Below are 230,686 nucleotides of genomic sequence, written 5' to 3'. Positions count from 1 at the left end.
TAAAATATTGGGTTTCTTAGCATTCGTTTGAGCCGCATCGTTAGCGCCGAAAAGCGGGATCGACACAAACAAGAAGGCCACACTGGAAAGGAATTGACTCCATTTCATATATTTCCTCATTTTTCTTAGTTTGATCATTTCTAATCCCGCATTCCAGTGATATTACAGCGGCTAGGCGAGTGCTATTTGGGATCTTAGTTATTTCATATTTTGCAAGCTGAATTCAGTCAAGTTTTAATTTTAAATAGAGCAGACAGTCACTCTCGCATTCTACAGCAATTAACTAGAAGCCGAAATAGGTGAGACTTAAGAAGGGAACCAATAGCGAGTCTTCGCTTAAAGACTCGCTAATTAAGAATCTAGAAGATAAAAACCGTTAGCTATTGAATCGCGCTTTCGAGCCAATTTTTACCAGATTCCCAAATCGAACGATACTGAGCAACCGTTTGCACGCTTTCAGGACCGCGTTGTCTGCGCCCTTCCAAAACGAGATCGTCGATGACTTGATTTAAATTAGAGGCATCAACTTTGCCTTGCCTAATCAATCGCTTTAAAGCCGCTGCCACAAGCACGGTTCCAGTTCTGCCAACACCTGCTCGGCAATGAATAATGACCTGTTGTTTTTTAGACAGAGCTTCTTCGACTAGATCAACAATCTGATTGAGTTCACTCAATCGATCATCCAAACCCCTATGATCATCCCATCCCGTATAGTGAATGCGACGAGCATCTATTTTCTTCCTTCCCTCATCACCGCTATAGCGATATTCCTTTAAATTGAAGGTTAACGTTTTTTCATCCGTACAATTAATTGTCGTACCATTTATTGACAGCGTCTCTCCTTTAGAAAGGGGAACGTAAGACACCAGCCCTTTTTGCATATCACCTTGATTAGTCAAATCAACTATCAAAGCATCCTTATCGCATAGCATCCAAAATAGGGGTATGTGCAAAGGATACTGCGTGGCAATGCAAGTTGCGTCAGCCAAAGTGACGTGATTAGCGTGCAAATACAAACCCTCGGGAGATCCGATCCCTACCCATGTCGCTAAAGGACAAAAAATATCGTCAAAACGGCAGCTTTGATTACACAAGAGCAGCTCAATCTGTGCTCCCTCTTTGACTTCCGCAAACATCGCTTGCGTCTTCTTTCTCAATCGGTCGAACTCTGTTTTAAAATCTATAGTCGAAAAAGCTTTGCTAACAGGCTGTATCTGTAAGAAGATAGTTTCTAAATCTTTAGAAAGATTCAACGTTGAAGATTCATCTCTAACAGTAGTCGGAAACAGATGAGTGATATCATCTTGTTTCTCTTTCTCCGCTTTAAAATCAGAACGTGCCTTGGCAAATTGATACCCCTCATGAAGCTGCTTCATCGTCGACTTTGCAACTCCATCGATCGGCGATGTATCGAGCACCAATTCTTGACTGTTTTTTAAAAAGGTATCATTAATACTATCTGCTGATAAACTTAAAACATCACAATTCATATAAACCTATAAATTATTAAAATACAAAATCGTGATCCGATATTAAATAACACACTATTTTCAAACAATATCTTTCATTATTTGATTAAATAAATATGATTCACTATGGTGTCATCAAGGATTAAAGAACGAACAAGAAATCGGATGATCGATCTTAAGTGAGCATTGGCTCCAAGGATGAATCTTAATTTGAACTTTGGATTTTAGTCTAAAAGGGTCAATGGTGCGATGTTTGCCAATCTATTTTTTATGCTGCTTGTATTAGCACTGCTGAATTATGTTCCCGATTTACAGCCTCAGATGTGGGGAACGACTCCTCAAGAAGGTTTTGAATGGGGGCTGCTCCTTTATTTGTTTCTAATCCTTATTTTATATCTGCAAGCTAGGTGGTGGTCGCAAAGCAATCAACGCCTTCGCAATGCTTATTCCTTACTCGTCCAAGTAGAGCTGCTTGTGTTTTTGAGCATCTATCATATTGGCTTGGGAGCTCAACGCGTATGGATGATTGGATCTTTTACCACTCCTTTTACACTTTTTGCGCTTATGCTCTATTTAGGAGGCCTTGGCTGGGCTCACTATTGGCAACATCTTCTCGTCTTTCGCCATTCAGCCAAACATGCGTGGAAACAAGCAGTCAATCAACTGTTATTCATCGTTCCCTTTTGCCTCCCCTTTCTCATCTTTAGCTTTGTGTTCGACATTCTGGGTCAATTTCCCGCTTGGTATCGATTTATGCATGCATCGAATACTCTTTTGCAAGGAGTTCTTCTGGTTGGAATCAGCCTCACTCTCTTGACAATTGCTATTGGGATCATGCCTCCCCTCATGATAAGATGTTGGCAATGTCAACCCATTCAAAATAAGGACTTAATGGAACATTTAGAAAAGGTTTGCGAAAGCCTCCGTTTTAAGCATGCTGGAATCTACATGTGGATGATCATGAAACATCACTTCACAGCTGGAATCATCGGCATCTTCCCATTTACACGCTATATTATGTTTACTCCTCCCTTATTAGCACGCTTTCAAAAAGAAGAAATCGAGGCCATTCTCGTTCATGAAATCGGACATAATCGCTACAGGCACTTGCTGATTTACCCTTTTATTTTGATGGGCATGCTTCTTGCTGGAGCAGCCGGCTTGCTCTTTTTAAATCGCTATCTCATTACTTTGAATTTGATGGATATTTCAGAAAAGAGTGGGGAGATCCTTGTAACGGCTCTTTTATTTGGATGCTACGCTCTTCTGCTAGCTCTCTATTTCCGCCTAATCTTCGGCTTTTTTTCCCGTTTGTTTGAAAGACAGGCCGACCTTCACATTTTTGAGCATACCCTTCCGCCAAGCTATCTCATTCAAGCCCTCGATCGCATTGGTATCGTCACAGGTAATTCTCACAATCATCCAAGTTGGCATCACTTTAGCATTCAACAACGCATTCAATTTTTAGAAGCCGCCATTGCCAATCCACAACTCGTCAGACAGCATCATCGCCGCGTCAAAAAATGGCTTTGGCTTTATTTTATTGCATTGATAGCAGGCAGCGGAGCCCTTTTTTATTTAAGTTCTTTCCAGGCAGCTTGAAGCAAAAACTTTGGGAATACTATAAAATACTACCTACAGTTTTTGCTTCAACCTACCTAGGAAATAATCTTACATGTAGGCATTATGAATTTGACAACACGCCCTAGTATGAAAAAGATGTCAGATAAGGATACTATTATGGTCACACCCATCCCTAATAGCTTGGCTGAAATGAAGAAGCTCATCGACCAACATCGAACTGAATGGCTTCAAGATTATTACACTTTTTTAAGTTTTCCAAGCATCAGCTCCGAACCTCAGTTTAAAGAATCCATGCAGGCCTGTGCTGACTGGATTATGAATTATTTAAAAGCCCTTCGTTTTTCTGTCGAACTTTGGCCGACGAATGAACATCCCGTTATTTTTGCATCTAACTTAGAAGCCGGACCCGATAAACCGACCCTGCTCATTTACAATCACTACGATGTTCAGCCAGTCGATCCTCTCAATGAATGGCTATCCGATCCCTTTAATCCAACTCTTAGGGAAGGGGAAGTATATGCAAGAGGCGCTCAGGACAATAAAGGACAGTGTTTTTACGTTCTGCAAGCCTTAAAATTCTATATCGACCAGCATGGCAAGCTTCCCCTTAATGTCAAGCTTTGTATCGAAGGGGAAGAAGAGATGGGCAGTGCCGGACTCTCTCGCCTACTCGCTGCAAAAAAAGTTCCTTTACAATCTGATTATGTGGCGATTGTCGATTTAGGCCTGCGCGATGCACAGATCCCAGCCGTTACGCTCGGGATCCGAGGCATCCTGACCATGGAAGTTGAAGTCCAAGGTTCTCATACAGATCTCCATTCAGGCTCACATGGCGGCATTGTCATCAATCCCATTCATGCCTTAGTAAGCATGCTTGCCTCCTTGCGAGACGCTAAAGGAAAAATCACAGTTCCTGGTTTTTACGACAACGTCGAAGAAATGTCTTTAGAAGAGCGTTCTTTAGTCTCTTTCCACCTTGATCTAGCAGACTATCAAAACGTGACCGGCGCCTATCCTGGAGGCGGAGAAAAAGACCGTACGGCTTTAGAACGAGCTTGGGTAAGGCCAACTCTTGAAATTAATGGCATTCATGGCGGCTATACAGGCAAAGGTTTTAAAACGGTGATTCCTGCCAAAGCTTTTGCAAAACTCTCCTGCAGGCTCGTTCCCAATCAAAATCCTGAAACAATCGCCAAACTGATCGAAAATCATTTAAAAGAAGTCGCCCCCCAAGGAATTCAAGTGCGCGTCAATATTCATCAAGGGCAAGGAAAGGCTGTGAGAGTAAGCTCGCAGGCACAAGTCGTTAAATCTTTTTCCACCGCTTTCCAAGAAGTCTTTGGAGTGCCTTGCGAATTTATATTTGAGGGAGCATCGATTCCCATTGTCCCCGAATTAGCAGCCGCATGCAGTGGTGAAGTCATCCTGCTTGGGCTTGGATTGACAACGGATCAAATCCACGCACCCAATGAACATTTTGGAGTGGACCGCCTTGAAAAAGGAATGCTCATCATAGCAAGAGCCATTGAATTACTGGCCGAGCACCCACCAAAAGCACCTCTGAGCAATAATTAATCCATTAAAGCAAAAAGGGCAGGAAACACCTGCCCTTTTTGCTGAATTGGTTTAACAATTAAACAACCTGTAAAAGCATTTGGCGTTGCATAATTTGAGACAAATTATCGTGGATTTCTTGTGCATCTTTTGTATCGCGCTTGCTGAAGTAATTGTATCCAAGCTTGTATAGTGCAAATACACCAGCCGCAGCTCCTGTTACAAGGCCTGCGCCCATTAGCAGGCTAGATGCCATTAAACCACCAGCAACAGCCATTGATCCGCTTAAAAAGAAGAGCGCTACCATCGCAATCTTATGCGTTCTATTCGTCTGCTGACGGCTTAAAATTGCACTCGTTTTATCAGCGACCTGATCGATCATGTCGACCAATATCCCGTCTTGTGCATTATAAACTTCTTTATTTGTCTCCCATCGATCTTTTAACGTTTGAAACTTGACGCTTCCTTCCTGCTCGTCTTCATTCTGAGCAATAGCCTTGCCCAAGAAATAAGCAGAAACACCTGCAACAATCAAGCCAGCAACAACCGCAAAAGCACGCATTCCTGTATCATCTTTCCCTTCATTATTCATATGGTAGTGATTGTCGCTGCGGCTAGAAAAGACATTGTATTCTCTGCGAGATAAATCGACGTAAAGGGGAGCGGCTACCACGTTATTGTCACGAGGTTGGGCTTGAGCTTGTTGAAAATGCAAGGGCTCATTGACAGGCAAGACAGAAGAAGCAGCTTCTTGTGCTTTAGCCAATAACTGGTTGGTTGCTGTATTCATGGCTTGCGTTAGAACAGGTCTTACAGTCTGTGGCATATAAGGGTTAAAGCCAGTCTGGTAAGTTTGTGAGTATGTTGGAATCGGGTAAGTTGTCTGAGGCATTTCTAAAGGCATTTCTTGAAAAGGTGCCGAAGGCGTGTATAGATTAGGATAAAGCGTTGGATACTGTGTAACATTATAGGGGTAGCTCATCTGGTCTCCTTGTTTTTTATTTGTTACTAATAATCTAAAACAATTCATTAAAATTTATTTAAAAGATTTATAAAGATTGCATCAATGCACTTAATTATAAAAGTTTAGCGACTCTGCTTTTGCTAATCCGGTCCTAAGGTAGTGGCTGGCCTGTTAGGATTGTCAAGCTCTTTACCCTTTTTCTTCGATAGAGGTTCGGCTTGACAAATCGAGAAAAAAACGAGTAAAAAAGTGGAATTCACGTCAAACAAGGAGAAGAACAATGACAGATCGAACTTCATTATTTTTCAAATTAGCTATTCTTTGCTCAGGTGTCGCTTTTGTAGCCTCTTCATTTATGGCAAGCGATCGCAATCAAACACAGGAGCTAAATGGCAATCGTACAGAAGATATCAAACGCCTTTCCAATAAAGAAACCGTGGCTGATTTTAGAGGCGTAGCCAAAAAAGCTATTCCCGCTGTCGTTTCGATCAAAGTTCAAAGTAAAAAAAGGCCACAATTATACGGTGGAGATAGTCAATCCGAAAACTACTTTGATTTTTTTGGAGGAGAAGATCTGTGGGGCTTTTTCGGACTACCCAAACGCGATTCCCGTTCTCAGCCCTTTTCTGGGCAAGCATCGGGAGTCATTGTAAGCCCAGATGGTTATATTCTAACCAATAGCCACGTCGTCCATGATATGACAAGCATCTCAGTTCAGCTGACTGATGGCAGAGAATTCTCGGCTAAGGTACTGGGAGAAGATACCAATAGTGACTTAGCTCTGATTAAAATCGATGCCAGCAATTTGCCCCATCTATCCTTGGGCAATTCAGATGACTTAGAAGTTGGGCAGTGGGTGGCTGCAATCGGCAATCCATTCGGCTTACAAGCCACTCTAACAGTCGGCGTCGTCAGTGCTAAAAGCCGGAATAACTTAGACATTGTGCGCTATGAAGACTTTATCCAAACCGATGCTTCGATCAACCGAGGCAATTCTGGCGGCCCTCTTCTCACATTAGACGGAGAAGTCATTGGCATCAATACTGCCATTGCAACAAATACCTCTTCAGGTTACATGGGAATCGGCTTCTCAATCCCAAGCAACATGGCCAAACACGTAATGGATGAAATTCTGGCCGACGGCAAAGTGTCTCGCGGCTTTTTAGGCGTCTCCTTGCAATCAATTGATTACAATTTAGCGCAGGCCTTTGGATTGAACAAGATTGAAGGTGCGCTTGTGGCCAACATTGTAAAAAATTCACCTGCCGAAAAGGCTGGCATCCAAGTCGAAGACATCATTTTGAAAATCGATGATCAACCTGTCGCAAATGCGGCCAATTTACGCAATGCCATTTACCGCATGAAGCCTGGAACACGCGTTACTCTAACTATTTTGCGCAAGGAGAAGAACATTCAGCTGCCGCTAGAAATTGGTGACTTTTCCGAAGAAAAAACAATCGTTAGAGACACTCAAAAGAGCCAGTTAGGTATTGAGGTGGGCAACTTAACCCCCGAAATTGCGCAAAATTTGGGCTACGGCGAAGAAAAAGGTGTTGTGATTACAAAAGTTAATCCGAATTCTGCTGCAAATTTTGCCGGTTTGAAAAAAGGCGCTCTAATCATGGCTGTCAACCGTCAAAAGGTTGAAAGCATTGAGCAGTACAATAATGCTTTGCAAATGACTCCTCAGAACCGCCCCATTCTCTTACAAATCAAACAGGGCAATACCTACTTGTTTGTCTCTTTGCGCTCAGAGTAGGCATCTAAAAAATTCAGACATGGACCGCCGTTATGAGCTGCTAAGCGAAGAGCGGCGGGCCACTAGAAATAAACCGGAAGAGCCAGCTTTATCCAATCCTATTTACGAATAGCGAGTCTGATCCAGATTCGTAAAACAACTACCCTCTCATGATCTCGATGTATATTTCGAAGAGATTCCAAATGGAAGCATTTCTTGGATGGCTTTAGGAGATCTAAACGACAAATTATATATTGCTTAATTGTAACCACACATGAAACTTATCTTTACCTCTATTAGCGCAGAGAGTGACTGAAAAAATGGGGATTATTTGAAGGCAAAAAAGAAACTCAAGGGAAAGATCAAATCCTTACGCTCTTGCATCACACCTCAGCTAGAACCCATTAATCACACAAGACTCACTACAAGGGGCCTGCCAAAGCCCTTTTTGAGATAAAAGATCTAGAATTTGCGGAATTGCTTCCCTCGCGGCCTTGCAGCCGGCTTCATAAACAAGTTCATGGTTACGATCATCAAATAAGCCAATATCCCCCATTTCCGGACGAATGATCACATCAGCCCCCTCTACACAGCTCTCGCTTTGCAACAGAAATTTAATTTCTGCCGAACGAGTCGCCACGCCAAACAAATTTGTTGGACAAGTCTTAGGAAGCAATTCACTCAGATCTACTGCCACAACAACTTGAGCATTCATTTTCTTAGCTATGCAAACAGGAACAGGATCGGCCACACCTCCATCTACAAGGAGGCGGTCATGCAATAAAACAGGGGTAAAAACAAAAGGAACGGCCGCAGAGGCATGAACTGCAGGGATAATGGGGCCAGAATTTAAGCAGATCAATTCCCCTTCCAATAAATCGGTTGCTACAACACACAGCGGAATGCTTAACTGTTCAAAACAACGTGTTTTTAAATTCCTTCTGAGAAATTTTCTAAGCGATCCTCCTTGCACAAAGCCATAACGACAGCACCATACATTAATATCTAAGATATCCCATTTCCTTAACGGCTTAAGTAGTTGCTTCACATAACATGCCCGAGGATAATCGGCATATAGCGCGCCCACAATGCTTCCAGCACTGCAACCGATAATGACATCTATTGGAATCTGTGCCCGCTCAAACTCCTCTAAAACACCAACATGAGCCATCCCACGAGCACCTCCGCCACCCAAAACAAGCGCTAAACGCACCTCAGAAGGAGGACTGCACTCAGGAACCGGACTGGGAGTATCAGGCAAATCAAACTTGGTTTCACAGCCCGTTAAGAATACGGCCAATAAACCCAACAAAAAAAATGCATGAAAAAAACGCCTCGAACAAGGACCATCCAAAAGAAAAAAATCAAAAACAGTCATGAGTATATCGCTATGCAATGCGATGACAAGTCTCTTAATGCTATCTTAGAACTCATCATTCGGGTTTCGTTGTTTCAGCAGCCACGCCCATTTCATCAACCAATCACACCTAAGGCTTAATCACTTACACTTTTCTTTATTCTATCATCTCCAGAGAAAGCGAGTATAGTCGTTCATCTCCCCAAGAGCAATAAAAATTCTTTGTATTTAAAAAGTAATTAATGTTTTTTTCCTCTCCTAAAACCCCCATTCACAACCAACTGATTATTAGCAATAAACAATTTATTTGAGTTTGCAATCTTCCCATTAAAATTTTAAGATGCTGCTTCTCAACTCTTAGGCATTGATTTAAACTTCTTTAAACGTTTAATGTGAGGTTTGCTATGATTAGATTAGGAAAGCAAATAGTTGGACTATTAACCTTAGCCACTTATTTATTAGGAGTTTCCATGGTAGAAGCAGCCGATACCCCATCTTCAAGGCATTGGGTGACAACGCTTGACCCTGTCGACCACATGAAAGCCTCATTTCCTCATAAAGCCATCGAAATGACATTCGACATCCCTTTTAAAAATACTCCCGCGCAAGGCCACTTACATCTTTTTTCAAGTTCCACAAAAACAGGCGTCTTTCTTTTAAGTGCTCTTGCCCTTCCGTCTGTCAACGAACACATTCTGGAAGAAGCAGCGTTCAAGCAGACGTTCGAGACGCATCTCGTTCCCCGCCTGTTTTATTCTCCACAACTCTTTCGCCGCAACCAGACGTTTTCTTCCAGTAATAATAAATTCAAAGGCAAGCCCGCCTTATCATTTCAATTTTCTTATCAGGACCGGCACGGCACAAGAATTTTAAAGGGAATTGCAACAGTTAAAGAACATACCCTATACACCCTTTTCTATCTGTCATCTAAAAATCAATTTAATGAAGCGGATTTACAGCAGTTCATTCAATCATTCGACTTGGAAGAGGTAGCAGCAAGTTCTGCCCAATCTTAAGATCGTGCCGCGAGCAGACTTTCCACTTTGCAGCATTGTTACCCCTGATTGTGCATTCCGCGGCCGCGGATTTTACACACACAATCGGGGGATTTAACGTTATAGCTGCTGACTTTTTAGCCACGCTTCAAATTCAGGCGTATGGCGAATCGCATCGAACTCTCGTTTGCGAACAATCGAAGCAAGATTAGTCAATCCCGACTGGACGGCGCAACGCAGCCAACCAACAGCTGGCCTTGCCTGTCCCATGATTGCATAAGATAGGGCATTGATAAGGGCGATATCGCTTGATTGATCTTGCTGATAAATTTCGTTACCAATTTCAGTTGCTATTTCCCACTCTTGCAATCGAAAAGCTAGCTGTTGAAGCATTTCTAAATAATCGGTTGAAAGATGCCTTTTAATGGACATGAGCCATTCATATGCTTGCTTGTAGTGTCCTTGTTCGGCAAGAATACGCGCCATATATTGTGTAGCCGTCAAGTAAATGACCCCTTTACTGACCTGTTCTCTTATCGTAATAAATTTTGCCAGCGCGTCGTTTTGCCGACCAACTCTTAACTCTTCTATAGCCTCTTTCAGCAACGTTTGCAAATGGCTGTCGTTATCATGTGGAGTCATCTTACTAATCTCTGTCCAGGAGCGATAGCTTTCGAAACCCATCATTAAAAATAGAGCTCCCACAAAAAATTGCTGAGAAATAAAAAAGTAAAGGCTAAGCAAACAGGCTAAGACAATGCTTAAAATAAAGGCGATTTTTAAACCGTTGAATCCAAATATGCCTTCCAGCAAAATACGCAAGAGATGCCCGCCGTCCAATGGAAGGACTGGCAAAAGATTTAGAAGAGTCCAGAATAAATTGACGTTGATGGCAACTTCCATAGCATATCGTAAAAGAGGCATTTTCTCTTTTACTACATGCGGGAAGAGCCAGTAGGTTAAAAAAAACAACCCCAAACCAGCTAGCGGGCCGTTCAAGACGACCAAAAATTCTTGCCATTTCGCAAGCGTCTTTCCGCGCCTTTTAGTAACTCCTCCGAGGCCCACTAAATTAATTTCAGACTCTTGCCCAAAGGCCAAGGCTGTTAAGGCATGCCCATACTCATGAATGAGTACCGAAATCAAAATGACAACTGACCAGATGCTTGTGCCGAGTAATGATTGGCTATTAAGCCATCCAATCATCGCAATCAAGACCCAGAAAAATGGAAAAATGTGGATGGGTATACGCCCTGGAATGGAAATCATGTCAAGTCACATAGTTGTAAAGCTTTTTGAATGGCAAGCCCCATCTCGGCCGGAGTATCAGCTACAACAACTCCAGCATCTTTTAGGGCAGAAATCTTGCTAGAAGCTGTCCCTTGGTTGCCAGAAACAATGGCCCCTGCATGCCCCATACGCCTACCAGATGGCGCTGTCTGCCCTGCTATAAATGCAGCAACAGGCTTTGTGCTGTGCTGTTTGATCCATTCTGCCGCTTCTTCTTCTGCACTTCCGCCGATTTCCCCGATCAATAAAATAGCTTTAGTTTCTGGGTCTTTTTCAAACAGATAGAGAATATCAATAAAGTTTGTTCCATTGAGAGGGTCTCCTCCAATTCCGACGCAAGTCGATTGGCCAAGCCCAAGCGACGTGGTCTGCCAAACAGCTTCATATGTAAGCGTACCTGAGCGTGAAACGATGCCAATGTCCCCTTTTCGATGAATATAGCCAGGCATTATGCCCATTTTGCACTCTCCAGGAGTGATTACTCCAGGACAGTTGGGACCAACGAGGCGGCTTGTCTTGCTTGCTCGCATGATCTGGCTTACTTTGAGCATATCGCGGATGGGAATCCCTTCTGTAATGCAGACAATGAGCTCTATGCCGGCCTCTTCCGCCTCTAAAATAGCATCTTTAGCAAATGGAGGAGGCACAAAAATAAGGGAAGCATTGCACTGGGTTGCCTGTTTAGCCTCCCAAACCGTATCAAAAATGGGAAGCCCCAAAATCTCGCCCCCTCCTTTTCCGGGAGTGACTCCTCCAAAATAGGTAGGAGCGTAAAGCATCCCTTGCTCAGTATGAAAGCGCCCAGCCTTGCCTGTAATGCCTTGAGTAATAATGCGTGTATGCTGATTGACTAAAATAGCCATGCGTCTTTGTCCTACTTAAGAAGCTATCTTACTTTGCTAAATTAACTGCCTGTTCAGCAGCTTCTGTTAAATCTTTGGCGATTAAAATATGCAAGCCCGAATCATGAAGGAGTTGCTTTCCTTTTTCCACGTTTGTTCCCTCCATGCGCACAATCAAAGGAACATGGATCTGCATCCCTTTGGCGGCTTCAATAATGCCAGAGGCCAGCGTTTCGCAGTTCATGATTCCTCCAAAGATATTGATTAAAATAGCTTTTACCTTTGGATCTGAGAGAATAATGCGAAAGCCTTCGGCTACTTTTTCTTGGGAGGCGCCGCCCCCGACATCTAAAAAATTGGCAGGATGGCCGCCATGATACTGTATAAGATCCATTGTTGCCATGGCTAATCCCGCTCCATTTACCATGCATCCAATTTCACCATCTAAAGCAACATAAGCCAGTTCATGCTCTTGGGCCCGCGCTTCATTAGCAGATACTTGGCTTGGATCAAACCAAGCTTTTATCTCCGGTTGACGGAAAAGGGCATTGTCGTCGACCGACAGCTTTGCATCCAAAGCAAGAAACTCTCCCTCTTTAGTCTCCACAAGCGGATTGATTTCCAATAACGAGGCATCTGTTTCTTGAAAGGCTTTGACGAGTGCTGTGACGATTGCAATCCCTTGCTTAGCTTGCCCCTCCTTCCATCCCATAAATTTTGCAATGCGCTGTAAATGGTAGGAGCGAAACTCGCCCTCAAATGGGATCGGAAGAACAAGTACTTGATCTGGCTGCGAATGAGCAACGTGTTCGATATCCATTCCCCCGACAGGCGAGGCGATCAATACGCTTCTTGCACGCTCTCTACTGACTGTCACCCCTAAATAGAATTCCTTGGCAATGGAAACCGCTGGAGAAATCAGCACCTGATGAGCTACCATCCCCTCTGGCCCTGTTTGCTCATTGATTATTTTTTTACCTAAAAGCTCTTTTACCGTTTGCAAAATAGCTTGTGGGCTATTTGCCAACTTTACTCCACCAGCTTTTCCCCTACCGCCTGCATGGACTTGCACTTTGATAATTACGGATTCAAGGTGATGGGACTGCACAAGAGCCTCGACCTCATCGATGGAAGATACAACATAGAAATCTGGTACGGGAATCCCATACCTTTGAAGAACCTGTTTGGCTTGATACTCATGTGTATTCATTATTAACCTGCCAGTTTGAATAAGATCTTCACCTTTTTTCTTTTTATGTGCTAAGCTTTTTTTAAAGTATTCTAAAAAAGTAGTATATATAAATGGCTGAAATATTGGCTTCCGCTTGCCGAAAACCTACTTTTCAATTGCGCTATGAAATCTAAATTTTTAATTTTCTTCACTCCATTGGAAGCCAGCGAAAAGGATAATCAATAGCATGGTATTGCAATTTTTAAAATCAGGTTACGCCAAAGTCAAATCGGCACTTTCGCGCGCTCGCTCGCTCCTTGGCGAAAAGCTTACAGCTCTTTTTCAAGGCAAAATCGACGAAAACACGCTCGAACAGCTTGAACAAGCGCTGTATGAGGCCGATTTCGGCGTCAAGACTGCTTCTGAGCTGACCCAAAAAGTTCGCGACATGCATCGTGAAAATCCTACGCTCAAAACAACCGACTACTTGGCTGCCTTGCGCACTCACCTGGTCTCTTTGCTCAATCAATATCCGACGCAATTAGCTGACGCTAATCCAGAACAGCTCCCCCAAGTCATTTTAATCGTAGGTGTAAACGGCAACGGCAAAACAACATCGGTTGCCAAATTAGCCAATCTCTTTCATCAAAATGGAAAAAAAGTCTTAGTGGGTGCAGCCGACACCTTCCGCGCTGCTGCAATCGAACAACTCGAAATGTGGGCCCACAAGCTCCACATCGACATTGTCAAGGGAAACCCCAAAAGCGATCCTGCAGCCGTTGCCTTCGACTCCATCCAGGCAGCCAAAGCGCGCCAATGCGACGTCGTCCTCATCGATACAGCGGGACGCCTCCACACTAAAACACCGCTCATGCAAGAATTGGAAAAAATTAAACGCTCCTGTCAAAAAGCTTCGATCGGCGGACCGCATGAAACATTACTTGTTTTAGACGCAACGACGGGGCAAAACGCCATCGAACAGGCGAAGCACTTCCATAAATTTACGCCCATTACAGGACTCATTTTAACTAAATTAGATGGAACGGCCAAAGGCGGTATTGTCGTTGCCATTCAACGCGAACTTGGCATTCCAGTGAAGTTTATTGGGACAGGAGAGGGTGCCGACGACCTGCAACCTTTCGATGCACAAGCCTTTGTATCCAATCTGTTTGAATAAGGGGATTTTATGGCCTATACTGTGGTAGGGTATTATACAGAGCAAACAAGCTATGCCGAAGAAATTCAGAACTTAGCAGCCAGTTTAAAATGCTTTAACCTGCCCATGGACCTGGTCGGCATTCCAACCCAAGGAAGCTGGCAGGCCAACACCCAATATAAGGCCTATTTTATTAAGCAGATGCTCATCCGCCACTATCCAAGGGATATTTTGTATTTAGACGCCGATGCGAGAGTCCAACAATACCCAGCCCTCTTCGACAAGGCCGATTTTGATTTAGCCGTTTTTTATTGGCATAATAAAGAGCTCATCAGCAGCACCCTTTACTTTGCCAACAATCCAAAAACGTTTGAGCTCGTCGAGCGCTGGATAGCTTGCTGCTTTGAAAATCTCGATATTTGGGACCAAAAGGTTCTGCAATACGTCATTCAAGAATCGAAAGATCTCAATCTCAGTATTAAAATGCTCCCTCCCTCTTATTGCCAAATATTCGATTTGATGCAAGATGAGGGAGAGCCAGTGATCGAGCAATTTCAGGCAAGCCGCCGTTTTAAAGATGAGATCGACGGTACGGCAGACTAAAGTACCGGTAGAACTGCTAGAAGGATAAATAGAACTCTCATATTTAGAGACTAAAAGGCGTTGATTGCGTCCAGTAAGCGGCTTCTCTTGCTTTTAATAGAGTTTCATAGCCTTGCCCACTATTAGATTTGGCTGCAGCTATGTAGATTGTTGAAGTAGTAAGAATCCAGTATGCGCCAGGCCCGACCTTTAATATCGTGTTGAATCTTTTCATCACTGAAACTAAGTTCAAAATTAATAGCCTTCTCACTTGTGAGCAAAGGCTCACATCTTTGTTTAAAGTCTAGACATTTCCACTCGTCAAGTGTGACTTTCTTTGGAATACAGCCAAATTTGACATAAAAAGGAACACCCGAAGTTGTCGAATTGACAGTTAATTTTTTACATCCTTTAGCAAGGGCCTCTTCGATTGCCAAAGACATGAGTAAAGTAGCATGCCCCCGGCGCTCATAAGAGGGATCGACAGCTAGTATCGACGGATGAACAGTCTGAGTTCTAGAATCAAGCCAATATTCGATATAGCCTTCAAAAATTTTTAAACTCTTATTCTTTATCACAATATATCTTGTCAGACTTTCTTTTGACTTAAAGGATTCTTTTGCAATGTCCCAAGCTTCGTCTAAATAATCGCTTGCAATGTCATCAATTCTATCAAATAAATTCTTAAGAGGATCCTGAGTCTTAAAGGGATGGTTTTTATAAGAAATAAGATCCTTAGCTTTAAGGCGCCTAATCTTTAATCTACCGTATGACAAGGCATCGCCATAGCGCTCTAAGATTCCATCCAAGGGATCAAATGATTCACCACTATTTTCGGCCAGCCCCATAGAATGATCATTCTCTAAATCGTTGTCTAATCCCATAGGATGATCGGTACTATTGACCATTATTCCATTTACAAAACCAGTCACTTGCACAACAAAACCTTATTAATACAAACAATATTAATATAAACAAATATTAATATAAACAAATTTTAACAAACCTAAATTATAAACAAAAAAGTTTTCAGTATAAAAAAAAAATAGGCATGAGCCTGCTCAACGCAAAATCATTCAATTACGTTTTCATTTTAATCACAAATTGCTACTCTGCGCTTAAATGCCAGCCACGCTAAAAGGTCTATTAGCCTTAAAACTCAACTTACTAATATTAAACGATCAACGCATTATAAGAGCTCAATTTTCAGATTCATTAATAGATCTTCTGTTAAGCAATGATAACTTGTCTAACAAGGAACACATGAAAATAGAAAAAGAAATTTTGGGTGACGTCTTATACTTAAAGCTCACCACTTCCACTCTCGACATCACTGTTTCCAATGAATTTAAGAATCAGGTCATTGAAAACATTGGATCGGGTAAAGAACGGCTTCTGCTCGACTTGTCTGAAATCGAAACGATTGACTCGAGCGGGCTGAGCGCACTGATTGGAATTTACAAGGCTTTAGAGGATAAAGATAATCTGCATATTTATGGCTTAAAACACAAAGTCATTAAGCTGTTTGAAATCACGGGGCTCGTCAAACTATTCCACTTCTACTCTTCCAAAGACGAAGCCTGTAAATTTTAAATTATGGCAATCTTTCGATCACATGACAAGAAAGGTGGCATTCGATCGCGCATTAAAATCCACGCCTCTTTTCCTTAGCCACTGCTTGTAGAGTTCTGGAAATGCTTCATCTTTCCAACCAACAGTCCAATTAAGAATCAGTGTCGACAAATCGCCTGCAAAGGAGAGCATCGTCGATGAAAAAACATAGAGAGGCCGTTTGTGAAATACAAGGCGACTCATACAATCGATTTTCAGCATCGCGCTTGTTTTAAAAAATGCCTGGATAATCGTTAAATTGATGGCAAGCTTTAGCCCCTCTTGATACCACCTAACCTCACCATGTCCAAACAGCCGATTAAACAGAGGCACGATTAAAGCATGAATCACTGAAGCCAGCGCGGCTATCACTCCCATGCGCAAGGGCTGGTTAAACTGGGCTTGTTCCCATGAATTAGCGGTCAATAAAGCCGCGGTAAACGTGTACAAAGCGCTGCGGCAAGCGGCAGCTCCTGTATTGCTTGGCAGACTCGCATAATAAGATTGAATCTGATTCGAAATCGCATCTATGACCATGTATGCACCATTTTTGATCTATGCAATGCATCTTTTGACTCCATTGCAGTAACATGCCACTCACACAACTAAATAGGTAGAATTATCGTCCGTGTCAAATTTAATTCCCCAAGTACCAAGCCAATTTCTTGCGTGAGTAACGGCTTCCTCATCCAATGCCCCAATACAGCTGATGGTCAAATCTATTCCAAGTCTTGCTACATGGGTCGACATGAACCAAAAAGCCGCTTTTTGAAAGACCAATTCTTGCACTTTGAAGGCCGCAGCCTGCCTGACCAATAAGCTCGTAGCCGTGACATCGATGATGAATCGAATGGTCTCTTGATGCCATTTAATTCTCTGATTTTCAAAGATATAATTAAAAAACGGATTGGTTAAGGCATGAATCAAAGTCGCTAGAGCAGCTGCCCCTGCCGTGATTAAAGGGCGAGTCAGCTGAATTGTTCTGGAATCAATGCTCCCTATAATGAAAGAAATCGAAAAAGAATACAACGCGCTGCGAAACATTGAGGGAAGTGTATTCGCAGGCAGCTGTGCATAATAAACATGAAAGCGATCTTGAATAGTATTAAAAATCATTTAAACCTCCAATAATCAGAGACACTCACTGCCTAAGTCTGTGAACATCTGCTCTTTATTTTTTATATAACCAAACCTTTTTAAAAACTTTATTTGAATATTTTACAATGAAAATCGCTTTTTAAAAGGCTGGCTATCCAAACCCGCTTTCCAACTTTAAAATCGATTGGCGAAGGGTAAGGGCTTAAGAATGCATAGAAAAATTTAGCTTTCACATTGCTCAAAAGCCAATTATTCAGGTACTTTGTATAGAAAATACTCAAACGGACTTTGCTAAAACCGATAGCCAACAATACACTCATGAAAAGTAAAACCATTCTCATCGTAGGCGGAGCGGGCTACATTGGCTCCCATGTCAATAAAATGCTCAACCAGGCGGGTTATCAAACCATCGTCATCGATAATTTAAGTCGCGGACGAGCAGAAACTGTTCTTTATGGCACCTTTGTACAAGGCGATATTGCCGACACGGTTTTTCTCAATCAATTTTTTGAACAGCACTCCATCGATGCAGTTATGCATTTTGCAGCCTACATCGATGTGGGCGAATCGGTTTATGATCCAGCCAAATACTATCAAAACAATGTCGCCAATACACTCAACCTCTTGATGGCAATGATCCGCCATCAGATCAAAACATTCATCTTTTCCTCTACGGCCGCTCTTTTCGGTGAGCCTTTGACTCCCATGATCAATGAGGAGCACCCCTGCCACCCCCTCAATCCTTACGGGGAAAGCAAATGGATGGTAGAAAAAATTCTACGCGACTTTGAAACGGCCTATGGCCTGCGCTATTCATGCCTGCGCTACTTCAATGCGGCTGGCGGCGACCCCGAAGGGAAAATCAAGAATTATCAGGCCAGAACATCCAACCTCATACCTCTTATTCTCAAGAGCCTGAAAAAAGACAATGGGTCGATTACAATTTATGGGACTGATTATCCGACCCCCGACGGAACGTGTATCAGGGACTACATCCACATAGAGGATTTAGGCCGCGCTCATATTACAGCCTTGGAAGAACTTCTTGCCGGACACTCCTCAAGCCATTACAATCTGGGAAACGGCAAAGGATTCAGCGTCCGAGAAGTTATTCAAACCGTCGAAAAAGTCTTGGGAAAGACTGTTCAGACAATCGAAGGAGAGCGACGCCCTGGGGATACTCCAATTTTATTGGCCGATGCAAGTAAGGCTGCCAAAGCATTGAACTGGCATCCTCAATACTCTCTCGAAAAGATGATTGAGCATGCTTGGAAAGCTTTAGATTAAATCTTCTCTAAAGAAAGAATTCGAATAATAAACGTTAAACTTTTGTTAAATATAAAATTTAAATCATAAAAATTATAATTGAAATTAAATAAAATTATTTTTATAATATTAGTGATTATAAATAATAAACAAAGGGTTAGCATGTTTTCAACAGTAGATAATAATAAAATCAACTATGTAGCTATTCAAAATTCTGATGAAAAAAAACAAGATCTTATTAAAGCAATACCAGATGAACTTGTTTTAGAAGTTTTTTCTCACTTAAATCTCGCTACACTTAGCACAATTTGTTGTGTTAGCAAGCAGTGGAAACAATTAGCAAGCCAGCCTATTGTATGGAAGATCGCCATGTATAATGAAATAGCTTTCGGCAATAGTAAATGGGCTAAATATTTTGGGAAAGATGTGATAAAAAACGAAGACACTAAAGAAGAATTTTCATCTTTACCTTTCGATGCTTTTATTGAGGACTGCAAAAAATTCAAAAACCTATTTCCTGGAAAAAGTGCAAAAGATAGTCTTATGCTTGTGAGGCTTCCTAAAACTCTTAATGGGCAACTCACCTTAAAAAACCTTGGAGAGCTGGCCAAAAAATATTTTCCAACTAGTGATGCGGGTTATGATAAAGGATACCTTTGGCCCCCTGTTCTTGCCGAAGGAGGAGATAAGACAATTGATCAATCGCAATGGGTGCTGATGACAAATGATCTCCTTCCTGATAGCAGAAGTAAAAACTATGCTGAACATCAAGCTATGATCGCTAATCTTGCTCAACAAAAACTAATCGGCTACGAAATTCCTGAGATAATAGAATCTACCGCTTGTATTTTGGCACAACACTTTAAAACGAACTCTGTTGGCGATTCAGAAAATCCCTTCTATAATGGGTGTACCTATACTGTTTGTAAAGATAACATTCAAGGCAGCCATACACTTGTGGGAGGCTTAAAAAATTCCGGTCTGAGAATCTACTACCACAATCAGCCCGGTTTTGCCACTGGCGTTGCGGCTCTGCGCAAGCCTTAAGGTCATTGATTCTTTCGGTCAAGGATCTTTTTGATCCTTGACTTCACGATCTCGAAAATAAAATACTCTGGCTATTCTAGAATAGACTCATAAACAAAAATCAATACTAATTAAAAAAACTCCAATAACTATCTAAATAAAACAGCAACGTAAACAACTAAAAATCAGCGATTATCGTTATATTATAATTTTAATTTGACAAAACAATTAATTATTACTATAATAAAAATATAGGAGGTTAAAAGTAATTAACAAGGTGAATTAAAAACCACGTATTAGAGAGGCGAAAGAGGGTAGATCTAAAGTTAAGCGATTGTAGAGTTGTAGCTCCAAGCTAGAGCTTTACAGGATATAAAATATAGATCTACCCCCATTCGCCCCTCACTGATACGTGAAGCGCGATTCGTGACCACTTTTTCTTAGTCTATTTGAAGTGAAACAGTTGAAGTGTGTTAATAACTTCAACATTAGCAAGTTGGCACTTCTATTGCATTTATTTTGTTGTGATGCTCTTAGTAGACAGCAAGTAAATGTATTGTTGGCTAGGAGCAAAAGTGGTCACTTATTTTATAAGGAGGTTATATGTACCGTGCATTAAAAAGTTTTTTAATGGGTACCTTCTTCTTAGCGCTTTTCCTCATCCCTGCGGGATTTAATGAAATTCATGCTCGTGGTGGCGGTGGTCATGGCGGCGGCGGTCATATAGGTGGCGGTGGTGGTCATGGCGGTCACATGGGTGGTGGCCATTTTGATGGCGGCCATGGCAATTGGGGTCGAGGAGGTTGGGATCATCGTGGGGGAGATTGGCATCACGGAGATTGGGATCATCATGGTCACTGGGATGGATATGGTGGAGGATATTATGGTGTTGGTTTTGGATACCCTTACTATACCTCTTACCCTAGCTATTATTACGGAGGCAGTTATTCTCCTTATTACGATAGCGATAGCACCTATTATTATCCTTATAGCCAATACTACTACGGAGACTAAGAAGCAGGTATTTATTACCAAAATAGCTAATTTACAGTTGGTCTGCTAAAAAAGGGATCAATTGGCTCTCCCTAAAAGGGAGAGTGTGAAGGTGGATTCTTAGGAATCTGCCGATTAACCCGAAAAATTTTGAGGTTCTACTCAAAATCTTTTTCGGGTTAATTTTTTATTTCAAGCAAAGGCTCTTTCGAGCAAATGCTTCGTTTCATTAAACAGCTCAAAAAAAACGAATAAGGCCAACAAAATGAGCACCACTTTGCCCCCTGGCAATTGAGGCTGATCCATCCACTTGAAGTGATAGCGGCCAACCCATGTCATGACGATAGGCAGCAATCCGAGCAATAGCGCGACGCCAAACCCACCCGCATAGTCGAGAGCTATTAAGAAAATATGGGGATAGCTGACTGAAATCATGAGAGGTATAGTAAAAATTAATAAAGCTAAGATAATTTTACCCTTTGCATCTTTGTGAATCTTTAGCCCATCGGCCAGAAAGTCTCTCAATCCAAGCGTCACGCCTAAAAAAGAAGTCACTAATGCAAAAAAGGCAAAAGACTGTCCAACGTAGTAGACGGCTGGGCTTTGGATAAAGTTTTTAAGAGGATAAACGGCATTGTTGCCATTCTTTAAGGCTTCTGCCAATCCGCCAGCTCCCTCTGTTGGTACGATACCAAGAATTAATCCTTCCCAAATGACATAAGCAATTAAGGGAATAAAGCTTCCAATCAAGATTGCCTTGCGAATCGAGGGGGCATCATGATGCATGTAACTTGCAAGAGTTGGAATGATCCCTTGGTAGGCAAACGAAGTAAAGGCGATGGGAAGAACCATTAAGGAGTAGGACCAGTTATAGTTGCGCAAAAGGTCTAAGTCGACATAGCGAAATCCAAGCAAAACAAAGCCGAGATAAGAAAGAGCGAGACCCGCCACTAACCAAACATTTAATCGACCCGCCCAAGCGGTAGGAATCAGTATTAAGGGAGCGAAAACGATCACAAAGAGAATCGGACCAAGCCAATCGGGGATGCGGTGTTGAAACAACTCTACCACAATATTTCCGCACCCAACCATATACGCTACGGTTAAGCAATAAAACAAGAAAAGATAAACTGCCCAAGCAAAGTAACGCCCTGTCTTGCCAAGAGTCGTCTCCGCCATCGTAATAATGTTAGACTCGCCCTTGATCCATTGCGAAATTTCCAAAAATAGCAGCCCTGTACTAGCCATAAAGAGCCAGCATAAGAGATAAATGACCAGTGAAGGCATAAAGCCAGCCAAACTTGTTAAAACGGGAAGGGCTAACATCCCTCCACCAATTGACGTTCCAGCGACTAAGAGAGAGCCACCTAATATACTACCTTTTTGATGTTCCATTGAGTCCGTTCGCTAATAATGTTAAATGTCTTACAGGCTTAAAAGAGCCTAATGAATCCCCTCTTACAACCTGAACTGCGGGTTAACGAGAAATTCAATCCGTTTACTTAAGTCTTTGCAATCAATTCTACTCGACGGTGACCGACTTTGCTAAATTGCGAGGCTGATCAATATCGGCCCCTCTTTCTTTAGCAATGTAATAGGCCAAAAGCTGCGTCACAACAGTTGTTAAAATCGATGCCAGCTCATCGATCGATGCTGGAACATAGATCACATCATCGGCGATTCTTTCGATCTGATCTTGCCCCTCTTCTGCAATGGCAATGATTTTCCCATGACGCGCCTTGATTTCCATCAGATTGCTGATCAACTTGTCATATGTCATCCGATTGGCGCACAATGCTACCGTCGGACACTCTTCATTGATTAAGGCAATGGGGCCATGCTTCATTTCACCGGCTGCATAACCATTTGCATTAATGTAAGAGATTTCCTTCAGCTTCAAAGCCCCTTCTAAACTAGTTGGGAACATATAACGACGGCCGAGATAAAAAAAGTTATCGTACTTGGCGTACTTTTTGGCTATCGCTTCAATCTGATGAGACTGGTCCAATACGGCCTGAACTTGATCCGGAAGCTTGAGTAGGGCATGGAGGAAGTCTTGCCCCTCTGATTTGCTCATATGACGCATCCTGGCAAGAAGAAGCGTAAACAAGGCTAATACAACTACCTGGCTCGTGAACGCCTTAGTCGAACACACGCCTATTTCGGCGCCGGCCTTCAAAAAGATCGTACTATCGGCTTCTCTCGTAAGCGTCGATCCATGCACATTGCATAAAGCCAGCACGCGCGCGCCTTTTGCTTTCACCTCGCGCACGGCTGCAATCGTATCCGCCGTCTCCCCAGACTGACTAATGGCAATGACAAAGGTTCCTGGAGGCACAAGCGGATTTTTATAGCGAAATTCTGACGAAATCTCAACTTGCACCGGAATGCGAGCCTTATCTTCGATCAAATACGCTGCTACACAGCCTGCATGCCATGATGTTCCGCAAGCTAAAATCAAAATGCGCTCAACAGTCAGCAGATCAGTCATGTTAAAATCGAGCTCTTCAAAAAGAGCCGTTCCATATTCAGGAAGAAAGCGCGATAAGAGGGCATTGCGAATAGCTTGCGGCTGCTCGTAAATTTCTTTGAGTGTGTAGTGATCAAAGGTTCCTTTAGAAATTTGCTCAACACCCCCCTCAATCAACTGACTCTCTTTGGTAATCTCCTGATTGGTATTGTAGACCTGTTGGCTATCGGCCTTAATCACGGCAATTTCCGAATTGGAGAGGTAAATGGCCTGACGCGTGTAAAAGGCAAAGGCATTGGGATCTGAAGAAACGAAGGCTTCATTGTTTCCAATCCCGATGACGAGAGGGCATTCATGGGCAATGGCAATGATTTGATCTGGAAAATCGCGATGCACAAGAGCCACTGCATAAGCACCCTTAAGCTCATCAACCGTTTTCTGGACAGCATTTAGAAGATTGCCCTCATAGTGATGAGCAATCAAATGGGCAATGACTTCAGTGTCTGTGTCAGAAACAAATTGAACCCCAACTTCCTGCAGTTTTTTCTTTAAGACTTCGTAGTTTTCAATAATGCCATTATGTACAAGTGCTAAGGATTGTTGAGCATCAAAATGGGGATGGGCATTGAGCTTCGTTACCGTACCATGAGTCGCCCAACGCGTCTGGGCAATGGCAAGCTCTGGTGCGAGATGGCTCTTTTGAACCTCTTGCTCCAATGCAGAGACTTTACCCACTTCCTTGCAAGCTACAATTTTTCCGCTCTCAACCCCCGCAAGCCCTGCAGAATCATACCCTCGATACTCAAGGCGTTTGAGACCATCTATTACCATTTTGATAGGGTCTTTCTTCCCAATATAACCAAATATCCCGCACATAACGCCTACCTTTTTAAACTATTTTCACTAAGGCTTTAAAACCCGCTTGCTATCTATGAAGGCAGCAAGCGGGTTTTAGACCCTTTTACTAATTTTTATACGCCAATCTCTTCTTTCACAATCGTCGCTAGACTATTGGCCAATTGAATTACCTGCTTATGCTTCGGCCCTTCCACCATGACACGACACGTATTTTCCGTTCCCGAATAGCGGATCAATACCCTGCCAGAGTCGCCCAACGTCTTTTCTACTTGTGCAACGGCTTCTGTTAAACGCTCTAGCGTTTCAAGAAGAGGCTTTGAAGAAACCTTGACATTGATACAGGTTTGAGGATAGCGGCGAACAAAAGAGGCAAGATCTGACAACTTTGAGTCTGTTTCAATCATGATGCGCAAAACCTGCAAGGCACAAACAAGGCCATCGCCTGTCGTATTATGATCCAAGAAAATCACGTGGCCGCTTTGCTCACCGCCAAGATTCGCATCGTATTTCAGCATGTCTTGAATCACATATCGATCGCCTACTTGTGAACGAATGACTTCCACCCCCAGTCCTTCCATGGCTTTGATAAAACCAAGATTACTCATCACAGTACCCACAACGCGATTATTCCTAAGAAGATTGCGCTTGTGCATGTCTCTTGCGCAAATGGCAAGCATCGTATCTCCATCGACAATTTGCGCATTTTCATCAATCATCACTACGCGATCGGCATCTCCATCGAGAGCAATTCCTACATCGGCCCGGTGATCGATAACTCCTTTTTGAGCCATTTCCGGGTGCATCGATCCACACATGCTGTTAATATTTAAACCGTTTGGAGACGTTCCATAGGTAAACACATTTGCATCCAATTCGCGAAAAACAAGTGGAGCAACCTTATAACCGGCTCCATTGGCACAATCCAAAACGACGGTCAAGTTCTTTAAAGAAATGCGGCGCGGAAAGGTAGCTTTGACAAATTCGATGTAGCGCCCATCGGCATCGATGATCTTCGTATTTTTTCCAATATCATCATCGTCCGGCAAGCTATCCTGGAAATCATTACGCGCAATTAACGCTTCCATTTCAGCTTCCCACTTATCTGGAAGCTTGAACCCTTGCGAATCAAAGAGTTTGATGCCATTGTCGTAGTAAGGATTATGCGAGGCTGATATAACAATTCCAGCATCAGCTCGATAAGCGCGCGTAATGAAAGCCACACCAGGTGTCGGCAAAGGGCCCACCATCAAAGTGTCAACACCCATTGAACAAAGGCCTGCAATGAGGGCATTTTCAAATACATAGCAGGATAAGCGCGTGTCCTTTCCAATGACCACTCGAGCCTTGCCCTTGCTCCTCAATAATTTGCCCGCTGCTCGACCTAATGCCAATGCTATTTCTGGAACCATAGGACTCTTGTTCGCACGTCCCCGTATGCCATCTGTCCCAAATATCTTGAATGGTCGTTCCATTCCCTACCCTTCTTAAGTTAATACCGTTATAAATTCGCTATCTTTTAGCTATCTGCAACTACGCAAGCCCTTAAGTAATCATTTTTTATTAAATTAAATAGAATCCATGGGGCCAAGAATCGGCTAAATAGCTTTTCAATTCAAGAAGAGATCCTGTTCTTTTCTAAGAAAAATAGAGTTGGGGAAAATCGCTCGAATGATGATTGCTATTCATCTGAATTTGAATTTTATCTACTGAACATTCAAAAATCAGACTATCATTAAAAATGATGGGCTAAAAAATACCCGTTTTTATTCCTATAAGCAAGAATTTTCCATGCCAAATGCTTCAAAGCTTCCATTCCAAGAGAAACGATAACATTTTAACGACTCATCATCACTCTGATTCTTGCAATAGGAGCTATCAACAAATTAATAAATTTTTAATAATGAAATTATTATTTATAATAATAATAATAATAAAAACAATCCTTTTTTATTTAATTATACTTCTATTAATTAAATTTTTCTAGAGGCTTCCGATCACCCGAGATCGGCATTGCTATCCAATTTTCAATCATTTTACCCATCGATTTGATGAATAAAAGATTGAGGAATAAGTCTGCATTAGTATATTCTCTGTAAATTGAAAGATCATTTTTTATAATTTAAAGCTAACATTTAACTTCTTCTGATTGTCCAAACTTGGCATGCGTTCCAGTCTTTTTCTACGGCATTATAATTTTCAGGAGCTAACCTTTCGTGCAACCTAAGATCTACTTTGCTAAAGACCATGGAATCGATCCGACTTTAATAGATCCAGACGCCCTTTACGTCTTAGAGCGCCTTCGTCAAGCTGGTTTTACCGCTTATTTAGTAGGGGGAAGCGTCCGCGACCTCTTATTGAGAAGAGTTCCCAAGGACTTTGACATTTCAACCTCTGCCCGTCCCGAACAAATTAAGACCATCTTTCAAAGGCAGTGCATTCTAATCGGACGCCGCTTCCGCCTAGCCCATATTCGCTTTGGCCATAAAATCATTGAAGTCTCGACCTTTCGCACCGGAGAAAATGACAGCGGCCTTATCCTGCAAGACAATGAATGGGGATCGCCAGAAGAAGATGTATTGCGTCGCGACTTCACGATAAACGGCCTCTTTTACGATTCTTCCAACCATTCCATCATCGACTATGTAGGGGGCTGGGAAGATGTGCAAGAACATCTCCTCCGTACCATTGGCGATCCTGACAAACGCTTTAAGCAAGACCCTGTCCGCCTCCTTAGGCTGCTCAAATTTCACGCCCGCTTTGCGTTTAAAATGGAAGAGAACACGGAACAATCCATTTATCGTTGCCGAGAAGAAATTGTCAAGAGTTCTCCTGCCCGCATTTTGGAAGAAATTTTGCGCATGCTCGAATCGGGTTCTTCCGCACCCTTTATTCGCCTCTTAGCCGAATATGGGATGTTGGCCATACTATTCCCGGTGCTGACTCAGTTTTTACGCATTCCACAAGGTAAAATGATTTTCCATTATTTAGCTTGTGCCGACCAGCTTTACCAGCACAAAGGCAAAAACGTGTTGGATCGCGCCGTCTTAACCGCCTGCCTGCTTTTCCCACTCTTAGAGAGAGAATTAGACAGACAATACTTGAGCAAAAAAATCGTCCCTCATATTGGCGAAATTACGCTCGTAGCTTCCTCGCTGGTCAAAGAAATCTTGATTCAATCCTTCTCCCACTTCCCGCGCCGCATCACATCCACCATGCTTTCAATCCTAGTGGCCCAATACCGCCTGACTCCTCTTTCAGGAAAGCGGCATTACCGCGAAAAACTCTTCCGCCAAAAAGATTTCGACTTAGCCTTGAAATTCTTTAAACTGCGTGCTTTAGTAAATGAAAAATTAGTGGAGACCTATACGTCGATTCGCAATCAATACCGCCAATTCTTGCGCCATGGGGAACAGCGTCGTCACCATCATCACTCGCACCACAAATCCCCTCATGCCTCCCACCGAGATAAATCGCATGACCACGCCTCGACCTAACTCCATTTTAAATCCGCCTCATAAAGGACCTCCCATCTATTATCGAGGCCCCGATTTATCAGAAGGCCCCAAACCAACCGTCCTCTTTTTCGCCCTATCCGCTCACTCTAGCCTGTATGAAGATCCCTTCAACCAGCCCGTCTTAGCCTGGATCGATCAAGGCATTCGCGTTTTTTCATGGGATCTCCCTCATCACGGCCCTGGTTTAAATCACCATGAAGCTATGCATCACTGGGCAGAAGATTTTTCGCACAACCCCCTTTTTGTAGCCGATTTCATAGACATCTGCACCCACCACGTTCAATATTTAATCGATCAGGGACATGTTGAACCCGATTCGCTAACCGTAGCAGGCCTCTCAAGAGGCGGATTTATCGCGACTCATTTAGCTGCGCAAGACAAGCGCATTGCTACAGTACTCGGGTTTGCTCCCATGACACAAGCTCCACACGTGGAAGAATTTCAATACATCGTTCCGGCCAACCAAGAAGCTGTCAGCCTGATCCATCTAGTAGACCGACTCACACACATCCGCTTGCGCTTCTATATCGGCAATCACGACAAACGGGTCAGCACCAATGCTTGTTATGCCTTCATTCATGCCCTAACAGAGAAGGTTTACACAAGCGGCGTGCGTTCTCCTGCCGTCGAATTAATCATCTATCCTTCAATAGGCTTTAAAGGACACGGAACTCCCCCTGCTATTTTCCAAGCGGGAGCCGAGTGGCTTAAAGCTCAATTAAACAACTTGTGAGACCTCATTTAATGTCTATGTATTATTCCGTTGTCATTCCTTTAAAAAACGAAGAAAGCAATATCATTGATCTAATCGCCGAATTAGAGCCAGTCATGAACGGACTCGCTAAACCCTGGGAACTCATTTGCATCGATGACGGTTCGACAGACCAAACACGCACTGTTTTAAAGGAACTAGCCAAGCAAAAACCCTACTTAAGGCCTATCTTCTTCAAAAAAAACTATGGACAGTCGAGTGCCTTTGAAGCCGGTTTCAAAGCAGCGCAAGGAGAATTTGTCATCACGCTCGATGGCGACAGGCAAAATGATCCAGCCGACATCCCCAAACTCCTCGCCGAAAGCACCGACTGCGACCTCGTCTGCGGGATCCGCCTAAACCGCAAAGATACCTGGAGCAAGCGACTCATCTCCAAAAGCGCCAATTTTGTCCGCAGCCGCCTATGCGGCGATGGCGTTCAAGACACAGGCTGTTCGCTTAAGATCTACCGCTCAACTTGCTTAAAGCAGATTAAAATGTACAACGGCATGCACCGCTTTTTACCGGCCTTATTCAGAATCGAAGGCTTCACCATTAAGCAAGTTCCGGTCAACCACCGCGAAAGAACTCAAGGCAAAAGCAACTACAATTTCTTGAATCGCTCCCTCAATACAGTCGCCGACTTGTGGGCCGTCCGTTGGATGAGGAAGCGCCATTTGAATTATCAAATCGAAAATGACTCTTCTTTGACTTAACAACTCGATAACGGTAAGGCTTTAACGCTTAAAACTAGCCTTGCCGGCAAACCCCTTAAATTTGCAATCCCCTCAAACCGGATTGTCTAACATGCACTAACTCTTTAAAGGTAACCCTGTGGACGAGTGGCGAACCATTCTTTACCCTCTTGGATTTCTATCTTCTATCGCTTTTGGAGCACGCTTCATTGTGCAATGGCTGCAAAGCGAAAAACTGCAAAAAAGCGTAGTTGCCCCCTCTTTCTGGTATTTATCCTTGCTTGGAAATGCGCTCCTTGCCATCCACAGCTTCGTGCAAATTCAATACCATATTTGCTTAGTACAAGTGTGCAACGGCGTGATTTCATGGCGCAACCTCAATTTGATGCAATCTCAAGAGCGACAAACCACTTTTACAACTGTAATGAAGCTTCTAGGCACAGCGTTCATCCTAACCTCCCTTGCCTTCCTCGCTCAGGACTACCTTTTAATGCGCGAAGGACACTGGTTTCGCACCCCAACAGCTCCCTGGCAAACGCAAGCCTTACCAGAAAGCTCTCTATTTTGGCACGGACTCGGAACCCTTTCCTATCTTCTTTTTTCAAGCCGCTTTTGGATTCAATGGTGGCTGGCCGAAAAGGCGCACTCCAGCCAACTACCGATTAGTTTTTGGTGGCTAAGCCTCATCGGAGCCATTCTTTCCATCGTCTATTTCTTGCACATCCAGGATATGGTCAATCTAATCGGCCCCTTAATTGGAATCGTTCCCTACATCCGGAATTTAATGCTGATTCGAAAATCTAAAATGGCTTAAAAATGAGAAAAGATTGTTTTATTTTTGCTGGCGAAAGCAGCGGCGACTTGCATGGAAGCAGGCTCCTCAAAGCCTTAAAAAACGGCCCTACCTTTAACTCCTTTAGAGGAATCGGCGGCCCTCTCATGCGCCAAGAAGGACTTGAGTGTCTTTTTAAAATGGAGAGCTTCCAAGTCATGGGCTTTTCAGATGTCATCAAGGCGCTTCCCTCATTGTGGAAGCATTTTTACGCCATTCGCAACCACATCCTCGATACAAAGCCAACCTGCACCATTCTTATCGACTATCCAGGCTTTAATTTACGCTTAGCCAAAGCCCTTCGCAAAGGCGGGTATCAAGGCAAAATAGTTCAATACATTTGCCCGACTGTTTGGGCCCACGGCAAAAAGCGAATCGAAGCAATGGTCAGCTCTCTCGATCTCCTCCTAACAATCTACCCTTTCGAATCCGACTTATTTGCAAAAACATCCCTAAAAGCGACCTACATCGGCAACCCTCTTGTAGAAACCGTTCAAAAACACGCGTACCAGCCGCATTGGAAACAGGTGTTAAACATCCCTGAAGAACAGCAATTGATTGCCATTTTTCCAGGAAGCAGGCTCGGGGAAATTCAACGCCATACACAGCATCAACTGCAAGTCGCTTATAAACTCAAGGAAAAGTATCCAAGCCTTGGATTTGCCATCTCTTGTGCACACGATGACCTCTACCCCATTTTGCAAGAGCAAATTAAAAAAACACCTTTAGAACAAGGCAAAGACATTCACCTAGTCCCGCGAGCCTACAGCTACGAACTCATGAAGGAGTGCAGTATGGCATTAGCCAAGTCGGGAACGGTTACACTGGAACTTGCCCTCCACAGAAAACCAAGCGTCGTCCTTTACACTCTGACTGCTTTAAATTATTACATTGCCAAGTATTGGATGCGCCTCAACCTCCCTCACTACTGCATCGTCAATATTCTAGGAAAAAAAGAAATCTTTCCGGAATTGATTGGAAGAGAGCTCGACTGCGATCGGCTCTATGAGAATCTAGACGCTCTTTTACAGAAAAACTCGCTATACACGTCCATCGAAAAAGAGTGTGCAAGCATTCAACAACAACTTGGCACCCATTCAGCCTCGTCACAAGCCAGCCAAGCCATACAGGAGCTGTTTCAATGCTAAAAACTCTCAAACAGCTATGGAAGAATGGAATTTACACGTTTTTGGCATTTTTCATTGCTACAGTTGGAAAAGGAGCCATCAATGCCCTTTTATGGACTTGCCGCTGGAATGTCAAAGGAGCAGAACACTTCTGCAAGATCGCCTCTCAAGAAAAGTGCATTCTGATGCTTTGGCACAACCGCCTGGCTCTCACCCCTTTTATCCTGTATCGCTTCGCCCCCCACTTCATCTATGCCGCCTTCATCAGCAACAGTAGAGACGGAGAGCTCATCGGCCGCATGGTCCGCTCCTACAAAGCCGGAAGAGTCATAAAAGTTCCTCACCACTCACGCCATCAAGCCCTGCGCGAGCTCATTCGCCAAGTGGAAGAAAGCCAGTCTATTGTCATCATTACTCCAGATGGGCCACGCGGCCCTCGCTACGAGATGAAACCAGGACTTGCCCTCGCAGCCGTAGAAACTCAAGCCAACGTTGTCCCTCTCAACTGGAAAGCCTCTAGCTATTGGGAATTTAAAACATGGGATAAGCTGCGCCTCCCCAAACCCTTTAGCACCATTGACGTTTTCTTCGATCCTCCCGTCCGTCTTGCCAAAGAAACCCTTCTTGATGAGGGGCAAACACTCTTGCAAAATTCTTTAGGAAAGGATTAAAACCTTTCCTTTAATAGCGCCTGTTTCTGCTTTCCAATCATGCCATATTAGATCTCTTTTAACCTCTTCGGCTGTTTGCATTTTTTTGACCTTTTGATCACCAAACTCAAACTCAATCTTTTTATTCAACCGATTATTAATTTAAAACAAATAAAACAAACTGTAAAATTCTATATCTTCAATAAATCCATGTAATAACAGGTTGTTTATGATTTCAAATTGTACCTCAAGCCAAGCCATTCCCTCAGTAATCTCGAGCAGGAATCATGAGAATTTTATATCTTTATCGATTCAAAACTTTCAGACCATTGTTCAAGACACCTTTGAAAGGCTTGCAGATTGCCAAAACAATCCCAACAATCAAGTATTAGAGAAAGGCGCTTGGTATGCCCACGACTATTATTCAGCATTAAAAAAAGCTAAGCAAGAAAAACGTTTAAAATAGCTGATCGATAGGCAGAGCTTCTTTAGCGGTTATGCCCAGCCAAAGTATTTTTCACGTGAAGAAGATAAAAACAGCCCGAGCGGCTATAAAATGATTGCCTATCAGATTAAGCCTAAAGTTAAGCCATCGGAAGCTTTAGACTACCTTGCAGATAGCCTTATTTTTCTTGATTGCGGCTCAAGCTATTCTCTAGCTAATTCGATCGCACTTAAGATATTATTGCCCCCTGAGAAGTTCGACCATTTATTTGCCTCAGACGGACCCTATCCATTCCACCTAAGCTTCACCCCATCAGGATCCGTACACTGCCTCTTGGACGAAGTTTCAATTACGAGCGAAGATCACATACAAACTGGAGATCTTTGCTTCTTCACATCGACAGCAAGATATTTAAGCAAACATCCTTACGGGCACAACCATAGCCTGAACACGCTCTGCATTGATGCAGTTGCTAAACGCTATTTAGCTTTTGGTTTAACCCCTGAAGGCTGCTCTCATGAAGAGATTGAAAAAAAGCCTATTTGATGCCTACAATAGTGATCCTATCGATAGGCAAATATTTGCTAAGCCAATTTGGGAAGATGTTGCTAAGCGCTCCAAATCTCCACTAAAAAAACTGGAGGCCACATGGGAATCACTCAAAGAGCATCAGATCTCATGGAAACAGTTTAAGACTAAAACGGCTTTGCAACAGATTCAAGAACTGCTGAGTGGTACATCGGAATTTGAAGGACAGCTTCGCCTTAAAGTGGCACGACTGAATTTAGAGCGCATTCAGCAGCTCATCGAAGCGCCTTTAAACGAGGTTCGGGGGGGTGTACAAAAGTTTTCATAGTAAAAAACCGAGTTGAACGCCGCTTTCTTTAACTGTGAGGCTCTTGCAAAACTAACCACTTACAAGAGCCTCTCAAGCCTTAAAACATCTATGATTGATGCGCGCTCGGGCTGGCTGATTTTGCTGCGACGCGCTATTAAGCGCGAAATGGTAGGAGGAGGAGGCGAGATTGGCACGCAATGATAGAGTTAATTCTTATCTAATTGACGGTGTAAGACGGCAAGCTCATGCTTGAGCTGGTTGATAAATTCGTTTTTCACTAAAGAAACCGCCCCTTGAATGCCGTTAAACATCGCTTGAATCGAAGATTTGCCGTGACATTTAACCACAACCGAATCGATCCCGCAAATAATGGCTCCGCTATACTCCTCATAATCAAATTCATAGCGCAAATAACGCAAGACAGCTTCTTTCTGCTCTGTTGAAATACCTTCTAGCGCGCCCTGAAGCTGCTCAAGGAGAAAACAAGCCACTCCTTCAGACGTTTTTAGAAGCACATTTCCCGTAAATCCATCGGTCACAAGGACGTCTGCCAATCCTTGGAAAACGCCACGCCCTTCCACATTGCCAACAAACTGCATATGAGAATAGGCCGATTCAGCCTGAAGTGCCTGCAATTTTTGATAGGCATGCCTGACTTCTGACGTGCCCTTTTTGGATTCCACGCCAATATTGAGCAGACCGACTCTTGGACGTTCAATCCCCTTACAGCACCTTTGGTAGGCAGCTCCCATATGAGCAAACTGCACTAAATGGTGCGCCTTGCAAGAAACATTTCCACCCACATCGATGACCGCCACATCTCCTTGCTCTGTCGGCAAAGTAGCCAGCAAGGCCGGACGCTTGACTCCAGGCAGAAGCGGTAAAGAAAGAGTCGCACCAACAATGAGTGCGCCTGTATTACCAGCCGAGACAAAGCCTTTTAAGTGGCGTCTTTTCAGGAGGCGCAATCCTACAACCAAAGAAGAATTCTTTTTTTCACGCATGGCAATAACCGGCTCGTCCTCCATTTCAATGACATCTGAAATGAGATAAAGCTCGATGCGGGAGTGAAGTTTACAAAGATGAGGGGCAAAGAGATGATTGCCTCTAATAAAATTAGCAACGTCTGCCGTTACAAAAACGACAAAAATTACATTAGATAGCTCTTGCGTTGCTTGCACGACGGCTTCAAAAAGCGTAATAGGAGAGCTTTCGCTCCCCATAAGATCGACCCCAATACGCAAGCTAATTACTCCAAAAGAGTGGATTAAGCTTCCTGAGCAGCTGGAGTACGATTTGCGTAAGTTCCGCAAGCTTGGCAGCTGTAATGCGGACGACGAGGCGTTCCACAGTTACTGCAAACTGATAAGCTTTTCGGCTTTTTAGCGTGGTGAGCACGTTTTGAATTTTTACGTGCATTTGACATACGATTACGTGGCACTGCCATGGTTAATGTCTCCTCATCAATAATCTATTTTTTTAACTTACTGTTTCCAATCCAGATCGGCAAAAGGCTGATATCCATCCTCTTCATCCGTTTGATCCTGGGAAGGTTCTTTTAAATATTTAGAGACCTCTTGACGCCTCGGACAATTCCCATCATTGCACTCTGCAAAAGCTGGAACTTCAAGTAAAATTGTCTCGCGCAAAAGATCCTTGAAGTTAAAAATCGCTCCTTTAATCTCCGATAGAGGCTCGCTATGATAAAAGTTGTCAATGTAAATCTCGACGGGAACTTTTTCATCGCAAATCGAACAAGCAATCAAGGCTTCAGCTTGAATCGTCCAATTTAAGACAAGCTCATCTTCGGCAGTATAAGCAACGCCCTTTAACTCAACTATTTTTTTAAAGTCTAAGTCTCTCTCGTTAACATCCAAAAATTCGGGTGAAAGACTCTCATGAATGTCTTTTTCATGACCATCTCGCAGTTGGTCCACATAGATCTTAAAAACATCATCCATGATTTTTGCTCTTTTTCCTCAGATAAAAGACTTTATAAAGTAGTTTATTCTAGATGAGTTGTGCTTTTTTTGCCAATAGATTCTCCTTCCGACTCGGGACTATTTGCAAATTCAGCGTTTAGAGAAGCATACCGCCCTCTTCATCTCCCCTTTATCCACGTCATGGAAATATAAAAAGAACGACAAAGACTCCAGAACGCCGTTTCCTGCCATAATTTAGCCCACAAAACCCCATAGTGAATATTTTATTTTTTTGCTAGACAATTTTATTTTTTACTGGAAAAGAACCCTCTAATGCCTTAAACTTCAAATTGCAGAAAAGGCCCCTTAGCCTAAGGATTTTGACTCAAGACCCGGGCAAAAAAATTTAAACTCTCTTCTGGCTTTGCCATAAAAGATCTAAAAAATCGGTTTTTGGGCACTAAAACCTAAAAACCCATCTTTTAGGGGTTTTATACGCCTCTTTGGTTATCAATGCCGGAGAGGACTTATGAAGTCTATTGAGCTCAGTCCGCTAACTTTGCTGGATGGAGCTAAACTAATAACCGTTATATACAAAGTACCTGATAAGTGGGTTTTAACTCCGCCCAAAGAGTAGTAGGGTGTGCAAACTAGTTTTTCAGGTACTTTGTATGAAGCTTATGACATCGAATAATGATTGGCTAATAACTAAGCTATAAAGATGTCGAAGCTCTAAAACTCATTAAAAAGGCAAAGACATAACCTCGTTTTCGAATAAAAATTAACATCATAAGAACAAACTTATTTGTGAATGCTTTTGAGTCTGCTAGATAAACATTTTCCTTCTATGACCTCGGTTTTACGAACTCATACGAGTTAAACCAGAGTCCTTTTTAGATAAATGGAAAAAAGAGGCATAAAGACCTAGATCAAATCTTTTTTAGCCACCTATTCAATGAGTCTTGTGGTGTTTTTGGAAAAAGTGATTGTCCAAGCCGACTGTGCTGGCTCACTTTCATTAGGATGCGGGTGTGTGTCTTTCGTCATAAGAATTAAGGTGACAAGATGCACGAAATTTTACTCAATATCGAATCGAAAGAGACGCGCTACGCCCTGCTTAAAAATGGCGACTTGCGAGATCTCATCGTCGAGCGCAAAAAAGAACGGCAGCTGACCGGTAATATTTACCGCGGCCGCGTAAGAAACATTCTTCATAACATTCAATCTGCCTTCATCGACATCAATGAAGGGGAAAATGGATTCATTCATATTTCCGACATCATTGAGAATACCAAAAAGTTTGAACAGCTTTTTGATATGGATTTTGATCTCGACTATGACATTAAAACCCTCAATGAGAAAGAGCAGCAAAATCTCGATATCGAACAACTAATGAAGCCCGATCAGCCGGTACTTGTTCAAGTCGTTAAGGAACCCATCGGTTCCAAAGGGGCACGCCTAACCTCTAATGTCTCGATTGCAGGCCGCTATTTGGTCTTACTACCAAATTCCTCCCATCGCGGCGTTTCCAGAAAAATTGAAGACCGGGTCGCTCGCGAACGCCTTAAAAAACTCATTCGCGCCTTTGAGATGCCCCAAGACATGGGATTGATTTGCCGTACGGCAAGTGCCAGTGCGACGCAAGAGATGCTAATAGCCGAAGCGCACGACCTCTTGCATAACTGGCAAAATATCATGGAAAATTTCAAGAAAGCATCGGAACCGACCCTTCTATATGCCGAATCCGACCTCATCAAACGCGCCGTTATCACAGCCATTGATAAACGCTACGACCGCATCCTGGTCGATGACTATGCCACCTATCAAACATGCAAACGCCTCTATAGCCGCTACTCGAGCGAGCACCCGCTGCGCATCGAATACTACCGCGATAAAGTGCCAATGTTTGAGCGCTTTAACGTCGAACGTGAAATAGAAAAGACTCTAAGACGGAAAATTTGGCTGCCAAGCGGCGGCTACCTCTTCTTCGATCGCACCGAAGCGATGTATACGATCGATGTTAACTCAGGAAGAAGCAGCAACAATAAAACCGATGTCGAAGAATCCTTAGTCCGGATCAACTTAGAAGCGGCTGAAGAAATTGCTCGCCAATTGCGTTTGCGCAACATTGGTGGTTTGATCATCTGCGACTTTATCGATATGCGCCTGCGCAAAAATCAAAGACGCGTTTTAGAGCGTCTAAAAGACTGCATGAAGGAAGATTCGGCCAAGTGCACCATTTTAGGCATGAGCGAATTTGGCTTGGTTGAAATGACTCGCCAACGCAACCGTGGATCGCTCCTCCAAACCATTTTTACAGGCTGCCCTTATTGCGCTGGTAGTGGGGTCATTAAATCGCATGAAAGCTTATCGATCGAAATTGAGCGGGCCTTTAAAAAGATCATCGCTTGCCACGAGCAATTTGCCCTCAAGCTGGTTGTTCATCCAGAGCTCGATCGCTACTTAAATGTCATCGACAAGCAGTATTTATTTAAGCTGGCCACCGATTTCAATGCCCACCTCTCATGCGAAGTCGATGACAGACTCCATCTCAACGAGTTTCACTTTTACTCGACGATCACTAATAAGCGCATTGAGGTCTAATCAGATGGTTAAGCCGGTCCTAAATTTAACTCAATACATCGAAGAAGGCGTCATGACGCCTTCTTTAGCTGTTGTGATTCAAGACTTTCACCAAAGCTATTTACAAGCTGCCAAGAATTCCTGCTCTTATGAAAAAGCGCATCAGTTGTTCAATCAATTATTCGAACTCGTGATCCAACAAATCGACAATCCTTATCGCTTTGAGATTTTTCATACCAGCATTCGCAAGCCATTCGATTACTATCAATTCGGACTAGATTTTATCCGTCCCCTCATCGACTTTTCCGTTTCAAAGATTTTTGGCTTCGAGTCGGTTGAACAGATTATCAAACAACTAGAAAAGGGTGAAAATGTCATCTTGCTCGCCAACCACCAGACAGAGCCCGATCCGCAAATCATTAGCCTGCTGCTGGAAAACATCAACGAATCCCTCGCCTCGCAAATGATCTTTGTCGCTGGGCATCGCGTCGTCAGCGATCCGTTGGCCATCCCCATGAGCATGGGACGCAATCTCTTGTGCATCTACTCCAAGAAACACATCGCTCATCCCCCAGAAAAAAAGGCCGAAAAGGTGAGTCACAATCAGCGCACCATGAAAAAGATGAGCGAATTGCTGAGTGCGGGAGGGCGCTGCATTTACGTGGCCCCAAGTGGTGGAAGAGATCGTCAAAACAGCGAAGGACAAATCGATATCTCCCAGTTCGATCCACAAAGCCTAGAGATGTTTTGGCTGATGGCCAAGCATGCGGACCATCCAACTCACTTCTACCCCCTTTCCCTTAAGACCTACGACTTAATGCCTCCTCCAAGACAGGTAGAAAAAGAATTGGGAGAAAAGCGGCTCGCCCATTTTACACCCGTTCATCTAGCCTTCGGCCCAGAAATAGACATGGATAATTTTCCTGGAAGCGAAAATCTGGATAAGAAGTCCAAGCGTAATAAGCGTGCGGAATATATCTGGGAAATCGTGCATCAAAACTACCAACTCTTTACAGCCCTCGATACGCCGCAAAAGGCTCCCATTTTCGAATTAAGGGAAAAGGCTCGCTCCAGCATCACAGGCCCCTGCTTTGCTTAGTGGAGAATAAGGCAGTTATTTTCACCTATCCTACAAAGACTATCTCGCAAATCAATCGCTCTAACGAGCCCTGTATGTATTTCCAGGCTACCCACCGTTCGCAAGACTTACGGTGGGCTCTAAAATCAGTCGGCCTAAAGGCCTTTCACACGCATTCACTTTACTTTATAGACGTTAACAAAAAGAGTACGCTTGGATAAAAAGAATCAGATTCGATTGGTTTGCTATTCAGCAACCCAAGGATGCTGTGAGAGACCGGTAGATGTGATTTTAAATCCCACAGTAAATTAAAAAACTGTAGGTAAAGGGATAAAAAAACAATAAGCCCAGAGGAGGATTGATTGGCAAACTAGTTATACGTTGATAATTGCCATCTAAAACTTTCGCCCTACAATAATAAAAGAATGCATAAAAAAACTCACACCATTAACGTCTAATCTAATCTTTATTTTTTCTTAACTCCGCTGCCTTAGTCTTCCTTTCTTTACGACCAGAAAAAAACATTAAAAACCTTTTTAGGATTAACCATGAAGCCACATTCATTCCTGCACAAGCTTATCACTTCTTTGACCCTTGGCCTGACAGCATGCCAACCTTTTATGCATGCCGCCAAAGCGCCCCAGCTGCTATCTCAAAATCTCTTTTCAAACGAACGCTCTTCACTACCATCACCCGTATCTAACAGGCTCTCAAATGGGCTCATCTATACACTTGTACCTACCCACCAAAAGAACTCTCATTTGACTGTCAAATTAGGCATCACGATGCCACCAGAAACAGATACAATGGCACTCGCCCTACTGATCCAACACACCCTCTTTCATGGTACAAAAGAACTCACCCGCTCCATGATTAGCGAACAACTCAATCAGTTGGGATTAGATGTCGATGCAGATAACTTGGTTAAAACGAATGAGTTGGAACACAGCATCCAAGTTAGCCTTCCAGCAGCTCAAGAATCTGATTTAACAACCATTTTAACTTTGATCCAGCAGATCGCTTTTGAACCGACTCTTAGTCCAGAAGCTATCGAACGTGCTCGCCTCCACCTATTGCAAAGCGAATTAGTTACAAATGATCAAAGCTTGGAAGAAAATCAAACCGAACGCTCACTTAGCCATCAGATTGCCTCCATCACGCAAGAACAGGTCAAAACCTTTTATGCCAAATGGTACAAACCATCGATCATGAACATCGCCGTCTCTGCAGATAATATTGCCCCGGCTGTTGAAGAACAAATTGAAGAGCTTTTTTCCTCTTATCAAGAGTCTCAAGTAGAAGAAGATGCAAGAGTCAGGCTTGCTCGTTTGCTCAACCAGCCTTTAAGCCTAAGCTTGGAAGACACATCGCAACTCAACAGTCAAAATGAAACGACCAATCCCCTACTTCAACACGTCGACTTTATTTCTCAAGATAACATTTATGTCGTCGATGGAAAAATTTGGATGAATCCACCTAATTGGATCAATAAAAGCGCGAATGGACGCCTATTTGGAGCGGCCTTAACTGCCTTAGGCATCGGAAGCTTATTATTGACACCGATTGCTCCTTTCGCACTGCCTGTACTCGTTGCAATGGGAAGCCTCTCAACTGTGACAGGTGTCTACTTTATGTCGTGTAACTATTTAAAAGACCCAGACTATGTCTCTAGCAAAAGAAAAGAAGACCTTGCCAAAGGGTTCGAACATGCCTATCGCAACCACCGCGCTGGCGTTACTTTGACTCCGCAAGAAAGACGCTACCTATTCTTGCAAGGCATGATTCATTACCCAGCTACCTTATCTAAGGCTCCAATTGTTCTATTAGCAGATCTTTACGACCTGACTAATCCGCTGCTATCTGAGCTATTCCTTGTCGAAGAACTCAGCTTCTTGATCCAGTCCAAACTCTACTTTACGCAAAACCGCAACCAATACAAAATTTTGATGGACCGCCTCGATCAAGAGCTCTTAAACATGACCGCTCCTTATGCTGCTGTACGCGATAATAACCTGGCTCATGCTCAAAACTTGTACTATCACAATCCCTTCGTGACTCAAAAAAGAAGCTTACAAATGCTTTTGGAAGATAACATCGAGCTCATCGAAAAGGCATATCAAAAACATGAAATCTCTATCGAAGACCGAGATCAATTCATTGCCGAGCATAAGCAAGCCTTTCAAGAGAGTTTAAAGGATGCCTACTTGGCAGCCGGCCTAGCACAAGCAGAAGCAACTCTCATGCAAATGGAACATGAAGCCCTGATCGCTTATGATTATCAAGTGGCTCAATGCAAATTAGTCATGCAATATGACCTACGCATGGCTCAGTACAAAAACGGCAAACAAGCCCTCATCTTAGAGTGCGATATCGCCTTGAGAAATGGCTTAGCCAATTTCCCTCTTTCCCTTCCTTCCTTGCCAGATTTTGTCGATCTGCGTTAATGCAAAGAGCTCCTTTTTGATATGAATCAAAAAGGAGCTCTTTAAATCCCTCGCAATACTTTTTAAACGACTTCTTCAATAATGGCCGTCTCTCTCCTTTCATGCATGCCATTAACCAAATTGGCAAGCAAATGATAAGAGTTTTCCAAAGCTTGAAACGATTCCGACTGGCGGAAATGGTGGATGATCTCTTGCGTGCTTTCATACATGAGATACGTTTGATAGGCAGCGCGAATTAACGCCGGTCCGCTCAAAATCAATAGCGGAAGTGCGGAAACGCCAATGAGAGAAATATTTAAGCGCAGCTTCGACTCTTCACTGTATTTCTTTAGGCCTTCGATTTTTCCACCAGCCCCACTATTCAATGCATCCAAAACAATAACCTTGGCTATTGAATAAACAAGAAGCGGCACGCCAGAAACAAGACTCAAGACAATCGCACAACGAGTACCCAACCAACCGACCTCCCGAGCCACCGGATAATCAACCTACTCTAGTACACGCCCCATAACTCCAAGCGACGCACAAGCCAAAATGGGAGCACTTAAGATAATCGTATCCAATTCTCTAATCAACATCTCAAAACCTCTTAAACAGAATGAATAATTCTTAAATTATTTAATACGGAAACTAAAAAAACAAATAGTAAATAAAAAACAATTTAAATTAAACGATTTACATTCTATTTTTTATATTAAAATTGGGTAATCCTGGGAGGGTGTTCCCAACATTCGATGATTCGCAATGACTCTAGATGAGGTGGATTAACCGATAGGCAAAACCCGGAGATCCGAGCTATTGCCTATCTGATGGCTAGTCAATTGAGGCTATGCCCTTGCATCAACTTTAATAATTCGTCCATATTTAACTCATCGGAAATAGCAAGATCCCTATTTACCTCTTCTTTCTGATGTTGATGGCGAATTAATCCGTCTCTAATGGATTTGATAAAGTCATAAGATAGAATAGGCTCTCTTTGACCTTCTATATGAATCTCTCTAATTGCACTTAGATAGAAATCTCTCGATTTATATAAATTCGCTTCACGCCTATCATAGCGAGAGATTAATTGATGAATGGGATCATCGAAGGAGGCTTCATCAATGACAAGACGCGATAACTGTAGATAGCTGTCAGGATTCGCCAAAAACTGTTGATAAAAGCAACGAAACATGGGATTGTTATCGAATTCAAATGAATAAGGGGCGGTTGCATGCCTATCTTCTAGCATTGAGTCATACATGCGCTCGAAAATAGAATGATAAGTACGCATAGAGGCAATTACCCACCCTAACAGCTCTTTCTTCTTTCTCATTTTTCTAAGCTTTTGCTCCAAACTGCCTAAGGATTTCACATGATAGTCAAATCCTTTGCACAACAATTGAATGCCTCTATCGGTCGCCTCAACTGACGTCTTCCGAATTTTCTTCACTTTGCAAACAGAAAACTTCTGTTCCGAGACAATCGATGAATGTAAATAATATTTTTCATTATTACAAAACGCTACCATGTTACCTCTTTTAAATAAAAAGCAGCAAAAATTAACTATCTTTCATGATTAAAGCAACTAAATTTTAAAGAAATGAAACGCAGAAAAACATTCACCATTTTTTTATAAAACACCGTTCACACTCGTTTGCTTGAAAGTCTTAGAGTGATTTTCTCTTTCTTTTCACCAGCCTTCTTGGCTAAGATAAATTGCAATGAGATCTTTTGAATAATCTGTAAAAAGCCAAGCGATTGTTTAAAGGGTATTCACAAAGTCCGATCGGTTGATTTGTGCACATCCTCTAAACCCCACAATCTTGCTTTAGAAGGTCTTTTTGCTTTTTTAGCTGAGCATTTTTAAATAGGTGGTAATCATATGGCGCACAACTGGATTAAATGGCTGATAGTAATGGGAATGTGTCTACACTCTCCTCTTAAGAGTGAAGAGCCGTATGAAAGCGTCAAAGATCGGGCGCAGCTCCCCATCTTAACTCCTTCCTTTGCAGGAAGAGAGACCTCGAAAATCCGGCTGTCCAATGGACTCGAAGCCTACTTAATTTCAGACCCACAAGCCACACAGTCGGGAGCCGTTCTAACTGTTCAAGCAGGTAGCTGGGAAGATCCCGAAGCTTATCCCGGACTTGCCCACTTTTTGGAGCATATGCTCTTTTTGGGAACAGAAAAATATCCAATCGAATCCGATTACGACCGTTTTATTCGGGCTCATGGAGGCCTATCGAATGCCTACACAACGAGCGACCATACCCTTTATCTCTTCTCTGTCAATAACCAAGCGTTTGAAGAAGCTCTCGACCGCTTCGCCTCCTTCTTCAAAACACCTCTATTCAACCCCTCTGGGGTTTCAAGAGAGCTACAAGCGATCGATCAGGAATTTTCCAAGAATCTCAATAGCGACGACATTCGCGAACACTACGTACAAAAAGAACTAAGTAACCCTGAACACCCTTACCACCGCTTCAGTGCAGGCAATTCGACAACTTTATCCGCCGTTTCACAACAAGTCTTAAAAGAGTGGTACAAGAACCACTACAGTGCCAACTTGATGCGCTTGATTGTGTATTCTAAAGACCCGCTCGATAAGCTCAAGGCCTTGGTCGTAGAAGACTTTAGCGGGATTCCAAACTCCAACCGATCCCCTTTGCAGACCAGTTTACCAGTCTTGCAAGAGAGCCGCGAAGGGGAAATTGTTTATATCGAACCTTTACGAGACATGCGCACCTTACGTTTGACATGGGAAATTCCCTTATCCATCGATCAAGAGCAGATCTATCAACCGGAGACAATTCTCTGCTACGTGCTGGGGCATGAGGGAGAAGGCAGCTTGCTTGCCTCTTTAAAGCAAGATAACCTTGCAGAAGAATTATCATGCGGAGGCTATCGCCTTGGAGCTCAAAATCTTCTTTTCACCCTTCAGATCAAGCTGACTGAAGAGGGCTTGCAAAAAATCAATACAGTCATCGGAAGATGCTTCCAAGCCATAAAAATGCTCAATGACAAGCCTTTTCCAACCTATCTCTTTGACGAGGTCAAAAAAATTGCCACCTTCCGCTATCAATACCAGTCGCAAGACAACCCTTTTGATTACCTCATGCAAATGGGCGGATGGCTCGCACATGAAAAACTCGCCACGTTTCCGGAATACACCCAAATTCCTCAAGCATTCGATCCCAAAGTCATTCAAGCTTTTTTGGGTAAATTAACTCCCAAACGAGTGGCCATTACGGTTATTGCTAACCCGCAAGAGCACCCCATTCCATTGAATAAAAAAGAAAAATGGATGGGAATTCCCTATAGCACGCAACAATTGCCAAAGGAACAATTAGAGCTCTGGAATCAGCTTCCTCTTAATCCCGCTCTTTACTTACCGGAGCCGAACCCCTTTATTCCAGAAAAGCTCAGCCTTGCCTCTCCTCTAGGAGAGGAGTTGGCCAGACAACGCACCATCCCGCTCCCCTCAACCTTGATCGATACAGAACAAGCAAAAATCTATTTTTACAAAGATACCTACTTCCAGCTGCCTGAAATCGTCTGGGACTTTGAAATTCAAAGCCCCCTCATCAATAAAAGAGAGGCATTCAATGCCGTTGCAACCGACCTCTATCTCAAATGCTTGGAAGAAGCCCTAAAACCCTTTAGCTATCCGGCAGAGCTTGCCAATCTGGCTTATGAAATTAAGCAGGAAGAGCGAGGCGTTATTCTGAGCATCAATGGCTACAGCGACAAGGCTGAAATTTTATTTGATCGCATTTTAGAGAGGCTCAAGACTTGCAAGCCGGCCGAAGCTCAATTCCAACTATTTAAAAACTCTCTTCTACGCAGCTATTTAAACTTCAATGAAGAAAGTGCTCTAGAGCAAGGGATCGAAGTCTTTCAAACGCTCCTTTACAAGTCTTACGCTACCCACAAGCAAAAAGCCGAAGCCATCCAACTTCTTAACTATGAACAGTTTTTAAACTACGTCGACCATCTCTACGATCAGACCTATGTAAGAGGCTTGCTTTACGGCAATATTGAAGAAAAGCAAGCTCACCGGCTATGGAACCATTTGCAGTCCACCTTATCAAGCCAGGTTTTCCCACAAGGCCAAAGGCCGACTGAACAAATAGTCATTTTACCAGAACAAGGCCCATACCTGCTTGATGTGGCAATTAAAACGCCTTCAAATGCTACGATCCTGGCCATCGAAGATCCCCTTTTCTCTTTCCAGGCGCGTGCCGCACAACAAATTCTTTCACAAGCCATGGGCAGCTCTTTTTATGCTACTTTAAGAACCAAGCAGCAGACCGGCTATCTTGTTTTTAGCATGGCTGAAGAATTTAACAGGCGTCTCTTTAGCCTATTTGCCGTGCAGTCCAATACACATGACCCGCGCGATCTGTTGGCACGTTTCGAACTCTTCATCGAAGATTATTTGCAAGAAATGGGCAAAACTGAACTTCTAAAAGATCGTTTTGATACTGTCCGCGAAGCTCTTTTAGAGAAAATCAAACAACCGCCGCAAAACCTGATTGAGATGGGAGAGCTCCTTAGAACGCTTGCCTTAAAATATGAGGGGGACTTTGAATGGATAACCAAACGGATTCAAGGATTCCAAGAGCTAACCTATGAAAAATTTTTAGAATTTACCGTGCAATTTTTAGGAAAAGAGAATAAAAGACGTGTAGCCATTTTGGCTAAAGGCACAACTGCATCGCCTAAAAATCTTTCCTATATTCCATTGCAAAGCGCAGCAGAATTGAAAGAATTAAGCAAATATTCACACGTGGACGAATAAATTATGGGAATAGCCGATTCTTATCACTGGCTTGTCTTCAATAGCATCATTTTGATCTTGCTAGGACTTGATCTATGGCATTTTTACTACAAACCCCACTCCATTAAATTTAAAGAGGCTATCCTAACGTCCATTGCTTGGATTGCGCTAGCTTTTCTATTTAACGGCTGGCTTTACTATCAATTTGGCTCACAAACGGCCCTTAATTTTTTAACCGGTTATCTGCTTGAAAAATCGCTCAGCGTCGATAACTTATTCATTTTCCTGCTCGTTTTTTCCCACTTCAAGGTACCAGACGATTGCAAACATCGCGTGCTGTTTTACGGAGTCCTCGGTGCACTTATCATGCGCGGTCTGCTCATCTGGGGAGGAATATCGCTCATCCATCACTTTGAATGGGCCTTTTATCTCTTCGGCATCTTTTTGATCTACACGGGCATCAAAATGGCTCTTTCTAAAGAAATTGATCTTAAAATCGAAGAAAACCGGATCTACCGCTTCATTCAATCAAGAATTGGAATTACTTCCGGCTACCATGGACAGGCCTTTTTGGTTAAAGAGGGGACAAAATGGGTGGCAACTCCCCTTTTGCTCGTTGTCATCCTAATCGAAATGGCCGACTTGGTGTTTGCACTCGATTCCATTCCCGCCATTTTGGGAATTACAACCGATCCGTTCATCGTATACACTTCCAATGTCTTAGCTATTTTAGGACTCCGCTCCCTATTTTTTGTCTTAGAAGGACTCATGCAACGCTTCTATCTGCTACATTATGCCTTAGCCTTTATTTTGGTTTTCATTGGCTTTAAAATGCTCTTAGAAAGCGTCATCACAATCCCAACTTTTGTAGCCCTCGGCATCCTGCTATCAATGCTCGCCCTAGCCGTCGTTGGCTCCTTCTTGTTTCCCTCAGTTGCAAAAGAAGGTGAACAAAACAAGCTCTAAAAGCCCAATGCCAAATCCGATCAAAGCCCCCGAACCTCTTAATTTTAAGAGATCGGATCGATAAGTTTGACGAAAAGAGCGTCCAAGTTCTGTAAAATCAAGTGCTTGGACCTTTTCTTCGATCATTTTCTGGAAATCAAATTCTTGCCCAACCTTTTTAGCCAAATTCTCTTTGATGGCAGGCAAAGATTTTAGAATTTCCTGTTTTATCTTGCTCTTAAACCGCTCGACCCATGCTCCCGATAGCAACATGCCGCCCATCGGAATTTGCCCCCGCAAGTGTTCGATTAAATCTTCTAAACGCACATCCAATACAGGAGCCACATCAGCCTCTAAATTGAATGCGCGCACCTTATCGACCAAACAATCCTTTTCAGGCTTGGCCAGCTCCACTGCCTTGTTTAAAAAAAGTTGACGAAGATCGCCTTGTTTGATAGGTAATAAGTAGCGAAAAATGAGGATTAAAAAGACCTCCGCCACAAGCCAACCGATTACAGTCGCCCCTATCAACACAATCAAAAAACAGCTATTCATACATGCTCCTCATGCCAAAATAAACTCGGTATACCATGCAGCTAAAATTTGTTGCAATTTATTAAAATAAAATATATAATTAATACCAGCATTTTATTTGGAGTTTATATGTCTTTAGAACAAAACCTAGAAGAAAAGTTCCAAACTACTCAACTAAAAATGCAAGAGTTGACAATTGGAATGGAAAAATTGGAACTCGAGTATCAAACTCTTTTAGAAGATTTAGGACTGACATCTGATCAGCTCCAGGATTATGCCACGAATCCCGATAATTTTTCACAGCCGATCTGGGAGCAGCTTCAGAACGAGAAGAAGCAGTTAGACGAAAAGTTAAATTTGAATCTCAATAATGTACGCGATCCCCTTAAAGTCAAGAAAGCCTTGGCCGACCGCGGCCACATTCAGCAACACTGGATCTTTGTCCGTTAAGCCTTTTCTATTACAAATAATCTTTATTTTCCAGGGTCTGACATTTTATGCAGAGCTTCCATAAAGAAGTTACGTTTTAGAAGCCACTTGAAGTGCGGATCTTTGAGATGATGAAGGCTACCTTTTAATGAATACTAAAAGATAGCCTTAATAGGAGCTTAGTATGACTTGGCAAAAATGGCATCGATTGTTGCTTCTTTACCCGTCAAGATGCAGCGACCTTTTGTTCCGCTTTGATTGAGTGGCAGGCAGCGAATCGTGACTTTTAAGTCGCTTAGCATTTCTTCGGTCGCCGGATCTCCGCACCACTTTGCTAGAACAAAGCCGCCGTGAATTTCAGGCTTGTCTTCGTTCTTTGAGGTGAAAAACGCGCGCATTTGCTCGAACGTTTCAAGGTGCTTGTAAATGTGTGCATCGCGATAGGCTTTAGCTTGTGCGTAATACGTTTGTTGGATTTCTTCGAGGATAGATGCTGCATCCTGAACGAACTGCTGCATCGGCATCGCTTGTTTATCTTTTGGGCTCTGATCGCGTCTTGCAACCATGACAGCCTGCGCCTCTAAATCACGAGGACCCACTTCTAAGCGCAATGGAATCCCTTTTTTGATCCATTCCCAATTCTTCTCTCCACCACGCTTATCGCGTTTGTCAATGTGTACACTAAGCGATTTACCATAAAATGTTTGCTTTCTCAATTCGGCAGCCAAGTTTTCAGCGTATTGTAGAATGGCTTCTTCCAGCTCTGGTTTTGGAATAACTGGAATGATCACTATCTGCTTGTGAGCAATACGAGGAGGCAGTCTCAGCCCATCATCATCGCCATGACACATGATCAAGCTTCCAATCAAGCGCGTCGTCATTCCCCATGAAGTCGTATAAGCGTACTCTAATTGCCCTTCCTTATTGCTGAATCGGATGTTAGATGCCTTAGCAAAGTTCTGCCCCAAATAGTGAGAAGTACACGATTGCAAGGCTTTGCGGTCTTGCATCATGGCCTCTAATGTAAAGGTGCTGACAGCGCCCGGAAAACGCTCGCCAGGTGACTTTTCACCCACGATGACCGGAATGGCAAGCACATCTTCTACAAAAGAGCGGTATACCTCTAACATGGTCAAGGTCTCCTGTAAGGCCTCTTCATGAGTCGCGTGAGCAGTATGCCCTTCCTGCCAAAGGAACTCGGTTGTACGCAAGAAAATGCGGGGACGCATTTCCCAGCGAACGACGTTAGCCCATTGGTTGATAAGAAGAGGTAAGTCACGGTACGATTCAACCCAGCGTGAAAAAGAATCACCAATGATCGTCTCAGAAGTCGGACGTACGACTAAGGGCTCTTCCAAAGGTCCTGCTGGAATTAGGCGGCCATCTTTTTCTTCAAGGCGGTGGTGCGTCACGACTGCGCATTCTTTAGCAAATCCCTCGACGTGGGCAGCCTCTTTCTCAAAAAAGCTTAACGGAATAAAAAGAGGGAAGTAAGCATTTTCGTGACCTGTCGCCTTGATGCGATCGTCCAATTGGCGTTGAATAGTTTCCCAGATTCCATATCCCCAAGGCTTAATGACCATGCAACCGCGGACCGGAGAATTTTCAGCTAAATCGGCCGCTTTGATGACCTGTTGATACCATTCTGGATAATCATCTTCTCTTGTTGGACTAATGGCACTTTTTTCTTTTGTCATGACAATCTCTTTTTATGAATCATTCATTTTTTAGCAGATCGGAGTAGAATTTCTACGACTGTATGACTCTATTTCTGCCTTACTGCCTGGTTTATGACACATAAGCATACAAGATCAGGAATTCCTAATCAGCAGAAAAAAATCTGAGGTTTTTAATCAATTCCAGCAACTTTTAGGCAGAATGCGTATCGGCGTGCAGCGCTCTTTCGATCGCCTTTTGCAAACATTCTTCCAGCCAGGCATTTCTTTGAAAAAGGCGCCTGTCAATTTCAATGACGGGGCGAACATGAGCCAACGAATTGCAAGTAAACACAGCAGAGCCAAAAGGAATGTCTTCGAGTCCTGCCTTAACTGGCACCACTTTTAGCTCGAAGTGATCGATCAACTGATTTAAAATAATTCCCTGCAGATAAGGAAGAGTAGAATCAGGGACGTAAAGATGGGCTTCATCCATCCAAAATAAATTGGAAAAGGCAGTTTCCAACAAATACCCCTCGCAATTGCATACGATAGCATCATCATAGCCTTTTGAATGCGCATAATGATTGATCCATAACCGATCTAAATAGGCCAGCGATTTAAAAAAAGCCAAAGGGCGGACGACAGGATCTGGATAGAGGCTCAGGCGGCACTCAACAAAAGGTTCTAGGCGATAAGGCTTAAGTGTCAATAAAATGAGTCCAGGCGCACGGGAGGAAAGCGTCAGGGCCGGATCTTCCCCTCCCGTCACCACAATTTTCAAACGCCAGGTCCCAGTTCCTGCCGCATTGCGCTCAACCAATTCCTCAATCCACTCGGGTTTGATGACTGGAGAGTGAATCCCCAATTGTTCACATTGGTGAGTGAGACGCTGAAGATGAGGGCGTAAAAATTCGGCTCGCCCTTGATGAATGCGCACAGTCGTAAACAGACCATCCCCATAAAGAAAACCTCGATCCGAAATGGGGAGAGTCGCTTGCTCTTCTAAAAGATAGTTGCCATCTAGACAAACCCACTTAAGCGTCATCTTGCTCCTTATCATCTAAGCTCGCTTCAAATTCGGAAAGCAAATTGCGACACACGTGAGAATTCCATACATCTTTCTTATAGCGTTCGGGAATCGTGTTTAATGTCTCTGAATCGCTTTCAAACTCAGAACTTTCATCGCTTGAAAAAACGTCCCCGTCCCAACTTTCCTCTTCGCCTTTCAGATGAGAAAAAATGGGGCGGCCGGCCCTTCCAGGACAGCTTACGTTTGAAACAGGAGTATGAAAGCCGGGCAAATCTACATCTGTGCTTTCTTCTCCCTCTGTCGCATTCCCTTGCAGTTGAACCCCATGGTGAATGCCTTTGAGCAGTAAACTCGTGGCAAAAGCACTTAGCCAGATGACTAATGCGTCTCGCATGCCTTCCGCAACGCGCTTTGATAGAAAGGGATGCCATGCATGAGACACATATAAGGCGACAACCACAGCAAAAGCTGTGCGTGCAAACATTTCAACCTTTTTCCATTTCGCCCTCTCCAAATCGGGCACTTGTAAGGAAAATTGCAGAGTCGAGACATTCCACAAGCTCTGTTGAAATTGTTCTAATACCCCATAATTTATCATTGAACAGCCTGCCGATTGATCGTTTTATCTTATTGTGAAAGGACTTTAAAAATCGAATCCCCTTTAAACAGGGTTTCTTGATACTCCTGTTCAGGATTCGAGTCAATAACAATCCCTCCACCTAGCTGTAAATGAATCGTATCACCGGCAAAAACAAGTGTGCGAATGGCAATATTCAAATCAAAATCATTCCGGCCTGTCATATAGCCCAAAGAACCGGTATAGATGCCTCTTGGCCTTTTTTCCAACGTTTGAATGCATTCCATCGCTTTGAGTTTAGGACAGCCAGTGATGGATCCTCCTGGAAAACAGGCGCGAATAAGCTCGATAGGTGTAAAGTTGCATACTTGAGAGCGGATGATGGAGAGAAGGTGGAAGACATTGGCATAAGCTTCGCAACGCCAAATATCAAGCGTTTTGACGCTTCCTGGAAGGCTGATCCGGCCCAAGTCATTGCGCATCAAATCGGTAATCATGAGAAGCTCTGCTTTTTCTTTAGGCGATGCAAGCAACTGCTTTTTAAACAGCTCATCTTCCTCTATATTTTTTCCTCTCTGAATCGTTCCTTTAATGGGACGCGTTTCCAAGCAATCAGCCTGCTTTTGCAAGAAGCGTTCTGGAGAGGTCGACACAAGAGTATAGTCTTCTGTCTTCAAGTAGGCCGAAAAAGGGGCGGGATTTAACTGACTGACTTGCAGAAAAACGTCAAATGGGCGCCTTTGTCCCTCAAAAATAAACGGTTGCGACAAGTTAACCTGGTAGACATCGCCTGCTCGAATCCACTCCTTGGCCTGTTCGATTGAGGCTAGAAAAGCCGATTGGCGATTGGGAATGGAAACTATCTTTAAAGGAGGCTTGTCTTGAGAATGGGTTCTGAGGGTTTGCTCGCTCAAAAAGCGCCATCCCTCCTCTGTAGCCAGCCGCATGACCCACTCTTTTTGCGCAATAGGCAACCCGTCAATCGCTGAGAGGGCGACTCTCACCGATGCTGCTTGCGTCGCATGCTCATATACGAGTACGACTGCACATTGCTGCCAATACGCATCGGGAGTCAATGAACAAGGAGTATAGGACAAGGTAGAGTCTGGATCTGCGAATATCCCCATTTCATAGCCAAAGAAACCAAAAGCATAGGCCTCCGCGTGCTGAGCAAAAGACTTGAAATAAAACTCTTGCAGCCCTTCCCAAGGGTTAGCACAAGTCACCCTCTGTTCAGTATCTCCTTTTCGAATAACAAGATCCTTGCCGCGCGCTGTGACAGACTCAAAAGGAAATAATGCCAAAAAAGAGCGCTGAGCGGAATCGAGCACCCCTCCAGAAAACAGCAGGCATGTTCCATGCCAATCAGCAAAGTAATTGGCTGCAGTCAATAACTGCTCTACAGAAAAAGTATTTAAACTGAAGGTTTGATAATGCATCGGAGCTATTGCGTGAATCATGTGAGAAGTTTAAGCAGATAGGGCATCGCCTATCTGCCAATAAAGTGATGTGCCCAAGAATTTAATAAGCATTTCCTGCAGCGCATTGGCAACTAAGCCTCTCCTGCAACCAGTGTATCTCTTGAGACTACTCCTCATCTTGTTGCAATTCATCAGGAATTTTCATGTTGTGGTAGACTGCATCGACGTCTTCCAGCTCATCTAACCACTCGATAAGTGCCAAATTTTCTTTAGCCGTTTCAACATCGCATTCCACATATGACTTAGGAATCATTTCCAATTCAGCCTCTTCGCAGGCAAACCCTAGGTGGTTGATCGCTTCTTTAACGTTATAAAGGTGAGCTGGATCCGTTGTAATAATGAAGGTTTCATCACCAACTTCAAAATCTTCGGCTCCAGCTTCTGTGGCAGCCAAAAATAACTCATCCTCGATTGCATTCTTTTTGCTGATTTGTAAAACGCCTTTGCGATCAAAGTTGAAAGTCACCGCCCCAGGAGTCGCCACAGTGCCGCCACGCTTGTTAGTTGCAATGCGCATGTCTGAGGAAATGCGATTCTTGTTATCGGTCATGACATCGACGACAATACCAACCCCTCCATGCCCATACAACTCGTAAGTCATTTCGTGGTAATCGGCTTGATCGGCGCTTGAGGCTTTTTTAATGTTGCGTTCGACGTTTTCATTGGGCATATTGGCATCCCGGGCCTTTTGCAAGGCTAAGCGTAAACGGGGATTGTTTTTCATATCCGCTCCGCCCAACTTAACAGCACTAATGATCTCTTTGGCGACGCGAGAAAAGATTTTTCCCTTCTTCGCATCCGCCTTACCTTTGCGATGTCGAATATTTGCCCATTTACTATGACCTGCCATGAGTGACCAACCTTACAATTAAAAGTTACAAGTTGAATTAAATAAATAATTTTGATTATCTCGGATCCATTGCTGAGCCATCCTGTAGTATTTAAACTCTTTTTCTTTCTCTTTAAAGGCTTTGCTATGGATGTGTTTCTGCCCTTTCTCATCTACATATGTGGGGCATACATAATGCAACATTTCATGGTAGACGACATAAGAGACAAAATAATCTGGAAAATGTTTGTTGTCCAAAATACGATTAATCTTGATGAGCTTCAAAGGATCGTGAAATAATCCAAAAGTAATTCGGTTTTTTCCGCGCTTTTGCGACTTGCCAAACCAAGTGATGTGGAGTCCCAAAGCCTTATTAAAATATTCATGATTCAAATCGGCATAAATCTCTTTTAAATCATGAACGCGCCCTTTAGTCTGCAATTTGCTCAAATCCAACTCATGCGAGTAATCCAATTTTTGCAAATTATCTTCGATATAGGCCTTAATGCTTGGAGCAATCTTCGCATGCTTTCCATTCAGATAGCATGCTAATTCCTGCATGACGTTTTGAGGTGCTTGAAGAAACATGCGGTGAAGAGAAACTTTGGCGCAATCAGGCTCCCACTTTACACTCAACATTGTCGAGCGGTTATCATTGATCTTTAACTGCAGCTTCATTCCTGCACTGTTTTCAAGCTGCTGTTGAAAAGTTAAGGTTTTTTCGGAATCGTAAAGCATAACCTATTATAAAAATCTCTCCATAAAAACACGTCCCACGTAACGATCTTGCTCTTTGATCCAAGAATTTTGACGGCCAAATTCTTTGAATCCAAAGCGCTTGTATAAATTCATAGCCGGATTTTCGGCATAAACTTGTAAATGCAGTAATTCGATCTTGAATTTTTCTTTTGCCAGATGAATGATACTATTCATCAGGTAAGTTCCAACTCCCTGATTGCGAAAACCTTGCCCTACAATAATCCCAAATTCGCATTGATGAGCCAACTTGCGGTAAGGCTGCAAATAAAGCGTGGCAATTCCACAAGGAACTCCATCTTTTAAAATTGTCAAACTGCATTTATAGCGATAAAAGGCAATCCAACGCATAACGGCATCGTCAATCTCTACCTCGTCATCCATCGGAAACCACCGCTGGATGCTAGGCTCCAATAACCACTCTTTAAGATATTTGGCATCACCAGGCTCTGTGTAGCGAACCTCGACTCCGGATGGCACTTGTTGTTGATTTCCCATTAGCCAAACTCCTTTAAGTATGCGTTAACGAATTCATCTATTTCTCCGTCCATCACAGCTTGAATATTGCCCGACTCCGCCTTTGTTCTCGTGTCTTTAACCAGGGTATAAGGCTGGAAAACATAGTTGCGAATCTGGCTTCCCCATGCATTATCCATCTTTTCTCCCTTAAGAGAATTAATGGCCTTCTCCCTTTCCAATACTTCCAATTCATAAAGCTTTGAACGGAGCATCTGAAAGCAGGCTTCTTTGTTCTGCACTTGACTGCGTTGGTTTTGGCAAGAGACCACAATCCCCGTTGGTATGTGCGTTAAACGCACAGCCGAGTCGGTCTTATTGACGTGCTGTCCACCAGCTCCTGACGAGCGATAGGTATCGATCCTAAGATCATCTGGTCGAATTTCAATCTGAATGTCTGTTGTAATTTCAGGCGATACATCGACAGAGGCAAAACTTGTATGCCTCTTAGCATTGCTGTCAAAAGGTGAAATGCGCACCAAGCGATGCACTCCTTTTTCGGCTTTGGCATAGCCATACGCATAGCTGCCTTGAAAACGCATCGTAATGCTTTTCAATCCGACAACTTCTCCATCGACAAAATCGATGATCTCAACTTTCCAGCCCCGTTTGGCAGCCCATCGTTGATACATGCGAGACAACATATGCGCCCAATCACAAGCTTCTGTACCGCCAGCTCCTGAATTGATGGTCAAATAGCAATCCTTGTTGTCCATCTCGCCAGATAACATTCTGCGAACTTCGAGATCGCTCAATACTTTCTCAACGGAATCCAAATCAGCTAACAGCTCTTGAATTAATGATTCTTCATTTAATTCATAGGCATCTGGAAGCAATGCTTTGCAATCTTCAAAGCGCTTACTCAACTCCTGATAAGGAATCGTCCAAGCCCGCAAGTCCCGGCATTCATTTATCACTTGCTGTGCCTGTTCTGGATTGTTCCAGAAAGTATTCTCTTCCATCAATGTTTCTAATTCTTTTACGCGCGCTTCCTTCGAAGCCAAGTCAAAGATACCTCCACATGTGAAGAAGACGATCTTCTATACTTTTTACGCGCAATTCTGTTTCGTTATTCATTTAAAACCCCACTCATTAGACTTGCTTCTAGTACACATTCGATCCCTCCCCCCCCCTTCCTCCTACCCAATTTTTTGATTGAATAGACAAATGGAAAAAGTGAGAAAACAGAACCATGCCACAATTATTTAAGAAGACATTTTATCGCTTTTTTATAAAAAAGTCAAAAACTCTACGTCATTTTCCAACAATTAGTTAGAACGCTGTCAAGGCGTGAATTTAAAAAATATTTTATAAAGTAAAAGTCACGGGAAAACCCTTTCTTATTATAAATCAAATAAATAATTTTACACTATGAAAGAAGGGGCTTTTACAAAGAAATTGCATAGACAGCAACTGGCCAAAAAAGGATAATCCTTTCTTTTGGCCAGCTTTTAGAGGCTCTATAAGCCCTGAATCAAAATAAAGGCTTGAGCAAGCGGCCTTAGATATTAGCAACTATGTTCACCCTTACTTCAACCCATGCGTAAAACGCCATTAGCATGATTCCCGACAAGCCCAAAAAGAATAGGGGCATGGTCACAATACTGCCATTATGCAAATAGCCCATTAAAAATGTGAGGCCTGCAATCAGCAGATAGTAAAGCAAGCCAAGCAAAGCACCTGCCGTACCCACGGCTTTCTGGTAATCGATTAGCGATTGGGATAGAGCATTGGGAATCAGGAGCCCAATTCCAAAAAAGAGCAGAGCAATGCAACCAACTAAAATGGCCAGATGGATAGCAGGCGAATGAGCAAACAGCTTCCAATATCCCCAAACCGAGAGGCCCAACGAGGCCGTCAAGATGATCAGGCACCCCACAAGCATAATGCTTTCCGGCCTGATCAAGCGATGATTCAAGCGGTGAGAGAGGTAGGAAGCTACAATATTCGAACCTGCAATCGCCAATCCCATAAGACCATACTGACCAGGCGTATAATGCATGTACTCGATGAAAATAAAAGGAGCCTCAGCATAAAAGCTAAAAATGATCCCATTGCTGCAACCGATCAGAGTCACGTATCCATATAAGCGCCTGTCGCCCACAAATTGCCTGGCAACTTGTTTAAAGGAGGCCAATGAGAGTGCAGCCGTGCTTTTCGTCTCAGGCAAAAGGCGGTAACAATAAACGAGCAACCCCAGCCCCATTGCCACTAATACAACAAAATTTCCTCTCCAGCCGGCAAACTGATCCACTAAGCCCCCAATCAAAGGGCCAATGGCTGGTGAAAATGCCAAAGCGCCCCCTACAACCGAAAAAATTTTGCCCCGCTTGGCGCCGCTATAGAGATCGCGCATCATTGTTTGCGTCACAACCGACCCAGCACTTGCTCCAAATGCCTGTATAAAACGGCAAGCCAATAAAGTCCCTATCTCTCCCGCCTGATAGCAACCAACACTTCCCACACAATACAAAAGCAGCCCCATCAATAAGGCTGGCCGCCTCCCCGCATAATCGGCAACCACCCCCCATCCTGCGACTCCTAAAGCAAATCCCATGAAATATATGCTCAAGGTAAACTCCGCCCACTGGCTCGATACACCTAAAGAGTGGGCTAAATCGGGCAAAGAAGGGGTGTAAATCGTCTCACTAATCTGGGGAAACCCTAATAATAATATAATTAAAACGAGCGAAAGTGATGCTTGCGCCTTATCGTTTGCCATTGTCTTCCTCCTGTTTAAAGTCGCCCTCTAGTATAAAAAATCGATTTTCATTTTACAATATAGGTGAAATTCAACTATTGTTAACTTTTTATCACCAATAGGTCATTGATGCCATCAATCGAGCGATTGCAAACTTTTGTGAAGGTGGTCGAAGCCAATAGCTTTGTGGCTGTGGCTGACCAGATGAAATTATCGAGGGCCGCCATTAGCAAGCAAATGTCGGCTCTTGAAGAAGAAGTGGGAATCAAATTGATCGAACGGACGACGCGGCGCTTACGCTTGACAGAGACTGGAGAGCACTACTACAAGCAGTCGAAGGAAATCTTAAACAAACTCGACGAAATGGAAAATCTGGCTCTGACCCTGCGTAAAGAGCCTATTGGAACCCTCACTCTTTTCTGCAGCCGCTATTTTGGCGAGCAGTATGTGGTGCCTCATCTCGGTGAATTCATTCAAGCCTATCCCAAAATCAAACTGAATGTTCAACTGGGCGAGCGCATTCCCGATGCTGCCAAAGAAGAGATTGACATTGTTATCGGGATGTCCATTTCGGGTCCTCCCGAAGTCATTCAAAGGACTATCAGCAAAACCCGCTACGTCCTTTGTGCCTCGCCTACCTACCTCCAGCAATTTGGCATCCCGCAAAAGCCTCTAGACCTGATAGAACATCGCTATTTGACACACAGCATGCGAACACCCGATCATCTGCTAACTTTTGGAGAGGAGATGCATATCCACCTCGATCCATTCTTACGCCTTAACGACGCAGCATCCCTATTCACGTGCGCGCTGCAGGGAATTGGCATCGTCAAACTCCACTACTATATGGTTGAACAAGCCTTGAAAGAAGGAACGCTAGTCGAAGTCTTAAAGCCTTATAACCAAGAGATCTATCCCATTTATCTCTATCATCTGCAGAATCGTTACTTGACACCTAAAATCCGCCACTTCATCGATTTTTTGCTAACAAAAGTCAACCCCCAGCTACTCGATATCTGACTGTTCTTTACCAAGCCTCATCTCGGCCAAATCACTCTCTTAACCTAAGTCCACCTAAGCTTACAGCTGCAAAATCTAATCGTTTGTAGAGCTTGCTAGAAGTTTGAAAACTGTTAAAATTAGATATATACAATATTATTAAAACTATAATATAATAATATTGAAATATTAGGAGATTTATTATGAATAATATAACAAATCCCTTAGACATAAAAGCAAATAATACAAATAATTACAATTTTGATACAGATAAGTTAGGACATTTAAATAGGCATCGTATTTCTGCCAATAATTCCAAGATGACCTGTGTTCAAAAAATTAAAGATTTTGTAACGAACATATTTGAAAAAATATCTTTATTTTTTAAGGATTTAAAAGAATCCATACAAGAATACTTTAAAAAAGATAAAAATCCCCTAAAAGCAGAAACTACCGACCCTTCGACCTCACCTACCGCAGACAATACCATAGCAAAAAGTAAAAAGACATCCCCTGAATTACTAAAGGCTAATGCTGCTGTTAGTCAAATCCCCACGCCTGTTATTGAAGAGGCATTGAAAGAAGAGCTTGATTTATCCTTAACACCCGAATATGAAAAATTGCTCGACGCTGTTAATAAAAAAGATAAAGAAGCATTTCAAGATCTTTTATCAAAAATTCCCAAGCAAAAATTAGCGGATTTAATTCCCGAAATTTTACGAAAAGTTGCTCCTCGTCTTTCCAATCAAGAGACGGCTTTTATTTTCCAAAATTTAATAGAGAAATTTCCAGAAGTAAAAGAGTATATGACCTTGCACAATGACAATCCCATCCTAGCACCTAAGGGTGTTGAAATCTTAGTGGATTATCTAAAAGAAAAAGGATCTTTAAAGGTTGATTGTTTTGTTTGCAATGATATTGCTGATTTTATACAAAAATGGGAAGGGATTCAGTCTGCCCAAGCAGGCTCCAAGTTTAGTTTTATTGTGCGATGCCGTAGCGAATTTCCCTCTCCTTTTACAAATCACATGACACCTATTTATGCTGAAAAAACAGAAAAAGGATGGAATGTTCTACATTCGGATGCAGCAGGCGACTTTTCCTCCATACCCATTACTGTATACTTCGCTCAGATAATAAAAACACCAGATATTGCGTTTTATAGTGGAGGCAGCGGACGCCAGCGTGATCCAACAAGTTGTCCTGTTTTTTGTTTAAGAGATATTGTTCAATGCTCCAATCATCCAGATATTTTTCAATATCTATCTAAATCAGTCCCTGCACAAGATCCTAATCTGGAAAAAGAGCCAGAAGATTCTAATATTATATCTGATATGATAACTGTTAAGTCCTTAAACATGCCAATCGAAATGATGACTGTGACACAAAACAAAGAACTTTTAGAAGAATATCAAGCTAAACATGGCGATGATAAAGTTAAGGGTCTAAAAAAAACAGTGACGTTTTCAGAAAAAATGCAGAAACATCAATTTACCATTATAGGTAAAAATGCCACTCCAAAAACTGTAAATAATCTAATTCATGAACGTGGATTAAAATATCAAAGAATTATTTTGCGCCATATTTTGCAAAATAGTCCATAGATTAGGCAAAAAAGATTGAATCTCCCTTCTCCATAATCGATCAGGGATAAGCACCAGCACAAGCTAAATAGCACACATCAGAAGGACTTCTTTTACTTAGGCTTTAAGCCATGCAAAATCTTCTCATCCTGTACAGAGACAGACTCAATGACAGCTTCCCCAACCCTCTCCCCCAAAATAAAACCCGCTTCGTTATCGATTGGAAAGTGAATGCCGCCCCAAATTCTGGATCCTCCTCCCTCTTTAGCCAAATCCATCCACAATGTCCTCGCTTGGGGAAAAAAATACGTCAAAATAGCGGCTGATGTGGCCGATATGACAGAATGGGCAGAAGGATAGGTAGGATGATTGGGCACGGGAATGAGCGGACGAATGGAGCCGTCCATCATGTGAGGGCGCTTTATCCAATAGGTATATTTGGAGTCAAAAGCCGCAAGGGTGCTATCTTCAATGCCCATAGCCAAGATCGAACGGATAAATAGCAGAGATGAAAATTCAACGTTCTGATTCCACATATATTCATTGGCGATCTTGACCCAGTTTCCCGTTTGCAAAGCCCCTTTTCCTATCCCGGCCCAAACATAGACAGCCCGCCTCTGTTCTGCTGTAATCGAACGGCCAGCCTCTTTTACAGCTTGGATTTGCTCTTTCCAAAAGGGATCGTTCAAAGAAGGAGGCGGAGGCAGTCTAAATTGATGGGCAGATTTAATGATCCACGGCTTCCAAGAGGCTGTCGAAAAACCGACGTAGGGGCTTTTTCCAGACCAATACTCCTCTCCTGTTTTTCTATCATAAAACCTAGTTCGATGATTTTCCTCATCCAATCTTGCTTTCAACTTGGCTAAAACAATCTCTGCAAGCATGTTCGAATAAGGATCCTCTTCAGGCAATTGACGAGCACTTAAAAAAGGAAAGAATAACCCCAAAGCTTTCTTTGATATCGGGTCTAAAGATCCTGCAAAACAATGCTTAAGCCTATAAGACAGATAAGCCGCCTCCCGTTGGGCAACATAGAGATAAGCCGTGATGCGGGCTGCATCTTCTTCCGCCTTCTCTTGATAGATCAAGTCTAGGCTAGCCCTATCCCATCTGCTCAATTCGCTCTGAGTCATTTGCCTGGTCGATTGCAAAGGGGCTAAAGGGGCCAATTCTTGCTCGGTATACTTAAAGTAGGTGGGCAATCGGTCAAATTGCTTCTCAAAAGCATCTACAGTGCACACGCATAAGAGAAAAAAAACATACAACATCTGTCTCATACAGCCTGCTCCTACTCCTTAATTAAGCCTTTTGACGGGCCAAAAACTGACTTCAAACGCTCAATCTCCTCTTTAAAAGAAATCGATGTGCCATCGATGTCCATGTGTTGAAAATCAGATCCTCTCTGATTGGCTTCACGCGCACCTGCCACATTCACCATTCCCAAAGACTTGGCGCGCGTCACTTCGTAGCCATTTTGTACCAACTGATTGAGTTTATGCCGATTATTAGATAAGCACACAATCGAACGACTGCATTGCAGCCAATCAAGCAAAATAGCAGGAAGCTGATAACCTGCTTCATACTGCCCTAAACGTCCATCTGCTTGCAATCCAAGCGCCTCGTATCCCTGTTTGATGGTGAGATCAAAACACTGCTCTGCCGTATTTTCTCCCAATTGCCGCATTAAAGCTCTGCCATACAGATCGTAGGCAAATTCATAGGGCGAAAAGCCGCTTCCCATTCCACTTTGCGAATCCAAATGCATGAGAACTAGTCCCGGCCCTTTTTGAATGGGCAAATGACGGCCTTCCTCCAAAGTGAACTGCGATCGAATCCATTCCTCCATCGATTGCGAATCCAAAACAGGCGGCTGCACGGGGTTTAGATAGGATGCCAGTTCTCGCATGCTTGCCCATTGATAACAACAATTGCACCGCTGCGAACCAAATAAGAAAGAAGGGATGCAGGCAGATTCACTACGCAAAATAACATCTCCTTCATAAATATTGCCCACTAAACCAATGTTGACGATCTCTTCTCCAAGCCCCGGACGGTAGACGCTGCACCCAATCTGCCTTAAAAGAAAAGGAGTCTGGCTAAGAGGCGATGAACACAGGAGTGTGGCTCCATGATTGGCTACAACCAGAGACTGCGTTTTAGGGTGAAAAGCCGCTCCATAAATAGCTGTCAAATCAACCTTTGCTTTTTTCTGAGAAAGCGAAGGACCGAATAACTCTATGACCTCCCTTTCATAGCCACTTTGAGCCAAATGACAAATCGACTCCTTTACCTGCCCATATTCCTCCACCAAGCGCGCATACAAGGCCTGTTGCTTTTGAATCCTCTCAAGAAAGGACTCCATTCCCTTTTGCATGCTTTCAGCTAAGTCTTTAATAGAAGAGGAAAAAGAGTGTCGAATCATCGCTTAAACTCCAAAACAGCGCCCGTTAAAAATATTTTTAACCTGAATCTAAAAACAATAAAACTAGCAAAGCTCTTTAATGTCAAAAACCAAAATAAATCGATTTTAATTTTATTAATCTTATTGATTAACAAAATTAAATCATGATAATCTTGTTTATCATCACTTTTTTTTCTAATTAAGATACTATGTCTAAGGGAATTGCACTCGTTTTAATGGCCTGTTTTGTATGGGGCCTTATTTTTGTTATTCCCGAACTTTTGACCGGATTCAGCCCGATTGAAGTAGCACTTGGCCGCTATTTCTTTTTCGGCCTAATTTCGCTTTGCTTCATGCTCGTTCAAGGGATTAAAAAGTGGCTTGCCATTCCTTTATCTATTTGGAAACAAGCTTTAAATTACGCATTAATCGTCAACGTCCTTTACTACTTTTCGCTGGTGCTGGGCCTGCGCTATTCAAATGCGGCCGTTATCACACTGCTGCTAGGCATGAGTCCCATTACTCTCGCCTTTTATGGAAACTGGCAGCATAAAGAGTGTTCCTTCAAAAAGCTCATTTTCCCAAGCCTCCTGATTGGTGCCGGACTCTTGCTCGTCAATTATCCAGCCTTTAATGACAGCTCAGTCGCCTCCCCTCTACATTACCTGTTCGGACTCGGCTGCGGCCTCCTATCCCTTGTTGCCTGGAACTGGTACGTGCTTTCCAATGCTAAATTCCTCAAACAAAATCCGCAGCTTCCTTCAAGCGATTGGGCAACCCTCATCGGAGCCGGGACGCTTGTTTGGGTGGTATTAATCGGTGGAGTCGCACTCTTTTTTGCAGATTCAGGAGCGCTAAGGAAATATCTCGTCTTAAATGAAGCCCTACAACGGTTCTTGATTGGCAGCTTCGTGCTAGGATTTTGCTGCTCGTGGATCGGAGCCTACTTGTGGAACCGGGGAAGCCAGGACTTGCCCCTCTCTTTAGCCGGTCAATTGACCATTTTCGAAACCATTTTCGGACTAATCTACGTCTACATCGTTCAGCAGCGCTTTCCCTCTTCTTTAGAAACCGCAGGCATCGCGGTCATTTTAGGCGGCGTTGCCTTGAGCATGCAGACTTTTAGAAAAGCACCAAATCAATCCCTCGCAACTTCTCACTAGGCAATGTGCATGCGCATCGCGCGCTAACGTTCATCATACTGTTTTTATTTCTGCAAAACCTGAAATTTTAAAATAATATATAGATAAATTAAAGGTAATTTGTTACGGATGGTAGCCAAGTAACTACAAGGAGGAGCCATGACTCAAACCAATAATTGGATGATCGACGCAAAAGACGCTGTTATGCTTCTGATCGACCACCAAAGCGGTCTATTCCAACTAGTCAGAGATATTGAATTGCCTGTTCTTCGCTCACATGTCACAGCCCTAGCTAAAATGGCTTATCTTGCAGATATGCCGACCTTCACAACGGCATCTGTACCAGATGGCCCCAATGGCCCTCTCATTCCTGAAATTCATCAGCATAATCCCGATGCCGTCTACATTCCTCGCACTGGCCAAATCAATGCGTGGGATAATCCTGCATGGGTCAAGGCTATAGAAGATACAAAGCGCAAAACTCTTCTGATTGCTGGCACACTCACAAGTGTTTGCATGGCATTTCCTGCCCTTAGCGCACTCACTAAAGGGTACAAAGTCTTTACCATTGTTGACGCATCAGGAAACTGGAGCAAGATGGCAACAGATATTACTTTAGCCCGCGTTGTCCAAGCAGGAGCCATTCCTATCGATACGTTCGCTGTCCTCGCAGAGCTGATGAATACATGGAACCGCCCAGATGCCATGGACTTTTCCGCAATCATGGTTGATCATCTTGTCCCCCCTTATCGCGCTTTAATAGAAAGCTACGAGAAGGCGCAAACAGTACAAACAAATGGAAAAGAAACCAAACTAGACCGTTTAGAACAAGCTCACTCAAGGCGCTAAAGCACTCCGGCCACGCAGCAAAATTGAAATGTACATGTCGGATACCCGGCTTTGTGTATCCGAATCCCTCTTTCTCAAAAGCAACATAAATAATTAATTTTCAGTTCATTAAAAACAAATTCAATTCATCACTGCTTTCGATTTCAAGCCTTGAGAAAGGCATCTTTAGCCTCAATCAGGTGTTTTTGGTTTTGGTATAAAACGCTTTTTAGTTTATATCGAATACAAAACATTAGTTCGTGAAAGTGAGTCTTCATTGAAGAGACATGGCGCCATCTTCAGCCAAGTTTTAGATCAAACCTGGGTGCGGATTAGTTTATGTCTTGTATTGTAGAGGAACGAGATACCTACTATGCATCCTACAACTCTCCCCAAAACCTTGTTTGCTTTTTTTTGGTTCTTTTTAAAGAAGCAATGGAAGTGGCTCTTATTCATTCAACTATTCAGTTTTGCCTGGTCTATCGATCATACCTTGTGGCCGTATGTCATCATGACGCTGATTGACACTATCACAAACTTTACTGGGCCTCCAGGAGACGTTTGGCAGGCTTTAGCAAAGCCCATCATTATGGGGATTAGCTTATGGCTAACGGTGGAAATTTCTTTCCGGCTGGCTGGCTTTTTAACGGCTTATATCGTTCCCAAAATAGAGGCCGATGTGCGCATGAGCATGTTTAATTATGTATTGCAGCACTCGCATTACTATTTCAGCAATCATATGGCAGGCTCTATTGCCAATAAAATTGCCGATATGCCTCTTAGCATGACTCGGCTACTTCTACAAGTCATGCAGCTATTTTTACCGGTCGCTTTAGCCCTCATTATTTCGACCGTTTTATTTGCCCAAATTAATCCCTTTTTTGCACTCATTCTCATGGCATGGGTAGCTATTCACCTCAGCATTTGCATGGCTTTTTCCAAACAATGCGATCACTATTCAAATGTTCATGCGGAATCGCGCAGCATTTTATCGGGTAAAATTGTCGACAGTCTATCCAACAACGCCAACATGCGGCTCTTTGCTAGAAGCAAATTTGAGTCCCGTTATCTCTCTTTCTTCCAAAAAGATGAATTGCAAAAACACTGGCAATCTCTTTTCTATATGGAAAAGATGAAAATAGCTCTTGGCATTGCGTGCTTTCTTGGAGCTTGTATCGCGCTCAACTGGTATATGCTCTACAGCTGGCAAAAAGGAGAATTGACGGCAGGTGAAGTTGTCTTCATTTTCAATACCACTTGGAATATTACCATGATGGCCTGGCTGGCAGGGCTAGAGCTGCCGCAAATTTTTAAGGAGATCGGTATTTGCAAACAGGCTCTTACAGTCATTCAAGATCCTCATGACATCGTCGACGCGCCCGATGCCAAGCCTCTTAAGGTCACTAACGGGGAAATCATTTTTGACAATGTAACCTTCCGCTACCAGAAGAATCAGAAGCTATTTCAAAATAAAAATATTACCTTGCATGCAGGTCAAAAAGTCGGATTAGTCGGTTTTTCAGGATCGGGTAAAACAACTTTTATCAATCTCATTTTGCGCAATTACGACATTGAGAGCGGCCGCATCTTAATCGATGAGCAAAACATAGCCAAAGTCACGCAAGATTCCCTGCGCGAGCAAATTTCTATCATCCCGCAAGAGCCCACTCTTTTCCACCGCTCGCTGATGGATAATATTCGCTATGGACGTCCAGACGCTACGGATGCAGAGGTCATCGAAGCTTCGATCCAAGCTCATTGCCATGAATTTATTCAAAAAATGCCTGAAAAATATCAATCGCTTGTCGGAGAAAGAGGCACGAAACTCTCCGGCGGTCAGAGGCAGCGTATTGCCATCGCACGGGCCATTTTAAAGGATGCTCCTATCCTGATCTTGGACGAAGCCACCTCAGCTCTCGATTCAGTCACGGAAAAAGACATTCAAGAGGGGTTGGATATCTTGATGAAAGGCCACACCACGCTGGTCATCGCCCACCGTCTCTCTACGCTTTCCGGAATGGATCGCATTCTCGTCTTTAAGGACGGAAGAATCGTTGAAGACGGCACCCACGAAGAGCTCATTCAATCCAATCATCATTATGCCCATATGTGGGAGATGCAAGCCGGAGGATTCTTACTGGAGGATGATGATCTAACTGAAGAAGAGGAAGAACCAGAGATCGATCCTTCCCTCGTATAAAAACTACTTTAAAGCTTGGTCTAAATCACTGCGCAAATCAGCGACTGCTTCAACGCCAACTGACAGGCGGATCAATCCATCCTTAATACCCAAACGCTCTCGCTGCTCGCGAGGGATACTCGCATGTGTCATCAAAGCCGGATGCTCAATCAAGCTTTCGACCCCTCCTAAGCTTTCGGCCAAGGCAAATAACTGGCAACGCTCTAACACGTGGAGTGTCTCTGCCAAATCGCATTTGAGCTGGACAGAGATCATGCCGCCATAGTAGTGCATTTGTTCTTTAGCCAGCTGATATTGGGGATGAGAAAGCAAGCCAGGATACATCACTTTCTCCACTTTGGGGTGCTTTTCAAGCCAGCCAGCCAATTCCATGGCTTGCGAGCAGTGCCTTTCCATGCGCAAGGCTAGCGTCTTAATGCCTCGCAAAGCCAAAAAGCTATCGAACGGACTGGCAATGGCGCCTACTGCATTCTGAAGAAATTTCAGCTGTTCGACAAGCGCTGCATCCTCTCCTACGACAACAATGCCTCCGATGATGTCAGAGTGCCCGCCTAGGTACTTGGTCGCGGAATGCACAACAATATGAAAGCCATAAGCAAGCGGCTGATGGATCATGGGAGTGGCAAAGGTATTATCGGCTACTGCAATCAGCTTGTGCTTGCGAGCAAGCACCGCAATTTGCTGAAGATTAATTAATTTAAGCATCGGATTAGTCGGCGTTTCCACCCAAATCATACGGGTATTGGGTTGAATTGCAGCCTCAACTAAATCTGGCAAAGATAGGTCTACAAAAGTTGTCTGCAGACCGGCAGAACGCTTGCGCACCTTTTCAAATAAGCGGTACGTTCCTCCATAGACATCGTCGCAGACAATGACGTGATCACCTGGCTGCAAGACCTCCAAAACGGTTGCTATGGCAGCCAGACCCGACGCAAAGGCCAAGCCGCATGCTCCTCCTTCCAAATCAGCTACACACCGCTCATAAGCCGCTCTCGTAGGATTTCCCGTTCGCGAATATTCATACCCTTTGTGCTTGCCCGGACTTTCTTGCACATAAGTAGATGTCGCATAAATCGGAGTCATGATCGCGCCAGTCGTTGGATCGGGCTCCTGGCCCGCATGAATAGCGCGCGTAGCAATGTCGTATTGGCCAGTCTCTTTTTTCATGCTTCTGTTCCTTTATTCATGAATCCATGATCTTGCATCCACTTGTTATCTACAAATTTGGAGAGATAATTGCGGATCCCATCGGGTAAAATCACTAAACACTTTTGCCCAGCTCCCAACTTTTTGGCGACTTGCAAGGCTCCCCAAACAGCCGATCCGGACGAGCCGCCCACAAGCAATCCTTCTTCTTGAATGAGCCTTCTCGCCATCAGGAACGAATCTTCATCACCGACTTTGACATACTCATCGACTAAGCTGTTATCCAAAACCTTAGGTATAAAGTCGTAGCCTATTCCCTCCACCTGATAAGAATGCACCTCGGTTCCCCCGCCTAAAATCGAGCCATACGGATCTATCCCCACAATTTTCACATGCGGCATTTTGGCTTTGATTTTTTTGGCAACTCCCGTTACCGTTCCTCCAGTCCCGACACCGATCACAACCATCGCAAGCTGCTCTCCCATATCGTTAATAATCTCTTCAGCCGTAGCTTCAAAGTGAGCTGCCGGATTGTTTGGATTGCTGTATTGGTCGAGAAAATGTGCATTTGGCAATTCCTTTTCCAGCCTCTTGGCAAGCGAAATATGGCTGTCAGGAGCATCCCAAGCAGCTTCAGTCGGTGTTCGATAAATCTTGGCACCAAGCGCCTCAATGATCACCTCTTTCTCACGGCTCATCTTGGCCGGCATGGTAATAATGATACGATATCCTTTCACTGCCCCGACCATGGCAAAGCCAATACCCGTATTGCCAGAACTCGCCTCAATAAGGGTATCACCGGGCTTAATCCGGCCAGACTTTTCTGCCGCCTCAATCATCTGATAAGCAATGCGGTCCTTAATCGATCCACCAGGATTTAAGAATTCGCATTTTCCATATAGCTCGCAATCCAGCTCCCTTCCCACCCGATGCAACCGCACCGACGGAGTCTTGCCAATCGCTGCCAAAATATCATTCAATGCCATCGTTAAACCTCCTCCATCACATCCAATCTTTAAGTAAGAGATACACGATTGGCCATTATCGATGGTAAAATTTATCCACCTAAACCTTCAAAAGCCTCAACCCCTCCCAACCTTTCTTCGCTTTTTAATCTTTAAAAAAATCTGCCGCTTCCATTAGTCTATCAAATTAGATATACTATCGATTCAAAGAGAGGGTTATGAACGAGTTATTGATTCAGTTACAGACACTTGGTTTAACGGAGAACGAGGCTCGCATATACGAGGCGTTTCTTTGCCATGGAGCCTTAAATGGGTATGAAGTGGCAAAAAAAACAAGTATTGCAAGGGGAAATATTTATGCGTATTTGAGCCGTTTAGTAGACAAGGGGGTTTTAAGGAGCACATCGGACGAGAAGTATGTTCCCGTCCCTTTAAATGTCTTTGTCCAACAACAACAGTGTACCATCAAAAAAGCGGGTGAGCAAGCCCAGCTAGCACTGGAGCAGCTGCATCAAAAGGGAGAAGAGGCACAGGTTCTTTCTTTGATCGATATCGATCAAGTCCTCGAGAAATGCCGCTTTATTCTATCCATTCCTGTTCCATCCCTCTTTATTGCGGCATTTCCGCAAGAGCTCGAAAGTTTAGCTCCTTTGCTTCATGAGAGGCATAGGCAAGACTGCCACATCGAAGCCATATGCTTTGGAAAAGCGCCAGAATCCTTCCCTGATGCGATGGAGCATGCATCTAGTGATCAAATTGAACAGGCACAGGGTGGACGGCTGCTCATGCTGTCAGGATTTCCCCATGGGTTAATAGCCGTCGTTAAACCTCAAGGAAGCACAGGAATTTGGGCTTGGAATCGCTACCTCTCAAGCATGGTTGGCCTCTACGTTTCCCATGAATTATTTATCATGCGCATGTGGCCGCTTTTATCATCCAGGCAGCAGGCAAGACTCAAAGAGGAGCTCAAAGACCTAAGCTCTTGCATCGCCATGGCTGGAGTCGATCCCTCTTTACCGCTCCATCCCTATTTACCAGGCCGTATTACCCCACAAGTCACATCAGTATAGCTTTACAAATCAATAAGGAGTCCTTATGACAGTCAATCTAGCCTCCATTCAACAAGCTCACAAGCGAATTACCCCTTACCTTGCCCACACACCCTTAATCCGTTTTCAAGCCTTGGAAGAGCATTTAGACACGCCTCATCCCATCTATCTCAAATGCGAACACCATCAGCCGACCCATACATTTAAAGTCCGTGGCGCTTTTAATGCCCTCTTGAGTCTCAAGCAAGAAGAAAGACAAAAAGGGATTGTGACGCGCTCAAGCGGCAATTTTGCCCAAGCGGTTGCCTATGCCGCGCAAAAACTTTCCATGCATGCCAAAATTGTCATGCCACTAGATGCCCCGCTCATCAAGCAAGAAAGAACGAAACAGTTTCACCCGGAGCTCATTCTGTTTGGGAAAACCCATGAGGAGGGAGAAGAAAAGGTCGAAGAAATGAAGCAAGAGCTGGGCTGCGTAGCTCTTTCTCCCTATGATCAAAAAGAGGTGATCGAAGGACAAGGAACGGCTGCGTTGGAAATTTACGAAGCCCTCCCCTCTATCGCCCATTTTTTTTGTCCGATTGGAGGAGGAGGCTTGATGAGTGGCTGCGCAACGGCTTTTAAAAGTTTGAATGCTTCCATTCAAACCATCGGCATAGAGCCCAAAGGAGCCCAAGATTACTGCTTAGCAAGGCAAAAAGGTGAGCGCTTTGCGTTGAAAGAGATCGAAACAATTGCCGACGGATTAAGAGCCAGTCAAGTTGGAGTTTTAAATTGGCCTTTGCTGCAAGAACATGTCGATCTAGTCGAAGTGGTGAGCGACGCTCAAATCCAGTTTGCCATGGCCTTTATCTATCGAGCGTTGAATATTGTGACAGAGCCTTCCGGAGCTGTTTCCTTGGCAGCCTTGCTCTTTTCAAAAATAGCTTTAAAAGGCCCTGCCGTTTGCCTCCTTAGCGGTGCCAATATCGACTCTACCAATTTTCATCAATTGATTTCAAAAAACTGAACATAGGGGTAATACAATGAGTCTCGTTTTAAATAACATTGAAAAGCTCCTGCAACAAGCCAACATTCCCTATAGGCTCTTAGAACATACTCCCACGCACACGTGTGAGGAATCGGCATCGGTCCGTGGCGACTCTTTAGAGAGAGGTGCTAAAGCATTGGTCATCAAAGTTGGTGACCAGTTTTATTTGTTTGTCCTCAGCGCTATTTTGCAGTTGGATACCAAGCGGATTAAAAAAATTTTACACACTAAGTCATTGCGCTTCGCCACCAAAGAAGAATTAGCCTCCATGACTCAGTTGGTACCAGGAGCCGTTCCTCCCTTCGGAAAGCCCATTTTGCCGTTTGATCTATGGATCGACCGCTCACTCTTACAACAGCCAAGGATTAGTTTTAATGCCGGCTCTCTTACTCATTCGATTCAAATGGACTTAAATGATTACCTCAAGATTGCTAAAGGACAAGTTGACTCTTTCTCAAAAGCCTCCGATTAGCTTTCCCAAAGAAATTTAGGATCCTGCTTTATTTTGATTTTGACTCTTAGTTGTTCTTTTTATTTATTAATTCACAATTTAATATAGCTAATCGTTCACAAATCTAATCATTGGGGAAAATTCATGAATATTGGAAATGCGCCTCTTTTGCCAAATTGCCCTTTCTGTGCATCTAGCCCACTCGGAGAAAGAGTGACGAACCGTCAAATTCTTTTTGGAACCCGTTACTGGAAGGTCTTATTCGATCATAAACCACTAACGAAGGGACATCTAATCGTTGTTCCAAATGAGCATCGCGACACGCGGTTTGATTTAACAGCAGAAGAATGTGAAAATCTGCATGAAGTACAATTACGCATCAAAGACGTTTTTCAGCATGTATTCGGTTATTGTTCAAACTTACAATACGAGAAAAATGGACTCGGCATTCCCCACTTTCAAATCCACATTCTGCCAACCTCTTCTAAACTTCATCTCTTGTGGCTTCAAATTAAACTGTTTATTCGCACCTTTCCTTTTCCTCTTTGGTCGCTTAGCGACCAGCGCATCGAACAGTTGAGAAGGGAATTTACGCCTCCAGCTGAGGGAATTCAGTTCTAGGCTGAGGCCTGAATCAATAAATTTCACACCCAGGAGGCTCTTGCGAAAGGCTAGATTTTTGCATGAGCCTCGTGGATTTAAGCGAACAATTCATTGTAAAATTATTTTTCCCTCTCTATAAAGAACGTTTTGACTCTTCAAGAAAACTCGAGGTTGACATGACAGCTCTTAAGGCCGGAACCTTAGCTCCTTCTTTTCAACTTTTAGCCACGCCCGATCAACGCCTTTCACTCTCTGATTTTAAAGGGCGCCCCTTGGTTCTGATTTTCTATCCAGCCGATTGGAGTCCTGTTTGCAGCGACCAGCTAAGCCTTTACAATGAACTCATTCACGACTTTAAAAATCTCAATGCCGATCTCGTTGCCATCTCCGTTGATGGCGTCTGGTGCCATTTAGCTTTTGCCGAGGAGCGCAAACTGCACTTTTCACTCCTTTCCGACTTCGAACCGAAAGGCGAAACGGCGAAGGCTTACGGGGTTTTTAGAGAAGCAGATGGAACGACTGAGCGAGCCCTTTTTGTCATTGATGAAGAGGGGAAAATTAGCTGGAGCTATGTCTCCCCGATTGGCATTAATCCAGGCGCAGACGGAATTTTAGAAGCTTTAGAAGCCCTACAAAAAAAATCTAAGGCCTCATAACTTCATCTAGGAGCCATGAATGCCCCATTTAAGAATCCCCGTTTCGGAAAAAGACCATATCCAAGGGCCAATGGAAGCGCCCGTGACGCTCGTTGAATATGGCGACTATCAATGCCTTTATTGCGCTTTAGCCTATCCCATTGTCAGGCAGATTCAAAAGCAGCTCTCGGGCCAAATGCGCTATATCTTCCGCCACTTTCCGCTTCAACAAGCCCATCCTTTAGCCTTATTGGCTGCTCAAGCAGCTGAAGCAGCCTCGTTGCAAAACAAATTCTGGGACATGCACGACATGATCTATAGGCATCAAAAAACCTTGGCGCCCGGTGCCTTTGTCGAGTTTGCTGAAGAGCTTAAGCTCGACATTCCCGCATTTAAAGAAAACCTCGAAAACCGAACTCTCACGAGTCACATCGAAGCTGATTTTCACAATGGGGTGCGCAGCGGAGTCAATGGAACGCCTTGCTTCTTCATCAATGAAGAGCGCTTTGATGGCGACCGCTCCTACGACAATTTTTTAGCAGCTTTAGTTGCAAGCGCAACGAATTCGGCATAAAGCTTATATGCACCTGTCGTTTCAGCCCATCCAAACCACCCATTTGCCCTTTATTCACGGCTGGTTTCATGCGCCCCATATCCAGCGCTGGTATTCAGGCCAAAAAGCATGGTCTATAAAAGAAATCGAAGAGAAATACCTTCCTTCCCGGCTAGAAAAAAAGCGCATTCAGGCCTATCTCATCACAATCGATGAAAGACCTATTGGATACATACAGAGTTATCTGATCAAGGATTATCCATGGGATGAAATGGATCTATCAAGCCTACCTGAAAGGCTAGCTGGGATTGATTTTTACATTGGAGAAAAAAACTATCTGCAAAAAGGACATGGGACGCGCGCGCTAATACAGTTTTTAAGCCAGTTTATCGATCCATACTACGAAGGGTCTATAGTCGATCCTCGTCAAGATAATTTGACAGCCATTCGTTGCTATCAAAAAGCCGGATTTAGCCCCTGCCAGGTCGTGCTTTGCCAGAGAGAGCCGCTGCAGCTGATGAAAAGAATAAGAGAATAACTTTGCCCTTAAAACTTAAGCGTAATAAGGACTTGCTTGAAAACAATCGTACTTCAAGCAAGCCTAGAAGGCTTTATTTAGCAAGAAGCTCTTGAACTTCTTTTTTCAGCCCTTCTTTCAAGATTGGATCTTGGAGTTCGCCTTGTTCATTAAAGGCCTGATAGGCGTTGGGCACAGACACTTGCGTAGATACAACCGTGCCACCTACATTTTCGATGATAGTGCGCAAGTGACCTAAGGCTCTAGCACCCCCGGTACCGCCTGGCGAAGCGCTCAGAATGGCAAATTTTTTACCAGAAAAAGCATCTCTTGATGGCTGCCCGCTCTCGCTTCTGGACGCCCAGTCAATCGCATTTTTCAAGACCGCTGACAACGATCCATTGTACTCTGGCGTAGCAATAATGATCGCATGGCTTTCCTTCATCAATTGACGCAGTCGCTTGGCTGATTGAGGCATACCCTGAGAAGATTCTAAGTCGGCGTCATAAAAAGGGATTTCGTAATCGCGAAGATCAATGACTTTAACCTTAGCACCCATTTGTCCCGCGATTTTAGCCGCTTCGCGAACAAGTTTCTTATTCAAGGAGCTGTCTTGCGTACTACCAGCAAAAGCCAAAACTTTTACTTCTGCTGCAGCAAGCGGGCTCGCCAGAACCAAGCAAGCTGTAACTAACCATTTCAACATCGTACACCTTCCACGTTAAATATTAGACTCGGTTGGCTACTAGATTATGACAACTAAACAATTTGAGAAAAGACTAAATCTATTTAACGTACGCATTGGCTCACCTCTCTATCAACAATTATTTTTTTAAAAAGTTGAATAGAATTGGCAAATCTTATCTAATGCAATTACAAAATATTTATGATTTTGCTTAGCTTAAAGCTCTTTTATGAGCTTCTTGAGCACGCATAAAAAGTAATGGCAGGAAACTTATGAAAGCATTCTCTTGCATAGTTACGCCGAACAAAAAGACCAATCACACAGGTTATAGAAAATCAATCAGCCTGTTTATAGCAGGCCTGCTAACCGCCAGCTCTTTAATGGCTGCTCCGGCAGATCCTTTTCCTTTTGATCCACCCCCTAACTTTTCTCTTTTTATCGAGCAGGGACGTCTTTATCATCCTGTCACAACCTCTAACCCAGAAGCACAGCGCTACTTTGATCAGGGATTAACATTGGTGTACGGGTTTAATCATGATGCGGCTTACTGGTCATTTCAAAAAGCAGCCAAGATCGATCCCGAATTGGCCATGGCCTACTGGGGCATGGCTTTAGCACTCGGGCAGAATATCAATATGGATATCACTGGTACAAGATCAAAGGCTGCCTATGAACTTGTTCAAAAAGCCCTTGTTCTCTCATCTCGCGCAACAGACAATGAAAGGGCATACATCGAAGCCCTTGCCAAACGCTATTCGAATGAACCAAATCCCAATCGTCCACAGCTTGCCGCAGACTATTATGCTGCAATGGAACAGGTTAAAAATCAATTCCCTGATGATTTAGATGCTGCCACTTTATTTGCCGAAAGTGGATTGAATTTAAACCCATGGAATCAATGGGATAGCGAGGGTAAGCCCAGAAAAGGCACACTGGAACTGGTCACCGTTCTCGAATCGGTTCTCAAGCGCGACCCCGAACATCTTGGAGCCAATCATTACTACATCCATGCTATAGAAGCCTCCAACAATCCAGAAAGGGCTCTTATGAGTGCAGAGCGCCTCCGCCGCTTGCTGCCAGGATCTGGCCATATTTTACATATGCCCGCACATATCTATCTGCTCGTCGGCGACTATCATTTGGCAGCCGCGTGTAATCGACAGGCAATAGCTGCCGACCGAGCCTACATCAAGCAGTATGGAATGCGTGGAATCTATCCTTTACACTACTTAAGCCATAATCTCTACTTTCTTTCGCGCGCATATAGTATGGAAGGACGCTTTGAAGATGCTAAACAAGCAGGCGACGAGCTCTATGACTTCTATGCTCCTCATTTCGAATCGATGCCGGAATTAGAATATTACATTCCCACTTCCCTATTCACACTCTTGAGGTTTCATAAATGGCAAGAGGTCACCGATTATTCACCGCCGCCCGCCAATATGAAGATCACCCTCATTCTCTGGCACTTTGCTAAAGCATACGCTTTTGCCGCTCTTGGAAATATCCAGCAAGCCGAAGCGCAGCAAGCCCTTTTCTTAAAAGGCAAAGACAGCATTCCACCTGACACGGCGTTTGGCTATAATAAAATTGGCACTGTTTTAGATATTGCCGATCTCACTTTGCAGGCCAAGATTGCCGAACTATCAGATAGCGACAAAGCAATTCAACTGCTCCAACAGGCAGTCGCCGTTCAAGATCAGCTTCATTATAACGAACCCCCCGATTGGTTTTTCCCCGTTCGAGAAAGTCTTGGAGGCGCCCTTTTGCGTAGTAAAAAATATTCGGACGCAGAACAGGTTTTCCGGCAAGATTTGGCCCGGCACCCACGAAATGGGCGCGCTCTTTTCGGACTCTTAGAAAGTTTGAAAGGGCAAGGCCGTCAAACAGACGCCTTCTGGATACAACGAGAGTTAGACTATGCATGGCAATACAGCACAACGCCATTAACCATCAAAAACCTTTAAAAGAGTCTACACGTTTTAGAGCACTCCTCATTCGGGGTCACAGAGGCTGAAGCAAAAATCTGCTAGATCCCTGTCAGAATCCTTATAGAACTTAATATAAAATGGATGGCTTACACGTTCTTTGGCAGCATGATAATAGTCTTTAAATACAGCATCGATATGGCTCAATCGAAGGCATGTGCCATTTTGCTTAACAAGCGGATCGATGCCCCTAAACTTTCTCTTTAAAGTGAGATCGGCTTCACAAGCTTCCGTGAAGATGGCTCCAAGCCAGGGATTGCGGCAGAAATTGAGATAGTCTTGAATGAGCGCATCCCGACTCTCTGCCAACTTCATTAAAATGTGTGAATCAATTGAAAAGTGAAAGTCGTCTACAGATATTTCATTTAAGGCGATCGCCCTTTTCAAGGCTTCTGCTCCCCAATAGTAGGCGATTAGATTTTCTGCGCTGGCCCATAAATGTTCTGTAAAATAAAGCGACAGTTCTGCAAAGCGTCTCGCAAGCGCAGGTGTGTGAAAAAACCAGCAGGGAGATTCGAAATGTAAATCCTCTAAAATCTCTTCCACCTCTTCATACGAGAGAAGGCCGAACAAATAGCCCGTATGAAGGTTATATTCAATGCGGTCTGCACACATATCTGGCAGATCTTGTTCCAAGGCTTTGAAAGAGGGCTGCTTGGGATTTATTTGTTCAATCGTTAAGCCATGAGGCGCCAAAATGGCTGCGACTCCTTGCTGAGAGAGGTACCAGTCATGGATGCAGTCCTGATAAGCCTCCCCTTCTGTCACTCCTTGTCCGAAAACAAAGTCGCCAACATGTGAAAAAACCGTATGAGAAGCATCATGCAAAAGCCCGGCAACACACTCATCTAAAGATGCACCATAGCGCCTGAGAAGCATATAAACGCCTAAAGAATGATCATAGCGGTTAAAAGCCGGCAAATTGTGAAAGTAACGCGTAATGCCCGATTGGTCTATTCCCTTTAAGCGCTGCATGACTGGGCTCGCAATAAGTTCCTCAATAATAGGAGAAACCTGATGATCGATACCCAAAAAAGTCTCTAAAGAGCTTCCTTCTTCAACAGTGTGAGGCGCGGCCGTTAAGCGGCAGCATAAGCAAGCCATAACAATTCGAAAAATCAACTGTACATGTTTCATAGCTTAATCGATTAGTTGAGGGTAACGAAAACAGTCTGTGGTATGATCATTGACCATTCCAATGGCCTGCATATAGGCATACATGATGGTAGAACCGACAAATTTAAATCCCCGTTTTTTTAAATCCTTGCTCAATGCCAACGATTCTTTAGTTTCAGCCGGAACCTTTTGAATCGTATCCCAATGATTTTGAATAGGACGCCCATCGACAAACTGCCAGATATACGCATCAAAACTGCCAAATTCCTCTTGAATGGCTAAAAAATGACGTGCATTTTTAATAGATGATTCGACCTTCAACCGATTGCGAATGATGCCTTCATTGCCGAGCAACTCCTCCACTCTTTGAGCATCAAAGTCAGCTACTTTGGCTGGATTAAACGCCTCAAAGGCTTTCCGATAGTTTTCGCGCCTTTGAAGAATCGTTTGCCAACTCAAACCCGCTTGCGCTCCTTCTAAAATTAAAAATTCAAAGTGAGTACGGTCATCGTGCACGGGCACCCCCCACTCCAGATCGTGATAGGCAACATATAAGGGATTATTTAATTGTACCCAACGACAACGCGTAGACATAGAGCGGACTCCAAATTGAGAGGTCTTAGCCATATTTTAGGTGTTTTTGTGCCACAACCCTAATGAAGATCACTGTTGCTGTCAACATCAATTGAAATACCCCTTAAAGCAAACCCTAGAACCAGATTATCAATGCCTTAAAAATACTGTTGCCTTATTATACGCACACGTATTATATAATACGTACACGTACAATAAGGAGTTCGCATGTTCAATTCTTCGATGAGTCATCTTATTTTGTTTGTGAACAATCCGGAAGAAAGCGCAGCTTTTTATGCCGGTCTTTTCGGTTATCAGCCGGTGGAACGCTCTCCCACTTTTGTTCTTTTTGCGCTTCCAAATGGCGTCATGCTAGGTCTTTGGTCCAAGCACACTGCCAGACCGAGCGTACAAGTCTTAGGTGGCGGCACTGAAATGTGCTTTGCAGAAGAATCGGATGATCGCGTTGATGCACTCTTCCATCAGTGGCAGGATCTTGGCATTCCCATGACTCTTGCTCCTGTCGCCATGGATGGCATGAGTCGCACTTTTGTCGCATTAGATCCCGATGGCCATCGCATTCGCATTTTTTGCATGGAGAAGGAAGCATGACTAATTATTGGATGGCCGTCGCGAGCAGCGAACACGTTAAGCGAGGAATTGAGGGAGGATTTTGCCAAGTATGTCATGGCAAATCAGCGCCTTTAAAGCTTATGCGTCCTGATGACTGGATTGCCTACTACTCCCCTACAGAAGAATTTGGTGGTTCTAAGCCTTGCCGGAAAATCACGGCCATCGGTAGAATCAATGCCAATGAGCCCTATTCTTTTCAGATGAGTGAAACATTCATTCCATGGCGGCGCGATGTAACTTTTTATGCCGCCAATGAAGTGGCCTTTGAGCCATTAATCGAGGAGCTCTCTTTTATCCAGGACAAGCGTCGATGGGGCTTTCCTTTTCGGCGCGGCTGCTTCAAAATTCCAGCAAGCGATTTTAAATTCATTGCTGCCCAAATGGGAATCATCCTCGCATGACACAATTTGATTTTGATCGCTCGAGCGCCTTTCCGGCTCCAGAAGACAGCCCGGGTTTTTTACTGTGGCATGTAAGCACGCTCTGGCGAAGGGCGATTGAAGGGGTTTTGAAACCGCTCGGGCTTACCCATCCACAATTTGTCATTTTAGCAACCGTTGGTTGGCTGACAAGAAGCGACCAATCAGCCACTCAAGCCGCAATCGGTCGTCAAGCTAGCTTAGATCCCAACACCACTTCTCAAATTTTGCGAGGCCTTCAAGCCAAAGATCTCATTGAAAGATCTCGAACGATAGACGAAAGAAGTAAGTGCTCTTCTTTAACGCCTAAAGGCTCTCAAAAGTTAGCAGAGGCCTTGCCTGCCGTTGAAAAAGCCGATGCTCATTTTTTTGCTGCGCTTAATCTAAGCGAGATCAATGCTATCGAGGCTCTGCAAAGATTGGCGAACCTCAAGAGTGACTCTGCAAAAAACCACTGATTCCAGACAGGGCTTTACCTATCTTATTGATACGACGGGGCTTTTGTCCAAATTTCCTGGCTTTCAGCCCCTGGAGGCAATCCATCCGTCCGCGAATGGCGCTTTGCCACTTTGAATCCCATTCCAGAAATTACCTTGGGCACCTTGGATCTATGCCAGCCCAAAAACCGTGGCAGCGTAAAACATCAATAGTCCAGATCCTCTAGCTCCTCTTGTGATTAATCTTGGAGAATTCACTAACTCAGACGATCTAAGCCTCCTTCAACAAGGCTTTCAAACCTACATTAAGAACCTAAATCTCAGCTTGCAGACCGAAGATCGGTTCTATCAACTCACTTTCCCAGATCCAGCCCTCTTGACCTTTTTCATTAAAGAAAACTCAACACTTTCAAAGCCATTGCCAAATGACACCCTTAGAACAAGGTGGCGTCGTTGACAGTAAAGGGCATGTCTATGGTGTAAAAAATTTAATTGTTGCCGACAATTCAATCGTTCCCCTTTGCATAGATGGAAGCCCCGTGGTTACAGGATATTTGATCGGAGCCAGCGTTGCCGAATTATTGATCGAAGACAATAAATACTCTCATTCGAGCTCCTGCTCAACTGTAGATCAATAAAAAGATCGCAGGAATTGACAGGCCATGGCCAATCCCTGCGATCACGGAGCATAAACGAATCATGCCAATGATTATTTAAGAGACTTTGATAATCACAAGTAATTTAAGCTGTAATAACTTTTCAATTAAAATCTAAATGCATACAATCTTAAAAACCCTCCAACAATTAACTAATTTTAAAATTATTTTACTCTACATATTCTATCTAACACCTAAGGCTTTTGCCCTACCCTTACATTAAAGGTCTCTATGTTTCCCCTTAGCCCTGGCCCCTATTACTATGCTGACTATTATCAATCGTTTTTAAATGACTCATTCACTCAAGGCTCTCATCATGAATCGTCTCTCCCGGATCTTATGAATGAGTCCCAAAAAGAAAACAATCCATCCGATGCGGTTGATGTTCCAAGAGCTACAGAGATGGGTGCAATCCCAGAAATGGATATAGATGATGAGGATGCAGATGTAGACTCATTCGGCTATGAATCTGAGTCTATGGAAGATCCGGTTGAGCAAGAGTGGCTGGAGACTCAATTTGCTAAAAGGGTAAAGAAGCATGCGCCTTACTTTAGCGATCAAACGATGATAGAAATTAATGATCCACAAGTATTTGAAAGCCCTATTCCAGATGTGGGGATGGAAAAAATTTTAATCACCTCATCCTTTCAGCATAGCTGCATAGGAACGACAGGCCTGGCTACGTGCCTGGCTGTTTGCTCGAGAGGGAGAAAGGCCGATGGGGAAGTTTTGCTGGCTGTTGCCCACCTCTCTTGCCTAGACTCTCCAAGCGATGTCGTTAAATACATTTTCAAACAATTCTTAGATGCGGGCTGCTGGCAGCCTTCGATCGAATCTTATATCTTAGGGGGGATTCTATCTTCAAGATTTTATTCTATCGAAGAGGAACCTCATGAAGACATTTACGACATGCTGTGTGATTCCCCAACTACTCGGGAGCAAGATCGAAATCCCTATAATATTAAGGCTTTGAAATTATTTTGCCTCAGCAGCCAAGAATGCAATGAAGGAAAAAGCCTCACGGTAGCCATTTCAGCAAATGAGCTTCGCTATAGCAAATCCTGTACATTCGAGGGGCAAAAGAATGTTGGAATAGAAACTAGTGCAGTGATCTGATTCCCACTAATGCTTTAAAAGATGCTTTTTCATTTCTAAGAACTTTAGATCTATCTGCTTGAAATTTTAGGGATAGCTGAGCTAAACATCCACATTTCAAGCAGATAAACCCAAATCTCAGGGTTGTTAGGCCAAGGTCAATTGGCGGCCTCTGCTAGCCGATACTCTTCTTGTTCCCCGGATAGATACCCGCCCAATTTTTTGGTGGCAAAAATAGAAATACCGATCATGCTGACCGATATAATTCCAATTAAAGAAACATGCCCCGAAGCCGCACCGAACGATAGAAGCATGAATTGATAGAAGCAGGAGGCTCCTGATTTACCCAAACGGGACCCAATACTATCGATGACCGACTTGGCTCTTGTCCGGTCTTCCGGCTCGATCGAGAGAAAGGCCATTTCTTTACTCGTGTCAAAAATGGTATACTTAGCCGTCATTCCCAATACGTAGTACATGGATCCGAATGATACTATCAGGTACAAAGGACTAACCCCCAAGTAGGTAGACAGATTGGCAAGATATTCTTGAGGCATCAAAAGGGTTGAAAAAAACAGCAGGCTCGTTACAAAAAGCGAAATGGGGGTAATTAAAGCAACCTGCGTCCAACTCAATTTCTGGAAAACCCAGCGCGATAAGAGAGCCATGCAAACAGCCAGCATCCCAATCATGGAGGTGAGTTGATTAATATAAGCATTATAGGCCTGAGGGGTAGGATGCAAGTGCTTAATATTTTCTTTCCAGACAACCTCGATGAGGTTAGTCGTCAGTCCAAATCCAACCACTAAAATGGCGATGCAGAGGAGAGGGGGGCTTTTTGCAATGCACAGCAAATTATCTTTGAAAGATAGAGAGGGGCGTCCCTTCTTTGATGTTCCTTGAGAGGATAGCGATGGATTAGATCTGGATAAGAGCCGATTAATGAACATGATAGAAAAGCCGCAAACAGCAACCATCATGACCATGCATTGCAAGGTGCTTTGCCACGACATGACATCTGCCAAATGATGGCAAAGATAGTGGGACGTTTGCCCAGATATAATTCCGGCAAAATTACCCGTGAACATGCATAAGGGATAAAACTGTTTAGCTTCGCTCAACGATGTCGTCTCATTCACGTAACTCCAAAAAAGAACGGATAAAATAAGAAGCGACCATAATTCAGCAGCTAAATAAAAGAGCGTATAGTGCCAGAAGCCAATCATGGCAATAAACCCTTTAGCCCCTACTGGCAAAATGACTTGTAAATAGTCTGTTAAACGGCTCAAGTAAAGTTCACTGCGCAAAGGATATAAGACAAAAGCAAAAAGTGCGTATGTGCTTAAGAGTAACACTACAAAAATGTAGAGCGTTTTTTCCCTTCCGAATCGATTGTAAAGCCTGGAAAAGAAGTAGCTGGCTAGGATGGCAAGCGGAAGCATGGCCCAAATTTTGATGAAAGGGATGATTTCTGCTCCAGCATCGCTGGCTGTAATCACTATGGTGTCTTTTAAGTCTTTCAACGTATGATAGACAAAAATGATTAAAAAAAATTGCACCAAAATTAAGAGGCGCTTTTTTATTAGATTGAGGGATATGGAGTAATTTTGCTGATTTTTCATGTGCTTTTTTTTTTGCAAGAATTCTTGCAAAAAGAAAAAACACGTTTAGGATAGAATTTACTGCACGCCATCCAAAAAAATTGGCAGATGGCATTCAAATGTTGAGATCAAGATAGCATCCTGGTTTTTTAGGTGCAATAGAAAATGAATACTCTTCCCAACGGCTTCCAATCGCTTGAAAAACAATTTCGGATAGCGGCATGATAAGTGCAAAAATAGAAACCTTATGGCGCCCAAGTCTGCAACTCTCGATTGGAGTTTTTAAACAATGACTGTCTGGAAATTAAATACGAGTAACTGCAACAAGCATGAAGAATTCAAACGCCTCTTTGCGAGCTATGGCCAAGAGTTAGAAGCCACGCATATCGATCTGCCTGAAATTGCCTCCGATCACGCAAGCGTTGTCGCACACAAAGCCAGTCAACTCGGAGAAGGTATTTTAGTCGAAGATACATCGCTCGAAATCGAGGGCGCTGCAGTTGGCATTCAGGTGAGATGGTTATTAGACCATCTTCCCAATTATATTGGATCAAAAGCCCACTGGATCGTCTTATTGGCCTATCACCAAAACCACCAAGTATTTATCTACCGAGGAGCCGTTTCAGGAACAATTGTTGAAGCTGAAGGAGTTAGTGGCTTTGGGTTCGACCCCGTTTTTTTACCCAATGGGGCTTCGCTCACTCTTGCCCAGTCAAAACCCGACTCCCATAACGCGAGGGCCAAGGCAGTTAAGGCCTTGATTGAGAAAGAGGTGTGGGCTGTTTACTCAACGATTGAACGGTGGGAAGGCCCTTGGCAGAATTCCATTTCCGATGAATGAACGGCTATTTTTTATCCGTTCATTAGCTTTTCATCCATAGACTGCTACTTCTCACTATCCAACTCGACAAGCTGAACTTTGAAAGATCCAGTATTATCTTCATAGTTGGTGTCATGCACCCAAAAATGAATCCTATTTTCTTTAGCTAAAAAGGACTTTGATTCATAAATGTGATCGGAATGATAATCGTCATCACATATAGGAATCTCGCTACTGTTGCGTAAGGAAACAGTTTTCGTACGGCTCCCCTCTTTGCTAAACTCGTAACAGGCATCGCTAGCCAGCTTTTCTCTATTTTGAATCCATTTTCCCAGATTGACATAACCGCTCACTTTAATGCGGTAATGATGCTGCAAAGTCAATCCGATAGATGAAGTAGGAGTACCATCGGCATAGACTTCTCCACTCCAAATAATTTTTTCAGCACAACATGGACTCGCAAAAAATAAAGCACTTAAACAGAAAAGTAAATTAACATGTCTCATCCGAATGCTTCTCCCATCGTTTGGCAACTAAGACGCTGCTTTAAGATGAATGTTCACAAACTTATCATTTTTTTCGATAAAAAAATGAGCATCTGTCTACGATGGATTTAATTCTGATTGTCCTTAAAAGGACATCCTTTTTCAGAGGCCAATGAGCGAATGCTCTGATAAAAAGAATCCAAGTTTACTTCGTCAGGAAATGAAAAATGCTTTAAAGCCTGGTTAATCTCTTGTGTGCCAATTTGATCATCTTCTGGAAGCTCTTTTCCATTTCTAAAAAACAAGAGCTGCACAGCTAACACTTCTTTTTGTTTTTTGGTTAACAGGCCTTCATTGGACACTAACGCTCTTTGATAATGAAAAGAAATCACCGAGACTTTAATAGGCTTCTTAACGACTTCTGCCAGTTTCAACATTCCCTGGCAATGGCTGGCTTTATCATCAGCAAAAAGAACGTCTAGCTCTTCTACCTTGCTCCACCTTGGATGCTTTTGCAGCCACTCGTAGAAACAGTCTTTCTTCGGGCCTTTGGAAAAAATAATTTCTACGCCAAGCAACGAAGTGAGCCGAGATTGCTCTAGATTCCTTCTTGTCATTTCGCTCATATTTTCAGGGCGGGCTGTCAAAATAATGACTTCCCATCCATACTGATGGCATCGTGAGATAAAACTGTTAACCTTATTTGGATTTTCGCAAGCTATGAAAGAGGCTCCCTCTCGCAATTTAAAAAGCAAAGAGGCATGAGCATTAAAATGAACCTTGTTCTTTAAATTGAGCCTGAACAAACAATCGTTCAAATCGTCAGAGCCGCTCAACACTCTTGATTTTGCCAGCGTATGATCAAAATCTAAGACCAACATCTTCACTTTATTGTCCGAGGATGTCGTCTTTATTATTGCCTTGTCTTCAATCTCCAAAAGAGATTGAATTGGAATCGGCTGTTCTAGTGAAGAAATTCCTACTAAAGTCATCAAAACACCTTAAACCTAACAAAACATTAGTCGTGAATGGGAAGAAGCAAACTCGTGTTACCAGCCCAACAAAGCAGGCTGAATCGTCTTCACCCGCCAGCTGAATCTTTAAACAGATATGCGCTTCAATCAAGCTCTATAAATCAACCAAGCTTTCCCACTCTTTTTCATTAAACCCCGTCAATCCGATGCCCTCTCCAAGCAAAAAAGGGCGTTTCACTAACATACCATGCTGACTCAAAAGCGTAAGAGCCTCATCGGAAGATAAACTCTTCAACTTTTCTGATAATTGCCACTCTCGGTACAGCTGTCCCGAAGAATTAAAGAGTTTTTTTATGTCGCCCTCTTTATAATCGAGCATCGTTTGAAGCTCTTGCAGGGAAGGTGGGGTCTCGGTAATTTCTCTGCGTGTAAAGGCGATTTTCTTCTGCGTCAAAAAGCTCAACGCTTTCTGACAGGTCGAACACTTGCTGTAGACATAAATAATCATCGTACCCCTCCAAAAAAGGGTTCAGAATACCTTTTCTGACGCTTATTTTTCAAATAAAATACAACTATCATAGCGCGTTTAACTCCTTCTAGGCCGTACACATGACATCTATTTTAAGAAAACCTTTCCACTTTGCGAGACACGGTACAACCGATTGGAATGTTTTGCAGCTATGCCAAGGGCACACAGACATTCCTTTAAATGAAGCGGGAAGAAAAGAAGCAGCGGCACTTGCGCAAAAAGCAGCCTCTTTCAACTTTAGCCATCTTTATACAAGTCCTTTAAGAAGGGCCCTTGAAACCGCCTCGATTGTTCAGCAAACATTATCCAATAGTCAATTGATACTCGTCGATGAATTAAAGGAACGGCATTGGGGCCAATTAGAAGGCATTTCTAGCCTTGAAATGTATCGAATAGAGGAAATAGAAGAGAGCAATCCCTCTTTTAACCCAGGTCGCGGAGTAGAAACACGAGACTGTTTTAAAGTGCGAATTGCAAAAGGGCTCAATCGATGCCTCGCAAATGATGAGAAGCCTCTCATCATTGCTCATGGCAGGCTTTTTTTAGTGCTGTGTGAGCTGCTTCAAATTCCGCTCGTCAGACAAATTCCCAATGCCTCATTAATCCACTGCATTCCAGCTCACGGCACCTGGACTGTTAACTTAATTGGATCTAATCGCTGAAGAAATTCTCTTTTATTCAACCATTTGCGTAAGGGCACCTTCATTGAAAGATACCCTTATTAAACTCGATCCTCAATGCAAGCGCATCACCTGCTTACTTCTTTTGAATGACATCTTTAAGGAGAGTTGCAATCGCTGTAAGTGCACCACCACTGACTCCGCTAACCCCGATGGTGGCAAGAAGTGTAGCCAAATCGAATTCACTGCCTGTTGCGGCTGGCGTCCCAGTAGCTGCCGTTGTTGCACTCGTAGAGGCTAATACGCCTAAGGCTTTTAAAATAAAATCACCAACTCCCCCACCTAAGAGTCCTACGATACTATTTACTAGCGTACCAAGGTTCTTTTGCGGCATGGCTGCACCAGCCACGTTTCCTCCAACGGCACCACTGATTAAAGAAATAAGAAGATTAACGATATCCATGAGCCACTCCTTTGTTGCGTTGTTTTTTACATATAAAGATTTTTTTAATGATTTTGTCAAATAAATTTTTTATACATTTTTCCTCTGACTCTTCGTTTTATTTTTTTTGTCAAAAGAAAAAAGTTATTACTGGCCTCCTGGCTTGCTGAAATCGCTTTGAAATTAATCGGCCTTCACTCATTTTTATGCATTCAAGTATTAACGCTCTGCAGATCGGTATGCATCTTGAGCAAGCCCCTATCTCAAAACTTTAGACCACAAAACTTTAGACTACATATGATACATATTGATACGTGCCATCCCTTGGAAAAAATGAAAGCTTGGATTGAATCAGAAAAGGCGATGGGATCTGATAACCCAAACCGCGTCGTGCTAGCCACATCCTCGCAAGACATCCCGCGCAGCCGCATTGTGGCTATCAGAGAAATTACTGGCGAAGGAATTGTTTTTTTTACACAGCGTGAAACTCGAAAGGCAAGAGACCTCTCTATCAATCCACGAGTATCCATGACACTGTGGCTTGCCCAACAACAGCGGCAAGTTGTGCTTGAGGGGTATGTAAAAGCTTTAACTGATGAAGAAAATTTGTTTTATTGGAGAACCATTCCCCGCGAGCAGCAACTGCGTTTTACTGCTTATGCCCCCATTTCAAGCCATGCCATCCCCTCGCCTACCACCTTATCTGAAAAATATCGGGATTTAAAAAGCGCATTCGAGAATAGAGACATTCCCATGAGTGATCATTATTGCGGATTCCACGCTATTGCCATATCGATGTGCTTCTATACGCTTGGCTCTGAAGAATTTTCAGAGGTCCTTCACTTTGAATATTGTCACGGCAAGTGGAAACAACAACTTTTATCCCCTTAAGTCCATGACTGATTGACTGCTGATTAGTCGCAAAACATGAGGAAAACTCCGGCGTAATGGGCAGGGACAGATGAAGGTCAAAGTCAAAAAATTGCATGCAAAAAAATAAAGCGAAGCATCATTAGATCGCTTCGCTTAAGAGACTTGAAAAAAGCTACACTTTACTTCTCATGCAAACGGTTGATGCGCTCTTTCTCATACACCTCGTCCGAATGAGCTGCGTTGAAAACGAAAGCTGCGGCTGCGCCGCCCAATAAATTAGCAGCGATGTAAATCCAAAGGTTTGACCAATGGCTTAAGTTTAAAATGGTCACCCCTAAGGCCACAGCCGGATTAAACGCGCCGCTAGAAATTGTTCCGATCGCATAGGCACCGGCTAAAACGGTAAAGCCGATTGCCCAGCCAAAATAGGAATTTCCAGCCGTATCTCTTGCTGTTGCTACGTTAAGAACAACAAAGCACAAAGCAAAGGTAAATAGAAATTCTACGATGAATGCCCTGACAGTGTGCAATTCGAGTGGCTTGGCAGAAAGGCCATCTTTTAAGTAAAGCACGAGGAAAGCCCCTACAATGGCAGCGGCTAATTGAGCGACCCAATACATCCATAAATCATTAAGTGAAAGCTTTTTGCGTAAATAAACAGCTAAAGAGACGGCAGGATTATAGTGTCCGCCTGAAAGATGGCCTCCTGCAAAGACCATGACAGCTAGAACAGATCCGATCGCCAATGGAGCCCATAAACCGGCGCTATTGGGCTCAAGCACGACCATTCCGACAGTAAAAACTAAAAAGAATGTCCCTATAAATTCGTACAGATATCTCATAAAACTCCTTATTTATCGCCAAAAAATTCAACACTTCCAAGGCTAAATTTTTAGCTTAAACTGTTACCACAATTTTTCCAAATTGCTGATTTGATTCTAAATAGCGATGGGCTTCAACAATGTCTTTAAGCACGAATGTTTTGTCTATGACAGGCTTTAATTTACCGGAGGTCAAAGCCTCCAGGATAAATCGCTTTGCTTTATCGAACCTTTTTGGATCTTCAACAACCTCAAAAAGCACATAACCTCGCATGGAAAGCGATTTAGTCAATGCTGCCATCAAGGGAAAGGGAGTGGGGTCAGAACTTAGCGCTCCATATTGGAAAAGAATGCCTCCCTGTGCCATGCCATCGGCTAAAGCTAATACCGTTTTCCCCCCTACTGGATCAAAGGCAATTCTAGCACCTTTGCCATGAGTTATTTCTTTTAAACGCGCAGCCAAATCTTCTTCCTGCGTAGCAATGACATGCGCTGCACCGGCTTTTTCAAGAGACTTGCGTTTAATGCTTGTACGCGTTGTAGCAATGGGAATCGCGCCGATTAGATTGCACAATTGAATTGCAGCAAGGCCAACACTGCTGGAGGCAGCTGTGATGACCACGTAATCTCCTTTTTCCACCTTCGCAATGTCGATCAGCGCTCCGTAGGCGGTCATATATTGCATCCAAACAGCTGCCGCATCAATGAAAGAAAGGGAGTCTGGATGTTTAACCACGTATTTAAATGGCACAGTAGCAATTTCTCCATACACACCATACTTCCCTTGGTCAATGGTTGGAACAACGCTAACTGCATCGCCAATAGACAGGCCAGTAACTCCAGTGCCTAATGCTTCAATGGTACCAGATGCCTCATAGCCCAATCGCGAAGGTAATTGGGGTTGGGCTAAATACGTTCCAGATCGGAACATCGATTCTGCTCGATTGAGTCCAAGCGCCTTGACTCTAATTCTTACTTCACCAGCTCCGGGAGGAGGAACCTCAATATTTTCAATCTGGAGAACTTCCGGTCCGCCTGTGCGGTTAAAACGAACAATTTGTGACATTTACTCCCCCTTAAATATTACAATCATCAGGCAAGCATATGAACGAAAAAGCCATTTTTTCTAATTTTTTATTTAACAAAAAAAACATTCATCTCTTTTATGAGCTTCTCGTTAATTTAGAAGGCTAATTGAAAAATCGGAGACCCTGATTACGGCCCATGTTATGAGGGAGCGTTCTAGGTATTGGCCCTAGAACTAGCAGCAGCAAACCTTAGGCGAAAATGGGGAAAAGGTAAACATGACGTTTTAAGTAATTTATAATCAGTTACTCTGTGCGTGCTTTACCCGCGGCTTTTAAAATATTGAATCTCTTTTTCATGTTTTTCTGCCGCCTCACGTGTACCAAATGTCCCAAGATTTCGGCGCTTGCCGGTTTTGGGATCCGTCGATCTCGAATAGATGCGGTACTGGCCTGATTTTAGCTTTCGAATCATGACAACCTCCTTGCTTGAAGGATAAAGGATCTTGAGCTTAGATTAGCCTATTCTGTCCTATTGTAAAATATTTTTTCACATTAAACCCAGAGCAAGTTTTAAAATTTAATTGGACTCAAATCCACCATGGGATATGCATTGGGTGGGATTATTGCAAGAACTTAAAACTAAAAGAGGGTTCATGGGACAAGCAACATCTAATCAATGCCTTACGGGTAAAGTTGCAATTGTAACAGGAGCGGCAAGAGGAATTGGACGCTCTGCGGCCATAGCCTTAGCCCATGCGGGAGCTGCAATTGTTGGGCTGGATTGCTGCTCAAACCTCTTTCCCAATTCAGGCGTCAAGCCATCCGCTCCCGAAGATTTAAACGAAACGGGCCGGCTCGTCCAAGCAACCGGTCAGCCCTGGCTTGGTCAAATCGTTGATCAACGCGAATTTGCCTCTCTCCAATCGAGTGCCCAACAAGCAGCACAACGATTTGGAGGAATCGACATCCTATTTGCCAATCCAGGAGTACAAGGCTTTAAGCCCCTCCTCGAAATGGAAGATAGCGATTGGCAAATACACATGGATGTAAATCTGACGGGCACCGCCAAAGCCATCCGAGCCTTCGCCCCCTATCTCGTCAAGCAAGGCGGCGGCCGCATCATCGTCACCTCCTCGACACAAGGCAAGCACGGAACAAAAAATGGCGCTGCTTATTCTGCTTCTAAATGGGGAATCATTGGATTGATGAAGTCGGCGGCCCTTGAACTTGGCGTGTACGGAATCACGGTTAATGCGCTCATTCCAGGCCTCATCGATACAGAGCTGACACGCCATGAAGAACGGTACGCCCAGGTTCTCCAAGCCGCAAGCAAACAACCCACCGGATCCGATGAGGAAACAGCTCGTCAAATCCTCGCCAGTCAATCGCCTTTAAACTTGCCTTGGATCGATCCCGACGATGTGGCTCCGCTTGTCGTCTTTTTAGCCTCCGATGCCGCCCACCTAATATCGGGAGCAACCTTTGACGTCACAGCCGGCGACAGTGCCCATTTCCGATGATGCAACATAGGCATCAAAGCAAAAACATAAGCCACGAGATTTTGCTTCGTCTAAGGCCTTATAAAAGGCGCAAGCTTGTATTTTCCATAGCATGTTACAGAACTTATGCTTTAAAATACCTCTCTTAAAATAACCGTATTAATAGACTTCTTTGCAAAACTTTAGGATTCGCATGCATAAAAACGCTGTTTGGACTAAGCTCGGCTCCCGCCTCCGATTCGTCAAATCTGAAAAAGGAGTCCCATTCAATTGGCTCTTTCTTCCCGGCGGGCCCGGGCTTGGCTCCGAGTCGCTGCATGAATTAATCGATTGCTTGAACCTTCCTGGATCTCTCTGGTGCCTGGATCTGCCAGGCGATGGATCTAACACGGCAGCTAATAATACCGAGGCCTTTAAGCATTGGTCCAGTGCGCTTTTAGAAGCTGTAAATGTGTTTGAACATGTCATTTTAGTGGGACATTCGACAGGCGGCATGTATGCGTTAGCAACGCCTTTGCTCGAAGACGCTTTAACAGGCCTTGTCTTAATAGACTCTGCTCCCGACACCTCCTGGCAAATAGCTCTGGGAGAAATGATGAAGGCGTCCCCAATGCCAGCATTAGAGCATTTGCATCAACTCTATATGCAAAACTCAACTCCTGCCATTTTAAAAGAAATGACTCTCACTTCAGCCTCCTACTTTTTCACAGAACAGGGCCTACAAAAAGGGCTCTCAATGCTGCAGAATCTTCCCTACAATGTCGAAACGTGCAATTGGTCAGATAAAAACTTTGACTCCACTTATCAGGCACTGTGGATTCCTAAGACCATACCAACCCTGATCATGGCAGGCTCTCAAGACCGTATGACGTCTTTAAGCCTTTTTAAGCAGAATGAAGCCTTCAGTAGACCCAATATCACCATGCGTGAAATTAGTCAGGCAAACCATTTTCCATGGATTGAAAATCCAGAAGAGGTCGCTGCTGTTTTTAGCGAATATTGTCAAAATATTCGCTAATCGGGACAAAAAACTCAAGAATAGCCCTTACTAATACCTTCAAAAGACGGTTAAGAGTGATATACCCTTGGTCTTATTACAAAACGGCAAGACCCAAGCAAGCAATCTACCAACAAATGAAAAAAAACTTTTCTCGCACCCTCTTCGATCCGTGTTCAGGCTTTATTTCAAATGAAGAACCATCCCTGTTTCTTATAAGTTTTCACCTGTAGCTTTGATTTGAATCGTCTGGCCATCGGGTTTTATTTGGACGGAAGCACGCTCTTCAGCGATGGTTTTTACTCCATCCGCAGCAAGGTTGACAGTTACTCAAGATTTGGCTTTTGTTATTTATATCCTTCTAATTTCGCTACCATTGAGATGGTTATAATCACATAGTAATCAACGCTAATCATGTCACCTATCAAGCCTTTCGAAGTCCAACCACGACAACCTTAGAAATTACTTCACTAGCAACGGAGGACTATGGACTGGCCAAAGGAGCTGCGGGAGTCGTCAAAGCCGCAAGGACTGGATTGCCTGAGCTTTAAAACTAGAAGCTAAATACATTTCCAAACCTGGAATATCTCGTGGAAGTATAGCAGGATCAACAACAAACTTAAGTTCTCCAGCTCCAAAAGAGATGAATTTTTGTAGAATTGATGCTATAAATCCAAAAAACTTTAAACGGCTCGGGTCTGATGTCAAGTAAATACAGAGTTTCAGCCGATGAAGCGTTGAAGTCTGGAATAAAATTTCTTGGGCCCGATTATAAGCCACTTGGTAAATCAAATAGCGGGATTTTTTAGAAGTACAAATGGATTAAGAGGTTTTCGCTTTACAAGGTCTTCACGATCCAAACATTCCACATTACCACTTAGAAGTTTTTAAACCAGGCGCAAATAAAGCTTATATAAATAACCACATATCATTTTATGAATAGGACAAATATTGAAATCAAAAAAATTGGGAAATCCTAAAATGAAAGCCTTTAGTGCCAGCTACAACCCTATAGCCGAAGGCGAAAAGTGATCGCTTCTTTTTTCAATTTACTTTCATGAATCAAATTGTTAAAAACACTCCAATCAAAAAGCAATTTAAACCTTAAAAAGGCTGTTTTATGGCGCCTGCCAATCCCCAAGAACGATTTCATTTTTTAGATGCGCTTAGAGGAATTGCAGCCTTAGCAATTGTTATTCTGCATAACTATCAGATGCTTAATGCCAAAACTGGCTTTACTTACCCCGATTGGCTTCACAAACTCATTTTTTCAGGACATTCTGGAGTCACAATTTTTTTTATCATTAGCGGCTTTGTCATTGCCTATAGCGTGCGAAAATCTTTTATTTCCTTTCACTACTGCAAACTGTTTTTTATTAAGCGATCTATCCGCTTGGATCCACCCTATTGGATCACTTTATTTGTAATGATTAGCAGCAGCTTGCTGTTTGCAAAATTGGTTGCCAAACAAGATGAATCTGTTTTTCAAAACGCTGAAATCATTAGCAATATTTTTTATTTACAAGGTTTTTTTGACCATTCATCGATCAATCCCGTTTCATGGACCCTTTGTATGGAGCTACAGCTCTATTTGTTCTTTGTTCTTATGCTAGCCACCATTTTTCGCATAAGTCTTATTGCCAGCTACCAACAACAAATTCAGCTCATTGCATCGCGAGCATTTCCTCTCTTTTTTGCTTTTCTCTTGTTCCTCTCGCTAGAGCAGAATTTAAATCTTATATTCCCCTATTCTGCGATTTATCCTTACAATCCATTCGCCCTTCACTATTGGTATCTATTTTTTCTGGGGGTTGCCACGTGCTGGGAAAAAATTGGGTGGATTCAAAGGACATGGCTCTATAGCTACTATGCCATAGTATTCGTCTATATATTGGCAAGCTTGCAAAAAGAAATGGCTGCTGGCTTATCGATTGCAGCAATGATTCACTTACTGGGTAGGCATGACTACTTAACAACCTGGAGAGGCCATCCCGTCTTCCAATACTTAGGCAAAATTTCTTATAGTCTTTACCTCATTCACTGGCTGGCCAGTTCAAATTTTATTAATTTTGTCTCGAAGCGTGCGGGTGATATTTATCCTGCTAAAGCAACGCTGATTTTAGCCGGAGGAATTTTAGTCGCAATAGGAGCCGCCCATGTTTTTTATGAATGGATTGAACACCCATGTTTGAAGTGGAGTCAGCGGTTGTCTATCCCGCAGGAGCGATTACATCAAACAGCTATACAATCACGCTACGCTAAATGAACGCATCAAGCACTCAACAATCATGTTTAAATAGCCCATTTTAGCTTTGGGGTCTTTCAAAAGATCCAGATAATCCTCGCTTAACGCACCATTGATGGCGCTCGTAATAAACAAACTCATCATGTCTATATCTATTTCTTTGCGAATCTGACCCAGTTTTTGAAGCTGCGTCAATGGCTCCTTCCAATTGTCAGGCGAGAATGGGGTGCCACCAGCGAGCTTATCTTTCGTGAGCTCAAGTTTTTGCCATGATAGCATGCGGAGAATCTCAGGATGCCTTTCATAAAATTCAAAGCGGCTATGCACTATATGCTTTAAAATATCTCGTAAACCCCGGCCCGCATCGAATTCTAACCCGCCCTTTTCCACATAAGAGCCCACCAACTGTCTTTTAACGCTCTTCCATAGCTCTTCTTTTGATGCATAATAATGATAGATAAGACTCTGATTAATCTGCGCTTTTTTGGCAATTTCGCTAATGGATGTTCCATCAAATCCTTTTTTTACAAATAAATGGCAAGCCGCCTTCAATATTTTTTCTTGCGTTTTCGCCGCTGCAACAGCACGTTTTGTATCAATTCTAGAACTCATAATTCCTTTTTTTTGTTGAATGATCGTTCAGTCAATGCTATACATATATTCCATTGAATGAACGTTAAGTAAATCAAAGATAGCATATGAGGAGTCAAATGTTTAGAGGAAATCATGTAGATGAAAAAACAGATTTAGCCGTCTATATTGAGACGGCTTTAAAAGAGGTTATTGAAAACATGGAGGCTGGCGAAGAGGTCTTTTCACATTATTTTTCTCCATCCTATACTCAACATGTCGATGGGCATGTGTTAGATTACAAAGATTTTATTCAGCACATGACGATTCAGAAAACCCTCCTTAAATCTGCAACAGTGACTATCCAACATTCGCTCGCAGAACCGGATAAGGTCTGCACCGTTCATAGAGTTAGTGCAGTTAAGAAAAATGGAAGCGTCGTAGAGATCCAAGTGATTGCTTATTTCGAATTGGAAAACGGAAAAATCGTGCTGTGTAAAGAACTGACCCATCTCATAAGCGGTGCTGATGCAGATCGCACCATTGGCTCCATCAAATGAGTTCATAAAAAAACTGGATGGCGTCGCTTCTCTAGTAGAGGACCCCATTCAGTTCCTTCATTTCGCGCGAAGCTATTGCAAAGAATTGCTTGAAAAGCGATAGCCCAGACGGCCGCGCGTCAACGCAATGAGCACTAATGCCACAGCCTCGAAACCGATGGCAAGTCCGAGATAACCATACAAAAAGTTGTAATCGGTCAATTGGGTAAGTTCGGGAAAGAGCGGCCAAAGAATCGCATTGGGAAAAGCATCGACCGAAGCATGCACCACAATGGCCATGAAGATGCTTCCCTTCGTGTGATTGAAAATCCAGGTCATGATGATGGATACACCTACGATCCACGTCATGTATAGAGCAATATTGGGAATAGTGGGCTTCGTCCACTGCCCACTGAACCAAATCGGCATATGCCAAAGGCTCCAAAGCAACCCAAGGATGATGCTGCCCATTAAAGGACCATACCGTTTTTGCAGTCTGGGTAATGCAAAACCACGCCAGCCAGGCTCTTCTCCCAATGGACCGCCTATGATCAGCGCAGGATAAATAAAAAACAAGGCATAGGCAAACAGTGTATCCCATCTTATGGGAGTAAAAGAGGTCCAAACATCTGGCAAGATGACCGATCCAAGCGTCATGATCAAGGGGATGCCGATCAGCGCAAAGAAATACCACCAAAGCCTAACACGCCAAAGCATGATCCGCTTCAAAAAATCCCTGATCCCTATCCATCCTTCACTCATTCCAATGACAATGAGCGCTGCTAAAGAAGGCCCAAACGCTCCAAGAGCAACGGTCGGCAGAAAAGGCATCGGGCTGTTAAATGGCAGGAGGCCTGCCCCATTTCGAGAAAGCACAAATGATCCCCATACAAGCCAAGAAAGAAGATAAGCAAGAATAAAGTAGGAAGTAAGAGGGAAACGGAGCGAGCTTTCCCCGCTAGATTTTTCGCCATCCAAAGTCATAAAAAACTTTACCTATTTACTGTCAAAATAGACCAGAATCTTTTTCGTTTCACTGTTTTTATGCAATCCTTACCCAATCTTAAAATCCCAAAAGCACCCCAGAGGGTAAAATTAGTTACTAGATACAATGCATGTCATCATCAATAAAATTGAAAAAGAATGATAAATTTTAATTTAAATGAAGTAATTAGCGTTATTACGCATACGGCCGACTCTATTAATAATAGAAATACCTCTCATTCTTATATAAAAATTGACGGTAAAAAATGGAGCGTTGCGCAAGCTAAAGCCACTTCGATAAAGGAAGTGAGCCGGTGCGTTAAGTCTATACTCGCAGAGAATCGCGCGATTAGCCTCCCAACACTTCATACATTAAGAAACTGCTTTGACGCCATTGCTTCTTCTTATCTCACCAAGCATAGCGGAATTCTTGCCCGACTCATGCGCTTTTTTTCTCGAAGCGTGCGGTCAGAGTATCAGCAGACCAAGACCTTAATTGAAGATGCGAAGAACTCTTTGGAGCAATTAATTCTGACAGGTTCTGAGATTAGCCCTTCAAATGGCACAAGCTTAAGAGAGGCTGTTAAATCTACTCATGTGTTTATCTTCTCCGGTCCTTTTGAAGGCGAGCATACGGGCGATACCGATTATGCAGAGAAGATGGTTGATCTATTGGAAGAGGAGCAGATAAACGCTTCTTACATTACAGGTTCAACAGTTGCACAAGGCGCACCCTTATATGATCCTAAAGACATCACCTATGCAGGCTATGGAGAGCGCAGAAAAATCGTCGATGATGATAAACGCAAGCAAGCTGTTGCTAATGTCATCTCACACTTGTTATCTTTTGATGGCCCAAAAATTTTTCACCTACAGCTCCGAGTTCCCGAAACGGGATGCCTGTTTTTGCCTGAGGATTTAAAACAGCTTAAAGAACAAGGCATTAAAGTCATCGTCACTTGCCATGAATGGCAGCTCAATAACCATAGGCCTTGGTATCAAGAACAGGCATTTGAGTACTTTCAAGAAGCAGATAAGGTTGTTTTTTTAAACCAAGAGGATGCTTCCCATGCCGTTAATTTTTCTGAAAGGAATCTAAACGAGCTATTGGACAAACATTCTGTCTCCGCCGTTCCGATTACCGTTACTATCCATACTCCTCCTTCAGTAGCAGAGGTTCTCAATAGAGATAAAAATATTATCACGTTTGGCCTCATACGCCCAAATAAAGGGTTCGAACAGGCTGTTTATCTGGCACAAAAAATTAAGGATAATGGACCAGAAGGGTGTAAAGTTCTCATTGCCGGTAAACCGACCTCTTTTAATTATTTTATGAGGCTTGCAACCCCCATTTTAGCGCTCAATGAAGAAGATACAACTAGACTCAAACAGGCATGGGATCAAGATCCGATTCATTTTGGCGCATTCAAGCAAATGATCCATCTTTTACAAAAAGAAAATAGGCCTGAAGCCCTTCCTGCTGAATTTCACATCGATCTTAGCGAACAAGAATGGCAAGACTTGGTATCGAGAAGCAAATATGCATACAAACCTGATAACAAAGGCTTTGCCAATAACGCCTCTGCCATCATTAATCTGCTTGCCAATGGCTGCATCACTTTCGCTAAGTGGGGAATAGTCACAGATAGGCAGTTTTTACCCGGTGGAACACATGGAAATGCCATTATTCTGACTAAAGAACAAAAGCCAGATTTAGCCAATTTTTCACCTGAGCCAGAAGAGGTTATTGCAGACATTCGCATGAGAGAAAGTGATCCTGATCAAAAACTTAACCGAGAAACGGTGACTGCAGCTTTAAAAGCCGCTCATGATCCTATTAAAGGCGTATTCAGCAATAAAGTAGTCACACAAGACGTGATAGCAGTCTATGAACAATTTCTTAATGAAGATGCCTGAAGCATAAGCTCGGAACTCCCCACCTCGGAACTCCCCACCTATGAATATTCACAAAAAATTGAAGTTCTGACAGTAGAAAAAGCTCCTACAAAAGACAAAGAGATCGAGGCTAAGCCGATTAAAATACGAGAGCAGCTGTCTCAGGTTCTTGTAAAAGACTCCGATGACAATGCCTATGCTACCCGCTTTAATGAAACTGTCGATCAAGCTCTTCTTGATCGTTCTAGATTAAGACCTGTTAGAAGACTATTCAAAAGGATTATTAATTTACTCAGCGATTATTTAAGTAAAGAAAGAGACAGCCACTGCATGCTTGATGGCTATCCCATTGCCATCCGGCCTCGTCCATGAACTGATTCACGCCATATACCACATTGAAGATAAACAGGCGGGCATCTTTCGCAGCGCATGGAAAGCCAATCTATTCCGCTGTCTAAAAAACGAGTGATTTAATCAATAATCATTCGTTTTTTACTTTTAATTCCAAATTTGTATATGTAATAACAGGAAGTTAATAACAGGCAAAATTGGTTAATTAGATACAGCCTAAAGAAAAGGTTATTATGGCAGCTTGGATTGATGGCTATGTGGAGAGCCAAGGAGTCAATATCCACTATGTTACTAATGGCGTCGAGGAAGCCAAGGCAGGATCCCTTCTGTTTGTACCCGGAGTCATGATGCCTGCTTGGATATGGGAAAAACAACTTAGCCATTTTTCTAAAACCTATCGCGTCGTTGCTATGGATCCAAGATCCCAGGGAGAGTCAGGCTCCTCAACCGAGGGGCATTATGCCTTTTCACGCTCCAAAGATATTGCCGCCGTTGCAGACCACTTAAAATTGAAGCATCTCGTTTTAATTGGATGGTCTCTTGGAGTTCCTGAAGCGATCAACTATGCCGCTCACTTTAGACCGAAGGATATGCTAGGGCTCGTGCTTATCGATGGGCTCGCTGGAATCGATTCTACTGTGCCTTTTTACAACTCAACGGTCGAGTATTGGTCCGAGTTTCAAGTAGATCGCGTTGCCAAGACCAAAGAATTCATCAGGCTCATCTTCAATCAGCCTCATTCTGAGGCATACTTAAATAAACTCTATGAGACGGCTCTAAGAATGCCAACCAATACGGTCATGGCTTTGATGAACAACTACATTTTGCAAGATTTTCGCCCCTTGTTGCCCAAGCTCAATATTCCCACACTCATTGCAACAATTGAGGGGCCTCGTCTCGAATACATGCAGGAAATGCAAGCCTTGCTGCCTCATGCCCGTCTAGCAGTCATCAAATCGGCCGGCCATGCCCTATTTGTCGACCAACCAGAGACATTCAATGCTCTTTTGGACGCATTCATCCTGGATCTATTGACTCCAAAGCCTTTTAATTCCGCTGCATCCTTCACAAGCCATTGATCACTGCGCTAGCTCATCAGTACACATCACTTGGTAAAGATCAGCATGTGGAATGGCAGTCTCTCGTAAAGCAAACTCTGCCCAGTTATCAAAGAGGCTTATCATTTTAGGCAGCAGCTGATCAAGCATCGGAATGGCAATACTATTGATAGCACCATTTTCTGGGAGGCCGCTGAGATATGTTAAGGACCCATTGGGCGCTACTAATGCCGCGAAAGGAACACCATAGGATTCTCCTCCGACGAGCCCAAATCCGGAAGAGTGGAGCGCTGCACCGTCCAGGAAGCCTTCACCGCTTGGGAGCCCTTTCAATGGCGTCAAAGTACCATCAGGGGAGACCAAAGTCCCATAGGGGCCTGATGCAGAGAATCCCACAATAAGCCCCGTCCCCGATTCATTAATTGCAACGTTATAGATAACTCCTTCCGTAGAAGGTAGATTCTTTAGAGTTGTGACACAACCTCTGCGTGATACAAGAGCAGCATAAGGGAGAGAATGGGAGGCGCCCCCCATGATTGCTGCTCCAGAGGCATTGATTGCAACGCTATAGTTAAGCCCTTGAGGCAGATTAGCGATGGGGGCCACAGCCCCATTCCGAGAAACAAATGCAGCGTATACAGAATCGCTGTCTTGTCCTCCAATGAACGCTACTTTCGAGCGATTGATGGCAACCCAAAAAAATACGCCCCGGATTCGGGCAGTCCTGTCAAGGGCTTTAGACTCCCCTTTCGCGAAAACAGGGCGGCATAGGCTGAATTTAAAGGACCTTTTCCGCCAATGAGTCCTTCATTAGTATGATCATCAATCGCAACGCTATAAATCAGTCCCGTTGCTGGCAAATCAAGAGGTTTAGCTTTTCCTTTAGGAGAAACAAGGGCTGCATAGGGAATGTTAGAATCTAAATGCCCTCCTCCAATAATTCCTCTTCCCCCTTGATTAATCGCAACAGTATAGATCTCACCTGGTGCGATCAAACCTTCAATCACGTTTAATTTTCCATTAGGCAAGACTAAGGCTGCATAGGCATCTACCCCATTCGTTCCCCCAATGATCCCTTTCCTCTTGGCATTAATCGCAACTCTATAGGTGAGCCCCCTTGAAGGCAGCCCGGGTAATTCCATGACCGTTCCATCAGCCTTAAGCAAAGCCGCATAAGGAGCGCTTGCTTGTCCTCCAAGGATGGCAATCGGGTCTGAGCTGTTGGAAAAAACAGGGCTGATGGAGAAATTGCCTAAGACAGCAAGGCTAAGAAAACAGTTTTTTTAAAAAAATTACAAAGCTTCACCCCTATAGAATACTTCACAAGGACTCCTCCTTTCCAAGTTCTAGTTGCGAAAACATCAACCCAATATTTCATTTTATTAGACGCTAATCCCATTATCCGGCGCCCACTACGCATGGGCCCCATAAGAAGATAGTTATCGATGATAACTTCGGATCTGGATCTCTGCCATTTTGATTCTCTCAGATAGCACTTAAAATAAATATTTAACAAATCTTTTCAAAAAATTTTCAAAGGTGAAGCCCATCCCCCTTCCTGCACTATATTTTTTAATCTAGTCTACTTCAAAAAAAGGAATCGATTGCAAGAATCAAAAAAAATCATATATTGATTTGGTTACCAAACATTTTGAAATCCAGGCGATTCATGAACCGTTCCCTCCATTTGGCACTAAAACTTATTGTTCTTTTAAATTTAGCCGGCAATGCCGCCTATGCGATGGTTGCAGGTGGACGCCCTAACTCCATTTCCGGAGGTCATAATGCTTTTGCAGGAGTTGTCAATCCTGCAAATGCCGTATGGATCAAAGATCGTTTTGACGTTGGGGTGTTTTTGGTTCATCAACAATCATCACTCGATAACAAAAATAACAATCCTCTTTTTAATCCAGGAAAAACCAATCAGACTTACAAGGCTGAGTATTTGTCTACAGGGGATGTAGCCATTCATAAAGTAGGAAAAATAAAAGGATATGATTGTTCGTTTAGCCTTGCCACCTATACGACCCCTGGTTATATAAAGGTACGAACAAAAAAGGCCATTCCGATTGCGGGTAAGACACCCATTTTTTTAGAAGATAAAACCCAGGCCATTTCTTCTATTTTTTCATTGAAGCTCAATGAAAAGCACTCGGTAGGCTTTTCATTGGACTATTTTTATCTATCTCATTTGCGCCAGGGCTTTCAAAATGCGGATAATCCGCTAAAATCTGTGTCTCCTGGGCATGTCACAAATAAGGGAATGGATCATTCCCAAGGACTTGGACTTACGTTGGGATGGAGATGGAATATCTCGAAGTCCTTAACTTTTGGACTAGCTTTTATAAAAAAAAGCTATGTTGGCCAATATAGGAAATATCGAGGATATGAGCCTCATCACGCCAAAAATTATATTCCTGAAACGATAGGAGGCGGTTTTACTTATCGGTTTACCAAAAAAATTGCAGGACGTCTTGAGGTCCTATGGACTGGTTTTGGGAGTCTGCCGAATTCGAATAACGCTCTTTTATCTAATGGAAAGTTGAATACCAACAAGCGAGGCTCCCATAAGTCTTCGGGTAGTGGATTGCAAGATGCGACCTTTATCAATCTTGGACTGGGCTATAAAATGAATAGCACGTTGTCGTTTGGTATTGGTTTTTCCCATAGGCTCAGGCTAGCCAGAAAATCCCCTTACATCATATCCCATAGCTATCGTCGACAAATAGCCTATAACCTTGTCACTTTCGGAGTGAATTATAATCATCACCACCATGATTTTTTCTTAACCTTGTCTCATGGTTTTGAGAATCGTCAGTCAGGATATATGCCAGAGCAAATTGGAGGAGGAAAATTCACCTCAAAGAAAAATTACAATTCCCTTTCGATTGCCTGGGGATATCTGTACTAGGTTTCACGCACCCAACTAAACATCACTCCTCCGTCTTTGTCCTACCCCTTTATATTATAGAACATCGATTGTGTAAAAATGTTCAAAACTTCTACAGTAATGAATTCCAAGTAAAATTTTACAACCTTTTTAATTTTAATAGATTAAATACTTTTGATGATTAGAAACAGTATCTGTGTTACTGACCGTTTTTATTGCATATTGGTATCATAAAGAGAAATCTTAGAACTTGTGGCTAATCTAGCCAAATCTGATGGGGGAAAAACTCTTGAAAGTTTCACATGAGGAAGAAGCATTCAAAAAAACTGAGCCTTTGCAAAGGATAAGCTATGAATTTTCTGAAAAATTAAAATATAACCTTACTAAAAACTCTCGTAATAAAAAATCACCTGAAGAACGGCTAAAATGTATTAATGCTTCATTTCGCGATGGGATTGAAAAAAAACAGCTGGCTTGCTTTTTTGGGAAAATAAGTGTTTAAACGGGATGAATGAAAATACCTAAGAAGCCATACTGACTGATTTTTTCTTTTGGACTCCACTGGTAGTAAATTCCCAGCGCTTCTTCAAGTGTGGCAATACCTGGCAAGGCTTTTTCTAAGGTGACATCTTCGAGGTATTGCTCGATTGTATCATACTCTCTAATCTCGGTGACCTTTGCCATGAAGCTGTCGGTTCCGTTAGAAAAGTTAATGTTATCGCCTACTTGAATACGCTTATAGGAGTGGGTTTTTTTTCGTCCTTCAACAGGCTTGACACCTTGGCGGATATAAGAAAACCAGGGATCATCACAATGGATATTAAAAGTAGCCATATTTACAGCTTGAATAGGTTAAAAAAAAACCGAATAGCTCTTTCGAACTATTCGGTTAAGCTGCCGATGACCGGACTCGAACCAGCACTCTATTGCTAGAAGTAGATTTTGAGTCTACCGCGTCTACCATTTCGCCACATCGGCTTAGATTATGCCAGAAGTATAATCATTTGAGCAATTTTGTCAAAGCTTAAAATTTACTATTCTCACCAACGATGGAAATTGCGGAATGCCTTATCCCAAGAATAGTTGACTTTCTCGTTCGTATCCCAGTCAAAGCGTACTTGAATCGACAGGTAAGGATAGGAATGGCGGTTGTCTAAATCGCGCCCCTCGCTCTTCTTAAACAACTTTACAAAGACTTCCTTGTTGTACCAAGGAGGCGTTACAACTTTACTGTCCTCTTTTTCATACCTCTTGAATTCTTCAAAATCTTTCAATCCTTTGTATTTGGGAGTCTCTCGATAATAGGCCAAAATTAAATCGATGACCATTTCAGGCTTATGCTCCAACCCCTGCACATAAAAGTCGACTTCTGCTCCAATTAAATGCTTGTTCGATTGATAAGAAGGAGAGGGGTCGACATATAGATTGTGATCTGGACAGCAATGACCGCACGTGATTACAACCCGCTTATTGGTTTTCATTTGAATATAGTTGAGCAGATCGATCAAAATCGGATAAATAAATTCTTTTTGATCTCTCAGAGGCAAGCTATGCTTTTGCGGGCCGCCGCAGTCGTAGTAGCGGACAAGCTCTTTTTCTTTTTGGACAAGATGAACGGGATGCAGGCTACTCCCCTTACAACGGAAAAAATCTTTCGTAATTTTGGGATAAGCTCCTACCTGTTTTTCCTCCCAAGGATAGGCGACGCGCTTCTGAGGAACCATAGGATCGACCTGCACCAAGGAATCTCCATGATGGCGGTAAATATACTCGCCTGACAGAGAAGAGGTCGTTGAAACAGGTTTAGAAGAGGAAGAGCAACTACTCAATAGAACTAAACAAAGGCAAGCCTTAATTACTGTTTGCAATGACATAAATGAACCTATTAAAATTCTATCTTAGCGCGGCAGGCATTTTGAGGGCGATACATTTGATCGGCACCTGAACGAATAGCTTAAGAGCCTGCAAGCTGGATTTTAAGAGGCAGTCTATTCATTCACCTGCTATACTCCCCAACTTATGTACAGCTTGCTAATACCCATAGTGCAAAGGATTTCCCATGCAATGGATTCACCAATATCAGCTCTTTTTATTCGACTTTGATGGCCTCCTAGTCAATACCGAATCGCTCCATTTCCAGGCCTATCAACACATGTGCGCCGCGCGCGGCTTTCCTTTAAATTGGAATTTTGAGCGCTACTCTGATGCTGCCCACCACCACGCAACGGGATTAAGGGATCGCATTTATGCCGAATTCCCAGCTCTTTATGCTCAAGAACCTGACTGGAGCGTTCTTTATGCTGAAAAGAAAAAAGCATTCCTGAATCTTTTAAAAGCAGGCGCGGCCGAGTTAATGCCTGGCGCAGCAAATCTTCTATTGGCTTTAAAAGAAGCCAATATTAAGCGCTGCGTCGTGACGCATTCTTCCATCACGCTTATTCAAACAATCCGGCATCAGAATCCCATTCTCGATAGCATCCCTCACTGGTTGACAAGAGAAGACTATAGCAATCCCAAGCCTGATCCTGAGTGCTATCAAACTGCCATCCAGCGCCTGGCACAAAATGGTGACAGGATCATTGGCTTCGAAGATAGCCCAAGAGGCTTGAATGCCCTTTTGCAGACTTCTGCAAAACCCGTTTTGATCTGTCCGCAAAATTCCCCTTACTTAAAACACCTCTTGAAGGAAGAGCTCGCCTACTATCCAAGTTTTACAGCCATAAATGACGATGATCATCCATAGATGAGATGATCATCTGGATAATCGACTCTTACCAAAAAGAGCCCTTGCGGCGGTGCTGCCATTCCGGCTAAGCGGCGGTCCTTGGCTGCAAAAATCCGATCGATCTCTTCTAAAGTCTTCTTGTTTGAGGCCACATCTACTAAAGTCCCAACAATGTTGCGCACCATCTTATACAGAAAGCCATCCCCTTCAAACTCGAGCCGAAGCCCGCCCTCCACTTCTATCGTGTCGAGGCGATAGAGTGTTCTAACAGGATCATGAGCCGCCGTTCCAGCATGCGCTTCATTGGCAAAGGAAGTAAAATCATGCGTTCCAATAAATAAGCGTGAGGCTTGTTTTAATAAATCAACATTGATTTTGCGCAACAAATGCCAGCTATAAAGGCGTTGAAAAGGATTCATCACGCGGTTTAGATAAAGATGGTAGTGATACTCTTTTCCGATTGCACTGTACTGAGAGTGAAAGTTGGAAGAGGCTAGCTCCACCTGCATGATTCGAATATCGTGCGGCAAAAGTCCATTTAGAGAAACAAGTATGCGGTGAAGATTCAGCTGCTCTTCTGATTGAAAATGAGCGATTTGCGCCCTGGCATGGACGCCTGCATCCGTGCGTCCAGACCCTATGATGCCAATCTTGTCTGTTTTTAAAATGACCGCTAATGCCTCTTGAATGTGCTGTTGCACGGAAGAAGCATTGGGCTGTACCTGCCATCCGCTGTAATGGGTGCCCTCATAGGCAATTGTCAATTTATAACAGTGCATGATTTTCTAAAAATTTTTGCGCAACCAGCAAATCTTCCGGCGTCGTCACTTTGATATTTATATAAGAACCCTCTATAACTTTTGCAGGCTTTCCAGCCAGTTCTGCAAGCGCTACATCATCTGTCACAGTCATGTTTGTTTCCTGAGCAATGGCAAAACCTTCTTTGAGCAGGTTTAGACGAACCACTTGTGGTGTCTGCATTTCCCATAATTGAGAGCGATCAGGCGTATTCACAATCATCTGCTCGCTATTACAGACTTTAATCGTCGCCTTGACACGCACGCCAATGGCCGCCGCTCCTATTTCCTCTGCAGACTCCACCGCCCGTCTGATCAATGAAGCTCCGATAAAGGGACGTGCAGAATCGTGGACGCAAACAAGCGGATCTCCTTCCAAGAACTGAATGCCATTCCACAAAGAATCTTGGCGGCGCAAGCCAGGCCTTGCAAACAGAAGGGGCTTACTCCCCTCATAAAGCTTGAAAAGATCTTCATAAGCAGACTCGCAAACCACGACAATTTGATGAACTTCTGGCATCGAGGCAAATATTTCAAAACTATGCAAAGCTAGGGGCTTATTGTGAATCGTTAAATATTGCTTGGGAACAGAGCCTCCCATACGGGTTCCCATTCCACCTGCCAAAAACACAACCGCAAAGGGAATCTTAGCCATCTTTTTCCACTTGTAAAGTCAATAAAGTTAATTCTGGCATGGCAAACCAGCGAAAGCGCATGACGCTCGCCAAGCCGCGATTGATATAGGCCCACTTTTTGCCAATGCTCTTAAGCCCGCTTTTAAATTCTAAATGCTCGATCTGGGTAAATTTTCTCCATAAAAAAGGAAGATTGACTTGTCCACCATGCGTATGCCCCGCCAAAATAATGTCTCCAGGATACGGCTTTAGACGCTCAATCGTATCCGGATTATGTGAAAGTACAATGCCTGGATAAGCCCTGTCATAATCTTGGAAGGCTTTTTCGGGATTAAAGCGGCCGAGCGAATACTCTTCTAGCCCGCATACGTTAATCTTACAGTCTTTCAAAGAAACCAACTGGGTCTCATTATTAAGCAACTGGAAAGGGGTTTGGCTCAAGAGATCGATGAGCTCTTGATGCTGGCTGACCTTCCGAGCCTCTGCCGTTGCTTGCCCAGTTAGCATAGTCGAACTGAAGAGGCGCTTAAAGCCCTTGCCGATATCGGATGTTTCAGATGGGTGCTCAACGTCGTAATAGCCCTCCCCATTGACCGTAATGAACCGTTCATAATCGTGATTGCCCAAGATAGCAAAGCAGCCATATGGGGCCTGCAAAGAGGATAAAAGGCTTTTCAATCCTTCTTTATCTTCCAGCTTCGACCGGCAAAGAAAGTCTCCAGTAAAAACGATCATGTCAGGCTTCAGGCGGTTGATCTTTCGGATGAGCTTACGCTTCAAATGCCAAGAAAATCTCCAACTCCAATGTAAATCACTGAATTGCAAAATGTTTAAACCATTCAGATTCGGTGGCAAGCGAGGAATCGGAAGAGCAAGCTTTGTGACAGAAAGTAGATGCGGTTCAATAAAGCGTGGCCAAAGTCCTATGACAGAGGCAACGCACCACGCATCCCAAGCCCACTCAGCCCATTTCTTTTTTTGACGCATTGTTATTTCCCATAAAGAGAAAAATTATAGCTGAGATGAGAAAATAAAGAAAAGAACGAGAAAAATAAATGCGCCTATAAAATGTAAAATCTATAGACGCACCTAGGTTCACTTAAAGCTAAAAAGGATAATGAGATGCAGAGAATTAATGCTTAGATCCAGACATTTCAGGCTCTTTTAAATGCTTAGCAATCTTGCTAGTCATTTTAAACATATCAATAGATTGGTTTGATCCCAAGACTTTGGCCAATTTGGCATCTGGATTGATATTACGCTTGTTAGTTTGATCTTGCAACTTGTGTTTTTTAATATAATCCCACACACGCTTGGTCACTTCCGTTCTTGGCATAGGGCCATTTCCAACAATTTCAGCAAGTGTTTCGCTCACTTGTACGGGTCTCATGAACGCAGAATTTTTTTTTGTATCTTTCGTATCTTTTGTCATCCTAAAATCTCCTTTGATATTTGATGAACACTATAGGCGAGACACTGAGTCATCTTATCGGGATTCTTTTATCGCTGTTGCATTTTCTAGTCAAAACAATTTGTTTGCTTTTTATGCAAAAAGACCATCACGCGGATCTAATTGCCAAAGCAAAAAAATTTAACTCCTTAACTTTGAGTCATATTTGCTTAATTTAAAAAAATCTCACACTAACTTCCCAAATAAATTAAAAACAGTCTGTTTTAGATGTAACTCTTAAAATTTAACATCATTAATTTTTGATCTTATGAATTAAATAAATCTTTAAGAATAAAATTTTTCAAGACTAAAATAAGCATTTAAGGCAAGCTACCCTCTTCTTTTTAGATTTTAAAGGCAACGTCAAATTAATCATGAAACGATTGAAGGACGTTGTGGAGGCATGATCAAACTAATTTGCTGTAAACTACCGATAAGGTTGTCATCAACTTTTAACCAGTTTGAGAAATAATCTAGAATCTAGGCATTATAAATGTAATCTATGGCTAAATAAAAACTTATCAAAAACGCAAGCTAAACTTATATGATCGGGAGTAAAATGGCTTTGAATTTAGAACAGCACGTTTATGACCTTCGGACACTCGTTGCAAATTTGCGACAAACCTCTATCATAACCGAGAAGCTTGCTATCTTAAATTCCCTCCCAATTGTTAAAGATTTTTTTCATAGATCTAATCTCCTACAACCCTATTTAGCAGGCTTAAATGAGGAGAGCGATTATGCGATTAAATCGATTATCGCCATTGGCCAAGGCCCGATTGTCTTCAATCAAACAGTAGTGGAAAAAGAGCCTTTTGAGCGTTTGCATAAATTGGCCCAGCAACTGGTCAGCATCGAGCATTTTTATCAATACATGGGGGGAATCATTGGATACCATTTGACTGTCTTATCCATGATTTTTTTTCAAAGCACTCTTAAAAAGCCATCTCTCGACAATACGAGCTACATTCAGCCGGAAGGGCTATTTTTAGGACATGATAAACCTGCTGTACGTAAAGCCATTCGATGGGGATTGGAGAGTTTGGGCAAACTCGTTGAAATCTATCCTGTCGGCGGAGCAGGTGACCGGTTAAATCTCATGGATGAGGAGACAAAAGTTCCTCTACCCGCCGCCGTCCTGCCTTTTTTGGGAAAATCATTGCTTGAAGGGCTCATACGTGATTTGCAGGCCCGGGAATACCTCCATTTTAAACTATACGACAAGCAACTTTGCATTCCTGTAGCAATGATGACTTCCACGGAAAAAAATAATCACGCCCATATTCTAGACATTTGTCAGCGCTATAATTGGTTTGGCAGGCCGCCAGAAAGTTTTTATTTTTTTATTCAGCCCCTCGTCCCCGTCCTTACACAAGAAGGAAATTGGTCACTTTCTTCACCTCTAACATTGACGCTTAAACCAGGTGGCCATGGTGTGATGTGGAAGTTAGCCGAAGAACAAGGTGTGTTTGCCTGGCTAGCCTCGCAAGGCATTGAAGACGGATTGGTGCGCCAAATTAATAATCCTTTGGCAGGCATTGACAGCTCGATACTTGGCTTAGTTGGAATTGGATGCAAACAAAAGAAAGCTTTTGGATTTGTCTCTTGCGAACGCCTTTTAAACAGTGCCGAAGGAACAAATGTCTTAATTGAAACAGAAGTCTCGAATCATTTTGAATACCGCCTCACAAACATCGAATATACAGACTTTGCCTATCGTGGGATTGGTGAAGAGCCTGCAAAAGAAGGCAGCCCTTATTCTATCTACCCAACTAACACCAATATTTTATTTGTTCATATTCCAGCCATTCAAGAAGCCTTGCACAGTTGTCCCATTCCAGGTCAGCTGATTAATATGAAGTCGAAAGTCTCCTATATAGACCAAGAAGGACATGTCTCATTTGTTCCAGGCGGCAGACTAGAATCTACGATGCAAAACATTGCAGATTACATAGTAGATCGCTTCCCAAATCGTCTACCAAGGAAGGAGTTCCAACGGAGGCTTAAATCATTCATCGTCTATAACAAGCGCTCCAAGACAATTTCGACAACAAAAAAATCTTATACACCAGGAGAGTCTGCTGTTTCGACTCCCGAGCAAGCCTACTACGACATCCTTTCCAATAATCGCGAACTTCTAAATCAGGGTTGCCACTTCAAAGTGCCTGATGAACAATCTCTTGATGAGTTTTTAAAAGCAGGGCCGAATTGCATATTTCTTTTCCATCCTGCTTTGGGCCCTCTTTACTCTGTCGTTCAGCAAAAAATACGGCATGGCCGCTTTGCAGATAGGTCTGAGCTTCAAATTGAGCTTGCAGAAGTCAACATTGACCATCTCGATCTCGAAGGCAGTTTATTGATTGAATCTCCCTCACCTCTCGGTTCAATCAACGAGAATGATCTTTTGGAATATGGTCTTGAGAGTCGCTGCCATCTGCAACATGTGACCATCCGGAACAAAGGAATCGATTACAGGCTGCCCCAGCACTTTTGGAAAAATAAGCTCCAGCGTAATGAGTGTGTAAGGATCCATCTCAAAGAAGGAGCCGAATTCCATGCCGAACATATCACACTTACCGGAAACTGCTACTTTGAAGTTCCGGCCTACCACCGCCTAACTCTAAAAGCAGCCTCTGATGGCACTTTGGCTGAGGAATTGACAAAGATCGAGAACCCTAGCTGGTCTTGGCACTACCATTTCGACGAAGAAGACCGAATCAAGCTGCACATGAAACACAATTAAAAATCTTAGATTCAAAACCGATTTAGATAGCGCTCAACAAAAGGACATCCCTCGCAACTAGCTTCATGATGCACACAAAAATCTTTATGGAGCTGATAGGCTCCTTGCATAAGTGTGGCTTTATTCAGAAGCTTCCCTTTGGACGCCTCACCGAAAAACCGATGGGTCAAATAGCGCCCCTTGCTCGTCTTTGGAGCACCAAGACTGGCGTAAAAGGTCTGAAAAACAGCCAAATGTGATAGCTGGCATCTCTCTTTGAGAGTCGCATATAAAAGAGGTAAATAGGTATTTACAACGAATTCCCTTTTTAGATCATAGCCGATCAAAGGAAGCTCTTTCTTTTGAGCTTGCGCCTCAAAAGTGTAATGCCGCTTCCAGTAATCATCTCCATAAGCAGGAATGAGGGCTATTAATCGGTCCAAAAAGCTTTTTGGACGCATCGAAGTAGCCAATTCTTCCACATTTCGCTCCCATTCTCTTAAAAGATCAAGCCATAAGCAATCCATTTTAGGATCTTGCAATAACTTTACAAGATATGCCAAGCGGCGGACTGGGTGATTGAGGGGCCTGATGTGATCCAGCCTCAGGGAAGCTTGATGGGTCAACTTATCCCTTAACCCCCACCACAAAGAACGAAGCTCTTGATAATAACTGGATTGCTCCCAATTTATTTTGCGTCCAGTCTCAAAAAAGCCGCAACAGCCTATTGCCAAGGCAAGCAATTCGCTATAGGAAATGTCACGGTAAGGAAATAAAAACAAAAATAGCTCTAAAAAAGCCTCAGCGTTGTGCTTATAGCCAAGAGCCATTGCCATCCCACCTGCTAACTGCAAGGAGCGGCCTGTCAGGTGGCTTTGCAAAAACACTTCTTTTCTCTCTAAGCGCCAAAATGCAGCAGAAGTCAATAAAAAGCGAATGCGCTCTTCTGATAGATGCTTGAATAAGCGGCTGGCACATTGGCCACTGCCTACAAAGCGTCTATAGGGATAAAGATCTAAATCTATCAATTTAACCAGGCGAGCAGCTGGTACCGTCAGAACATTCTCGATGTAGATCTGAAAAGGAATAGGGCCATTTGTTTTTAAAAGCTTTTGAGGCTTTTGAGGCATGTAATAAGAGAGATGGAGAATAACCTGCTCATATCTTTCATCTGTTTGATGTCCATGTTGATACCATCCGCCATCACTTAAATGAATCTCTACGTCCCCCCTATATTCCTTTTCACCGATGCGCACATGAGCCTTTAAAAAGTCTGGTCCGGCTTCTGTATTCCAAATACCGGGCGAAAGTACCTCTACAACTTCACCTCTACTTGTCAACCAAGCATGAATGTATTTTTGCTCTAGCCACAGGGCTTGCAAATGCCTTTCTGTCAAGCAGAGATAAGCCTGCTTAGACTCGGCCAGGCTTGAGTTGGAAGGCTCAAGTAAATCGGAATAGATCGGAAGCATAGAATCACCTGTCCTTTGCAGACATTAAGATCGTTGCAAACAATACTCAATATATAAAAATAATAGATATTTTTTATTTACCATTTCTTTTCGATCTCATATAACAAAATTTTTTATTCATTTGGCTTAACGTCATTGAATCTTGAGAGATCGGAAGATAAAGGTCGGTTGCAAATTTTGCTCAAGCTCAAAGCTCTTAAATTAACCTTTTCCATAGACCTAATAATACCTACATAAGGAAAGTACTATGTATGTTAATTTGGATTATCGTTTAAGCTTGCTTACACAACCTGTTGCAACACCATTTGAACAAGACCCCTTTCATCCTTGCAAACACTCTTTGGACGCCACGATGGCAGAGTTTGCCAACGCTATCAAGACTGCAGACCAGCTCTTTCCAAATGACAAAACAGTTTACAATAGCATTCGAACAGCTTGGAAAACAGTTGGAGTTATTCTCTAACAGTCAAAAACCTCATAAATTCCAAGTTATGCAGCCACGCTTTATAACTCGGATAACTAAGTCTATTCAAATTCAATACCTAGGAGGCACGATGTCCATCCCACTTCATTCCAGCTTTACGACTCCTATCCCTTCAGCACATGCACCAACCCCTCTTAATCGCCCAACAAATGTTCCAAAAACTTCATTGGAGGCCAAGCAGTCAGATTCTCTGCGCTTGCGTCGAAAGGTCACTGTTTATCTAGACCTTCAAGACATGACGGAAAAGAATCCAAGATCAAAAGCGATTCTTATAACGTCTGAAATGAGAGGACGCCTCTCGTATAAGGTTTAATTAACGGATTCCATTTAGGTCACTTTTTCTAAAATATCGAACACAATTAGCAGGAGCCCAGCTATGAAAGCTTTAGTCTATCAAGGTCCCGGTAAAATCTCTTTAGAAGATAAGCCAAAGCCTCAGTTGGAAAAACCGACCGACTGCATTGTCAAAATATTAAGAACAACCATTTGCGGGACCGACCTTCACATCATGAAAGGCGATGTACCAACAGTTATAAGTGGGCGCACACTTGGGCACGAAGGAGTTGGCATCATTGAAGCTGTTGGAAACGGAGTGTCCAATTTCCATGTGAATGACAAGGTCTTAATCTCATGCATTACCTGCTGCGGAAAATGCTCTTACTGCAAAAATAAAATGTACTCGCATTGCGAAGTAGGCGGTTGGCTGCTGGGGCATAAAATTGATGGAACGCAAGCCGAATATGTCCGCATTCCTTATGCCGACACAAGCCTTCATCCCCTTCCGCCAGAAGTCGACGAAGAAGTTGCCGTCATGTTCAGCGATATTTTACCAACGGGTTTCGAAACAGGTGTTTTAAAGGGACAGATCAAGCTAGGAGACACGGTGGCAATCATTGGAGCGGGTCCCGTAGGCTTAGCCGCTTTGTTGACGGCGCAATTCTACTCTCCAGCCAATATTTTTGTTGTGGATTTAGACGGCCACCGCTTGGAAATGGCCAAACGCTTGGGTGCAACAGCTATTGTTAATGGCAGTAGCGATCGAGCAGTTGAAACCATCATGAGTCTGACACAAAACAAAGGAGTCAATGTAGCGATCGAAGCCGTCGGCAATCGTTCCGCCTTCGATATCTGCCAGTCCATCATTGCTCCCGGCGGCTTTATCGCCAATGTTGGAGTCCATGGAACAAGCGTTGATTTTCATTTAGAAAAGCTTTGGGATCGCAATATTACCCTCACAACAGCACTAGTCGATACATATAGTATTCCAACTCTTCTCACGACTTTTAAAAATGGCAAGCTCAAACCTGAGCGGCTGATCACCCACCACTTTGATTTAAAAGACATTTTGAAGGCCTATGAAGTGTTTAAAGATGCTGCCCATCAAAATGCTTTAAAGGTGATCTTGAAAAACCAGCATTAGCAAAAAGGGCTAAAGCAGCAAGACTCCAAATTAATCCATCCTTGTAAACAAGCTGGCTATAAGCATCATAGTCAAGCTTGTATTTTTTTTATTCCTTAGTTCCAACTAGCCCTGAACACACCTATTACTCTTAATAAATGCCTCTTGACCATAGGCATGGAAGAGCGATTGATCGAAGTTAAATACCCTAAAAATTAAGATTATTTTACAAAAAATTAACATAAAGAAAGCAAAGATAAATTAAAATTAATATCAATTTTAACATAAAGAAGGCAAATGATGACTATTCTTATTACTGAAATTAACGAGCTTCCTAACGACTATTATCCGGTACCAGGTAAACCTCCAAAGACAATGTCCGTTGATCACAACGGAAGGGAATATAGATTTATTGGTCGGTATGAAAAAAGTTATTCTTTCCCAAACCGTGTGTGGCTAGTAGTGAGTGCGCTCGTAAAATTTATTTTGAGATTGCCCAATTCTAGCGACAATTGGAATGCAGGAATATCTGGCAAGACAAGAGTAAAAGTCTATTGCGCTGGTCCTACAACCAATCATTCTTTCACTGATACTCACAATCCGAAAAGCCCGAATCGCGGGAAAGTTGACGCTTTCAATCCGTTTAACAATCAGAAGCATTCCTATGCTTTTGTCTCTTTGAGCGATCTAAGGTTGGAAATAGCCGCCTTAAAGAAAGGATCTCCCGTGGAGCAGAAAAAAGCTGCTTTAATTCAGCAAGGACTGGACCTTTTTATCTCCAAGGAATGTCCGATTGAGCTTAAAACGTTCAGATTAGAAAATAGGGATAACTTCAAATTTTCATCAACATCGGCCGACCCTCTACCTATAGATCCCTCTTATTTCAGTGAGAGATTTAGAGCTGAAAGAACTTTAAATTTAAGCGTAACATCTGCTTTTTACGATTATGTGCCTACAGATTCTGTCTCTGAAGACTTTTGGGTAGACTTTGCCAATGCCAGTTTAGGCGGAGGATGTTTTACACATGGTTTTGTTCAGGAAGAGATAATGGTCCATGAAATGCCCGATTTTGCAGCTCATATAGCGGGACATTTAAGTTCCAGCAAGACAGGTTGGTGTGATATTACTACCCGAGAAGGTTCTTTAACGGATAGGAATCGAGTCATGAGAGGATCTCCTAATCCTTACTTAATGAAAGGTCTTCATCGTGTGCAGGCAGTGAACAATGATTTGGCATATGGAGATAAACTATCAGGTTTATCGGAATCAGAGCTTTTAGATTCGACAATACCATTAGCTCATCCTCAAAACGTCAATATACTTGCAATCGCCGCACCTAAATTGTTTTCAAGAAATCGTGCCGAACAATGGGATCCGTCAACGCTCAAGGACAATTTCAACACCTTAATGGCAGGTTTGCAATTAATTAAGGAACAATCCGATCATCCAATCATTCATTCGGGAAAAATTGGTTGTGGGGCCTTTAGTAACGATACCCATGCAATCTATTTGCTTCATTGTTTAGCCGCTCAGCATACAGGGCTAACAATCAAACTTCATGGATATCAAGACCAAGAAGCGATTCAGTTTCAACAATCGTGGAATAGTGTTGCCCCTCAATTAACAGATAAGCCCTTGAAAGAATGCATTGAAATCATTTCGCAGCATCTCAGAACCCATTATGCATAATTTTGCTGTTTTGTGCTTCCTCTCCGAACGGTAGAGGAAGGCTTTTTAACTCACTTTTGATTGGCATATTTCTTTTAAGCAGCTTGCCATTAGAGTCCGGCAGGAATCAGTGAGGTTCATGGTCAAATTTAAAAATCAGTTAGTTTATCTCTTGGAAATGCGACCCGCAATGCATTTAAGACGGCAAAAACATCTATAATTTCCTGTAAAACAGCTCCCATAACGGGAGGAAGATAGCCAAGTGCTGCGATTAGCATTCCAATGAGCGATAAGCTAATCCCCCCTACTGCGCTTTGCAAGGCAATACGACGCATGCGTCTGCCAATATGGAGAATCTCATCCACCTTTGCTAAAGAGTTATCTAAAATAACCGCATCGGCTGCTTCGGTCGTAATTTCGCTGTTTTGCCCGAATGCAATTCCTACCGTAGCGGCTGCCAAAGCTGGTGCATCATTAATACCATCTCCTAAATAGATGGTAGGATGTTTTTTGGTTTCTTCCTCAACAATGTCGACTTTTTCTTCCGGGGTTTTGCCGGCATAAATCTCTGAAATGCCGATTTGTTCTGCTAAATACTTTACTTCCTGCTCACGATCGCCAGATACGATCATGACTTTTTCAAAGTGATGCATGGGGTTCAAATGAGAAATAAAAGAGCGGCTATCCTTGCGAGGCGTGTCATGAAAGCGAAAATGGGCTGCCAATTTATCATCCACCATCAAAATGCATTCCAATCCCCCCTCAGGCGGCAATTGGGCAACTACATCTTGTCTTCCCTTCTTAAGAAGGCTAGAGCGGCTCGTGATAAAAATATGATGATGATCGACTAGGCCAGAAAGTCCCTCACCAGGTTTTTCACTGATTTGGCTAGGTTCTTTGGTCGCAATATTTTCTTTTTTAGCTTTGTCAATAATAGCATTCGATAACGGATGTTTAGAGTAATGTTCCAGGCTTGCGGCTAATGACAAAATCTGATTATCAGAAAAGGAATGAAAGCTCATCACATCTGTTAGAGTCGGCTTGCCATAAGTCAGCGTTCCTGTTTTATCAAAAATAATCGCACTGCATTTGGCAATCTGCTCTAGTACGGCTGGATTTTTGATAATAATTCCGCTCTTAGCACTCAGAGAAACTGCTCCTATGATAGCAACTGGAATGGCAATCAGTAAAGGGCAGGGTGTAGCAATCACCAATACAGCTAAAAAACGAATAGGATCCCCGCTTGCCGCCCAAGCAATGATTGCAAATACTAAGGCCAGAGGGGTATAAAAAGCTCCGAGCTCATCACCCAAACGTCTAAGGCGAGGCTTACGCTGCTCAGACACCAACATGACTTTCATAATCTTCGCATAGCGAGAATCCTCAGCCTTTTTCGAGGCTTTAATCGTCAAGGCCCTATCGCCATTGATAGATCCTGAAAGCACAAGGGAACCTGGTATTTTATCGATTAAAAATGGCTCGCCAGTCAAGTAAGACTCATCCATGATGCCATGCCCCTCTATGACTTCACCATCGACAGGGCATATTTCATGAGGATAAATTACTAAACTATCGTCCACCTCAACTTGATCAAGTGGCACATCAATCAGCTTGTCGGTTTTGCGATGAGCAATATTGGGCATGCGATTTGCCAAAGCCTCTAGCAAAAAAGATGCTCTGCGCACAGCATACAGCTCTAAAGCTTGCCCGCCAGAAAGCATCAATACGACAAGCGTTCCTGCCAAATATTGTTCGAGCCACACAGAGGTTACAATAGAAATTCCAGCTAATAGATCTGAGCTGAACTCAAGTCGTACGAGGTTTAACAGCAAATCAAAGACAAGAGGAATTCCCCCGACTACTAAAGCAATGAGGAGTGGAAGGTTTTGATAGAATGGATCTACAACAAACAAGTAGCCCAAAAAGACATGGAGAACAATGAGAACTAGGCTAATAAAGGCAATACAGGTCTCTTTTGAATACGATCCCCAACCGCTTTTATCTTTCTTGCTGTCTTCCATCAATTCTCCAAAAAATGACAAACCCCGTTTTCATTGCCTCATTCGCGGCCAACATCAAAACTTCTTGCAATCTTTGATTTCTCCAATGAGATGCTCATTTAATAGCAAAAGTGAAGAAGATCAAATTATTCGGTTCTTAAGAAAGTTTAAAAGTTTCAATCTATCACAGATTAGCTTTTACGGGCCAACTCTGCAGAAATGAATGAAAATATCTAAGCTTTCCAAATGGGTGGCAAAGCAATCTCTTAAAAGGGGTCATCACTGTATTGGTTGATCAAATGAAACAACACCGTTAATGTCTTTCATCAAACGAATAGCCGGCGTTGTGGAGGCAGTATTATAGAGCTCAATATAATAAAGTGCTCCCGATGAGTCTCGATCTTCCCACTGAGGTTCGTGCCTCTAATTTGAACTCCCAAGCAGAAAGGCATAAAATAGCGGTATGCAATAAAATCTAATGCAATAGTAATCCCGATCGCCAATCGAAAGCTCGGCAGATGACTGCGATTCACTTTTATCGCTTGACCCCTCGGATAGTTTCCCATGAATTTTTTTAAGATCTTGCGGATTGAATAACACCGTATAGCGTACTTTTTCATTCATATTTGCCGTCCCTTTTTGAATTTTTTTCAAAGCCGTTTTCAGCGCCGTTTGAATGTGCGGAGATGGCTGGCTGATATTTTTCTGCAATTCCTTTAAAAATAGTTCATAGCGCGGTGGCCTTTGAACCAGGGTGATGGTTTGAAGGAGAATTAAAGAGCGGGAAGGGCAAGGCTTATTTTTTGATGCGAATAGGCAAGGATTTTGTTTTACGAAAATCATTGAATGGCGTACTATCATCCTTCTTTTATCATGCGGCCATGGCGGAATTGGTAGACGCGCTAGATTCAGGTTCTAGTCGGGGCAACTCGGTGGATGTTCGAGTCATCTTGGCCGCAAACGTTCTTGTTACATTGACTATTAAGCATAGTTCTTTATAACCAGTGTATTTTTAGACTCATTCTTTATCTGAATAACGGTTGTTTATTTCTTTTGAGATCAACTTTGCAGATATGTCCAGATTAAAAACATGCCTCTTATTGAAGCGGATGTTGATATGTCAATTGTTTGAGTTGCATTCCTCACTTGAAAAGTTTATTTAAATCGATTAAATTTATTCTCTTCCCAATCATTTCGGAAAACAATCATTTATGTATAAATATAATATCAAAAATATCCGCAACTTCTCAATCATAGCACACATTGACCACGGCAAATCGACTTTAGCGGACCGCTTATTAGAATTGACTCATACTGTCGCTGCACGCGATATGCAGGAGCAGTTATTAGACGATATGGATTTAGAGCGGGAAAGAGGAATTACGATTAAGGCTCACCCTGTAACCATGTATTATGAGTCTAAAGATGGAGAAATCTATCAAATCAACCTCATCGACACCCCGGGCCACGTCGACTTTACCTATGAAGTTTCTCGCTCTTTAGCGGCCTGTGAAGGGGCTTTACTCGTCGTCGATGCGGGTCAGGGAGTTCAGGCCCAAAGTTTAGCCAACGTTCACCTGGCTTTAGAACGAAATCTAGAAATTGTTCCCGTTATTAACAAGATCGATCTGCCAGCAGCCGATGTCGAAGGAGTGCGCAAGCAAATTGAAGATGTCATTGGCCTAGATGCGTCGGATGCAATCGGATGCTCTGCCAAGTCAGGGCTTGGCGTAGATGCCGTGCTGGAAAGGATCTTAACAGCCGTTCCCCATCCACAAGAGCCGGAAGACGACCTATTGCGGGCCTTGGTATTCGATTCCCACTACGATGTCTATCGCGGCGTCATGGTCTATATTCGAGTCATCAGTGGAGAAATCAAAAGAGGCTCTCTCATTAAAATGATGGTGACTAACAAGACATTTGAAGTCTTAGAAGTTGGCATGTTCACTCCTAAAGAAAAGCCAGTCGACGTATTAAGGCCTGGTGAAGTCGGCTACATGATTGCCAATATTAAGAGCACCTCTGATGTCAAGATTGGCGACACGATCACTTTACAAAAGTATCCGGCTCCAGAGGCTTTACCTGGCTTTAAACTCATTTCTCCGGTTGTTTTTGCTGGAATTTATCCTATCGACGCAACAGATTTTGAAGCGCTGCGCGATGCATTAGCCAAGCTGCAATTAAACGATTCAGCCCTCCACATTGAACAGGAAAGCAGTACTGCCTTAGGCTTTGGTTTCCGCTGTGGATTCTTGGGCCTCTTGCACTTAGAAATCGTCTTTGAGCGCATCCAACGTGAATTCGACATTGACATCATCTCAACGGCTCCAAGCGTTATTTACCGCTTCACTTTGAACGATGGCACCGTTAAGACAGTTGATAATCCAGCTCACTATCCAGACCCCACCTTTATCCGCATGGTCGAAGAGCCATGGGTAAAGTGCCACATCATGATTCCATCCGAGTATCTTGGAGCCATCATGAATCTAGGGATGGATAAGCGAGGCGTTTGCGTGAAGACAGAAACAATGGACTCACGCCGTCTGCTGCTAACCTATCGGCTCCCCTTAAACGAAATCATTACCGACTTTAATGACAAGCTGAAGTCTATAACAAAAGGCTACGGTTCATTTGACTATGAGTTTGATAATTACGAGCAAAGCGAAATCATTAAACTAGAAATCCGAGTCAATGAAGAGCCGGTCGATGCCTTTTCCTGCTTGGTTCACAGAACCAAAGCCGAGAGTAAAGGGCGGGCAATTTGTGCAAAGCTTGTGGAAGTGATTCCTATGCAGCTCTTTAAAGTGCCTATTCAAGCAGCTATCGGAGGCAAAATTGTTGCCCGCGAAACCATCCGCGCCATCACCAAAAACGTCACAGCGAAGTGTTATGGTGGAGATATTTCTCGCAAACGCAAGTTGTGGGAAAAGCAGAAAAAGGGTAAGAAGCGCATGAAAGAGATTGGTAAAGTCAATATCCCTCAAAGCGCCTTCATGGAAGTCTTGAAAGCAGGAGATTAATAGATCTCTTACAGTAATCGATTGCCATCCTGCAAATGCAAGGGAGAAAAAATAGTCTCGATTATTTTTCTCCCTACAAAAAATACTACTCGATCAATTCTGTTTAAGGTATCCTTCTGCAAACCTTCGTTTTAAGGACTGTATTGAAGAGTTTAAAGTTTTCAGGTTCAGAAGGAAATTGTTTCAAATCGAGCAATTCTCAGCCTCGCAAGGAATGTTCGAGGCTTGCAACTAAGCCTGAAGATGGAGAATTTAAATTTTTCAACATAGCCCATGTTAAGGGAACTTATGTCGGTTGATATTGCGATTATGCCACTACAAGAAAAGACTGGAAGATTCCATGCCGCACAACTCGCGGGATTAGATCCTTCCCGTATCCCCCACCACATCGCCATTATTCCCGATGGTAATCGCCGTTGGGCAAAAAAAAGATTATCGACTTCACAGGAAGGACATCGTGAAGGGGCCGATACTTTAATGGAAACGGTGAAAGCGGCCAAAGAGCTCGGGATCAAAGCCATCACGTTTTATACCTTTTCTACTGAAAACTGGTCCCGCTCCAAAGAAGAGGTCACAGCATTGATGGCCCTTTTTGCCTCTTATCTAAGAGAACAGCAAGAAGATATGGTTCAAAATGGAATCAAGTTAGAGACCATTGGGGAACTCAAGTCCCTCCCTTTCTTTTTAAAACAAACCATTCAAGACACAAAGATCGCCACACAAGACTGTGATAAAATCCGGCTCATCCTAGCTTTAAATTACGGAGCACGTGATGAACTCTGCCGTGCATTTAAAGCCATGCTAAGTGACTACGACGAAAAGCGTTTAACAATAGCAGACATTGATGAGAATACCGTGACCCGTTATCTAGATACTCAGCATTGGCCCGATCCGGAACTCTTGATTCGTACCAGCGGAGAAATGCGTATAAGTAATTTTCTTTTATGGCAAATTTCTTATACCGAAATCCACATAGCACCTGTTTTGTGGCCAGATTTTACACCTGAACATCTTTTGGAAGCCATTATTGACTATCAAGGAAGAGATCGGCGATTAGGAGGCGCTTAAGATAACATGACGAGCCATTTTAAACAGCGTCTCATCATGAGCAGTGTAGGAATTTTCCTTATTATCATTACCATTTATTTTTCTCATGTTCCGCTTTTTACTCCTGTTTTTGTTCTGATAAATGCCGCTATCATTTCCTTAGCCCTCTTAGAATATTTCCACTTGGCGCAACATAAAGGATTCCAGCCTCTGACAAGCCTGGGAGTTGGAACGACAACAGCCTATGTCATTGCTAGTTTCTTAAGCATTCGCCATCCCCATTTAGCGGTTTTACCAGCCCTGATTTTGCTCGGAACAGCTATTCTTTACTTTTTGGCCTTTTTCAATAAGCAGCCTAATCCGCTCGGAAATATTGCCGTTACCTGGTTTGGAATTGCTTATCTGACCATCCCACTCACCTGCGGCTTGCAAATCAATTATTTCTTTCCACCAGGCATTGCAGACGATGGCCGTCTTTGGCTAGCTTACGCTTTAGCCGTTACCAAAATGACAGATGTGGGTGCCTATATTTGCGGAAAAATACTCGGAAAAAACAAGCTCGCACCTCATATCAGCCCTAAAAAGACGATTGAAGGGGCTATTGGCGGACTTACGGCCTCATTATTGACGAGCTTGGCATTCTATTTATTTCTACTCTCCTCTCCGATTGGCGCTAGCATGTCCATGAGCCTTTGGCAAAGCATTTGGCTGGGCCTGGTCATTAGTATCCTAGCTCAATTTGGCGATTTGGCAGAGTCTATTCTCAAACGAGATGCAGGCGTCAAGGATAGCAGCCAGCTGCCAGGCCTGGGAGGAGTCTTAGATATTGTCGATTCCCTTATTTTTACCTTGCCTTTGATGTATCTTTGGTTGAAAATGCATTTTTAACGAGCCGCTTTGAGATTTAATTGCTAAAAACGAGAATTTTATGATTATTACGATTGATGGACCCGTAGCAACAGGAAAGAGCACAATAGCTAAAAAGCTAGCCGAATCGATTGGCTTCATTTTTTTTGATACTGGTGCCATGTACCGTGCGTTGACTTACGGCATTCTCAAGCATAAGATCGATCTCGACAACGCTGAGCAGGTGCAGAATTTTCTCGATCAATTTGAATTTGATATCAAAGTGACAAGGCATGAGCGCCACTATTTCGTGGAAGGTGAAGATGTCTCAAAAAAAATTAGAGGCGAAGAAGTCACTTCCGCCGTCTCTAAAGTCTCGGCCGTCAAAGCCATTCGCGAAAAGCTAATGGCTATCCAGAGGGAACTCGCTGTTGGAGTCAATGCCGTTTTTGAAGGGCGCGACATGGGAACGGTCGTCTTTCCCGAAGCGGCCATTAAAGTCTTTCTAACCGGCCGCAACGATGTGCGGGCCAAGCGCCGCTATGATGAGCTAGTCGCCAAATTTCCAGACGAAGCCCAAGATCTCACACTGGAAAAATGTTTAGAAGAGATCTCCAAGCGGGATAGTTACGACTCTTCGCGCGAGCACTCCCCTCTAAAACAAGCCGAAGATGCCTTTGTCATCGACACATCCGACCTTTCCGTCGATGAGGTCGTCTATAAAATATTAGAACATAAAGACTCTGTCAAAACTAAACGCCACTCATAAGAATTTGACGAGAGACTTTAAATGATAAATCCCTTTTATTGGCTTACAGCCCTGATGCTTCGGGGCGGCTTTCGCCTTTTATATCGCTTCCGCATCTATGGTGCGGAACATCTTCCCCCCGGAAGCGCCATTTTGTCACCTAATCACAATTCCCTTATGGATCCTCCTCTGATGATGGGCGTAACTTGGCCAGAAGAAGTGCATTTTTTAGCGCACATTAATCTTTTTAAGCCGGTTTTCCGTTGGTTTTTAAAAGGTTTTAACGCCCATCCAACGCGCAATATGCAGTCTTTTCGCATCTTGCAAGGCTTAATGGCCAAAGGCAAGAAAATTGTCGTTTTCCCAGAAGGGGGAATTTCTAGATCAGGGGAATTCAAACCCTTTCATACAGGACCTGCAAGGCTGGCCCTTCGCGCCCATTGCCCCATCATCCCCGTCTATCTCGCCGGCACTTTTGATGCTTGGCCGCGGCACAATTACGTCCCCAGATTCGGCCAGACCATTACATGCGTCTTCGGCCAACCCATTTTTGTTGAGCCCTATTTAGGACTAGAGCCTCAGCAAGCACGCGACGCCTTGACAGAACAGATCAGGCAATCTGTCGAAAACTTAAAAGTCTGGCTCGAGAGCGGAGCGCAAGGAAGCCCTCCTTGACAGCCTGGCAAGGCTGAAGCTCTGCCACTGATTGCCCAGCTTTTGCTTTCTAATTAAAGTCTAATTATCCCTATGCAACTGAAGAAATGTGTAAGCGCATGAAGCCTGCATGCCTTGAGAGCAGAAGATCGACTGATTTAGCTAGCATCAAGAAAAGTGATACGCAACAGCTTGCAAACGCGGCTGATTGGCAAAACAGCGCATATTTAAAGGCGCGAGCCTCTTGCAAATAACTAATTGTTCGCAAGAGGCTCGTATATCAAGCGGAAGTAATAACTTCCATTTGTTGCTTTTTACCAGAAAATTTACGCGTTATAAGACCCCGAACTCACTTTTCCACCCGTTCCGGCCCAGTCAGTATGAAAATATTGGCCTCGCGGCTTATCAAGGCGTTCATACGTGTGTGCACCGAAAAAGTCTCTTTGCGCCTGCAAGAGATTGGCTGGCAATTGGGCCGTACGGTAGCCATCGTAAAAGGCAAGAGCTGTACTGAAACAAGGCGCGGGTATCCCCAACTCGGCCGATTTCGCTACAACGGTTCTCCAGCCTTTCTGTCTCTCTTGAAGCTCTTTCAAGAAATAGCTATCGAGCAACAAGTTCTTGAGTTTGGGGTTGTGATTAAAGGCCTCTTTAATCTTTCCAAGGAATTGGCTGCGGATGATGCATCCTCCACGCCACATCAAGGCGATGGCTCCGTAGTTGAGTTTCCATTCATAGTCTGTAGCTGCCTGCTGCATCAACATGAATCCTTGCGCATAGCTAATAATCTTAGAGGAGTAGAGCGCCTGGCGAATGGCGTTGATAAACTCTTCACGATTGCCTTCAAACTTCTCTTCCGGCCCTTGCAAGAGCTGGCTGGCTTCTACACGTTCATCCTTTAGGGCCGACAAGCAGCGGGCAAAAACAGCCTCGCCAATCAACGTCAAAGGCATGCCTAAATCTAAAGCATTGATAACCGTCCACTTTCCAGTCCCTTTTTGTCCGGCTACATCCAAAATTTTGTCGACGAGCGGCTGACCATCAGTATCATTGACATCAAAAATTTTAGAGGTAATCTCAATCAAGTAGCTATCTAAGTCGCCCTTATTCCAATTCGCAAAAACCGTGTAAAGCTCTTTTTGATTGAGCTTAAGGGCCTGCTTTAGCATGTAATAAGCTTCGGAAATGAGCTGCATGTCACCATATTCGATGCCGTTATGCACCATCTTGACATAGTGCCCAGCACCATCATCTCCTACCCAATCGCAGCAAGGTTCGCCATCCACCTTTGCACTGATAGACTGAAAAATGTCTTTTACATGAGGCCAGCCATCAGGGTTGCCGCCTGGCATGATGGAGGGGCCGTGGCGAGCGCCCTCTTCTCCTCCAGAAATCCCTGTTCCGATGAAGATGATTCCCTTGTCTTTTAACTCTTTACAGCGTCGATTGGTATCGGTAAAGAGGCTATTGCCGCCATCAATGATGATATCGCCAGCTTCCAGATAGGGAAGGCACTGTGTGATGAAGTCGTCGACCGGCTCTCCCGCTTTAACCATCAACATGACGCGACGGGGCCGTTTCAGTGAGTGGATCAATTCCTGTAGGGAGTGGGTACCAATCACACGTGTACCCTTAGCGGTCCCTTCCAAAAATTCATCTACCTTAGAAGTAGTGCGGTTATAAACAGCAACCGTATAACCATGATCATTCATATTGAGGACGAGGTTTTGCCCCATCACTGCTAAGCCTATCAAACCAATATCTGCTTCTGCCATATAGAATTCCTTCAAACATTCGTTAAAACTGCAGCATATCGTATTCCCATTTCAGATTCCAGCGGTATGCTCGATCCACTTGAAATTAGATCTATTTTTAGCGCTCACTCAAATTTTGCTAAATGGCTATTCTGCTTGCCATAGAGAAAATAGACGGCAAGTCCAATTAAAATCCAAACCGCTAAGCGAGCCCAGCTGGCCCACCCGAGAGAAAACATTAACACCATACAAGTCAAAATTCCAAATAAAGGGATGAGAGGAACAAACGGTGTTTTAAAGGGGCGCTCCCAATCAGGGTGGGTTTTGCGCAAAACAATCACACTTACGCATACGATAGCAAAGGCGAGCAGGGTTCCAATACTCGTGAGATGCCCAACCAGAGACAAAGGCGCAAAGGCGGCAAATAATCCGACCAACACCATCAAAAATAAGCTTGAAACCCATGGCGTATGATAACGAGGATGGACAATGGAAAAGAAAGGAGGTAAAAGGCCATCCTTGGACATGGTAAAAAAGATACGCGACTGGCCAAGCAATAAGACGAGAATGACCGACGTCAACCCTGCGATGATGGCTAGTTTGATTAACCCATTGAGCCAAAGGAAGGGGGTCTTATTGATCGCAGCGGCAACAGGAGCTGCCACATTAAGTTCAGTATAGTGGACCAATCCCACTAAGACGAGAGCAAAGAGTACGTATAAGACCGTGCAAATCCCCAGTGAGCCAATGATTCCAATGGGCAAATTTCTTTGGGGGCGCTTAACTTCCTGGGCCGCCGTCGAGACGGCATCGAATCCGATGTAAGCCAGAAAAACGACTCCGGCGGCGCGCATGATTCCGCTCCAGCCGAACTCTCCAAAGCCCCCCGTATTGGGTGGAATGAAGGGTTTGTAGTTGTCTTCTTGGACGTAGCCAAAGCCCACACCGATAAAAAGCAGAACTACGGCTACTTTAATAGCGACTAAAATAGCATTGACCTTGGCTGACTTATCGATTCCGACAATTAAGAGACCAGAAAGCAGCGCGATGATTAGCAACGGCGGAAGATTGATCCAGCCATAGACTTCGGTTCCATCTGGTAAATGCGTCGGTTGCCAGGGGGAAGCCAAAAGGGCCGTTGGCAAATGAATGTTGAGGCCTTGCAAAAAAGAGACGACATATGCCGACCAGCTGATCGATACAACGGCCGCACCAGCCGCATATTCGAGAATCAGCGCCCACCCGATGATCCAGGCAACGAACTCACCCAACGTCGCATAGGTATAAGAATAGGCGCCCCCAGCGACGGGGATCATTGCGGCTAGTTCGCTAAAGCAAAGCCCAGCAAAGACACATCCAAGCGATGCCAAGAGGAAGGAAAGAACGATGGCAGGGCCTGCATTTTCGGCCGCTGCAATGCCAGTGATCGAAAAGAGTCCGGCACCGATGATGGCCCCAACACCCAATAAAATAAGGCTGAAGGCGCCAAGCTTGCGCTCAAGTTTTTGATCGCCGCTATTGGCCTCTTCAGTCAAAAACTCTAACGACTTGGTTCTCCACAAACTCATGGCTGTTCCTGATAATGGTGAGCTATAGCCATAACACATTAAAAATAATTTTATAAATGATTTTGCATCCTAGTCAGATCGGAAATTGCGTTAATTTGGATCACCCAATCCATAAATTTCCGCTAGAGAACCATTAAGGCTACTGCCCCTTGCTTATCGCCCGCTTTGCAGAAGGCTGGCAAGTAGTTTGCGATGCAGCAAATTTAAAAATCGGTGAAAAGTCATGTTTCCGGTTTTACCATCGAGCAAATTCCAAGACATGATCAAACGAGCTAATTTTGAGTATGTAAACGGACAAATTATTCTAAGTATTTCAGCTCTGGATAGCGGAAGAATTTTCGTATCTGGGAGCGTAGACACCCTTTGAAACACTACAATCTATCTTCGTTAATATTCTAACAATACGAGAACTTAACGCAAAAAGCCTTGAGAGAAACATCTCTATTCGATAATCTAATTAATCAATTCATTTGCTTGGCCAAACGGCTGGGCCCATCTTATGTTCTCGTAGCTCAGGTGGATAGAGCGGTTGCCTCCTAAGCAACAGGCCGCGCGTTCGAGTCGCGCCGAGGACACATTTTAATGGAGTAATCCACTTAGTGGTTCTATTATCCCATTTAGCGATATTTATCATGCCTGAAGTCGCGAGAGCGGTGGTTTTAAAGTGACACAAGGAGTATGTAAGCTAGAGAAGAAACTCTTTAGAGGCCTTTAGCCCGACTGATTGCATAGCACAAACGATCTTGTCCGCTTTAGGGCGCTTTCCCAGGCCTTTAATGCGCAGCGGAAAAGACGTTTAAGATGATCACACCCGTCAAAATAAGACCGATTCCTAAAAGTGCCGGAAAATCCAGGTATTGTCGAAATAAGACCGCTCCAATGACAGAAATTAAGACGATTCCCATGCCTGACCAGATGGCATAAGCCACTCCGACGGGAATGGTTTTTAATGTGAGGGAAAGAAAATAAAAGGCGATCGCATAGCCAACAATCACGATCAATGAAGGCCAAAACTTAGTAAACCCCTCCGAAGATTTAAGCGCGGCGGTGGAAATCACTTCTGTAAAAATGGCAGTAAAAAGATAAATCCATTCCATGCGATTTTCCTCGCTTTGTTCTCTTTGGGACAACTGCCTCGAATAAGAGCAGGCGCTTAAAGATGCAGACAAGGACTACTCTCTACTTTTTGTTCGCTGTGTCTGCTTTTTCCTTGCTGGCTTTGTCTGCCGCTTTCATCGCAGCGCTTTTCTTATCGGCTTCCAATTTATCGATGTAGTCATCGATGCCCTTCACAATTCCCCAAGCAATCTTCTTAAGGTAATTGGGATCTTTCAGCTGTTGCAATTCGGCTTCGTTGGTAACAAAGCCTCCTTCAATCAAAACAGCAGGCATCGCCGTTTCGCGGATTACAGCATAATTACCATGTTTGATACCCCTCGATTTAGCCTGAGTTTGTGCCAGCACATTCTTTAGGATGGCTTGAGCCAAACGTTTCGATTTTTGCATGCGGCTTTTTTGCTCTTTAGATTGATAAAAGAATACTTCCACCCCTTGCGCTTCCGCACTCGGAGCCGAGTTGTAGTGAATGCTTACAAACAAAGCCGGCTTTTGTTCATTTGCCATGAGCGCCCTTTTATCCAAAGAAACAAATTGATCCTCTTCGCGAGTCATAACCACTCTATAACCAAGCTGCTGCAAGTAGCCGCGAACAAATTTTGCTGTGACCAGGTTTAACGATTTTTCCTGATAACGGGGCTTAGAAATGGATTGAGTCCCTACATCGTGCCCGCCATGACCCGGATCAATCAGGACAAATGACTTTTGTACCAGAGGTGGCGGACCATTTGATTCGATTAAATCTTTCCCATAGAGTTGTTTGATGGGATTATTTTTTGGCAAGGAAGAGCTTGCACGATAAGGGGGCTGCGCCTGCAAAACTCCTGTAACGAGTAAGCAGGATAAACTAAGCCATTGAACAGTGCTAAACATGCCTTTCTCTTAACTAGGATTAGAAGAATAATTGAGCTGCGAACAAATGTCGGCCGCGACTTTTACATCATCAAACTCAATGGTTTTATGCGCAAAAACTTGGTAGGTTTCATGCCCCTTACCGGCAATTAAAATGCTGTCGTTTGGTTCGGCGATCTCAATCGCTTTTTGAATAGCGGCTCTGCGATCGACCTCGACAAGAAAGGCATCCTGCCTTGTGAATCCTTTTACAATCTCTTGACAGATGGCTTGCGGATCTTCGGAGCGGGGATTGTCAGAGGTGACAATGCTTAAGTCCGCAAACCGTTCGCATGCTTGCGCCATTTTGGGACGCTTTGTCTTATCGCGATCGCCCCCACACCCAAAGACGACAATCAACTTCCCTTTCTTAATTTCTGTTAAGGTCTCAAGAACATTAAGCAGCGCATCATCTGAATGGGCAAAATCGACGTAAATTTTCAAGTCCAGCGCATTTGGAACGGGCTCTAAACGGCCTCTGACAGTGGGCAGGCAGGCCATTTTTTCAGCCAACGCTTTAAGTGGAATACCTCGAGTCAACATGACTCCCATCGCAGCTAAGCAATTATAAATATTGAAGCGGCCAGCGAGAGGCCAAAAGCACTCCACTGTCTCCCCCCGATAAGTCACAACTGCATGGGTACCTTGCCCCCCAAGCCTGATCTTTGAAGCCCGCAGGTCGGCTTTCTGATCGATGCCGTATGTCAAACAATTGACGCTGCATCCTTGCATAATCTGTTCTGCCCAAGGGCTATCGCTGTTGAAGACTGCCCATTTTGGAGCCGTTTTCTTTCTAGACTTTTCAAGCGCAGTAAATAGACGCTTTTTAGCTTCACAGTACTGTTCCATCGTTACATGATAGTCCAGGTGGTCGAGAGTTAAATTGGAAAAGACCGCCACATCGAAATCGATTTTATCGACGCGCCCTTGATCTAAGGCGTGCGATGTCACCTCCATGACAGCCGATCGGCTTCCAGATGCACACATCTCGCGAAGCATTTTATGGTTGTTAATGACATCAGGTGTTGTACGAGTCGCTTGATAGCGATGGGATCCGACGATGTATTCGATGGTTCCAATCAGTCCACAAGGTCCATGGAAGGCATCTAGCAGACTTTTAATCAGAAATGAGATCGTTGTTTTACCATTCGTTCCTGTAATCCCCACCATGAATAATTCATCTGATGGATGCTGATAGTACTCTGAGGCTAAAGTCGACTCGATTGCGAGAGGATTTGGATGAATAATTTGCACGATCTGCTTAAGAGACGGATCGAACAGGTCTGTCAAGATGGCGCAAGCTCCAGCTTCGATTGCTTCAGGAATGTAATGGCCACCATCGTGAGTTTTCCCTTTTTTAGCGATAAAGAGGTTGCCAGGAGCGACTAGTTTGGAATTCGCCGTGATGCCTGTAATGGATGTCTCTTTGGAGCCTTTAATTTGGCACTCATCCAATTCTTTAAACAACTTTTTCAATTTCATCATACTCGTCTGCTACCTTCTACCTATCTGTCAGGCTCATTTAGGGATTATTTTGCGCAAAACTCCCATGAACATTCACGGACAACATCTCACTAAAAATTAATTTTGAGACATGTTATTCCATTTCTTATATATTTCTTGCAACTTTCTCGTTTCTGTCATCCATTCGGTCTTATCAAGACTGCTGCGGGGGTCGCCATAAGGGTATCCGTAAGGATCGTCGGGGGGAATGCCTAAATATTCCAAAGAACGCTTGGAGATCTCGCGAAAAACTCCCGCCGTGCAATTACCTCCATTGTGGTTTTTTCCAAGCCCCGGAATATAACCATATTCGGGTTCATCCATCGTTACGACTAAGACAAAGGCTGCCTGTTCGACAGGCGTAAAACCGGCAAAAGTGGCACAGTAAAGTATCTCTGAATAGAGCCCGTTAACAATTTTTTTTGTTGTACTCGTTTTTCCCACCTCAGTATAGCCTGGGACATCAGCCTTAACAGCCGTTCCCCCGGGCTTGGTAACATAGCGCATGGATTGCACGACTCGTTTGACAATATCCTCATCTAGCACGCGCGGAAACTGAGCCGCTCTTTCAGGCGATGTATTGTCTGTGAGTGTGATTTCTTGACCATCCATATCTTTTTTGACGATGCGGCGAACGAGCGTTGGGTTTACGAGAAATCCCCCATTGGCAAGTATCGAATAGGCTCTTAAAATTTGAATGCTATTGGCCTGGATGTTGTACCCCATCGCCAAAGAAAATGGAGTTGGCACAGACCATTCCGGAGTGCCATTTGGATGGTATTTGCCTGGGGTCGGCAAAACGCCTGTGCTTTCGGCCGGCAACTCGACATACGTTTTTTGTCCGAATCCAAAGAGTTGCTGCAGCTGACGCCGATACCACTCATTGCCAAGCCTTGCAACCATTCTTTCTGCCAGTCGACCCATATAGATGTTGGATGACTTCTGCATCCCCATATCCATGTTTAAAAAATAGTGAAGCCGGGTATCTGTAATGGGTTTAGAACGCCCAGGAAACCGTCCGTTGCTAGTGGCTATTTTCTCTTCCGTAGTAAATAATTCTTTCTCCCCTTTTTCTTTCAGCAAACGGTTAGCTTTAAGTGCAAGAGCCACAGTAAAGGGCTTAAAAACCGAGCCCGGCTCATTCGCGTCGGTAACGGCTTTAACTTTGGTGTGCTCGATCAGGTTTGGATCGTTAAAGAACTGCTGATAATCGGGCAGATTAAAAAAGGGATACTGCGCCAACGCTAAGATCTCGCCTGTGCGAGGATCCATCATGGCAGCCCACCCAGCCTTTGCCTTGCATTTTTTGACCCCTTTTTCAATTTCTTCTTCTGCAATAGCTTGTAGGCATGGATTAATGGTTAAATAGATATCGGCCCCATGCTCTGGATAATCGATTACATCTCCCGTTTCCAAAGAATTGCGCGGCGACCGCATAAGACGCCGTTTTCCTTGCTTACCTTGCAGCCGAGGATTGAAGTAAAGCTCAAGTCCTCCTGTTGGCAGGGCTTGTCGGGTTGTTTCATCCTTTTGATTCTGGATCGTATGCAAGACATTGCCAAGCAATTTCCCAAAAGGATAGGAGCGTTGGTAGTCTTTAATAAAGAAGAGGGCGTTGCGTGGAACTTTGTAAGTCTTAGCAAAGCCCTGCCACCATTTTAGAATCGTTTGATGGGTTTCTTTATCGAGCCACATGGCGAGCTTACGACTGCGACTTGGCTTGTCAAATTGTTCTCTAAAACCTAAACGCTCGGCAACCGAAATGTCTAAAGTAGCCAAAAGATGACTTGCCACTTCTTCTTTCAGATGCGAAGGGATTGATTCGGGGTCTACGTACAAGTGGAATTTTGGGACGTCAATCGCAAACGGTTGCGGCTCGGCGGGATGATTTTTTTTAATAAAGGGATTGGAATAAAAGGTTCCGCGAATAAAAGGCTCTTTCACGATGAAAAAATGTTGCTTTTGAGCCTGTAAAGCCCATTTTTTGCCCTCCAAAATCTGGATATTGTAAAATTGGGTGATCAAAAGGGAGAACAGGACAAAGATGAAAAGGGCGATCCATAAGAGTCGGCGACGTTCAGAAGAATGAGGAGTTGATGGCTGCATCATGATGTATATGGTTTCTCACTTAGATTCAATGACCTTCTCTTCCGGAATTAATAAGACCTCCGTTAAAGGAGGATACTTGAGATGACCAAACTCCGGCTTGCTCGCCAACTCCATCAAATGAACAGGGCTTTCAAAGCGCTCAATAGCATAATGAAATTCTGAATTTTTTTCCTGAATCTCTTTAAGCTCTTTGGTCAAAACAGGGATAGATAGCCGCAACTCTGTCAATCCATTTAGCTTATCAATGTATTTGTAAAGGGTTAGACCAGCAAAAAAAATACAGATCCACAACCTGACTAGCAATCCCATCCTAGCTATCCTTTTTAGCCAACTTCTCTGCCACTCTTAGCTTTGCACTGCGACTGCGTGGATTGTCTTTAATCTCTTCCTCAGACGGGCAAATGGGTTTCTTCGTAATGAGAGCCACTGTCGGATCCTTATCGCGAAAGAGTCCGCTTCCCAATCCACTCGTTTCCCACTTATCGCTGGCTGCAAGTCGCAACTGGTTTTTCACAATGCGGTCTTCTAAACTATGGAAGCTTATAACTGCCACCCGTCCGCCTGGCTCCAAACACTCGAGCGCCTTGGGCATTAATTGCTCCAAAACCGCCAATTCGCCGTTCACACAAATGCGTAAAGCCTGAAAAATCAAAGTCAAGGGATTAATCCCCTTTTTGGGATTCCAGGCAAACAGGGGCTTTAAGAGTTGAGCCAAATCGGTCGTTGTCACAAAAGGTTTTTCCACACGAGCCTGAACGATGGCTCTTGCAGCTAAGCGCCATTTCTTCTCCTCGCCATAATCGCGAAAAACCCTTCCCAAATCCTGCTCAGACCAGGTGTTAACAACGTCCGCTGCCGTCAAGGATGCATGAGGATTCATGCGCATGTCTAAAGGACCCTCTCGAGAAAAACTAAATCCCCGTTCGGCCTGATCAAGCTGCATCGAAGAGACACCTAAATCTACCAGCAGCCCCTGGATCTGGACAACGCTCAACTCTTTCAAAAATTGATCGAATTGCGAAAAATTTCCCTGGCGGAAACAGATCTTATCCTTCCAAGGTTCTAAACGCTTCGATGCTAAAGCAAGAGCTTGAGGATCTTGATCGATTCCAAGATACAAATCAATTTCGGGATGGCGCTGAAGCAAAGCTTCCGCATGTCCGCCCGCTCCCAGCGTGCCGTCGACAAAAACACTTAAACGGACCGGTTCAAAAGCGTCAACTACTTCGGTTAACAATACGGATCGATGAGGAACATTTTGAGTCATGTAACAATAAAGGTTGGAAAGCGCTTAACTAGGGTCGTCAAATTCATAGGGCCTAAGTGGAAAGAACTCGAATTTAGGCGATTAGCAATTGGACGACAGGGCCTAAAAAACACTTTTGGGTTTATCTTTCTGAAAAGAGAATGTGCATAAACAAACTATGAGGCATGTCTTCTTGAGAACAGTCTATATCAACCAGGAAAAATAAAGCCACATATTCAGAAACATCCTGCAGTTGATCCTAATTAAAAAAATTTAAATCCCTTATCTTCGAGACGGCTCCTCATTGACAAGATTGCGTTTTCCACGAAGACTTTGAGAGTTCCCCAATAAGCAAAAATTAACTAATACAAAAACAAATTATTACATTCGAAACCATTATTTACTAATAAATGCAATAATTGTTAAAATAAAATGTGAAAGTAATGAATTTTGTAAGAGGTTGGCGTTATGACAACGATCGATAAACTAGATATTGGGATTTACATCCAATATGCTCGCCGTACGCAGATGATTGAACAAATCAATCAGCAGTATCATTTAGATGAAGCGTCGTCGATCCCTCCACAAATTTTGCTCGTTGACATTTATCCCAAATTATCCGAAATGGATCTTCTGCTTGGGATTGTCCCAGTTCAAACGCCTTGGGCCTATTTTTTCCCCCCTCCCCGTTTTCGCTTTCAGCGCCGTTCCCCTTTTGGTTTCTTTCGAGTCGCTCCAAGCTTAGGCTCTTTTGAAGAAGAGGATGAGGATGAGCGTAAACTTGAGGAGATCGAATGCGAAACGGAGACTGACCTAAAAGAAAAGAAAGCAATCAAAGCTTGTTTTGAACAAATTGACAAGATTAATAATTGGATAAGCTTTATCGTGGGACGAGTTGGTCAGTTCTTACAAGGATAATCATGAGTAGAATCAATTGGCTGGATAAACTGGGCTGGACAGAAGAACACGTTGAAGATTTGCGCTACACGGGTTATTCTTATATTAGACAAGGAAAATATGACATCGCTCTGGCTTTTTTTGAGGCGTTAACCGTCCTAGATCCCGAAAGCGCTTACGACGCGCAAACGCTTGGAGCCATTTACTTGGAGCTTAATGAACCTGCTAAGGCACTCAAGTCATTCGACAGGGCTCTGAAACTCGAGGCAGACCATGGACCTACTCTTCTCAACCTGACTAAAGCTTTTTTTATGCTAGGAAAAAAGGATGAAGGGCTCAAACTTGCCCATATTCTTAAAGAGGAACAGAATCCCCTCATTTCAAACGTCGCGAAGGCTTTGATCTTAGCCTATACCTAATCGAAATTTGCTCTTGACTTTTCAAACCCATGCGCCAGCCGCTGAGGCGTTTCAAGCCTTTAAAACACTCCTCAACGTTTCACAAACGCGATCAACCTCTTGCAGAGTCAAATCGGCATAGAGTGGTAAGGAGAGTGCTTGTGCGTAATAGGCCTCCATCTGCGGATAGCGCTGCAGCCATTCTTCTGCGACGCTTTTCACAACAGGATGGCGATAGAGGGGAATGTAGTGCACTTGAGATCCAATCCCTTTATTCTTAAGATCTTCCATTACTTTTTCGCGCGTTGTTCCAAAGGCTTTAAAATCAATTTGAGCCACCAATAGATGGAAGGCCGTATGAGAATCGGCACGATCGGAAAAAAGGCTCAGATGAGGGAAATTTTTTAAGTTTTTGCGGTAATGAGCAACTAAAGTGCGGCGCTTCTCAATAAATGAATCGAGGCGCTTCAATTGACTGAGGCCAAGTGCCGCCTGAAAACTGGTCACATTAAAATTCCCCGTAATTGCTTGAACTTCATAATAGCCCGGGGCTGATGCTTGCTTCAGATAGGGAGCCTCCCGCTCGATGCCGTTATCTCGATAAAGCCTTAAGCGGTGATAAAGATTGGCGTCGTTAGTTGTCACCATTCCCCCTTCACCAGTCGTCATCGTTTTGGCCGGATGAAAGCTGAAGATCGTCATATCGCTATATGCGCAACTTCCCACTCTTTCCCCGCTTGGGTACAGCGAACCAATGGCATGGGCTGCATCTTCAATAACGACGCAATCGGGATGGCAAAGGGAGCGATCGAGCATTTGCATGTCAACCGCGATGCCAGAAAAGTGAACTGGCACAATAAAAAACCGTCCGCGGCTTAAAGGCACGTTAAAAGACTTTTTTAATTGATTGAGATCTAAATTTCCCGTTGTTCGATCGATGTCGACAAATTGAGGCTGAATCCCTTCTCGGATGGGAATGCCGACGGTTGCAATAAAAGTATTGGGAGTTGAAATGACTCGATCAAAAGCCTGAAGGTCTAAAGCAAAATAGGCGGCCATCAAAGCCACCGTTCCATTAGCAAACGCAACGGCATAGCGCGATCCGCAATAAGAGGCGATGCTCTCTTCGAATGTCCTGACTGGAGGACCTCGCGTAATCGCATCTTCTTTTAATGCATCGGTAACTGCTTGAATATCATCGCTTTGAATCGACTGCTTAGCATATGGTAAAAAAGGCGACGACATGGCTTTTATTCCTTTTTGAAGGTGTCACCATGCCAAATTAAGAATTGAGACAAAAAGAAAAAAATACAAAAAATCACTCTCCTTTCTTCGGATAGTAGCTCCTCTATACGTATGCCTTTTGACAAGAGTTCTTTCAATTTTCGCCAAGATGCTATAATCTATAGCAGCTTTAGTAGTTAAAATCTTAATTATCATGATCGTTATAAACGACCTTTAGTTTAGAGATATCTACAAAACCCGATCGGTTATATGCTATGACTTCTAGACAATTGATAGCAGCCAAGCAATCTGATCCTATTTTGATACTCTGTTAGCCGTATCGAAAAAAAGCGGCATTGTGCATAAGTGACTTTTTCACTCATTTCAAGTTTTAGCAGTCAGAACAGTTAAAAATTTTTATTAATAGATAAGGACTTTTTTCTTTCTTGCCTGTTATTTTGATAATCAATGATTTACCAATCAATTGAGTTTGAAGTTCGATAAAATCACTTGCCAGCTAAGATTGGCTCATGCTAAATTCTTTCATGAAAATGCCCCAGAGTGGGTTGTGGAAACGTTGTTCATAACTTTTTAAGGACCGGAATATGCTAGCTTGTGATACGGATGCTTGGACTCAATTTTTGCAATTTGTAAAAACACGATGTTCGCCAGCCGCGTTTGGTAACTGGTTGGCTCCGATTCGCGTCATTGAATCAACAACGGATGACATTGCGTTAGAAATACCTAATATCTTTGTACAAGAGTATTTACTTTCTAATTACAAAAAAGATTTATGTGCATTTTTACCGGTCAATGCAATCGGCGAACCAGCGATTCGCTTTATCATCGCTGCTCCACAAAAAAAGCCAGCAACCATCACAGCTCCCGCTCTACATATCGACTCTCCAGCAGACAGTCAAACCAGCAATAGTGATGTCAAGCTCAACAACAATTATCGCTTCGAAAATTTTATTGAAGGCCCAACAAATCAGTTTGTCAAATCTGCCGCAATGGGTGTGGCTCTTCGACCTGGTCAATCTTACAATCCTCTTTTCATTCATGGCGGTGTAGGCCTTGGAAAGACTCACATTTTGCATAGCATTGGCCACTACATTAAAGAACATCACAAGAAGCTGCGCATTCAGTGCATCACAACTGAAGCCTTTATCAACGATTTGGTGGATAGTTTAAGAAATAAGTCGGTTGACCGCATGAAGCGTTTCTACCGCTCCGAGATCGACGTCTTGCTAGTAGACGATATTCAGTTTCTTCAAAATCGTCTCAATTTTGAAGAGGAACTCTCTTACACCTTTGAAGCCTTAAAAAACAAAGGGGCGCAAATCGTAATTACGAGCGATAAGCCGCCTTCCCTACTCAAACTATCGGAGCGTACCATCGGTAAAATGGAAGGGGGGCTCGTGGCGCACATGGGCATTCCAGAATTAGAGACCCGGGTGGCCATTTTGCAGCATAAGGCCGAACAAAAAGGCTTACACATCCCACACAAAGTCGCCTTTTTCATTGCCGAGCACATTCACAATAACGTGCGTCAACTCGAAGGAGCCATCAATCGCTTAAGCGCGCATTGCCGCTTGCTCGATTTAAATATTACAGAAGAGCTCGTCTCCCGCACCTTACGTGAAATGCTGCAGCAAGCTCCCAGGGAAAAAATTTCTGTAGAGCAAATTCTCAAAAGCGTGGCCGCTGTTTTTCAAGTGCGCGTCAGTGACTTAAGAGGATCAAACCGCACCAAAGATATTGCCCTTCCCCGACAAGTTGCCATGTATTTGGCTAAAGAAATGATCAATGAATCACTAATCATGCTTGGTGCTTCTTTTGGCAAAACCCATTCAACCATTCTCCATGCATGCAAAAACATCGAGAAAAAGGTCGCAAGCGATGAAAACTTGCGCCGTCAAATTGGAATGGTACGCCGCAATATTGAAGCCTAAGGGTTGTCAAAGAACAATCCGGCATATTGCATTTCCCTTATCGACATTTTTTTCAGCCTTGAGTAGGATGGATTTTTAATCGGACTGCCCCTTACCGAAGAGCTATTAGAGGTTTCTGGCAAGCCGCTATGAAGCGAGTTGGCACTGATTCATCAATCCTCTAACCTCATTGATTGCGTATGTATCGGCTCCTCAAAAATCGCGTCAAAAAGACAGGGCTCTCTCCTGGTTCTTTGATTCCAGTCGGGGAGCAGCGCAAGCATCCGATTACTCTGTCAATTATTGAATATTCTGAAACAGAGTATCTCGAAAAGGATAATGCTTCCATTCAAGAATGCATCGAATGTATCGAAAAACCTACCATGACATGGATTCAGGTACATGGCGTCTATGATTCCTCCATGATCGCCTCAATCGGCAACCGATTCAAATTGCACCCTCTTGTCATGGAAGATGTCCTCAATACCGTCCAACGTCCAAAAATAGACATTTATGGAGAGCAGGTTTTTATTGTCACCCGGATGCTTCAATTCGATCAACAAGCGCACCAATTGCACGATGATCAGGTGAGCATCATCTTTGGCCCGAACTTGCTAATTTCCTTTTTAGAAAAAGACCAGGATATTTTTTCCCCAATCAAAGAAAGACTTCGCCAAAAGACCAATCGGATGCGCAAGCAGGGCTCCGACTATCTCGCCTATGCCTTGATCGACATGATTGTGGACTACTATTTTAATGTTCTGGAAAAAGTGGATGTCAATTTGGACCTTTTAGAAGAGGAACTCGTTCGTTCGCCCAAGCCTTCTACTCTGCAGAGCATTCAAAGAGCTAAACGCAACATGGTCTTTTTGCGCAAATCAGTCTGGCCGATGCGTGATGTCGTCAACCGCATGCAAAGACTCGAACCTCCGCTCATCACTGCCTATACCCAAGTTTTTTTACATGACGTCTACGATCACATTGTCCAGACCATCGATATCATTGAAGGATTCCGCGACGTTGTCGCCGGCATGTTGGATATTTATCTATCCAACATCAATATCCGAACCAACGAAATTATGAAGGTCTTAACGATCGTATCGACCATTTTTGTTCCTTTAACTTTTGTATCGAGCCTCTACGGCATGAACTTTGACTATATGCCAGAACTTCATACCCGATGGGGTTATCCTTTCGTTCTCATTCTCATGACAATGCTTGCCATTTCCATGCTCTTTTACTTTCATCGCAAAAAATGGTTTTAGGAAAACCTGGATTGCGAAGCTAAATTTAAGATGATCCTCATTATTCAATTATTCGCTTAAATTTGCATTAGGTTTATATTATCTTAACATTTTAGTTTTAAACTAATTCTTATTTACAAAAAAAGCAAAAAGATGAATCTACCATCTGACATTAATTACTCAAATTTTTTAGATCACTTTGAAAGGCTCACACCGACTAACTATCTAGAAATAGAGCCTAAAACAGTTGAAGGACGGTGCTTTAGCATTGTTTATGCAAAAGAAAACAAAAATTTGAATACAAAGGCAGTCCTTAACATCGTCGAGCAGGCTTTTTCTCATTTCAGACACAATAGAGCCTTCGAAAGCCAAGAAAATTTTGAACAGTGCCAGGAGAAAGTCAACCGGTTAGCTCAAGCGCTGCAAGTGTATGGCACACGTTTAAGGCAAAGCGCTCCATGGTATTGGAAAATTCTCGCTTTTTTTGGTTTCCAGAGGAGTACTGATAAACGCATTGCTCAACTTGTCTCTACTATATCTCAGCAAGGAGCATCTCAAGAAAATCTGACTGAAGCCATTCAAAGGACCACTAGAGAAGCCCTTACAACGCCTCCTGGTTATTTGCGTTATTTTTACCACTTCGTACTCGGCAATGCAGATTTGAAAATCAGTCAATTAGATGGTGCGGGTGTTGCATCCTCTCAATATCACTATCTTTCGCTATTAAAAGAGTTTCGATCGACTCTGGCACCAGCATCGCCCGCTCATCCTCTCCTACAAGAAATTACTGACCAGCTGAGTCTTGGTGCTCAAGTTGCCATAGCTCAGGAAAACAATCTTGCGATCACTACTTTTATGGAACGGCTCCAAGTATTCCTATCCGATCCAACTCGAACATTTTTCATGTTTCCGGGCGGCTATTCGAAAAAAGATCAAGCTCACTGTGTTGTATTTGAGATCACAAGAGAAGGCAATGAAAGCTTTTCTTTAGCATTGGTAGATACGGGCGTCATCGCAGGAAATTTACATCTCTTAAACAATGATTCCCTTCTCAACAACTATTTGGATTTGTCCACCACAGGCCTGCGCCGTAAAATAATCAATGAACAAGCTCTGATCGATCAGAAAATCAATCAATGGCATGCATTCATCGAGTTACAAAAGAACAATCGAACGCAAGATTTACATTATACAGGGTTGAACGCCGCACAATTTTCCGAATCTTTTTTTCAAGCATTGTTTGCATTTAAATATTCTTCAAATACTGATCATAGCATGGATAAAGTCGTTGAATTCCTCGATCAGCAGCTGGCCACACCAAATAAAAGTAACCTCATTGCAGCCGGTCGTTCCCATACCCGGCAAAAAAAGGGGGTCTGCGCTCAAAAATCCTTTGCTACTTGGTTGCACACGCGCTTAGGAAATGAACTCTATCAGCGATTCAAGGTCTTCTATACAGCCAAAGAAATCGAAAGATTAGAACAGCTTTTTGCAGAACAGCCCGCAGCGACTGAAGAAGCCTTAGCCGGCTATGCCTTTGTTAAGTTAGAAAAAAGCGCACCCGAGCCTGCAGCCACCATTGAACCACCAAAGAGTAAATCCAAGCCAAAAGCGGCAGAGATTTCCGCTGATGAGCGTCCCCTCTCAGAGGAAGAATGGGCTAATTTTCCCTCAGCTCTTAACAAGTTAAAAACCTTGATAGAAGTAATAGACAGCTGCAATTCACTTGAAAACTTCTTGGAAAAATCGACTTTTCATTGGACTCCCCAGCAAGCCAAGCATGAAATTAGGCAGCTTGGCCAGCAAATTCTTCAGAAGAGAGAGCAAAAGTTGCAAACCCTGCTTACCCCTACGCCTGCCTAATATAGGCTTCTTTCGAAAGAAGCTTAAGGCGCGTCAAATTAACTCTCAATCGTTCGGCAAAAAGTCATGGCATACAAAAGGCTCGGAAATCCTTCGCTCAGAGCCTCTGCGCATCTATGCAAGGTAGAGCCCGATGTCATGACATCGTCGATGACCAGTATTTTTTTATCTAGCAAACAGCAGTTTGACTGCAACTTGAAGGCATGGCCAAGGCTCTTGCGCTGTTTTAATGCCAAAGCCGCTTGGCTATAGTCGCTCGACGTACGCTTTAAGGCATTCCAAACGGGTATATTCATGAGTTTGCCAAGCTCTTCGGCCAATAGGAGGCTTTGATTATAGCCTCTTTGCAGCCAATGTGAAAAGGAAAGCGGAACGGGCACAAGGGCGTCGGGAAGCGGCCATTCGAGCCGCTCAAACTGCGCAAATAAAAAAGCCCCCATCCCTTTTGCCAAATAGGGCTGGTTGGCATACTTCAATTGCCTGACTAAAATTGAGGGAGGTCCTAAATAATCAAAAGCGGCCGCTTTGCGCAAGAACAGCGAGGGATAGCGCTTGCAAATCAGACAATCGTGAGACATCTCCTCTTTCACGCTAAAACATGTTTGACAACGCCCTTCGGGATCAATTAACTCCAGTAAAGAGGCACAAGAGTTGCAAAAAATGGATTGCTGTGGAGGCAGAACGTCTTTGCAGTGCAAGCACCGGGCCGGAAAACAAAGATGAAGGCAAGAGTGCTTCAACTCTTGCCATAAACGCCGAGCGTTACTCATCACCCCACACAAGTGAATGGCGATTTTTTCGATAGCTTTTTGGATCGATCCGCGAAGGATCAAATGGCTCGCCAATCCAGCTATCATATTCATGCTTTAAATGGGCCAATAAAACAGGATAATCATTAGGATAGGCTTTTTGCAGCCATTCATCTATTTTCCAAGAAATTTGCTCTAGATCTTTTTTGTAAAATTTCTTTAATTTGATCCGATCATCTTTCGTCAATTTGCCCACGTCTAAGTGAAAAGCCTTATTTCCAACAAATCCAGTATTGTGCATGACGCCGTGATCGCGATCATAGACCCCTTTTTGATACTCTTGCATATACATGGCCAAAATGCCTGAAATGGCTTGTTTAGCGCCTTCAATATCTCCTCGGTCAAGCAAAGAGGCTAAATGCTGCCGCAGTGTTTCCCCTTTTTTTTGCACCATGAAAACCACATCGTCTAAATTGATACGGTGTTCGAATCCCATTTTATCAACGAGGGTGACCTGCTGATGTAAGAAATTAGTCGGGCGCAAATGCAGGTAAAGAAGCTCTGAGGCTTGCCGATTCTCGCGGTAAGCTAAATCATACCCCTCAAAGACACCAACTAATTTATTGCGCTTGCGTTGAATGTAGAGTTCCTTGTAGTGATTGAATGGGGTAATGGATGGCACCAAATTGACCAGCCAATTGGGCTTCAAATGCTTAAATTTGAAGAATTTCAATACGTACTGCTGATCGGCACTAGCAAACGCATAGCTCTGCGCCCCCTTACCTATATAGTAGTATTTTTGCTTCAGAATCGTGGACAATTGATCCCGTTCATCATTCGATACAAGATGAATGTCCCAAGGAGCTTCGAAGTCCAATTCATGAGTCATATTGGCCAAACGGAAGTCATCGGTCAGATCATAATAAAGGCGGACAGCACCAAAGCCTAGCGCGCCAATAAAGATGGCGATGATCCACTTAATTAAAGGACTACTTTTCATTACATTTACTCTTTTAAAAGCCTTAAAACCTTTAATTTTGACAATTTAAATGATTTAAGACAATCGACTTTTTGAAGCGGCTATTCATTTCAGGAATAAAGCAATAGGAATCAAATGTTTTATGAAGAAGCGCTCTTAAAACTTATTAGTGGAGTAAAGCGGCCGCTCCTTTGCGAGATGCTTTTGTTTGCTTTTGCAGGGCATAGGTAGGCTTTTTTAGACTGCCCTGTATGGATACGGTAAATAACTCGGCGATCTTAAAAATCAAATTATATTGCTTCATGCGAATTTGGACCGACATTTGGCCATCCATGTCGACCCAGGAAGGCGTTTCACTGCGTGCTAAATAAAATTTCGAGCCTCTCCCTTCGCTATACACGTCTTTAAAGCGTGTCAGATAAAAACGGTCGCCTTGCATGTTAAAATAGATGGTTCCGTTCACTGGATTGAGGACTTGAGGATCCAATCCAAGACGCAGAATAATCTCTCCTGGAATGGCCAATAAAGGATGAACGGTATTCTTGCGAGAAGAGTTTAAAAAGTGGAGGCGTCCATCAGCCCGCCAGGATTGTAGATCGCTTAAATTCCCATAAAAATCTTCTAAGTCAAAGCGACGAACAATTAAGGTTTTAAATTTTGAAGGTAAAGATGGGCTTTGCACATCTTCTCTCAGCAAGCTTGGCTTAAAATTTCTGATCGTCAAGCTTGGCATGAAAAGAAGCCAATCTTTCTCTTCATTCTCAACTGCGATCAGCTGAAGCCCCTCTAAGGAACCGGCTGGGTCTTGAATAGTCAAGCGGGCAATGTCTAAGCGTTTGGGCTGATAGTTTAAATTCGCTTCAAAATAATTGACGATGTATCCCTTTAAAGCAGCTTCTTGGCAAGAAAGTGTGCCCTGAAAGAAAAGTGTCTCCAATAAAGAAGGACCAATATCGGGATTCATCCAATAATAGCCTTTCAATTGATAATTAGAGCCCAATTTAAGCTTTTGAATGCTGCTAACAACGGAGTCGGGAACAAGAGGGCACAACAAGTTAAAGTCTACTCCAACGATTCCTTGCAGTCTCGACCAATCTTTTACCGCTTCACCATCAGCCGCCTGCTCTAAATCAAAATCCAGACCGCAAAAATAGCCCTTGGCTTGATAAATGTAATAGCCTTTTTCTGGATGGCGTTGCCATTTAATGATTAAGGGAGGCTTGGCCGGCAAAGACCCTCCTAAAAAGTAATACTCCCCTTCATTTAAAAGTGGCCAGGCGGCAACACCTTTTATCTGAAAGGAAAACCGTTCTTGACGAGTCATTGCAGAAAAGCTCAGCTTTTTATCTGCAATAGTCGCTGAAAAATGATGCAGGTCATAAGGGCGTTTCTTAAAAAAGTAGGTGCCATCACTCAAAGCAAGCGTCATACTTTGACGTACATGATCTTTAGTAAATTCAAGAGAGCCATTCAGCTGTCCTTCCTGTTTAGCATGCCGTAAAACATCACTGCCTTCCTCATCGACAAAATCGGGAAAGTATTGATTAAGTGCAAAAGCCAGCTCTGAAAGGTGATTGGCTGGCAGGCTGAAATCCAGCTTTGGGCAACTCAACTGTTTAAGTTTGCGATTGTAGGTAAGATGGTGAAAAACAAGCTCTGCCCACTGGCCTGACTGGCGATTGATCTGTAAGTTCAAACCTTCGATTCGCACTTCCTGATCCGATTGAATGCGCAAGCTAAGAGGAGCCATATCAATTGGAAAATTACGTAAAGAAAGGTCCTCTGTTTGAGCCGTTAAAAGGCCTTGCATACGAAAATCAGAGGTTTCTGAAGCAGGAGCAAGCTGGATGGCTCCTTTTATTTGCATAGTGCCGCGCGGATTCCAGTGAGTGGCCGCCTCTTTAAAAAATGACCATTTTTCAAGTCTTTCCAGATTGATTTCACATAAATTAATTTTGATGTCGATCTCGCCGCTTTCTGGCTCAAAATCCCCTTCTAGTCCAACGACAAGTGACTCCCCATCATTGAGTCCTAAGAAATTAATTTTCCACTTATCAGGCATTTGGTGCAGATCGGCAAAAGAGTTAAATTGGTCCCACTGCACATGCTCGATCATCCATCTTTTATCGCGCTTCTTGCCCTTTAACAGACCTGTGTGCAGCGGACCAGAAGAGAAACGAAGATTCTGGCTTTCAAGCTGATATTCAGAGCATTTTTCGACTGGATCGTAATGCAAGGCGAGTTCCACCGCCCCTTCCATCGAGCCTAGGCTATCTAATCTGCCAATCATGGAATGAGATAAGAACAAGAGGCCGGACTCTTTAAAGCGGCATACATCTTTTGCAACCGCTCCTAACTCAAACCTGGATTCAAAGTCGAAAGCTTGCAATCCTCCGTCAGGCCCAATTTGACAGTTGAAAACCTTAGGATAGATATGGCTGAGATGTGACAGGGAAGAATCGATTAAAACGGCTCTATCCCCATTTCCCACTTCTTTCGTGATCGCCACAAGGCGCATCAATTCATCATCTCCATCCTTCACACTTACATCTGCATCAAACGTTGGATTGTCAATGCCTATCAAACAGAGGTGGCGTCCCGTAAAGGCATATTCTTGAACGCGTCGAGGCTTACCAACGAGCAATACTCCTTGGATGTCGGACAGTGCTAAGCATTTGTCATCGTGATGGTAATCAATATCCAAATAAAGCCCTTTCAAGGACATGTCGCTGCTCTCAACAGGCAGGAATCCTTCTTGTAAAACCCCTTTAAAGTCAGCCTGCAGGCGGTAATCGCCCGGCAGAAAATCAAACGCCAGGGTAATACCCTGGCCTCTTGCATTGAGCTCCCCTTCAAGCTGCAGGTTTTTAAAAATAGAAGGGGTATCGAAATGAGATAATAAATATTGGATTTGGGAAACCTTTCCGGCAAATGTGGGGCTTTTAATTTTTAAATTAAAAACTCCGGGAGCCGGATCACTATAGTCAAGATCGAGGCAGCCTGCAAAGTATACATCATGGCAATAGGCCTCCATTGAGCTGATATGAATCGTTTGATCTCTAAAAAGAACCTTTCCCTGAATGTCTCCAAAATACAGGCCGCTATTTTTTTCCAAATAAGAGGCTTGTTGAATGGGAAGCGCACCTTGGTGAGTGCATGTCTTGAAATCGAATTGATGCAAGCCCAATAATTGCCCGGGTACCGTCGAGCGTAGCTGCTTGGCTTCGATCAAAAGATCTTCATTCTCAATACTCAATTGATCAGCATCGTATTTAACTGTCAGTATGTTGTCATCTAAAGATCCTTTCACTTCCGCCTTTCCTCGCATCTGTAAGACGCCTTTTCGAAAGATAAAAGGGGAAACGAATTTCTCTAAAGGGAGATCCTTGGCATAAAACCAGCCTACAGGGGCAAATATTTTTTCAGCGTCTCCCGCAATTTTTTTTAACTCTCCGCCAAAATGAATCAAATGGCCATGCTCAGACTTTCCTTGCATGACATTCATAGCGCCGATTAGCTCAATATGGCCTGCATGTCTTTTAATATTGGCCAGGATTGTTAATTGATCACGATTGAAATGATTTTGCAGCCCTTCTTGCAAACGATTCGGCAAAAATTCGGCTAGATTTTGAGCCTCTCCATTCAGCTTTACAGTGATTATCTCTTTGCCTTCTCCCCACTCAATATCCATCGCTCCTTTTAAACCAGCAAATTGCATGGCAACTAAGGCGTGGGGAATGGTTCCTTGCTCGATCTTTAAATGTGTTTGGATAGCTGTTAAGGGAAGTCTTGGATCTAATCCACTTAGCTGAACATGGCCGTCATCGATGTGGAGCTCCATATTCGTGGAATGCCAAATATCTGGAGCGCGTAAATTGACGGAGCCGTAACCTCTGGCCTGCTTCAATGAACAATGCGTATTAAGGGGGCAAAGCTTAAATTTTAAGTCGTCGACTTGCATTCGCTTAAAGCGGATCGTTTCCAACCCTTGCCGGGTTAAATTGGCTATGAAGGAGGCTTCAAAAACACCCTGTTGCAAGTGCACATCTTTCAGTTGCGGCCAATACACAGCTAGAACTCTTTGCAAAAAGCCGCATTCAATATAAGATAATTTATTCAGCTGAACTTTGATTTGCGGCCCTTCCGTTGTCTGATGAAGAAAGAGCTGAATATGGCCGCCAGGCTGATCGGAGGATGAGCAGAGAAGGTCCAAATCAAGGTTCAAATTGTGGCGTGCATTTAGATTAGCCTCCCCCTTCAAATTGAAATGAGAGTGGTGGTGGTGGTAATATCCATCTGCTTCTAAGGCTATTCTTGCTTTTTTAAAGCTATCGATTCCGATACGCCCCTGCAACTGATCGACTCGCCATCCCTCTTCGTCCATCAATTGATATGCCAGGCTTGCAGGCTTTAAAAGATCGAGATAACCAACCGTTGTAAGAGAAGAGGCTTCTTCACCTGGACGATTATTCTTTTCAAGGTGGAGGCGGGCTTGTTCGATCTTTCCTGTTATTTGAGCCTTTTCCTGCGAAAATGCGAGTTGGTCGACAAGCAGCTCTCCTTTTAAATAAGGGCGAGCATGCGATCCAAAAATGGCATCGACTTCGCCATTTAAAACTCCCGATGTCAAATGCCAGGCATCCCACTCCCGCATCCAAATCTTGGAAAGAGCCAAAAGAGCCGCACAATCAACATCCTTGCATTCACAATGAACTAACATCGTCTCTGGTGCGCTCGACGCCTCGACAATCAAATAGTTTTGACTTTGGTCTCCATCCAAATAGGCTTTGATATAGCCTCCATCGCGATCATTGAGGCTTAAGTCAAAACGTAACGTACGCAGCTGATCTTCTAAATTCCAGACTAGCTCCCCCTCTTTGACTGAGATAGTGGGGTGCACATCGACCCATGCCTTTTTATGATCTGTCAATGACTGCCACTTATCAAGCTCTTTCGGAGTGCTCTCTTTCAACCTAAACCAAGGCTTATCCAGTGCAATAAACAAGCCCACCTGCCTATTCCAAATATCGAGAGTGCAACCAATTGCCAATTCATGAGCCTTAAATTCATCTTTGCCAAGCTCTGGAGACTGAATGATGAGCCTGTTGTGCTGTAAATAAGCATGTTTAAAATCTAAAGGCTGACCGAAATGATGCTGTGAATACGTTTGAACAACCCACTTAATCGCAGTCAACTGAATAGTTTGGTAAAACAAACCGATTCCAAAGCAAACAACAATGAAACTAATCAAACAGACTTTTTTTACCATGTACGAACTGCTACTCGAAAGGTGGATATGTATGATTCATCATACCAGTTTAGCGGAAAAGTTAGAAATTTGAATTGTAGCTAGGCAGAGAATTTTGATCCATCCACTGTTTAATTTTTATGAAGTGGGTGCACTATTTTACGAGCGATGGTTATTTTAATACTCAATTTTCTCCATCTGCCTAATCACGTTTAAGAAATTTATTGAAAACCTTCATAAAAACAGATAGTTTTGTTTTTATTTTTTTAGCGATTTCATGAGAAGATCTCCCAAGAACTCGAATAAACTACAGCGCAGAAAGGACAATCTATGCAGGCCCTGCCCAACTCACCCGTAGTAGATTTTGCAGCAATAGCTCCTCGATCCGCCCTTCTCTTTTCAGCTCTCGCCAATATGCCTGAAAACATCACCCCATCCGGACATAAAGTCAAAAAAATGGTGATTACAGAGGGTCCTGAAGCCGGCATGCATGTATGGGTTAAGCTTTGTAATGAAACCGATTTCTCTCCCCTAATGGCACAGGTAGAAGCTGCTGCCAGCGCATCCTACCGTGTAGTGCGTTTGAAAACGTTTGCACGAATCCGGCCTGTCATCGATGCGCAAGGAAGAGTCACCGGGACAGCTTCTTACGACATCGCGCATTTTAAACCCTTTCAGCATACCCTTTTGAAAGTAAAGGCCTGTATCGAGGGGTTTGCAGACGAATCAGTCTCCAGATATCAACGGGAAGAGGATGACGCCCATGCAGGCAATTATGGCTATAGTCCAGAACTCGGGATCGTCGGAATTGATCCCGGGATGTCATTCTATTCACGCACCTATAAGCTGCAAGGTGCCCGCTTTATCAGTGGCAAACTAGCCCCTTCTCCAGAACAGGCATTCCCTCAAACAAAAGAAGATATCACAGACCGTTTCCCAGATATCCAAGATGCACAGCCTTGCCATTGGCCAACAAAGTCGCCCAACAACTATAATGTACAAAAATCCCCTTCTAAATTGGCCATAGACGAATTCAAAAAGTTGCGTACAAAAAAAGCGTTTCTAGATAGGAAAAATTTTGCTTTCTTGAAGGAAATGGTGATCGATACCGCCATTCATTTTAAATTATTGGAAAATAATTTTACGCATGACCAAGAAGCAAGAGATCTTCTCAAAGACCTCAATCTCTTATTTGACAAAAGAAGGCTCAAGTCGGAAGAAATTTTAATAGCAGATCAGGCTTTTCGTCAATTTCTCCTCGATTCTAACAATGCTCTGCAAAATTGCCTCCAGCATTTTATCAAATACAATGAGACTGTCGGCATTGAAGAGAACATTCAATTCGATTTGGAAAGCATTAAACACTATCTAGAAATAGTACTGAAAAAGTGTTTGATCAAAGACCTTACCTTCTATTTCTTTGAAATAGGATCATTCATTGAACGGATTGCCAATACAGAACATTTCAAAAGCACATACCAAAAGCTTGTAGGCTGCACAGCTCAATTTAAGGACTCTCAAGACGATCTTCTTACGGCTATCTCTCAGTTAGTGGATAGAATGCGCGCGATCATCGGAAATGTGGACAGTAAAGCCGAGGAAGAGCAGTGGAATTTCCTTCTTGCGGGCATCGAAGACTTAATAGAAAGATATAAGAAGTCAACGGCACGCCTTTCTCAAAAGAATCCCTTTCATTGTCAGCAGACACCGATGGTTGAAATAACGGATCTTAAAAAGAGCGAAGAATATTTAGCAATGGCCGTCGTCAAATGGCTTTCTCAACCAGAACATAAGCAACAAGTCCTTCATTTTGCAGAAGAAACGCTTCAAGGCTATCAACCTCTTGGACATGGTACTATGTGGGGCGCCATAAACCCAAAAACTTATACCAAGACAAGAGTGACCGCATTGGAGGAACTGATTACAAAATTAAAAGATGAAACTATACGATTTCCTCTTGAACTTACCACCCATTTTTTTGAATCGGGAAATTGGAATGAGGGATGGAGCCCACTCGCATTTGCTGATATTATCTCCCCGTCTGCCAATGTGGTTTTGATCAATAAAATCTGTGCAGCTGCGATCAGGCAATTAAGTGAGAATTTATCCATTGAACAACTAGCGGATGTTAAAATGATTGAAGCCTGCTCCGTGATCGATCTACAACAATTGCATCCCCTGCTCATTGGCCAAAAGATCTTACAAATTGTCAATGTCAAACCCCAAAGTCCGATGATTAATCGCGCTTCTTCTTCCAACTCTGATGTTAAATCTTCGATTGTATCCTAATCTAAATCCAAATAATCCTTTCTAAGCCGCTCTTCGAGGCTAGATCGAATGGCATCATGAACTTCATTAAAAATACAAATTTCATGGCGTATACGATATTCAAAACTATTCATTGCCGTGTCAAAGACATACACTTTCCCTTCTTTTTCCCTCAAATTGCCGCATATATCAACAAATCCGATGTTTTGAATGGCGCGAATCTCATTAAAATACTTAAAGACACTGGGGTGTATCTCACCGACATATTCTGACAAATAAATGATTTCCCGACCGTGCAGGGCTATTTTATTCGATGCTGCAGCAACTGAATGAACTTCAATCGTTTTCAAAGCTTTTTCTAAATAGAGAAAACCAACAAAACGCTCTTCAGGTTTATCTTTTAACCACACCCACTTAGATCCGTCTGCATAGGTCAGAACCACTGAACCATGTCCTTCTTCCTCGCTAATAATCTGATTGTCAGCCTGCATCACGTACGCAGCATAATCATCAACAGGTATCAAACTTGTTCTTTGCATTAATTCTTTCTTCTCTCTGTAAGAAATGTGATTTATAGAAGTAATGTTAGATCGCCAAAGACAATAACAGACCGAATATGGCAGCCTCAATACAATTGTCTTCCTCAGCCTTCATTCACGACTTTATTGCATCAAAACCGGGTGCATGAAGAAGGCGAATGAAGCTGCCATCTCGTGTTTAGGACTTTAAAATCCACCTGATTGCTTAGTTCCTCTCTCAGTTTTTCTCATCCTATTGATCTCACTAGCGCTTTATTTTTTATACAGCCACTCTTTTCTTCTTCAAAAGATAAATATCTAGTCGCAAAAAATAAACTCTACTATTGTCAAAGAAACGGATAAAACGTCGAGGAAATATGGATCTCAAAACTCCTGTGAAAACAATCATCATTGGTTCCCATACTCTCTATTTAGCATTGAAAAACCAAGTACCGGTCGTTGATTATCGCGACCAAACCCATACCCATTTCTATTTTTTAATCGATCAAATCCCGGAACTATCCGATCCTCTTTACATCGAGGCCTTTGCCCAAATCTCCAACTTTTTTTGGAAAGGGGGTCAATTTCACTGCATCGATAAAATCACCGATTATCAAAAGTATTACGTGGAACGGGTAGAAATGGAGAGAAAGCATCCAGCAGACGTTTTTGAATATCGGCTGACCGACTATAAAATTTTTGACGTATCAGTCATGCATGACCCACGAATCGAAGGAGATACGTTAATTTATTATACCTATCAAGCCTCAACAGGGCTTCCTTACAGGGTCGTCTGCCCCTTCCCCTATACAAAAACGTCGACTCTGGTTCACTATCAGATTTTGCCCATCATCGAATAGCTATTTTGCTACAGGAGTTTTGCAGAAGAGGAATCAATTTTTGATTGATTAGAGAGCTCTTCCCAGATTTTTTTATTTGCAAGATCACTTGAATTTGATAGCCTGACACAGAAATAACTATGTAAGAAAAGATTGAATTGATACCCATTTTCCCCTCATTGGATAAGAGAATGGTCTTTATATTGTATGACAGTGAAGAACAGTAAAGTGGTGAAAGCATGCTAAGACGATTGTTGGACTATCAACTCTCTTTGACTGAAAAAGGAAAAGTCTTTCATAAAATGCGTCCCCTCATTGAGGCTGCAGATACCTTTTTATATGAAGCGCCCATCAATACCAAGAAAGGACCGCACATCCGCGACGCGGTTGATTTGAAGCGCTGGATGATCATTGTCATCTTTGCCCTCATTCCCTGCTTATTGGCAGCCATTTGGAATACAGGCCTGCAAAATTTTGTTTACACAAGCGGCGATTACAAGCTCATGAATGAGTACTTGCTCGGAGCAAATTCATTACAGGGCTATTTCGATTTCGCCTTTAAAGACAGCCGCTTTTTAACGATCATCAAAAATGGCTTAGTAGCCCTTGTGCCGATCATCATCATTTCTTATGCGGTAGGCGGCCTTTGCGAAGCACTATTTGCCGTGGTTCGCGGCCATGAAATCTCGGAAGGATTACTGGTCACGGGAATACTCTATGCACTCATTCTTCCTCCTACGATTCCTTATTGGATGGCAGCAGTTGGAGTAGCAGTTGGCGTGATTTTAAGCAAAGAAGTCTTTGGTGGATCCGGAATGAATATTGTCAATCCAGCCTTGGCTTGCCGGGCCTTTCTCTTCTTTACCTTCCCAGGCAGAATGTCTGGCGACGTATGGGTCGGGACCAATTCCACAGTGACACGCGAAAGTTTGCTTAAGATGAACCACGATGCTCAAACAGGAACGTTGGATGGCTATAGCCAAGCCACGCATCTTGCCCGCTTTAATGTGACTCCCGAAATCAAACGCATCCATGTTGACGCTATTGCCTCCAATGATATTGGCGCTAATGTAGGGACCTTTCCGGCCATTGAAAAGCAATTTCAGCACTGGAATCAAGCCGGAAACCATCAAGCAGCATTAACAGAGCTGCAGCCCGATCAGCTAAGGCAATTTGTGACATCGCCATTAAATGAAGGGGGATTGGGCCTAGCTTCTGGTAATTACGAAGATGCTTATCACTTTGCTTCACTGGATTATGGCCTAGGGCACAATGGTGATTGGAATTTCTTCCTAGGAGACAAGCTCGGCAGCATGGGTGAAACATCTGTTCTTGCCTGCATACTCGGAGCCATTCTTCTCATTTGGACAGGAGTCGGCTCTTGGCGCACGATGGTCGGCATGACACTTGGAGCCTTTATCACGGCCTTTCTTTTTGAAATGGGGGCTCGTTTTTTTGGTGCCGAAGGAGGTGCCTGGAATCCAGCCGCCTTTACTTTCCCTGCCTATAAGCACCTTTTACTCGGCGGATTGGCCTTCGGTATCGTCTTTATGGCAACCGATCCCGTTTCATCGCCCTCCCGAAAATTGGCGCGCTGGATTTATGGAGCCTTAGCTGGAATTGTTGCCATCATCATCCGGATCATCAATCCGGCCTATCCAGAAGGCGTCATGCTAGCTATCTTGATGGCCAATGTTTTCGCCCCTTTAATTGATTACTATGTTGTTCATTACGAAAGGAATAGGAGTTTGCGCCGTGTCAGAGTCTAACCGCAAGCCAAGAATGAGTCAAAATCAGTATACTCTTCTCTTCATGGTCATTTTAAGTCTAGTCTGCGCCCTGATTTTATCGGTGCTGGCAAGCTCATTACGAGGCCCCCAGGAACTCGCAAAAGAGCTCGACCGCAGCAGGCAAATGCTCATGGCTGCCCGCATCATCAGTCCTAGCGGCTATTTTCTTATCCAAAACGAGAAGGGAGAGTATGTGCCGGCACAGTTTGTGAAGGCTGGAAGCTTAGAGCCAACAGACAAAAAAATCACTCCCAGCAACGATCAAGTTTTAGAGGTCTATCGCAAGCGCATCCAACCTTTTTTAGTCAATGACGAAGGCAAGCCGACCACATTTAAAGAAGCTGGAATCGATGAAGAAGCCTACATTACTGATTTTCGCAAATCAGGCTACTATCGCGAACCTTGGAAATTAATCTATAAAATCTTCCAAAATCCCGCGCCCGGCCAAACGCATGAAGGGCAAGCCCCGGTTGAAGGGTATGTCATTCCTGTTAACGGAATGGGGCTTTGGGACGCCATTTACGGTTATTTAGCCATTAAAACAGATGGTAACACCGTTATTGGAATTTCATGGTACGACCAAAAGGAAACGCCAGGCCTTGGAGCCGAAATAGCAGAGGCGCCTTGGCAAAGCCAATTTCATAACAAGCACATCTTCCAAGAAAGTGCTGATGGCACGACTGATTTTCAAAGCGCTTCTTTGGGAATCAGCGTTCTTAAGGGGAAGGTGAATGAAATATTAGGCAGTTCGCCAAAGGCCTTAAGCGCCGTCGATGGAATGGCTGGAGCCACCTTAACCGGCAACGGTGTGACAAATGCATATAAAGATGTATTGGCGGCTTATCGTCCTTTCCTCCTTAGCGTTCAGGAAACATTTGCCAAAACCAAATCTTAGAGGTGTAATATGAGTCAATCAGAACAACCAGTCTCAACTTACTTTACCTCGCAGCTGTGGTCTGGCAACCAGGTGCTTGTGGCTGTTTTGGGAATTTGCTCGGCATTAGCCATTACAAACCGCTTAAGCGTGGCCATCACGATGGGGCTGTCTGTTTCATTTGTAACAGCCTTCTCATCGTTTTTTGTCTCTTTGCTCAGAAAAATTACTCCGGACAGCGTACGTATGATCGCTCAATTGGCCATCATTTCTGTCTTTGTAATTATCATCGATCAGTTTTTACAGGCCTATTTCTTTAACATTTCCAAAGTGTTAAGCGTTTTCGTTGGATTGATCATCACAAATTGCATTGTGATGGGAAGAACTGAAGGGATGGCAAAAAACGTAGAGCCCATTCCAGCTTTTTTAGATGGGCTTGGAGCGGGAACTGGCTATGCCATTGTTTTATTCATTATCGCCTTCATTAGAGAATTGTTTGGATTCGGCCAGCTGTTTGGCTATCAAGTGATTCCAAAATCTTGGTATGCGACAGCTGCCAATCCGAATGGCTATGAAAACCTTGTTTTGATGGTGAGCCCTCCTGCCGCTTTCTTTTTGATTGGCGGCTTGATTTATCTTTCAAAAAAAATGCAAGGCAATGCTTAGCGAACTAAAGGAGAATATATGTTGATGGGAGCCTACAGCGCATTAAATCTTTTTGGTTTGCTGATCCAAGCGATTTTCATTGAAAATTTTTTGCTAGTCAACTTTTTAGGAATGTGTACCTACCTAGCCTGTTCCAATAAGTTGAAAACGGCTAATGGCCTCGGTATTGCCGTCGTCTTTGTCTTGACTGTTTCAGGCATCTTGAATTGGTTCGTGCACCGCTTTGTTACAGGACCTGGAGCCTTGTCGTGGTTAAATACATTCGGCATTGATGGATCAAAAGTGAATCTAGGCTTCCTAGAGTTTCTGCTCTTCATTTCAGTCATTGCAGGTTTTACTCAAATTCTCGAAATCATGATCGAAAAGCTCTCCCCTGCTCTTTACATGACGCTTGGGCTCTATCTTCCCCTCATCGCCGTTAACTGCGCCATCATGGGAGCCTGTCTATTTGCTGTCACTCGTGAATATCCATTCGTTCCCAACATGGTTTACGTTTTTGGATCTGGCTTAGGCTGGTGGCTAGCCATTGCGCTCATTGCTGCCATTCGAGAAAAAATTGCCGTTTCGAATGTTGTGCCTGATTTAAAAGGAATGGGCATTACCTTCATCATGTCGGGTTTGATGTCGATGGCTTTTATGGGTTTCACAGGTATTAAGCTTGCTGACCCTTCCCTTCCGGCAACTGGTCCGGAGCAACCTTTTCCACTCAATGACACGGCCATGGTTAGCGAGTTTCAACTAAAAGGAATAGTGGTCGACACCCCTTGAACCTTGAAACGGCAAATTACCTCATAGGGCGCGTTGTTAAAATTGGGACATATCATCATGCGATAGTGATCTAGACTCAAGTTTTGCAACTCGCCAGAGAAATCACCTGACAATAGGCATTATGAATTTGACGATCCGTGCTAACTTAATTGCATTTTGCATTTTATTAGCCATCATGCCCATGCAAGCCCAAGACAATTTGTTAAACAGCATCAATCCAACCTCCGAGAAATTACAAGACCTAGACTTAGACACAGCAGTTTACCGCACTTTAACCTATTCTCTTAGTCTACGCATGGCAAATAATGATGCCCAATCGCGCCATTATCTAGTCGAGCAAGCCAGGCTCTATCCCAACCCTTCTTTTAGCTATGAAGTCGAAAACTTTGCTGGAAATAACAACTGGAAAAGTTGGAGCAACCGCGAAGAGCGCTATATTTGGTCTCAGCTTTTCGAAACGGCCGGCAAAAGAACACTGCGCACACAAGCTGCCTCCTCCCAGTACTACGCTGCACTCGTTGGGTATGACATCACAAAACTTCTCTTACTCAATCGACTTCATAGAGCCTTTATCCAAGTGATGGCCGCGCAAGAATCTTTAAACGTGGCTCTCGATCAAGCAGATATTGCGCGCGAAATGTTGAGCATTGCGACCAAAAAAGTACAGGCAGGCAAGCTTTCCTTGATTCAGCAGAACAAGGCCGAGGTTGCCCATTCAACCGCACTCATTGAAGTTGGAAGAGCCACAGTAGAACTAAAAAATGCCAAAAGAAGGCTCTCTCTCATATGGGCAGAGCCTTGTCCCGACTTTGCAAAAGCAGACTTTCCCTTTTTTGACACCGCGCGCCCTGTCACATTTGAACAGTGCCTGGCCGAGTTATGCAATCAGGCAGAGGTCGTCCAATCCCTTTATTACTACTTGAATGCCAAACACAATTGGCGCCTTGAAAAGGCTAATCGCATACCCGATGTGACCCTTCAAGTGGGATATAAGGCCAATTATGAAGAGAATAACCAGGGTTTAATTGCAGGCATTTCCGTTCCAATACCCATTTTTAATCGCAACCAGGGAAACATCGGAAAAGCCTACTTTGAAATGCTAAAAACGGGCGATCAAGGGCGGCAGCTGTGGCTTTTGCTAGAATCTAAACTGGCCATCACTTATGAAGAATTGATACGAGCGTTTGAAGATGCCGAGCTGATCAAAAACAGCTCTCTTCCATCGGCCTTAAGCGCCTTTAAATTGGCGCAAATGGGATTCATCGAAGGTAAATTCGAATACTTAGACGTTTTAGACGCCCAACGCACCTTATTCGAAGTCAAAGAAAGATATATTCGAGCCCTTGTTAATTATCATACAAAACGTGCCGATATAGATTATTTAAATAGCCAAATGGATTAATGCGATGTCTAACGAAAAATCCCTATTTTATGGACTGGCTCTTCTCTTTGGCACCTCAGCTCTTTTTTTTGCCAGCTTTTACTACATAGAAGAGAGCGGAAAAAAGGCTGAGGCTGAAGGCAAAGAAGTGGCTATGGCCGAAGAACATAGCCATAAACACGATCATGAAGATGAAAATAGACTCATACTGACCAACGATCAAATTCGTCAACTTGGACTGGCCTATCGCATTGCAGGGCCAGGAGAGCTCTTGCTGACCCTGCCTGCGCGCGGAAAAATTATTCTTCACCCCGATCTTTTAGCTCATATTATTCCCAAAGTATCTGGCATAGCCCACGAGGCAACCAAAAATATTGGCAATGAGGTTCAAAGAGGAGGCGTCATGGCCATTTTGGAAAGCCGGGATATGGCCGATGTCAAAGCCGTCTTTTTGGCAGCCTTGAGTAAAAACAGATTGGCTAATTCGACGCTCCAAAGAGAAGAGCGGCTTTATCGCGAAAAGGTCTCCGCTGGGCAAGATTATCTCAACGCCAAAAACAGCTTTGAAGAGTCTCTCATTAATCTACAGCTGGCAAAACAAAATCTCAAAGCTTTTGGCTTAGGTGACCATGAAATCGATCAACTTGCCCAGCAAAAAGATCCAGATCTTCGGCTCTACACCATTCGCTCTCCCCTCAATGGAACTGTCATCATGCGCCATATTACACGCGGAGAATACATCGAAAATACATCCGTGATTTATGAAGTCGCCGATTTAAGCCACGTGTGGGTCGAAATTGGCATTTATCCCAAAGATCTTTTCAGGGTGAAGCCCGGACAAATGGTTGAAATCGCAACTTCGGTCGAAAATAAGCGAGCACAAGCTAGGCTGATCTACGTCAGCCCGATCGTTGCCGATGAGACGATTGCTGCCAAGGCTGTTGCCGAATTAGATAATTCACAAGGCCTTTGGCGGCCTGGTATTTTCGTTAAAGCAACGATTGCTACTGATAAAACATTACTTCCCTTGGTTATCTCGAAAAGCGCAGTCCAGAGCAGTGAAGGCAAGGATTTTGTCTTTATCGTTATCCCCGATGGATTTGAAAAGCGTTTTGTTAAGCTCGGCCTGAGTGACCAGGAGAGCGTCGAAGTCCTTTCCGGCATAAGTCCTGGGGAGAAATATGTGGCCAATAAAACCTTTTTGCTAAAGGCCGAGCTTGGCAAAAGCAGCGCAGAACACGAGCATTAACCATGATTGAAAATACCCTGCGATTTTCCTTGCGTTATCCCTTTCGCATTTTGCTTTTCACTCTTATTCTCGCCATGTATGGCATCTATGCTTTTTTACGCCTTCCCATCGATGCCGTCCCAGATATCACAAACAATCAAGTCCAAATCAATACTAACCTTCCTGGCCTTTCCCCTTCTCAAGTAGAAAAACAATTGACCTTTGTCGTTGAAACCGCCTTATCGGGCATCCCAGGTCTTCAAATGACTCGCTCCCTTTCTAGAAATGGTTTTTCGCAAATCACGGCCATATTTGATGACGACGTAGACATTTATTTTGCCCGTCAGCAAATCAATGAACGTCTCAACGAGGTTAAGGAGAACCTTCCAGAAGGAGCCGAGCCACACATGGGCCCTGTTTCGACTGGACTCGGCGAGATTTATATGTGGACCGTCGATTTCAAGCATCCAAACGGCCAAGGAACGCTTAATGAACAGGGATGGCCTGGATGGCAGCCAGATGGTTCCTATTTAACACCTGAGAGGTATTTGCTCCAAACAGACATCGAAAAAGCCTCCTATCTTCGTACAGTGCAAGATTGGATAATCAAGCCGCAGCTTAAAGAAATACGGGGGCTTGCTGGCGTCGACTCAATCGGAGGCTATGTTCGACAGTACCACATCGAGCCCAATATCGAGCGAATGCTGGCTCTTGGCTTGAGCTTTAATGAAATCATTCAGGCAATCCGTAAAAACAATCTCAGCATCGGGCCCGGCTACATCGAAAGGCAAGGAGAGGCATTACTTGTCAAATCTGATGAGAGATTGGAAGCATCAGGACAGATCGAAACAATTGTCGTAGCCACCCGCGATGGCATTCCCATTCGAATACGCGATATTGCAACAGTTGGCATTGGCAAAGAAATGCGTACGGGAAGTGCCACGTATAATGGTCATGAAGCAGTCGTCGGCACGGCTCTTATGCTGATTGGCGCCAACAGCCGCACCATTGCTCAAAGCGTGGATGATAAACTTGAGAAAATCAACAAGATTTTACCAAGCGACATCGAAGCCAAACCCATGTTAAACCGGACCAAGCTTGTCAATGCAACCATTCTTACCGTTGCCAAAAACTTAGGCGAAGGTGCCCTCTTGGTGATTGCGGTCTTATTTGCATTTCTTGGCTATTTTAGAGCCGCTTTAATCGCAGCTCTTGTCATTCCCCTTTCCATGTTAATGACAGCAATCGGCATGGTGCATGCTAAAATTAGCGGGAACTTGATGAGCCTTGGTGCCATCGACTTTGGCTTAATCGTCGATGGGGCCGTCATCATCACGGAAAATTGCCTGCGCCATCTGGCACAAAAACAGCATACATTAGGGCGCACCCTAAATTTCCAAGAGCGCTCGCAAGAGGTTATGGCGGCAAGCAAAGAGATGATTCAGCCAACAGTATTTGGGCAAGCCATCATCATCACCGTCTACTTTCCAATTCTTGCGCTTTCTGGCGTCGAAGGAAAAATGTTTCATCCAATGGCAATGACGGTTATTTTCGCCTTAATTTCGGCCTTTATCCTCTCTTTGACTTTTGTGCCGGCCATGATCGCACTCTTAGTCAAAGGGCATTTGCAAGAAAAAGAAAATGTACTGGTCAGCGGAGCTAGGCAGATTTATCAGCCTTTGCTCAAAAAAGCCCTGGACCTTCCTTGGTTAGCCGTTTCGACCTCTTTAGCAGTCATGCTCATCTCTTTCCTGCTCTTTACAAGGATTGGAGAGGAATTTGTTCCCACTTTGGATGAACAAGATCTGGCCATGCACGCCATGCGCATACCAAGCACCTCGTTATCCCAGTCAACTGAAATGCAGCGCACCATCGAAAATGCTTTGATTAAGACTCCAGAAGTGGCTTATGTTTTTTCCAAAACGGGTACGGCAGAAATGGCTTCCGATCCGATGCCTCCTAATGTTTCCGATACCTTCATCATTTTAAAGTCTCGCAATGAGTGGCCAAATCCAAGCCTACCTAAAGAAGAACTCATTCAACAGATTGAAGCGATAGTCAATAACATTCCGGGCAATGTTTATGAATTCACACAACCCATTGAGATGCGCTTCAACGAACTCATTTCTGGAGTACGCAGCGATCTAGCTGTCAAAATCTATGGTGATGATTTTAACCTGATGCAGCGCTCCGCAGAGGCTATTGCCAAAGTCTTAAAAACCATTCCAGGTGCAGCGGATGTGAAAATTACTCAAACGAGCGGCTTGCCAGTTTTAGACGTCAAAATTGATCGAGAAGCAGCCAGCCGTTTAGGGATCAACGTTTCTGATGCCTTAGAGGTAGTCGCCATTGCAATGGGAGGAGGAAAAGCTGGCCAACTATTCGAAGGTGACCGCCGCTTCGATTTGATCGTTAAATTGCCAGACACTTTAAGAGAAGATCTCGACACCTTAAGCCATTTGCCCATTCCCTTGCCTGCCAATGAAAGCCGAAATAAGCAAGCCCACTTTCCTTATGTTCCCTTAAACGAAGTAGCTACCCTTCAAATTAACGAAGGGCTTAATGAAATTAGACGGGAAAATGGCAAGCGCTTTATTGCAGTACAGGCCAACGTGAGAGGTAGAGACCTTGGAAGCTTCGTAGAAAAAGCCAAGCAAGAGATCGATCAAAAAATTAAAATTCCCCAAGGCTATTGGCTTGACTGGGGTGGTCAATTTGAAAATCTCATTTCAGCCCGCAACCGCCTACTATTTGTTATCCCTCTATGCTTCGCCTTGATTTTTCTTTTGCTCTATGCCGCCTTTAACTCCATCCGCAATGCATTATTAGTTTTTACAGCCGTGCCATTAGCATTGACTGGCGGAGTCTTAGCCCTTTGGCTGCGCGACATGCCTTTTTCCATATCAGCGGCTGTTGGATTCATCGCTCTCTCGGGCATTGCCGTACTGAACGGACTTGTTTTGATTACTTCTATCTCCCAATTATGCCGGGAAGGATTAAAAACCGAAGAAGCTATTACCAAAGGCGCTTTAATACGCTTGCGTCCCGTTTTAATGACGGCTTTAGTAGCTTCTCTTGGATTCATTCCCATGGCCTTAGCAACGGGAACTGGAGCCGAGGTTCAAAAGCCTTTAGCCACCGTCGTGATTGGCGGATTAATCAGTGCAACGCTATTGACATTGCTCGTGCTGCCTGCTTTATATAAGTTATTCTCAAAACCGCAAGGTTCATCACCTTCTTGAAATGGAATCCATATGTGGAAAGAATCTAAATTAAAATGGTTGATTACCGGATCAATTTTCATTGGTATTTTCGAATTTTTGTCTTTAGCCGGTATTCACCTTCCCAAACCCTTGGCACTCCCCTTTTTCTTAACCTTCACCCTTTTGTTCGGTTATAAAACCATTTGGCATGGCTTGCAAGCCTTGCTGGCTTTGAACTTCAAAAGCATTAATTTTCTCATGCTCATTGCCATCGCTGGGGCTTTTTATCTTGGCGAATATCCAGAAGGGACAATTGTCATTATTCTATTTACCTTAGCTGAAGAATTAGAAGACCTGGGCATTGCCAAAAGCCAATCGGCATTAGACTCTTTGATCAATAAAATGCCCAGGACCGTCTTAGTCAAAGGCGAAATCAATGCTGTCGACGTTGCGAACATTGCAATCGGAACCACGATCCTGATTAAACCAGGACAAATGATCCCCTTAGATGGCATTGTCAAAGATGGACTTTCATTTGTAGATGAATCGGCAATTACGGGAGAGCCTATTGCCCAGGATAAGCGTCCTGGCGATTCCATTTTTGCCGGGAGTTTAAATAGGCAAGGTTTTCTCGAGGTAGAGGTCACAAAAACAGCTTCAGAGTCTACCATTGAAAAAATTCGAGAAATGACTTTTAACGCCACACAAAACAAGGCAAAAACGCAAAAATTTATTGAGGTCTTCTCTCAATACTATACCCCTTTCGTTATCCTGCTAGCCCTTTTTTGGACCCTATTTACCTGGCTCGTGCTAAAGCGTCCATTCGACCAAGGATTTGCAGATGCACTCGCCCTCTTAGTCATTGCATGTCCTTGCGCCCTCGTCATCTCAACCCCCATCTCCATCTTTTCAGCCATTGGCAATGCCTCTTCTTCAGGAGCCTTGATCAAAGGCGGCCGCTACTTGGAGGCAATTGGGCAAATTAAAGCCATGGCCATTGATAAAACGCGTACGCTCACGATTGGAGAACCCGTTGTGACTGATGTCATTCCTTTTGATGGGCATTCCAAAGAGCTTCTGCTGAGTTGTGCAGCAGGCATTGAAAAACTCTCCGAGCATCCGCTAGCGCAAAGTATTGTCAATGCTGCCATGAAAGAAAATTTGACGCCTCATAGTGTAGAAAACTTTGAGAGCATTATTGGAAAAGGTGCCAAAGCCGATTGCCTTGTCTGCGATGATAAGCATCACTGCATTGGTAAATTGGAATTCATTCTGGAAGAACATCACGTTCCTCACCCCTTCATTGATCAAATCGATTCTTATCAAAATCAAGGCAAGACAGTGATTGCCGTAAGCACGCATAAAAGCCTGGAAGGCATTATTGCCTTGGAAGATGAAATCCGGCCTAACAGCGCCCAATTTATTGCAGACTTAAAAAGCCTTGGGATCCATACTGTCATGTTAACTGGCGATCATCTCAACGTAGCTAAGTCAATTGCCAAAAAAGTTGGCATAGAAGCCATCAAGGCAGACCTTCTTCCGCAAGACAAATCCCAAGCCGTTAAGGAACTTTTGCACGACTATGGAATCGTTGCCATGTTTGGAGATGGCGTCAACGACGCTCCAGCGCTTGCCTTGTCCAATGTCGGCATTTCCATGAGCAGTTTAGGCAGTGATACTGCCATCGAAGCAGCATCAATCGTCATTCTCAATGGTCGCCTGAAAGTGATTCCTTTTTTAATTCAACTGAGCCGTAAAACATTGACGACCATCAAGACCAATATCGCCTTTGCCTTAGCGATAAAAACTATTTTTATTATATTAGCTCTTTTGAGCCTTTCGAACCTTGCCTTAGCCATCTTTGCAGATGTCGGGGTGACATTGCTCGTCATCCTCAATAGCTTGAGACTGATGAATTTCAAGATAGAAGGATAAATAGGAGCGAGCCAAAAAAGACTGGGAGTTCATTGTAAATGAACTCCCAGTCTTTTTGTCCGCTCCAAAGGGCATAAGCCCACTCAATCGATTATTGATTGCTCAACATGTCATAGGTAGGTTTATTGACTTGACGGCCTTGGAAATACCAATCGGTTTGAGTTGTGTTGCCTATATAGTTGTAACAAGGTCCATGCTTCTTGCCCTGGATCCAATTTCTACGCTGAACAACTTTGTCGTTATCGCGGTAGCGGCGCTCAACTCCATGCGGACGGCCATTAATGTAAGGCATGTCTGCACATTTTTCGCCATTGTCGAAAATTTCGGTATTACCATGCTGGCTATTATTGGTCCACTCTTCAATCGTCGCGGGCTCTCCTCCAACAGTAAAGGTACGGCGCTTTCCTTCTATGACACCGTTGGCATAAGGCGTCAAAGCGGCCGGTGTTCCATTTGGATGGTATGTCGTACACATCGTCATTTGACCATTTTGAATGCTGTCAACAGAGATCAGCTGACCATAGGCATCGCGTCTCGTACGAGTTCCATTGCGATCTTCTACGCGAGATTCCTCATGATTGGACAAATTGTAGTAAGAGCCTTGGACTAAATGCCCTTGTTCGTACTCTTCCTTGCATTGAGGAACGCCACCTTCATACCAAGCCGTTAGAGAATGCTTGCCAGAGTCGTAGTTGATTTGCTGCTGAGGCATGCCATTGGGATAGTAGGAAGACTCTTGGACCAACTCTCCTTGGCAATAGACCTCTTTTCTTTGAATCAATTCGCGATGGGGAAACGTATAAGTCGTTTCACCATGTAAAATTCCAGATTCATAGGTTTTAGAAACCACAACCCCATCGCGGCGAGTTGAAACGACTTGGCCATGCTGTCCTCGAGCCGACCAATCATTGGCTTGAAGAGGCACTCCATAGCGGTGAACATACGTTTCGCAAACGACTTCGTCGCGGCAGCTATTCGTTTGGCAAGCTGTTGCTGCCAATAATAGGCAGATATAGGCTGCGGGTAATATAGAAGGGATTTTCATGTCATACTCCAGATTGAATGAGAATCACATCGTTTATGTTGCATAAAAGATGCTGTCAGTTAGAAATTAAGTGGCAAGGTTGCAAGAAAAAAGGCTGCTAAGTCTGCCGGATTTAGCAAGAAGAACTCTAGTAGATAACTTTCTTCATGCTAATTCCGGCAAACAGGCCTTTATCCTTTTATAGCATCGCCTAATTTATTGATTGCTTTGGCCGTTAAGCGGTGATGCTCAGCCTCAACCACTTCTTGCGCCACAGTTTTAGATGGATCACGGTAGACAAAGCGCAAGGTAATATTTTGGTAGCCAGGGCTCAATTTATCGCTGCGATAGACGCCCAACAATGAAACTTTCTCCAGAAGCGTCGATTTTTGCTCATCGAGCGCTTCCATAATGGCTGCAAAAGGAACAGAATCCTTGATCGTAAAAGTCCAATCTCTTTCAGATCCGGGATAGATAGCCAAAGGCTTAACTTTCTCAAGGCGCGTAGCCACTTGCATAAGATCTTGCAAGTTGAATTCACCAAACAAAATGCGCTGAGAAACATCTAAGCGGCGGCGGATAGCCGGATGGATTTCACCAAAAGTACCGACTTCCATCGCGCCTACAAAGACTGATGCTTGACGTCCGGAATGGAACGTGTCCAATCCTATATTCTTGAAAATAGGCTCTTCAATTCCCAATTCCACCAATAGATTTTCTACAATTCCTTTTAAGTCATAAAAATCATAGTCTTTAGGCTTATCATTCCAATGAGCTGGCTGTGAAGACCCTGACAGTACGATTGCAGCAACCGACTGCTCTTTGTATTGTTCCCCTTCTTTAAAGTGAATGCGACCGATTTCAAATCCATTGATTTGATGGTTTTGGTGGTCGACATTGTACTTCACGACCTGTAAAAGACCAGGCAAGAGCGAGGTACGCAAAACCGACTGTTCAATCGATGTGGGATTTAAAACACTGACAACCGATTCTGGCGGCATGGTGTGATCTTGCACAATATTTAAAAGAGTCGGACCAATCAAATCGCAGGTGAGGAACTCTTGCAATCCCTCGGCGATCAAACGGCTCTGTATTTCTTTTTCAAAAAGATAAATAGGTGCAGGAGGCAATTGAGAAGATAGATAGCGTCCGCCTTGCCTTGGAATATGATCGTAGCCGTAAAGACGAGCTATTTCCTCGATTAAATCGATTTCTTCTTTAATGTCGACGCGGTAAGTAGGTACGCGCACGAAGAAGCTGTCTTGCCCATCCCACTGGTAATGGAATCCAAGGTTTTTAAAAATCGTCTCTACTTCCCCTCTGCTCAAAATAGTACCAAGCATTTGGTTCGTTCTATTGAGGCGGCAGCGGATGGTCGCTTCTGGGAACTCTTTAGCCTTTTCGTCCAAAATGCCGATTTGAATTGTCCCTCCAGCAACTTCTTGAATGAGCATAGCAGCGCGATTGAGAACCGAAATCAGCTGATTGGGATCTGTTCCTCTTTCAAATCGCTTAGAAGCATCGGTCTGCAGGCCAAGCTGTTTGCTAGTTTTACGTACGCTGACAGAATCAAAATAAGCCGATTCGAGGACAATGTGACACGTGCCATCGTGGACTTCGCTATTGCTCCCCCCCATGACGCCCGCGATGGCGACAGGTCTCTCGCCTGCACAAATCATCAGATGAGACTCTTTCAATACCCGCTCTTTCCCATCCAACGTTTCAAAGGTTTCACCTTCTTTAGCACGCCTAACGATAATTTGCTGTCCGTTCAAACGGTCATAATCAAAAGCATGCAAAGGATGGCCCATTTCCATTAAGACGTAGTTTGTGACATCTACCACGTTGTTGACGCTGCGCAATCCACACTTTTCAAGCTTCGTTTTCAACCAGTCGGGAGAAGGACCCACTTTAATGTCTTTGATTACACGGCAAGTATAACGCGGACAGTCTTCTTTGGCCAACACTTGCAAATTAATGCTTTGCTCAATCGGATGCTCCCCTTCTTGAAAAACCAAATGGGGATAGCGCAAAGGAAGCCCTGTCGCTGCAGACAGTTCACGTGCCACTCCGATAACACTCGAACAGTGGCCTAAATTAGGAGTTAAAGAAATTTCAAAAATCGTATCCGAATACAGTTCATTCAGTAACGTTCCTTCCACTAAATGCTCAGGCAGCTCCAAAATGCCGTCATCATCCGAGGTTAAATGCAATTCCTTACCAGAGCAAAGCATGCCGCTCGATTCTACGCCACGAAGCTTTGACTTCTTGATTTTGAATTCTTTGCCCTCATCAGTCAAAGAAGCTCCGATAGGGGCAAAAGCCGTTTTTAATCCCGGGCGGCAATTAGGAGCGCCACATACTACCTGATAGCTTTCTTTACCATCTGTCACAGTAGCCACAACTAATTTATCAGCATTCGGATGTTTTTCAGTCTCCAGAACGCGCCCAACAATCACTCCTGAAAAGTCACCACCGACTGTTTCATAGCCATCGACTTCCAGCCCGGCCATGGTAAGTATTTTAGCTATTTCGCTAGGTTGTAGATTTAAATCGATATATTCTTTAATCCAAGATAAAGGAATGCGCATAGTTACCAATTATTAATGACTTGAAAAATTCTTAAATGTCTACGAAAAGCTGAATTGATTTCAAAGCTTGGCTTTGGACAGCGCTGCAAAGATCACGCAACTGGGGTGGTTTCAATGTATTTCTAATACGAAGCCATTTAAGACATCATAAGTTGATTGGCATAGTCGAAAATCCAAGCTTTGAAGTCAATCCGCTATAAATATATAACACACTTATTGGATTGGCAAAAAGAAAAAAGAGGAGCCAAGTATGCCCCTCTCCTCTCTAGAAATAGTTGCCTAAAAAAGAAACTACACCCCTTCTCCATGTGAAACTTGAGTCGCATTGAGCGGCACAACAGCTTCAGACTGGATAAGACGATTAGACAGAATGCGGTAAATCGCAGCCGTTGCAATGGTAATGACTGGCATGGCAACAAAGATACCAACCACTAATGCCAAGATCCCAGCCAATCCAATTAAAATGGCGGCCAGCATGAACTTAAATAAATCCCATTTAGCTCCTTGCGTTGCCTCTGCACTCATTTTCAATGCTTGGATAGGGCCGACCTTTTTATCGGCAATAAAATAGGGGTACAGACTGTAGCGCAGCCCCCAAATAATACCCGGAACGATCAATAGAATGAGGCCCGCCAAAACAATCAAGGAATACAAAATTTGCCCGATGAAATTGTAAAAAAAGTACCGGAAACGAGCAAATAAATCACTCAACTGAAGAGTTTGACCATCGACCGCACGAATACCCATGTAGGTTAATCCCAAACTCAACCCGGACTGAATCAAGGTATAAATAAAAGAAATGAGCCCTTCCCAAGGGTTTTGGTAAATAACAACCACTTCGCCATTTCTCGCTTCATCCGGAGTCCTAATCTCCTCGCCTCCATCGTCAATCCTTCCCTCATCAACTACGGCTTCCGACAGCATTCCACCAAAATCCCCTGTAACCAGATAAGTCAGTAAAGGCTGAGTCATCAAAATCAACCCCATAAGCAATAAAGCCCCAACCCATGTCCAAGGCTGCTCTTTAAATTTTGTCCAGCCAGTCTTTAAAACATTCCCAGTATAAAACTTGCGTTCTTCCATACACAAACCTCTATCAATATTTAATTTTGAAAGCAGACCAAATAACAGGAAATGATTATCGGTGTCAATAACATCAACGTAATTTAAACATAATCTAAAAACAAACAAACTAATTTACATTAAATTAATTGTAATTTTAAAATTGAATAGTAATTTTATTTTATATTTATCATTCTTATTTTTTATTATTAAAGGATCTTTTATGAGTCAAATTCAAGAAATGGCAGCCTCGCTCAAGAAGATTACCGATCATCTGATCATTTCTCCGTTATATCAACCTTTCTTTGTCGAATCGACGAAGAAATATGAGAAGCATGTCGAACAAAGTGAGCCCATTTTATCAGGGATTTTGACTCCCTATGAGGCCTTTAAAGAGGGATTTGAAAGAGCCATAGCCAGTTTTATCAAATTGGGGCAAGAAGGGCAGGTTAAAAATAAGATTATTTCTGAGGTGCAAAACAAGACGATTGAAACGGAGCTGCTTGAGCAGTTAATTAAAAATCTTTTAAAAGATTTTGATTCGGTTAAGTTTGTCAAGAAGGATAACCGCTATTTAGCGATTAGCGGTGGCAAGCTTTATCAATTTTCCACTTTGTTGGAGCGGGCCAATTTCAATTTAATTTCCTTGAGTAAAGAGGATATCGAAGCCTATCAGGCGCTTCTGGACAACAATCAACTGCTTCACCAACCCTATCTTCATACGACGGGGCACAAGCCCTCCGAACGCGATTTTGACGATTTAGATCCTGACAATCTCTGCCGTACCATTTCTTTTGCCGAAAAAGAAGCGATCAATGTGTATACTGGGAACTTCTACCGCACCATGAATGCACTCATGCGGGGCAATATCGATGATGCCATTAAATATAACTATTTACTGCCGGACATGCTATCGCCTCAAGCTAAGGCCAATCAAACCATTAAGGAGAGCTTGCTACACATTGCTCTGGCTGTGTCTGGCTTAAACAAGCTTCCCGATTACGTTCCTCCTAATGGACCCGATGGAAAACCGGCAAAATATCTTTACCGCGCCGAAGGCTATGTCCCAGATGACGTTTTAGCCAAGCGCAAATGGGCCGTTTTGCAGGGCGGGGAAATTACGACGGAGATGGGATTCATCAGTACTGCCTTTGAAAAGCCAGCCAGCGGCTTCTTTAACGAGCATTCGCAAGCGGCTATTTTAATTAAAAATCTAAAAGGGAAAAAAGTCACTCCTCTTTCTCAATTTGGCAATGCCGAGAGGGAAATTCTTTTGCCTCCGACCCAAATGCAATGGCTTTACCATAAGGATATTATTACCGATATCTTTAAAAAACAGATCGCCTTATTCATAGCCAAGCCGGTGACTGTTAATCTTCCCTCCCATGACACGCCCGATACGTTTGTTAACACCATTGATCCCAAAGACAATCTCATGTGGGGTGTAGACACAGAGTGGGCCTAAATCGCAGCCCTATTAAGAGCAAGCTTCGATAAGTTGCCGCAACATCCTCTAATTAGGCAGGCTTAAATATTAATAGATAAAATAAGTTTGAATTGATTCTCTTAAAAAAGTCAAAGAATTGCAATATAGCCGATTTATTCGCAAGGAGCCTTCATGTTAGTTACGCCAGGAAATATCCCGTCTCCAGTTAACTTCAATGAGCCGCATAATAGCCTTCTAGACCTTAACCAGCAAATTCATTCTTTATTAATTGACAGCTTTCAAGAATCGCCTCGAGACTCTATTCAAACGCGCATCCTGAAATTACAGTCTGAGATAAATGAATTCTCCATAGCAGCCATAAACGAGCCAGCGCAGCCTATCAATCTTCATACCAAAATGCAATCTCTCCAACAAAAAATCGATCAGATTAGCACCGATATACTTCTAACAAAAATCGATTCAGTCAATAATGAATTGCAGCAATTGCTAACCTCTAGCTTTGGCCTATCCAAAGACATCCAAGACTTACAAACCAATCTTATCAATCTTCAAGTAAAAACAGCAGAAATGAGGTATTTACTAGAGATAGACATCACCAACCACAAACTAGTCAAAAAGCAATTAAATATCTGCCAACAAAAAATTCACTCCCTCCAGTTTTCCACCCTTTTGGGGGATGGTCAAAAGTTTTAAAAAAACGGCAAACAAACAGTTTCTCTAAAGTAATGAGTTTGACGTGATTTTTTTAACCTTATTTGATAGAATCATGCCCATTCTTAGACCATGTCTTTATTCATAATAAAGACACGATCTTGTTATTTTACATCCATTCATGATGAATCAAAAGGAGAACTATCATGGCATTAGAGCGCACTCTTTCTATTATTAAACCTGACGCTGTAGGCAAAAATCACATTGGCGATATCATTGCCCGTTTTGAAAAAGCTGGTCTTCGCGTTATCGCATTGAAAATGAAGCATTTAGACAAAAAAGATGCGGAAGGTTTCTATGCCGTACACCAAGGACGTCCTTTCTTCAACGATCTAGTAGGCTTCATGATTACAGGACCTGTATTGGTCATGGTATTGGAAGGCGAAAACGCCATCAGCAAAAACCGCGATATCATGGGTGCAACTGATCCTAAAAAAGCAGCTCCTGGAACTATCCGTGCAGATTTTGCTCAAACGATTGATGAAAATGCCGTTCACGGATCAGATGCCGCTGAAACAGCTCAAGTAGAAATTGCTTACTTCTTCAAACCAGACGAAATCTGCGTTAGAACACGTTAACCACTTGTTTGATTTTGTTACTCTTTATCGATAATTTTGACTCCTTTACTTATAACCTCGTGCAGTGCTTTCAGATTATTGGCATCGAACTTCAGGTTGTTAGGAATCAAGCTCTATCGCTTGCCGATTGCTTGGACCTGCGCCCCACTCATCTTGTGATTGGGCCGGGGCCAGGCTCTCCCTCTCAGGCGGGATTATCTAAATCTCTAATGCATGCCTGTGCAGGGCATCTACCCATTTTAGGCGTGTGTTTAGGTCATCAAGCCATTGCAGAGCTCTATGGAGGGGACGTGATTCGATCTGCTTTCCCCATGCACGGCAAAACCAGCCCCATACACCACGATGGACGAGGCGTTTTTCATGGCATTCCTCAAGCTTTTCATGCTACCCGCTATCATTCTTTAGTTGTCAAAAAAGAGACCCTACCCGAATGCCTTGAAATTTCGGCAGAGACACCGGACGGTGAAATCATGGGGCTCCGCCATCGCTCGTGCAAGATGGAAGGCGTTCAATTTCATCCAGAGTCGATTCTGACCGAGTATGGACTTTCTCTCCTTAGGAATTTTCTTGACAACAGGGATGGATCTTTATAACTTGAGTTTTCGGTTTACATAGACATGGCTAGTTGAATCCAGCCAAATTATCTTCATTCAGTACCCACTAATTGTGCTCTCTTCAAGATTTTCTCATTTTGCCATTGAACAGACATCATGCTCATTTCTTTAAAAAATTGTTTCTTGACAAAGGAGCCAACTTTATTGTCTACTAAGCAACTTTTTGCGTACTTTGAGTGTATTCCTTAACTTTAACTAGGATAATGCTATGAATTTTCATTTCGTAATGACTTTATCTGTTGCCGCTGCCTTACAAGCAGGACTTTATGCACAACAACAGCCACAACGTCAAGGACTAGAAGTCCAGGTACAGCGCCTGCCTTCTTCGAATGAAGGAAACTACTACGACAATAGTGGTGCGCCTCAACACTCTTATAAAGATGAGCACGGCTCTTACAATCAAGATTCTAGCCGAGACTATGACGATAACGACCACGATCAAGATGACGATAATGATTGGGATGACGAGGATGACAATGACGACTATGAACGCGCAGGCAATGTCAAAAAGAGCGAGCCTCAGACTCAAACAAGCAACTGGAGAAATACACAAAACCAGCCTGCTTACCGCACAAACACTACTGAAGCTACTCGTCCAGCAGTTGTTCAACAAAGACCTGTAGCAGCAGTTGTTCAACAAAGACCTGTAGCAGCAGTTGTTCAACAAAGACCTGTAGCAGCAGTCGAACAGACGCTTTCGATCATTAAGCCCGATGCCGTTCAAAACAATCACATTGGCGAAATTATTTCTCGCTTTGAGCAATCCGGCCTAAGAATTGCAGCGATTAAAATGACAACGCTTAGCAAGGATCAAGCTGGGAAATTTTATCAGGTTCACCGGGACCGCCCTTTCTATAGAGATCTCGTTGATTTCATGTCCTCTGGCCCGGTCGTTATTTTAGTCTTGGAAGGCAATCAAGCCATTACGAAGAATCGCGAAATCATGGGAGCGACTGATCCTAAAAAAGCGGATAGAGGCAGCCTACGTGCAGACTTTGCTGAATCGGTGACTCGCAATGCTGTTCATGGCTCAGATAGCCCCGAGACAGCCAAAGAAGAAATCCAGTTTTTCTTCCAGCCAAGCGATATCTCTCACCGCTAGAGTATCTCACGATTAATCACGGGGTTTTACCCCGTGATTCTATTCATCCATCGCGAGTGTGATCCGCCACTACATCTTGAAATCTGTGCCAAGGTAGGTTCTCTTAGCCGTTTCATTGTGTATGAGCTCGTCAACTGTGCCTTCAAGAGCGACCCTGCCTTCTTGAACCAGATAGCTTTTATGGACCACCGAAAAAATTTCGCGGGCATTATGATCGGTAATAAGGATGCTAATCCCTTTTTTTGAAAGCAGCTGAATCAAGTGTTTGACATCTTGAACAGATAACGGATCAATATTGGCAAAAGGCTCATCCAGCATGAGCAGAGATGGATTGGTCACGAGCGAGCGGGTAATTTCAACTCGCCTTCTCTCCCCCCCTGACAGGGCCGCAGCCTTCTTCTTTGCAAGATGCTCGAGGTGAAGCTCACCTAAGAGCTCTTCTAAACGATTTTTACGCTCTTGTTTGGTTAGCGGAAGACTCTCCAAAATGCATAAAATATTTTGCTCAACCGTTAAACTGCGAAAAACAGAAGGCTCTTGGGCTAAATACCCCATTCCCATCCGGGCACGCTTGTGCATGGGAATAAGCGTCACATCCGCTTCCTGGAAAAATACCTTCCCTTCGTCCGGCCTGATTAATCCAACCGTCATATAAAAGGCTGTCGTCTTACCCGCGCCGTTCGGACCTAATAAACCCACAATTTCCCCTCGATGCACCTGGAAAGAAAGCCCATTAACGACTCGCTTTCCTCCATAACTCTTGACCAGGTTTTGCACATCTAAACACATTGAATAAGACTTATCGGTCATGGTCCTTCCTGCTTCGTATTTTCATCCAAACTAAAACGCTGGCGCAACTGATTCAGTTCTTTCTCAATAAAGGTAAAACGTACATCTCCTATGCCCTGAACAGAGCTTTTTTGATTCTGCTCATCTCGCCTGATTTTCAAGGCCGGGGCGCTCATTTGAACATTGTTGACCTTATCAAAGAATAAGACCCGATTGCCATTTTGGCCAGATAAAACAATTTCTTGGGTGATTGGAAAGTAAGCAACGTGGTCGGCTAAGGCGTATTGCAAAATAGAGCTCGACTCTTGAAAGTGCCCGTCGAAACGATTCAGTAATTTCACATGTCCCTCCAAGACAATTTTGGCAGGAACCAATTCTCGATCTTTCCATGCATAAAAAAGCTGCACCTGATCGGCATAGATATCACCCAATGCATCTTCAAAGTACACTTGTTTATCCAATTGAATACTTCCGAGCTCATCTTTTGGGCTTTGCATGGTTGTAATTAGACGCTCATGGTCCACAACAAGCTGTCCATGGCATAAAATTTTATGAGTCAGCTCTTTCATTTTATCTTGATAGGACATCGTTGTCTCTTGCGGCGAAACGATAGAGCGCAGGGCCTTTTTGCCATCGACTTGTGCTTGATAGATGATGACTTCGTGCTCGGTATCAATTTGAGCAATTTCATCCTGCTTGACGCTAACATGCCCTTTTAAATTCAAAAATTGCTCCATATCGTTCCAGATAAGGCCATCAGCGCTAAATTGAATATTTTGGGTCGATTTCTTACCTTGTTCAATGTGAAGAATCCCTTTTGGATCATCTAAATAGAGTTGCCTTTGAATGGTATCCACACGAATAGAGTGGGCTTGAATGCTATCTCCATTCGTATTCGTTAAGAGGCAATAAGGCTGCTCTTCTTGAGCTGTCAGATTCAAGATTCCTGCAGTCGTCTTAGCAGTTAACAGGCGCTCGTAAAAAGCGCGATCGGCCAATAAGAGGTAATCTTGATTATAATATACGCGCACCTGCTGATGTGTCAGTACATTTTTAACCAACGTTTTAGGAATGCTTGTACCGGGTAGTGGCTGACGTACAAGCTCTACCTGCATCTCATGCCCTTTAACTACCAATGCCGGACGCTCTTGCCCCTCTTCCCCCACATTGCGGTAGACAACATCTGGATGAATGCTATTCCCCAAGAAGTTTCCTGTTAGCTTCAAATAATCAATGTCTGCTTGCTGGCACTCCAGCTGACCGCCACCTTGAAGCTCGATCAAAATATCATCGTTAATCTTGAGCAACGTGAAGCGCCCTTTTTGCCCTTCCTGCTCGGCAGGCATCACCGATAAGCGATGAGCCGAAATTTTTCCTAAGCCGTGTTGAACAACCACTTGCCCCACCAAAGAGATGGCTTGTCCATCATATTCGGCTTCTCCGGAACTGATGACCATCTGTTCTGCCTGGTCATTTTCTTGGCCAGCCAGAGAACAAGTAAAGACAAGGGAAAGAATAGAGATAAATCGTAAATAATTCAAAATGCTTTACTCCAATCTTGAAAGGCAGCCTGTAATCCTTGGGCTTTAAAAGAGCGATCGTTTTGCGAAAAAGACAATTGGATTCGTTTAGCTTTACCCGTCATCACTGGGGAAAAAGAGTGGATCTTATCGATCCATTGATGACCGGGAAGCATGTAGCGCGCCAATTGGACATCGTCTGCAACCAGCTGCTCCGTTTTATAGTGATAAACTGCTTGTTTGGCGTTCAAGCAGCGCAAGAGCTGCTTGGGCGCGCAGGATTGACCCATTAACAGCTTTTGCTGATCAGAGATAATCTTGCCATTGTCCGAACAAAAAACGAGTTTTTCTTGGCACGAACAAGAGACATCTTTAAAATGCTCAACCAATTCGACCGCATTTTCCTGCTGCCCAAACCTCAATTCAGAGCTTTCACTTTTTAAACGCCATTGCAAGCGCTCATTATCCTTCACAAAAAAGACTTGTTTAGTCACATGGTAGCGTTGCTGTTGCGTTGCAAATGGCTTACTCTCCTTATCAGGCCGCTTAGTCGAGCGATCGCTGTATTCCATCAATCTTTGATAGTTGTGATAGTCTTTTAATCCTGGTGTGTGAAAAAACCAAACACAGCCTGCAACAAGTAATGTCCACAAAAGCACCAAACCCGCAATTCTTTTTCTAAACATAGTATCCTATGAAGGCGCGCTTCCTTCCGTTATTCCTGCTGCTGAATCAATTCATATAGTTGTTTGAATTGAGGCAATAGCCGATCCAAGTCTTTAAAATCCATGACCGAGGCAGCATCGCTTTTTGCCTGTGCAGGATTCGGATGCGACTCGATGAATAAGCAGTTTGCTCCTGCCGCTAAAGCCGCTTTAGCAAGCACCGGGATGAATTGGCGGTCGCCGCCAGACATGGAGCCGAGCCCGCCTGGTTTTTGCACAGCATGCGTTGCATCATAGCACACAGGGTATCCCAGACTTTGCATAATCGGAATTCCACGCATATCGCTGACAAGATTATTGTAGCCAAAGGTTGTGCCGCGGTCGACTAAAATGATCTTATGATTGTTCAGCGAAGTAATCTTATTGACCACGTTTTCCATGTCCCAAGGGGCTAGAAACTGTCCTTTCTTAACGCTTACAACCGCCCCAGTTTCTGCCGCTGCAAAGATGAGGTCTGTTTGCCTGCATAAAAAAGCCGGAATCTGAATGATTTCACAAACCGACCCTACAGCCCGCGCCTCTTCGGGCGAATGCACGTCGGTAACTACGGGCAGATCGAACTCTTTTTGCACTCGTTCTAAAATGCGCAATCCCTCTTCGAGACCTGGGCCACGGAAAGAATCAAAAGCGGAACGATTAGCCTTATCATAGCTAGATTTAAAAATTAACTGAACGCCATGTTTCTCGAACATTTTTTTCAATGTTTCTGCGGCTTGGAGACAGTGTGCTTCACTTTCAATAACGCACGGGCCCGACATAACCACTAAAGGTTCTTTGGGGCCAATGGCAAAATTTTTAACGATCACTCGGTGCATATTAGCCTCATATAAAGTAGAGGGTTATTCAAATGAGTAATTTATCTATAAGGCAACCAAATCTGCCTAAGAGCTGTCTATCTGCTCTACAACCTACTATTTGGATGCCTGATGGCTATTTTTTCTCGAACGGGTTCGACCCACTGCAAAGAATGCGAGGAAAGAGTATGAATCATCCCCTCTAATTCGTAATGCTTCAGCATTTCACCTTCTTGAATCCATAATACAGGGATTAAATCTAGTAAAGGAACCAGGACAAATAGACGCTCTTTCCAGCGAGGATGAGGAATTTCCAATTCATCGTCTAGATGCGTGTGCATGCCATAGAAAAGAATATCAATATCGATGACTCTTGGCGCCCATTTTGGTTTGGGAATTTTACCTAAATTATTTTCGATTCTTTGGGTCTTTTCGAGCAATGCCTTGGGAGCAAGTGTTGTTTGAAAGCGGCACGCAACATTAATAAACGCATTTTGATTCTCATCTCCAACAGGGGAGGTATGATAAAATGATGAGACTTCAAAAAAACCCTCAGAAAGCAAGGTCAGTGCATCTAATGCCTTTTCGATCGCTTCCCAACTACTCTCTTGGTTACCCCCCAAGCTCAAATAAACTGTTGTAAGCCGATGAATCCCATCGCTTTCCTTTTCATTCATAAACACTCGTCTTGTACATCAAAAAGCTAAAATCATTTCTGAACTCATGCAAAAAGCGCAATCGAACTTTCAGCTCCAAAGGCAAGGCATTCCCATTTACTGCATAAATGAGTGCGCTGTCATCCTCGTGGAAAATCAAAATTCCTTGTTTGCTCTTTAATCTCCTGTTTGCACAAGTTCAGATTTTTAAAAGTCCTTTAAGTTTAGTGGGATATTCAATAAAAAAAAACCTTTTTGTGCACTATCCCCTCTATCACAAAATGCACGGCATTCACTCCTTCCTTCTCTTTCCAAACTATTTTTTTATTCATTCACATTAAAAGCGACTATTACTTATTTTGATTGATTTTATTAATTTAGATTTATTACCATCTTATTTCTTAAAACATTCAGAAAAATCCAAAAATCTCTCAGATCCATTCAGAGAGTGAAGATTAAATTCAGAAGCTAAAGGATTTACCATGAACGCAGAAACAGCTCCTACTCTTCCTCGTTTATCTACTTTACCGATTGGGGCTTGCATGGAAGCAACAGTCGGTTTTACTTTTGGAAAATTGTTTAGAACCAATGCAGGCATGGCTGCTGCAATTACAGCTATTTATTTTATCGGCAAGCAAATTTTATATCACACCACCAATAAGCTAATTGGCAATGGGCAAGAATTGCGGTCCCATAAGATTTTTGTAGCCACCTTTTCGATTACGCATACAGCTTTTTTAGTCGCTTTGAGGCAGTTTAACATCATTGGACAGCCAGGCTTCCTGTGGTTGGGCGCCTTTGGCAGCATTGTTGTTGCACACAGGAGTTTTTGGATTTACAAACACACCCTCTAAGATAAGAAACCCAGCACATGTGAATAGGCTTACGCGCTAAAGCTTGCAGTTAGCTTGGGGTATTTTTTATCTGAAGCAGAAAAGTGCTTGAAAATAACAACAACACTCGTTACTATCTTGGATTTTATTGCGATCATTCGCATTAACCTGCCCTAAACCCTTCTGGACTGATAGCTCAGTGGATAGAGCACCCGCCTTCTAAGCGGGTGGTCGTAGGTTCGAATCCTACTCAGTCCGATTTGATTCCAATAATGGTCCTCTATGACTCAATCATTGAAGAATTCTCAGGAAGCAAACTCCCCTTTAACGCAGCAAGCGCTCTTCTCTTTAAATGAAATCCCTTTGTACGATGCGTTTCCAAGCATCGATACAATCATTGCTTCGTTTCGATCGCCTGAATTTTTAGCTCTCAGCGTGCGCAAGAGATTCAGAACAGTTAATCGCGCTCTTTACGATCTCATTCAAGAAGCCCCAGCTAAGTCTTTTCTTCTAGGCGCAGTTTTAGCCTTTATGGATCGCATCAATCGCGAAAAAGTCTTGAATGAGCCTCTGAATATGGCTTCGTTCGAGTTTTGGCTCAATAACTTTTCAGACTTATCCGACCACGACAACTATGAGACCCGTGCTAAAATTGCAGGGCGTTGGATTCCACGCGGCGATTATCAAGCTTTTTTCCCCATCGGCATGGATCGAGTCTATACTGGCAGCCATTTTGTAGCAGCCCATCTTTCCCCAGACGTTGACACCATGGTCGCCTCTTTTTGGGGTTGGGTTGATGCTTTTGCGGCACGTGTTGGATCGGGTCTTCATCTATGGTGCTTGCCAGGCGGGCCGCCTGATTCGCCAGTGACCTCTATCATCAATGAAATGTTTGGACCCGGCCTTTTCACTTCTTTACCGCGCACAGCCCAGACATTAACGTTGACAGCCATGGATATGGTTACCCAGAAACTCTTGACGAAAGAAGTGGGCGGAACCCTTACTGGCACGATCGATCATGGCTCCAATGAAAAGGCCGTGATTCTCATTGATGACAACGGCCATTACTTAGGTGATTGGCGCAGCTCCGACGTCGAAATTGTACGCCAGATCATCATCCTGTTTAAATCTTGCTTAAGATGGTTTGAAAACAATCTTCACACGCGGCTGATTACTCTCTTTGCAAAGATCGATCTTTCAGTCAAAGACTTTCCGGCATTCAACTCCTCTGTTTTTGACGTCAAAATCAAAGATTGCGAACCAGCCCTAGAATTCAATGAAAAGCAGAAAAATGATTTGCAAGATTTCTTCTGTAAAATTTTAGGAGTAGAAAAAGGATTGAATGGCACTTTTGGCGATCTAATCCATGCACTCCACCAGCTGTCGATTTCCGAGCTTGCCGCTTTTCAGCAGAAAGTAGAGTCTCTTCCAACAAGCGATATTTTTGACGAGCAGGGCAAACTCAAAGAAGACCGCCCAAAAATTTTCCATCGCCTTGAGAAAATCATCAATCACTTGGATGCTGCCATTCACAACGTTCGCAATTACGTAGAGCGGCTGGACATTGTCTTAGGAATCAAGCATAAGGTCCTCGGTTTTCCCCTACTATACATCAACTTGCGCAGCGACGTCGATGAAATGCGCCATAAAATGCAAAACTACGACTTTTTGACCGTTGTCATTCCGGAAAAAAATGGCTCTCTCTTCCCTGTCGGCATTGTACGTGCTGGAGATCTGCGCATGACAGGCCTTGGAACCGTTAGCTTAAGAGATTTTTGTAATTTGGAAGAAGTCAAAATGGCTTCTTACCTTGAAGTCATAAGCGTCGTAGACCATCACAAGAGCTCATTAAAGACACTATCCGTGCCGTCAGCCCTGATTGGCGATGCACAGTCCTGCAATGTCCTCTTAGCTGAGCAAGCTTTCCTTATCAACGATCACTACAGCCTGGGCGGCATGACGCCAGAGCAAATCGAATCGCACATTCAAGCCATTGCTTCTACGCCGACTAATCCAAGCCAAATACGCATTTTGCAGCGCCTTCTTCAGCGCCGCATGGCAGCGCATCGTACGGACGCTTTTTACGTCCATCCCAAGCGTGAGTTCCAAGAGTACTTAAGTTACCTACATGCCATTTTGGATGATACCGATCTTTTGACAAAAGTTTCCAATCGCGACTTAAACTGCGTGGCTCAGCTCCTCAATCGTTTAAAGTCATTGTCGGTTGGTTACGAAACAGAAATTATTCATTTTGACGACATCCCGAAGAATAAAGCCTTCACAAAAATTGCTGCTCAGCGCATCTTGCAACAAGAAGACATGTATTCTCTTTATAAAAAGATCTATGATTTCAGAGAAACATCTGTAGAAGATAATTTAGCTCTCTGCATCAGCGGCCATTATTCGAATATTTTCCTTGATGCCAAAGAGCAAAATGGATGTGCACGTGTTGGACAGACGAAGATATTTGCTTCCAACTTCAATTATTTCCTCGATCATGCACAAGAAATTCGCTCCATTTGGCTGAATAAGTCTCAAGAAGTTAATCAAGAGCATCCTGAAATTGACTTACACATTCACATGATCAGCACGATTGCCAGTGCAGAAGAAGTGTATCGAAACATGGTCGGCCCCCACCCTCACAGCGACGAGCTCTGGTTTTGGATTCCAGAAACCCAACAGGGCAACGATCATCTAAATAGTTTCTTAGCTGGCTTCCAATATGCCGTGAAGGGAATTAAAGATAGCATGGAGATCGACATTTTAGGCTCCAATGCACATGATTTCATCCAAGCCTTTTCTCAATACTTCCCGGAAGTGCCAAGAAAAGTCGCGCCCAACACCCAAGAAGGGATGCCTATTGCCGTCTTGCGCTTTAAAGCCGGCGCACTCAATTCCCGCAAATCGATGATTACCCCCTTCTTGCCGCGCTTGATTTCTTAGCTTTCTTGTACGCGTTAATACCCCGAATCTCTTAGAGAATCGGGTATTAATGCAGACGATGAGGCAGAGCACACAGGTTTCTTGCCAATTAGCCGCTCTTCGGGCTTTCATTATTTGTATTCCGTCACTGTGGACTTTAAAATTCGGCCAAACCGTCTCTCACAATCCCGCATCCAAGCGGGATTTGCCAGATGGAATCAATCGAATCTGATTCTTCCTATATCTAGCCCACTCTTTTTGTTAGCACCTATAAAGTAAAGTGAATGCATGTATTAGAGGCTTTTAAGCCAGATCTTAGAGCCTACAGTGTGGATAAATTAAATAGAAACAACAAGAGCTCGAAGAGTGACTAATTGGCAGAAAATCTCTGCACCTCTTCGACTCCCTATCTCTTGCGTTAAGCAAAGAATAAACTAATTAGTGGCGCTTAATACAATAAACCAAGAAAAGTCTTAAAATTTTAAAAAAGATAAAAACGAACCATCAAAAAGGGTTTTTGATGGGAGTAAGAGAGAAGCGTAAGTGTTAGTTAAGCAACACATTACGCCACAAGAGAATGAAAGGAAATTACTCGGGTCTTGAATTTTCTTCCAAGATTTCCAAGTTAACGCGAATCCCATTGCGGCTTGCAACAGACATCAGAAGCGTGCGGATCGCATTGATCGTTTTCCCCTTTTTTCCGATAATTTTGCCGATATCAGATTTTTCAACAGATAATTCGATAATCAGTGTCTGTGTGCCGCCGATTTCGTTAATCTTAACCTTGTCCGGATGATCCACCAAATTCTTAACTATATATGCTACAAATTCTTTCATAATTCGATCCTTTGCAAATATGAAACGTTGATAACCTTCGACGTCGTATGCAATACAACAGGATTGCCATTGAAATCGACGATAGCGAATTATTATATAATTTTCTAGTAAAAACTATCAAAATATTTTTTTATTAAATCTCTGAATTTCTGAACTTTTCTCCATAAAATCAAAGAGAATGCAAGCAAAGCGAAAAAAAATAAAACGCTATTTTCCCGAATCAATGATGAGCGTAACTGGACCATCATTGATTAAAGACACCTGCATATCAGCACCAAACTCGCCTGTTTCCACGATCTGAACCTCTTTTTTCAACTTTTCAATAAATTGTTGATAAAGTGGCAATGCGATCAGAGGCGGCGCAGCTTGCAGGAAATCAGGACGTCGTCCACTGAGACAATTACCATACAAGGTAAATTGACTCACAACTAAAATGGAGCCCCCTTTTTCCTTAATATTGACATTCATTTTGCCTTGAGCATCGCTGAAAAGGCGCAAATGAACCAGCTTATTGACACACCATTTAACCTGTTCTAAGCCATCATCCTTGTGAATGCCTAATAAAACGACAAGCCCAGGTCCAATGGCACTATAGAGTTGCTGTTGAATATGAACGGCTGCACTAGTCGCTCGCTGAATAACAAGGCGCATATTGATCTCTCATCTTACACAATTCTAGCTTGTACCAAAAAACTGGAATTCTTACTCTTTTTTCCCCTTTTCATCTTGCAAATAAGATGAATCTGGAATGATTCTTCTGATAAAACGCATCATTTCCGGAGGAGGGGGTGCAAAAAATTCCAGCTGCTCCTTAGTCACAGGATGCTGAAAGCGCAACTTCGCTGCATGCAAAAGTTGATGAGGAGCACTATAATAAAGATTGAGAGGGTTTTGCCCGTATAAAGCGTCACCGAGCACAGGAGTCCCCTTGTATTTGAGATGAACGCGAATTTGGTGCGTACGCCCCGTTGCAATGACAACTTGAACTAAGCTCAGCTTGCCATTCCAGCCAAGCGTCTTGCAAAAACTAATTGCAGGCCTTCCTGAGGGAACAATTGCCATTTGCTTGCGAAGAATGGGATGGCGTCCAATGGGTGCTTGTATCTCTCCATCGGGCGGTCGACCAATGCAGACGGCTAAATATTCCTTGTAAACTTGTCTCGAAGCAAAAAGCTCGATCAATTTTTGCTGCATCTCTAAAGTCTTTGCCGCAATCAAAAGACCCGATGTATCTTTATCAAGCCTATGGACAATGCCTGGTCTGTTGGTATTGGGCGGGACCGGCAACTGCTGACAATGATAAAGGAGGGCATTCACAAACGTTCCCGACCAATTACCAGGAGCTGGATGAACAACCATCCCAGCCGGCTTATTCACCACCAATAAGTGATCATCTTCATAAACGATTGTTAATGGAATCGCTTCCGGACTCAAATCAGCTTCTGGCGTCGCAGCAAACTGCACTTCGACTTCATCGCCAGCCTGTAATTTAGTTCTCTTCTTAACTGGAGACCCATTAACTAAAATAAGATGCTCATCAATCAGATACTGGAAATAGGTGCGTGAATGCTTTTCACTAAAGCGTCTGGCTAACACCTTGTCTAGACGCTCTCCCGCCTCTTCCTCGGTAATGATTAAGCTGTCAACATCATCTGCTTCTGTATTCATCATTCAATTAAATTTCATAAATTGAGTTAGTCGGTTGTTAAACCAGAAATCCGCTTGAGACCAACAAACTCAGCGTTAAAGGTTAGGAGGATAACTGATTTTAACAAATAATGATATATACAAAACGTCTGAATAGTGGATTTTTGAATTCTTAGACGCTCAAACTGACAAAGGGATCGCTAAGACGACCAGGGGATGCCCTTTATAGTCATAATCCGCAACCAAACGCTTGAGCAGACTATAAATATGCATATGCAGCGACTCGAGCTTCGCCAAATCGACACACACACCCATCTGTTTACCAAGATACACTTGGCCTTGATGGACAATTTCTTGTAAATATTCGCCGTCGCAATTTTGAATGAATAAAGAACGGATAGGATCGGCTACTTGAGCCAATGCCACCTGATAAGACGAAGTGCTCGGAAAAGCTAAAAATAATTGATAGTCAAACATGGTTTCATCCTACCGCTTTTCCCTGTTTAAGCAAAATGAAACTTAAAAATTAATAAGCCTATTCCGACAACCAACAACCCAAACTCTTGCTCCTCTAAATGAAATTCAGAAGAGCAAAGCGTAGATTAGAAATGATTGCCGGAATAGGCTTATTAATGCGAGAGAGCTATTAACTAGCTTCCCTTAGCCCTATCCGATGCATCGCGCCACATCTGCTTTAATCTTTCCTGGCTTGCCTTCATTTTATTGCAAATCTCAGTAGCAATACCCATCATCATCTTGTCATATACCTCAGGCGCACGCTTCTTAAACTCTTCCAGACTCTTCACTTCCGAACTCGCAGTAAGCCCACTTCCGGAAGCTCCGGTTGGATTAGATTGAACCTGCTCGTCTACACCAGTTGTTGCTACTTGCTGACCGGCTATTGGGCTAACATTGTCTGACATATCGACCTGCCTATTGAAATAGCTGAAAACTTTTTACTCTCTATTTTTATATTAACACGATGATCTATAAATTACAATTAAGATGGTAAAAAATTAATTAATAATTAAATTAACTCGATTCCTAGCAACCTATTACATTTAATAGAAACCAAAGCTTTTTGGACTTGTTATTTTAGAGCAATCAGTTAGAGGCAGAGGCTTAATCACCTTCTGTGGAATCCTCTAAAGCGGCTTGGATTTGTTCGAAAGCATATCCTTTGCGCATGAGGGAAGCAATAACCTTCTGTTTCTCTCGAAAATCGTTTAGATTCTTGTTGCGATAGCGGGTGCGAAGAAGGTAGGCAATCGCGCCTTTTTCTTCTTCCGGGCAATTCCAATTCGAGCGAATCTCCTGCAGCGTTTCAGCCGTCAGTCCTTTAGCCTGCAATTTTAACAAAATAGAGCGTAAGCCATTCTTCTTTTTTTGACTGCGCATGCAAGATTCGATCCAAGTCTCGTCATCTAAATAGCCGGAAGAGAGGCATTCATCAATCACTTTAGAGATCGTTTGTTGGCACACGAGACGCTCGCGCAAAAGCTTGTGCAATTGCTGTGAATGGTACGGTTGGTTGGATAGACGCCAAATGACGTAGTTTTTTACTCTTTGATACTCCCATTTTTCAAAAACTTCTTTCCATTCGGCTCTTGTTGCACAAGAAGGGCAAGAGGGATCTCTTCCAAAAATAGAGGTGTGAATATCCCTCCATGCTTCACCATCTAAGAAGATCGTCCTGAGCTCTTTTCTCCCCTCTTTGGGCATCACTTCTATTTTCAAAGAGACCTCTATTTGACTAAAACGATTTTTTTGACTTCTCGATTTGCCATTCTAATGCCTTTTGCCGAAACCCCTTTAACAGCCACCTTATCAATTTGGAATTGCGTTTTCGCAAGCGTTTGGCGCGGTTTGGGAATAAACTGTAGCTCTAATGTTACTTGAGAGTCTGTGGAAATAAATTCTAAGCTCATCCCTTCATCCAGATAGCGGTAAACCTTTTCTAAAATGAACTTTTCAATAATAAAGCGTTTAGCATAGACATAATGTGTCTCAGGATCTCGGTAGACTACGTTGACAACCGTTTTTTTGTCTGCAATTCCGACATAGACCACTTTATTGCCGTTATGGTGCACATATTGCTTTTCAGGAATGTTGATGACCTGATACGTACCGTCCTTAAAAATGACCAGCAGTTTATCAAAGTTTGTACATTCGATGACGTGAGGGCTTACGACTTTCGTTCCCACAAAGCCAGTGGCTGGATCGAATCCAACCGAGACTTGACGGGTTTCCATCGCCCTTGTATTGACCTGCTGAATCGCCTGAATTTCGGTCTTGCGAGGATAGTCGCTCGCGAACTTCTTAATCAGCCCGTTCAAGTAGCGAATAGCCACCTTTTTAATGCTCTTCAAATCTTTTTCAACCACTGCCAATTGCTCGCCATAGGCCAGAATATCTTCTTGATTTTTTTTGATGTCGAAGCGCGAAATGCGGCGAATGGGAATGCTTAACAAGCGCTCGCGATCATCTTCTGTCGGTTCCCGGAGCAGCTGAGAATGAAAAGGAACCAAGCTTGCAGTAATGGTTTGGTGAACTTTTTCGTAAGAGTCTAAATTTTCGATGAGCTTATACAATCGATTTTCAATAAAGATTTGCTCCAAGCTCTTCTCAAAGATTTTCTCCTTTAAACGATCTTGCTCAATCTCAAGTTCCCGGCGCAAATACTCTTGCAGCTTTTCGGTGTATAGGTGGAGAATTGAATCGACGTCTGTTTCCCATGGATAATTGTCTTTAATCACAACAATCTGTGAGTGGAGCGTTACCTGGCATTCTGTATAAGCATAGAGGGCATCGAGGAGATCTTCAGCATACTGTCCCCTTGGTAATTTAATTTCGATTTCAACTTTTTCCGCCGTATAATCATTAATCGCATCGATTTTAATCTTCCCTTTTTTGGCAGCCTCGTCGATCGAGCGAATGAGCGATTCAGTTGTCGTCCCGTAGCAAATTTCGGTAATCGTCAGCGTTTTGGCATCGCGCACTTCAATTTTAGCACGCAAACGAACCTTTCCCCTCCCATTGTCGTATTCGGTCGCATCCATGATCCCGCCAGTTGGGAAGTCTGGCAAGATATTGAAAGGTTTTCCTTCCAAAATGGCAATTTCAGCCTCTAACAGTTCGACAAAATTATGAGGAAAGATATGCGTGGACATTCCAACGGCAATCCCATCTGCACCTTGCAACAAGACAACCGGAATTTTAGCGGGCAGGCAAACAGGTTCTTGGTGACGTCCGTCGTAGGAAGGCAGGGTCGCTGTCAAATCGGGGTTAAAAAGCGTTTCTTTAGCCATAGGAGTCAAGCGCGTCTCGATATAACGCCCAGCTGCTGCTGGATCGCCTGTAAAGAGATTGCCAAAATTTCCTTGTCTATCGAGGAGGTAGCCTTTATTGGCAATATTCACCAAGGCCTCAACGATTGGAGCATCGCCATGAGGGTGCAAAGCCATCGTCTGACCGGCTACATTGGCCACTTTGTGGAGTTTTCCATCATGCATCTGCCATAGCGTATAAAGAATGCGGCGCTGCACAGGCTTCAGGCCATCGATAACATGTGGGATCGCACGATCCAAAATCACATAAGAAGCGTATTTGATGTAATGATCTTGCATCAGCTGTTTAATATCTTCCATGACCAATTCCTACATAAATCCAAAATTATAAGCACAAGAAATGAGATAAAGAAAAGTATGCTTTCCAACTGCTAGAAGGCTTTCAAGCAATCAGAAAGCTATTTTTACGCTTCGGCTAGAACCGATGTGAGCCCATCTTCATTGATGAGATTTTGCATGATAAACTGCTTACGCTCAGGCGTATTTTTTCCCATATAAAATTGAAGGGTCGGCTTAATATCAGAAAAAGAGTTAATGGTGACGGGAATCAACCGAATATTTTTACTGATAAATTGCTTAAATTCAGAAGGAGAAATTTCGCCAAGCCCTTTAAAACGGGTGACTTCCACCTGTTTTTTGAGTTTATTCACGGCCTTATTTTTTTCTTCTTCGCTATAGCAATAAAGCGTCTGCTCTTTATTGCGCACTTTAAAGAGTGGCGTCTCCAGAATGTAGAGGTGGCCATTCAAAACAAGCCCTTCGAAGTAGGTCAAAAAGAAGGTAATTAACAAATTGCGAATATGCATCCCATCCACGTCGGCATCAGTTGCCAAAATGACCTTGTTATATCGCAGCTGAGCAATGTCATCTTCGATATTGAGGGCATTCATCAAATTGAACATTTCTTCATTTTTATAAAGCTGATCCAATTTCATGCCAAAGACATTCAGAGGCTTTCCTCGCAAAGAAAAAACAGCCTGGGTCAAAGGATCGCGCGTGGCAACAATCGAAGCACTCGCTGAATCCCCTTCTGTCAAGAAAATCATCGTCCCTTCACTGTGAGGCGAGGCGTCTTGATAGTGATATTTGCAATCCCTCAATTTTGGAATTTTAAAAGAGATTTTCTTTTGCTTTTCTTTGGCCTCTTTCTTAACAGCCGCAAGCTCCCGTCTGAGCTTCTCATTAAAAGCGATGCGTTCAATCAAACGGTTGGCAATGTCCGGATGTTTGTGAAGAAGGGTGACTACAGCTTCTTTGACTTCCTGTACAACAGGAGCGCGCAATTCATTATTGCCCAATTTATTTTTGGTTTGCGATTCAAAAATCGGATCCTTTACCCGTACGAGTATCGTACCAACGATTCCTTCCCGTACGTCAACGCCTTGAAAGTTTTTCTTCGTAAATTCGTTGACCCCTTTAAGCATCCCTTCGCGAAAAGCCGATAAGTGCGTTCCTCCATCAGAGGTATACTGTCCATTGACAAACGAAAAATAACTTTCTCCATAGCTCTGGGTATGCAAGAAGGCAAACTCAAGCAATTTACCTCTATAGTGGAGAGGTTCATAGAGGCGGTCATCCGTGACTTCCGCATTTAAAAGGTCCAACAGGCCATTCTCAGAACGAATGCCTTCCCCATTGAATTCTATGATCAAACCGGCATTCAAATAAGCATAATGCCATATTCTCTTGGCTATATACTCATTTTGAAAGCGGTACTTTTTAAAGATTTCGGGATCGGGAATAAATTCAACATAGGTTCCATTCGCCTCGCTCGTCTTTCCTTTCTTCTCTTCTTTTAAATGCCCCTGGCTAAAGTGCGCCTCTACGTATTCGCCATCGCGATAACTCTTTACAACAAAATAACTGGATAAGGCATTGACAGCCTTTGTACCCACCCCATTCAACCCAACCGAAAACTGGAACACATCATCATTGTATTTAGCTCCAGTATTGATCTGACTGACGCATTCTACGACTTTTCCAAGCGGAATACCCCTTCCGAAATCGCGCACGCAAACAAGCCCTTTCTCTTCATCGACTTGAACGATAATTTTTTTGCCGTGCTTCATAATGAATTCATCGACGCTATTGTCAATGACTTCTTTGAGCATAATATAAATGCCGTCATCCGGATTAGAGCCATCACCCAAACGACCGATATACATACCGGAACGTAAACGAATATGAGCGAGGGCATCTAAGGTCTTAACTGTGCTTTCGTCGTAATGTTTTGCCATGCGTTACAATCTTTTAATTTGTGAACAAAGAGAATATAGCTAATCTAGCCTTTTTAGCAATTAATTTCAAAGGCTGCCAATTCCTTGACCGAATAAGCAGTCGTATTTTAAAGCAATTTGTTACATAATCGCAAAGGAGAGAACCTTTCCTCACGGAATAGGAGAGTGTCTGTAAAATCCGATGTTGGGTGCTTGCCTGGAAGTTGCAAAGCCGATCCTATTTTGCAGACGCCTTCTAAGCAATCTATTTTAACTTTCTAAACTTGGAAATGCTTTATGTCATCTATTTTTACAGATCAATCGATTTTGATTACGGGCGGATCAGGCAGTTTTGGGCGAGCATTAGCCAAGCGCATTTTAAAAGAAAATACATGCCGCAAAGTCATTATCTTCAGTCGCGATGAATGGAAGCAGTGGGAAATGCGCCGTAGCGATCCAATTTTTGACCATCCCAAGATCCGCTATTTTTTAGGGGACGTTCGCGATTCACAGCGTTTAATGCGTGCCTTTAAGGATGTCACCATGATTGTGCATGCCGCAGCGCTTAAGCAAGTCCCAGCTGCCGAGTATAATCCATCCGAATTTATTAAAACCAATATCATGGGAGCCATGAACGTCATCGATGCGGCTATCAATTGTGGCGTTCAAAGAGTCATTGCCTTATCGACCGATAAAGCCGTCAATCCGGTCAATTTATATGGAGCGACCAAGCTTTGTTCAGATAAATTATTTGTAGCTGGTAATTCGTACGTTGGCGCGCAAGGATTCCCCTCCTTCTCTGTCGTCCGCTACGGCAATGTGGCTGCCAGTCGCGGTAGCATCATCCCCTTTTGGCAAACGCTCATTCAACAGGGTATTCACGCACTGCCCATTACCGATGAGCGCATGACAAGATTTTGGATCACTTTAGAGGAGTCGGTCGACTTTGTTTGCCATTGCTTTCAAATAATGAAAGGGGGAGAGATTTTTATTCCTAAAATTCCAAGCATCAAGATTCTAGACCTGGCGGACGCCTTAGCCCCCCATCTGCCCAAAGAGATTTGCGGTATTCGTCCAGGAGAAAAACTGAACGAATTAATGATTAGCTCTGACGATGCACGTCACACGGTCGAATTTGACCGTCATTACGTCATCATGCCCGAGCTTATAGCGGATGCAGATGAGCGCATTCCATCAGAACATACAGCCTACCCGCTCAAAGGCAAGCCCGTTCTGCCCGATTTTGTTTACGCCTCTCATACCAATAGCAAATGGCTGACAGTGGAAGAAATCCGGCAATTTTTAGCACACAGTCAGGCCGGCCCCTTATAAGGAATAGGCACCCTCTGAACGAAAGGGTGCCTTTTATTGCAACATGAGATTGTTGCAAAAGGCTCCTATGATTGCAGGCAATCACATGGCTCATGCAAGAAGTCATTCCAGTACTTCATCGATTTTTCTTTTTTTGCAAACCGCCAATAGTCTCTTTTTATAGTCGGCAATCGGTCCCCCTCCTCCCTTGTTGCAGTTAAATCCCTTTTTAGAAACGAGGCTGCCAACCAGTTCAATCGTTTTTCTTTCTGCCTCGCCGAGTGTGGTAACAATATGATACTTTTCCTTCTCCTCGTCCGACATACTCTCTACATCGTAACGAATCGGTAAAAAACCAGCTGTAAAATCTAAAGGATTTTTACCCATTGCCGGATGCAAAGCGCCACCTTTCGCCTTTGGATCAAACTTTTCCTCATTTTCAGAATGGTAAACTTCGGCACCATAACCATGTTGCTTTAAACGATCCGAAGGAGATTCCTGCATCGTTCCCCCTACATAGCGCTTCTCGCTCGATATGCTTTTAATGGAGTAAAGAAAACCTTGTGCTGGAGAGGTTCTCGATGAGGACAATTTTTTTACTGTCCTATGAAATCCAGGCGTTAACTGAAGCCGAATTTGCCCATTTTTATTCGTTTTATAGGGATATCGTTTAACGGGAGTGATGGGACAATCTTTAGGAATCGCATAAAATGTTGGCTTTTCTTCCGAGCGAGCAAGGCCACCTGCCCCCCCTTTGCGCCTGTTGTAAAGGCTGCAAACGGCCTCCTTACAGTCAATAAACTGAGTTTCAAACGCGTTGAGATCTTCTTCTTCAGTCAAAGCGTGTAAAATTCCCACTTCGAATTGGCCTGGATTTTTTCTAACGTCTGCAATAAATTCCTGCTCATCCAAATCAACTTCATCTGAGTTAAATGCTTGCTTATATCCTGACAAACGATCGGAAAAAGATTGACCTGTTTTTCCAATGAGCAATTTATTATTTTCTGTATTTCTGAAAACGTAAATCAATTTTTTTATGCGGCCAATCTGACTTGGAATCGTAGCCGTAATTTTATTTTCGCTACTAAATAAGGAAAACCATTGTTCGGGCTCTTTATCCGTAAAAAAACGGAGGCGTTCCTGCGAAATTTTGTCTTCTTCCGTGGGGCCCTCTACTTCTACGGGCCACTCCTCTTCTTCTTTAATAGGCAGCTCTTCTTGCTTCACATCAACCAGCATAGCTTCGCCGAAATCCGGAAAAGGGATTACCTCCTCTTCGCTGAAATCAGAATACTCCTCTTGAGTTGTTAAACAGGAGTTAAAACTATCATCATTGCAACTGTACTCGTCATCGTCAAATAACCTTCTCCTAATCCCTCCTAAGCCAGAAAGAGCAACCCATTGCGTCTTCCAGCTCACAGATTCTTCTGGCTGATAAGGAGAGGCGTGACTGCTCGGACTGCTAAAATATTTGACTTTTTGGGATTTAATAGGACGGAAGAGCGTGTCCTCTTCATCAAAACCGCCACTCACACTCCCATCTATAACAACTTCTTCATCACTATGAAATGAATGATTATTCCAATCAATTTCAACTACATTAAATATATTATTAAAAGCATTTAACATACTTTATTCTCACATATAATTTAAAATTTTAAATAATTCCAAAACATTATATGCGAGCATTTAGATAAATTTATATAAAAAACAAAAATTTAATATTTTAACTAAATTAAATTTTTAATTAAATAGTAAATAAATAATTAATTTACTTATTAATAAAATTTATATTACGAGCATTTCGTTAAATGCAAATTTAAATTAACTATTAATTCAAGTAGTTAAAATTATAATTAAACAACCAAGAAAAATTTTATTTACAATTTGACAAAACTTTATTTATTAAAAATCTCGATTTTATAAGAGGATAATTAATAAAGAACTTGTGAGTGTGTGAAGTTAAAGCGCAAAACTGGCATGAGGAGGGATAAAAATTCTCGATCGCAGATCGCACTTGTTAATGACTTTCAAGGATTTTTTTGATTCGGTTATCCGCCCGTTATTTGCGAAGTGCGGATTTTACGATCTGCCTCGCTGAAGGAGCCTCTAAAAGCATGCGTGCCTTTAAGCTGCAACATTGGCTTGGTGCGCAGAGCAGATTTCAAAGCTAAAGCCTTAGAATAAAGGCTTGTGCAACGTGTTTTGAATGGCAATAAGGAGCTTAGATAAAAGTATATTTGGCAAGAATTAACATTTTTTTTATAAAGATGCCATAGATACGACAAACTGCGATCGAAAAAAGGAGCAACGACTTATGCGAGTGGGTGTCGTCGGCATCAATCATAAGCTAGCAGATTTAAAATTGCGGGAAGCATTGGCCAAGACTTGTCAAAAGCGATTTGGCGCCGGCCATTCTGTCCATGATCAACATCATTTCATTTTGCTATCGACGTGCAATCGTACAGAAGTTTATTTTAGCTCGAATGATTTAGCTGTAACCCATAGCTATCTCTTGAGTATCTTGCGTCACGACGTCAAAGAGGAATTTGATCATAAGCTCTATTCTTATTTTGGCGTAGATTGCTTTAGTCATTTAACACGCGTCACATCCGGACTTGATAGCGCAATTATTGCCGAAACCGAGATTCAGGGGCAGGTTAAAAATGCCTATGAGCTAGCGACAAGCTATTTATGCCTGCCAAAGGAACTGCATTTTCTTTTTCAAAAATCCTTAGGGATTTCGAAAAAAATCCGGTCTGAGTTACAGCTGGGCAGAGGGATGCCGAACCTCGAACATGCGATCCTGCAGACCGGCAAGCACTTTTTTAAAAGCTGCACGCAAGCGCGCATTCTTTTTGTCGGCACATCTGATATTAACCAGAAAATTTTAGGATTTCTGCGCTCGAAAGATTATGCCAATATTACCATTTGCAACCGATCTAATGCGCGTGCACTTCAATTAGCACACGTTCATGGTGTTCAGCAACTGGATTGGCATCAATTGGCTGCATGGCATCAGTATGACTGGGTGATTTTTGGCACAAAGTCGCCAGATTATTTGATCAGACATCAGGATGTGAGTGAAGAAGCGAAGGGGCAGAAATTGATTATGGATTTATGTGTCCCGCGCAACGTAGAACCGAAACTTAGTCAGGATCCGCGCATTACACTATTGAATATCGATCAAATCAACCGACTGCTTAAGATTCGCCACCGCTGCATGACACATACGCTCGTGGAGGCTGAAAATAGGATCAATGAAGCCACCCACAATCATACGGCGCGCTATATTCAAAAAGAGCAGTCAAAGATTGCAGTCTTGGCCGCCTCAGCCTAGCTCGGGCGCTGTAGAAGCTACAACCTGAGTGTTGGGTGTGCCAACACTCAGGTTTTTACTTTTCCTAGAAATCAGCCTTTCCAGGATAGCGTGGGAAAGGAATCACATCGCGAATATTTTCCATGCCAGTTGCGAACTGAACGAGCCTTTCAAATCCGGCACCAAAGCCTGCATGCGGGACGCTGCCGTATTTACGCAATTCGAGATACCACCAATACTCTTCGGCTGGCAGATTGAACTCTCTAAGCTTTGCCTCTAGATGACTCAACCTTTCTTCACGCTGGCTGCCTCCGATGATTTCTCCCACCTTGGGAACTAGCACATCCATCGCCGCGACTGTTTTATTATCCTCGTTTGTGCGCATATAAAAGGCTTTAATTTGCTTGGGATAATCTGTCAAAATGACCGGTTTTGCAAAAAATTCTTCAGCCAAAAACCGCTCATGCTCAGATTGCAAGTCCAGACCCCATTTAACGGGAAATTCAAAACTCTTATTGGCTTTTTCCAATACGCGCACCGCATAGGTATAGGAGGCACGCTCAAAGGGTGTATTAATCACATGCTCCAAGCGTTCAATAACCCCAGGAGAAACATGCTTATTGAAAAACTCCATATCCTCTTGGCAATTATCCAGTACATATCTCAATACATACTTGAGATAAGCTTCTGCACAATCCATGTTGTCGTTCAAGTCTGCAAATGCCATTTCAGGCTCAATCATCCAAAACTCGGCTAAATGGCGCGAAGTGTTTGAGTTTTCGGCACGAAAAGTGGGTCCGAAAGTATAGACATCGGAGAGGGCGCAAGCGTAAATTTCCCCGTTCAACTGACCAGACACAGTCAAATAGGCCGGTTTGCCAAAAAAGTCTTGCGTATAGTCCACTTTGCCTTGAGGCGTCTTAGGAGGATTGGCAGGATCAAGCGTCGTCACTTGAAACATCTTTCCGGCACCCTCGCAATCAGATCCGGTAATAACGGGCGTATGAATGTAGAGAAATCCCTTGCTTTGGAAAAACTGGTGCGTAGCGAAGGCGAGCGCATTGCGAACGCGCGTGACTGCACCGATCGTATTCGTACGGGGACGCAGATGTGCAATCGTGCGTAAGAATTCAAAGGTATGGCGTTTTTTTTGTAGGGGATAAACTTCCGGATCACATTTTCCGATAATCGTCACCTCTGTCGCATGCATTTCTAACGATTGTTCTTTTCCAGGACTTTCTACGACAGTTCCTTTGATAGCGACAGATACGCCTGTTGAAAGCTGATTGATCAAATTGGCATAGCCTGGGATATCTGGCGTAGCAATAATTTGGAAGTTAGAAAGAGTCGACCCATCATTAATTTCGATAAACGTAAAGGTTTTTTGGTTACGAACCGTCCTTACCCATCCCTTTAAAGTAACTTCATGTCCGATGAAGGACTGAGCCTCCGCACTCTGATACTTGAGACTTTTAATTTTTGTACGCATGAACCATACTCCGCTAGTGTTTAATATTTTTTTGGTCTGTCTAAGAGGCTTACAAAATACGATCGGTCGATTTATACGCTGGCCTTTAAAGCAGCCCGATCATACTTTCTAGAAACCCTCTAAACAAACCCTTTAAGCTTTTGAATTTCTTTTTCCCAGAACGCAGGCCCTCCAGGGGTCTCAAGATATTTAGGTAAATGACGCGTACGAGGGTCGGTCATCAAAAACTGGAAGCTGCTCCAGCCAATTTTGCCTTCGCCAAGCTCTGCATGGCGGTCAACGCGCGATCCAAGGTCCTTCATTGAATCGTTGACATGAAAGGCATAAAGATGAGAGAGACCAACAACTTTATCAAATTCTTTGAGCGTCTGATCCCAAGCCTCTGCTGTCCTGATATCATAACCCGCCACAAAAATGTGACACGTATCGATGCAGACGCCGATTGGAATGTGGTCTTGCACGCCTTGAATGATGTAAGCTAGCTGCTCGAATCGATGCCCAACCGATGAGCCCTGTCCTGCAGTGGCCTCTAATAAAAGGCGTGTCTTGCCTTGCTCGACAAGAGGCTTAATAAGCAATAGGCTCTCAATAATGCAGTCCAAACACTTTTGAACATCTTCCCCAAGAGAAGCTCCTGGATGGAAATTCAAGTAGTTCACTCCCAATTGTACACATCTAATCACTTCTTCTTGAAAAGCTTTACGGCTTTTTTCCAGATTTTCGGCATTAGGACATCCTAAATTGATCAAATAGCTATCATGACTCATCAAGTGCTGTAAACCAGTCTCTTGCAATGTTCTTTGCCAAATAGCTAAGTCGTCTGAAGTAAACTGACGCCCTTTCCACTGCTTCTGATTACTTGTAAAAAATTGAATGGTCGTGGCCCCAATTTGCTTGCCTTCCAACAAAGCTCGGTGGACTCCACCAGCTGCAGACGTATGAGCGCCGATGAGAATGTTCTCAGAAGTCATAGAATCCTTTAATTAATGAATCGGCTAGAATTTTACCAAGCTCATTGGTTCTTGACAAGGAAAGGACGACCAAAGCAACAAGTTTTGGATAACGATCCTATTTAAAAATTCGCCCCTTTTTCAACCATCTTCTCTCCTTCAATAAAAACTGTTCTAATCCTTTTCTTCCTGCAGAACAACAACTTTTCAAGTTATAAATTTAGTTGAATAGTTATTCCTCAATTCTTCTGCTTATTAATCATTTATACCCCTTTTAAACTTGCTATTTCCAAATGTGCATGCTATTTTTTATTATCTATCACATGCAAGTCATTTGTTCATTTTTTTCATTTTCGACAAGGCAGAGAATAGCCGACAATTACAAAGGTTTAAGATGACCGATTCTTCCCATACTATTCTCCAATCTGCCAAACGTTTTTTTTCAGGCACCCTGCTCAGCCGCATCACTGGTATGTTAAGAGACATGGCCATGGCCTATGCCTTTGGTACTCAGTCTGCAATAGCCTCTTTTATGGTAGCCTATCGTCTAGCGCACCTATGTCGGCGCTTATTTGGGGAGGGCTCTTTACAGGCTGCTTTTATTCCTGAGTTTGAAACTCTGCGCCATCAAAACAGCCAGCGCGCCTTTACTTTCTTTCGTGATTTAATGGCTACCCTGACTCTTTTTTTAGTATTGCTTATTAGCCTCGTCTGCCTAGGCCTTGGGATATTCTTGATGTGGGGCGATCCACAACCCGCTAACCGAGACATTCTAGTCCTCACCATGCTTATGCTTCCGAGTCTGTTATTCATCTGCTTATTTGGATTGAATGCCTCGTTGTTGCAATGTGAAAAAAGCTATTTTACTCCGGGGGTTGCACCTGTCGCCTTTAATCTCATTTGGATCATTGCGGTTTGGATGTTAAAGCCCTACGCAGCCTCTGAAGCGATGCCCCTGTTATCTATCGGAGTCATTGTCGCCTGCTTTTTTCAATGGGTTCTCACAGTTCCAAAGACATGGAAACTCTTAAAACAGCAACTCTCAGGCTATGTATGGAATAAAATCGACTTATTTTCAGCCGATGTGTTCCACATGGGAAAGCCTTTTATCCTGGGATTGACTGGTGTCATGGCCTCTCAAATTAACGCCGCCATGGATTCTCTTTTTGCCCGCTATGCTGAGGCCGAGGGGCCGGCCATGCTTTGGTATGCCATCCGGCTCCAGCAATTGCCCCTTGCCCTTTTCAGTGTTGCTATAGCAGGAGCCCTACTTCCCCCTTTAACGCGCGCGCTGAAGGCTCACGACTGGGGACGCTACTACAGTTTTTTGAACGAAGCCTTGGCACATACCTGCACCCTCATGATTCCCTTAACAGCAGCCCTGTTTGCCATAGGAGACAGCAGTGTCAATCTCATTTTTGGGCATGGAGACTTTTCCAACTCCTCTGTTTTAGGCACAACGCTTTGCTTATGGGCCTATGGCATTGGCCTCCTTCCGACCTCCTTAATCCTGCTCCTCGCTCCAGCCTGCTATGCTCAGAGCAATTATCGCCTCCCGGCGATTGCCTCCTGCCTAAATATGCTTTTGAACCTGATTTTGAATGCTTTTTTTATCAATGGATTTGGATGGGGAGCCATGAGTGTAGCGCTTGCTACGAGTGTGAGCGCCTGGGTTAACGCAATTTTTTTAGGGCGCTCGCTGACGGCACTCAACGGTCCTTGGATTTCAAAAAATGTCTGGCAGCACATTTGGAAGCTTAGCATCGCTGCACTTATTGCCTTGATGGGAACAGACCTTTATCGAAATCATTTTTATCTCTCTGCTTTGTCGCTTGTATGGAATCAAGCTCCTCATTTCCCTCGTTCGCTATCCGAACAATTCACAATTCTAATTTCACAATGCGCTTGTTTTGGATTCCTCTTACTTGGATGCATCTGGCTATTAGGTATCAATATACGGCAGCCATTGGCAATAAAAGCTCATAAACAAATCACTGAGTGATAGAATTCGCAACTTAAATTTGATCTTATAATTCATTAAAAGGCAGAAACCTTTTACACATCGATTAAAAATCAGTAGACTTTTATATCAGGATTTAATATAATACTTTTCTTTAATAAGGAGAATTTTAAATGCTTCAGGCACTTATAAACACTTTTTGGCCTTGGAATAATGAAACCCAAGAGACAACAACGACTTCACCGATCGCTGGGCCAGAAGAAATCCTGCCAAATGAATCAACAGTCATTGTCGCCCAAGAAATTGCCGATGCGATCCTGAAGGCGGTACTAAAAAATACCAACAGAAAAAGCACGCCACGCAAATATGCCGTTGTGGTCTTCGAATCTCAGTCTTGGCTAACAATTCGTCAAAAATTAGAAAGTCTCGACCGGAACAAAATCGACCAAATAAAGTATCAGCAGAAAACAATTGATGCTTGGCTTACAAATATTAAGCTTATCGAAGACAACTACAACACATTACAAAGGTGTATAGCAGAACTCAATCAACCCAACTTTACAACTGGGTCAGCTTCAACACTACGCTTTGAAAAAGACCAAGAGAATCGTCTAAAGGCGCATGAAGCCAAACTAGCTCTCGGTTCGCTAAAAACCTCATTGCAAAAGACAATTGTCCAGAACTCGTCAGCTATCCGTACTCTTGCCAAGAGCTCTAATTCCATCAATCTTCATCCTGAATTTACGGAAGTGATTTTAACCATCTACTCTCAGTGGTCTAAGCTATGGGCATTTCATTCCCATGAAGGCGTGACGCTCAGCAGTCAAAGGCTGCATGGAAAAGTCTTTGAAATTACAGAGAATGCACAATATCAAGAACTTCCACTCTATCTACAAAGCTGCGGAAACGATGTGTATGCGGTAAAAGCGACCTATGGATTAACAGAAAAGAACCTTTATTTAATACAAAGCCCTTATGAACAGAATACCTCAGTAGGCAAAGTTGAATCTTTTATCGAAGCATTTGCTCCCACCTCTCCTTTTATAGGTAAGGGATCAAAAATTAACTATACCTACACGACTCCCAGTGAATTTTGTCCGAGGCCCATCAATGATCGAAATGGTGTGACAAACCAGGCTGAAAAAATTCAAAACATCATTGCTGAAGCGATAACAAGAGTCAACATTAAGCTATCTGACGGCCTTAAGCGCTTCAATGCCATCCAACTCGTCAAATAAAGTGAAAGACATCTCTCCAAATGGAGAGCAGGACCTCAATGACGATTAAACAGATGATGGTCCATTCCAAACGACTCGAGTGCTGGTGATTCAATTCGTTTCCCAGCATCTCAAACAATTCATGAATAACATCTAAGCGCTGATTTAACACTTCTACTCGCGTATCAATATCGAGATAGTTATTTGTCATTGCATAAAGGGGTTCGAGCTCAGAATATTCCCAAAAAAATTCAGGCGTATCCAACACGTCGAGATGCAAGTTAATTGAATTGCGCTCAATAAAGAGCTGCCCCATTTTCCTGCGAATTTCCCGTCTAGAAAGAGGAATCTTCCCATGCTTGGCTAAATCTTGCGGAATTTGTTTAGTAAATTGGAACGTACGACGAATGGCATTTTCAAAGGTTCCTAACTTAACTGATTGGGCCAAGCCGTGTGAAATGGCCAAACGGTTTAATACATCGCGGTTCGGAAGAATGATTTCATCCTCGACAATTTTGGGAATATCGCCAAAGGTAAAGGTAAATTCATCAATATCCATCTCTTCCAACGATAAGGGCTGCTCCTCAAACTCCTTAACCTGCTCTAGAAATTGCTGGCATTGTTCGTTTGAAAGCCCCCAACAAACGGTTGCCCCATAAGAAAAGTAAAAGACATCGCCAATTGAGGCGCCAGGAATAGGCACATGCACCACATCTCTATAAAGGGTGGCCCCTTGATGCTTTAAACGCTCAAAGAGAGGCTTAATCTGGTAGGACGAAGCAGTACAGTAGGCACGACAATCCATAACGAACCAGGGGTAGAAGACTTATCAATGATGATAGTTGATGAAAGGAAAAAAAAGAAATCATTTTATTTAGAAAAGATGCGAAAGAGGGGACTTGAACCCCTACGAGGAAACCCTCACTACCACCTCAAAGTAGCGCGTATACCAATTCCGCCACTTTCGCATAAGAGAAAAAGAGACTGTATCATTTTTCAAGTATAGAAGCAACTAGATTTTCTCTATTTTTGCATCCGCTCTCGAAAGTACCTTTCAAGCTTGGTTTTTGTCTGAGGAAGAAGCTCTGTTTGAGCTAATTCTTGATAACTTTGACAAACCATCAACTTATATAATACTCCCAATTCCATTTCCTGTAAAGCATATGAGCCAGCAACCCGGTGGTCCCGGCAATAAGCCTCGCCTTGATAGACAAAGGCCTCTTTCAATAGCGGGTAGAGGCAGTGACTGCAGGCCAAGGGGTATGCTGAAACGCCTTCATGCTTCAGAAGCTTTAAACGAAAACTCGTGGTCAATAGGCAAGGAGAAGAGATGGACGGGATTTTTTCTAAATAAAGCTTCAGCAAGGCAAAGAGTTGGGGAGCCGGTTTTCCAATCAGCTGAGTTTGATAAATAACCTGCAAGAGATCGCAGGCCGCATTTAAATGACTTAGTTCATGCCTCAATGCATGGTAAGATCCCAAATGGGCAAGCTCGTGGCAACTAAAAATCTCCCCTTTTTTTTCCTTATAGACGACCTCGATCCGGGTCAAAGGCATGCATAGTCCTTGCACTCCTCTCTTTTTGCTTCGGCTCCCCTTGTGCAGAACCTTAATCACCCCGGCTTCGCGAGTAAAGACAACAAGGATTTGATCGTAATCCCGAAAAGGGATGACTTTGACAACAATACCTTCGGCAGTGTGAAAATCGGAGGAGACGCTCATGCATACCCATTTAACAGGATTAATCGGCGCAAGCGCTATCGCTTGAACCCATTTCCGATGCAATTTAAAAGCTCGTTTGAAGCAGATATACAAGTCATTATCGATACTTTTTGACTTATAATCTTACGACTTATATAGTTTAGTCTCCTAGCAGTTAAAATGCACTAACTCTTATATGCACCGATAGCTCAATGGATAGAGTACCCGGCTTCGAACCGGGTGGTTAGAGGTTCGAGCCCTCTTCGGTGCATTTTTTTAGCATATCTTGTGAATAAAGCAACAACACTTCTTTTATCCCACACTTCTCATTCTTATGCCGATTGGATTCGCAACCAGTTAGGCAAGGGATATCAGCATGCCTTATTGGTTTACGAAGAGTGGTATCGCACTGGACACGTGACAGGCCACCATCCGGCCTTTAAAAATGCTCAGGCACTTTTACAAGAGATCCTGGCTTTAACAGACTTCTCCGTCCTTCCCTTATCTACAAATCTCACCGATGGCAAGACTGGAAAGTTTTTATTAAAAACGGCTGATGGCTTGGAGATCGAATCGGTTTTAATTCCCATGCAAGCTGGAGGCACGTTATGCGTCTCTTCTCAAGTTGGATGCCGCATGGGATGCGCTTTTTGTGAAACGGGCCGCATGGGTCTTCTTCGCAATCTGACGGCCCAAGAGATCTTAAGCCAGCTCTTTATTGCCCGTTTTCATTTAAATTTTTCTGTCCGCAATATCGTCTTCATGGGAATGGGAGAGCCTTTTGATAATTATGACATGGTGATGCAAGCCGTAAAAATCTTAACCGATGCACATGGGTTTGGATTAGGCCACAACCACATTACCGTTTCAACAAGTGGATGCTTGGATGGCATTTATCGGTTGCTGCAAGAAACCAACCCCTTGCCCAACTTAGCCGTCTCGTTAAATGCCCCCACCGATGAACTGCGCAATAAGCTCATGCCTATCAACCGCAAGCATCCCCTGAAAGAGATGCATGAAGCTCTCTCAACTTTTTGCCAGCAAACCGGAAAACAGGTACTTGTTGCCTATGTCCTGATCAAAGGGCAAAACGATGGGCTCGAGCAGGCTGATCAACTGGCTGACTACTTAAAAGGGTTGGATGTCAAAATCAATATTATTCCTTATAACCCTCAAAGCCACGACCGCTACCAGCCGCCTGACCAAGACATACTGGAAGCCTTTACAAAGAGACTCCGCGACCGGGGGTACTACACCCTCTTGAGGCAAACGAAAGGACAAAAAATTATGGCAGCTTGCGGACAGCTTGGCAATTTAGAGCTCAAGCGCAAGAAAAGGGAAATTGCTTCACTTTCCATTCTTTCTGAGCCCTGATTCCTTCTTTTTGCCCAATGCCATTAAGAGCGCTTTTTCATTTTCTAAGAGTATATGCTACTTAATTCTTCAAACCGCTTTCTATTGATCCCTATACCTCAAAAATAAAACTTGATCGATTTCTCTTTGCACGGGGCAAAGAGAGTGATATAATAAAAATTGCAAAGGCCGAGTATTCGTCGCCTTAAGATGAACTTTTCAAAACTATAACGTCAACGTTAACTCATTGAGGTACGTATGAATCGCAAAGCAAAAGCCTTAGAATTTGTAGATGCAGAATATAACATTAAGATCACAGGACGCCAGGTAGAAATCACCGATTCGATGAAAGACTACGCTATGGAAAAAATTTCTAAGATTGAGCGATTCATGAATCGCATTATCGATATTAATGTCGTCATGGACATTCAAAAGATCGATCATCGCGTTGAAATTATTTTAAAAGCGGGCCATACAAAGATTACTAGCCAGGCGTCTACTCAAGACATGTATGCGTCTATTGACAAGGCGGTTGCCAAGTTAGAGGCGCAGATTCGCCGCTATAAATCTAAAATCCAAGATCACCATGCCAAGAGCCTCGCGATCATTGACATGAACGTCAACGTCTTGCGCCGTCCAACTGCTGAAGAAGAGCTTGAGCTCGAAATAGAGGAAGAGGAAGGCGAGCTTAATGGTGAAGAGACTGTTCATGAAATTGTAAAGCAAGAAAAGCGTCCATTAAAAACACTTACCTATGATGAAGCTGTCATGAAGATGGAGCTATCTCAAGATGCCTTTTTGATTTTCAAGAGTGAAGAAGATCAAAAATTAAAGGTTATCTACCGTCGCCAAGATGGACATTACGGTATCATTGAACCTAATTGCTAGATAGAACCATGTCAGAGCCCTGCCAACTCTTTTGTTCTGTTCGCAAAAAGTGGATCGCATCCACTCCTGAAGAAAAAGTTAGACAGGGCTTACTTGTCCACATGACGCACAACCTGGGTTATCCAAGTGGGAGTCTCGCTTTAGAAATAATCTTGAGCCAGATCCCCCATTTGCGTCATATTCCTTCTTATCAAATCCCCAACAGACGAGCAGATTTGATCGTTCTCGTTCCGGGGCTCCATCCAAACTACCCCCTCTATCCTCTTCTTTTAATCGAATGCAAGGCTATCGCTATAACAACTAAAGTCATTCGTCAGGTTGTCGGGTACAATCAACACTTGCAAGCGTGCTTTATTGGCGTCGCCAACGAGAACGAAAGACGCGTGGGATGGCAACATCCAGTCCAAAAAGACTATCACTTTCTGGCAGAACTGCCACCCTATGAGATCCTCCTCAAACAAGGAAGGCTCATGTACACGCATATAACGCAAACGCTTTCCTAATTCATCATTTAGATCCCGCAGCACTGCCTGCCATTTAAATAGATCCCGCAGCACTGCCTGCCATTTAAAGCGCTTATTTAAGATTGTCAACAAACTGTTTAATTTCCATTGCAAGGGTCATGTATTTGCTGCCGCCATCAATCTCTAAATTTCTTTTAGCATCAATGAGTTCATTGTATTTGTTGTTGAGTTCGCTAGCCTTGCTCGCAGCCTCGTCTGCACTGAGTCCCTTATCTATGCACAATTGCTTGAATTGAGCCAAATTATTTTCTTTATCTTGCTTTAAAAGCTCTCCAGAGGGATCCTCTCCGCTTGGCTTCGTGCGAAAGTCTTTCCGATCCAATCCCAAATAGCTGGGAAGATTGTCGTGGAGATGCTTGATAAATTCCTTGGACTCCATTTTCGCACCATTGCTCGGTCCGGTTACTTCTCCTAAGCCTTTACGGACATCGCATTGGAAGGCCTCGGGACTTTCTTTTTTCAACATGAGAATTAAGATATTCTCATCCGAACTATTTTCTTTAGACAGCGCATGCTTCTCGTCCATTCGTTTGCCAATTTCTTCGCGCATTTTCGCCAGTTTGTCATCGCCAAACGTTTTAGAGACTTCTCCCATTTGCTCTTTTAATTTAGTTGTCAAAGCCTCGTTCTGCTTGATGCCGCCTTCGGCAAAGTCCCTAATCTGTTTCAATTCGGCTGCATGCTCTTTCTTTTGAGCCTTGATGAATTTATTGAGTTTAGAAGGATTCTCAAACAGCTTAAGCGAAGCCTGTGTTTCCCCAATTTCTATTTCACGCGTCCTGATCGTACCAGCATCGCTTCCCTCCTGCATATTCTTCTGCAAATTGAGCTTTTGTTTATCTAATCGCTGTTTCAAAACATCGACTGTGTTGGCAGCCAACGCCATGTCATAGGTTGGCGTAGGAGATGGACGCTTGAAAGAAATGGCGCCCATTCTCTGTTTCAAGTTATCAATTCGTGTGCTAAGGCTCTGTCCGATAGAGCTCAAATGCCCCTCTGCCGTTTTTTTCAGCTCGCCCATTGCAATACTTGCATCTTTTTTAACCGCTTTTAGATCCTTTTTAGACTCTGCCACAATCGCCGATCCTCTTGCTTCATAAGCATCGAGTTTGGGCTGCAATTCTTCTCCCATTTGCGAGGCTCTTTCCGCTCCCCTTTCCATAAGACTAATAGCCCCTTTCTTCAATCTGTCCAATCCCCCTTCAAAGTCTTTTTTCAGCTCTTTTCGGCCCTCTGAAGACCTCAATTGTTGAAAAAATTTGGTCGCACTTTTCTTGAGTTTTCCTACAGACGTCCGAACGGTGGCCGGAAAATCTTCTCTAAATTTCTGAACCCTGCCTGGCAGCTCGGCTTTGGTTTTTCGCAGCTTTTCAGAAGTTGCCTCTTTTAAAGAACTCAGCTTCGTCTGAATCTGCTGAGCTCCTCTCTCAATCCCTTCTTTTAATTCTGAACGCCCCTCTGCTGTTCCTACCTTTTGCGCAAAAGCAAATATTTTTCTGCCAACATCGGCTACTTTTGAGGCTAACTTGTCAATCAAAGTTGCAAAACCTCCGATGATGATATGAGCAACTTGACGCACCCGTCCGGTCGAGGCTGTTGGCCCAGCCCCCAAATTCGAATTGATCATGCTATCATTTACCTTTGTCTCAGTCGGAGAACCGTTATGAAAAGCAAATGTACGACCGCTATATCGCACTGTATCGCCTCCACCTAAGTGATCAGTGGCTTGCGACCCTGTACTCGTGGGAAAAGACGTCGATTGTAAAGCTTGCTGCCAAGATGAATCAAATCTATTCATAATTACCTCTATTACATAGTTGCTATAAATCAAAAATAGAGAAAATAAAAACCTTATTTTTAATTATAACAAAACACAACAATCATTTTCGCCATAAATTAACTTCCACAACATATGTTAATTGAACTTGCTTGACCATTAACATCCTTGTGAGCAATCTAATGCAGAGGCGCTAAGGGATGCGATGTAAGAGATTGAGACAAAGAGGACGTTTCAATGACTTAGAATATCCTCTGCGTTTCCACTCCTCTCTTGCGTTCTTTTACACTGTACAAGACTAAGGTGATAGGAAAGTCATTCAAGCAATAAGTTTAAAGTCGGCTGATAGTCTGCTTCATTTCCCATTAACTCCTTTTCTACTGGAAAATAGCTTGCCATCACCCTTTGCCATTGATGCGAAACTCTTTCCAATTGATAGAATTCTTCTACATCGGCAAATTGCATAATATTGCCAATAAATTCATCACTCAATTCAGACAATCCAACCATTTTTCATTAACAACTTGAATCTTTACCTCACTATCTGAAAAATGACAAAACGTTTGACAATAGTCAAAACATAGTAATTCCCATACACCCCTCTTGCAAACTAAATACAAACTTTAATTAACTAACAAACCAAAACATCACATCATATATATAGAATTTTTCAGTTCGAACGTTTATAAAAAACCGATTAATTGTTTATTAATTTCAAAACAATCTAAATAAAGGCCTCGAGCAATCAATGAGACATTCGCGTTGATTGAGATCTGGGATTTTTTTTGATAAAGTTTTTCAAAGCTGTTAAAATAAAATTAGAAGTGTATACTTCGAAAGATTGGTGTAGAAATGTAAACTCTATTAGAGATGGAATTATGAAAGAAAAGAACCCAATTGAGCCCTTGTTAGCTCAAGTGGCCGATCTCATCAAGAGGATTCAAGAGCATCAAGGCCCCATTTCAGACAATATTACACCGCGGGTATTAGAAGAAATTGAGAGGCTTGAAAATGCCGTTGCGCTTTTTGAAGAGGTGAATCAAAAAACCCTTCAAGAAGCGGACATTGACATTGAAGCTCTTCGAATGAATGCCAGCCGTTCGGCAGTGTTGTCGGATAAAGACAAACAGGTGCTGCAGCGGGCAAGAGAGATTGAAAAAGATGCAAAGAGCCTGCAATTCGCCTTTTCCAAAGTGATCGAGCGGGGTAAAAAAGCGGCTCCGGTTCAGGACCCCTTAAAGCAACAAATAAAAGAACGGCGCAAGCGATTTAAACCCTTAGGCGGCAATAAGAACTGGATACCTCTTTAGAGTGTGTTCACAAAGCCTGATTGGTTGATTTATAGTAGAATGCTTTTCATGAGGGGCGATGTTTGATCAGAAATTATACAACGGCAATCTAGCCCTTTTGCATTTAATCAATGCTCCTTTAGCCAATAAGGTCTCTTCTTTTTTGAATGGCCAGACAATTTGTTTGACTCCTTGCACGACCCATGAAGAAGCTAATCTATCCATACAGCAAGGAGACAAGGCCTATTTTCTGCACAGCGAGAATGGGCCAAGCCGCGAGGCAAAAGAATGGTATGCCGGGCTGTCTCTTGAGAACTGCGATGTTCTCTATGTATATGGGCTTGGATTGGGTTATTTATACCAGGATCTAAAAGAGTGGTTAAAGGGCGATCCCAATCGTTATCTGATCTTTTTAGAAGATGAGCTTGCCGTTATCCGGTATTTTTTGGAGTTAGAACACGCAGCCCCTCTCTTACAAGATCCTCAAGTCGATATTAGGGACTTTTCCGAGGCTCATTATGATCGATCGATCGTCCGCTTATTGACGCAGGATAATTTGCTACGCTCTTTTAGCGTTACCGCCTTGCCCTCTTATGCAGCCAATAAAATGCCGTTTTTTTCTATGATTCAAGACTTAATTGAATTCGAAACGACCGAACAAAATATTCGCTATCAAGAATTGGCTCAATTTGGCGTCGCCTTTTTTAATAACTTTTATCGCAATCTCTTACAGCTTCCACACTCTTACCTTGCCGATCATCTAGCCAATAAGTTTAAAGATATACCAGCCATCATTTGCGGTGCAGGCCCTTCTTTAGCTAAGCATGCAACTAAACTCAAAGAGTTGCATCAAAAAGCCCTATTATTCGGCCCAGGAAGCGCTCTGAACGTTTTGACTCATGAGGGGGTATGGCCCCACTTTGGGGTCAATATTGATCCAACCGCCGAAACATTTCATCGTCAGATTATGAATCGCGCTTTCGAAACTCCCGTTTTTTACCGCAATCGCATCTACTATGAGGCATTAACAGCCATCCACGGTCCCCGCCTTTTCTTATCGGGAGCCGTGTTTTACTGGGCTGCCAAGTGGTTTGAAGAGCAGCTCGGCCTTCCCTCTCTTCAATTAGAAGGGGGCTATAATGTCGTGCATGCAACCTTAGAAATCGCCCGTTTGCTCGGCTGCAATCCCATTATTTTTGTTGGACTCGATCTCTCCTTTCGCGAAGGTGAGCACTATGCTTCAGGAGTTGAAAGGCATCCTCTCTTTCCAGAAAAAACTGAACAGAAAACGCATTTAGGCCCCCCCATTCAGGTCAAAAACATCAAAGGTGAGAAAGTCTGGAGCTACTGGACATGGATTGCTGAAGCCCAATGGACCGATTTATATGGCCGTACCCATCCTGATTTGCGGCTCATCAATGCGTCCGATGAAGGCATCGGTCTTTTTTCAATTCCCAACCTCTCTTTGCAAGAGGTCTCGGAAACCTATCTGACGCAAACGTTCGAATTGGAGCAATTGATCCACAGTGCCATCCAAGGTGCAGGTTCAGTTCCTGTTGACCGCAGCAAGGTTAAAAACTGCATTCAGATCTTCTACAACAGCCTTAAACAATGCGAAGCCATTTGTCAAGCCATCCTGCAACTTTCAGACCATGAAAGCAGTCAAGGACTAGAAGAAGCGCTAAAGCAAGAAGTGGGATTCAATTATCTTTTACAACAGTTTGATGACTTCTTCTCCACCTTCATTCAAAAGGATTTGCGCAATCTTAAACGCCTGCCAGAGCATGAACGAAGCCAACGGCACAAGCAATTGATGCAAGAGCGCTACCGCTTTTTATTGCAAACAACGAAGGTAAATTTAAAAATCATTGAAAATACTTTAAAAGAGCAGCAAGCCTCGGCTTTACCTCCTCCTGCCGTCCCCTTTGAGCCATCCGATGCTCAAAAGCCTGCTTACTACACCTCTGGATCGCTTTATTCCACTCCTGGATTATCTGAACATCTGCGGCAAGGCAACTATCTTTATTATTATGAAAATGGATCCCTCAAAACAGAGTTGAATTACAAGCAAGGACAGCTTGACGGGGTTGTAAGGCTCTACTATCCAACTGGACATCTCAAACGAGAGCTCTACTTTCATGAAGGGCAGCGCGAAGGGACCGAGAAGAGTTGGTATGAAAATGGCCAATTATTTACTGAAGTTGACTATCATCAAAATATTGCCAAGCGAGCCCGTTGTTGGTTTCCTGATGGCACTTTAGCTAAGGACATCACTCTATGAACTCATCTTTCAGCCAAGAACGCTATCAACAGAATTTAGAATTGCTGGTCGAACGAAACCCACTTGCCGCCTACCGTCTAGAGTGGGTATGGGACAGCCATGAATTGACTCCTTGTTTGACTGACCAAGGAGAACCCAATCTTTCTAAAACACGATATGGGATGACAGATTACTACCATGCTCAAACCGGTGCCTTGCAAGAAGCTGTCGAGGGAGTCAAGCCAGAGCTTTTATCAACTGCAGAAGTCATCTATGTTTACGGTTTAGGACTTGGATACGGTTATCAAGCCCTCCTTCCTTGGCTGCAAGAGAAACCCCAAAATCATCTCGTTTTCTTGGAGGATGACCTCGAAGTCATTTACTATTTCCTTCAAACAGAACTTGCCACTTCCCTATTAAAAAATCCCCAGGTCACTCTTTTTTATTTTCACGACTACCAGCAAGACTATGTCAACTTTTGCAAGCTGAATAGCAGCTTCATTAATAAGCGCATTGATTTTCTAGCGCTTCCTTATTACGCCATCAGAAGAGAGGCTGAGGCATTAACGCTTTGCTACGCCATGCTGCACGATGCCAAGCTGATGACGGCTCTGCACAATGAATATCTATCCGGTCAGTCAGGTTTTTTAAAGAACTTCTATCACAACCTTCTTTCTCTGCCCCAAGCTTATCTTGCAAGCGGCCTCTTTAATCAGTTTAAAAATGTGCCTGCAATCATTTGTGGAGCCGGCCCTTCGCTCCAAAAAAACATTCACCTTCTAAAAGAACTTGGACAAAAAGGGTTAATTTTCGCAGGGGGATCTTCATTAAATGTGCTCAATGAAGCAGGAATTATGCCTCACTTTGGCTTAGGCGTCGATCCCAATAAAGAGCAAAGCCACCGCCTGCTTACAAACCATACGTTTCATCTCCCCTTTCTCTATCGCCAAAGAATTTCCCATGAAGCGTTTGAATTGATGCAGGGCCCAAAACTTTACGTGCCAGGCTCTGCCAATCGATTGTCATCCTGGTTCGAAGAGCGCTTAGGCATGCCCGAAGAACCTTTGGATGAGGGGCATAACGTGGTTAATCTTTGCACCGAAATTGCTTACAAGATGGGGTGCAGTCCCATTATTTACGTTGGAATGGATCTTGCCTTTACCGAAGTACAAACGTATGCCCCAGGCATTGCCACGCACCCCCTTTGGATCGAGTTAAGCCAGCCTTATGCCACGCAGGCTCAAGAAGTGGTCTTGCGGCCAGATATCTATAATGAATGGATAAAGACCAAATGGGAGTGGGTTGCGGAAGCCGGATGGCTGGGACAATTTGCCAAAAATCATCCAAAAATACAAATGATCAATGCTACAGAAGGAGGTTTGGGTTTTGCGCCAGTACCCAACCAAACACTTGCTAATGTTAAAGAAGAGTATCTAGCCAGGTCTTATGACTTATCAGGATGGGTTCATGCAGAAATTCAAAGCCATCCTCTCGAGATCAAACAGCCAGCACTCCTGAGCCTTATCAACGAACTAAAAACAAGCTTAGATAAATGCCTAGCCGCTTGCAATTCCATTTTAGTCGAAAAAGCCACTCAGAAACAATTTTCTCCCTCGCCAATAGAAACATTAGAGTTTTACACGCCAAATACCATTGTTCAAGATTCCGCAATGAAAGAGGAAATTGGCTATAAACACTTTCTTGAAATGTTCGATATGGCCTACCAGTATTTGCAAAGCTCGCAACATATGACGCATACCCAACCAGCTACCCTCTTTTTTGACCACCTTGAGCGCTACCATTTTCTCCAAGAAACGCTGTCGCAAAACTTAGCTTTAATGCAGCAGGCCATTCAACGCTTTATTTTTGCTCCTCCTCCTATGGCACTTAAAAAATACGAACGGCTAGTGCCAAAAGAGCCTGGTGAAGTGTATGCGTTTGCCGATGGACGCCTCCAAATAAAAGATCCAATCCTTGATCTTTCGATTGACGAACCCTTTGCTCCAGACCCAGCGAAGGACCACTTTAAGAAATTCTTCCCTAATGGGCAGATTAAATTTGAAATGTATTATCTCCATCAGCAGCTGCATGGTCCATCAAGGTTTTATCACGAAAATGGGCAACTCCTTTCAGAAAGCTGGTTTTATCGCGATAAAAAGCTGGGGAAAAGCCTCCAATATTACAAAACGGGCGCTCTCTATAGCCTGTGCCGCTATAGGGACGGCCTTTTAGATGGAACCCAGGAGTACTTCTATTCCAATGGCTCGCCTCACATCGTCATGCAGTACAAAGAAGGCCTCTTAGAAGGGGAAGTATGCGTCTATACCATTGAAGGCCAGCTTCTTCGCGAACTGCATTACAAGGCTGGAAAGCGGCATGGAACAGAAAAAATGTGGAGTACTCATGGGCAGCAGCTGATGGAATGCCATTACCAGGAAGGCATTCCAGTTGGACAGGCAAAGCAATGGGATGCTAAGGGGCATTTATTTAAAGAAGTTGACATTCACGCCTTTCCCGAAGATTTCGATCTTACCATTTGGAATGAACAGGGGCAATGTGTCAAATCTTTCGTAAACGGCGTAGAAGATTATTCCCAGCTTTACGAACAGACCCAGCAAAAAGTCGACTTGCTTGAAACAGCTCTAAAAGACATTCTCATCCAGATGGAGCCCATAGTCCAAGAGCACTTAACGCAGGCCAAAGAGGTCGACCTCAACTTAGCCGAAGAGTTCGCAACCATCAAAGAAGCGATGAAAAACATGCAAGCTCTTAAAGACAATTTGGCAGAAACCATGCAGAAGAATATCGAGCAGGCAGAAGAAGCCAAGCGCAAACGCCAATCTTCGGAGCCATCATGAAAAACCACTCCCAGCGCCTGCAAAAAAACTTAAAAGCACTCCAAAAAAGTGATGCCAAGCTAGCGTATCAGCTCCAATCAGTCGATCCGAGCGATCTCGTATTTTGTGAAACGCAAGCAGGCGAGCCAAATGTACAGCGCACCTATGGAGGGTGCACCTATTTTTACCACTCTCCCCTATCAGCCCAAACCGAGGCATCTGAGTGGTTTGCCAGCCTGCCATTGCACAACACCTGTATCCTCTATGTGTATGGAATTGGGCTCGGTTATTATTATGAGGCCGCCAAAAAATGGCTAAAGGATGACTCCGCCCGCCGGTTAGTTTTTCTGGAAGAAGATCAAGGAATTCTTTACAGGCTTCTTGAAACGGAAAGGGGCACAGATATTTTAAGGCATCCGCAAGTCCAAATTGTCTATTTCGATAGCAATTTGGAGGACAAGGCCCTCTTCAATGAATTGTCATGGCGCTATCTAAACGACCCATTTACAGTCTCATGCCTCAAGCTTTATGAGGAAGTCAATCCTCAAGGTTTTTTACAGCTTCACCATCTTCTCTCTTACAATCTCATTCAGAAAAAAGCCTTTGTAGAAGAATATCTGCAATATGGGGTAGCTTTTTTCCGCAATTTTTACCCCAATCTGCTCGAACTATCCAAAGCCTACTTTGGCAACGGCTTATTTGGACAGTTTAAGCAGATTCCAGCCATCATTTGCGGAGCCGGTCCATCCTTAAATAAGAATATTGATCAGTTAAAAGAGTTAAAAGACAAGGCTCTTCTCTTTGCAGGGAGCTCAGCTTTGAATGCGCTGATTCCAAAGGGTATTTTACCTCATTTTGGAGTGGCCATCGATCCCAATAAGGCCCAGCTCCCTCGGGTAGAGGTTGCAAAGCCCTACGGCATTCCTTTTTTCTACCGTCAACGCCTCTTTCATGAGGCTCTTCAAGCCATTTCTGGGCCTCGCCTGTATCTTACAGGAACAGGAGGATATGAAATTGCTCAATGGTTCGAGCAGGAGCTGAAGCTGGAGGGAGAAAACTTAGATGAGGGGCATAATGTCGTCAATTTTTGCATTGAAATCGCCCATGCATTGGGTTGCGATCCCATCATTTTAGTCGGTGTCGATCTTGCTTTCACGAACGAACAGCCTTATGCCGACGGGGTAACGGCCAATTTAAAATTGACTGAAGAAGATTTCAAGACCGATAATGACTTTGAGTCACAACCCCTCTTAAAAGAAGATATCAATGGATCGCCTATTCATACCCTCTGGAAATGGATAACAGAGTCGGAGTGGATTACAGAATTTGCACATGCCCATCCAGAAGTCACCCTCATTAATGCCACCGAAGGGGGACTGGGATTTAAAAGCGTTGTCAATAAAACTTTAAAAGAGGTCTCTAATCTTTATTTAAAGGGCAAAGAGTCTTTGGATCAGCGCATTAAAGAGGCCGTCTCTAAGCAGGCATTAGACTCTATAGAACCGGCCCGTTTGATTGAGCTTGTTAAAACATTGCAGGCAAGCTTAGACCGCTGTATTGAACTCCTGACCAAATTATTAGCCGAAAGCCATCGTCTTGGAGAGCAGATTCAGCAAGATCTGCCTTACCCCGACTCTTTACAGACAACGGCCATCTCTCTTTTAGAAACCGATATCGAAGAAGAAGTTGCCTATCAATCTGTATTAGACACTTTTAATCAAATCTACATACGAGTCCATCACAAAACCATACAAGACCTTCAAGTGCTAAAACGCGGTTTAACTGATAAAAAACGGTCATTGAAAAAAATCGCGCTTCAACTCGACCGCCTCACCTTTTTAAAAGATGTCGCCCGGGTCAATCGCGAACTCATTCAACGCACCCTGAATTCAGCCAAAATGGGAGAGTAACGTTTTACTCTCCTGCCTGGTACATGAACCCTGCTCTACAGCAGGGCATCTAAACAGCCTTTAGCGATCATCCATTCTTCCTGGGTATGAATCACAAGAATGCGCACGGCCGAATCACTGGCCGCAATGTCCAAATCTTGATCAGATTTGTCCTGGTGATTTTTTTCAAGGTCGAGGCGAACTCCCAAATAAGCCAGCCCTTCACATGTTTTTTCACGGATGTAGGCGGCATGCTCACCAATCCCGGCTGTAAAACTCAGTACATCTATCCCCCCCAAAGAAGCCGTCATGGCTCCGATAAAGTACTTCAAGCGATAGATGTACATGTTTAGAGCAAGCTCGGCTCGCTCACTCGTTTCAGCCTGAATTTCCCGCATATCGGAGCTTCCTCCGATCCCTTTTAACCCAGACTCAAACGTCAGGAGAGTGTCCAATTCTTTTGGTGCCACGTTTAACTCGCGCATGGCATAAAGCAAAATCCCGGGATCGATCGAACCACAGCGCGTCCCCATCATCAATCCTTCTAAAGGAGTAAATCCCATCGTCGTATCGATACTCTTTCCATCTCGAATGGCGCAAAGAGAAGCCCCATTCCCTAAATGACAGTTGACGAGCCTCAAAGAAGAGAACCTCGATTTCATCATTTCCGTCGCCCGAATAGCGCAGTAGTGGTGGCTGGTTCCGTGAAATCCATAGCGTTGAATGCCCTTTTCCTTCCACTCATAGGGAACCGGATACGTTTTTACGACCTCTGGCATGGTCGAATGAAAGGCCGTATCAAAAACAGCAATCTGAGGAATTGCTGGAAAAATCTGCTCGATTAATTCGATGCCCTCCAAATTGCCTGGATTGTGAAGCGGCGCCAAGGGAATGAGCCTCCGAATCTCCTCTTTAACAGCCCGGGTAACTAACACAGGGCATTGAAAAATTGCCCCTCCGTGTACCACACGATGGCCAACTCGTCCTATCGCAAGAGGAGTATCAATGACTGGCGCATCGCCTTTCCACAAACTCTCCAAAACTTCGCGTAATCCCTCTTCAAGGCTCGGTGTTTTCAAATGACGCGTGACTTTTTCGCCCCCTTTGACCTGAACGGTATAATATTGATTGTCTGGTCTCCCCCAATCCAGTTGAGCCCTCCAAAGCGAATCAGTAGGCAGCCCTCCCTCACTATCAAAAAGCGAAAGTTTATGAGAACTGGAGCCGGCATTCACCACTAAAATCTTCATCACACCCAACAAATGTTATTCTTTTTTTTCACTATCCAGCTTACCTCTTTTATTGACAATCAAACTATCAAAGCTAGAGCCCCAAACAAGTAATGCTGGAAAAAAATGAATTTGAGTTTGCATGGCATTTTAGGAAAATCAATTCCCGAAAGAAAAAGAGCTGTGATTCGACACGCGTTATCAAAAAAGTTTGAATACAAAAAGAGCAGAATGATGAGTTTGAAATCTGTTTTCGAGGCAGATGAAATGATCTGATTAGTAAGTGAAAAGGGGCCGGGCCCCTTTAAATTGCGTAATCAGAGTTTTCATGCCTCTTGTTCAACCTGATTAAGATTGTCTTTTGTTTGTATTTATTTGGCAAATAATGACATTTCTCTTTGCATCTATATTTTCGTTATTTAACTCAAATACCCCAAGTGTATGACAATGAACTCTTGGATTTCCTTTTTTATCAGCATTGCGATTTTGTTCAATTAAATACCCGTACCCACTTTCGATGGGAATAACAGCTCCAACCGAAACATCTCTAAAATCCAATTCGTATACCGCTCTTCTACGCTCTTCTGTGCCCACGTCTTCATTTAAACTGCCAATTAATAAATTCCCTCCTGTTAAGCCATTAGCCGCTCCTCTATTGCTTTCTACAACCAGGGTTAATAAAAATTCTGATGTATTTAATGGCTTTCCAACCTCTTCAATGCGATCTTGATGCCATGATATTTTAACTCCCTCTACACGATTAGTCCCCCGGTAAGCTGTGCCTGGCTCTTTGGCTAAAAAGATTTTTCCTGATAATTCCAGATCTTCTTTTTTATATTCAGAAATAGATGTCCTAACCACTTCTAATATTTCCGATATGGCACTTAATTCTGCTTTATCCAAGTAATCTTCTAAACTCCCTTCCAGATCAGAGTAAAAATAGGGTCTCTTACTTTTGAAATTCTTTGTACTTAAATTATACGGCAATAAAACTCCATCCTTTATAGAAAAATAAAAGGCGATATTGTCGCACATAAAATGGCGTTCATTATTCAAGTCACTTTTATTTTCATAAGGTTTATCGCTAAATGACAATTTAGGAAAAGTACCCATTCTATCAAAAAAACTATTGATTACATTGAGTTGTTCATTGAATTCTGACCTGATAATATAAAAACCATATTTGTCTATTGCATCAGAAATGGTATTCATATTTGATGACTTGTCGTAAAAACCATTTTTCTTTAAATCATTTAGAATTTTATTTCCGTCAAAATTACTTTTTATTTCAGGAAAAATCGCTTGCAATGATGGATTGGATGCAAGATTGGATTCTACTGGAAAGAGATAATCAATATTCTCCTCATCTATTTTATTGATTGGCGCTAGAGATAAATGTGCAGGTAATGGGGAAGTATTAGGGGTAGCTTCACAAAATGTGAACATTCCAAAAAATAAAATGCTGGCGAATATTTGTTTATTCATATCTTCTCGTGAAAATTAAAATTGTTGTTTGAAGTCGCAGATTTTTAAAGCGTCTACGCTCTTAAAATTCAGGCTCGGTTCGATTCTAGATAAATTTATAAATAAAAGTAATACCAAAGTGATTTTGATTTCAAATTATGATTGTAGTCACATTATAAACATGTTAATTAGATCTATATGATTTTCTATTTTCTTTAAAAATGACTGTACCTAGACTTTAAATGCAGGTTTCTCTGCTGTCAATTTGCATTCAAGCCTTCGAGCAATGTTTAAGACTTGCTCCCTGAATTTAAGTACCAATCATGCTATATCAAAAATTCGACAAATTCCCTCACTATAAACTATTTATAAAGTTTTTTAATTGAATAAAAAAACAACCTCTTTTGCATAATTATTGATCAATGGTATAATTCAATGTAACAACAGTTAAATTTAAAAAACAAAAAAAGCAACGAGCTTAACGATTAAATAAATTAACTTTTGTAAGGAGGGGGATTAATGAGCATCACTAATCCTACTGCGAATCCAGTCATTCCATCGCCGTTAACGATGGATGAGAAAAAGTTATTGACTGAGCAACAGGTTACCTACAAAGCAGCTGAGTCGGGCAATGTAGGAATTATTGCCTTTGGGGGGCGCACCTTTAACGTCAGGCTCTCCACCTCTGATCTTGCCCTAAATGCCAGCGAATTGGAGCATTTAGCGGGTAAAGTCGCCGTCATGCTCGTTACCAAACACCTCTTAAACAACGAATTTGCTGGCGCGCGCATCAATCAGAAGGGAATTGAAAATTTAGAGGGGCGCAAGATCGTTAAATTTGAAGATCAAGATGATCCTGCCAAAAAGATCTATCAAGAATTGACCAGCTTTGTTAGCCAAAAAGCACTCGCAAATCTACCTCCCCTGTCGACATCTCAACCTTCAGAACAATTAAGAGAGGTTCCGACTCAAGTCCAAAAGTCAACCTTACCCAAGAAGCATGAATTTTCAACCGAACAAAAAAAGTTTTTTGAAACAGTAGAAAACGCCTACCGCAAAATCAAAAGCAACTGCGCCAAGGCAAGAGAAAATCCCAATCCTGAAGCAGCTAAAAAGGCGATTGAAGAAGAAATGAAGTGGGTTGATCGGAAATTACAGGATATCAAGCATGCGGCTACCCATCCAGGCTTGAATAATCCAGGAGCACAAGAATTTGCCAATGCGTGGGAAAAAGCTTTGAATCACCTCAAAGGAAATATGCAAGCTGCGATTGACGATTACGCTAAACCGCAACAAGAGGTGCCGATACAGGCTGAAACAACAGTCTTGCAAACCAACGTGCGCGAAGCTATTGAGTCTGGCACTAAACCAGAAATGCTCAAACCAGAAATTAAAGCCGAAGAAAAAGGACTATCTGCAGCCGATAAAAACATCTATCGTCAAGCATTGGACGCCTTATTCACCAGGAGTAAGCAGTTAGCTCAACCAGACAACAAGCATAAAAAACTGCTCATGAAAGAAGGCAGACCTGAATTGGTCGACCGGCAAAAAGGGATGCAAATACGTAAAGGAACCAGTGAAAATGCTAAAAATACGGCTAAAGAAGTTGTGCTCCTTTTAAGGACAGGTCTAAAAGAAGGACTTTTTACTAAAAATGATGTGGCTGGACTTAAACAACTCAAAGAGAATTTATCCGAGCAAATTGGACCTAGCCTGGCTAAGTCTCCTGAACTAAATCAGGCTTTCCAAGCCGTTTTTAAAAACATTGAAGAGGCAGCTGATTCTTTCCAGAAAACAGAAACTTATGTCGATCGCATAGAACAGGATGTAGCCAAGGAAGGAAAAGTTGTTTCATTAAACACCCTCGCCCATTTGCTCGTTCAGCCAGGCCAAACTGAACTACGCAAAGATTTCTTAGTGGGAAGTGGATGGATGGAGTTTGTACGGAAAGACCCCAGTAAAGCAGCTGGTAAAGAAATAGCCCAAGCCATGGTAGATGTCTTTAAAAAGCATGCTGAGATTAATGCTCAAAGGAAGGCAGAGCATAAAGATCATCTTTATGACATTCGAAAAGATGTCTATACAGAAAAACTCATGTTGATGGATTTCGCGATCGAGCTCATCCAAAAGGGAATCGCCAAGAAAGAAGACTTTGCCGAATTAATTGCCATGGCTAAGCAGGACGCTAATAAAACGGTCAGTGAAAGCAGAAGATGGGCGCTCGAACAAGCGGCTCCAACCCCAATGACTAACTCAAGCGAGATTCTTGCAAAGGCTAATATAGAAAGAGCAAATACCTCTCTAAGTAATCAGTTTACAAAACTAGCGGCAGGCAAATTTAGCAAAAAAGAGCGAAATAACTTCATTAAAGACTTTATGGCAGATCTTCAGACCACCTCACGTGTCATCCTCGGATCGGCCCATTCATCCGAATTTTATGGTCAAGCTTGGATAAAAGATGGAAAAGAAGTCAAGGCACCCAATCTGGTTGCCAATACCCAGCTCTTTAATCAGGTGAGCGATTTCGTTGCTTCTCAAATTTTGGATACCTCTTATAACCCTAAAGAAAGAGTGAGAGTCTATGAAGCATTTTTAGAAATGGCCGATCGATTTGCCCATTCCGAGGTTCCTCGAAATTATGAGATGGCGCAAGCGATTCTGTCGGGATTAAACCAAACAGCTGTTTACAATACAGTGTTTAACACCCAGAACCCAGACGAACTCTCAAAACAAGCCCTTTCAAAAAAGGCAAAAATGGACAGGCTATATTCAACCGATGGCAGCAATAAAGCCCTTAGAGAAGCGTATAAGAAAGATCAGCTGGATGGAATTCCGTTTATACCCAAGATCGCAAATTACTTAACAGATTTTACATTTACCGATGATGGCAATGGAGAAACAAAACAAACTGATCACGGGGATTCCATTAATCTGAAAAAGTTAAGGATGTTAGGAAATTTACAAGCAAAAATTGAAACTGAATTGAAAGGCATGCAACCAAGCGAGCCTTTCTTGCACTTCGATTTATTAGGCCAGGTGGTAAAAGCCAAACATCCTAACGAAGACGAACTCTATGCAAGAAAAGAGAAGCTCAAACCCAGAGCTACAACTGCCTAAAAGCTATAACTGCCTAAACGATCAAAGCAAAAAGAGTGCCTTGCCGATCCGATTCAGTATGGTAGAAACGCAAAGACGCAAAGAAAGCTTTCTATACTCTTTGCGTCTTTGCGTTTCAAGTCATTTTGTAGATAGATTCACATAAAAGCTAAGACAATTTGTATTCCTCAAGCTTATCGCGCAGGGCTTTCACGCTGATTCCCAGCGTCTCGGCAGCCTTGGTGCGATTTTGATGCACCTGCAGGGTTTCCACGATGAGCTGTTTTTCCAATTCTTGAATCGTCCTGCCTGCCATCACATTGACACCAGGCCCTTCCAGGTAGAGATGATCTCCTTGAATGATCTTGCCCGGATCCATCACGACCGATCTTTCAATGACATTAGCCAGCTCTCTCACATTCCCTGGCCAGCGGTATTCCAATAATTTCCTTTTGGCGCTTTCGCTTAGTTTTTTACTATCAAAGTGATTTTCTCGGCACATTTGCTCGATGAAGTGTTCGGCCAGTGGAATGATGTCTTCTTTGCGATCGCGAAGCGGTGGTAAATAAAGGGGAACAACGTTCAGTCTATAATACAGATCTTCGCGCAAGACCTTATTGGCAATGGCCTCTTTGACATCGCGGTTAGAGGTAGAAATAAGGCGGGCATCCACTTTGATGGGCTTGGTCCCTCCAACCCGTTCGAATTCTTGTTCTTGCGTGACGCGAAGCAATTTGGACTGTAAAACCAGCGGTATTTCGGTTATTTCATCCAAGAGAAGCGAGCCTCCATTGGCCAATTCGAAGCGGCCCAAACGTTTGTTGGCGGCTCCGGTAAAAGCTCCCTTTTCATGTCCAAAAAATTCCGACTCCACAAGAGTATCGGGAACGGCTGCGCAATTGACCTTGATAAAGGGTTGATTGGCTCTTGGGGAGCTGTAGTGGACCAAATGAGCAATCACCTCTTTACCCGTGCCAGTTTCCCCATTAATAAAGACACTGGCATTGCTTTTGGCTATCCGCTCGATGTCCTTTAAAACCTGCTGCATGGCAGGGCTTTCGGCAATTACATGACGCGCATAGCGATTCGCACTGACTTGTTGTCGAAGATAGTGATTTTCTTCTACCAAGGCCACATGTTGATTGGCCTTCTCGATATTGGCCATCAAGCTCTCTAAAGAAAAAGGCTTGATTAAATAGTAAAAAGCGCCCAATTTCATCGCCTCAACGGCATTTTCAATCGTTCCAAAGGCCGTTATCACGATGACAAGTGTTCTAGGCGATAGCTCCTTTACTTTAGTGAGAACATCGATTCCAGTCATGCCTGGCATTTTCATGTCGGTGATGACCATGTCAAAAGCGTTCTCTTGAACGAGCTTGACCGCTTTTTCCCCATTTTCAACCGCCGTCGTCTCAAAACCTTTGCGCTTAAGAGCTTCAACGAGAAAATTGCGCATTAACAATTCATCGTCTACAATCAGAATTTTTTCAATTGCCATGATAGCCTCATCGAATCACTTTTAATGGGAGTTTAATGATAAAGGTCGTGCCCACGCCGACTTCAGATTTAACCTCGATCAAGCCTTGATGTGCTTGCACAACTTTATGTACTTCAGATAAACCGAGTCCCGTGCCCGTCTCTTTTGTCGAAAAGAAGGGGGGAAAAAATCTTATCCAAATGTTCAGCTGGAATACCGCTTCCTGTATCGGCAATCGTAATGACAGCCTCCCCTTTCGTTTGACTAATCCTAACCGCCAAAGAGCCTCCATTTGGCATTGCCTGAAGAGCATTGACAAATAGATTTAAAAGAGCAGATTTGAGCAGTTGAGGATCAATTTGAGCAACTAGCTCAGGATTTTCAACATGAAGGCTAAAAGACAAGGACAGATTCCAAGCTGGATCTGCCTGTACAAGCCAGCGGATTTCATCGATAAAAGTTCCTAAGTTAACCAACTCAAAGTGCGCCTGAAAAGGGCGGGTATAATTGAGAATGTTAGAAACAAAGTGATTTAAGCTGTCGGTCCCCTCTACAATATAAGACGCCATTTGTTGCAGGTCAGGACGGTCAGTAAGATCTTGGTGCAAGAGCGCGGCAAATCCCTTGATTCCTCCGAGAGGATTGCGTATTTCGTGGGCTAAGTGTGCCGCCATTTCGCCCAAATCCTTTAAACGATCGTAGCGATTAGTCAGCTGCTGAAGGCGGCGCACCTCAGTAATGTTGCGGATTAAGATGAGCAATCCTTGAACCGGAGTTGGAGAAGGCTGCCGATAGTCAAGCGGAAACAGTTGGCTGCCCATGGCAACAAAAGTCGCCTCTACCTCTAGCTCAATCTTCTCCTCAGTTGGAATGACCCAAGTAATAAAAGAGGTCTTGGGGCAAGCCTTGCTGTAGAGAGCCTCTTGTAAGGAAAAACCCAAAGCCGCATCTTCAAAAAAGTCTTTAAAGGGGTGGAAGAGGAGCTGCTTCGCTTCTTTTCCCAAAAGCGTTTCAGCCGTTGCATTGCAGGTTGTAATAATTCCATTGAGGTCGATAAAAAGAATTCCTTGCGAAATGTGATTCAAAATCGCCTCTAGATAGCGAGTGATAAAATCCAGTTCAGCTAATTTTCCGGATAAGCGCAGATGTGACTCGTGCAGGTTGCGTTGAACGCCCTTAAATTGCTCTTGCAGGCTTTGATAAGCAAACTCTAAACGATCCGTCTCCAAAGAAAATTGTTTAAAAGCATGCTCCAATGATGTATTCTGATTTTCTTCTTCTAATTTAACTTGCTGTGAATTTGTCATGACGCCTTCATTCGGGTGAAAATTAGAGGGTATTTCCAACTGATCGACTGTTGATCACTGCTTATTCTATCTGATTTTAAAGAATTAAATCACCATTCGACTTGCTGGATCGCAACAGAAAAGCGAGATGAGCACTTTTTTGCTGCTAGGATTAATAAAGCGAACAGGCATGCTCTATTCATATAAAATGATCCACATGAGATTTAGTCCCTTTTTAGCTCGATTTTTATTCTTTAAAAACGCTCAAAAATAATAAAAAGCGGAAAAAATTCAATTGTCGTTGCAAAAAAATCGATTCATTTGACATAATTCGCACTTGCGATCAATTAAATTCATCGATCGCACTCGAAATCGTTAGGAGAACAAATGGCTCGTTATACAGGTAACAAAAATCGCATTGCCCGACGTTATGGTGTTAATATATTTGGGCGCGCGCGCAATCCTCTACTGCATAAGCCAAATCCGCCTGGTGTGCACGGTGCTCGCCGACGTAAAAAATCTGATTTTGGCCTTCAGTTAGAAGAAAAGCAAAAGCTAAAAGCAATCTACGGAATGCTTAGCGAAAAACAACTCGTAGCCTATTATAAAAAGGCTCTACGCATAGAAGGCAATACAGCTAATCATTTTGCTGAAATGCTCGAATGCCGTCTAGATAATATCGTTTATCGTCTGAAATTTGGCCACACGATTTTTGCTGCTCAACAGCTAGTTTCTCATGGTCACATCCTGGTTGACGGTAAAAAAGTTGATCGTCGTTCTTTCAACGTTAAGCCAGGCATGGTTATTTCTATTAAAGAAAAATCGCGCAAAATGAAAATCATTGCCGAAGCGTTAGACAATCCTGCACGTTCTGTTCCTGAGTATCTCTCTTCTGATAAAGAGCATTTCTCTGGACAATTACTTGCAAAGCCAGCACCTGAACAAATGCCCTGGCCGATTGAAATCAGTCTTCCTGTTATCTGCGACTTCTTAGCTCACTCGACCTAGAAAACGCAATAACGTTACTATCTCCTTTGTTTAAGACGATTACTTTCGAGTAATCGTCTTTTTTATTTTATAGCGTCTTTTCAAAGTCCCTATAAATATTAGAATGGTAAAAAGAGATGTTAAAAAAACTATTTATGCTTTTTATTCGCTTCTATCAATACACCATAAGCCCTTTGCTCGGCCTGACCTGCCGCTTTTATCCAAGCTGTTCGCAATACACCATTGAAGCCTTGCAAAAACATGGACCTTTTAGAGGAAGTTGGCTAGGCTTAAAAAGAATTTGCCGCTGCCACCCTTGGCACCCTGGAGGGCACGATCCCGTTCCTTAGCCCATTCGCAAAACGCAAGTAAAAATCTAGGTCATAAGGAGAGATAAGCTTGACTCATCCACCTTCCCCTCTCATTAGCGTTGTCATTCCGCTCTATAATCAAGCCCCTTTTCTACAAGCTTCGCTTAGTAGCGTACAAGCCCAGACCTATACTCACCTGGAGATCATTCTCGTCAACGACGGCTCAACCGACGAGACAGAATCCATTTGCCTCTCATTTACCAAGCAAGACCCGCGCATACGCTATCTCGCCCAGCCCAATCAGGGGCCATCAGCCGCCCGCAATGCCGGAATTGCAGCCTCCAAAGGCAGCTATATTTGCCTATTGGATGGGGACGATCTCATGGATCCTGAACGCATCGCAAAACAGCTTGCGGCTTTTGAAAGCGATCCCTCCATCGATATTGTCTATACAGCCCTTCGCCTAATCGATCTGGAAGGCAACCCGATTGGAGAAATGCATGGAGAGGAGATCGCGAGCGAGAACTTTCTAGTCCAACTCCTCTTTAGAAATGTGATTCCAGGCCCAAGCACTATCATGGCCAAGCGGATGTGTTTAGCTGAGAATCCCTATAATGAAGCATTCGTCCATGCCGAAGACTATGAATTGATGACCCGCCTCGCTCACCTTTATCGGTTTAAATATCTCGACCTTCCTCTCACAAGCTATCGCCGCCACGGGCAAAATCTTTCCAACGATTTAACAGCCCATCGACTGGCAGAATTGAGAGTCATCAACCAATACCCACCAAACCATATTGAATCCATCGTAGACAAAACGAGTCTCAGACAAGAAGAAAAAGAACTCCTCAAAGGAAAAATTTTATTCAATCAGGGGCACTTCAAAGAAGCGCTCTCTTTTTTTAATAGCTTATCCACCTCTATCGCCCTTTTCTACGCAGGTAATTGCCACTTTAAACTCAACAACTTAGCCGCGGCTTACCAAGCTTACGAACAAGCTCTTGCACTGGACGACACCAATGCTGCTTGCCAAAACAATTTGGGAACCCTTTTAGCATTGCAAGCAAAATGGGATGCGGCTCAGATTCGCTTTGAAAAAGCTCTGGAATTGAGACCTGGCTACCTCGATGCTACCGACAATTTAGCTCACTTAAAAGCCTCCTCTTTTCCAGGGCGTATGACCTGGCGAGAGCTGAGAAAAGACCTCGTTCCTTATCAAAACCTTTAGATAACTAATAGCTATTGATCCGAAATAAATTTCAAACTACAATTCCGACTATTTAATTAATCTTAAACATAGGTCTTGATGATGCATATTGAAAGAATTTTAAGAATGGGATGCATGGCTGGAGCCGGTTACGCTTTTGGAACCGCAATGAAAGCTGATCCAAAACTGATGGCCATAGCATGGCTTTGCGGAGAAGTCGCGGTACAACTTCTGCAAAGATGGACTCTCATACCACAGCTATCTGAAACGCTGTCTAATTCACTAGGCGGAACAGGCGTCGCCTATTATCTGACCAAACATAAAATCATTGGAAGTAGTTTCGAGTCTGGCCTCATTGCAGTCATAGCTTTTACCGGACTGTCAGTGTTACTGGAAAAAATGACAGCATCCCTTCTATCGCTCAATAACCGACACGTGCAATACGTTAATGATTATCAGGAATTGCCACAGCGACATTTCCGCTTTAGCAACTAATCTGACACCCTATTGGCAGTCCTAAGCATATCAGACCGGCTTAATTTCCTCTGATTTGTCTTAGGTCATGCTCAATCAATCGCTCAGAATAGGGGTAAGGTTAAATTTCGTAAGTCATTTGTAATCAGTTGCTCTCTTAAGCTTTTATTATTTTTTATTCCCTTACTCATAGGGATAAGCTTGGCGCTCAACAATGGATAATCGAATAAATAATTATTGCAGCGAAAAAAAAATCAAATTAAAATCGTTCTGTTTTAATTTTTATTAATCTTAAAAATATAGGTAATAAATGGTAACTCAAATAGATACAACTTTCAAAATGGGATGCATGGCGGCAGTAGGCTATGGTGCTGGAATAGTTTTAAAAACAGATCCCAAAGTGATGGCTTTAGCATGGCTAGGCGGAGAAATTGCTCTGCAAGTATTGAAAAACGTTCACCACCTACCTCTCCCCAAAGTGATAGCGGGTAGTTTTATGAGTTTTAGCTTAAGAAGCCACGAAATCATTGAAAATAGCATACGTTCTCATCTCATAACAGTGGGCGCCTTTGTAACCTCAAGCATTTTGATTGATAAACTAGCTACTCTATTCGACAAGCTGTGCCGGGCAGCCCGCAACTCAAACTCCTCAGCTAATCTACAAGGACGTGTAAGAGAAATGGAAATGCATGTAGAAGAGGTATCTGACGATTCAGATGACGAAGTTGAAGAAGTTGAGTATAGACAAGATGCATACCCTACCACGCAACCTCTCGCTTTCCCAACACCCAATTATAGAACACATTATGAACGACGCTAAAGCTTAATAGCCACCCATCTGATCGCAGCAGCCCGGACGTTAAAGCCAAGGAGAGCCCTCTTCTTAGCTTTAACGCTCGGATGTTAGAGCGCAAAGATGCAAAGAAAGCGTTAAAACCCATCGACCACCCCATTACACCATTTTTAACGTACTCTTGCCCAAAGTTGATCATAAGTCCAAGTTTTTTATCAGTTAAACGTAGATAAATAAGAAGTTGAACCTCGTGGCTGGGACAATCAGTTGTCTCTGAATAGTAAGACGTCGAAGCGTAAGTGCATGACAAAGACAGCTTTCATAAACACTTGCGAGTAATCCTGGGCCGCCAAGCACTTATGGATCTCAATAGCAGCTCCTATGATTTTATGTGAGATCTCATTTTCCATGCTCTTGGCGTCTTTGCATTTGTAACATCATTCATGACAGAGTTTATCATGTCGCTAGAATGGAAACTTTAAAAAAGCCTAAGGAATCTTTAGAACAACGCCCGGCTTAATGCCATCCGATTGCAATTGATTGCGCACCTTTAAAGCATCCACCGCAACTCCAAATTGCTTGGCTATTTTCCAAAGCGAATCACCTTCTTGTACAGTATATGTCCGTTCAACCGGTTGAACTTTTTCGGTCGAAAAAAGTGGAGTAGCTTTGTGTAAGTTTGGGGCTTTTGGTGGAATTTGTGCAGACGCCACGACCGCAGCTTTGCTTCGTTCCTTGGCCGAGACCTTTGAAATGAGTGGGGCAGGCTGTTCTTTGACTACTTTGGGAATAGGCTTGGCGATGGCTGCCAAAACTGGCTTAGGCGAAGCCACGACATCTGACCTGACAGGCAATAAAGGAAGAGAAGGCTCTGCTGGAGTTGTTTCTTTTTTAACAACTGCCTTATCTGGTACAAAGCGAGCCAAAGTCGCCTCATAATTCCACTCTCTAGGTACTGTCTCTCCAGCATAGTTGTACAAGAGTGCAGATGCTTGCCTCCATACATTCGTACTGCGCGGACTAGTCAACATTTCCTTGACAAAGCGTTCACTGTTGTCCGTTTTGTTTGTCAAAAGCTGCAAAACTTGGATGGCTTGCTGATCGGTGAGCTTCTTAACGGCAAAATCCCATTCTGATTTAAGCAGAAGGTCGGCCGCCGATTTTGACCCTGCTTGAATCGAATCTAAAAGAAATTTTTGCCGTCTGGCATCCGATAAATCGTGCCGCTGGCGCTGCTGCTCCACAAATTGTTTTAAAACATTCCAATCTCCTTCCAATAAGAGGCCCAAGATGGCCTGCTTTGGAACCGGCTGTTCCTGGCGGCTAAACAACCGTTCCACCGTCCAAAATTCTGGGGTGAGCATGAACGTTTCTATAAGCGCTTGATCCCCTGGAGAGTCTCCCTTTTGCTTTTTCAGCAAACGGAATAACCCTTGAGCCGTCATAGGCCATTGCTCTGTTTTCGCAAAATGGATGATTGCTTCATACTGCTGATTCGTGAGGCTTGGATAAACCGTTATGACGATCGATTCACTAGATGAATTAGGCTGCCACGTAAACACTCTTTGCTGGTGCGGTTGCGCATTGCGCGGAAGGGCCCGGTGCAAGTCAAAGTCATGAAATGAGACTAGACAGGCAAGCGCCAGATCTCGTTCGGCGTACCCATTTTCAACGAGTCGGTTGCGCTCGAGACAATTGACGAGGTGCCCATATGGAAGTTTATAAAGTTGAGCAATCACCTCAGCACTCGTACGATCATCTGCAAGGGGTGTTTGCTGGTGTTTATCTTCTGCCGGCTTAAGATCGCAATAAGGAGTTGGGGGACGCTCGCGCATAATCCAATAAGTTAAAAAACCAAGCACGCCAATATTGAAAGCGCCGCTAATCATCAAGGCTTGGCTTAAGCGGCGTATTTTTTTTAAAAAAATTGAGGAGTCAGGGGTCATAGATCTTTTGATTGCTTCAATTAAGTGAGGGCAAGTCTTAAGCTTTAAGCTATAAACTTTTTAAACCTCGTTAGTTTCAATGCGTTTTTTTAGCTCTTGCAATTCATCCTGCAGGGCATGTGGCAAACGATCGCCAAATAATGAAAAATAGTGGCCGATTTCTTCAACCTCTTTCAGCCATGCTTCAGAATCAACTTTTAAAAGCTGCTCCATGGCATTTGAAACAAGTGAGAGTCCTGTTGTATCAATGGCTTGTTCTGTAGGAAGATAGCCAATTGGCGTTTTGACAGCGTCGGCTTGTCCTTGAGTACGCTCAAAAATCCACTTAAGAACACGACTGTTCTCTCCAAACCCGGGCCACAAGTACTCCCCTTTTTCCCCCTTTCTAAACCAATTGACATAGTAAATCTTAGGAAGAGCGACTCCTTCTCTTTTTCCCATCTGCAACCAATGGTCAAAATAGTCGCCCATGTTGTAGCCGCAAAAAGGAAGCATGGCAAAAGGGTCATGGCGCAAGCGTCCAACATCACCTGTCGCTGCAGCTGTTGTTTCCGAAGAAACCGATGCACCAAAAAATGTACCATGCTGCCAGTTAAAGGCTTCACTGATAAGAGGGACGACACTCGAGCGCCTTCCTCCAAACAAAATGGCCGAAATGGGCACTCCCCTCGGGTCTTCCCAAGCAGGATCGATCACAGGGCATTGAGAAGCCGATACGGTAAAGCGGGAATTGGGATGGGCAGCTTTTTCTTTAGACTGAGGTGTCCAGTCATGCCCTAGCCAATTAATCAAATGAGCAGGCGCCGTTTTCGTCATTCCTTCCCACCACACATCCCCATCATCAGTCAAGGCCACATTAGTAAAAATGGCGTTGCGATTGATAGTGAGCATGGCATTTGGATTGGAATCCATCGCCGTCCCCGTCGCGACACCAAAAAAGCCGGCCTCCGGATTAATGGCATATAAGCGGCCATCTTCCCCAAATTTCATCCAAGCAATGTCGTCGCCAACTGTTTCAATTTTCCAGCCAGGCAATGTGGGTTCCAGCATGGCCAAATTTGTCTTGCCGCAAGCACTTGGAAAGGCTGCAGCCATGTATTTCTTTTCACCCGCGGGATTTGTAATCCCGAGAATCAGCATATGCTCTGCCAGCCATCCTTGATCTCGAGCCATAACAGAGGCAATACGAAGCGCATAACACTTTTTCCCGAGTAAGGCATTGCCTCCATATCCGCTTCCGTATGACCAAATCTCGCGCTCTTCTGGAAAATGGACGATATATTTGACTTTGTTGCACGGCCAGTGAACATCGCTTACCCCCTCATTCAGCGGCATGCCAACCGAATGAAGACACGGAACAAACTCCTCTTTCTTTAACAACTCTTCCACCTGCCTACCCATGCGCGTCATGAAGCGCATGTTACAAACGACATAAGGAGAATCTGTCAATTGCACCCCGAGATGCGCAATAGAGGAGCCTAAGGGTCCCATACTAAACGGGATGACATAGAGCGTCCGTCCCCGCATTGACCCTTTAAAAAGCCCTTTAAGCGTTTCTTTCATTTCTTTGGGATCGTGCCAATGATTGGTAGGACCCGCTTCTTCCAGAGTGTTAGAGCAAATAAATGTGCGGTCTTCTACGCGAGCTACATCCTGCGGATCAGAGCGGCATAGAAAACTATCAGGCCTCTTGGCTTGATTCAAAGGGATAAGCGTCCCTTTTTGTACCATCAAATCGCAAAGAGCTTCATACTCTTGTTCAGAGCCGTCACAGTAATGAATGCTTTGAGGTTGGCAAAGCCCTGCGATTTCTTGAATCCAAGATTCCAATTGTGCATGCCTCATTCTCAACCCCCTCGCTTTTATGTGATGTGCGCTAACGCAATATTATGCCGAAACGTCCAGCAACTTAGTTAAACGTGGCAAGCCTCTCGATGAGAATAACCAGAGACGCTGCACTCCACGTTTGAAGTCTATTGTTGGACAAGTAGAATGTTTAGAGCGCCAGATGAGCCGCACCATGGCTCACACTACTGCATTGATCGCAATCGCTTAGAGCGCTTTGCGCTTCTTAAATTTATCCAAATATTCGAGTGCTTTACCCGTTCCCAAGCAAACAGCAAGCAAGGGATTGGGAGCCACAATCACAGGCAATCCAGTCTCCTTGATGAGAGCCTTATCGACCCCTTTGATTAATGCACCGCCGCCAGCTAAGACCATTCCACGCTCTACAAGATCGGCTGCAAGCTCTGGAGGACATTTTTCAAGCGTTAATTTGACACTTTCGATAATCTGCTGAATTGGCTCTGCTAAGCATTCGCGAATCTCAACG

General features: G+C 43.3%; 202 protein-coding genes, 6 tRNA genes and 3 pseudogenes (2 of these 211 running past the window's edge). 108 read left to right on the top strand and 103 right to left on the bottom strand.

Annotation, left to right across the window (positions count from 1 at the left end):
- A protein-coding gene (locus PNK_RS02855) for an arylsulfatase (protein ID WP_079992777.1) crosses the window boundary here: on the bottom strand, positions 1–108 show its 5' end (the start). 1,569 nt of this gene lie to the left of the window's left edge; the window shows 108 of its 1,677 coding nt (coding positions 1–108); it begins with the start codon at positions 106–108; its stop codon lies off the left edge, out of view.
- A gap of 272 nt (positions 109–380) precedes the next feature.
- Positions 381–1,490: a protein-tyrosine phosphatase family protein gene (locus PNK_RS02850; RefSeq protein WP_059060181.1), complete on the bottom strand. Its 1,110-nt coding sequence runs from the start codon at positions 1,488–1,490 to the stop codon at positions 381–383.
- 228 nt (positions 1,491–1,718) lie between these two features.
- Here PNK_RS02850 and PNK_RS02845 point away from each other — a divergent pair, with 228 nt between their 5' ends.
- Both PNK_RS02845 and PNK_RS02840 read left to right on the top strand, forming a co-directional pair.
- The gene (locus PNK_RS02845) at positions 1,719–3,071 is read left to right on the top strand and encodes a M48 family metallopeptidase (protein WP_059060179.1); all 1,353 of its coding nucleotides are present in this window, start codon (positions 1,719–1,721) and stop codon (positions 3,069–3,071) included.
- 138 nt (positions 3,072–3,209) lie between these two features.
- Positions 3,210–4,628: a dipeptidase gene (locus tag PNK_RS02840; RefSeq protein WP_032125146.1), complete on the top strand. Its 1,419-nt coding sequence runs from the start codon at positions 3,210–3,212 to the stop codon at positions 4,626–4,628.
- Positions 4,629–4,686: 58 nt separating this feature from the next.
- Here the strand turns inward: PNK_RS02840 and PNK_RS02835 are convergent, their stop codons facing one another.
- On the bottom strand, positions 4,687–5,589 hold the full coding sequence (locus PNK_RS02835) for a hypothetical protein (protein WP_059060177.1): 903 nt from the start codon (positions 5,587–5,589) through the stop codon (positions 4,687–4,689).
- A gap of 262 nt (positions 5,590–5,851) precedes the next feature.
- On the opposite strand from PNK_RS02835, the gene PNK_RS02830 reads away from it, so the two are divergent.
- On the top strand, positions 5,852–7,330 hold the full coding sequence (locus PNK_RS02830; RefSeq protein ID WP_032125144.1) for a DegQ family serine endoprotease: 1,479 nt from the start codon (positions 5,852–5,854) through the stop codon (positions 7,328–7,330).
- Positions 7,331–7,703: 373 nt separating this feature from the next.
- Here the strand turns inward: PNK_RS02830 and PNK_RS02825 are convergent, their stop codons facing one another.
- On the bottom strand, positions 7,704–8,687 hold the full coding sequence (locus tag PNK_RS02825; protein WP_059060175.1) for a patatin-like phospholipase family protein: 984 nt from the start codon (positions 8,685–8,687) through the stop codon (positions 7,704–7,706).
- A 383-nt stretch (positions 8,688–9,070) separates the two neighbouring features.
- Here PNK_RS02825 and PNK_RS02820 point away from each other — a divergent pair, with 383 nt between their 5' ends.
- Positions 9,071–9,682, top strand: coding sequence for a hypothetical protein (locus PNK_RS02820; protein ID WP_032125143.1), 612 nt, complete (start codon positions 9,071–9,073; stop codon positions 9,680–9,682).
- Positions 9,683–9,781: 99 nt separating this feature from the next.
- On the opposite strand, the gene PNK_RS02815 is transcribed toward PNK_RS02820, so the two are convergent.
- The 3 genes from PNK_RS02815 to sucC are packed head-to-tail and all read right to left on the bottom strand — an operon-like array spanning position 9,782 to position 13,003.
- The gene (locus PNK_RS02815; RefSeq protein WP_059060173.1) at positions 9,782–10,930 is read right to left on the bottom strand and encodes a site-2 protease family protein; all 1,149 of its coding nucleotides are present in this window, start codon (positions 10,928–10,930) and stop codon (positions 9,782–9,784) included.
- Positions 10,927–11,814, bottom strand: coding sequence for a succinate--CoA ligase subunit alpha (gene sucD / locus PNK_RS02810; protein WP_059060171.1), 888 nt, complete (start codon positions 11,812–11,814; stop codon positions 10,927–10,929). Before sucD ends, PNK_RS02815 begins: the two co-directional genes overlap by 4 nt.
- Positions 11,815–11,842: 28 nt before the next feature.
- Complete coding sequence (sucC, locus tag PNK_RS02805; protein ID WP_059060169.1) at positions 11,843–13,003, bottom strand: ADP-forming succinate--CoA ligase subunit beta; 1,161 nt, start codon at positions 13,001–13,003, stop codon at positions 11,843–11,845.
- Positions 13,004–13,211: 208 nt separating this feature from the next.
- Here sucC and ftsY point away from each other — a divergent pair, with 208 nt between their 5' ends.
- Both ftsY and PNK_RS02795 read left to right on the top strand, forming a co-directional pair.
- A complete protein-coding gene (gene ftsY / locus PNK_RS02800; protein WP_032125139.1) occupies positions 13,212–14,141 on the top strand; it encodes a signal recognition particle-docking protein FtsY in 930 nt (309 codons plus the stop codon).
- Positions 14,142–14,150: 9 nt separating this feature from the next.
- Complete coding sequence (locus PNK_RS02795; protein ID WP_032125138.1) at positions 14,151–14,723, top strand: putative nucleotide-diphospho-sugar transferase; 573 nt, start codon at positions 14,151–14,153, stop codon at positions 14,721–14,723.
- 122 nt (positions 14,724–14,845) lie between these two features.
- On the opposite strand, the gene PNK_RS02790 is transcribed toward PNK_RS02795, so the two are convergent.
- Positions 14,846–15,640: a GNAT family N-acetyltransferase gene (locus PNK_RS02790; protein ID WP_158021673.1), complete on the bottom strand. Its 795-nt coding sequence runs from the start codon at positions 15,638–15,640 to the stop codon at positions 14,846–14,848.
- 325 nt (positions 15,641–15,965) lie between these two features.
- On the opposite strand from PNK_RS02790, the gene PNK_RS02785 reads away from it, so the two are divergent.
- Positions 15,966–16,295 carry an STAS domain-containing protein gene (locus tag PNK_RS02785; RefSeq protein ID WP_051981877.1) on the top strand — a complete coding sequence of 110 codons (330 nt, stop codon included), beginning with the start codon at positions 15,966–15,968 and terminating at the stop codon, positions 16,293–16,295.
- Between the two features lie 18 nt (positions 16,296–16,313).
- Here PNK_RS02785 and PNK_RS02780 read toward each other — a convergent pair whose 3' ends face one another.
- Complete coding sequence (locus tag PNK_RS02780) at positions 16,314–16,850, bottom strand: hypothetical protein (protein WP_032125136.1); 537 nt, start codon at positions 16,848–16,850, stop codon at positions 16,314–16,316.
- 60 nt (positions 16,851–16,910) lie between these two features.
- A complete protein-coding gene (locus PNK_RS02775; protein ID WP_032125135.1) occupies positions 16,911–17,429 on the bottom strand; it encodes a hypothetical protein in 519 nt (172 codons plus the stop codon).
- Between the two features lie 300 nt (positions 17,430–17,729).
- Here PNK_RS02775 and galE point away from each other — a divergent pair, with 300 nt between their 5' ends.
- The 3 genes from galE (at position 17,730) to PNK_RS02755 (ending at position 20,717) form a co-directional block, all read left to right on the top strand.
- Positions 17,730–18,698, top strand: coding sequence for a UDP-glucose 4-epimerase GalE (gene galE / locus PNK_RS02765; protein ID WP_059060165.1), 969 nt, complete (start codon positions 17,730–17,732; stop codon positions 18,696–18,698).
- A gap of 141 nt (positions 18,699–18,839) precedes the next feature.
- Positions 18,840–19,724, top strand: a complete 885-nt coding sequence (locus PNK_RS02760; RefSeq protein WP_059060162.1) for an F-box protein — start codon at positions 18,840–18,842, stop codon at positions 19,722–19,724.
- A 609-nt stretch (positions 19,725–20,333) separates the two neighbouring features.
- Positions 20,334–20,717, top strand: coding sequence for a hypothetical protein (locus PNK_RS02755; protein WP_079992936.1), 384 nt, complete (start codon positions 20,334–20,336; stop codon positions 20,715–20,717).
- 171 nt (positions 20,718–20,888) lie between these two features.
- On the opposite strand, the gene PNK_RS02750 is transcribed toward PNK_RS02755, so the two are convergent.
- The 3 genes from PNK_RS02750 to glmM form a co-directional block, all read right to left on the bottom strand.
- The gene (locus tag PNK_RS02750; protein WP_032125131.1) at positions 20,889–22,091 is read right to left on the bottom strand and encodes an amino acid permease; all 1,203 of its coding nucleotides are present in this window, start codon (positions 22,089–22,091) and stop codon (positions 20,889–20,891) included.
- A 127-nt stretch (positions 22,092–22,218) separates the two neighbouring features.
- Positions 22,219–24,042, bottom strand: a complete 1,824-nt coding sequence (gene glmS / locus PNK_RS02745; RefSeq protein WP_059060158.1) for a glutamine--fructose-6-phosphate transaminase (isomerizing) — start codon at positions 24,040–24,042, stop codon at positions 22,219–22,221.
- Between the two features lie 95 nt (positions 24,043–24,137).
- Complete coding sequence (gene glmM, locus PNK_RS02740) at positions 24,138–25,496, bottom strand: phosphoglucosamine mutase (protein WP_059060156.1); 1,359 nt, start codon at positions 25,494–25,496, stop codon at positions 24,138–24,140.
- Positions 25,497–26,237: 741 nt separating this feature from the next.
- On the opposite strand from glmM, the gene pcnB reads away from it, so the two are divergent.
- The 9 genes from pcnB (at position 26,238) to PNK_RS02695 (ending at position 32,895) form a co-directional block, all read left to right on the top strand.
- On the top strand, positions 26,238–27,518 hold the full coding sequence (gene pcnB, locus PNK_RS02735; RefSeq protein WP_059060154.1) for a polynucleotide adenylyltransferase PcnB: 1,281 nt from the start codon (positions 26,238–26,240) through the stop codon (positions 27,516–27,518).
- Positions 27,499–28,272, top strand: a complete 774-nt coding sequence (locus tag PNK_RS02730) for an alpha/beta hydrolase family protein (RefSeq protein WP_059060152.1) — start codon at positions 27,499–27,501, stop codon at positions 28,270–28,272. Before pcnB ends, PNK_RS02730 begins: the two co-directional genes overlap by 20 nt.
- Before the next feature lie 11 nt (positions 28,273–28,283).
- On the top strand, positions 28,284–29,006 hold the full coding sequence (locus PNK_RS02725; RefSeq protein WP_059060150.1) for a glycosyltransferase family 2 protein: 723 nt from the start codon (positions 28,284–28,286) through the stop codon (positions 29,004–29,006).
- Between the two features lie 118 nt (positions 29,007–29,124).
- On the top strand, positions 29,125–29,799 hold the full coding sequence (locus PNK_RS02720) for a lipid-A-disaccharide synthase N-terminal domain-containing protein (protein WP_032125125.1): 675 nt from the start codon (positions 29,125–29,127) through the stop codon (positions 29,797–29,799).
- 2 nt (positions 29,800–29,801) lie between these two features.
- Positions 29,802–30,965, top strand: a complete 1,164-nt coding sequence (gene lpxB / locus PNK_RS02715; protein WP_059060149.1) for a lipid-A-disaccharide synthase — start codon at positions 29,802–29,804, stop codon at positions 30,963–30,965.
- Complete coding sequence (locus PNK_RS02710; RefSeq protein ID WP_059060148.1) at positions 30,959–31,615, top strand: lysophospholipid acyltransferase family protein; 657 nt, start codon at positions 30,959–30,961, stop codon at positions 31,613–31,615. Before lpxB ends, PNK_RS02710 begins: the two co-directional genes overlap by 7 nt.
- Before the next feature lie 208 nt (positions 31,616–31,823).
- Complete coding sequence (locus PNK_RS02705; protein ID WP_032125122.1) at positions 31,824–32,060, top strand: hypothetical protein; 237 nt, start codon at positions 31,824–31,826, stop codon at positions 32,058–32,060.
- 90 nt (positions 32,061–32,150) lie between these two features.
- Entirely contained in the window at positions 32,151–32,585 is a 435-nt protein-coding gene (locus PNK_RS02700; protein WP_059060146.1) for a hypothetical protein, read from the top strand.
- A complete protein-coding gene (locus tag PNK_RS02695) occupies positions 32,557–32,895 on the top strand; it encodes a hypothetical protein (RefSeq protein ID WP_059060145.1) in 339 nt (112 codons plus the stop codon). Before PNK_RS02700 ends, PNK_RS02695 begins: the two co-directional genes overlap by 29 nt.
- Before the next feature lie 188 nt (positions 32,896–33,083).
- On the opposite strand, the gene plsX is transcribed toward PNK_RS02695, so the two are convergent.
- Genes plsX through PNK_RS02685 form a run of 3 tightly spaced genes read right to left on the bottom strand, consistent with a single transcriptional unit; the run spans position 33,084 to position 34,838 of the window.
- Positions 33,084–34,121, bottom strand: coding sequence for a phosphate acyltransferase PlsX (gene plsX / locus PNK_RS02690; RefSeq protein WP_051981875.1), 1,038 nt, complete (start codon positions 34,119–34,121; stop codon positions 33,084–33,086).
- A gap of 23 nt (positions 34,122–34,144) precedes the next feature.
- Entirely contained in the window at positions 34,145–34,324 is a 180-nt protein-coding gene (rpmF, locus tag PNK_RS12985) for a 50S ribosomal protein L32 (protein WP_079992775.1), read from the bottom strand.
- A 37-nt stretch (positions 34,325–34,361) separates the two neighbouring features.
- Complete coding sequence (locus PNK_RS02685; protein ID WP_059060140.1) at positions 34,362–34,838, bottom strand: hypothetical protein; 477 nt, start codon at positions 34,836–34,838, stop codon at positions 34,362–34,364.
- A gap of 1,026 nt (positions 34,839–35,864) precedes the next feature.
- On the opposite strand from PNK_RS02685, the gene PNK_RS02680 reads away from it, so the two are divergent.
- From PNK_RS02680 to PNK_RS02670, 3 genes are all read left to right on the top strand, one after another.
- The gene (locus PNK_RS02680; RefSeq protein ID WP_059060138.1) at positions 35,865–37,403 is read left to right on the top strand and encodes an Rne/Rng family ribonuclease; all 1,539 of its coding nucleotides are present in this window, start codon (positions 35,865–35,867) and stop codon (positions 37,401–37,403) included.
- 4 nt (positions 37,404–37,407) lie between these two features.
- Positions 37,408–38,481 carry a 1-acyl-sn-glycerol-3-phosphate acyltransferase gene (locus PNK_RS02675; RefSeq protein WP_079992774.1) on the top strand — a complete coding sequence of 358 codons (1,074 nt, stop codon included), beginning with the start codon at positions 37,408–37,410 and terminating at the stop codon, positions 38,479–38,481.
- Between the two features lie 527 nt (positions 38,482–39,008).
- On the top strand, positions 39,009–40,904 hold the full coding sequence (locus PNK_RS02670; protein WP_059060136.1) for an insulinase family protein: 1,896 nt from the start codon (positions 39,009–39,011) through the stop codon (positions 40,902–40,904).
- 62 nt (positions 40,905–40,966) lie between these two features.
- Here the strand turns inward: PNK_RS02670 and PNK_RS02665 are convergent, their stop codons facing one another.
- Positions 40,967–41,359: a hypothetical protein gene (locus tag PNK_RS02665; protein ID WP_158021672.1), complete on the bottom strand. Its 393-nt coding sequence runs from the start codon at positions 41,357–41,359 to the stop codon at positions 40,967–40,969.
- 362 nt (positions 41,360–41,721) lie between these two features.
- Positions 41,722–42,414: a hypothetical protein gene (locus tag PNK_RS02660; protein WP_059060131.1), complete on the bottom strand. Its 693-nt coding sequence runs from the start codon at positions 42,412–42,414 to the stop codon at positions 41,722–41,724.
- A 354-nt stretch (positions 42,415–42,768) separates the two neighbouring features.
- Here PNK_RS02660 and PNK_RS02655 point away from each other — a divergent pair, with 354 nt between their 5' ends.
- Both PNK_RS02655 and PNK_RS02650 read left to right on the top strand, forming a co-directional pair.
- Positions 42,769–45,687 carry an insulinase family protein gene (locus PNK_RS02655; protein ID WP_059060130.1) on the top strand — a complete coding sequence of 973 codons (2,919 nt, stop codon included), beginning with the start codon at positions 42,769–42,771 and terminating at the stop codon, positions 45,685–45,687.
- 3 nt (positions 45,688–45,690) lie between these two features.
- Entirely contained in the window at positions 45,691–46,632 is a 942-nt protein-coding gene (locus PNK_RS02650) for a TerC/Alx family metal homeostasis membrane protein (RefSeq protein ID WP_059060128.1), read from the top strand.
- On the opposite strand, the gene PNK_RS02645 is transcribed toward PNK_RS02650, so the two are convergent.
- A complete protein-coding gene (locus PNK_RS02645) occupies positions 46,597–47,166 on the bottom strand; it encodes a DUF445 domain-containing protein (RefSeq protein ID WP_059060126.1) in 570 nt (189 codons plus the stop codon). The two genes, PNK_RS02650 and PNK_RS02645, sit on opposite strands and share 36 nt — an antisense overlap.
- Positions 47,167–47,274: 108 nt before the next feature.
- Here PNK_RS02645 and PNK_RS02640 point away from each other — a divergent pair, with 108 nt between their 5' ends.
- The gene (locus PNK_RS02640; RefSeq protein ID WP_032125113.1) at positions 47,275–47,595 is read left to right on the top strand and encodes a hypothetical protein; all 321 of its coding nucleotides are present in this window, start codon (positions 47,275–47,277) and stop codon (positions 47,593–47,595) included.
- A 158-nt stretch (positions 47,596–47,753) separates the two neighbouring features.
- Here the strand turns inward: PNK_RS02640 and proS are convergent, their stop codons facing one another.
- The 9 genes from proS to PNK_RS02595 all read right to left on the bottom strand — a co-directional run bounded on the left by proS (position 47,754) and on the right by PNK_RS02595 (position 57,143).
- Positions 47,754–49,271, bottom strand: coding sequence for a proline--tRNA ligase (gene proS, locus PNK_RS02635; RefSeq protein WP_032125112.1), 1,518 nt, complete (start codon positions 49,269–49,271; stop codon positions 47,754–47,756).
- A 172-nt stretch (positions 49,272–49,443) separates the two neighbouring features.
- A complete protein-coding gene (locus PNK_RS02630) occupies positions 49,444–50,277 on the bottom strand; it encodes an aminotransferase class IV (RefSeq protein WP_051981873.1) in 834 nt (277 codons plus the stop codon).
- A complete protein-coding gene (locus tag PNK_RS02625; protein ID WP_032125111.1) occupies positions 50,267–50,860 on the bottom strand; it encodes a hypothetical protein in 594 nt (197 codons plus the stop codon). Before PNK_RS02625 ends, PNK_RS02630 begins: the two co-directional genes overlap by 11 nt.
- Before the next feature lie 29 nt (positions 50,861–50,889).
- On the bottom strand, positions 50,890–52,299 hold the full coding sequence (locus PNK_RS02620; RefSeq protein WP_079992772.1) for an anthranilate synthase component I family protein: 1,410 nt from the start codon (positions 52,297–52,299) through the stop codon (positions 50,890–50,892).
- Between the two features lie 127 nt (positions 52,300–52,426).
- On the bottom strand, positions 52,427–53,170 hold the full coding sequence (locus tag PNK_RS02615) for a YebC/PmpR family DNA-binding transcriptional regulator (protein WP_032125110.1): 744 nt from the start codon (positions 53,168–53,170) through the stop codon (positions 52,427–52,429).
- 18 nt (positions 53,171–53,188) lie between these two features.
- Entirely contained in the window at positions 53,189–53,887 is a 699-nt protein-coding gene (locus tag PNK_RS02610) for a SprT-like domain-containing protein (protein WP_059060124.1), read from the bottom strand.
- Between the two features lie 6 nt (positions 53,888–53,893).
- Positions 53,894–54,403 (bottom strand): GNAT family N-acetyltransferase, encoded by a 510-nt coding sequence (locus PNK_RS02605; protein ID WP_059060122.1) that lies wholly within the window; start codon positions 54,401–54,403, stop codon positions 53,894–53,896.
- Positions 54,403–55,458, bottom strand: coding sequence for a peptide chain release factor 2 (prfB, locus tag PNK_RS02600; RefSeq protein WP_096030673.1), 1,056 nt, complete (start codon positions 55,456–55,458; stop codon positions 54,403–54,405). Before prfB ends, PNK_RS02605 begins: the two co-directional genes overlap by 1 nt.
- A 464-nt stretch (positions 55,459–55,922) precedes the next feature.
- The gene (locus PNK_RS02595; protein WP_059060118.1) at positions 55,923–57,143 is read right to left on the bottom strand and encodes a multidrug effflux MFS transporter; all 1,221 of its coding nucleotides are present in this window, start codon (positions 57,141–57,143) and stop codon (positions 55,923–55,925) included.
- A 108-nt stretch (positions 57,144–57,251) separates the two neighbouring features.
- Between PNK_RS02595 and PNK_RS02590 the strand changes: the two genes are divergently transcribed.
- Together PNK_RS02590 and PNK_RS02585 are read left to right on the top strand one after the other, a co-directional pair.
- Positions 57,252–58,142, top strand: coding sequence for a LysR family transcriptional regulator (locus PNK_RS02590; protein ID WP_059060117.1), 891 nt, complete (start codon positions 57,252–57,254; stop codon positions 58,140–58,142).
- Between the two features lie 182 nt (positions 58,143–58,324).
- A complete protein-coding gene (locus PNK_RS02585; RefSeq protein ID WP_059060115.1) occupies positions 58,325–59,725 on the top strand; it encodes a hypothetical protein in 1,401 nt (466 codons plus the stop codon).
- A gap of 92 nt (positions 59,726–59,817) precedes the next feature.
- Here the strand turns inward: PNK_RS02585 and PNK_RS02580 are convergent, their stop codons facing one another.
- Entirely contained in the window at positions 59,818–60,981 is a 1,164-nt protein-coding gene (locus PNK_RS02580) for a vanadium-dependent haloperoxidase (protein WP_079992771.1), read from the bottom strand.
- Positions 60,982–60,992: 11 nt separating this feature from the next.
- Positions 60,993–62,126, bottom strand: coding sequence for a bifunctional 3,4-dihydroxy-2-butanone-4-phosphate synthase/GTP cyclohydrolase II (locus tag PNK_RS02575; RefSeq protein ID WP_059060111.1), 1,134 nt, complete (start codon positions 62,124–62,126; stop codon positions 60,993–60,995).
- 188 nt (positions 62,127–62,314) lie between these two features.
- On the opposite strand from PNK_RS02575, the gene PNK_RS02570 reads away from it, so the two are divergent.
- The 3 genes from PNK_RS02570 (at position 62,315) to PNK_RS02560 (ending at position 66,275) form a co-directional block, all read left to right on the top strand.
- Positions 62,315–63,268, top strand: coding sequence for a DMT family transporter (locus tag PNK_RS02570; protein ID WP_032125102.1), 954 nt, complete (start codon positions 62,315–62,317; stop codon positions 63,266–63,268).
- Between the two features lie 138 nt (positions 63,269–63,406).
- A complete protein-coding gene (locus tag PNK_RS02565; protein ID WP_032125101.1) occupies positions 63,407–64,096 on the top strand; it encodes an isochorismatase family protein in 690 nt (229 codons plus the stop codon).
- 352 nt (positions 64,097–64,448) lie between these two features.
- Positions 64,449–66,275 carry an ABC transporter ATP-binding protein gene (locus PNK_RS02560; RefSeq protein WP_051981870.1) on the top strand — a complete coding sequence of 609 codons (1,827 nt, stop codon included), beginning with the start codon at positions 64,449–64,451 and terminating at the stop codon, positions 66,273–66,275.
- A 3-nt stretch (positions 66,276–66,278) separates the two neighbouring features.
- On the opposite strand, the gene PNK_RS02555 is transcribed toward PNK_RS02560, so the two are convergent.
- Together PNK_RS02555 and PNK_RS02550 are read right to left on the bottom strand one after the other, a co-directional pair.
- The gene (locus PNK_RS02555) at positions 66,279–67,442 is read right to left on the bottom strand and encodes a trans-sulfuration enzyme family protein (protein ID WP_059060109.1); all 1,164 of its coding nucleotides are present in this window, start codon (positions 67,440–67,442) and stop codon (positions 66,279–66,281) included.
- On the bottom strand, positions 67,439–68,407 hold the full coding sequence (locus PNK_RS02550) for a pyridoxal-phosphate dependent enzyme (RefSeq protein ID WP_032125099.1): 969 nt from the start codon (positions 68,405–68,407) through the stop codon (positions 67,439–67,441). Before PNK_RS02550 ends, PNK_RS02555 begins: the two co-directional genes overlap by 4 nt.
- 197 nt (positions 68,408–68,604) lie before the next feature.
- On the opposite strand from PNK_RS02550, the gene PNK_RS02545 reads away from it, so the two are divergent.
- The 7 genes from PNK_RS02545 to PNK_RS02515 all read left to right on the top strand — a co-directional run bounded on the left by PNK_RS02545 (position 68,605) and on the right by PNK_RS02515 (position 73,245).
- The gene (locus tag PNK_RS02545; protein WP_032125098.1) at positions 68,605–69,456 is read left to right on the top strand and encodes a TrmB family transcriptional regulator; all 852 of its coding nucleotides are present in this window, start codon (positions 68,605–68,607) and stop codon (positions 69,454–69,456) included.
- A gap of 25 nt (positions 69,457–69,481) precedes the next feature.
- Positions 69,482–70,444, top strand: coding sequence for a threonine ammonia-lyase (locus tag PNK_RS02540; protein ID WP_032125097.1), 963 nt, complete (start codon positions 69,482–69,484; stop codon positions 70,442–70,444).
- A 16-nt stretch (positions 70,445–70,460) separates the two neighbouring features.
- Complete coding sequence (locus PNK_RS02535; protein ID WP_059060107.1) at positions 70,461–70,937, top strand: YbaK/EbsC family protein; 477 nt, start codon at positions 70,461–70,463, stop codon at positions 70,935–70,937.
- Between the two features lie 123 nt (positions 70,938–71,060).
- The gene (locus tag PNK_RS02530; RefSeq protein WP_032125095.1) at positions 71,061–71,537 is read left to right on the top strand and encodes an HIT family protein; all 477 of its coding nucleotides are present in this window, start codon (positions 71,061–71,063) and stop codon (positions 71,535–71,537) included.
- Positions 71,538–71,695: 158 nt separating this feature from the next.
- Positions 71,696–72,175: a redoxin domain-containing protein gene (locus PNK_RS02525; RefSeq protein WP_032125927.1), complete on the top strand. Its 480-nt coding sequence runs from the start codon at positions 71,696–71,698 to the stop codon at positions 72,173–72,175.
- Between the two features lie 19 nt (positions 72,176–72,194).
- On the top strand, positions 72,195–72,728 hold the full coding sequence (locus PNK_RS02520) for a DsbA family protein (RefSeq protein WP_032125094.1): 534 nt from the start codon (positions 72,195–72,197) through the stop codon (positions 72,726–72,728).
- A 7-nt stretch (positions 72,729–72,735) separates the two neighbouring features.
- On the top strand, positions 72,736–73,245 hold the full coding sequence (locus PNK_RS02515) for a GNAT family N-acetyltransferase (RefSeq protein ID WP_059060105.1): 510 nt from the start codon (positions 72,736–72,738) through the stop codon (positions 73,243–73,245).
- Positions 73,246–73,318: 73 nt separating this feature from the next.
- Here PNK_RS02515 and PNK_RS02510 read toward each other — a convergent pair whose 3' ends face one another.
- Positions 73,319–73,930, bottom strand: a complete 612-nt coding sequence (locus tag PNK_RS02510; RefSeq protein ID WP_079992770.1) for an NADPH-dependent FMN reductase — start codon at positions 73,928–73,930, stop codon at positions 73,319–73,321.
- Between the two features lie 251 nt (positions 73,931–74,181).
- Here PNK_RS02510 and PNK_RS02505 point away from each other — a divergent pair, with 251 nt between their 5' ends.
- The gene (locus PNK_RS02505) at positions 74,182–75,876 is read left to right on the top strand and encodes a tetratricopeptide repeat protein (protein ID WP_059060103.1); all 1,695 of its coding nucleotides are present in this window, start codon (positions 74,182–74,184) and stop codon (positions 75,874–75,876) included.
- 27 nt (positions 75,877–75,903) lie between these two features.
- Here PNK_RS02505 and PNK_RS02500 read toward each other — a convergent pair whose 3' ends face one another.
- On the bottom strand, positions 75,904–77,034 hold the full coding sequence (locus PNK_RS02500) for an HD domain-containing protein (RefSeq protein WP_079992769.1): 1,131 nt from the start codon (positions 77,032–77,034) through the stop codon (positions 75,904–75,906).
- Between the two features lie 3 nt (positions 77,035–77,037).
- Positions 77,038–77,607: a DNA-3-methyladenine glycosylase I gene (locus PNK_RS02495; protein ID WP_059060100.1), complete on the bottom strand. Its 570-nt coding sequence runs from the start codon at positions 77,605–77,607 to the stop codon at positions 77,038–77,040.
- A 207-nt stretch (positions 77,608–77,814) separates the two neighbouring features.
- On the opposite strand from PNK_RS02495, the gene PNK_RS02490 reads away from it, so the two are divergent.
- From PNK_RS02490 to PNK_RS02470, 5 genes and pseudogenes are all read left to right on the top strand, one after another.
- Positions 77,815–78,198, top strand: coding sequence for a VOC family protein (locus PNK_RS02490; RefSeq protein WP_197560223.1), 384 nt, complete (start codon positions 77,815–77,817; stop codon positions 78,196–78,198).
- On the top strand, positions 78,195–78,620 hold the full coding sequence (locus PNK_RS02485) for an EVE domain-containing protein (RefSeq protein WP_059060090.1): 426 nt from the start codon (positions 78,195–78,197) through the stop codon (positions 78,618–78,620). Before PNK_RS02490 ends, PNK_RS02485 begins: the two co-directional genes overlap by 4 nt.
- Positions 78,617–79,096 carry a MarR family winged helix-turn-helix transcriptional regulator gene (locus tag PNK_RS02480; RefSeq protein WP_059060088.1) on the top strand — a complete coding sequence of 160 codons (480 nt, stop codon included), beginning with the start codon at positions 78,617–78,619 and terminating at the stop codon, positions 79,094–79,096. The genes PNK_RS02485 and PNK_RS02480 overlap by 4 nt, the downstream gene beginning before the upstream one ends.
- A 386-nt stretch (positions 79,097–79,482) precedes the next feature.
- Positions 79,483–79,713, top strand: a pseudogene (locus PNK_RS02475) (GMC oxidoreductase); the annotation flags it as partial.
- A 249-nt stretch (positions 79,714–79,962) separates the two neighbouring features.
- Positions 79,963–80,847, top strand: a complete 885-nt coding sequence (locus PNK_RS02470) for a hypothetical protein (protein ID WP_059060085.1) — start codon at positions 79,963–79,965, stop codon at positions 80,845–80,847.
- Between the two features lie 137 nt (positions 80,848–80,984).
- Here PNK_RS02470 and PNK_RS02465 read toward each other — a convergent pair whose 3' ends face one another.
- Complete coding sequence (locus tag PNK_RS02465) at positions 80,985–82,448, bottom strand: Npt1/Npt2 family nucleotide transporter (protein WP_158021671.1); 1,464 nt, start codon at positions 82,446–82,448, stop codon at positions 80,985–80,987.
- Between the two features lie 268 nt (positions 82,449–82,716).
- On the opposite strand from PNK_RS02465, the gene PNK_RS02460 reads away from it, so the two are divergent.
- Positions 82,717–83,268 carry a non-canonical purine NTP pyrophosphatase gene (locus tag PNK_RS02460; RefSeq protein WP_059060081.1) on the top strand — a complete coding sequence of 184 codons (552 nt, stop codon included), beginning with the start codon at positions 82,717–82,719 and terminating at the stop codon, positions 83,266–83,268.
- Between the two features lie 44 nt (positions 83,269–83,312).
- On the opposite strand, the gene PNK_RS02455 is transcribed toward PNK_RS02460, so the two are convergent.
- The 3 genes from PNK_RS02455 to PNK_RS02445 form a co-directional block, all read right to left on the bottom strand.
- Positions 83,313–83,753 (bottom strand): hypothetical protein, encoded by a 441-nt coding sequence (locus tag PNK_RS02455; RefSeq protein ID WP_059060079.1) that lies wholly within the window; start codon positions 83,751–83,753, stop codon positions 83,313–83,315.
- A gap of 107 nt (positions 83,754–83,860) precedes the next feature.
- Positions 83,861–84,724, bottom strand: coding sequence for a hypothetical protein (locus PNK_RS02450; protein WP_059060077.1), 864 nt, complete (start codon positions 84,722–84,724; stop codon positions 83,861–83,863).
- Positions 84,725–84,860: 136 nt separating this feature from the next.
- The gene (locus PNK_RS02445; protein WP_059060075.1) at positions 84,861–85,214 is read right to left on the bottom strand and encodes an arsenate reductase family protein; all 354 of its coding nucleotides are present in this window, start codon (positions 85,212–85,214) and stop codon (positions 84,861–84,863) included.
- A gap of 101 nt (positions 85,215–85,315) precedes the next feature.
- Here PNK_RS02445 and PNK_RS02440 point away from each other — a divergent pair, with 101 nt between their 5' ends.
- Positions 85,316–85,897 (top strand): histidine phosphatase family protein, encoded by a 582-nt coding sequence (locus PNK_RS02440; RefSeq protein WP_032125083.1) that lies wholly within the window; start codon positions 85,316–85,318, stop codon positions 85,895–85,897.
- A gap of 94 nt (positions 85,898–85,991) precedes the next feature.
- On the opposite strand, the gene PNK_RS02435 is transcribed toward PNK_RS02440, so the two are convergent.
- Positions 85,992–86,318, bottom strand: a complete 327-nt coding sequence (locus PNK_RS02435) for a hypothetical protein (RefSeq protein ID WP_032125082.1) — start codon at positions 86,316–86,318, stop codon at positions 85,992–85,994.
- A 276-nt stretch (positions 86,319–86,594) separates the two neighbouring features.
- On the opposite strand from PNK_RS02435, the gene PNK_RS02430 reads away from it, so the two are divergent.
- Positions 86,595–87,188 (top strand): pyridoxine/pyridoxamine 5'-phosphate oxidase, encoded by a 594-nt coding sequence (locus tag PNK_RS02430; protein ID WP_197560222.1) that lies wholly within the window; start codon positions 86,595–86,597, stop codon positions 87,186–87,188.
- 161 nt (positions 87,189–87,349) lie between these two features.
- Here PNK_RS02430 and PNK_RS02425 read toward each other — a convergent pair whose 3' ends face one another.
- From PNK_RS02425 to PNK_RS13625, 3 genes are all read right to left on the bottom strand, one after another.
- Positions 87,350–88,012 carry an MIP/aquaporin family protein gene (locus PNK_RS02425; protein ID WP_051981866.1) on the bottom strand — a complete coding sequence of 221 codons (663 nt, stop codon included), beginning with the start codon at positions 88,010–88,012 and terminating at the stop codon, positions 87,350–87,352.
- Between the two features lie 55 nt (positions 88,013–88,067).
- The gene (locus PNK_RS02420; RefSeq protein ID WP_059060074.1) at positions 88,068–89,057 is read right to left on the bottom strand and encodes a zinc-dependent alcohol dehydrogenase family protein; all 990 of its coding nucleotides are present in this window, start codon (positions 89,055–89,057) and stop codon (positions 88,068–88,070) included.
- A gap of 281 nt (positions 89,058–89,338) precedes the next feature.
- On the bottom strand, positions 89,339–89,491 hold the full coding sequence (locus PNK_RS13625; protein WP_096030672.1) for a hypothetical protein: 153 nt from the start codon (positions 89,489–89,491) through the stop codon (positions 89,339–89,341).
- A 181-nt stretch (positions 89,492–89,672) separates the two neighbouring features.
- Between PNK_RS13625 and PNK_RS02415 the strand changes: the two genes are divergently transcribed.
- The 3 genes from PNK_RS02415 to PNK_RS02400 all read left to right on the top strand — a co-directional run bounded on the left by PNK_RS02415 (position 89,673) and on the right by PNK_RS02400 (position 93,781).
- On the top strand, positions 89,673–90,539 hold the full coding sequence (locus PNK_RS02415) for an SDR family NAD(P)-dependent oxidoreductase (protein ID WP_059060071.1): 867 nt from the start codon (positions 89,673–89,675) through the stop codon (positions 90,537–90,539).
- Between the two features lie 172 nt (positions 90,540–90,711).
- On the top strand, positions 90,712–91,536 hold the full coding sequence (locus tag PNK_RS02410; RefSeq protein WP_032125078.1) for an alpha/beta fold hydrolase: 825 nt from the start codon (positions 90,712–90,714) through the stop codon (positions 91,534–91,536).
- Positions 91,537–92,635: 1,099 nt separating this feature from the next.
- A complete protein-coding gene (locus tag PNK_RS02400; RefSeq protein WP_059060068.1) occupies positions 92,636–93,781 on the top strand; it encodes an acyltransferase family protein in 1,146 nt (381 codons plus the stop codon).
- On the opposite strand, the gene PNK_RS02395 is transcribed toward PNK_RS02400, so the two are convergent.
- Positions 93,764–94,372, bottom strand: a complete 609-nt coding sequence (locus PNK_RS02395) for a TetR/AcrR family transcriptional regulator (protein WP_059060066.1) — start codon at positions 94,370–94,372, stop codon at positions 93,764–93,766. The two genes, PNK_RS02400 and PNK_RS02395, sit on opposite strands and share 18 nt — an antisense overlap.
- Before the next feature lie 98 nt (positions 94,373–94,470).
- Here PNK_RS02395 and PNK_RS02390 point away from each other — a divergent pair, with 98 nt between their 5' ends.
- Entirely contained in the window at positions 94,471–94,890 is a 420-nt protein-coding gene (locus tag PNK_RS02390; RefSeq protein ID WP_051981864.1) for a nuclear transport factor 2 family protein, read from the top strand.
- Between the two features lie 72 nt (positions 94,891–94,962).
- Here PNK_RS02390 and PNK_RS02385 read toward each other — a convergent pair whose 3' ends face one another.
- Complete coding sequence (locus PNK_RS02385) at positions 94,963–95,853, bottom strand: CPBP family intramembrane glutamic endopeptidase (RefSeq protein WP_032125076.1); 891 nt, start codon at positions 95,851–95,853, stop codon at positions 94,963–94,965.
- 159 nt (positions 95,854–96,012) lie between these two features.
- Here PNK_RS02385 and PNK_RS02380 point away from each other — a divergent pair, with 159 nt between their 5' ends.
- On the top strand, positions 96,013–97,770 hold the full coding sequence (locus PNK_RS02380) for a glycosyltransferase family protein (RefSeq protein ID WP_032125075.1): 1,758 nt from the start codon (positions 96,013–96,015) through the stop codon (positions 97,768–97,770).
- A gap of 563 nt (positions 97,771–98,333) precedes the next feature.
- Entirely contained in the window at positions 98,334–99,179 is an 846-nt protein-coding gene (locus PNK_RS02375; RefSeq protein WP_059060064.1) for an alpha/beta fold hydrolase, read from the top strand.
- Here PNK_RS02375 and PNK_RS02370 read toward each other — a convergent pair whose 3' ends face one another.
- Together PNK_RS02370 and PNK_RS02365 are read right to left on the bottom strand one after the other, a co-directional pair.
- Positions 99,180–99,764, bottom strand: a complete 585-nt coding sequence (locus PNK_RS02370) for a hypothetical protein (RefSeq protein WP_059060062.1) — start codon at positions 99,762–99,764, stop codon at positions 99,180–99,182.
- A gap of 62 nt (positions 99,765–99,826) precedes the next feature.
- The gene (locus PNK_RS02365) at positions 99,827–100,300 is read right to left on the bottom strand and encodes a hypothetical protein (RefSeq protein ID WP_059060060.1); all 474 of its coding nucleotides are present in this window, start codon (positions 100,298–100,300) and stop codon (positions 99,827–99,829) included.
- A 527-nt stretch (positions 100,301–100,827) separates the two neighbouring features.
- Here PNK_RS02365 and PNK_RS02360 point away from each other — a divergent pair.
- Together PNK_RS02360 and PNK_RS02355 are read left to right on the top strand one after the other, a co-directional pair.
- Positions 100,828–102,069: an OmpP1/FadL family transporter gene (locus tag PNK_RS02360; protein ID WP_032125073.1), complete on the top strand. Its 1,242-nt coding sequence runs from the start codon at positions 100,828–100,830 to the stop codon at positions 102,067–102,069.
- Between the two features lie 268 nt (positions 102,070–102,337).
- On the top strand, positions 102,338–102,550 hold the full coding sequence (locus PNK_RS02355) for a hypothetical protein (protein ID WP_158021670.1): 213 nt from the start codon (positions 102,338–102,340) through the stop codon (positions 102,548–102,550).
- Here the strand turns inward: PNK_RS02355 and PNK_RS02350 are convergent.
- From PNK_RS02350 to PNK_RS02340, 3 genes are all read right to left on the bottom strand, one after another.
- The gene (locus tag PNK_RS02350; RefSeq protein WP_032125071.1) at positions 102,547–102,882 is read right to left on the bottom strand and encodes an ASCH domain-containing protein; all 336 of its coding nucleotides are present in this window, start codon (positions 102,880–102,882) and stop codon (positions 102,547–102,549) included. The genes PNK_RS02355 and PNK_RS02350 overlap by 4 nt on opposite strands.
- 61 nt (positions 102,883–102,943) lie before the next feature.
- A tRNA-Leu gene (locus tag PNK_RS02345) sits at positions 102,944–103,026 on the bottom strand.
- 62 nt (positions 103,027–103,088) lie between these two features.
- A complete protein-coding gene (locus PNK_RS02340; protein ID WP_051981861.1) occupies positions 103,089–103,922 on the bottom strand; it encodes a hypothetical protein in 834 nt (277 codons plus the stop codon).
- A 185-nt stretch (positions 103,923–104,107) separates the two neighbouring features.
- On the opposite strand from PNK_RS02340, the gene PNK_RS02335 reads away from it, so the two are divergent.
- Positions 104,108–104,791, top strand: a complete 684-nt coding sequence (locus PNK_RS02335) for an HAD family hydrolase (RefSeq protein ID WP_032125062.1) — start codon at positions 104,108–104,110, stop codon at positions 104,789–104,791.
- On the opposite strand, the gene truA is transcribed toward PNK_RS02335, so the two are convergent.
- From truA to PNK_RS02315, 4 genes are all read right to left on the bottom strand, one after another.
- Positions 104,782–105,552, bottom strand: a complete 771-nt coding sequence (gene truA / locus PNK_RS02330) for a tRNA pseudouridine(38-40) synthase TruA (RefSeq protein WP_059060056.1) — start codon at positions 105,550–105,552, stop codon at positions 104,782–104,784. The two genes, PNK_RS02335 and truA, sit on opposite strands and share 10 nt — an antisense overlap.
- The gene (gene ispD / locus PNK_RS02325) at positions 105,539–106,225 is read right to left on the bottom strand and encodes a 2-C-methyl-D-erythritol 4-phosphate cytidylyltransferase (protein ID WP_032125060.1); all 687 of its coding nucleotides are present in this window, start codon (positions 106,223–106,225) and stop codon (positions 105,539–105,541) included. Before ispD ends, truA begins: the two co-directional genes overlap by 14 nt.
- Positions 106,218–107,192, bottom strand: coding sequence for a UDP-2,3-diacylglucosamine diphosphatase LpxG (gene lpxG / locus PNK_RS02320; RefSeq protein ID WP_059060054.1), 975 nt, complete (start codon positions 107,190–107,192; stop codon positions 106,218–106,220). The genes ispD and lpxG overlap by 8 nt, the downstream gene beginning before the upstream one ends.
- Positions 107,193–107,337: 145 nt before the next feature.
- The gene (locus PNK_RS02315) at positions 107,338–107,637 is read right to left on the bottom strand and encodes an SWIB/MDM2 domain-containing protein (protein WP_059060051.1); all 300 of its coding nucleotides are present in this window, start codon (positions 107,635–107,637) and stop codon (positions 107,338–107,340) included.
- A gap of 577 nt (positions 107,638–108,214) precedes the next feature.
- Between PNK_RS02315 and PNK_RS02310 the strand changes: the two genes are divergently transcribed.
- Positions 108,215–110,398, top strand: coding sequence for a UTP--glucose-1-phosphate uridylyltransferase (locus PNK_RS02310; protein ID WP_059060050.1), 2,184 nt, complete (start codon positions 108,215–108,217; stop codon positions 110,396–110,398).
- 11 nt (positions 110,399–110,409) lie between these two features.
- On the opposite strand, the gene PNK_RS02305 is transcribed toward PNK_RS02310, so the two are convergent.
- Positions 110,410–111,849, bottom strand: coding sequence for a DUF2851 family protein (locus PNK_RS02305; protein ID WP_059060048.1), 1,440 nt, complete (start codon positions 111,847–111,849; stop codon positions 110,410–110,412).
- A gap of 247 nt (positions 111,850–112,096) precedes the next feature.
- On the opposite strand from PNK_RS02305, the gene PNK_RS02300 reads away from it, so the two are divergent.
- From PNK_RS02300 to PNK_RS02285, 4 genes are all read left to right on the top strand, one after another.
- Positions 112,097–112,312 carry a hypothetical protein gene (locus tag PNK_RS02300; RefSeq protein WP_032125057.1) on the top strand — a complete coding sequence of 72 codons (216 nt, stop codon included), beginning with the start codon at positions 112,097–112,099 and terminating at the stop codon, positions 112,310–112,312.
- A 91-nt stretch (positions 112,313–112,403) separates the two neighbouring features.
- A complete protein-coding gene (locus tag PNK_RS02295; RefSeq protein ID WP_059060046.1) occupies positions 112,404–112,646 on the top strand; it encodes a hypothetical protein in 243 nt (80 codons plus the stop codon).
- Positions 112,647–112,709: 63 nt separating this feature from the next.
- Positions 112,710–113,753, top strand: a complete 1,044-nt coding sequence (locus PNK_RS02290) for a zinc-dependent alcohol dehydrogenase family protein (protein ID WP_032125055.1) — start codon at positions 112,710–112,712, stop codon at positions 113,751–113,753.
- A gap of 276 nt (positions 113,754–114,029) precedes the next feature.
- Positions 114,030–115,421, top strand: a complete 1,392-nt coding sequence (locus PNK_RS02285) for a hypothetical protein (RefSeq protein WP_059060044.1) — start codon at positions 114,030–114,032, stop codon at positions 115,419–115,421.
- A gap of 128 nt (positions 115,422–115,549) precedes the next feature.
- On the opposite strand, the gene PNK_RS02280 is transcribed toward PNK_RS02285, so the two are convergent.
- Positions 115,550–117,421 (bottom strand): heavy metal translocating P-type ATPase, encoded by a 1,872-nt coding sequence (locus tag PNK_RS02280; protein WP_059060042.1) that lies wholly within the window; start codon positions 117,419–117,421, stop codon positions 115,550–115,552.
- 402 nt (positions 117,422–117,823) lie between these two features.
- Positions 117,824–118,243 carry a RhoGEF domain-containing protein gene (locus PNK_RS02275; protein ID WP_059060040.1) on the bottom strand — a complete coding sequence of 140 codons (420 nt, stop codon included), beginning with the start codon at positions 118,241–118,243 and terminating at the stop codon, positions 117,824–117,826.
- 32 nt (positions 118,244–118,275) lie between these two features.
- On the opposite strand from PNK_RS02275, the gene PNK_RS02270 reads away from it, so the two are divergent.
- The 6 genes from PNK_RS02270 to PNK_RS02245 all read left to right on the top strand — a co-directional run bounded on the left by PNK_RS02270 (position 118,276) and on the right by PNK_RS02245 (position 123,736).
- A tRNA-Leu gene (locus PNK_RS02270) sits at positions 118,276–118,359 on the top strand.
- Positions 118,360–118,611: 252 nt separating this feature from the next.
- Positions 118,612–120,420, top strand: coding sequence for a translation elongation factor 4 (gene lepA, locus PNK_RS02265; protein ID WP_032125051.1), 1,809 nt, complete (start codon positions 118,612–118,614; stop codon positions 120,418–120,420).
- 288 nt (positions 120,421–120,708) lie between these two features.
- The gene (gene uppS, locus PNK_RS02260) at positions 120,709–121,488 is read left to right on the top strand and encodes a polyprenyl diphosphate synthase (protein WP_158021669.1); all 780 of its coding nucleotides are present in this window, start codon (positions 120,709–120,711) and stop codon (positions 121,486–121,488) included.
- A gap of 6 nt (positions 121,489–121,494) precedes the next feature.
- Positions 121,495–122,355, top strand: coding sequence for a phosphatidate cytidylyltransferase (locus tag PNK_RS02255; RefSeq protein ID WP_059060037.1), 861 nt, complete (start codon positions 121,495–121,497; stop codon positions 122,353–122,355).
- A 40-nt stretch (positions 122,356–122,395) separates the two neighbouring features.
- Positions 122,396–123,082 (top strand): (d)CMP kinase, encoded by a 687-nt coding sequence (gene cmk, locus PNK_RS02250; RefSeq protein ID WP_059060035.1) that lies wholly within the window; start codon positions 122,396–122,398, stop codon positions 123,080–123,082.
- A gap of 21 nt (positions 123,083–123,103) precedes the next feature.
- A complete protein-coding gene (locus PNK_RS02245; protein ID WP_059060033.1) occupies positions 123,104–123,736 on the top strand; it encodes a lysophospholipid acyltransferase family protein in 633 nt (210 codons plus the stop codon).
- Positions 123,737–124,041: 305 nt separating this feature from the next.
- Here the strand turns inward: PNK_RS02245 and gnd are convergent, their stop codons facing one another.
- Together gnd and PNK_RS02235 are read right to left on the bottom strand one after the other, a co-directional pair.
- On the bottom strand, positions 124,042–125,490 hold the full coding sequence (gene gnd, locus PNK_RS02240; RefSeq protein WP_059060031.1) for a decarboxylating NADP(+)-dependent phosphogluconate dehydrogenase: 1,449 nt from the start codon (positions 125,488–125,490) through the stop codon (positions 124,042–124,044).
- Positions 125,491–125,594: 104 nt separating this feature from the next.
- Complete coding sequence (locus tag PNK_RS02235; RefSeq protein ID WP_079992764.1) at positions 125,595–127,037, bottom strand: APC family permease; 1,443 nt, start codon at positions 127,035–127,037, stop codon at positions 125,595–125,597.
- 501 nt (positions 127,038–127,538) lie between these two features.
- Here PNK_RS02235 and PNK_RS02230 point away from each other — a divergent pair.
- Positions 127,539–127,612: transfer RNA gene (locus tag PNK_RS02230), tRNA-Arg, on the top strand.
- A gap of 198 nt (positions 127,613–127,810) precedes the next feature.
- Here PNK_RS02230 and PNK_RS02225 read toward each other — a convergent pair.
- The 6 genes from PNK_RS02225 to rsmH all read right to left on the bottom strand — a co-directional run bounded on the left by PNK_RS02225 (position 127,811) and on the right by rsmH (position 133,923).
- Positions 127,811–128,134 (bottom strand): DMT family transporter, encoded by a 324-nt coding sequence (locus PNK_RS02225; RefSeq protein ID WP_032125046.1) that lies wholly within the window; start codon positions 128,132–128,134, stop codon positions 127,811–127,813.
- A gap of 82 nt (positions 128,135–128,216) precedes the next feature.
- Positions 128,217–129,026 carry an N-acetylmuramoyl-L-alanine amidase family protein gene (locus PNK_RS02220; RefSeq protein WP_051981857.1) on the bottom strand — a complete coding sequence of 270 codons (810 nt, stop codon included), beginning with the start codon at positions 129,024–129,026 and terminating at the stop codon, positions 128,217–128,219.
- Between the two features lie 9 nt (positions 129,027–129,035).
- Positions 129,036–130,529, bottom strand: coding sequence for a UDP-N-acetylmuramoyl-L-alanyl-D-glutamate--2,6-diaminopimelate ligase (locus PNK_RS02215; protein WP_231909275.1), 1,494 nt, complete (start codon positions 130,527–130,529; stop codon positions 129,036–129,038).
- A gap of 96 nt (positions 130,530–130,625) precedes the next feature.
- On the bottom strand, positions 130,626–132,656 hold the full coding sequence (locus tag PNK_RS02210; RefSeq protein ID WP_059060027.1) for a peptidoglycan D,D-transpeptidase FtsI family protein: 2,031 nt from the start codon (positions 132,654–132,656) through the stop codon (positions 130,626–130,628).
- A gap of 15 nt (positions 132,657–132,671) precedes the next feature.
- Positions 132,672–132,965 (bottom strand): hypothetical protein, encoded by a 294-nt coding sequence (locus PNK_RS02205; RefSeq protein ID WP_032125044.1) that lies wholly within the window; start codon positions 132,963–132,965, stop codon positions 132,672–132,674.
- A gap of 1 nt (position 132,966) precedes the next feature.
- Positions 132,967–133,923 carry a 16S rRNA (cytosine(1402)-N(4))-methyltransferase RsmH gene (gene rsmH / locus PNK_RS02200; RefSeq protein ID WP_059060025.1) on the bottom strand — a complete coding sequence of 319 codons (957 nt, stop codon included), beginning with the start codon at positions 133,921–133,923 and terminating at the stop codon, positions 132,967–132,969.
- A gap of 447 nt (positions 133,924–134,370) precedes the next feature.
- Between rsmH and PNK_RS02195 the strand changes: the two genes are divergently transcribed.
- Both PNK_RS02195 and PNK_RS02190 read left to right on the top strand, forming a co-directional pair.
- Positions 134,371–134,820: a DUF5399 domain-containing protein gene (locus tag PNK_RS02195; protein ID WP_032125042.1), complete on the top strand. Its 450-nt coding sequence runs from the start codon at positions 134,371–134,373 to the stop codon at positions 134,818–134,820.
- Between the two features lie 2 nt (positions 134,821–134,822).
- Positions 134,823–135,218 carry a tetratricopeptide repeat protein gene (locus PNK_RS02190; protein WP_032125041.1) on the top strand — a complete coding sequence of 132 codons (396 nt, stop codon included), beginning with the start codon at positions 134,823–134,825 and terminating at the stop codon, positions 135,216–135,218.
- Positions 135,219–135,269: 51 nt separating this feature from the next.
- On the opposite strand, the gene PNK_RS02185 is transcribed toward PNK_RS02190, so the two are convergent.
- Positions 135,270–136,442 (bottom strand): DegT/DnrJ/EryC1/StrS family aminotransferase, encoded by a 1,173-nt coding sequence (locus PNK_RS02185; protein ID WP_059060022.1) that lies wholly within the window; start codon positions 136,440–136,442, stop codon positions 135,270–135,272.
- Between the two features lie 584 nt (positions 136,443–137,026).
- Between PNK_RS02185 and dnaA the strand changes: the two genes are divergently transcribed.
- The 3 genes from dnaA to PNK_RS02170 all read left to right on the top strand — a co-directional run bounded on the left by dnaA (position 137,027) and on the right by PNK_RS02170 (position 141,459).
- On the top strand, positions 137,027–138,373 hold the full coding sequence (dnaA, locus tag PNK_RS02180; RefSeq protein ID WP_032125039.1) for a chromosomal replication initiator protein DnaA: 1,347 nt from the start codon (positions 137,027–137,029) through the stop codon (positions 138,371–138,373).
- A 179-nt stretch (positions 138,374–138,552) separates the two neighbouring features.
- Positions 138,553–139,617: a magnesium/cobalt transporter CorA gene (corA, locus tag PNK_RS02175; protein WP_059060020.1), complete on the top strand. Its 1,065-nt coding sequence runs from the start codon at positions 138,553–138,555 to the stop codon at positions 139,615–139,617.
- Positions 139,618–139,749: 132 nt separating this feature from the next.
- Entirely contained in the window at positions 139,750–141,459 is a 1,710-nt protein-coding gene (locus PNK_RS02170) for a hypothetical protein (protein ID WP_059060018.1), read from the top strand.
- Positions 141,460–141,497: 38 nt separating this feature from the next.
- On the opposite strand, the gene PNK_RS02165 is transcribed toward PNK_RS02170, so the two are convergent.
- From PNK_RS02165 to PNK_RS02155, 3 genes are all read right to left on the bottom strand, one after another.
- Positions 141,498–142,229 carry a ComF family protein gene (locus tag PNK_RS02165; protein ID WP_059060016.1) on the bottom strand — a complete coding sequence of 244 codons (732 nt, stop codon included), beginning with the start codon at positions 142,227–142,229 and terminating at the stop codon, positions 141,498–141,500.
- The gene (locus tag PNK_RS02160) at positions 142,222–143,208 is read right to left on the bottom strand and encodes a hypothetical protein (protein WP_059060014.1); all 987 of its coding nucleotides are present in this window, start codon (positions 143,206–143,208) and stop codon (positions 142,222–142,224) included. The genes PNK_RS02165 and PNK_RS02160 overlap by 8 nt, the downstream gene beginning before the upstream one ends.
- A gap of 145 nt (positions 143,209–143,353) precedes the next feature.
- Positions 143,354–148,456 carry a hypothetical protein gene (locus PNK_RS02155; RefSeq protein ID WP_059060012.1) on the bottom strand — a complete coding sequence of 1,701 codons (5,103 nt, stop codon included), beginning with the start codon at positions 148,454–148,456 and terminating at the stop codon, positions 143,354–143,356.
- A 309-nt stretch (positions 148,457–148,765) separates the two neighbouring features.
- Here PNK_RS02155 and PNK_RS02150 point away from each other — a divergent pair, with 309 nt between their 5' ends.
- Entirely contained in the window at positions 148,766–150,724 is a 1,959-nt protein-coding gene (locus PNK_RS02150) for a hypothetical protein (RefSeq protein WP_059060010.1), read from the top strand.
- Here the strand turns inward: PNK_RS02150 and PNK_RS02145 are convergent.
- Positions 150,721–151,242, bottom strand: coding sequence for a hypothetical protein (locus PNK_RS02145; RefSeq protein WP_059060008.1), 522 nt, complete (start codon positions 151,240–151,242; stop codon positions 150,721–150,723). The genes PNK_RS02150 and PNK_RS02145 overlap by 4 nt on opposite strands.
- A gap of 356 nt (positions 151,243–151,598) precedes the next feature.
- Between PNK_RS02145 and PNK_RS02140 the strand changes: the two genes are divergently transcribed.
- From PNK_RS02140 to PNK_RS02100, 9 genes are all read left to right on the top strand, one after another.
- On the top strand, positions 151,599–152,081 hold the full coding sequence (locus PNK_RS02140) for a hypothetical protein (protein ID WP_032125033.1): 483 nt from the start codon (positions 151,599–151,601) through the stop codon (positions 152,079–152,081).
- 218 nt (positions 152,082–152,299) lie between these two features.
- Complete coding sequence (locus PNK_RS02135) at positions 152,300–153,829, top strand: Na(+)-transporting NADH-quinone reductase subunit B (RefSeq protein ID WP_059060006.1); 1,530 nt, start codon at positions 152,300–152,302, stop codon at positions 153,827–153,829.
- Positions 153,816–154,745: an NADH:ubiquinone reductase (Na(+)-transporting) subunit C gene (gene nqrC, locus PNK_RS02130; protein ID WP_231909274.1), complete on the top strand. Its 930-nt coding sequence runs from the start codon at positions 153,816–153,818 to the stop codon at positions 154,743–154,745. Before PNK_RS02135 ends, nqrC begins: the two co-directional genes overlap by 14 nt.
- Positions 154,746–154,754: 9 nt before the next feature.
- Positions 154,755–155,390: an NADH:ubiquinone reductase (Na(+)-transporting) subunit D gene (gene nqrD, locus PNK_RS02125; RefSeq protein ID WP_032125031.1), complete on the top strand. Its 636-nt coding sequence runs from the start codon at positions 154,755–154,757 to the stop codon at positions 155,388–155,390.
- Between the two features lie 18 nt (positions 155,391–155,408).
- On the top strand, positions 155,409–156,158 hold the full coding sequence (nqrE, locus tag PNK_RS02120; RefSeq protein WP_051981854.1) for an NADH:ubiquinone reductase (Na(+)-transporting) subunit E: 750 nt from the start codon (positions 155,409–155,411) through the stop codon (positions 156,156–156,158).
- Between the two features lie 121 nt (positions 156,159–156,279).
- Complete coding sequence (locus tag PNK_RS02115) at positions 156,280–157,560, top strand: TolC family protein (protein ID WP_059060003.1); 1,281 nt, start codon at positions 156,280–156,282, stop codon at positions 157,558–157,560.
- Positions 157,561–157,564: 4 nt separating this feature from the next.
- The gene (locus tag PNK_RS02110) at positions 157,565–158,788 is read left to right on the top strand and encodes an efflux RND transporter periplasmic adaptor subunit (RefSeq protein ID WP_079992762.1); all 1,224 of its coding nucleotides are present in this window, start codon (positions 157,565–157,567) and stop codon (positions 158,786–158,788) included.
- A 2-nt stretch (positions 158,789–158,790) separates the two neighbouring features.
- The gene (locus PNK_RS02105) at positions 158,791–162,009 is read left to right on the top strand and encodes an efflux RND transporter permease subunit (RefSeq protein WP_059060001.1); all 3,219 of its coding nucleotides are present in this window, start codon (positions 158,791–158,793) and stop codon (positions 162,007–162,009) included.
- Positions 162,010–162,021: 12 nt separating this feature from the next.
- Positions 162,022–163,905, top strand: coding sequence for a heavy metal translocating P-type ATPase (locus PNK_RS02100; RefSeq protein ID WP_059059999.1), 1,884 nt, complete (start codon positions 162,022–162,024; stop codon positions 163,903–163,905).
- A gap of 91 nt (positions 163,906–163,996) precedes the next feature.
- Here the strand turns inward: PNK_RS02100 and PNK_RS02095 are convergent, their stop codons facing one another.
- The 3 genes from PNK_RS02095 to PNK_RS02085 all read right to left on the bottom strand — a co-directional run bounded on the left by PNK_RS02095 (position 163,997) and on the right by PNK_RS02085 (position 168,603).
- A complete protein-coding gene (locus PNK_RS02095; RefSeq protein WP_059059998.1) occupies positions 163,997–164,950 on the bottom strand; it encodes a toxin-antitoxin system YwqK family antitoxin in 954 nt (317 codons plus the stop codon).
- A 170-nt stretch (positions 164,951–165,120) separates the two neighbouring features.
- A complete protein-coding gene (gene pheT, locus PNK_RS02090) occupies positions 165,121–167,520 on the bottom strand; it encodes a phenylalanine--tRNA ligase subunit beta (RefSeq protein WP_059059996.1) in 2,400 nt (799 codons plus the stop codon).
- Between the two features lie 291 nt (positions 167,521–167,811).
- Positions 167,812–168,603 (bottom strand): DUF975 family protein, encoded by a 792-nt coding sequence (locus PNK_RS02085; RefSeq protein WP_059059993.1) that lies wholly within the window; start codon positions 168,601–168,603, stop codon positions 167,812–167,814.
- A gap of 202 nt (positions 168,604–168,805) precedes the next feature.
- On the opposite strand from PNK_RS02085, the gene PNK_RS02080 reads away from it, so the two are divergent.
- The 5 genes and pseudogenes from PNK_RS02080 to ndk (PNK_RS13965) form a co-directional block, all read left to right on the top strand.
- Positions 168,806–170,047: an ADP-ribosyltransferase family protein gene (locus PNK_RS02080; protein ID WP_059059991.1), complete on the top strand. Its 1,242-nt coding sequence runs from the start codon at positions 168,806–168,808 to the stop codon at positions 170,045–170,047.
- Between the two features lie 153 nt (positions 170,048–170,200).
- Entirely contained in the window at positions 170,201–170,722 is a 522-nt protein-coding gene (locus PNK_RS02075) for a hypothetical protein (RefSeq protein ID WP_059059990.1), read from the top strand.
- Between the two features lie 164 nt (positions 170,723–170,886).
- The gene (gene ndk / locus PNK_RS02070) at positions 170,887–171,318 is read left to right on the top strand and encodes a nucleoside-diphosphate kinase (protein ID WP_059059983.1); all 432 of its coding nucleotides are present in this window, start codon (positions 170,887–170,889) and stop codon (positions 171,316–171,318) included.
- Between the two features lie 14 nt (positions 171,319–171,332).
- The gene (locus PNK_RS02065; protein WP_032125903.1) at positions 171,333–171,911 is read left to right on the top strand and encodes an anthranilate synthase component II; all 579 of its coding nucleotides are present in this window, start codon (positions 171,333–171,335) and stop codon (positions 171,909–171,911) included.
- Positions 171,912–172,611: 700 nt separating this feature from the next.
- Positions 172,612–173,034 (top strand): annotated as a pseudogene (gene ndk / locus PNK_RS13965) (nucleoside-diphosphate kinase); the annotation flags it as partial.
- Positions 173,035–173,103: 69 nt separating this feature from the next.
- On the opposite strand, the gene lptB reads toward ndk (PNK_RS13965), so the two are convergent.
- The 5 genes from lptB to folK all read right to left on the bottom strand — a co-directional run bounded on the left by lptB (position 173,104) and on the right by folK (position 177,539).
- On the bottom strand, positions 173,104–173,844 hold the full coding sequence (gene lptB, locus PNK_RS02055) for an LPS export ABC transporter ATP-binding protein (RefSeq protein ID WP_079992760.1): 741 nt from the start codon (positions 173,842–173,844) through the stop codon (positions 173,104–173,106).
- Positions 173,841–175,364 carry a hypothetical protein gene (locus tag PNK_RS02050; protein WP_059059982.1) on the bottom strand — a complete coding sequence of 508 codons (1,524 nt, stop codon included), beginning with the start codon at positions 175,362–175,364 and terminating at the stop codon, positions 173,841–173,843. The genes lptB and PNK_RS02050 overlap by 4 nt, the downstream gene beginning before the upstream one ends.
- Positions 175,361–176,029: a hypothetical protein gene (locus PNK_RS02045; RefSeq protein ID WP_032125022.1), complete on the bottom strand. Its 669-nt coding sequence runs from the start codon at positions 176,027–176,029 to the stop codon at positions 175,361–175,363. Before PNK_RS02045 ends, PNK_RS02050 begins: the two co-directional genes overlap by 4 nt.
- A gap of 29 nt (positions 176,030–176,058) precedes the next feature.
- Positions 176,059–176,883, bottom strand: a complete 825-nt coding sequence (kdsA, locus tag PNK_RS02040) for a 3-deoxy-8-phosphooctulonate synthase (protein ID WP_051981851.1) — start codon at positions 176,881–176,883, stop codon at positions 176,059–176,061.
- Between the two features lie 86 nt (positions 176,884–176,969).
- Entirely contained in the window at positions 176,970–177,539 is a 570-nt protein-coding gene (folK, locus tag PNK_RS02035) for a 2-amino-4-hydroxy-6-hydroxymethyldihydropteridine diphosphokinase (protein ID WP_051981850.1), read from the bottom strand.
- Between the two features lie 461 nt (positions 177,540–178,000).
- Here folK and PNK_RS02030 point away from each other — a divergent pair, with 461 nt between their 5' ends.
- The 3 genes from PNK_RS02030 (at position 178,001) to PNK_RS02020 (ending at position 181,294) form a co-directional block, all read left to right on the top strand.
- On the top strand, positions 178,001–178,372 hold the full coding sequence (locus PNK_RS02030) for a hypothetical protein (RefSeq protein ID WP_032125021.1): 372 nt from the start codon (positions 178,001–178,003) through the stop codon (positions 178,370–178,372).
- 164 nt (positions 178,373–178,536) lie between these two features.
- A tRNA-Arg gene (locus PNK_RS02025) sits at positions 178,537–178,609 on the top strand.
- Positions 178,610–178,633: 24 nt separating this feature from the next.
- A complete protein-coding gene (locus PNK_RS02020; protein WP_059059980.1) occupies positions 178,634–181,294 on the top strand; it encodes a hypothetical protein in 2,661 nt (886 codons plus the stop codon).
- Positions 181,295–181,861: 567 nt separating this feature from the next.
- Here the strand turns inward: PNK_RS02020 and PNK_RS02015 are convergent.
- The 8 genes from PNK_RS02015 to PNK_RS01980 all read right to left on the bottom strand — a co-directional run bounded on the left by PNK_RS02015 (position 181,862) and on the right by PNK_RS01980 (position 189,341).
- Positions 181,862–182,110, bottom strand: coding sequence for a KH domain-containing protein (locus PNK_RS02015; RefSeq protein WP_011174907.1), 249 nt, complete (start codon positions 182,108–182,110; stop codon positions 181,862–181,864).
- A 207-nt stretch (positions 182,111–182,317) separates the two neighbouring features.
- Positions 182,318–182,761: a D-aminoacyl-tRNA deacylase gene (dtd, locus tag PNK_RS02010; protein ID WP_032125020.1), complete on the bottom strand. Its 444-nt coding sequence runs from the start codon at positions 182,759–182,761 to the stop codon at positions 182,318–182,320.
- Between the two features lie 51 nt (positions 182,762–182,812).
- Positions 182,813–183,781: an RluA family pseudouridine synthase gene (locus PNK_RS02005; protein ID WP_032125019.1), complete on the bottom strand. Its 969-nt coding sequence runs from the start codon at positions 183,779–183,781 to the stop codon at positions 182,813–182,815.
- Between the two features lie 156 nt (positions 183,782–183,937).
- Entirely contained in the window at positions 183,938–184,234 is a 297-nt protein-coding gene (locus PNK_RS02000) for a hypothetical protein (RefSeq protein ID WP_032125018.1), read from the bottom strand.
- A 173-nt stretch (positions 184,235–184,407) separates the two neighbouring features.
- Positions 184,408–184,680, bottom strand: coding sequence for a hypothetical protein (locus PNK_RS01995; RefSeq protein ID WP_032125017.1), 273 nt, complete (start codon positions 184,678–184,680; stop codon positions 184,408–184,410).
- A gap of 199 nt (positions 184,681–184,879) precedes the next feature.
- On the bottom strand, positions 184,880–185,494 hold the full coding sequence (locus tag PNK_RS01990; RefSeq protein ID WP_158021668.1) for a regulatory protein RecX: 615 nt from the start codon (positions 185,492–185,494) through the stop codon (positions 184,880–184,882).
- Positions 185,495–185,502: 8 nt separating this feature from the next.
- Entirely contained in the window at positions 185,503–187,404 is a 1,902-nt protein-coding gene (locus PNK_RS01985) for a DNA topoisomerase IV subunit A (RefSeq protein ID WP_059059976.1), read from the bottom strand.
- A gap of 104 nt (positions 187,405–187,508) precedes the next feature.
- On the bottom strand, positions 187,509–189,341 hold the full coding sequence (locus PNK_RS01980) for a DNA topoisomerase IV subunit B (protein WP_059059973.1): 1,833 nt from the start codon (positions 189,339–189,341) through the stop codon (positions 187,509–187,511).
- Between the two features lie 276 nt (positions 189,342–189,617).
- On the opposite strand from PNK_RS01980, the gene pseB reads away from it, so the two are divergent.
- Positions 189,618–190,652, top strand: a complete 1,035-nt coding sequence (gene pseB, locus PNK_RS01975) for a UDP-N-acetylglucosamine 4,6-dehydratase (inverting) (protein ID WP_059059971.1) — start codon at positions 189,618–189,620, stop codon at positions 190,650–190,652.
- A gap of 102 nt (positions 190,653–190,754) precedes the next feature.
- Here the strand turns inward: pseB and PNK_RS01970 are convergent, their stop codons facing one another.
- A complete protein-coding gene (locus tag PNK_RS01970; protein ID WP_059059969.1) occupies positions 190,755–192,260 on the bottom strand; it encodes a GIY-YIG nuclease family protein in 1,506 nt (501 codons plus the stop codon).
- Between the two features lie 688 nt (positions 192,261–192,948).
- Here PNK_RS01970 and PNK_RS01965 point away from each other — a divergent pair.
- Positions 192,949–193,971: a glutamyl-tRNA reductase gene (locus PNK_RS01965; RefSeq protein WP_059059967.1), complete on the top strand. Its 1,023-nt coding sequence runs from the start codon at positions 192,949–192,951 to the stop codon at positions 193,969–193,971.
- 64 nt (positions 193,972–194,035) lie between these two features.
- On the opposite strand, the gene asnS is transcribed toward PNK_RS01965, so the two are convergent.
- A complete protein-coding gene (gene asnS, locus PNK_RS01960; protein WP_032125010.1) occupies positions 194,036–195,439 on the bottom strand; it encodes an asparagine--tRNA ligase in 1,404 nt (467 codons plus the stop codon).
- Positions 195,440–195,558: 119 nt separating this feature from the next.
- Complete coding sequence (locus PNK_RS01955; RefSeq protein ID WP_059059965.1) at positions 195,559–196,410, bottom strand: deoxyribonuclease IV; 852 nt, start codon at positions 196,408–196,410, stop codon at positions 195,559–195,561.
- Positions 196,411–196,783: 373 nt separating this feature from the next.
- On the opposite strand from PNK_RS01955, the gene murJ reads away from it, so the two are divergent.
- Positions 196,784–198,391, top strand: coding sequence for a murein biosynthesis integral membrane protein MurJ (gene murJ, locus PNK_RS01950; RefSeq protein ID WP_059059964.1), 1,608 nt, complete (start codon positions 196,784–196,786; stop codon positions 198,389–198,391).
- Positions 198,392–198,522: 131 nt separating this feature from the next.
- On the top strand, positions 198,523–199,587 hold the full coding sequence (locus PNK_RS01945; RefSeq protein WP_059059962.1) for a hypothetical protein: 1,065 nt from the start codon (positions 198,523–198,525) through the stop codon (positions 199,585–199,587).
- Here the strand turns inward: PNK_RS01945 and PNK_RS01940 are convergent.
- The 3 genes from PNK_RS01940 to recO form a co-directional block, all read right to left on the bottom strand.
- Complete coding sequence (locus PNK_RS01940) at positions 199,580–200,371, bottom strand: RMD1 family protein (protein WP_059059960.1); 792 nt, start codon at positions 200,369–200,371, stop codon at positions 199,580–199,582. The two genes, PNK_RS01945 and PNK_RS01940, sit on opposite strands and share 8 nt — an antisense overlap.
- A 79-nt stretch (positions 200,372–200,450) precedes the next feature.
- Positions 200,451–200,534: transfer RNA gene (locus PNK_RS01935), tRNA-Leu, on the bottom strand.
- Positions 200,535–200,589: 55 nt separating this feature from the next.
- Entirely contained in the window at positions 200,590–201,288 is a 699-nt protein-coding gene (recO, locus tag PNK_RS01930; protein WP_059059958.1) for a DNA repair protein RecO, read from the bottom strand.
- A 177-nt stretch (positions 201,289–201,465) separates the two neighbouring features.
- On the opposite strand from recO, the gene PNK_RS01925 reads away from it, so the two are divergent.
- The 4 genes from PNK_RS01925 to PNK_RS01910 all read left to right on the top strand — a co-directional run bounded on the left by PNK_RS01925 (position 201,466) and on the right by PNK_RS01910 (position 204,011).
- Positions 201,466–201,538 (top strand) — tRNA-Arg (locus tag PNK_RS01925).
- Between the two features lie 17 nt (positions 201,539–201,555).
- A complete protein-coding gene (gene rlmN, locus PNK_RS01920; protein ID WP_032125896.1) occupies positions 201,556–202,641 on the top strand; it encodes a 23S rRNA (adenine(2503)-C(2))-methyltransferase RlmN in 1,086 nt (361 codons plus the stop codon).
- 237 nt (positions 202,642–202,878) lie between these two features.
- Positions 202,879–203,508, top strand: a complete 630-nt coding sequence (gene hpf / locus PNK_RS01915; RefSeq protein WP_059059955.1) for a ribosome hibernation-promoting factor, HPF/YfiA family — start codon at positions 202,879–202,881, stop codon at positions 203,506–203,508.
- Positions 203,509–203,516: 8 nt separating this feature from the next.
- A complete protein-coding gene (locus PNK_RS01910; protein WP_059059953.1) occupies positions 203,517–204,011 on the top strand; it encodes a type I restriction enzyme HsdR N-terminal domain-containing protein in 495 nt (164 codons plus the stop codon).
- 73 nt (positions 204,012–204,084) lie between these two features.
- Here PNK_RS01910 and PNK_RS01905 read toward each other — a convergent pair whose 3' ends face one another.
- Together PNK_RS01905 and PNK_RS01900 are read right to left on the bottom strand one after the other, a co-directional pair.
- A complete protein-coding gene (locus PNK_RS01905) occupies positions 204,085–205,830 on the bottom strand; it encodes a hypothetical protein (RefSeq protein WP_059059950.1) in 1,746 nt (581 codons plus the stop codon).
- A 294-nt stretch (positions 205,831–206,124) separates the two neighbouring features.
- The gene (locus PNK_RS01900; RefSeq protein ID WP_059059948.1) at positions 206,125–206,319 is read right to left on the bottom strand and encodes an F-box protein; all 195 of its coding nucleotides are present in this window, start codon (positions 206,317–206,319) and stop codon (positions 206,125–206,127) included.
- 368 nt (positions 206,320–206,687) lie between these two features.
- Here PNK_RS01900 and PNK_RS01895 point away from each other — a divergent pair, with 368 nt between their 5' ends.
- Genes PNK_RS01895 through PNK_RS01880 form a run of 4 tightly spaced genes read left to right on the top strand, consistent with a single transcriptional unit; the run spans position 206,688 to position 214,105 of the window.
- A complete protein-coding gene (locus tag PNK_RS01895; RefSeq protein WP_032125001.1) occupies positions 206,688–207,119 on the top strand; it encodes a magnesium transporter CorA family protein in 432 nt (143 codons plus the stop codon).
- A 58-nt stretch (positions 207,120–207,177) separates the two neighbouring features.
- Complete coding sequence (locus PNK_RS01890) at positions 207,178–209,379, top strand: 6-hydroxymethylpterin diphosphokinase MptE-like protein (protein WP_059059946.1); 2,202 nt, start codon at positions 207,178–207,180, stop codon at positions 209,377–209,379.
- A complete protein-coding gene (locus PNK_RS01885; protein ID WP_059059944.1) occupies positions 209,376–212,216 on the top strand; it encodes a 6-hydroxymethylpterin diphosphokinase MptE-like protein in 2,841 nt (946 codons plus the stop codon). The genes PNK_RS01890 and PNK_RS01885 overlap by 4 nt, the downstream gene beginning before the upstream one ends.
- Positions 212,213–214,105 (top strand): motility associated factor glycosyltransferase family protein, encoded by a 1,893-nt coding sequence (locus tag PNK_RS01880; protein WP_059059942.1) that lies wholly within the window; start codon positions 212,213–212,215, stop codon positions 214,103–214,105. Before PNK_RS01885 ends, PNK_RS01880 begins: the two co-directional genes overlap by 4 nt.
- A gap of 35 nt (positions 214,106–214,140) precedes the next feature.
- Here PNK_RS01880 and PNK_RS01875 read toward each other — a convergent pair whose 3' ends face one another.
- On the bottom strand, positions 214,141–215,334 hold the full coding sequence (locus tag PNK_RS01875) for an acetate/propionate family kinase (protein ID WP_059059940.1): 1,194 nt from the start codon (positions 215,332–215,334) through the stop codon (positions 214,141–214,143).
- Between the two features lie 327 nt (positions 215,335–215,661).
- Positions 215,662–216,798 carry a hypothetical protein gene (locus tag PNK_RS01870; protein WP_032124997.1) on the bottom strand — a complete coding sequence of 379 codons (1,137 nt, stop codon included), beginning with the start codon at positions 216,796–216,798 and terminating at the stop codon, positions 215,662–215,664.
- Between the two features lie 498 nt (positions 216,799–217,296).
- On the opposite strand from PNK_RS01870, the gene PNK_RS01865 reads away from it, so the two are divergent.
- Positions 217,297–219,894 (top strand): RasGEF domain-containing protein, encoded by a 2,598-nt coding sequence (locus tag PNK_RS01865; protein ID WP_059059938.1) that lies wholly within the window; start codon positions 217,297–217,299, stop codon positions 219,892–219,894.
- 148 nt (positions 219,895–220,042) lie between these two features.
- Here PNK_RS01865 and PNK_RS01860 read toward each other — a convergent pair whose 3' ends face one another.
- Genes PNK_RS01860 through PNK_RS01855 form a run of 3 tightly spaced genes read right to left on the bottom strand, consistent with a single transcriptional unit; the run spans position 220,043 to position 222,657 of the window.
- Positions 220,043–221,371, bottom strand: coding sequence for a sigma-54-dependent transcriptional regulator (locus PNK_RS01860; RefSeq protein ID WP_059059936.1), 1,329 nt, complete (start codon positions 221,369–221,371; stop codon positions 220,043–220,045).
- A 7-nt stretch (positions 221,372–221,378) separates the two neighbouring features.
- Complete coding sequence (locus PNK_RS13960; RefSeq protein ID WP_158021667.1) at positions 221,379–221,585, bottom strand: ATP-binding protein; 207 nt, start codon at positions 221,583–221,585, stop codon at positions 221,379–221,381.
- Positions 221,485–222,657: a two-component system sensor histidine kinase NtrB gene (locus PNK_RS01855; protein ID WP_059059934.1), complete on the bottom strand. Its 1,173-nt coding sequence runs from the start codon at positions 222,655–222,657 to the stop codon at positions 221,485–221,487. Before PNK_RS01855 ends, PNK_RS13960 begins: the two co-directional genes overlap by 101 nt.
- Positions 222,658–223,023: 366 nt before the next feature.
- Here PNK_RS01855 and rpsD point away from each other — a divergent pair, with 366 nt between their 5' ends.
- The 5 genes from rpsD (at position 223,024) to PNK_RS13295 (ending at position 226,435) form a co-directional block, all read left to right on the top strand.
- Positions 223,024–223,644 carry a 30S ribosomal protein S4 gene (rpsD, locus tag PNK_RS01850; protein WP_032124994.1) on the top strand — a complete coding sequence of 207 codons (621 nt, stop codon included), beginning with the start codon at positions 223,024–223,026 and terminating at the stop codon, positions 223,642–223,644.
- Between the two features lie 116 nt (positions 223,645–223,760).
- Positions 223,761–223,973 (top strand): membrane protein insertion efficiency factor YidD, encoded by a 213-nt coding sequence (gene yidD, locus PNK_RS01845; RefSeq protein WP_032124993.1) that lies wholly within the window; start codon positions 223,761–223,763, stop codon positions 223,971–223,973.
- Positions 223,974–224,022: 49 nt separating this feature from the next.
- Positions 224,023–225,162, top strand: coding sequence for a glycosyltransferase family 2 protein (locus PNK_RS01840; RefSeq protein WP_059059933.1), 1,140 nt, complete (start codon positions 224,023–224,025; stop codon positions 225,160–225,162).
- Between the two features lie 78 nt (positions 225,163–225,240).
- A complete protein-coding gene (locus tag PNK_RS01835) occupies positions 225,241–225,636 on the top strand; it encodes a hypothetical protein (RefSeq protein ID WP_158021666.1) in 396 nt (131 codons plus the stop codon).
- A gap of 289 nt (positions 225,637–225,925) precedes the next feature.
- Positions 225,926–226,435, top strand: a complete 510-nt coding sequence (locus PNK_RS13295; protein ID WP_059059931.1) for a hypothetical protein — start codon at positions 225,926–225,928, stop codon at positions 226,433–226,435.
- Here PNK_RS13295 and PNK_RS13955 read toward each other — a convergent pair.
- The 4 genes and pseudogenes from PNK_RS13955 to PNK_RS01815 form a co-directional block, all read right to left on the bottom strand.
- A pseudogene (locus PNK_RS13955) lies at positions 226,374–226,765 on the bottom strand (GxxExxY protein). The gene PNK_RS13295 and the pseudogene PNK_RS13955 sit on opposite strands and share 62 nt — an antisense overlap.
- Before the next feature lie 131 nt (positions 226,766–226,896).
- A complete protein-coding gene (locus PNK_RS13670) occupies positions 226,897–228,354 on the bottom strand; it encodes a LysM peptidoglycan-binding domain-containing protein (RefSeq protein ID WP_059059928.1) in 1,458 nt (485 codons plus the stop codon).
- Between the two features lie 60 nt (positions 228,355–228,414).
- On the bottom strand, positions 228,415–230,199 hold the full coding sequence (locus tag PNK_RS01820) for a phosphoenolpyruvate carboxykinase (GTP) (protein WP_059059927.1): 1,785 nt from the start codon (positions 230,197–230,199) through the stop codon (positions 228,415–228,417).
- Positions 230,200–230,406: 207 nt separating this feature from the next.
- On the bottom strand, positions 230,407–230,686 hold the end of the coding sequence (locus PNK_RS01815; protein ID WP_032124987.1) for a rod shape-determining protein. It continues 812 nt past the right edge of the window; only the last 280 of its 1,092 coding nucleotides appear in the window; its start codon lies off the right edge, out of view — the gene reads right to left on this strand; it ends in the stop codon at positions 230,407–230,409.

Source organism: Candidatus Protochlamydia naegleriophila (assembly GCF_001499655.1).
Lineage (GTDB): Bacteria > Chlamydiota > Chlamydiia > Chlamydiales > Parachlamydiaceae > Protochlamydia > Protochlamydia naegleriophila.
This window is presented reverse-complemented; position numbering and strand designations above follow the sequence as displayed.

What these genes read in the sequence shown, in the direction of transcription:
- PNK_RS02725 (WP_059060150.1), top strand. Translation starts at nt 28,284, where the DNA reads ATGTCTATGTATTATTCCGTTGTCATTCCTTTAAAAAACGAAGAAAGC.
- PNK_RS02100 (WP_059059999.1), top strand. Translation starts at nt 162,022, where the DNA reads ATGTGGAAAGAATCTAAATTAAAATGGTTGATTACCGGATCAATTTTC.
- proS (WP_032125112.1), bottom strand. Translation starts at nt 49,271, where the DNA reads ATGACAAAAGAAAAAAGTGCCATTAGTCCAACAAGAGAAGATGATTAT.
- PNK_RS02360 (WP_032125073.1), top strand. Translation starts at nt 100,828, where the DNA reads ATGAACCGTTCCCTCCATTTGGCACTAAAACTTATTGTTCTTTTAAAT.
- rpmF (WP_079992775.1), bottom strand. Translation starts at nt 34,324, where the DNA reads ATGGCAGTGCCACGTAATCGTATGTCAAATGCACGTAAAAATTCAAAA.
- PNK_RS02755 (WP_079992936.1), top strand. Translation starts at nt 20,334, where the DNA reads ATGGGTACCTTCTTCTTAGCGCTTTTCCTCATCCCTGCGGGATTTAAT.
- lpxG (WP_059060054.1), bottom strand. Translation starts at nt 107,192, where the DNA reads ATGCGTCAAAAAAAGAAATGGGCTGAGTGGGCTTGGGATGCGTGGTGC.
- lpxB (WP_059060149.1), top strand. Translation starts at nt 29,802, where the DNA reads ATGAGAAAAGATTGTTTTATTTTTGCTGGCGAAAGCAGCGGCGACTTG.
- PNK_RS02510 (WP_079992770.1), bottom strand. Translation starts at nt 73,930, where the DNA reads ATGTTGAAATGGTTAGTTACAGCTTGCTTGGTTCTGGCGAGCCCGCTT.
- PNK_RS02140 (WP_032125033.1), top strand. Translation starts at nt 151,599, where the DNA reads ATGGATCTCAAAACTCCTGTGAAAACAATCATCATTGGTTCCCATACT.
- PNK_RS02565 (WP_032125101.1), top strand. Translation starts at nt 63,407, where the DNA reads ATGACTCAAACCAATAATTGGATGATCGACGCAAAAGACGCTGTTATG.
- PNK_RS02695 (WP_059060145.1), top strand. Translation starts at nt 32,557, where the DNA reads ATGAAGAGATTGAAAAAAAGCCTATTTGATGCCTACAATAGTGATCCT.
- PNK_RS01895 (WP_032125001.1), top strand. Translation starts at nt 206,688, where the DNA reads ATGAAAGAAAAGAACCCAATTGAGCCCTTGTTAGCTCAAGTGGCCGAT.
- PNK_RS02015 (WP_011174907.1), bottom strand. Translation starts at nt 182,110, where the DNA reads ATGAAAGAATTTGTAGCATATATAGTTAAGAATTTGGTGGATCATCCG.
- pseB (WP_059059971.1), top strand. Translation starts at nt 189,618, where the DNA reads ATGTCATCTATTTTTACAGATCAATCGATTTTGATTACGGGCGGATCA.
- PNK_RS02645 (WP_059060126.1), bottom strand. Translation starts at nt 47,166, where the DNA reads ATGAATAGCTGTTTTTTGATTGTGTTGATAGGGGCGACTGTAATCGGT.
- PNK_RS02820 (WP_032125143.1), top strand. Translation starts at nt 9,071, where the DNA reads ATGATTAGATTAGGAAAGCAAATAGTTGGACTATTAACCTTAGCCACT.
- PNK_RS13670 (WP_059059928.1), bottom strand. Translation starts at nt 228,354, where the DNA reads ATGACCCCTGACTCCTCAATTTTTTTAAAAAAAATACGCCGCTTAAGC.
- PNK_RS02655 (WP_059060130.1), top strand. Translation starts at nt 42,769, where the DNA reads ATGGCGCACAACTGGATTAAATGGCTGATAGTAATGGGAATGTGTCTA.
- PNK_RS02470 (WP_059060085.1), top strand. Translation starts at nt 79,963, where the DNA reads ATGTTTCCCCTTAGCCCTGGCCCCTATTACTATGCTGACTATTATCAA.
- PNK_RS01900 (WP_059059948.1), bottom strand. Translation starts at nt 206,319, where the DNA reads ATGGTTGGATTGTCTGAATTGAGTGATGAATTTATTGGCAATATTATG.
- dnaA (WP_032125039.1), top strand. Translation starts at nt 137,027, where the DNA reads ATGCTAGCTTGTGATACGGATGCTTGGACTCAATTTTTGCAATTTGTA.
- PNK_RS02615 (WP_032125110.1), bottom strand. Translation starts at nt 53,170, where the DNA reads ATGGCAGGTCATAGTAAATGGGCAAATATTCGACATCGCAAAGGTAAG.
- PNK_RS02280 (WP_059060042.1), bottom strand. Translation starts at nt 117,421, where the DNA reads ATGGAAGACAGCAAGAAAGATAAAAGCGGTTGGGGATCGTATTCAAAA.
- truA (WP_059060056.1), bottom strand. Translation starts at nt 105,552, where the DNA reads ATGCACTGTTATAAATTGACAATTGCCTATGAGGGCACCCATTACAGC.
- glmM (WP_059060156.1), bottom strand. Translation starts at nt 25,496, where the DNA reads ATGGAACGACCATTCAAGATATTTGGGACAGATGGCATACGGGGACGT.
- PNK_RS02220 (WP_051981857.1), bottom strand. Translation starts at nt 129,026, where the DNA reads ATGTTTAGCACTGTTCAATGGCTTAGTTTATCCTGCTTACTCGTTACA.
- PNK_RS02365 (WP_059060060.1), bottom strand. Translation starts at nt 100,300, where the DNA reads ATGGAATTACCCGGGCTGCCTTCAAGGGGGCTCACCTATAGAGTTGCG.
- PNK_RS02785 (WP_051981877.1), top strand. Translation starts at nt 15,966, where the DNA reads ATGAAAATAGAAAAAGAAATTTTGGGTGACGTCTTATACTTAAAGCTC.
- PNK_RS01880 (WP_059059942.1), top strand. Translation starts at nt 212,213, where the DNA reads ATGAAAAACCACTCCCAGCGCCTGCAAAAAAACTTAAAAGCACTCCAA.
- PNK_RS02340 (WP_051981861.1), bottom strand. Translation starts at nt 103,922, where the DNA reads ATGTCATTGCAAACAGTAATTAAGGCTTGCCTTTGTTTAGTTCTATTG.
- PNK_RS02160 (WP_059060014.1), bottom strand. Translation starts at nt 143,208, where the DNA reads ATGAAAAGTAGTCCTTTAATTAAGTGGATCATCGCCATCTTTATTGGC.
- PNK_RS02555 (WP_059060109.1), bottom strand. Translation starts at nt 67,442, where the DNA reads ATGAAAAAAGAGACTGGCCAATACGACATTGCTACGCGCGCTATTCAT.
- PNK_RS02705 (WP_032125122.1), top strand. Translation starts at nt 31,824, where the DNA reads ATGATTTCAAATTGTACCTCAAGCCAAGCCATTCCCTCAGTAATCTCG.
- PNK_RS02515 (WP_059060105.1), top strand. Translation starts at nt 72,736, where the DNA reads ATGCACCTGTCGTTTCAGCCCATCCAAACCACCCATTTGCCCTTTATT.
- PNK_RS02550 (WP_032125099.1), bottom strand. Translation starts at nt 68,407, where the DNA reads ATGGCATTGAATGATATTTTGGCAGCGATTGGCAAGACTCCGTCGGTG.
- gnd (WP_059060031.1), bottom strand. Translation starts at nt 125,490, where the DNA reads ATGGCAGAAGCAGATATTGGTTTGATAGGCTTAGCAGTGATGGGGCAA.
- PNK_RS02750 (WP_032125131.1), bottom strand. Translation starts at nt 22,091, where the DNA reads ATGGAACATCAAAAAGGTAGTATATTAGGTGGCTCTCTCTTAGTCGCT.
- PNK_RS02315 (WP_059060051.1), bottom strand. Translation starts at nt 107,637, where the DNA reads ATGACAAAAGATACGAAAGATACAAAAAAAAATTCTGCGTTCATGAGA.
- PNK_RS02305 (WP_059060048.1), bottom strand. Translation starts at nt 111,849, where the DNA reads ATGCTTCCGATCTATTCCGATTTACTTGAGCCTTCCAACTCAAGCCTG.
- recO (WP_059059958.1), bottom strand. Translation starts at nt 201,288, where the DNA reads ATGAGCGTCTCCTCCGATTTTCACACTGCCGAAGGTATTGTTGTCAAA.
- PNK_RS02000 (WP_032125018.1), bottom strand. Translation starts at nt 184,234, where the DNA reads ATGTTTGACTATCAATTATTTTTAGCTTTTCCGAGCACTTCGTCTTAT.
- PNK_RS02030 (WP_032125021.1), top strand. Translation starts at nt 178,001, where the DNA reads ATGAACGCAGAAACAGCTCCTACTCTTCCTCGTTTATCTACTTTACCG.
- sucD (WP_059060171.1), bottom strand. Translation starts at nt 11,814, where the DNA reads ATGGCTATTTTAGTCAATCAGCATACACGCATTATTACTCAAGGCATT.
- PNK_RS02185 (WP_059060022.1), bottom strand. Translation starts at nt 136,442, where the DNA reads ATGTCGTCGCCTTTTTTACCATATGCTAAGCAGTCGATTCAAAGCGAT.
- PNK_RS02190 (WP_032125041.1), top strand. Translation starts at nt 134,823, where the DNA reads ATGAGTAGAATCAATTGGCTGGATAAACTGGGCTGGACAGAAGAACAC.
- murJ (WP_059059964.1), top strand. Translation starts at nt 196,784, where the DNA reads ATGACCGATTCTTCCCATACTATTCTCCAATCTGCCAAACGTTTTTTT.
- lepA (WP_032125051.1), top strand. Translation starts at nt 118,612, where the DNA reads ATGTATAAATATAATATCAAAAATATCCGCAACTTCTCAATCATAGCA.
- PNK_RS02245 (WP_059060033.1), top strand. Translation starts at nt 123,104, where the DNA reads ATGATAAATCCCTTTTATTGGCTTACAGCCCTGATGCTTCGGGGCGGC.
- ndk (WP_059059983.1), top strand. Translation starts at nt 170,887, where the DNA reads ATGGCATTAGAGCGCACTCTTTCTATTATTAAACCTGACGCTGTAGGC.
- PNK_RS02850 (WP_059060181.1), bottom strand. Translation starts at nt 1,490, where the DNA reads ATGAATTGTGATGTTTTAAGTTTATCAGCAGATAGTATTAATGATACC.
- PNK_RS01980 (WP_059059973.1), bottom strand. Translation starts at nt 189,341, where the DNA reads ATGGCAAAACATTACGACGAAAGCACAGTTAAGACCTTAGATGCCCTC.
- PNK_RS01855 (WP_059059934.1), bottom strand. Translation starts at nt 222,657, where the DNA reads ATGACAAATTCACAGCAAGTTAAATTAGAAGAAGAAAATCAGAATACA.
- PNK_RS02675 (WP_079992774.1), top strand. Translation starts at nt 37,408, where the DNA reads ATGGTTAAGCCGGTCCTAAATTTAACTCAATACATCGAAGAAGGCGTC.
- asnS (WP_032125010.1), bottom strand. Translation starts at nt 195,439, where the DNA reads ATGCGTACAAAAATTAAAAGTCTCAAGTATCAGAGTGCGGAGGCTCAG.
- PNK_RS01835 (WP_158021666.1), top strand. Translation starts at nt 225,241, where the DNA reads ATGATGCATATTGAAAGAATTTTAAGAATGGGATGCATGGCTGGAGCC.
- PNK_RS02210 (WP_059060027.1), bottom strand. Translation starts at nt 132,656, where the DNA reads ATGATGCAGCCATCAACTCCTCATTCTTCTGAACGTCGCCGACTCTTA.
- PNK_RS02045 (WP_032125022.1), bottom strand. Translation starts at nt 176,029, where the DNA reads ATGTTTAGAAAAAGAATTGCGGGTTTGGTGCTTTTGTGGACATTACTT.
- PNK_RS01885 (WP_059059944.1), top strand. Translation starts at nt 209,376, where the DNA reads ATGAACTCATCTTTCAGCCAAGAACGCTATCAACAGAATTTAGAATTG.
- PNK_RS02660 (WP_059060131.1), bottom strand. Translation starts at nt 42,414, where the DNA reads ATGGTAGCGTTTTGTAATAATGAAAAATATTATTTACATTCATCGATT.
- PNK_RS02095 (WP_059059998.1), bottom strand. Translation starts at nt 164,950, where the DNA reads ATGAAAATCCCTTCTATATTACCCGCAGCCTATATCTGCCTATTATTG.
- PNK_RS02385 (WP_032125076.1), bottom strand. Translation starts at nt 95,853, where the DNA reads ATGACTTTGGATGGCGAAAAATCTAGCGGGGAAAGCTCGCTCCGTTTC.
- PNK_RS01965 (WP_059059967.1), top strand. Translation starts at nt 192,949, where the DNA reads ATGCGAGTGGGTGTCGTCGGCATCAATCATAAGCTAGCAGATTTAAAA.
- PNK_RS02620 (WP_079992772.1), bottom strand. Translation starts at nt 52,299, where the DNA reads ATGATTCACGCAATAGCTCCGATGCATTATCAAACCTTCAGTTTAAAT.
- PNK_RS01870 (WP_032124997.1), bottom strand. Translation starts at nt 216,798, where the DNA reads ATGAATAAACAAATATTCGCCAGCATTTTATTTTTTGGAATGTTCACA.
- PNK_RS13295 (WP_059059931.1), top strand. Translation starts at nt 225,926, where the DNA reads ATGGTAACTCAAATAGATACAACTTTCAAAATGGGATGCATGGCGGCA.
- PNK_RS02575 (WP_059060111.1), bottom strand. Translation starts at nt 62,126, where the DNA reads ATGATTCGACACTCTTTTTCCTCTTCTATTAAAGACTTAGCTGAAAGC.
- PNK_RS02350 (WP_032125071.1), bottom strand. Translation starts at nt 102,882, where the DNA reads ATGGCTACTTTTAATATCCATTGTGATGATCCCTGGTTTTCTTATATC.
- glmS (WP_059060158.1), bottom strand. Translation starts at nt 24,042, where the DNA reads ATGTGCGGGATATTTGGTTATATTGGGAAGAAAGACCCTATCAAAATG.
- PNK_RS13625 (WP_096030672.1), bottom strand. Translation starts at nt 89,491, where the DNA reads ATGATTCGAAAGCTAAAATCAGGCCAGTACCGCATCTATTCGAGATCG.
- PNK_RS02610 (WP_059060124.1), bottom strand. Translation starts at nt 53,887, where the DNA reads ATGCTTTACGATTCCGAAAAAACCTTAACTTTTCAACAGCAGCTTGAA.
- PNK_RS02670 (WP_059060136.1), top strand. Translation starts at nt 39,009, where the DNA reads ATGAAGCCACATTCATTCCTGCACAAGCTTATCACTTCTTTGACCCTT.
- PNK_RS02540 (WP_032125097.1), top strand. Translation starts at nt 69,482, where the DNA reads ATGACAGTCAATCTAGCCTCCATTCAACAAGCTCACAAGCGAATTACC.
- PNK_RS02490 (WP_197560223.1), top strand. Translation starts at nt 77,815, where the DNA reads ATGTTCAATTCTTCGATGAGTCATCTTATTTTGTTTGTGAACAATCCG.
- nqrD (WP_032125031.1), top strand. Translation starts at nt 154,755, where the DNA reads ATGAGTCAATCAGAACAACCAGTCTCAACTTACTTTACCTCGCAGCTG.
- rsmH (WP_059060025.1), bottom strand. Translation starts at nt 133,923, where the DNA reads ATGACTCAAAATGTTCCTCATCGATCCGTATTGTTAACCGAAGTAGTT.
- PNK_RS02430 (WP_197560222.1), top strand. Translation starts at nt 86,595, where the DNA reads ATGATACATATTGATACGTGCCATCCCTTGGAAAAAATGAAAGCTTGG.
- PNK_RS02455 (WP_059060079.1), bottom strand. Translation starts at nt 83,753, where the DNA reads ATGAGACATGTTAATTTACTTTTCTGTTTAAGTGCTTTATTTTTTGCG.
- yidD (WP_032124993.1), top strand. Translation starts at nt 223,761, where the DNA reads ATGTTAAAAAAACTATTTATGCTTTTTATTCGCTTCTATCAATACACC.
- PNK_RS02775 (WP_032125135.1), bottom strand. Translation starts at nt 17,429, where the DNA reads ATGATTTTTAATACTATTCAAGATCGCTTTCATGTTTATTATGCACAG.
- PNK_RS02300 (WP_032125057.1), top strand. Translation starts at nt 112,097, where the DNA reads ATGTATGTTAATTTGGATTATCGTTTAAGCTTGCTTACACAACCTGTT.
- PNK_RS02380 (WP_032125075.1), top strand. Translation starts at nt 96,013, where the DNA reads ATGATAAATTTTAATTTAAATGAAGTAATTAGCGTTATTACGCATACG.
- PNK_RS02295 (WP_059060046.1), top strand. Translation starts at nt 112,404, where the DNA reads ATGTCCATCCCACTTCATTCCAGCTTTACGACTCCTATCCCTTCAGCA.
- ispD (WP_032125060.1), bottom strand. Translation starts at nt 106,225, where the DNA reads ATGGCTAAGATTCCCTTTGCGGTTGTGTTTTTGGCAGGTGGAATGGGA.
- uppS (WP_158021669.1), top strand. Translation starts at nt 120,709, where the DNA reads ATGTCGGTTGATATTGCGATTATGCCACTACAAGAAAAGACTGGAAGA.
- PNK_RS02425 (WP_051981866.1), bottom strand. Translation starts at nt 88,012, where the DNA reads ATGAGATATCTGTACGAATTTATAGGGACATTCTTTTTAGTTTTTACT.
- pheT (WP_059059996.1), bottom strand. Translation starts at nt 167,520, where the DNA reads ATGCGCATTCCTTTATCTTGGATTAAAGAATATATCGATTTAAATCTA.
- PNK_RS02680 (WP_059060138.1), top strand. Translation starts at nt 35,865, where the DNA reads ATGCACGAAATTTTACTCAATATCGAATCGAAAGAGACGCGCTACGCC.
- PNK_RS02085 (WP_059059993.1), bottom strand. Translation starts at nt 168,603, where the DNA reads ATGGAAGAACGCAAGTTTTATACTGGGAATGTTTTAAAGACTGGCTGG.
- sucC (WP_059060169.1), bottom strand. Translation starts at nt 13,003, where the DNA reads ATGAATACACATGAGTATCAAGCCAAACAGGTTCTTCAAAGGTATGGG.
- PNK_RS02570 (WP_032125102.1), top strand. Translation starts at nt 62,315, where the DNA reads ATGTCTAAGGGAATTGCACTCGTTTTAATGGCCTGTTTTGTATGGGGC.
- folK (WP_051981850.1), bottom strand. Translation starts at nt 177,539, where the DNA reads ATGAATGAAAAGGAAAGCGATGGGATTCATCGGCTTACAACAGTTTAT.
- PNK_RS02595 (WP_059060118.1), bottom strand. Translation starts at nt 57,143, where the DNA reads ATGGCAAACGATAAGGCGCAAGCATCACTTTCGCTCGTTTTAATTATA.
- PNK_RS01865 (WP_059059938.1), top strand. Translation starts at nt 217,297, where the DNA reads ATGAGCATCACTAATCCTACTGCGAATCCAGTCATTCCATCGCCGTTA.
- lptB (WP_079992760.1), bottom strand. Translation starts at nt 173,844, where the DNA reads ATGACCGATAAGTCTTATTCAATGTGTTTAGATGTGCAAAACCTGGTC.
- PNK_RS02500 (WP_079992769.1), bottom strand. Translation starts at nt 77,034, where the DNA reads ATGAAACATGTACAGTTGATTTTTCGAATTGTTATGGCTTGCTTATGC.
- kdsA (WP_051981851.1), bottom strand. Translation starts at nt 176,883, where the DNA reads ATGCACCGAGTGATCGTTAAAAATTTTGCCATTGGCCCCAAAGAACCT.
- PNK_RS01940 (WP_059059960.1), bottom strand. Translation starts at nt 200,371, where the DNA reads ATGGATTGTCGTGCCTACTGTACTGCTTCGTCCTACCAGATTAAGCCT.
- PNK_RS01905 (WP_059059950.1), bottom strand. Translation starts at nt 205,830, where the DNA reads ATGAATAGATTTGATTCATCTTGGCAGCAAGCTTTACAATCGACGTCT.
- PNK_RS02460 (WP_059060081.1), top strand. Translation starts at nt 82,717, where the DNA reads ATGACTGTCTGGAAATTAAATACGAGTAACTGCAACAAGCATGAAGAA.
- PNK_RS02115 (WP_059060003.1), top strand. Translation starts at nt 156,280, where the DNA reads ATGAATTTGACGATCCGTGCTAACTTAATTGCATTTTGCATTTTATTA.
- cmk (WP_059060035.1), top strand. Translation starts at nt 122,396, where the DNA reads ATGATTATTACGATTGATGGACCCGTAGCAACAGGAAAGAGCACAATA.
- PNK_RS02560 (WP_051981870.1), top strand. Translation starts at nt 64,449, where the DNA reads ATGCATCCTACAACTCTCCCCAAAACCTTGTTTGCTTTTTTTTGGTTC.
- PNK_RS02835 (WP_059060177.1), bottom strand. Translation starts at nt 5,589, where the DNA reads ATGAGCTACCCCTATAATGTTACACAGTATCCAACGCTTTATCCTAAT.
- PNK_RS02390 (WP_051981864.1), top strand. Translation starts at nt 94,471, where the DNA reads ATGTTTAGAGGAAATCATGTAGATGAAAAAACAGATTTAGCCGTCTAT.
- PNK_RS02290 (WP_032125055.1), top strand. Translation starts at nt 112,710, where the DNA reads ATGAAAGCTTTAGTCTATCAAGGTCCCGGTAAAATCTCTTTAGAAGAT.
- PNK_RS02605 (WP_059060122.1), bottom strand. Translation starts at nt 54,403, where the DNA reads ATGGGAAATCAACAACAAGTGCCATCCGGAGTCGAGGTTCGCTACACA.
- PNK_RS02450 (WP_059060077.1), bottom strand. Translation starts at nt 84,724, where the DNA reads ATGACTTTAGTAGGAATTTCTTCACTAGAACAGCCGATTCCAATTCAA.
- PNK_RS02420 (WP_059060074.1), bottom strand. Translation starts at nt 89,057, where the DNA reads ATGTCACAAATTGTTCGTTTTAACCGCACAGGCGGACCGGAAGTTCTC.
- PNK_RS01910 (WP_059059953.1), top strand. Translation starts at nt 203,517, where the DNA reads ATGTCAGAGCCCTGCCAACTCTTTTGTTCTGTTCGCAAAAAGTGGATC.
- PNK_RS02155 (WP_059060012.1), bottom strand. Translation starts at nt 148,456, where the DNA reads ATGGTAAAAAAAGTCTGTTTGATTAGTTTCATTGTTGTTTGCTTTGGA.
- PNK_RS02170 (WP_059060018.1), top strand. Translation starts at nt 139,750, where the DNA reads ATGAATCTACCATCTGACATTAATTACTCAAATTTTTTAGATCACTTT.
- PNK_RS02285 (WP_059060044.1), top strand. Translation starts at nt 114,030, where the DNA reads ATGATGACTATTCTTATTACTGAAATTAACGAGCTTCCTAACGACTAT.
- nqrE (WP_051981854.1), top strand. Translation starts at nt 155,409, where the DNA reads ATGTTGATGGGAGCCTACAGCGCATTAAATCTTTTTGGTTTGCTGATC.
- PNK_RS02495 (WP_059060100.1), bottom strand. Translation starts at nt 77,607, where the DNA reads ATGTCTACGCGTTGTCGTTGGGTACAATTAAATAATCCCTTATATGTT.
- PNK_RS02205 (WP_032125044.1), bottom strand. Translation starts at nt 132,965, where the DNA reads ATGGGATTGCTAGTCAGGTTGTGGATCTGTATTTTTTTTGCTGGTCTA.
- PNK_RS02825 (WP_059060175.1), bottom strand. Translation starts at nt 8,687, where the DNA reads ATGACTGTTTTTGATTTTTTTCTTTTGGATGGTCCTTGTTCGAGGCGT.
- PNK_RS02275 (WP_059060040.1), bottom strand. Translation starts at nt 118,243, where the DNA reads ATGATTTTCGTAAAACAAAATCCTTGCCTATTCGCATCAAAAAATAAG.
- dtd (WP_032125020.1), bottom strand. Translation starts at nt 182,761, where the DNA reads ATGCGCCTTGTTATTCAGCGAGCGACTAGTGCAGCCGTTCATATTCAA.
- PNK_RS02465 (WP_158021671.1), bottom strand. Translation starts at nt 82,448, where the DNA reads ATGAAAAATCAGCAAAATTACTCCATATCCCTCAATCTAATAAAAAAG.
- PNK_RS01820 (WP_059059927.1), bottom strand. Translation starts at nt 230,199, where the DNA reads ATGAGGCATGCACAATTGGAATCTTGGATTCAAGAAATCGCAGGGCTT.
- PNK_RS02310 (WP_059060050.1), top strand. Translation starts at nt 108,215, where the DNA reads ATGGCTTTGAATTTAGAACAGCACGTTTATGACCTTCGGACACTCGTT.
- PNK_RS02445 (WP_059060075.1), bottom strand. Translation starts at nt 85,214, where the DNA reads ATGATTATTTATGTCTACAGCAAGTGTTCGACCTGTCAGAAAGCGTTG.
- PNK_RS02650 (WP_059060128.1), top strand. Translation starts at nt 45,691, where the DNA reads ATGGGAATAGCCGATTCTTATCACTGGCTTGTCTTCAATAGCATCATT.
- PNK_RS02335 (WP_032125062.1), top strand. Translation starts at nt 104,108, where the DNA reads ATGCAATGGATTCACCAATATCAGCTCTTTTTATTCGACTTTGATGGC.
- rpsD (WP_032124994.1), top strand. Translation starts at nt 223,024, where the DNA reads ATGGCTCGTTATACAGGTAACAAAAATCGCATTGCCCGACGTTATGGT.
- PNK_RS02685 (WP_059060140.1), bottom strand. Translation starts at nt 34,838, where the DNA reads ATGGATGATGTTTTTAAGATCTATGTGGACCAACTGCGAGATGGTCAT.
- PNK_RS02700 (WP_059060146.1), top strand. Translation starts at nt 32,151, where the DNA reads ATGATTGCCTATCAGATTAAGCCTAAAGTTAAGCCATCGGAAGCTTTA.
- PNK_RS02255 (WP_059060037.1), top strand. Translation starts at nt 121,495, where the DNA reads ATGACGAGCCATTTTAAACAGCGTCTCATCATGAGCAGTGTAGGAATT.
- galE (WP_059060165.1), top strand. Translation starts at nt 17,730, where the DNA reads ATGAAAAGTAAAACCATTCTCATCGTAGGCGGAGCGGGCTACATTGGC.
- PNK_RS02580 (WP_079992771.1), bottom strand. Translation starts at nt 60,981, where the DNA reads ATGAGACAGATGTTGTATGTTTTTTTTCTCTTATGCGTGTGCACTGTA.
- PNK_RS02415 (WP_059060071.1), top strand. Translation starts at nt 89,673, where the DNA reads ATGGGACAAGCAACATCTAATCAATGCCTTACGGGTAAAGTTGCAATT.
- PNK_RS02760 (WP_059060162.1), top strand. Translation starts at nt 18,840, where the DNA reads ATGTTTTCAACAGTAGATAATAATAAAATCAACTATGTAGCTATTCAA.
- PNK_RS02215 (WP_231909275.1), bottom strand. Translation starts at nt 130,529, where the DNA reads ATGATGAAATTGAAAAAGTTGTTTAAAGAATTGGATGAGTGCCAAATT.
- PNK_RS02535 (WP_059060107.1), top strand. Translation starts at nt 70,461, where the DNA reads ATGAGTCTCGTTTTAAATAACATTGAAAAGCTCCTGCAACAAGCCAAC.
- PNK_RS02195 (WP_032125042.1), top strand. Translation starts at nt 134,371, where the DNA reads ATGACAACGATCGATAAACTAGATATTGGGATTTACATCCAATATGCT.
- PNK_RS02585 (WP_059060115.1), top strand. Translation starts at nt 58,325, where the DNA reads ATGAATAATATAACAAATCCCTTAGACATAAAAGCAAATAATACAAAT.
- PNK_RS02410 (WP_032125078.1), top strand. Translation starts at nt 90,712, where the DNA reads ATGCATAAAAACGCTGTTTGGACTAAGCTCGGCTCCCGCCTCCGATTC.
- PNK_RS01875 (WP_059059940.1), bottom strand. Translation starts at nt 215,334, where the DNA reads ATGAAGATTTTAGTGGTGAATGCCGGCTCCAGTTCTCATAAACTTTCG.
- PNK_RS02525 (WP_032125927.1), top strand. Translation starts at nt 71,696, where the DNA reads ATGACAGCTCTTAAGGCCGGAACCTTAGCTCCTTCTTTTCAACTTTTA.
- PNK_RS01860 (WP_059059936.1), bottom strand. Translation starts at nt 221,371, where the DNA reads ATGGCAATTGAAAAAATTCTGATTGTAGACGATGAATTGTTAATGCGC.
- PNK_RS02630 (WP_051981873.1), bottom strand. Translation starts at nt 50,277, where the DNA reads ATGACGCTTAAGTGGGTTTGTCTAGATGGCAACTATCTTTTAGAAGAG.
- PNK_RS02165 (WP_059060016.1), bottom strand. Translation starts at nt 142,229, where the DNA reads ATGAGTAACGCTCGGCGTTTATGGCAAGAGTTGAAGCACTCTTGCCTT.
- PNK_RS02235 (WP_079992764.1), bottom strand. Translation starts at nt 127,037, where the DNA reads ATGAGTTTGTGGAGAACCAAGTCGTTAGAGTTTTTGACTGAAGAGGCC.
- PNK_RS02075 (WP_059059990.1), top strand. Translation starts at nt 170,201, where the DNA reads ATGTTAGTTACGCCAGGAAATATCCCGTCTCCAGTTAACTTCAATGAG.
- PNK_RS02710 (WP_059060148.1), top strand. Translation starts at nt 30,959, where the DNA reads ATGCTAAAAACTCTCAAACAGCTATGGAAGAATGGAATTTACACGTTT.
- PNK_RS02845 (WP_059060179.1), top strand. Translation starts at nt 1,719, where the DNA reads ATGTTTGCCAATCTATTTTTTATGCTGCTTGTATTAGCACTGCTGAAT.
- PNK_RS02440 (WP_032125083.1), top strand. Translation starts at nt 85,316, where the DNA reads ATGACATCTATTTTAAGAAAACCTTTCCACTTTGCGAGACACGGTACA.
- PNK_RS02780 (WP_032125136.1), bottom strand. Translation starts at nt 16,850, where the DNA reads ATGGTCATAGATGCGATTTCGAATCAGATTCAATCTTATTATGCGAGT.
- PNK_RS01890 (WP_059059946.1), top strand. Translation starts at nt 207,178, where the DNA reads ATGTTTGATCAGAAATTATACAACGGCAATCTAGCCCTTTTGCATTTA.
- PNK_RS02625 (WP_032125111.1), bottom strand. Translation starts at nt 50,860, where the DNA reads ATGATAAATTATGGGGTATTAGAACAATTTCAACAGAGCTTGTGGAAT.
- PNK_RS01985 (WP_059059976.1), bottom strand. Translation starts at nt 187,404, where the DNA reads ATGGAAGATATTAAACAGCTGATGCAAGATCATTACATCAAATACGCT.
- PNK_RS02400 (WP_059060068.1), top strand. Translation starts at nt 92,636, where the DNA reads ATGGCGCCTGCCAATCCCCAAGAACGATTTCATTTTTTAGATGCGCTT.
- PNK_RS02480 (WP_059060088.1), top strand. Translation starts at nt 78,617, where the DNA reads ATGACACAATTTGATTTTGATCGCTCGAGCGCCTTTCCGGCTCCAGAA.
- PNK_RS02435 (WP_032125082.1), bottom strand. Translation starts at nt 86,318, where the DNA reads ATGGATATCGTTAATCTTCTTATTTCTTTAATCAGTGGTGCCGTTGGA.
- PNK_RS01970 (WP_059059969.1), bottom strand. Translation starts at nt 192,260, where the DNA reads ATGTTAAATGCTTTTAATAATATATTTAATGTAGTTGAAATTGATTGG.
- PNK_RS02375 (WP_059060064.1), top strand. Translation starts at nt 98,334, where the DNA reads ATGGCAGCTTGGATTGATGGCTATGTGGAGAGCCAAGGAGTCAATATC.
- PNK_RS02395 (WP_059060066.1), bottom strand. Translation starts at nt 94,372, where the DNA reads ATGAGTTCTAGAATTGATACAAAACGTGCTGTTGCAGCGGCGAAAACG.
- PNK_RS02590 (WP_059060117.1), top strand. Translation starts at nt 57,252, where the DNA reads ATGCCATCAATCGAGCGATTGCAAACTTTTGTGAAGGTGGTCGAAGCC.
- PNK_RS02005 (WP_032125019.1), bottom strand. Translation starts at nt 183,781, where the DNA reads ATGATGAATACAGAAGCAGATGATGTTGACAGCTTAATCATTACCGAG.
- PNK_RS02080 (WP_059059991.1), top strand. Translation starts at nt 168,806, where the DNA reads ATGAGTCAAATTCAAGAAATGGCAGCCTCGCTCAAGAAGATTACCGAT.
- ftsY (WP_032125139.1), top strand. Translation starts at nt 13,212, where the DNA reads ATGGTATTGCAATTTTTAAAATCAGGTTACGCCAAAGTCAAATCGGCA.
- PNK_RS02795 (WP_032125138.1), top strand. Translation starts at nt 14,151, where the DNA reads ATGGCCTATACTGTGGTAGGGTATTATACAGAGCAAACAAGCTATGCC.
- PNK_RS02485 (WP_059060090.1), top strand. Translation starts at nt 78,195, where the DNA reads ATGACTAATTATTGGATGGCCGTCGCGAGCAGCGAACACGTTAAGCGA.
- PNK_RS02520 (WP_032125094.1), top strand. Translation starts at nt 72,195, where the DNA reads ATGCCCCATTTAAGAATCCCCGTTTCGGAAAAAGACCATATCCAAGGG.
- hpf (WP_059059955.1), top strand. Translation starts at nt 202,879, where the DNA reads ATGAATCGCAAAGCAAAAGCCTTAGAATTTGTAGATGCAGAATATAAC.
- PNK_RS02150 (WP_059060010.1), top strand. Translation starts at nt 148,766, where the DNA reads ATGCAGGCCCTGCCCAACTCACCCGTAGTAGATTTTGCAGCAATAGCT.
- PNK_RS02815 (WP_059060173.1), bottom strand. Translation starts at nt 10,930, where the DNA reads ATGATTTCCATTCCAGGGCGTATACCCATCCACATTTTTCCATTTTTC.
- PNK_RS02545 (WP_032125098.1), top strand. Translation starts at nt 68,605, where the DNA reads ATGAACGAGTTATTGATTCAGTTACAGACACTTGGTTTAACGGAGAAC.
- PNK_RS01995 (WP_032125017.1), bottom strand. Translation starts at nt 184,680, where the DNA reads ATGTCAGACAATGTTAGCCCAATAGCCGGTCAGCAAGTAGCAACAACT.
- PNK_RS01955 (WP_059059965.1), bottom strand. Translation starts at nt 196,410, where the DNA reads ATGACTTCTGAGAACATTCTCATCGGCGCTCATACGTCTGCAGCTGGT.
- PNK_RS02530 (WP_032125095.1), top strand. Translation starts at nt 71,061, where the DNA reads ATGAATATTGGAAATGCGCCTCTTTTGCCAAATTGCCCTTTCTGTGCA.
- PNK_RS02730 (WP_059060152.1), top strand. Translation starts at nt 27,499, where the DNA reads ATGACCACGCCTCGACCTAACTCCATTTTAAATCCGCCTCATAAAGGA.
- PNK_RS02840 (WP_032125146.1), top strand. Translation starts at nt 3,210, where the DNA reads ATGGTCACACCCATCCCTAATAGCTTGGCTGAAATGAAGAAGCTCATC.
- PNK_RS01945 (WP_059059962.1), top strand. Translation starts at nt 198,523, where the DNA reads ATGCTTCAGGCACTTATAAACACTTTTTGGCCTTGGAATAATGAAACC.
- PNK_RS02145 (WP_059060008.1), bottom strand. Translation starts at nt 151,242, where the DNA reads ATGCAAAGAACAAGTTTGATACCTGTTGATGATTATGCTGCGTACGTG.
- PNK_RS02110 (WP_079992762.1), top strand. Translation starts at nt 157,565, where the DNA reads ATGTCTAACGAAAAATCCCTATTTTATGGACTGGCTCTTCTCTTTGGC.
- PNK_RS02505 (WP_059060103.1), top strand. Translation starts at nt 74,182, where the DNA reads ATGAAAGCATTCTCTTGCATAGTTACGCCGAACAAAAAGACCAATCAC.
- PNK_RS02830 (WP_032125144.1), top strand. Translation starts at nt 5,852, where the DNA reads ATGACAGATCGAACTTCATTATTTTTCAAATTAGCTATTCTTTGCTCA.
- PNK_RS02105 (WP_059060001.1), top strand. Translation starts at nt 158,791, where the DNA reads ATGATTGAAAATACCCTGCGATTTTCCTTGCGTTATCCCTTTCGCATT.
- corA (WP_059060020.1), top strand. Translation starts at nt 138,553, where the DNA reads ATGTATCGGCTCCTCAAAAATCGCGTCAAAAAGACAGGGCTCTCTCCT.
- PNK_RS02135 (WP_059060006.1), top strand. Translation starts at nt 152,300, where the DNA reads ATGCTAAGACGATTGTTGGACTATCAACTCTCTTTGACTGAAAAAGGA.
- PNK_RS02225 (WP_032125046.1), bottom strand. Translation starts at nt 128,134, where the DNA reads ATGGAATGGATTTATCTTTTTACTGCCATTTTTACAGAAGTGATTTCC.
- PNK_RS02020 (WP_059059980.1), top strand. Translation starts at nt 178,634, where the DNA reads ATGACTCAATCATTGAAGAATTCTCAGGAAGCAAACTCCCCTTTAACG.
- PNK_RS02640 (WP_032125113.1), top strand. Translation starts at nt 47,275, where the DNA reads ATGTCTTTAGAACAAAACCTAGAAGAAAAGTTCCAAACTACTCAACTA.